Genomic DNA, 221,097 nt, shown 5'->3' with positions numbered 1-221,097 from the left:
TTGCGTTCTGCCAGAACGGCCCGTGCCTGACCGCTAAACCTCATAGCTGTTTGCGGTTCGGGCAATGCGCTGCCCCAGTGACGAATACCTAGCGGCTCAACCCACCATGAAGCGTCGGCACATCCAGCGACGCAAAGCCGTAGTGACGCAACCAGCGCAAATCTGAATCAAAGAACGCGCGCAAATCGGGGATGCCGTATTTCAGCATCGCGATCCGGTCGATTCCCATGCCGAATGCAAAGCCCTGCCATTCGTTCGGGTCGATCCCGCCCGCCTGCAAAACCTTGGGGTGGACCATGCCACTGCCCAACACTTCGAGCCAGTCGTCGCCTTCGCCGACTTTCACGGTGCCGTTTTCCCACGAACACTGAATGTCCACCTCGGCCGATGGCTCGGTGAAGGGGAAGTGCGACGCGCGGAAGCGGGTCTTGATGTTGTCGACCTCAAAGAAGGCGGCAAAGAACTCTTCCAGCACCCATTTCAGGTTCGCCATCGAAATGTCCTTGTCGATGGCCAGGCCCTCGATCTGGTGGAACATCGGCGTGTGTGTCTGGTCATAGTCGGCACGGTACACGCCACCGGGGCAGATGATGCGCAGCGGCGCGCCTTCGGCCTCCATCGTGCGGATCTGCACGGGGCTGGTGTGGGTGCGCAGCACGTTGGGCGCGCGGTCGTCACCTGTCGCGCGGTGCATGTAGAACGTGTCCATCTCGGCGCGTGCAGGGTGGTGACCGGGGATGTTCAGCGCGTCGAAATTATACCAATCGGTGTCGATCCGCGGCCCTTCGGCGGAGGCAAAGCCCATCTCGCCAAAAATGGCGGTGACTTCTTCGGTGACCTGACTAATCGGGTGGATCGTGCCAACGCGGCGCCCACGCCCCGGCAGCGATACATCCAGCCACTCGGAGCGCAACCGTTCGTCCAGTGCTGCGTCGCCCAATGCGGCCTTCTTGGCGGCCAGCGCGCTGTTGATCTCGTCCTTCAGCGCGTTCAGCGCAGGTCCGGCCACTTGCCGTTCCTCGGGGGTCATCTTGCCCAGTTCGCGCATTTTCAGCGCGACTTCGCCTTTTTTGCCGACGGCTGTGACGCGGATGTCTTCCAGCGCGGATTCATCGGCGGCATTGGCAATCTGGCCAAGGTATTTTTGCTTGAGATCATCCATCGTCAACCGTCCTGTCATATGTCGCAGACCTGCTAGCAGAAACGCGGCTGATTACAAGAGAGGCAAGGTTAGGTGCCCTGCGGGACAAGCCATGCGCGCAGCCACGGGGTCAACCGTGCGTCCATGACGACGTCGCTGTGCAGCGCGCAGAAATGCAGAGCGATTGCCTGAATGAAAAACGCCTGCACGCCCTCGGCCAGCACCGCGACGGGCACATCCTGACGAACCGGCGCACCGGCCAGCCAGCCCTCGATCACCGTCAGGAACCGCCCGAAGGTTTCCGCAATTGGTCCGACATCCTCGACCAGTGCCGCGCCAGAATGGCGCAGGATCACATCGAACACATAGCGTTCATGCGTCATCAGCGCCATCAGCGGCACAAGTGTCTGCACAATCTCGTCCACATCTACGGGGGTTGGCTGTGCCTCGATCCGGTCCAGCGCCGCGTTGATCCGCGCACCGATCAACTGCGACATCAATGCGTCCTTGTCGGTGAAGTGAGCAAAGAATGTGCCCTTGGCCACCCCCGCCAGCGACACTACCTGATCGACGCGCAACGCTTCAAAGCCGTGCGCCTGTACGACCTCTTCTGCCGCCCCCAAAAGGCGCGCACGTGTTTTCAATGTGCGTTGTTGAACAGCTGGTTTCATCACCCCTGTCTGACATGAACGCTGACCATGGTCAAATTTGATATTGACCATGGTCATTTATGATCCTACCAATTTTGACCATAGTCAATTTGTGAAAGCTGAACCCATGCAGAAACGTATTTTCGTCCTGAATGGCCACCCCTCTGAAAGCTCTTTGAACCGCGCACTGGCCGAAACCTACGCTGCAGCTGCGCGGGCAGCAGGGCACGATGTGCGGCTGACGCACCTTCGGGATATGGATTTTGACCCAGACTATGGTTTCAACGGCTACGATTATCACAAACCGCTTGAACCTGACCTTGAAACGCTGCTGGACCACATCGACTGGGCCCAGCATGTGGTTATCACCAGCCCGATGTGGTGGGGTGGCTTGCCTGCGAAACTCAAGGGAATGTTCGACCGCTCGTTTTTACCCGGACGCAGCTTTGACACCCGCAACCCTTTGGCGTCGGGGATGCCCCGACCGATGCTGAAAGGGCGCAGCGCACGACTGATCATCACCTCGGATACACCGCGCTGGTTCCTGTCGCTGGCCTATCGCAGCGCGATGATCTGGCAGTTGCGCGGGCAAATCCTGAAGTTTGTGGGCATCACCCCCACACGCGTCAGCTATTTCGCGGGCGTCAGCAAAGCAAAGGCCGGACATACAAACAAATGGCTGGAAACGGTGCGCGGGCTGGGCAGCTCCGGTGCCTGACGCGGCCCCTGCACAAACGAAAAAGGCCCCGCCGGATGGCAGGGCCTCTGAATACACTCAACCGTCAAAGGTTACGCGGGCAGCGCGCCTTTGGCTTGGTCGACGATGGCTGCGAAGGCCGCCGGTTCGTTCACAGCCAGATCGGCCAGAACCTTACGGTCAACTTCAATGCCAGCCAGGTTCAGGCCATTGATGAAACGGCTGTATGTCAGCGATTCGTCATGGGCGCGAACGCCAGCGTTGATGCGTTGGATCCACAGCGCGCGGAAGTTCCGCTTGCGGTTCTTGCGGTCGCGGGTTGCGTATTGGTTGGCCTTGTCGACGGCCTGTGTTGCAACTTTGAATACCGCTTTGCGACGTCCGTAATAGCCTTTTGCGGCTTTAACGATTTTACGGTGACGTGCGTGGGTGACTGTTCCGCCTTTGGTGCGTGACATAGTTCAGGCTCCTTCTTATCGGTCGTAGGGCATAAAGCCCTTGATGATCTTGGCATCGGGTGCCGACAAAGCTGTCGTACCGCGTGCGTTGCGAATGAATTTGTTGGTCCGCTTGATCATGCCGTGCTGTTTGCCAGCCTGGGCACCGATGACTTTGCCTGTGGCACTCACCTTAAAGCGCTTTTTGGCGCTCGACTTGGTCTTCATCTTGGGCATTTCCGTCTCCTTCTTGAGTTCGGTAGACGCGCGACTCGGCATGCCGCTTTCGGCCGGACGCGCAGAACGAGAGGTGCATATAGGAGGCATCGCCCCGTGAGGCAAGCGCTAATTGTCGCCTGCAGGCACCGGGGTGGTCACGGCATGAAACGCGCGACCACCACCACAAAGGCGTTGGGCACGTCGCCGATGCTGTAGCCGCCCGGATGGGTCTGGATCGCAAAGATAATCAACAGCCCCGCAATGAGGATCGTCACCGCCGAGGCACGGGGCGCGCGGCCATCTGTCATCGCCGACAAGATTGACGGGATCGACAGCAAGCCGATAACGACGCCCAGAACCAAAGCAAGATCAGAATCCAGATATTTTGACAGTTCACCCATTGTGAACCAACGCTATTCCGGATCTGTGCTAAAAATCAAACGTTCATCACAAGGGGCGACCCGCAAGATGTTCGTAGTGCCCGGCACATTGAATGGCACACCGGCTGTCACGACGATCTGGTCGTTCTCGTCGGCAAATCCTTCGGACCGCGCCGCCTTGGCTGCGCCGACAACGGCCATCTTGAAGCGATCCATCGCATCGGTGATCACGCAATTGCATCCCCAGCTCAGCGCCAGACGCCGCGCGGTGCCCACCAACGGGGTCAGCGCGATGATCGGAACACGGGGCCGTTCGCGGGCAGTCAACAAGGCGGTGGTGCCACTTTGGGTAAAGCAGCAAATTGCCTTGATGTCGGTTGTTTCTGCAATCTCGCGGGCTGCCGCAACGATACCGTCGGCGACGCTGTTGCGCTTGGCATCGCGGCTGCTTTCAATGATCTGCGTATAGGTCGGGTCGCGCTCGACCTCGGTGGCGACGTTGTCCATCGTACGCACCGCCTCGACCGGATAGCTGCCCGCCGCACTTTCGGCGCTCAGCATCACGGCATCTGCACCTTCATAGATCGCGGTGGCCACGTCCGACACTTCGGCACGGGTCGGCATCGGGCTTTCAATCATGCTTTCCAGCATCTGCGTAGCCACGATCACCGGCTTGGCGGCGCTGCGACACTTGCGCACCAATCGTTTCTGGATCGGCGGCACGTTCTGTACGGGCAGCTCCACCCCCAGATCGCCACGCGCAACCATGATGCCATCGCTGACCGCCAGAATTTCATTGAACCGCTCGACGGCACTGGGTTTTTCGATTTTCGACAGGATCGCCGCACGGCCCTTGGCCAGTGCACGCGCCTCTTCCACATCGCCCGCGCGCTGCACAAAGCTAAGCGCCAGCCAGTCGACACCCAGATCACAGACAAATTCCAGATCGGCGCGATCCTTTTCACTCAGCGCGGCAAGGGGAAGTTCCACATCAGGCACGTTCACACCCTTGCGGTTTGAAATCACGCCCCCCGCAATCACCGTACAATTGGCAAAATCGTCACCACAGTCTTCAACCCGCAGGCGGATTTTACCATCATTGACCAGCAGTGATGCGCCGGGTTTCAGGGCGGCGAAAATCTCGGGGTGGGGCAGGCACACGCGGGCCGCATTGCCCTCGGCCTTGTCCAGATCCAGCCGGAAGGACGCGCCCTCCTCCAGCATCTCGCTGTCACCCGAGAACACGCCCACGCGCAGCTTTGGCCCCTGAAGGTCGGCCAGAATTCCGATGGTGCTGCCAAGGTCTTCTTCGACCTGCCGGATGATCTTGTGCTTGACCGCAATTTCATCGTGGCTGCCGTGGCTCATGTTCAGACGGAACACGTCCGCGCCAGCTTCGTGCAGGGCCCGGATCATTTCATAGTTGTCAGAGGCAGGGCCAAGTGTGGCGACAATCTTTACGTTCCGATTACGTCTCATTTAGCGCTAACCTTTTCTCTCAGAGTGTTCATGCGGTAACCGCAGGCCATTTCAACCGTTATTGCCCAGTTTGGGCGCAATAACAACTGACCTGCACCTAGAAGCAAAGAATGACGACGTTATGAACGTCACCGCGCTAAAATCGGGGCGTGCTTACCGTCAAATCCCCCGCGATACCCGCACGGCTGCTTGCGCCTTACGTTGAAGCGACCGACAATGGGTCCAATTGTGCAAATAGCAGACCACAGAGGACACCGCCCCATGGACGAACAAACCCGCATCGAACTTGAAGCCGCAGCGTTTCGCCGTTTGCAGCAACATCTGATGCAAAACCGCACCGACGTACAGAATATCGACATGATGAATCTGGCCGGTTTCTGCCGCAATTGCCTGTCGCGCTGGTATCAAGAGGCCGCAAACGAACGAGGCATCGACATGACTAAGGACGAAGGCCGCGAGGCGTTTTACGGTATGACGATGGACGACTGGAAAGCCAACTTCCAGTCCGACGCCTCCAGCGCCCAGCAGGCCGATTTCAAACAGGCCTTTGCCCGCAACGTTACCGACAAATCCTGAGACGGTTTCCGTCGCAACGGCCTGCGCCATCGTGACTGGACAAGCGCCCTGCATCAAGACACCCTTCCCGCACTGTCGGGGAGGACACAGATGACCGAAACAAACCAATACCACGTGGGCAACCGCGCCGATGCGCAGCCGCAAACCACTCAATACACCCCCAGCCCGTTCAAAAAGGGCCACCCACCCGAACCGTTGTATTTCGAAGTGAACCTTGTGGCCGAAGCCACAGGTCGCCAGAAGAAAACCGGCACGGTGCAAGTGAACATCCCCGGATTTTCGCCGCTGCAGCTATATTGTGACGAACAGACACCGGTGGGCGATGATACAGCACCGCCGCCGCTGGCTTATTTCTGCGCGGGCATCGGCTTTTGCCTGATGACCCATCTCACCGACATCTACACCGCCCGCAATATCCAGATCACATCGCTGCGTCTGGAACAGCGCGTGCGGTTCAAAACCAACCTCGGCACCATGCGCGACATGGGCCATACCACCGAAGGCGAGACCGAGATGGTCGAGACCCACGTGCTTATCGACAGCCCGGAACCGCGGGAACGCATTCAGGAGTTGCTGGACGAGGCCGAGGGCGCCTGCATGGCCCACTTTGCACTACGCAACCCGATCCCGTGGTCGACGCGTCTGGTGCACAACGGCGTCGAAACCATCAACCGCGAGGGCTGAGCCATGATCTTTTACGACTGTTCCACCGCCCCCAGCCCGCGCCGCGCGCGGATGTTTCTGGCAGAGAAGGGGCTGACGCCCGAAACCCACGACATTTCGATCGCCAAGGACGAACAACTGGGCGACGCGTTCCGCAAGGTTAATCCGCGCGCCACCCTGCCGGTGTTGATCACCAATGCGGGTACCACGCTGACCGAAAACCTCGCAATTGCGATGTACCTTGAAGACATGCACCCAGAACCGCCGCTGATCGGCACGACACCCGACGAACGCGCGGAAATCCTGCAATGGAACGCCATCTGCGAAAGTCAGGGGGCCACAGCCGTGGCAGAAGTGTTGCGCAACACAAACCCGCATTTAAAAGACCGCGCCATTCCGGGGCCTGCAAACTTCAAGCAAATCCCGCAACTGGCAGAACGCGGACGGGTGCGGGTGACTCTGTTCAAAGAGATGCTGGAACAGCGGCTGGACAACAGCGCCTATCTGGCCGGTGACATGTTTACCTTTGCCGATATCTCGGCCTTTGTGTTCAGCGACTTTGCTCGCGTCATCAAAATGGGCGTAACAGAAGATACGCCGAACATGCTGCGCTGGTACGAGGCGATCAAAGCGCGCCCAAGCGCCCTGATATAGGCAACCCGCCCTGTCAGGGAAAATTATTTGGACCACATACGCCTGCGCCGCGACGATGTGTTTTCATCTTGCCAAATAAACTCTCCCCGAAGGGTCGGATGGCAACCGGGCGGAAGCTGACCTTTAGATCGCGACCTTGCGGCTTTCTTCCAGATAGATTTCGCGCAGGCGTGGCGCGACCGAACCGGGCTTGCCGTCACCAATTTGCGCACCGTCGATCTCGACCACGGGCATAACAAAGGCGCTTGCCGAGGTGATGAATGCCTCATCGGCATCCTGCGCCTCTTCGATGGTAAAGTTGCGCTCTTCCACGGTCATCTGCGCCTCTTCGGCAAATCGCAGAACGGCGGCACGGGTGATCCCGTGCAGAATATCGTTGGTCTTGGGGCGGGTGATGATCTTGCCGCCTTTGACGATATAAGCGTTGTTGCTGGTGCCTTCGGTCACATATCCCTCTTTCACCATCCATGCGTCATCAACGCCAGCGGCCTTGGCCATCATCTTGCCCATCGACGGGTAAAGCAGTTGCACCGTCTTGATGTCGCGCCGGCCCCACCGGATGTCTTCGATGCTGATAACCTTGATGCCCTTTTGCGCCACCGGATTTGCGGCCAGACCCGGTTTGTTCTGAGTAAACAGAACAACCGTACACGGCACCGTTTCAGGATCGGGAAACGCAAAGTCGCGATCAGACGGCGCGCCGCGCGTGATCTGCAGATAGATCATGCCCTCGTTAATTTCGTTCACCCGCACCAACTCGCGGTGCACTTCCAGCAGGTCTTCCTTGCTGATCGGGTTTTTCATGTCCAACTCGTCCAGCGACCGCTGCAATCGCACCGCATGTCCGTCAAAGTCGATCAGCTTGCCGTCCAGCACGCTGGTCACCTCATAGACGCCATCAGCCATCAGAAAGCCGCGATCAAAAATTGACACTTTCGCCTCGTCCTCAGACAGGTAGTCGCCGTTCACATAAACAGTACGCATGTGCATCATCCCCATAGTTTCGCACTGGGGGGATGCACCCCAGCGGCGTCAAAAATCAAAGGTTCATCGCGGTCTTCGGCCAACAGAAGCGGCCCGTCAAGGTCTACAACCTCGGCCCCCTGCGCCACTAGTGTTGCAGGGGCCATCGCCAGCGACGACCCGACCATGCAGCCGACCATCACGCGGTAACCTTCGGCCAGCGCCGCATCGCGCAGAGCCAGCGCCTCGGTCAACCCGCCGGTCTTGTCCAGCTTGATGTTCACCACATCATATTTGCCCTTCAGATGCGGCAGTGATCCGCGATCATGGCAGCTTTCATCGGCGCACACCGGCACAGGCCGCGCCATGCCGGTCAGGGCCTCATCTTCACCTGCGGGCAGCGGCTGTTCGACCAATTGCACACCCAGCCGAACCAAATGCGGGGCAAGATCGGCGTAAACTTCGGCGGACCAGCCCTCGTTGGCATCGACGATGATCCGCGCATCGGGCGCGCCTGCCCGCACGGCTTCGAGCCGGGGCATATCATCGGGCGTGCCCAGCTTAATCTTCAGCAGCGGTCGAAAGGCATTCTTTGCCGCCTGCGCCTGCATCGCCTCCGGGCTGTCCAGCGACAGGGTATAGGCGGTAATCTCCGGCCCCGGCTTTGCCAGCCCCGCCAGCTCCCACACCCGTTTGCCCGTACGCTTTGCCTCGATATCCCACAACGCGCAATCGACCGCGTTGCGCGCCGCCCCTGCGGGCAACAGATCATAGAGCGCCATCCGCGAAATATCCGCTGGCAGCCCTTCGATCTGGGCCGTCACGCTGTCCAGCGTTTCGCCATACCGGGCATAGGGCACACATTCGCCCACACCAACTGCATCGCCATCACTGATCCGCACGGTCAGCACCTGCGCTTCGGTCCGCGACCCCCGCGCAATTGTAAAAACCTGTGCCAGCTGGAACACATCCCGCGTTACATCAATGCGCATACATCACCTTCATCTTGCCGGAAAAACTCCCGCCGGAGGCTCCTGCCCCCAGCCACAGGCGCAACTTACAAGGCTTCCAGCGCATCGGCCAGCCGCTCGGCCCCGTGGCGGAACGGATCGACGGCGGGCATGCCGTATTCTGCCTCAAGCTCGGCCAGATAGGCGCGCGCTTCTTCTTCGCCCATATGCTGCGTGTTCACTGAAATGCCCACAACCTTGCAGTCCGCGTTCGCAACCTTGGCCAGCGCCAAGGCCAGTTCGCTGACCTGACCGATGCTGGGCGGCGTATAGCTTGGCAGTCCGCGCATATGTTTGCGTGTCGGCTCGTGGCAGACGATCAGCGCGTCGGGCTGGCCGCCGTGGATCAGCGCCAGCGTCACGCCGGAATAGCTGACGTGAAACAGGCTGCCCTGCCCTTCGATCACGTCCCAGTGGTCTGGCTCATTATCGGGCGACAGATATTCGATCGAACCGGCCATAAAGTCGGCGACAACCGCGTCCAACGGTACGCCCTCGCCGGTGATCAGGATGCCGGTCTGGCCCGTGGCGCGAAAGGTGCTTTTCATGCCTTTGGCGCGCATCGCTTCGTCCAGCGCAAGTGCGGTATACATTTTGCCAACCGAACAGTCGGTGCCCACGGCCAGCACGCGTTTACCGGTGCGCTTTTCACCGTTGGCGATGGGGTATTCCACCGATGGCACCCGCACGTCGTGCAGTTCGCGGCCATATTTCTCGGCTGCAGCGACCAACTCAGGCTCGTCCTCCAGCAGGTTGTGCAGGCCGCTGGCCAGATCATAGCCCGCTTCCAGCGCCGCGATCAGCACTTCTTTCCATGCTTTCGAAATCAGGCCGCCGCGATTGGCCACGCCAATGACCAGCGTTTTGGCACCGGCTTCCAGACCCTGCTGCAAAGTCATGTCCGTCAGCTTCACGTCCGCACCGCAGCCATCCATGCGAAACTGCCCAACCGCGTTATCTGGCCGCCAGTCCTTGATGCCTTGTGCCACTTTTGCGGCCAGTTGGTCGGGTGCATCGCCGAGGAACAGCAGATAGGGTGTCTTGATCATTTTAGCAGTCCTTTTGGTCATGAGTGTCGCGGGCCTTGGCCGCTTTGCCCTGATACTGAGCAAAATCCAGCACAACTTGGTACGAAACTCGGCGCGTGTCAGGCCAATTCAACATATTTCTTCGAAAGACTATCGGTATTTTCGAAGAAATGCCCACTCTCTAACCGCTGCCCACAGCGCACATTTGCTGCAGCTGCAAAATGAACCTTGCGAAAGGCGGCGTAATTTAATACCTGCTAAACCCAATGATTACGCAATAAAATTACTCCGAAAGGTCCGCAGATGAGCTTCCGCCTTCAGCCTACGCCCCCCGCCCGCCCCAACCGCTGCCAGCTTTTCGGCCCCGGCTCGAACACCAAGCTGTTCGCCAAAATGGCCGCCTCCGAGGCCGATGTGATCAACATGGACCTCGAAGACAGCGTTGCCCCATCGGACAAGGACGCCGCTCGCGCCAATATCATTCAGGCGATTTCCGGACATGACTGGGGCACCAAAACGCTGTCGGTACGGATCAACGGCCTTGATACGCCCTATTGGTACCGCGATGTGGTCGATCTGCTGGAACAGTCGGGCGAACGTCTGGACCAGATCATGATCCCCAAAGTGGGCTGTGCCGCCGACGTCTACGCCGTCGATGCGCTGGTCACCGCGGTTGAAGCCGCCAAGGGGCGCACCAAGAAAATCAACTTCGAGGTCATCATCGAATCCGCCGCCGGTATCGCCCATGTGGAAGAAATCGCCGCATCATCACCCCGTCTTGTCGCGATGAGCCTGGGGGCAGCCGACTTTGCCGCGTCGATGGGGATGCAGACCACCGGCATCGGCGGCACGCAGGAAAACTACTACATGCTGCGCGACGGGGCGAAACACTGGTCCGACCCGTGGCACTGGGCGCAGGCCGCTATTGTTGCCGCCTGCCGCACGCACGGGGTGCTGCCGGTTGATGGCCCCTTTGGCGATTTTTCGGACGACGACGGCTTTCGCGCACAAGCACTGCGATCGGCAACGCTGGGTATGGTCGGCAAATGGGCCATCCACCCCAAGCAGATTGCGCTGGCAAACGAAGTTTTCACCCCCTCGGACGGAGCGGTTGCCGAAGCGCGCGAGATTCTGGCTGCAATGGAACAGGCCAAAGCCAACGGCGAAGGCGCCACCGTCTACAAAGGCCGCCTGGTTGACATCGCGTCGATCAAACAGGCCGAAGTTGTGGTCAAACAATACGAAATGATCACCGGCTGACGCACAGGTGATTAGACATTGGGGCACAAGCCGTGCCCCAAAGAAGCCTCAGCAGTATGAGCGAGGCGCCATGCGTTTTATAGTTGCACTTTTGATGCTGTCCCTGCCCGCCTTTGCTGATGTCACCGACATCACGCCGCGCGAAGGCTGGGTGGTGACACCCACCAACAAACCCTATGCCCAAGTGATCGCAGACCTGAAGACCGCCGCGAAGGTACACCGGATGGGCATCGTCACCGAAGCAGGCCCCACAGATGCAGCAGCAGCCCGTGGCATCGCCATCCCCGGAAACCGGGTGATCGGGCTGTTCAACAATGCGCTGGCGGTGCAAATCCTGAACATCGACACCCACGCGATGATCGAGGCACCGATTCGCGTCTATGTCACGGAAAACACCACAGGCACAGCAACGCTCAGCTACAAGCTTCCCTCGTCCATCTTCGCGGACTACAGCAATGATCTGCAATCCATCACGGCAGAACTGGACCAGACCTTTGCCGCTATCACCGCACAAGCTGCTGATTGACCGCCCTCACGCCCGTTCATCCTTGGGCGAGCCCATCACGACATAGGACGTCAGCGCATTCACTTGCGGCAGTGCCCCCAACATATCGGTGTGAAACGCCTTGTAGCTTTGCAGATCGGCACATTCGACGCGCAGCAGATATTCGATGGTGCCGGTGGTGTTGTGACACTCCCGCACTTCGGGGGCGCGTGAGATCGCGCGCTCGAACGCCTCTTGTGATGCTTTCGTATGATCCCTCAGCCCCACACCGATATAGGCCACGAATCCTGTACCCAAGGCCGTGCGGTCCAGCACCACGCGATAGCCTTTGATCAGCCCCGTGCGCTCCATCTCTTGCACCCTGCGCAAGCAAGCCGAGGGCGACAGTCCCACCCGATCAGCCAGCTCAAGATTGCTGATACGGCCATCGCGGCTCAACTCTTGCAATATTCGTTCGTTTTTCTGATCCAGTTTCGTCATAAATTGCACAATCTCCTGACACAGCAAGCAGTTTGCAATTTCAAACCAGACAATCAACGTCATTCATTGTGCATGACACTTGATAATCTCCTCGCCCTTGCGGCCTTTGCCCTTGTCAGTTCGATCACGCCGGGTCCGAACAACCTGATGCTGATGGCTTCGGGTGCGAATTTCGGCTTTCGCCGGACCGTGCCGCACATGCTGGGCGTCGGTCTGGGTTTTGTCCTGATGATCGTGCTGGTGGGCGCAGGCCTGGTGCAGGTATTCGAAGCCTATCCGGTCGTAAACACGGTGCTCAAAATCGCCTCGATCGTCTATCTGACTTATCTGGCATGGAAAATTGCCAATGCAGCACCGATCAAACCGGGCGAGTCCATCGGCACCCCGATGACATTCCTGCAAGCCGCCGCTTTCCAGTGGGTCAATCCCAAGGCTTGGGCGATGGCAGTGCCCGCGGTCACGGCCTACACCTCCGACACCACGTTGACCGCAATCGCGATGGTAGCCGTGGTGTTCGGCACCATCAACCTGCCCTCGGTCAGCCTGTGGACTGTGATGGGGCAACAAATGGCGCGCATTCTGACCAATCCTACCCGCCTGAGCGTCTTTAATTGGACGATGGCGGCATTGCTGATCGCATCCTTGTACCCTGTCCTGTTTCCCTAAGATTGCATTCGCCGCTCTGCCCCGCCATATATCGGACAAAGCCGAAGCGGAGCGAGCAGATGACTCAATATATGGATTTCGAGAAGCCACTGGCGGAAATCGAAGGCAAGGCCGAAGAACTGCGTGCGATGGCCCGCAACAATCCCGAAACCGACACCAGCGCCGAGGCCGCAACCCTTGACGCCAAGGGCAAGGCGATGTTGCAAGACCTTTACAGCTCGCTGACGCCCTGGCGCAAATGTCTGGTGGCGCGCCACCCCGAGCGGCCCCATTGCATCGATTATATCAAACGTCTGTTCAACGATTACACACCACTGGCGGGCGACCGCAACTTTGCCGACGATCACGCCGTCATGGGGGGCCTTGCGCGGTTTAACGACACGCCGGTGATGGTAATCGGCCATGAAAAGGGCAACGATACGAAATCGCGCATCGAACGCAATTTCGGCATGGCCCGACCCGAAGGCTACCGCAAAGCGATTCGCCTGATGGATATTGCCGGTCGCTTCGGCCTGCCTGTCATTACGCTGGTCGATACGCCCGGCGCCTATCCCGGCAAAGGCGCGGAAGAACGCGGCCAGTCCGAGGCCATCGCGCGCGCCACAGAAAAATCACTGCAAATCGGTACGCCCGTCGTGTCCGTGGTGATCGGAGAGGGCGGATCGGGCGGCGCGGTCGCCTTTGCCACGGCCAACCGCGTCGCAATGCTGGAACATGCGGTCTATTCCGTCATCAGCCCCGAAGGTTGCGCGTCGATCCTGTGGAAAGACGCCGAGAAAATGCGCGAAGCCGCTGAGGCGCTACGTCTGACCGCCCAAGATCTCAAGCAACTGGGCGTGATCGACAAGATCATCCCCGAGCCGATGGGCGGGGCGCACCGTCACGCGCAGGATGCAATTGATGCTGTGGGCAAAGCCATTGCCGAGATGCTCAAGGATCTGGACGGCATGAACGCCAAGGCGTTGATCCACGACCGCCGCAGCAAATTCCTTGATCTGGGTAAAAAAGGTCTGGCTGCCTGAGCATAGGCCGCGACCGGAAAAAACAGGGATCGCAAGTTTGTCGCTGTGCTTGCCCGTCGCGCGTCGACGCACGTCGTGCCGGTTGGATCAACCGCGCAGAGCGTCTTGGTGCGCTTTGACCAAATCTGCCATCGAGTTGAACCTGAAATCATAGCGGGGCATTTCGCCGGGGTTCATCGTAGCACCAAAGCCTTCTTTGTCGTGGCGGCGATAGATCCAGCAGTTTGCAAGACCATACCTGTTGGCAGGGCCGTGATCGTGGAACATGCTTTCTGCGGTGTGCAGTACCTGGGATTTGTCGATGCCGATATCGCCGATTTTTTCGAGCATATAGTCGAAATTACGGTCGGCGGGTTTATAGCTGCCAACGTCTTCGGCTGTGTAGCACGCGTCGAATTCAACGCCGAGCTTCTTGTTGGAATGTGCGAAGCTTTCGTTGTCGACGTTGGACAGGACCACTAGTTTGTAGTGCATTTTGAGATATGCCAGCGCGTCCGCCGAATCCGGAAACGCGGGCCAGTTTTTAACAGACTGACCATAGGCGACGCAGTCCTCGCGGGTGTAGGTAACGCCCCATTCTTCTGCCAAACGCTTGTATACGATTTCGAGAACCCTGCTGTATTTGTAGCTTGGGGTATATGACTGCTGGGTCGACTCGTGGCGGGCATGTGCCTCAAGTATCTCGTCACGGCTAAGGTTGCGGTCAACACGGGCAACAAGGGCTTTCAACCCCTCAATCATACCGCTTTCCCAATCAATAAGCGTGCCATAGACGTCGAAAGTAAGTGCTTTGTAATCCGTGAGTTTCATCTGATCCTCATTCTTCCAAGGTTTCAGCGCGCCAGCATCCGCAGCCCTTGCGTGACGTCAGTACGCACCGCCAACCGCAGGCCGGGTTCGTCCCCGGCGCGCAGGGCGGCGATAATCAGCTTATGATAATGTGGTGGCTCGGTCCGCCGCAGCCGCCCGTACAGCGCCCGCATCGTGGGGCCCATTTGCAGCCAGACAGTTTCTGCCATAGCCAGCATCGCAGGAGCCTGTGCGCGCAGGTAAAGCGTGCGGTGAAATTCCAGATTGGTGCGGATATAGCTGACGGCATCGCGGTGCGCGACGGCTTCGGACACAGCGCCGTTGATGGTCTGCAACCGCTCGATCAGTGCCATGTGTGCGCGCGGCAGGGCGCGGCTGGCCAACTCGACCTCGATCAAGGCGCGCAGGGCAGCCAGTTCTTCGATCCGCTCGGCAGACAGTTCGGGCGTGCCCATCCGCCCCGAGGACGACATGGTCAGCGCCCCTTCGGCCACCAGACGTCGCACAGCCTCGCGCACCGGGGTCATGGAAACCTCGTGCTCTTTGGCGACACCGCGCAGGGTCAGCGCCTGTCCGGGGGGAATATCGCCATGCATGATCCGCGTGCGCAGACGGCGGTAAACGCGGTCATGGGCAGCTGTGGTGACTTCAGTGGCGCGTGCGGGTGTGGTCATACTGTCTTGTGATCACAAATACTGCAGTGGTCAATCGCCAAAGCGAAAGCGGTGATATTCCGAGCCATGCTGTCGCAGCCACGCCCGCGCCTCGGAATAGGGGCCGTAAATACGGGTCACGGCATCCCAGAACGCCTGCGAGTGATTCATCTGCTCAAGATGGGCGACCTCATGCGCTGCGACATAATCCAGCACGGCCTTCGGCATCAGCACCAGTCGCCATGAATACATCAGCGTTCCGCGCGACGAACACGACCCCCAGCGGGACCGCGTGTCACGGATGTTGATCCGCTGATACGGGCGCCCCAGCCGTTCCACATAGAGATCAGACGCCTCCGCAAGCCGTGTCCGCGCCAACGCTTTCAGATGCGCCTGCAATCGCGCGCCCACTTGCGCGGGCGCACCGGGCACGGCGATCGACTGTGCATCAACAACCACCCGTCGCCCTGTTCCCGGCACAATCAGACGCGGCTGACCGCCCAGCGGCACCTCGGCCCCGTGGGTAATATCGACATTTTCCAGACGCGCCTGAAGATGACCGCGTATCCAGTCCTCCTTGGAGCGGGCAAAGGCCATTGCTTCACGTTCGGCCACACCTTTGGGCAGTGTCAGCGTCACCCGTCCGTCCAGCGAAGACACCCGCAACGAGATCCGCCGCGCCCGCGCCGACCGACGCAAGACCACTTCTACAGGCGGTCCTTCTTGCAACAGGTGCATTGCCATCCTATCTGCTCCTTTACCCACTTATCACGTAGGCTTTGACTCCGGGCACACCATATGGCAATTGCCCTGAATCGCCTAGATGCAACAGAGATTTCAAAGGGGACACCATGCCCAAGGAAGAATGGGGTACGAAACGCCTTTGCCCGACTACCGGCAAACGGTTTTACGACCTGAACAAAAACCCGATCGTCAGCCCCTACACGGGCGAAGTGGTTGAGCTGGACGCCAGCAAATCCCGGATGATCGCCGCTGACGCCGAAGACGCGGCCACAGCCAAGGCGAAAGCTGCGGAGAATGATGACGATGACGTGGTATTGGACGATGACGACAGCGATGTTGATGTCGATCTAGATGACGACATCCTCGAAGATGACGACGACGACGATACAGTTCCGCTGGAAGAAATCGCCGATGTTGCGTCGGACGACGACGACACATAAAGCTTTTGGCAGGCGTGATCTTTTCGCTTGATCCCGCCTGCCAAACCGCCTAATCAGCGGCGCACGGACCCGAGAGGGTCACCAAGGATGGGGCATTAGCTCAGCTGGGAGAGCGCCTGCATGGCATGCAGGAGGTCAGCGGTTCGATCCCGCTATGCTCCACCATCCCCTCCCCCGTAAGGGTGGATTTCGAACACACTCCCAGCGTTGCGACGTACGCACATCAGCGATAGGCGTGGAAAAAGGCTCCGGATACACCAAGGCCTTTCTCAAGCAACGCCGCAAAATCAACCCTTGCCCTTCCACGGCACCAGCACCCGTTCGGCCCAGCGCATCAGCATGTCGATGCCAAAGCCGATAATGCCGATCAGGATAATTCCCATCAAAACGATGTCGGTGTCCTGAAACTTGGACGCCGCCACGATCATCTTGCCAACGCCCTTTTCCGCCGCCACCAGTTCCGCAGCGACCACCGTACCCCAGCAAACACCCATCGCCACGCGTGCTGCGGTGAATATCTCGGGCAGGGAATTGGGGATGATGACATGGCGCAGGATCTGCCACTTGCTCGCCCCCAGTGAATAGGCCGCATGTACCTTGGTTATCTTGACCCCGGAAACACCCGAGCGCGCACCGATGGCCATGATCCACAGCGCGGCGAGGAACAGCAGGATGATCTTGCCCTGTTCACCTATGCCGGCCCAGATGATCACCAGTGGGATCAGCGCCAGCGGCGGCACGGGGCGCATGAATTCCACGATCGGATCGAACCAGCCGCGAAACCAGTTCGACAGGCCCATCGCATAGCCCAGCGGAATGCCCACCAGCGCACCCAGCGCAAAGCCCACGATCACGCGGAACAAAGAGTAACTGAGGTGTTCGGACAGCGTCACGTTTTGGTAGCCGTCTGCACTGACCGACACCAGCCGCCGCCAGACACTGTCGGGTGCGGGAAGCCAGATGTTTTCCATTTGCCAACCCTGCCCCGGCTCGAAGTTCAACGTGCCCTTGTCCGTCAGCGCCACGCGGCCAAAGCCCACGTCCACATCGGTATCGGCATCAATCGCACGACCATCGACCGCGACAACCTTGGCGCCATCCTTGCGGGTGATCTCATCGTTGGCATCCCAACTGATCAGCTTCGAGCGATAGGCCTGCACCACCACACTGTCATTCTTGACCGGTCCCGTGCCTGCGTCAAACTCCAGCGGCGCGGGTTGCTCGCCTTGCGGGTGGACCGAAACAAAGATGGTCGCGTCAGCCTGTGTGCCGTCGGGGCCTTCGATGGTATATGTAAACGCCTCTTGCCCCACGAAAGGCCCCGGAGCGTGGAACGGGCCGGGCAACCAGTTCGATCCGGTGAACGCACCCCAGATCACAAAGATCAGCACGATCGATATTACCGACGCCGCCTTGTCTGAAACAACTGCGCTTTCGTCGCCGAAAGTCACGGTTTTCAGCGAAGTATAGTCGCGCACGCGTCCCATCTGGGCGCGGACAAAATTCCAGATCAACATCGAAATCAGGATCAGCGCCAGATAGCCGAAGATAAAGGGCAGCGCCCCCAGTATCGACAAGAACATCTGCGCCAGTTCGGCCCCAAGGTCTTGAAAAATTTGCAGCATCTCAGGCGGTCTCCTCGCTGCGGCCCATGATCTCTTCTTCCATGTTCCAGATCATGTTCAGGATTTCTTCGCGCGTTGGCGCGTAGTCGGGGTGTTTTTTGACCTCGCGCAGATCGGCCCCCACGCCCAGGTCGGCAAAGGGCAGGCGGTATTCCTTGTGAATCCGCCCCGGACGCGGGGCCATCACCACCAGACGTTCGCCCAACAACAGTGCCTCTTCGACCGAGTGGGTGATCAGGATGATGGTCTTGCCGGTTTCCTTCCACAGCTTCAGCACAAGGCTTTGCATCTTTTCGCGGGTCAGCGCATCCAGCGCGCCCAGCGGTTCGTCCATCAGGATCACATCGGGATCATTGGCCAAACAACGGGCCAGCGCCACGCGCTGCTGCATCCCTCCGGACAGTTCGTAAACCATCTTTTCCTTGAAATCCTGCAAGCCCACGACGTTCAGCAAGTGATCTACCGTCTTGCGGCTTTCTGCCTTGGGCGTGCCCTTCATATCCGGGCCAAAGCTGACGTTCTCGCGCACGCTCATCCATTCGAACAGCGCGCCTTGTTGAAACACCATGCCGCGTTGGGCATCGGGGCCGTGAACCGGTTTGCCGTTCAGCCGCACCTCGCCCGAGGTTTGCGCCAGAAACCCCGCCACGATATTCAAAAGCGTGGTTTTGCCACAGCCCGACGGCCCCAGCACACTCAGCAACTCGCCCTGTTTCAAATCCAGACTAACATCTTGCAGCGCCTGAACGGCACCACCGTCCGGCAAATCGAACCGCATGGACAGCTTGTCGATCACAAGTCCCGTCATGGTCGTCCCCCTGTTGATTGGTTTTGCCCTGTACGGGCCGCGCGGGCGGGTTTGCCCGCCTCATTACCGCAGTGCCCTGCGCACCACCACAAGGCGCGCAGGGCACTGGTTTCGCTTACATGCCTTTTGCGGCTTCAAGCGGGCCGGTGTTTACCGCGCCTGCATAGCTGTCCAGCGCCGATGGGATCGAGCCCGCTTCGACGAATACACCCGCGACGCCCTTCATGAAGGTCTGCGCGCGCCCGTTCAGCCACTTGTCGCTCAGCTGATCGTCAACGGTCGGAAACTTGAAGGTCGACAGCGTCGACAAAGTGTCCTCTTCGCTCATGCCCGCGTCTTTGGCGATCACCGGCAGCATCATTTCGCGGTTGGTCTCGTCTGCCCACATGGCGTTGGCTTCGGCGGTAACGGCCAGAAACTTGGCGACCATATCGCCGTTTTCGGCAACATAGGTCGCGGGCGCTGTGGTGGCATCAAACACAAGAATGCCCAGTTCTTCCTTCTCGGTACCGGTGAGCAGCACGTTGCCGTGCTCTTTCATACGGCGCAGCGCACCGCCCCAACCGCACGCCATGTCCAACGACCCTTGGGCCAATGCGGCCGCCCCTTCGGCGGGGGCCATGTCCACAATTTCCATCGTCGAGATATCAACGCCAAAGTGGTTCATCTGGCTGAGAAACCCGTAATGCGCAGCGGTGCCCAGCGGCACGGCAACCTTTTTACCCGACAACTCGCCCGCGCTGTCCTTGTCAATTTCCAGACCCGAGGCGACGACGCAGTTATCGTTGTCCGAATAGGACACGGCCACGTCAACAATCTGCAAGTCCTGACCGGCAGAGGTGGCCACGACAAACGGCGGCACACCCTGACTGACCGAAAGTTGCACATCACCCGAGGCCATCGCCGCACTCATTGCGGTGCCGGTGTCAAAGCTGACCCAATTGATCTTGGTGCCCATCGCTTCGTCGTACATGCCGGTTTCCTTGGCGTACTGGAACGGCATCGGCCACTCGAGGAAATAGGCCACTGTAATTTCGCCATGCCCTGCGGCAGCCGCCGTCTGGGCACCGGCCAGCATGGCGATTGCGGCAGTGGCGCTCATCAATTTGGTTTTAAAAGTCATTGTCTTCTCCCGTTGTGCGCCGTTTTACACGGCGCTTCGCGTTATATCGGCGGTCTGGCCGCCGCTTGGCCCGATTGTTGCATTTGCAATTCTCTGGCGCTGCCCAATCCGACCGCAATATCAAACGCCGATCAATGTTTTTTCCCATAGGTGCAGCAATCGGGGACGTTTTTGATTTCCGGATTTCAACGACGTAAATTCAGCGAAACCTCTGAAAACAGGATGTTCCTATTTCCAACCGGCTGGGGGCCACCGGCACAATCCGACAAACTGGAATCATCTGTCCATCGTTACTGGCCCTACTGACACCGCATTTTGTGCTGTTTTCTTGATCATCAAAGGGTGCAGTATCTACTGGATTCACCCTACCCCTTCCACATGTATCCTGAAAGGCCAGACAATGGACGGAACCTTTAGTGAAAACGATCTGAGCCGCGTGGTTGAAGCCGACCGCAAGAACGTCTGGCACCACCTGATCCAGCACCAGCCTTTTGAGAGCGCAATCGACCCGCGCATTATCGTCGAGGGCAAAGGCATGAAGGTTTGGGACCAGAAGGGCAAAGAGCACCTTGATGCGGTCTCGGGCGGGGTCTGGACCGTTAACGTGGGCTATGGCCGCGAAAGCATCGCGGATGCGGTGCGCGACCAATTGGTCAAACTGAACTATTTTGCAGGCTCTGCCGGGTCGATCCCCGGCGCGCTGTTCGCTGAAAAGCTGCTGGACAAGATGCCCGGCCTTGACAGGATGTATTACTGCAACTCGGGTTCCGAGGCGAACGAAAAGGCGTTCAAGATGGTCCGCCAGATCGCGCACAAGAAATACGGCGGCAAGAAACATAAAATCCTGTACCGCGACCGCGACTATCACGGCACCACCATCGCCTGCCTGTCCGCAGGTGGTCAGGATGAGCGCAACGCACAATACGGCCCCTTTGCCCCCGGTTTCGTCCGTGTGCCGCACTGCCTTGAATACCGTGCCTTTGAACAGGACGGCGCACCGCAGGAAAACTATGGCGTCTGGGCTGCGGACCAAATCGAAAAGGTTATCCTGTCCGAAGGGCCAGACACCGTGGGTGCGTTGTGTCTTGAACCGGTAACCGCTGGTGGCGGCGTCATCACGCCCCCCGACGGGTATTGGGACCGCGTTCAGGAAATCTGCAGAAAATACGATATTCTGCTGCACATCGACGAAGTTGTGTGCGGCGTCGGCCGCACCGGCACATGGTTCGGCTATCAGCAATATGGCGTTCAGCCCGACATGGTAACAATGGCCAAAGGCGTCGCCTCGGGCTATGCGGCGATTGCCTGCCTTGTGACCACCGAAGCGGTTTTTGACATGTTCAAGGACGACCCCTCGGACAAGATGAACTATTTCCGTGACATCTCGACCTTTGGCGGTTGCACCGCCGGCCCCGCTGCCGCGATTGAAAACATGCGCATCATCGAAGACGAGAACCTGCTGGAGAACACCACGCAGATGGGCGCCTATATGCTGGACCAGTTGCACGCGCTGGCCGACAAACACACCATTATCGGTGATGTGCGCGGCAAGGGCTTATTTCTGGGCGCCGAACTGGTCAGCGACCGTGACAGTCGCGCCCCCGCAGACGAGGCCAAGGTGCAGGCCGTTGTCGGCAACTGCATGGCGCAGGGTGTCATCATCGGTGCCACCAACCGGTCGCTGCCGGGCAAGAACAACAGCCTGTGCTTTTCGCCCGCTCTGATCGCGACAAAAGACAACATCGACCAGATCGTTACGGCCGTGGACAAGGCACTGGGCGACGTCTTCGGGTGATCCGGATACGGACCGCGAATACCCGACGGGCGGGGGCTATCCTCGTCCGTTTGCGTTGCCGACCCCGGCCAGCCGTTCGGCGCTTGTTTGCCTGTGGCGGCCCCTGCCACCCTTGACGTTGTTTCGCTTTCGGTTACCTTTTTAATGTCTTGCCCGAACAGGACCGGTGGTTTGGGGCCAAAACGGCCTTTTTTCACTGATGTTAACATATGTGGGAACCAACCCTTTAGATCGTGCGTTCTCATTTCAGTATTAAAGAAGGGAAGACAGGTATGAAAAAGTTTCTGATCGCCATTCCGTTGATCGCATCACTTGCTGCTTGCGAATCGACCACATCTAACACCACAGCTGGTGGCGCACTTGCTGGTGCCGCAATCGGTGCTTCCGTGTCCGGCGGCGACGATAAAGTCAAAGGTGCGCTGATCGGTGCGGCCCTTGGTGGTGCAGCCGGCAACTACATCGGTAAAACGCAAAACGGCCAATGTGTGTATCAACGCGCAAACGGCTCGCGCTATTACGCAGCCTGCCCATAAGCAGGTCGCACCCGACCGACACTTCACATGTCCAAGCAAGGGCCCCGGTTTCGACCGGGGTCTTTTGCTGTTCAGCAATAGCGCCACATTGCCGCGCTGATAGGTCCAGTGTAAGCCTGTGACATGACAGTACCGGTCGAAACATTCTTTTTGCACCCCGAAGCCGAGGGCACGCTGCAAAGCCAGATTCAGCAGATGATTGCCCAAGGCATCCTGTCGGGCCGCTTCCAGCCGGGCGAAAAGCTGCCCTCGACGCGCAAGCTGGCGCAACACCTTGGCATCAGCCGCATCACCGTCACGCTCAGCTATACCGAACTTCTGTCCAACGATTATCTGACCTCGCGCGGGCGATCGGGCTATTTCGTGTCGGAAACCGCTCCGGTTCCACCGATCTTTGCCGCCTCGCCCGTCACCCCCGATGCAGTGGACTGGACCCGTGCCATCGGGCAGAAATTCTCGGGTGGGCAGACACCAACAAAGCCACAGGATTGGGCGCACTATCGCTTTCCGTTCATCTACGGTCAGGCCGACGCCACCCTGTTCGATCATGCGAACTGGCGGCTGTGCGCGATGCAGGCGCTGGGGCAGCGCGACTTTGGTCCGATGACCACCGATTATTTCGATCAGGACGACCCCAAACTGATCGAATTCATCGTGCGCCATTCGCTGCCACGCCGTGGTATCACCGCCCGCCCTGAACAGGTGCTGATTACGCTGGGCGCACAAAACGCACTTTGGCTAACCACGCAGGTGCTGCTGACCCAACGCCGGCACGCCGCGATGGAAGAACCCTGTTATCACGCTTTGCACGACATTTTGAACCAGTCGCGGTGCCATCTGTCCCATGTCCGTGTGGATCAGGACGGCCTGCCCCCCGATGCGATCCCGCCCGACACCGATGTGATCTTTACCACCCCCAGCCACCAATGCCCGACAACGGCCACCATGCCAATGGACCGCCGCCGTGCCCTGCTGGACCGCGCCGCCGAAATGGACGCGCTGATTGTCGAGGACGATTATGAATTCGAGATGTCGTTCCTCAAGCCGCCCTCGCCCGCGCTGAAATCGCTGGATACAGACGGGCGGGTGATCTACGTCGGCTCGTTCTCGAAATCGCTGTTTCCTGGCCTGCGGCTGGGCTACCTCGTGGGGTCCGAGCCGTTCATCCGCGAGGCCCGCGCCCTGCGCGCATCGGTGCTGCGTCATCCGCCCGGCCATATCCAGCGCACCGTTGCCTATTTCCTGTCGCTAGGTCACTACGACGCGCTGGTGCGCAAGATGAGCACCACATTGCACACGCGCCGCGACACCATGCAGCAGGCGATCACCGACACCGGCCTGACCATCGCCGGTCAGGGTGCGTCGGGCGGATCATCCTTCTGGATGCGCGCGCCGCTGTCCGTGGACACCAGCCAACTGGCGCAATTGCTAAAACCTCAAAGCGTGCTGATCGAACCGGGCGTGTCGTTCTTTTCCGGCGAAGACAAGCCGCGCAATTATTACCGTCTGGCCTATTCGTCGATCCCGTCCAGTCGTATTGCGGACGGCGTGCAAAAGGTTGCAGAGACTCTGGCGCGTCTGGTCTGATCCGCTGCCGCCAACTGGCCCTAACTGCACCTGCCGTGCAATCGTACTCTGCGACACAACGCGGAATCATTCCCCTAACCTGCCGGAGCCCCCTTCCATGAAAATGACGACCGAAGAAGCATTTGTAAAAACACTGCAAGCGCACGGCATCGAACACGCCTTTGGCATCATCGGTTCGGCCATGATGCCCATTTCCGATCTGTTTCCGCAGGCGGGCATCACGTTCTGGGATTGCGCGCACGAAGGGTCGGCGGGCATGATGTCCGACGGATTTACCCGCGCCACCGGCAAGATGTCGATGATGATCGCGCAGAACGGCCCCGGCATCACCAATTTCGTGACGGCTGTCAAAACAGCATACTGGAACCACACACCGCTGCTGCTGGTCACACCGCAGGCCGCGAACAAGACCATCGGTCAGGGCGGGTTTCAGGAAGTCGAGCAGATGAAATTGTTCGAGGACATGGTCGCCTATCAGGAAGAGGTGCGCGATCCGACCCGCGTGGCCGAAGTGCTGACCCGCGTGATCGCCAAGGCCAAGCGTCTGGCGGGTCCGGCCCAGCTGAACATCCCGCGCGATTTCTGGACACAAGTCATCGACATCGAAATCCCCGACCCCATCGAGCTTGAGCTTTCCTCGGGCGGTGAAAACTCGGTCACGGCTGCGGCAGAGCTGCTGTCAGGTGCCAAGAACCCTGTCATCCTGAACGGCGCGGGCGTGGTCTTGTCGAAAGGTGGCATTGCCGCGTCGAAAGAACTGGCCGAGCGTCTGGATGCGCCGGTGTGTGTCGGCTACCAGCACAACGATGCCTTCCCCGGATCGCACCCGCTGTTTGCGGGGCCGCTGGGCTACAACGGGTCCAAAGCAGCAATGGAGCTGATCAAGGACGCCGACGTTGTGCTGTGCCTTGGCACACGGCTGAACCCGTTTTCGACCCTTCCGGGCTATGGCATGGAGTATTGGCCGACCAACGCGAAAATCATTCAGGTCGACATCAACGCCGACCGCATCGGCCTGACCAAAAAGATCACCGTTGGCATCATCGGTGACGCCGCCAAGGTGGCCAAGGGCATCCTGTCGCAACTGAGCGATGACGCAGGCGATGCAGGCCGCGCCGACCGCAAGGCGAAAATTTCGCAAGCAAAATCTTCATGGGCCCAGCAACTGTCCAGCATGGACCACGAAGACGACGACGAAGGCACCACATGGAACCAGCGCGCCCGCGCCGACAAACCCGACTGGATGAGCCCCCGCATGGCATGGCGTGCAATCCAGTCCGCCCTGCCACGCAACGCGATCATCAGTTCGGACATCGGCAACAACTGTGCCATCGGCAACGCCTATCCCGACTTTGACGACGGCCGCAAATATCTGGCCCCCGGCTTGTTCGGCCCCTGCGGCTATGGTCTGCCCGCCATTGTAGGGGCCAAGATCGGCCAGCCCGACGTGCCTGTTGTCGGCTTCTCGGGCGATGGTGCATTCGGCATCGCGGTGAACGAGCTGACGGCAATTGGTCGGGGCGAATGGCCCGCGATCACCCAAGTGGTGTTCCGCAACTACCAGTGGGGCGCAGAAAAGCGGAACTCGACGCTGTGGTACGACGACAACTTTGTCGGCACCGAACTGGACACCCAAGTGTCCTATGCGGGCATTGCGCAGGCCTGCGGGCTTGAAGGTGTCGTGGCCCGCACGATGGACGAGTTGACCGCAGCCCTGACCAAAGCCGTCGACGACCAGATGAACCACGGCAAAACCACGCTGATCGAAGCCATGATAAATCAGGAACTGGGCGAGCCTTTCCGCCGCGACGCGATGAAAAAGCCGGTGTCGGTCGCCGGCGTGTCCAAGGCCGACATGCGCACGCAATCGGTCTAAGGTATGCCTGACGCGCAGATTCTTGTCGTAAATGCAGGGTCGTCGTCGATCAAGACCGCCCTGTTTGGCACAGACCTGCACGAAACCCTGCGCATCGAGGCCTCTGGCATCGGCACGCAGGGCAGCATCCGCACCAATGGCGGTGCGCGACACGATCTGGCATTGCCCGGCCATACCGCAGCACTTACCGCGATATTCGACGCAATGGCCGCGTCCGGTATCCGGCCCGCAAACTTGTGTGCAGCCGCCCACCGCGTGGTGCATGGCGGGGCCAATCTGACCGCTTCGGCGCGCATAACTGCGGCGATACGCACCGCCATCGCCGATGCCGTGCCACTGGCCCCGCTGCACAACCCGCACCACCTGTCGGCCATTGACGCGGTGGCCGAACTGGTGCCCGATCTGCCGCAATTTGCCACCTTCGACACGGCCTTTCATGCGACAAATCCGGACGTGGCGCGCCGCTATGCGCTGCCCGATGTCCCAGCCACATCGGGCCTGCAACGCTACGGTTTTCACGGCACCAGCTATTCGGCCTTGGTCCACGGATTCAGGGCCAGCACCGGCACACCTCTGCCCCGCCGCCTTCTGGCGCTGCATCTGGGCAATGGCGCATCGCTATGCGCCATTCGGGATGGGCAATCGGTTGCTACCACGATGGGTTTCTCGCCGCTGAGCGGTCTTACAATGGGCACCCGCGCGGGCGTCATTGACGCAGGTGCCGTACTGCATCTGGTGGGCACAATGGGCGCGGATGCGGCGACGCAGATGCTTTATCATGACAGCGGATTACTGGGTCTGTCAGGTCTCAGCGCCGACATGCGCACGCTCGGGCAAAGTGCCGCGCCGCAGGCCAAATTTGCCCGTGAACACTTCTGCTATTGGATCGCGCGTCAGGCGGGGTCGATGATTGCAGCGATGCAGGGCGTCGATGGCATCGCCTTTACCGGCGGCATCGGCGAGAACGACGCAGACATCAGGAATAATGTTCTTGCACAGCTATCATGGTTGGGAAATATTCCCCATTGGGTCATCCCCGCTGCCGAAGAACAACAGATCGCCCGTGACGCCATCACGCTGCTGAAGGATCAGACACATGCCCCATAAGCAGCCCGCTCTGGACCTGTCGCCCAAGGTATCGGACGAAATCCGCAAGACCACCTGCTATATGTGCGCGTGCCGCTGCGGGATCAACGTCCACATGAAATCGGGCAAGGTCGCCTATATCGAAGGCAACCGCGACCATCCGGTGAACAAGGGCGTGCTGTGCGCCAAGGGATCGGCTGGCATCATGCAGCACAACGCCCCCGCCCGCCTGCGTGCGCCGCTCAAACGCGTGGGTCCGCGCGGATCGGGCGAATTCGAAGAGATCAGCTGGGACGAGGCGCTGAACATCGCCACCGGCTGGCTGGAACCGATCCGCCGCGACAATCCCGAAAAGCTGGCGTTTTTCACCGGACGCGACCAGTCGCAATCGTTCACATCCTTCTGGGCGCAGAATTTCGGCACACCCAACTACGCGGCCCACGGCGGGTTCTGCTCGGTCAACATGGCGGCTGCGGGTATCTACACGATGGGCGGCGCGTTCTGGGAATTCGGCCAGCCCGACTGGGACCACACCAAGTTGTTCATGCTGTTCGGCGTCGCCGAAGACCACGACAGCAACCCGATCAAGATGGGCATCGGCAAGATCAAGGCACGCGGCGCGCGGGTGATCGGGGTCAACCCGATTCGCACAGGCTACAACGCCGTGGCCGACGACTGGGTCGGCATTACGCCGGGCACCGATGGTCTGTTTATCATGGCGTTGATCCATTGCCTGATGAAGGCGGGCAGGATCGACCTCGACTACCTGTCACGCTTTACCAATGCGCCCTGCCTTGTGAACAGCGATGAAAAGTCGCCCGAATACGGCCTGCTGTTGCGCGACGCGGACGGCAAGGAACTGGTGATCGACCGCAACACCGGCAAACTGGCCCCCTTCGACCAGAAGGGCGTGCGCCCCGATCTGGCCGCCACCCATCGTGCGGCGGGGGTCACCCACCGCCCCGTGATACACCTGATGGCAGACCGCTATCTGTCCGACGATTACGCCCCCGAAGCTGTGGCAGACCGCACCGGCATCTCTGCCGCACGCATCCGCGCCATCGCGTCGGAACTGGCCCGTGTCGCCTTTGACGAAGCGTTCGAACTGGACCACGCATGGACCGATTTCCGTGGCGAGGTCCACACCACCATGACTGGCCGCCCCGTCAGCTTTCACGCCATGCGCGGGATCAGCGCCCATGCCAACGGCTTTCAGACCTGCCGCGCGCTGCATGTGTTGCAGATCATCCTTGGCACGGTCGAAGTTCCGGGGGGCTTTCGGTTCAAACCGCCCTACCCCAAGCCTGCGACGGCCCACCCGAAGCCACATTGTCAAACCACCTGCAACGGTCCGCTGGATGGCCCGCATCTGGGCTTTGTCCAAGGCCCCGAAGATCTGGCCCTGAAACCCGACGGCACAGCCGCGCGGATCGACAAGGCGTTCACTTGGGAAAACCCGATGTCGGCCCACGGGCTAATGCATATGGTGATTTCCAACGCACACGCGGGTGATCCGTACAAGATCGACACGTTGTTTATGTATATGGCCAACATGGCATGGAACTCGTCGATGAACACGCGCGGCGTGATCGACATGCTGACAGACACTGACGAGAACGGCGACTATGTGATCCCGCGCATCATCTATTCGGATGCGTACAGTTCGGAAATGGTCGCCTATGCCGACCTGATCCTGCCTGACACCACCTATCTGGAACGCCACGACTGTATCTCGCTGCTCGACCGTCCGATCTGCGAGGCTGACGCCGCCGCCGACGCGATCCGCTGGCCTGTGGTCGAACCCGACCGCGACGTGCGCGGGTTCCAGTCGGTGTTGTGCGATCTGGGCGCGCGGCTGAACCTTCCGGGGTTTGTGACCGAAACAGGCGAACAGAAATACGCCGATTATGCCGATTATATCATCAACCACGAACGCCGTGCTGGTGTCGGTCCCTTGGCAGGCTGGCGCGTTGGCGCTGACGGGTTGACCGCAGGGCGCGGCGCGCCGAACGGTGGCCAGATCGACGCCTATATCGAAAACGGCGGCTTTTTCGTCGAACATATCCCCCAAGGGGCCAACTATTACAAACCGTGGAACATGGCCTATCAGGATTGGGCCGTGGGCATGGGCCTGTTCGACGAACCACTGCCCTATCTGTTTTCGCTTTATGTCGAGCCGCTGCGCAAATTCCAGCTGGCCGCCGAAGGCCACGGAGACCGTCAACCCCCCGACTACCTCCGCGACCGTATCCGCCGCACGATGGACCCGCTGCCGATCTGGTACGACCCTTCGGGCGACAATCGCGCCGACGAATACCCGATCACCGCCCTGACCCAGCGCCCGATGGCGATGTACCATTCATGGGGCAGCCAGAACGCGTGGCTGCGGCAATTGCACGGGCACAACCCATTGTATCTGCCCACCAATCTGATGCGGGATCACGACCTGAAGGATGGCGACTGGGCCACCGTCACTTCGCCGCACGGCGAAATCACCGTGCCGGTGCTGGAAATGGCAGCGCTGAACCCCAATACCGTCTGGACATGGAACGCCATCGGCAAGCGAAAGGGGGCGTGGGCGCTGGATGAAGATGCCCCCGAAGCCACCAAAGGCTTCTTGCTCAACCACCTGATCCACGAATTGTTGCCGCCCAAGGGTGACGGGCTGCGTTGGGCCAATTCAGACCCGATCACCGGGCAGGCGGCATGGTTCGACCTGAAGGTGCGCATCGCCAAGGCAGCACCACAGGACCAGTCGAAACCGGTGATGCAGCCGATCAGATCCCCCGTTGGACGGGGGCCGGACAAGCTGGCGTGGAAGGTGGGCAAATGACGCAGTTACCTGCAAACACCGAGCGCAAGCTGGGTCTGGTCATCGACCTTGATACCTGCGTCGGCTGCCATGCCTGCGTGATCTCGTGCAAAGGCTGGAACACCGAAAATTACGGCGCACCGCTGTCTGACCAGGACCCTTACGGCTCGGCCCCCTCTGGCACTTTCCTGAACCGCGTTCACAGCTACGAGGTGCAGCCGCTGGCGACCTCATCCAAGGTCCAGCCACCTGCGCAACTGATCCACTTTCCCAAATCCTGCCTGCACTGCGAAGACGCGCCGTGCGTCACCGTTTGCCCCACAGGGGCAAGCTACAAGCGCGTCGAAGACGGCATCGTTCTGGTCAACGAAAGCGATTGCATCGGCTGCGGATTGTGCGCGTGGGCCTGCCCCTACGGAGCGCGTGAAAAGGACGAGGCCGAGGGCGTGATGAAGAAATGCACCCTATGCGTCGACCGCATTTATAACGAAAACCTCGAAGAGGTGGACCGCGTGCCAACCTGCGTGCGCACCTGCCCGTCTGGCGCCCGCCATTTTGGCGATTTTGCCGACCCCGACAGCCATGTGTCGCGCCTGACTGCCGAACGCGGCGGTATGGACCTGATGCCGGAACAGGGCACCCGCCCCGTCAACAAATACCTGCCACCCCGCCCCAAGGATGCGCTGCCCGAAATCGACGTGCTTGCCCCCTATCTTGCCCCTGTGGACGAAACACCCGGCGGCTTTCTTGGCTGGCTCGACAAAACGTTGGAGAAGCTCTGAGATGCATCCGGCACCCTCTGTCATCATCTTCACCACATTTTCGGGGCTGGGCTTTGGTCTGCTGACATGGCTTGGGCTGGGCTATCCGGCGGTCACAGGTGTCAGCGCCTTTGCCTTTTTCACCATCGCCTATGTGTGCGCGGTGGGCGGGCTGATGGCATCGGCCTTTCATCTTGGCCGCCCCGAACGTGCGCTGAAGGCGTTCAGCCAGTGGCGCACAAGCTGGCTGAGCCGCGAGGCGGTTGTGTCGGTTGCAGCACTGATGGTGATGGGCATCTATGCCATTGGCACGATCTTTTTCGCCACCCCCTTGCCGCTGGTGGGGATACTGGGCGCTGTGCTGTCGTTGCTGACCGTTTTCACCACCTCGATGATCTACACCCAGCTCAAGACCGTTCCGCGCTGGCACTCGCCACTGACGCCAGTGATGTTTCTCGGCCTTGCCATCGCGGGCGGCGCATTGCTCGCCGGAGAGATCACCGCCGCCGTCGTGCTCTTGATATTGGCAGGGGCTGCGGTGCTGGCAACCTGGGTCCACGGCGACGGTGCCTTTGCCCGCTCGGGCACGACACTGGCCACCGCCACGGGCCTTGGCCCCATCGGCACCCCGCGCGCGTTCGAACCGCCGCATACCGGCACCAACTATCTGCTGCGCGAGTTCGTGTTCGTCGTCGGACGCAAGCACGGGACAAAGCTGCGGATCATCGCCTTTTTGCTTGCGATTGTCCTGCCGGTGATCTTGCTGCTGGTCCCGTTCTCGCACTGGCTGGCCGCGGTTGCGGTACTTAGCCATATCGCGGGTGTTCTGGTCGCGCGCTGGCTTTTCTTTGCACAGGCCGAGCATGTGGTGGGGCTGTATTACGGGAAACGATAAAGGGGCCGCAGATTGCAGCCCCTTCCGGTATTTTCAAAACATTCGGGCAGAAACTACAGCAAACCGGCGTGGGTCAATCCCTTGTCCACCAGCGCCCGTGTTGCATCTGTCAGCGGCACATGTGGCAAGCGCACTTCGTCACTGCACAGACCCAGACGTGCCATGGCGTATTTCACCCCGACAAGCCCCGGCTCGGTAAAGATCGCCTTGTGCAGCGGCATCAGCTTGTCCTGCAATTCCAGCGCTTTGGCATAGTCGCCCGCAGCACAGGCCGCCTGTACTTCCGCGCACAGCTTAGGTGCAACGTTGGCCGTGACCGAGATACAGCCGACGCCGCCCTGGGCGTTGAAACCATGTGCCGTGCCATCTTCGCCGGACAATTGGATAAAGTCAGGGCCGCACATCAGCCGCTGGTCGTTGACCCGTTGCAGATCGCCCGTGGCATCCTTGACGCCCACGATCCGCTCCATCTTTGCCAGTTCGGCCATCGTGACGTTCGAGATATCGACGACCGAGCGGCCCGGAATGTTGTACACAATGATCGGTAATTTGCACGCATCATGCACGGCGGCAAAGTGCGCGATCACACCTGCCTGCGTCGGTTTGTTATAATAGGGCGTCACCACCAGCACCGCATCGGCGCCCGCAGTTTCGGCATGTTTGGCCAACCGAACGGACTCGGCCGTACTGTTCGATCCTGCACCGGCAATCACCTTGACGCGGCCTGCGGCGGCTTTGACCACCTCTTCGACGACTTTGTCGTGCTCGCCGTGGGTCAGGGTCGGGCTTTCGCCGGTTGTGCCCACTGGCACCAACCCCGATGATCCTTGTTCGATCTGCCAATCCACCAGCTTCTTGAGCGTGTCCAGATCCAGTGCGCCGTCCTGGAACGGCGTGACGAGTGCAGGCATAGAACCCTTGAACATTTTCACGCTCCTTTTTCAAATTGGTGGGCGACTTCAGCCCAATTAGCACGATGCTGGCGCAGACGTGAGTTGAAGAGCTGCGCCAAGACCATATGTTGACAGGCACTAGCCTTGCCATGACAGGAAATGCAAGTGATCACCCGCCTCGCAGCCCTTTTGCTGTGCCTTTTTGCCACCATTGCGACGGCGCAAACCGAGCGTCCACGCCCGTTGGGCTGGGCGATGAATGCCATGCGCGCAGGCAACTGGGACACCGCCGAACGGCTGGCCGCACGCGATGGTGTGGTTGCAGCCGATGTGATCGAATGGCACCGCCTGCGGGCAGGGCGCGGAACCTACACCGAGTATACGGATTTCCTGAAACGCCGCTTTGACTGGCCCGGTATGGATTATCTGCGCCGCCAAGGCGAAGAGGCCACGATCGCCGCTGGCCCCGCAGCCGTACGCGCCTATTTTGCCGAGGCCGATCCACAAACTCCGCGCGGGGTTCTGGCCTATGCCGATGCCAAGGTCGAGCAGGAGCAGACCGGCGAAGCACAAGCCAGCGTCGTTCTGGCCTGGACCACCCTGCCGATGGACGCCGAGGAAGAAGCGCTGTTCCTGTCCAAGCACAGCGCATTGCTAAGGCCCCACCACGAAGCCCGCGCCGACACGATGCTATGGCTGGGCGAGTTGAACGAGGCGCTACGCCTGCGCCCGCTGCTGGATGCCGGTCATCAGGCCCTGCTGGATGCGCGCGTTGCCCTCAGCAACCGCAGCAACGATGTGGACTCCCGAATTGCCGCCGTACCTGTTGCGCTGCAATCCGACGCAGGTCTGCAACATGCGCGATTTGAATGGCGTGTGCGCAAGGGGCGGATGGACGATGCCAAGGCGTTGATCCTTGAACGCTCGACCAGCGCTGCCGCTTTGGGACGGCCCGACGCATGGTCGAACCGGCGCCGCGCACTGGCGCGGGACGAAATGCGCGACGGCGACCCCAAGCGGGCCTATCGGCTGGCTGCGCAGCATTTTCTGACCTCGGGGTCTGACTATGCCGATCTGGAGTGGATCGCGGGCTATGTCGCGCTGCGCAAACTGAACGATCCGGCCACCGCTCTGAAACATTTCCTGAACCACCGCAGCGTCATCGAAAGCCCGATTTCGCGCGGCCGCGCAGGCTATTGGATTGGTCTTGCACATGAAGCATTGGGCGATGCGGCTGCCGCCGATCAGGCTTTTGCCGACGGGGCACAGTTCCAGACGTCGTTCTATGGCATCCTCGCCGCCGAGAAAGCGGGCCAGCCGTTCGACATCGGATTGACCGCACAGGCCGACACCCCCGACTGGCGCACCGGTCCACTGGTGAACTCGCCGCTGTTCGAGGCGGGAATGCTCTTGCAAGCATCGGGCGAGTTGAGCCTGGCCGAACGGTTCTGGACCCATCTGGCCGAACAACTGGACGAAAAGCAGGCCGCACAATTGGGCCAAGCCGCGATTGATACAGATCAGCCGCATCTTGCCGTGATGATCGGCAAACGCGTCGCCTACCGCGGCATCACACTGGCCGAGCCCTATTATCCGCTGCACCCGCTGGTGGAGCAGGATTTGGCCATCGCACCCGAAATGGCGCTGTCGATTGCACGGCGAGAATCCGAGTTCGATCCGGTCGTGCAGTCTGGCGTGGGTGCGCGTGGGCTGATGCAACTGATGCCCGCCACCGCCCGCGAGGTCGCCACTGAACTGGGTCGCAGTGCTGAACACACAACCGACCGGCTGATCGCCGATCCGGTCTATAACGCCGAGTTGGGGTCAACGTTTCTATCGACACTGGCGGGCCGGTTCAATGGCAATGTGGTGATGATGTCGGCGGCTTATAACGCCGGTCCGTCGCGCCCGATCCGCTGGATGAACTTGTATGGCGATCCACGCACTGATGACATCGACATCATCGACTGGATCGAAAACATCCCCTTCCGCGAGACCCGCAATTATGTGATGCGCGTTACCGAAAGCCTGCCGGTCTATCGCGCACGGCTGGGCAAAGAGGCGCTGCCAACCCCCTTCTCGCAAGAGCTGACAGGCTCAACCCTGCTGTCTTTCGCGCCAAAGGGTGAATAGCCCCGCCGCAACGACGATGCCCGCGCCCGTGGCCACGTTCCACGCGATCACTTCCCCAAACACGGTCACGCCGATCATCGACCCGAAGACCAGTTGCAAATAGGCAAAGGGCTGGACCGCGCTGGCCTCGGCCACCTCGTATACGCGGATCAGCAGCCAGTGGCCGGATGCACCGGTGACGCACAGTGTCGCCATCCATGCCCAGTCAGCGGGTGCCATCGGTTCCCAAAACCAGATGCCCACAACGGTCATCGCCACGGCACCGGCAACGCCCGTCCAGAAAAAGCTGGTGGCAGATGTGTCCTTGCGGGCAACATAGCGCGTCAGCAGTGCATAAAGCGCAAACATCATCGCCGCGATCAGCGGGATCACCGCTGCCGGTTTGAACACACCGATGCCCGGTTCCAGAATGATCAGCACGCCGACAAAGCCCACACCGATCGCCGCCCAACGACGCCAGCCCACGCTTTCGCCCAAAATCGGCCCGCTCAGGGCGGCAACAAGCAGTGGATAACAGGTAAACACAGCAAGGCTTTCGACCAGCCCCAGAATGGTAAAGGCCAGCACCATCACACATATCTCGATGGCCAGCAGCAGCCCGCGAAACGCTTGCAATCCGGTCTGCACGGACCGTGCGGCGGCGCGGATACCGCCCGCTTTGGCCCGCGCAATGGCCACGACAAAGGCCGCAAAGAACCAATAGCGGACCATGACCACCATCAGCACGTTATATTCCGATGCCAGATGCCGCGAGATGCCATCCTGCATAGCGAATACAAACGTGGTCAGCACCATCAGGCCAACGCCCAAACGTGTGTTGTTGCCAGCGCTCATCGTTTGGTTCCCACGGTCATATGTCTTTTGCGGCCATAGCCTGAAACCCGGCTGACGTCGAAGCCAGCCGCATCCAAGCCCCGTCGCACGAAACCTGCGGCGGTATAGGTGGCGACAGTTCCGTTCGCAGCCGTATGGTCGGCCACGGACTGCATCAGCTTCGCATCCCACAGCTCGGGGTTTTTGGCGGGCGAAAAGCCGTCCAGAAACCACGCATCCGCCGCGCCCTGCCACGCGGGCAGCGTTGCACGCGCATCACCCGCAATCACCTCAAGCGTCGCATCACCGAAATCAAACCGGCCCCCGCGTCCGTTCCAGACCGCAACCAGTTCATCGCCGATGCCAAACGCCCCAAGCGCGCGCGCCATTTCCGGCACCGACATCGGATAGGCCTCGAAGCTGGTGAACCGCAAAACACCCGCAGTACCCGCTGCACGCCATGCCGCCAGCGTCACCACAAAGTTCAGCCCCGTGCCAAACCCCAGTTCCCCCACATGGAACCCGTCGCAAAACCGTTCAGGCAGGCCGTTGCCCGCCAGAAACACGTGGCGGGTCTCATCCAGACCGTTTTCGAGACTGAAATAGGGATCGTCAAACCGCGTGCTGACCGGCACATCGCCGTCCCGCCATTCCAAGTCTGCGTGCTGGTCCTGCATCCTGTCACCCTGTAAGGATTGTCTTTGCATCCTTGGCGAAAGGCTTCTTCCTTGGCAATGGCAGACATCACGATCCGGGGCGCGGGAATTTTTGGTCTCGCTACCGCATGGGTCTGCGCCCAAAAGGGCGCGACCGTGCGTATCATCGACCCCAATGGCCCCGCCAAAGGTGCGTCTGGTGGCGTCGTGGGTGCGTTGGCACCGCATGTGCCGGAAAACTGGAACCCGAAGAAACAGTTTCAGCTGGAAAGCCTGCTGATGGCCGAAACCTTCTGGCGCGGTGTATCGGATGCGAGCGGCAGGCATTCCGGCTACGTCCGGTCGGGACGGTTGCAACCGGTGGTCGACGATCATGCGCTGTCACTGGCCCAAGCTCGTGTCGAGACCGCCCGCGACCTGTGGCAAGGCCAAGCAGAATGGACACTGCGGCCCGCAGCAGGCCCATGGGCACCAAACAGCCCCACGGGCCAGCTGATCTTTGACGACCTTAGCGCGCATTTGCACCCTGCGCTGGCATGCGCCGCGCTGGTCGGTGCCTTGGAGGCGCGGGGCATCACGATCGAAGCCGATGGCCCCGTCGAAGGTCCAACGCTGTGGGCAACCGGTATAGTCGGACTGCAAGAGCTGAACAAAACCGCCCCCCGCCCGATGGGTGCGGGCGTCAAAGGACAGGCCGCTTTGCTACAATACGACATGGCCGGTGCGCCGCAACTTTACGCGGACGGCCTGCACATCATTCCGCACGCAGATGGGACGACCGCCATCGGGTCCACCACGGAAAACCGATACGATCACCTGCAACCGGATGAGCAACTGGATGACGTCATCGCCCGCGCCCGCGCCGCAGTGCCCGTGCTGGAATACGCGCCGGTGATTCAACGCTGGGCCGGTGTCCGACCGCGCGCGCGGTCGCGTGCGCCGATGCTGGGGGCATGGCCGGGCCGCCCGAACCACTTTATCGCCAATGGCGGTTTCAAGATCGGGTTCGGCATGGCCCCGAAGGTGGCCGAAACGATGGCTGCGTTGATTTTGGATGGCGACAACACCATCCCCAAAGGGTTCGAGGTCTCCGCCTCAGCCTGAGGTTGCCACCATACACTGCCGTCCGTCCGCCCCGCGCACCCACAGGTCCGTGCCTTTGCGACATATTTCGGCGCGTTCGTGGTGCATCAGCGGTGCGGTCGCCTTGTAGGAGAAGCGGTTGATTTCACCAGCCTCCAACATCAGCAATTGCGCCAGCAAAGGCCCGTGTACCACCAGCCCGTCATAGCCCTCGACATCGCGGGCATAGGGCTGGTCATAATGGATACGGTGGCCGTTGAACGTCAGCGCCGAGTAGCGAAACAACAGCGTCGCATCAAAATCCACTTTGCGGCAATTGTCCTCGTCCGTGCGCGCCACGGGGGCCACAGGGCGCGGTGCCTGCGCATCCGCCTCGGCACGGTAAACCAGATCCTGCCATTCGGTCACGCGCAACTTGCCGTCTTGCGAAATCTCGTGCCGCAGGGTGACCACGGCCAGATCACCAGACCGCCCGACCTTGCGTTCCGCCCGTTCGCACACCGACAGCTTTTCGGCCGCCGTTCCCAACCGCAGCGGCGCGTTAAATTCCAACCGGCCACCCGCCCACATGCGGCGCGGCAAACCCATATCGGGAATCAAACCGCCAACGCGCGGGTGCCCGTCGCGTCCCAGCTCTGCCGGCACCGCAGGCTCCCAGAAATAAAGCTGGTGAAAAAAGGGCGGCAAAGAATCGCCAGTGTCCAGCGTTGCAGACGCGCCCAGCGCCACCTGCAAAGCCCGCGCACGTGCCGGATCCATCACGTCGACTTGCACATGTGCCTCAACTGTTTCACCCTCTACAGACTCACGGTACGAAAGCCCTTTTCATGAAACAACCTGAAATAGCCAGCCTTGATCACCTCGTGCTTACTGTTGGCGACCTCGAAGCGACGTTGGCCTTTTACTCGGACATTCTCGGGATGAAAGTCGAAAGATTCACCGGCGCGGATGGGTCGAAACGCCATGCGCTGAAGTTCGGGCGCCAAAAGATCAACGTCCATCGCTGGGGCGCCGAATACGACCCCAAGGCCGCACACCCCGGCCCCGGATCGACCGATATGTGTTTGCTATCAGATACATCTCTGGAAGACTGGCAAGCCCACTTTGCCGCCAACAAAGTGGCAATCGAAGAAGGACCAGTCAGCCGAACGGGTGCTACGGGGCCTATGCATTCGCTTTATATCCGAGACCCCGACGGCAATCTGATAGAAGTCAGCACACCCGACTAGCGGTCAATCTCGGCGCGCAGTTGCTGCATCAGCTGGCCCAGTTCCTTGACATATATTTCGCCGGTCAGCTGGCCCTGGTCGTCGAACTGGGTTGAGCAATTGGCTACGTGAATTTCCGGCCCCTGCAAAATGCGCGGGCGAAAGGGAACCATGAAACTGCGCAAAATTAGTTGCGCCCGTTCGCCACCTGCGCGCCCTGCCGCAGCGGACATAACGGCCACGGGCTTGTCAGCCCAGCAGTTGCCTTCGCAACGGCTGATCCAGTCCAGCGCATTTTTCAGAACCCCGGACGGGCCTTTGTTATATTCGGTGGTTGCGATCACAACCGCATCCGCCTCGGCGATCTGGCGCTCTACGGCTTGCACGTTGGCGGGCACACCTGTCGCGGCCTCTTCATCACCATCGTACAGCGAAAACCGCAGGTCTGCTTCTGCGAAACTGCAGTTGCCGAACAGGCGCGCGGCCTCACGGATCAGTTTGCTGTTGAAGGATTCAGCGCGCAGCGATCCCGAAAGTCCCAATAGTTTTGGCGCGGTCATATCGGCTCCTTTTCAATCCGTTGTGCCAACAGATGTAGCGGAAAAGCAGAATAGCAAGAGGGCGCAGCCAAGCCACGCCCTCTGAAAGTTTCGTCTTGCGTCCCGCCGATCAAGCGTTGGGCAAAATCACGATGTCGACGCGCCGGTTCTGCGCCTTGCCTGTGGCATTCAGGTTCGTCGCCACAGGCTGGGATTCGCCACGGCCAAAGGCCTGAATACGCGAATATGGCACGCCATTCTGCAACAGCACTTCGGACACGGCATTGGCGCGGCGTTCGCTTAGTTGCTGGTTATAGGCCGCGTCGCCGTCGCTGTCCGTGTGCCCGATCACCTGAACGGTGCTGCCAGGATAGCGTTGCAGGCTGGCTGCCACCGACGCCAGATCGCTGCGCAAGGTCTGGCGCACGGCAAAGCTGTCGGTTGCAAACAGGATGTCCTGCGGCATGGTCACGATCAGGCGGTCACCGGTGTTGGTGATCTGTACGTTGCTGTCCAGTGACTGGCGCAACTCGGCCTCTTGCTTGTCGAGGCTATAGCCGACACCGGCACCGACACCGGCACCCAGAACGGCACCGATCAGGGCGCCATCGCCACGGTCACCATCATCGCTGACAGCGGCCCCCAGCAACGCACCCGCCGCAGCGCCTGCAAGAGCACCCGACTTGGTGTTACGATTGGGGTCATTGGGGTTGCCGCCCAGTTGGCCCGGTTGGGTACAAGCTGTCAGCGCCATGCTGCCCATCAGGACCGCTGCAATGGAAATCTTCGAAAACGTCATATCATACTGCCTTGGTTGGGCCCCGTTCGGGCAGGGCATCTTGTGATGTACATCTTCATATATAGCGCGGTTCCGTGTAAAAATAAGGTGCGTTTGATCTCGGCAAAAACCCGCCTGCGCCCGAGTGCCGGGATAATCCGGCAAACTGTGTGCAAGCGTCGTGGCAATCAGGCTTCGACGCGAGCCGATTCATAAGCCAGCATTGCGCGTTTCACCGGCAGACCCCAGTGATAGCCGCCCAACCCCCCCGATTTACGCAGGGCGCGGTGACAGGGGATCAGCCAACTGACCGGATTGCGACCCACTGCGGTGCCCACCGCCCGTACCGCGCGCGGATTGCCGATGCTTTGCGCAATCTCGGAATAGGTTGTCACGTGGCCCGATGGGATGCGCAGCAACGCCTCCCATACTTTTATCTGGAACGGTGCGCCGATCAGGTAGAGCGGAGCAGTCTCCAGCTTGGCGTCGGCGGCGCCAAAAGCCGCCAGCACCCAAGGCCGCAAGCGCATCGGATCTTCAACAAAACGGGCCGCCGGCCAGCGTGCGACCAGATCCTCCAACGCTGCGGTTTCGCCGGTCTCTGCGGCAAATCCCATGCCGCAGATCCCCTTTTGCGTGCCCATCACTACAGCGGGTCCGAAGGGGCTGTCGAACCAACCCCAAAAGATCGTCAGCCCCGCGCCACCCTTGGCATAGTCGCCGGGGCTCATCGCCTCCCAGCGCAAGAACAGGTCATGCAGACGACCGCCCCCCGACAGCCCCGCCGCGTGGGCAGTTTCCAGCGTGGTGAACCGTGCCGCCAGCAGCGCCTTGGCATGGCCCAGCGCCAGATATTGCTGGTAGCGTTTGGGCGACACACCCACCCATCGGCTAAAGACGCGCTGAAAATGCGCAGGGCTCATGCCCATCTCGTGCGCCAGATCGTCCAGCGTCAGGCCGCTGCCCTTGTCATCCACCAATTCAATCGCGCGGCGCACAATGTGATAGTGGTATCCGTCTTCGGTGTTGCTGTGCTGTTCCATAGGGCCAATCTAGCGCGCAATATGCCCCCTCGCGACCCGAAAGCTGCGCATTCAGTTGCTTTGTGAAGACGTATCGCAGACGCCAACGGCCTGCCCCTCGGCCAGATCCTGATCGACCAGCCCCCGTGCCTCGTCCTGCGTCAGGATCGGGCGCGCTGCTATCATCGGTGTCTTGCCCAATACAGCCACCAAGCCGTCATCACCGACCGAGCCGATCGTATTCAGATCGGCGAAAAGCATCGACCCGACCCACATGCCCTCGATGTAAAGCAATTCATGCCGCTGCATCAGTATCTGCGTATAAACAAACGTCGTATCTGCCGGACGGCGCAGTGGCATCTTGTCGGCCAGTGTTGCACCCGGCACCAACACCTCGTTTGTGCCGTAATGCAGTTGGGCGCGCCATGACCGGTAAAGCACCAGCGAATTGGGAGACAGGCGCACATGGTGCCCCGGTATCATCGGACCAAAAGTGTCCGGCAGCATGACCACGGGCGCAAATTCCGGATGCTGCTGAAGGTCAGAACGCAGCAGGCGAATCCGGTTGATCCGCAAGATCGGCTGCGCGCCGTGATCGCGCGTGACCAGCTTGTGTTGGGTGTCCAGCCATTCAACCGGCACCTCGCCCTCGTCGGTTTGCAGCATTGTGCCAGGCCCGAAACTGGTCAGCACCGCCGCCGCGCGCAAGAATCCGGTTCTGTCTGCGCCTTGTCGTGTGGTTGTGTTCATCTGCCCGCCGTCCCCTCGTATCGCGCGATTGGCCCACGAATATCGCCCAAAACTTAAAAGGGGCTGACCCGCAAAGCACGCGGTGCATTGGATTGTAGCGATTTAGTGGTTGCCCGCTTGCCCGCAAGCGCCAAAACCCGCATAGGAGAGCGATGGTAAAGCAGCTTGATTATCACACGATCTATCAGATCTTTGACCGCTTCCGCGATGCAGAGCCCGAACCCGAGGGCGAATTGCATCACTCCAACGCCTATACGCTGGTGGTCGCTGTCGCATTAAGCGCGCAGGCCACCGATGCGGGCGTGAACAAAGCCACCAAATCGCTGTTCGCAGCCGTGGACACCCCGCAACAAATGCTGGATCTGGGCCTTGAGGGGCTGACAGAGCACATCAAATCCATCGGACTGTTCCGCCAAAAGGCCAAGAACGTGATGAAGCTCAGCCAGATTTTAGTGGACGAGTACGGTGGCGAAGTTCCGTCATCGCGCGCCGCGCTGCAATCGCTGCCCGGTGTGGGCCGCAAAACCGCCAATGTCGTGCTAAATATGTGGTGGAATTATCCCGCGCAAGCAGTTGATACCCACATCTTCCGTCTTGGCAACCGCTCCGGCATCGCCCCCGGCAAGACCGTGGATGCGGTCGAGCGCGCCATCGAAGACAACATTCCCGCTGAATTCCAGCAACACGCCCACCACTGGATGATCCTGCACGGTCGCTATCACTGCAAGGCGCGCAAGCCGCAGTGCCCCACATGCATCATCCGCGATCTCTGCCAATTCGAGGACAAAACCCAATGATCCAATACGAACTTGTTGGCATCGGCAATGCCGTTGTCGATGTTATTTCTCATGCCGACGACCAGTTTCTGGGCAATATGGGCATCGAAAAAGGCATCATGCAGTTGATTGAACGCGAACGGGCCGAGGTGCTGTACGGCGCGATGAAAGATCGCCTTCAAACCCCCGGTGGATCGGTCGCCAACACTATTGCAGGCGTTGGCGCGCTGGGGCTGAACACTGCTTTTATCGGCCGTGTGAACGATGACACATTGGGCCGGTTCTATGCCGATGTGATGACAGATGTGGGCACTGATTTCGTTAACGCCCCCGTGGCGGGCGGCAATCTGCCCACGTCGCGGTCGATGATCTTTGTCTCGCCAGATGGCGAACGGTCGATGAACACCTATCTGGGCATCTCGACCGATCTGGGCCCCGCCGATGTACCCGACGCTGTGGCCTCTGCCGCCAAGATCATGTTCCTCGAAGGTTACCTGTTCGACAAGGACCACGGCAAAGAGGCGTTTCAACAAGCATCGCGCCTGACCCGTGCAGCAGGCGGCATGTCTGGGATCGCCATTTCCGACCCCTTTTGTGTTGACCGCCACCGCGCCGATTTCCTGCGCATGATTGGCCAAGAGCTGGACTATGTCATCGGAAACGAGGCCGAGATCAGATCCCTGTTCCAGACAGACGACCTCGAGGCCGCATTGACCAAAACCGCCGCCATGTGCGCAACCGTGGTCTGCACCCGTTCCGGCGACGGCGTGACCCTGATCCGCAACGGCGAACGCGTGGAGGTGCCCGTGACCAAGGTGGTGCCAGTCGATGCAACAGGGGCAGGCGATCAGTTCGCCGCCGGCTTCCTCTATGGCCTTGCCACGGGCCGCGATCTGGCCACCTGCGGGCGTATGGGCAACGCCTGCGCTGCCGAAGTCATCAGCCATGTCGGCCCCCGTCCCGAAAAGGACATGATGGAGGTGTTCCGCAAGGAGGGTCTGGTCTGATGCTGGCGGACGGACTGCACGACGTACCCTTGGGGAAGATCGCCACGGTTGTTACCCATCTGGAAATGCGCGCCCCCGCCGACATCTCGGGGCGACCAGTACCCGAGAGCTGGACGCTGCGCCGCGTCGAAAAACCGCCGCTGGACTGGTATCGCCGCATCTTTCAGGCCGTGGGCGAAGACTGGCTTTGGTTCTCGCGCCGTGGCCTGTCGGATAAGGCACTGGCCGCGATCATTCACAGCGACGATGTGGCGATCTGGACCCTGTCCAAGGGTGACAGCGACGCCGCCTTGCTGGAGCTGGACTTTCGCACATCAGGCGAATGCGAACTGGCGTTTTTCGGCGTCACCGCCGACCTGATCGGGTCAGGTGCGGGGCGTTTTTTGATGGACACAGCGATTGATCAGGCATGGGCGCGCGATATCACCCGTTTTCATGTGCACACCTGCACGCTGGACAGCCCGCAAGCGCTGGGGTTCTACCGCCGTGCAGGTTTTACACCGATCCGTCAACAGATCGAGATTGACGATGATCCGCGCGTGGCCAAGGGCTTTGACAACAACCTTGCCCCGCATGTGCCGCTGCTGGTGCCCTAAGCCTCACAAATAGGGTTTGAACTCGGCCAGAACGGCGGCATAAACATCGCGTTTGAAGGGCACGATCCCCGCGACCACCGCATCGGGGTCGATCCATTTCCACGCCACAAACTCCGGCTTTTCGGTCTGGATGTTCACATCCGCATCCACACCCTTGAACCGCAGCAGGAACCACTTTTGTTCCTGCCCGCGATACTTGCCGCCCCATATATTGGGCACCACGTCATGCGGCAGATTGTAGGGCAACCATGTGCCAGTCTCGGCAATTACCTCGACCATCGAAGACGGCACACCGGTTTCCTCTTCCAGCTCGCGCAGAGCCGCGGCGCGCGCATCCTCGCCCTCGTCCACACCACCTTGGGGCATCTGCCAGAATTCCTTGAACCGGTCATGGCGTTGCCCGACCCACACATGGCCATCGGCGTTGACCAGCATCACGCCCACGTTACGCCGGTATGGCAGTGCGTCAATCTCTTCTGGTGTCATCTCGTTCTCCTGTCGCTCAGGCCTGTGATATATTGCCTTACGCCGCGTTGCACATGACATTCCCGCCCAACTGGGGCGAAATAGCGCGAAATCACACCGCCGGAGGATTCCATGACAGCTTACCGCCACATGCTCGCCCCGCTCGATCTTGGCTTTACCACTTTGAAAAACCGCGTGCTCATGGGCTCCATGCACACCGGCCTTGAGGAAACCAAGGACTGGAACCGTGTGGCAGAGTTTTACGCCGAACGCGCGCGCGGTGATGTGGGCCTGATGGTGACGGGTGGCATCGGCCCCAACATGGAAGGCGCGGTTGCCCCCGGCGCGGCGATGTTGGCGACGGATGAGGACATCAAGAACCACAGCGTCGTGACCGATCGGGTGCACGAAGCAGGCGGCAAGATCGCGATGCAGATCCTGCACGCGGGCCGCTATGCCTTTAGCCCGCATTGCGTGGCGCCTAGCCCGGTCAAATCGCCCATCTCGCCCTTTGCGCCGAACGAGCTGGACGAAGACGGGATCGAAAAACAGATCAGCGACATCGTGGCCACAGCGGCGCGGGCCCGCGAGGCTGGCTATGACGGCGTCGAGATCATGGGCTCGGAAGGGTATTTCCTGAACCAGTTCCTTGTCACCCACACCAACAAGCGCACCGACCGCTGGGGCGGCTCTTACGAGAACCGGATGCGCCTGCCGATAGACGTGGTCCGCCGCACCCGTGCGGCGGTGGGCGACGATTTCATCATCATCTACCGGCTGTCGATGATCGATCTGGTGCCCGATGGCTCGACCTTTGACGAGGTCGTGCAACTGGCCAAGGAGATCGAAAAGGCAGGCGCCACCATCATCAACACCGGCATCGGCTGGCACGAGGCGCGCATTCCCACCATCGCCACCTCGGTGCCCCGCGCCGCGTTCGCATGGGTCACCAAGAAACTGATGGGACAGGTGAACATTCCCATCATCACCTCGAACCGCATCAACACGCCCGATGTCGCCGAAGAACTGCTGTCCACCGGCTGCGCCGACATGGTGTCGATGGCCCGCCCGATGCTGGCCGATCCGCATTTCGTATCCAAGGCCGCAGCGGGCAAAGCCGCCCAGATCGCGCCCTGCATTGCCTGCAATCAGGCCTGCCTCGACCATACATTCGGAGGCAAGATCAGCACGTGTCTGGTAAACCCGCAGGCCTGCTATGAAACCGAACTGCCGATCGAACCGACCGACAGCCCCAAATCCATCGCCGTCGTCGGAGCAGGTCCGGCTGGCCTGTCCACTGCCATCACCGCCGCACAGCGCGGCCACACCGTCACGCTGTTCGACAAGGCAGACGAGGTTGGCGGCCAGCTGAACATGGCCAAACAAATCCCTGGCAAGGAAGAATTCCATGGGCTGGTCGACTGGTATCGCACAATGGTCGACACGCTGGGCATAGCCACACAGCTTGGCACCACAGCCACCCCCGAGATGCTGAAAGGCTATGACGAGGTTATCATTGCCACCGGTGTGCTGCCGCGTGATCCGGAAATCCAAGGTCAGGACGGCCCCAACGTGATGGACTATATCGATGTGCTGCGCCACAAAAAGCCCGTCGGAAAATCCGTCGCGGTCATCGGCGCGGGGGGTATCGGCTTTGACGTCTCCGAATTCCTGTCGGAAGAAGACGGTCACAGCACCACCGAACACCTGCCCGAATGGATGCGCGAATGGGGCGTTGCCGATCCTGCCGAATACCGCGGCGGCATTGACCCGCAGGGGCCACAACCCGGCCATCCCGCCCGTGCCATCACCTTGCTGCAACGCAAGGCGGAAAAGCATGGCAAACGTCTGGGCAAAACCACCGGCTGGATTCACCGCGCTGCCCTCAAAATGAAAGACGTCACCTTTGTCGGCGGTGTAAACTATGAACGCATCGACCATGACGGGCTTCACATCTCTTTCGGCGAAGCCCGCGAAAACCCGCAGACTGTCGCCGCCGAGACCATCGTGCTCTGTGCAGGGCAAATCCCCGATCGCAGCCTTGCCGACGCGCTGGATCAACAAGGCACCAAATGCCATGTCATTGGTGGCGCTGACGTGGCTGCCGAACTCGACGCCAAACGGGCCATCAATCAGGGCACACGGCTCGCCGCAACCCTGTAATCGTTCTTTTGGCCCGAAATAGCCTCGGGGGAGTGTGAGGGGGCCGAAAGCCCCCTTGTCGCGCCGCAAGGCGCAAAACATCGCGTGCGCCGTCAGGCGCTCCGTTTGGTTCCGTCATGTACAACACGGCTGTCGTCGGGTGCATCGGCGCGGTCGAACATCCCGTAATCGCGGATCACATGGGCCACGCGCAAACGATAATCGGCAAATACACCGCCCCGCCCCTTGGCCTGCGCCCCGCGATGTGCCGTCAGAGTACGCCACCGCTCCACCGCCGCCTCATCCTCGAAGAACGACAGCGACAGCAGCTTACCCGGTGTTGTCAGGCTTTCGAACCGTTCGACACCCAGAAATCCTTCGACCTCGTTTACCAGCGGGCGCATGGCCGCTGCGATGTCCAGATAGGCGTCGCGTTTGCCTTCCGCCGGTTCCACTTCGAATATAACTGCAATCATCCCGATACCTTTCTCAGCCAAGTTCTGTCTTCGCGCAGCAGAAATTTCCGCGATTGCGCAAAGGCATAGTTTTCCCGCCCCAGCGGGTCCGCCGCCAACCGTGCCCGATAGGCTTCGTACTCCGCCAGTGATTTCACATGATAGATGCCATAGGCCAGCGTCGATGACCCCTCGTGCGGGGCGAAATATCCCACCAGGTCAGCCCCGCAGCGCGGGATCACCTGCCCCCAGTTGCGCGCATATTGCGCAAAGGCGTCCGGTTGGGTCGGGTCGATCTGGTAACGGATCACACAGGTCAGCATAGTCAGTCTCCTTGTTGCTGTGTGGTGATACGCGATTGCCGGACGGGAATGCTTCGATTAACATCAAAGTATGAAAGAAGGCCCCGATTTTACACAGATCGCCATGTTGATGGGCGACCCCGCCCGCGCCAATATCCTGACGGCGCTGATGTCGGGCCGTGCGCTGACGGCATCGGAACTGGCCGCAGAAGCGGGCGTGACCGCTGCAACCGCATCTTCGCATCTGGCCAAGCTGGAACAGGGCGGTCTGCTGCTGCGCCGCAAACAGGGGCGACACCGCTATTTCGCGCTGGCCACCGAAGAGGTGGCCCACACCATCGAGGCAATGATGGGGCTGGCCGCCAATCACGGCCATTTGCGCACCCGTCAGGGGCCGAAAGACATCGAACTGCGCACCGCGCGCGTCTGCTATAACCACCTTGCAGGCGACACCGGCGTGCAGATGTTCCGCGCGCTTGCATCCAAGGGCCAGATCGCCCACGGCGCACAGGGGTTGGATCTGACCGCCAAAGGTGCAGAACTGATGCAAAGCCTTGGCCTTCCGCTCGACACACTTGCGCATTCCCGCGCGCCTATGTGCCGTGAATGCCTGGACTGGAGCGCGCGGCGCTCGCATTTGGCGGGTAAACTGGGCCGCGCTTTACTAAGTCATTTCGAGACATTGGGCTGGGTTGCGCGCGTTCCAGATACCCGCATCATCCGATTTTCATCCAAGGGCCGCGCCGCCTTTGATGCCACTTTTCCGATACTGGACTAAGCTTATGCCGCTTTATACCTATGACATCCTGCCCGACGGGACCGCGACGCCCACCACCGGCACGTCACCCACAGGTAAAAACGGCTATCGCTGGTTCCACTTCGATCTCAAGGACGCCGAACTGCCGAAGTGGGTCAATGCCCACCTTCATCCCATTCCTGCCGGTGCTTTGCTGCAAACCGAAACGCGGCCGCGTTGTGATGTGCATGACGGCGGGCTGATGTTGAACCTGCGCGGCGTCAATCTGAACGCTGACGGCCCCGCCGACCAGATGGTGGCCGTGCGCATGTGGGTGACCGATCAGACCGTGGTCACCGTCCGGATGCGCCGCGTGTTCGCCATAGAAGACCTGCGTCAAGAAATCGAAGCCGGTGCCGCCCCTGACAGCAGTGCCGCCTTTGTTGAAACGCTGGCCAGTCGCCTGACCGAGCGAATCCAAAGCACTGTGTTTGAACTGGCCGACCAAGTGGACGATCTGGAAGACGCCATTCACGACGATGACGACGCGCCGCTGCCCGAAAACCTTGCCAGCCTGCGCCGTACCGCGATCCGCTTGCGCCGGTATCTTGGGCCGCAGCGCGATGCGCTGATGGCACTTGCGGCCACCGACACACCTTTGGGCAACAACGCCCTGCACCGCCGCGAGCTGGCCAACCTTGCTATGCTGACTGTCGAAGAACTGGATTCGCTTCAGGGTCGTCTGACTGCAATCAACGACCACCACGCGGCACAAGCTGCCGCAGCGCAGAACCGCAACAGCTATATTCTAAGCATTGTCGCGGCGACATTTCTGCCGCTGGGGTTCATCACTGGTCTGTTCGGTGTCAATGTGGGCGGTATGCCCGGCGTGGACAGCCCCGCCGCCTTTGCGATTCTCTGCCTGTCGATGCTGGGCATCACTTTGATGACGTTTGTGGTCATGCGCTGGTTCAAGTGGATCTGACGCAGGCACTGTTCTGCCCGTATCCAAGCCAAGCCTGCCCATGATATGTTAAATTTTAGGCAACATTGCCCCGCGCTCTGTGCGCTTTTTTCAACAATACAAATTAGGACCAAGGCCGCACTTTAGGGAAAGAAACGGTTTGGATCGCGCATTGGCATCCAATATTTCCATTATATTTCATATTTCTACAGGATTTCACCCATTGGGAAACACTGCGTTCTCGCGTTTCCGTGCCTGCAACGAAGCCCCAATTACCCCAAGATTATCCCACCCTTGCCCCGATCTTGCCCTGATTGGGGGCGATACACCCCTTAGAAACGAATACCGAGAAAAGGGGACGGCATGGACCGCCTAACAGAAATGGAAGCTTTTGCCACGGTCGTGGATCAGGGCGGATTCACTGATGCGGCCAAGAAGATGGGCATCTCCAAATCAGCTGTCTCAAAGCACGTCTCCTCGCTGGAAGCGCGCCTTGGCGCACGGCTGCTGAACCGCACGACGCGGCGCGTGTCCCCAACCGAGATCGGTCTGGCCTACTACGACCGTGCGCGCCGTGTTCTGAACGACGCAGGCGAGGCCGACGCTTTGGTCACCTCGATGCAATCGGCGCCCTCCGGTCTGTTGCGGATCAGCGTTGCGACCGACTTTGGCGTCAACCACCTGTCACCGGCGCTGTCATCGTTTCTGGAAGATTTCCCCGACATCACCGTGAACATGGTGCTGAACAACCGTTATGTCGAACTGATCTCGGAAGGGTTCGACATGGCCGTGCGCATTGGTGAACTTGAAGACAGTACATTGCGCGCCCGCAAGCTGACGGAAACCACCAAACGCATGATCGCATCGCCTGCCTATTTCGAAAAATACGGCAAGCCCGAGAAAATCGACGATCTGAACAATCACAAGCTGCTGCATTATTCCAACCAGTCATCTGGCAATGTGTGGAAACTGACCGCCCCGTCAGGCGAAAAACGTCAGGTGCGCACCGCGGGCTGGTTGTCGGTCAACGACGGGCAATCGTTGTTGAACGCGGCCATCTCGGGGCTTGGAATCGCCTATTTGCCATCGTTCCTCTATTCGGATGCGATGGAAAAAGGTCTGGTCGAAGACGCCATGCCCGATCTGCCGATGGACAGCCAAGGCATCTATGCCGTTTATCCGCCAGGCCGGTTTACCCAGCCCAAAGTGCGCGCGTTCATTGACTTTCTGGTGCACGAGTTTGCCGACAAGGGACCGTCGGACTGGTAAGCTGGCCGACGCCTTACCTTGAACAAAGCCCCGCCCGCGTGCGGGGCTTTTAGCGTTTTGACAGCAGCACAGCCTCAACGCGGCGGTTCAGTTCGCGCCCCTCAGCGCTGAGGTTCGACGCGCGCGGTGCAAGATAGCCCATACCCTCGGCTTGCAACTGTTCGGGGTTGACGTTGTACGCATCTATTAGGCGTTGCCGCACCGCTCTGGCGCGCTCGCGTGACAAGGAAATGTTCACATCCTGACTGCCGACACTGTCCGTATGGCCAACCACGGCGATGGTCACATCCGGCTGCGCCAACAGAAAACCCGCCAGCCGCTGCAACGACTCGAACGGCCCCGCACCCAAGGCAGACGTGCCCGTATCGAAATCCAGTCCGTCCAGCACGATATGCCCCGCAGCCCCCAGTTGTTGGTCGAAGCCATCTGCCGTTTCGGGCACCACCACCGGACCTGCCTGCGGTGGCGGTGTTTCGGCACCTGTAGCCACTGCATCTTCTTCGGGGTCCAGCGCCCCTGCTGCAATGATCTGGACGTAAGCTGCCGTTGCGGTGGTGGACACCATCAGAGTCATTACGCTTTCCGGATCATCCAAGGGGCCGTTCACCGCCGTGACAAAACGATATGCGCGCATGTTGACGCGCATGTTCGGGGCGGGCAGCACCTCGACGTTAAAACGGAAATCAAAGCCGCCACAGCTGGACTGGTCGCAGTCCAGAACAATGTCAAACCCCGCCGCTTTCAACTGCTTACGCAACGGGATCAGAACCTGAAGCGTCGTCAACCCGGGCGAGGCTATGCGCCATGCCTGACGGCGCACTTCGCCCTCAATGTCCAGTGTCGGAACCCCTGCGCCGTATTGAAACGGTGCTATAGGTGCGAGATAGCGGTCAAGCGTACTGTTGCGCTCGACCGTTTCGCGGGCATTCGAGGGCAAGGCAAGTTGCAGCGCCTGAACTGGCGCTGCCGTGGCCCAACCGGACAAAGCTATGATCGCGAGCCGTGCTTTCACCGAAATTGGCTGTGATAGGCGTCGTTGGGACGCATATCTGTGGCACTGGCCACGCGGTTGGTCATGTTGAAAAACGCCGCAACCGATGCGATGTCCCAGATGTCGCGGTCGGAAAACCCGTGATCGCGCAGGGTCTGACGGTCGGCTTCGGTGGTTTTGGCGCTGGCGACTGTCAGGTTTTCGGAAAATTCCAGCATGGCGGCCACGCGCGGTTCCAGATCAGCGGCCCGCCAGTTCATCACCATCTGTTCGCCCAGCATTGGATCACCCGAAAGCTGTCGCACGGCAGCACCGTGCGCGGTCAGGCAATAATAGCATTTGTTCACCGAACTGACGACAACGGCGATCATCTCGCGCTCCAGCTTGGTCAGACCGGAATCGCCCAGCATCAGATCGTTGTAAAGCGCGGTAAAGCTGTTCAGCTTGTCGATATCAAAGGCATAGGCCTGAAGCACATTCGGGATCATCCCCAGCTTGTCCTGACAGACATCAAAGTACTTCTGCGTCGCCTCCGGCAGCGGGTCGACCATCGGCAGGTTCAGCGCTGTGGGTTGTTTCTTGTCGCTCATGGTTTTTCCTCCAGATGTCTATAATGATAGCGCCCGATTTCGGTAAATCCGCTTTTTCGATAAAGCGCGTTCGCGGCTGTGTTCGTGGCCACACAGAGAACCGAAAGACTGTGCGCGCCGTTTTCCTGCGCCCATAACGCCGCCTTGCGCATCATCCAGTCGGCCACGCCCTGACGGCGTTGGTGCGGTAAAACTTCGACCGCGTGAACCATGCAAACGCCATCGTGAATGGCGGCAAAGGCGACGCCGCCCGGTTTCTCGTTCCAACGTGACAGGATCGCGGTTTTCAACTTGGCCCGCGCCATCACGGCCAGACGGGCGGGGCCGATCCCGCCCTTGGCCCAGATTTCTTCCATAATCGCCAGCGGTTCCCAAATGGCAAAAGCTGTGACCTTGGGGATAGGGATGTCGGTCAGGGTCTCGACCGGTGTGGCATAAAGCACAACGGGATCAATGACCATAAAGCCGCGTGCCGCCAGCATTTCATCCAGCGCGTCATCGCCTTCGCGGATCTGAAACAGCGGCTTCTGGTCCATCGCTGCCAGTCCTGCAATGGCCGCATCAATGTCGGCATCGGTCACAGGCCCCGTGGCCGATGCCGCCGATACACGTTTGCCGCCACCTTGCCCCTCGCGCAGGGTCCACGGACCTTGCGTGACAAACCGTGCAGGCGGCCATGTGGCGTCGCATACCTCATAAAGGTGCTGCACGGTCGTCATGCCGGAAACGCCGCTTCAAGTTTCGCCAAAGCCTCGTCCAGCAGGGCCGCATCGGTGCCACGCAGCACGATGTTTGCACCATACCGCCCGTCCTTCTGAAACGGGTACGACCCGATCGACAGCGCCGGATAAGCCCGCGCCAGATCGCTCAAGGGGCCCGCAATGTCGCCCTCGCCCCGATCAATACGCTGCGTGCGGCTGATCAGCGGCGCACCGCCTGTCAGGGTCGGCAAAACACTGGCCACCATCGCCTGAAACACCGCTGGCACTCCCGCCATGACATGCACGTTTTCCATCGTGAAACCGGGTGCGACCGACACAGGGTTTTCGATCAGCGTCGCGCCGTCCGGGATACGCGCCATCCGCTTGCGCGCGTCGTTGAACTCAGATCCCTGCCGATCGTAGTGCGCCTGCAACAATGCCCGCGCGTCGTCGCGCACGTCAATGTGCACGTTGAACGCGGCGGCAATGCAGTCGGCGGTAATGTCGTCATGGGTCGGGCCGATGCCGCCGCTGGTGAAGACATGGCCATAGGCTTCTGACAGCGCCTTGACCGCCTGCGTGATCGCCTCTGCATCGTCGCTGACCACACGCACTTCGCGCAGGTCGATGCCGCGTTCGGCCAGCTGTCCGGCTAAATGGTACATATTGCTGTCGCGCGTGCGCCCCGACAGGATTTCGTCGCCGATCACCAGCATGGCTGCGGTTGGTTGTGTCATCTGGCCGGTTCCCTTAAGCGTCTGTTGCCCAAGGTATAGGCCCACCCACATGCGCTTTCAAACCCAACTTGTCCCTGCCCGGCTGATCCGGCGATATAAACGCTTTCTCGCCGACTGCACACTGGAAGACGGAACCGAAGTGACCGCCCATTGCGCCAATCCCGGATCAATGATGGGACTGGCAGAGCCGGGCATGAAGATATGGCTAGAGCCGAATGACGACCCCAAGAAAAAGCTGAACTACGGCTGGCGACTGGTTGACCACGAAAACGGCCATTTCACCGGTGTCGACACATCGGTGCCCAACCGCGCCTTGCGCTCTGCCCTCGCGGCACGGCAAATCGGGCCGCTGGCCGCCTATGGAACCGTGCGCGCGGAAGTGAAATACGGCACGAACAGCCGCATTGATTTCCTGCTGAGCGAGGCGGGCCTGCCCGATGCCTATGTCGAGGTGAAGTCGGTGACCCTGAACCGCCAACCCGGACTGGCCGAATTTCCCGACAGCGTAACCGCCCGCGGGGCTAAGCATCTGGCCGAACTGACCCGTATGGTGGAGGACGGCCACCGTGCCGTGATGCTGTATTTGGTGCAGCGCACGGACTGCACCCGATTTACGTTAGCGCATGACATCGACCCGGCCTATGCGGGTGCGTATAGCATGGCGGTACGGACCGGGGTGGAAACACTGTGCATCGGCACCCATATTACTCCACAGGCCATAACCATCGGGCAGCCGCTGGCTGTCGATATGTAAGCAACTCTGGTGTTTTTGCTGCACCTGCATTATAGTTGACCAAACATCAAGGACCAACGGAGACCTCTGTTGAAACAAGAAAACCGGGGCCGTCTGACAAAGGATGGCATACGCATTTACGATCCGTCCGATTCCGCTGGCATGTATGCTGCGGGCGCATTGGCGTCGCGTATTCTTGACGCCATGTCCGAGCACGTTTTCCCCGGACAGACCACGGCCGAGATCGATCGGATCATCACCAAGATGGTCGAGGATGCGGGCGCGAAATCAGCGACCATCGGCTATAAGGGCTATGAGCACGCCAGTTGCATCAGCGTGAACCATGTGGTGTGCCACGGCATCCCCGGTGACAAAAAGCTGAAAGACGGCGACATTCTGAACATCGATGTCACCGTCATCGTTGACGGCTGGTTCGGTGACACCAGTCGCATGTTTGTTGCGGGCAAACTGCCCCGCAAGGCCGAGCGTCTGATCACAGTGACCCACGACGCCCTGATGCGCGGTATCGAAGCGGTAAAGCCGGGCAATACCTTTGGTGACATCGGCCACGCCATTCAAAGCTTTGTTGAAGCGCACCGCATGTCAGTGGTCCGCGATTTCTGCGGTCACGGGCTGGGCCGTGTATTTCACGCGCCGCCGAATGTGCTGCACTATGGTCGTCCGGGCACAGGTGCGCGGCTTGAGCCGGGCATGTTCTTTACCATCGAGCCGATGGTAAACCTTGGCCGCGCCGAAACCAAAACACTGGCCGACGACTGGACCGCCGTGACCCGCGACAAATCCCTGTCAGCGCAGTTCGAACATTCGGTTGGCGTGACCGAAACAGGGTTTGAAATCTTTACCCTTTCCGAGGCCGGAACATTCCACCCGACTTACTAGAGCGTCATTCGGCGTTGAAAGTAAACAAAGTCTCGCCGTTGACGGTATAGCTGTTGATCAGTTCGGCCGCGCGGGGACTGGTCAGCCAATCCTCAACTGTGGCGGCCACATCGCGGGCCACATGAGGGTTCCGTTCAGGGTTCACCGCAATAAAATTGTATTGGCTAAACAGAACCGGATCACCGGAAAACAGCGGCGCCAGCCCTGCCTTGTCGCCCGCCCGCAGCCACCCAAGCTGGTCCGTCAGGATATACCCGTTCAAGCCTGTGGCGATGCTCAGACTGCCCTCGATGCCTGCTTCTGCGACTGTATACCAGTTGGGAAACTGTTGCGGCAACAGACCCGCATCGGCCCAAAGCGACTGTTCCTTTTTATGCAAGGCACTGTCATCGCCAAGGCTGACAAAATGGCGTTCGCTTTTGGCAATGCGTTGCAAGGCTTCGGTCACGGACACAGATTGCGCAATGCCTGCGTGATCGTCCACGGGCCCGACCAAGACAAATTCATCGTACATAATCTTGCGGCAATGTGTACCAAATCCTTCTTGGACAAAGGCCTCTTCTTCTCTGCGGCTGTGAAGAAGGATCGCATCCACCTGCCCTGTCTCGCCCAGCGCCAGCGTGTTCGCGGTGTCGCCGACCAGCAGTTGTACTTCGATGCCGGTATCTTTTTGAAGCGCGGGCAGCAGCACGTCGGACAGGCCAGAGGCGGCAAACGACGTGGTCACTGCCAGCTTCAGAGTCTCGGCTTGCGCAGCACCCGCCGCCAGCGCCAGCGCCATCGCGGCGAGTATTCGGATCATGCGGCAACGTTCCTTAGAAGAAGATACTGAAAGGTGGGGGCTAACCCCCTTGGTTAACACCTGCAAGAGCTAGTCCTTATTGGTTGGTATCCCTATGCAGCATTAATTCAGTTCGCAGCGCAAGTCCGAGCGTTCTAGCCCTTTTCCAGCAGTGTCACATGGGTGTCGCCAAAACGGCGTCCGTCCACCTGAATGAATCCTTCCGGCGGAGACATCGGCGCGTTCTCTTCCCAGACCACGCAGGCGCCTTTGGCGATCCATCCGCCAGCCACGGCTGATCGCAGCGCACTGTCGCCCATACCCTTGCCGTAGGGCGGATCGAGAAACACCAGATCAAACGGCGCTGCGATCCACACACCCAGCCGTGTCGCATCGTTGCGCATCAACGTGGCCGTGTCCCCGGCGCGCAGTTTCTTGATGTTCTCGGCAATCAGATTTTGACCCACGCGCCCGTTCTCAACCAGCACCGCCTGCACCGCCCCGCGTGAGAGCGCCTCAAGCGCAAGTGCGCCGGTGCCTGCAAACAGGTCCAGCACCCGCGCACCTTGGATCACGCCGCGACTGGTCAGCATCGAAAACAGGCTTTCGCGCACGCGGTCGGACGTGGGCCGCAATTGTGCGCCCGCGTCGCCCTTGCCCAGATGGGCAAGCCCCGTACCGCGCCATGTGCCCGCGATGATCCTCACGCTTGCAACAGCGGCTTCAGGTCGGCCTCGGGGTCGGCCACAATCGCGGGATCGGCAGTCTTGCCTGCCTCGATCAGCCGTTTACCGATCATATAAGCGCGCGGGTCATTGGCGGCGTCCACCGCCAGCAACTGGTCGCCAAGGTAGTACCAGAACGACACCGCAGCACCGTTGTTACGGGTCACCACGCGGTCATAGCCCACGTTCAGTCCCGCGATCTGCAATTTCACGTCATATTGGTCCGACCAGAACCACGGCTTGGCCGCATATTCCTTCTCGGCACCCATGATATTTTCGGCCACCACTTCTGCCTGATCAATGGCGTTCGGCACACTTTCCAGCCGGATACGCGCACCGCGATAGGGAAAGGATGCGCAATCGCCTGCTGCCCATATATGCGGATCAGAAGTGCGGCCATGCGCATCGACCATGATACCGTTGTCCATCACCAGCCCCGCAGCTTCGGCCAAGGCCGATGCAGGCGCGATGCCAACACCCACAATCACGAAATCAACCTCCAGCTCGGTGCCATCGGTCAGGCGTGCACCGCTAACCGAATCCTGACCCAGCAGCCGGTCCAGCCCGACACCCTCGCGGATATCAACACCGTGGCCCGCGTGCAGGGCGCGGAAAAAATCACTGGTCTGGGGGGATGCCACCCGTTGCAGGATGCGGTCTGCCATTTCGACAAGGGTCACTTGCAACCCCAGTTTTGATGCAACCGCCGCCGCTTCGAGCCCGATGTAGCCGCCTCCGACAATCAGCACCCGCGCCCCCTTGGCAAAACGCGGTGACATGCTGTCCACGTCCATCAGGTCGCGCACCGTGTACACACCGTCCAACGCACCACCAATCGCCGCAGGCAGGCGGCGGGGGTCTGACCCCGTGGTCAGAACCAGTTCATCATAATGCAGCACTTCACCCGGCACAGTCACTGTCTGCGCGGCGGGGTCGATCGCCTCAACCTTGGTGCCCATTCGCAGATCAATGTTGTTCTCGGTATAGAAGCTCTCGGGGCGTAAAAACATCCGCTCCAGCGTCATGTCACCCAGCAGATACCCTTTGGACAGTGGCGGGCGCTGATAGGGGGGCACGCTCTCGGCCCCGATCAAAGTCACCTGTCCGTCAAACCCTGCATTGCGCAGCTTGGCCACGCAAGATGACCCCGCTTGACCGGCCCCGATAACAATAACGTGCATTCGCGTCCCTTCCCTGACCTTTTGGCCGAATTTAATGGCCCAAATCCCTGCCGGACCCTATATCGGACAACGACGGTAACACAATTCCCGAAAGGAACCGATGATGGCACTCTCTCAAGGTGATACTCTGCCCGACGCAACACTGGTGCAAATGGGCGCCGAAGGCCCCGCACCCGTTAGCCTGTCCGACAAAACCAAAGGCCGCAAAGTCGTGATTTTTGCTGTCCCGGGCGCGTTTACCCCCACATGCCATTCGGCCCACGTTCCGTCGTTTATCCGCACCAAGGACCAGTTCAACGCCAAAGGTGTGGACGAGATCATTTGCGTGTCGGTCAACGACCCTTTTGTGATGAAGGCATGGGGCGAAGCCACTGGCGCAACAGCCGCAGGCATCACCATGTTGTCGGATGCAGGCAGCGAGTTTACCACAGCCATCGGTATGAATTTTGACGCCCCGCCCGCAGGGTTGATGGCCCGCTCCAAGCGTTACGCGATGCTTGTGGACGACGGCAAGGTGACCCTGTTCCAAGCCGAAGAAAACCCCGGAGTTTGCGATGTATCCGGCGGCGAAGGTCTGCTGGACAGCATGTAACTCCGGCCTTGGCCAGAGATAACGGAAACGCAAAAGGCCCCCGATTCCGAGGGCCTTTTTCATGACGTGCCTGCAGGGATTACTCTGCTGCGGCCTGATAGATGGTGCGCGTGGGGAACGGAATATCCACGCCCTTGGCATCCAACGCTTCCTTGACCTTGCGGGTCATATCGTTGGTGAACGCAAAGTAGTCTGACGCGTCGCACCAAACGCGCACGCGGAAATCAACCGAGCTGTCGCCCAAATTGCTAACCTGAATAAACGGCTCCGGCTGCGCATGCGCGCGCGGATCGGCCATGATGGTCTCGCGGATCGTGTCCTCGGCATCTTTCAGATTGGCACCATAGCCCACGCCGAAATACCACTCGGCGCGCCGCGTGGGATAGACCGAATAGTTTTCGATCACGTTGCCCCAGACTTCCTTGTTGGGAATGATGACTTGGGTGTTCGACAGGCTGGCCAGTTCAGTAAAATTCAGCGTGACATCTTTGACGGTGCCCATCTGCCCCGCCACATCGACAAAATCACCGATTTTGAGAGGGCGGAACATGATCAGCATAACACCCGCCGCCACGTTCGACAGCGTGCCCTGCAAAGCCAGACCAATTGCCAGACCCGCCGCACCGACAGCCGCCACAATTGACGTGGTCTGGATGCCAAAGGTGTTCAGCACGATCAGTATCGTAAAACCGATGACGATATACTGCACGATCGAGCCGAGAAAATTGAACAACGTGTCGTCCAACTGCGGATGCGAGGTGCCAATCCTGCGCACACGGCTGCCCAGCCACGCGGCGATGATCCAGCCCATGACAACGATCAGAACGGCCCCAACGACCGAACCGGCCATCGATGCCAGCATGTTCAGTGTCAGAAAATCGGCAACAGTATTGCCAGCAAAAAGCTCGATATTCATTAAATCTTGAAACATATCTTATCCCGCAAGGCTGTCCATTTTACGCGCCAGCTTTACGTCCAGCGTGCTCAGACCGTCGACATCATGTGTCGTCAGGACGACATTGACGGTGTTGTAGGTGTTATCCCATTCGGGATGGTGATTCCACTTTTCGGCCCAGAACGCAGCGCGTGTCATCCAGCCAAAGGCATCTGCGAAATCGCCGAACTTGAATGTCTTGCGAATGGCATCGCGGTCGTCGACCATATCCCAGCCGGTTTCTTTCAATGGTGCAAGCAATGTCTTGCGTGTCTCGTTGCTTAATCTTTCAGTCATTCCTGTTCCTCGATTTGAACTTTCTTGAACGGGCCATAATCCGTCAGCACCTCTATTTCCTCGGCTACGGCCTCGCCTTCAGCCTTAAGATAGGACGCGATCGCGTCAGAGAAACCCGGATCGCCAACCCAATGCAGCGAATGGGTTGGCGTCGGCAAATAGCCCCGCGCCAGTTTGTGTTCGCCCTGCGCGCCTGCTTCGACCGTGTCCAGTCCTTGGGCAATGGCGATGTCGATGGCCTGATAGTAACACAATTCGAAATGCAAGCAGGGGTGATGCTCTGAACAGCCCCAATAACGGCCATAAAGCGCATGAGCGCCGACGAAATTCATCGCACCGGCCACATATGCCCCGTCGCGCCATGCCAGAACCAGATAGATGTCATCACGCAGGTGCGCCTGCGCCTGATTGAAAAAATCCCGCGTCAGATAGGGCGTACCCCATTTGCGTGCACCAGTGTCCTGATAAAACTCCCAGAATGCATCCCAATGGTGCGGCTGGATCGCTTCACCCGTCAGCACCTCGATCTCGCCACCAAAGGCCTGTGCCTGCGCGCGTTCCTTGCGGATGTTCTTGCGTTTGCGGCTGGACAGGCTGGCCAGAAAACCGTCGAAGTCGGCATAGTTGTCATTGTGCCAGTGAAACTGCTGCGTGGTCCGGCGCATCAGGCCCATCTGGACGCCCAACTCCGCCTCGGCTTCGGTACAAAAGGTGGCGTGCAGGGTCGAGATGCCGTTGTTCTCGGCAAGTTGCACCGCCCCTTGCACCAATGCGGCAAAGCCTGCCTCGGCAAAATCGGGATGCACCAGAAACCGCCGCCCCGTGGCAGGCGTGTGGGGCACCGCGATCTGAAGTTTCGGGTAATAGCGCCCGCCCGCCCGCTCGTAGGCGTGGGCCCAGTTGTGGTCAAAGATATACTCGCCCTGACTGTGCGATTTGACGTACATCGGCGCACAGCCAATGACCTGACCTTCCATCGACGCTACAAGATATTGCGGATGCCATCCAGTACCGACGCCAACCGAGCGGCTGTCTTCCAGTGCGCGCAAAAAACGGTAAGTCGTGAACGGATCGTTGGGCGGCGCGCCGCCTGCGGCCTCGGGGCAGGCACAGGTGTCCCACGCCACAGAATCGATTTGTGCCAATGCTGGCACAATCTTGATCTCTACCTCTTGCCCGCTCATGTCCGCCTGCCTCTTATCGTACCGGCCTTGGTGGTGCTGTTGCCCGCGTTTCTATGTGTGGCTCCGCCGTTCGGGATCAACCTTTCAAGGGCGGCAGATATTGCTCAAAGGTCACATTCTGCGCGACACGGCGTGCTTCTGCCTCGGCCTCGGGTGTGCGAATGGTCCAGCAAAGCACGTCTGCCCCTGCTGCCTTCAGCGCGGCAACGCGAGGCCGGTCCAGGTCTTGCGCCTCATGACTGATGAAACAGGCCCCGACACGGTCATAATCCGGAATCTCGCGCAAACGGTCCCGTACCTGCGCGCTCAGCGGCCAATCCTCGGCGGTATAGGCGCTGGTGACCAGCCCGCGCGGCACCTTGGGCAACACCTCGGCCAGCCGCGCCACGGAATGCGGGTTGAACGACATCACCGCCAGCGGCCCATTGTAATCGCCCAACACCTCGGCCGCCGCATCCTCCAGATGGCCCACATTCGGGCCCATAGCCCCGTCCTGATCCTTGAACTCGACCAGCAGCGGCACGCGGCCTGCGACAATCTCCAGCACTTCGGTCAGATCGGGAATGCCCTCGGTCGAACCGCGCAGCACCGTCCGGCACAGCGTTGCGGCATCGTACTGACGCAATGCCCCGCTGCCCTCGGCCAAACGGTCCAGCGCATAATCGTGAAACACCATCGCGCGGCCATCAGCGCTCAGTTGCAAATCAATCTCGATGCCATAGCCATGCGCGATCGCCGCGCGGATTGCCGCGCGGCTGTTCTCGGGTCGACCATCGGCCACATCGTGCAAAGCCCGATGCGCCAGCGGCACATCCAGAAATCCTTGCGGCAGTGTCATGGTCATTTGATCTGGAAAATGCCTTCGATCTCGACCGCAACGCCCAATGGCAATGAAGCCGCCGACACTGCAGAGCGCGAGTGCCGTCCAGCCTCGCCCAACGCTTCAACCAAAAAGTCGGACGCGCCGTTCACCACTTTGGGCTGCTCGGTAAAGTCCACGGTCGAGTTTACGAAAGCGGTCAGTTTGACCACCCGCACCAGACGGTCGATGTTGCCATCACAGGCCGCTTTGACTTGCGCCAACAGGCTGATCGCACAGGTCCGCGCCGCAGCAGCCCCCGCAGCAACATCCATATCCGCACCCAGCTTGCCGGTGATAAAGCCGTCAGGGCCATTGGAAATCTGACCCGACACATAAACCAAATCGCCGATCTGAACGAACGGCACATAATTCGCCGCAGGTGCGGGCGCATTCGGCAATTCCACACCCATTTCGGCCAGTTTCTTTGCAAAGCTCATCGCGTTCTCCAATGCTGAATGTCAGCCGCGACGCTAGTCCCTCGCCAGCAAAAGCAAAAGACCCAATGCTTCATCTTGCCCGATAAACTCCGGGGGACGGCGCGCAGCGACGGGGGGCTGGCCCCCTTTGCCCCATCAGCTTTCGCGGAACGCCCGTTTGAAATAGTCGGAAAAGGGTTTGACCAGATAGGCCAGCGGCGTACGGTCTGCGGTGCGAATAAACACCTCGACCGGCATACCGGGGATCAGCACCTCGCCTATTTTCAGCTTGCTCTGCTCGCCGAGGTTCAGCGCAATTTCGGCGCGGTAAAAGCTGCGCCTCTGCGCCTCGTCCTCGAATGCATCCGCCGAGATCAGATCAACCTGCCCCACCAGTTCGGGCGTGTTGCGCTGGTCAAGCGCGCTGAGACGCAGGTTCACCTGCTGGCCGACGTGAACCTCGTCGATGTGAATCGGAGCCACCTGCGCCACGATCACCAATGGCCTGTCCTGCGGGATCAGGTAAAGCACCGGATCAGCGCCACGAATAACAGATCGGGGGGTTTGCACCCGCATCGCATAAACGATGCCCGACACTGGCGCGCGGATTTGTTGTTTTTCGATGTCCGCTCGCAGCGATGCGCGCTGTTCCACCAGTTCCAGTTCGCGATAACGCAGATCGCGCAGCTGTGTGATTGCCTCTTCACGCCGTCCAGCGCTCAGTTTCAGCACTTCAAGGTCAATTTCGGTGATCCGCCCTTCGGCCTGTGCCTTGCTGGCGGCCAGTTCGCCCAACTGCCCTTCAAGGCTGGCCTGTTGGCGTTGCAGCGCCAGAACCCGTGTAGCCTGTGCCAGACCTTTTTCCAGCAAAGCCTGTTGGTTGGTCAATTCTTCTTCGATAAAGCCCAGTTGCAGTGCCAGCGCCTTGTCCTGTGCCTCGACGCCGTCGATCTGGCTTTGGATCTGGCCCTGACGTTTTTGTAGCTGCTCGGACTCGCCTGCGACACTGTCGCGGCGGGCAAAGAACAGGTTGCGCTGGCCGCTGATCAACTCTTGCAGATCGGAGTTTTCCGCACCAGCTTGCTTCAACTCTTCCTCGAACACCACCCTATCGGTCTGGTCGCGCTCGGCCTCAAGCCGTCCGCGACGGGCCATCAGTTCGTAAAGCTGGCCTTCGATGATCGCCAGTTGCGATTTCATCTGCCGGTCGTCCAGCGCCAGCAGCAGATCCCCCGCTTTGACGGTGTCACCTTCTTTCACTGCAATCTCGGACACAACCCCACCCGTGGGGTGCTGTACGATCTGGCGGTTGCGATCAACCTCGATACGCCCCGAGGCGATGATCGCGCCCGCGATATTGCTTTGCGTCGCCCAGAACGCAAAGCCGCCGAACAGCACGATCAGGCCGAACAGGCCAAACAGAACGGGTCCCCGTGCGCTCCATGCCTTTTCGGTTGCGTCAATCATGAGATACCCCACGCGCGGCGCGGCGCCTGCGTGATTTGTCGATGGTTCTGTACGTTCGATTTCAGCACATCGTCCTTGGGGCCAAAGGCCACGCGCGCGCCCTGATCGAGGATCAACAACATTTCGCATTCCGCAATCGCCGAAGGCCGGTGCGCCATGATCATGACCGATCGCCCGTCCGCCTTCATTGCACGGATCGCACGGTTCAATGCCTCGGTGCCGTCATTGTCGAGATTCGAGTTCGGCTCGTCCAGCACCATGATCACCGGATCGGCATAAAGCGCGCGGGCCAAACCGATACGCTGGATCTGACCGCCCGAAAGGCGCTGCTGGCCTGCGTTGATGCGGGTGTCATAACCTTCGGGAAATTCGAGGATCATTTCGTGCGCCTCCGCCTTTTTCGCGGCCTCGACAACGGCGACATCGTCTGGCTTTTCGGCCAGACGAGCGATGTTTTCGGCAATGGTGCCATCAAACAGCTGCACCCGTTGCGGAAGATAGCCGATATGCTGCCCCAGAACGTCCGGTTCGTATTGGTCCAGTGCTGCACTGTCGAGCCGGATCGACCCGCCAGCAGGGCGCCACACGCCAGTGATACAGCGTGCCAGCGTCGATTTACCGGCACCCGATGGCCCGATCACGCCCAGTGCTTCGCCCGGTTTCAGCTCGAAATTCAAGCCCCGCAGCGACGCCTGCTTTTCACCCGGCGGCACCACTGTCAGCGATTTTGCAACCAGCCGCGCCTTGGGCCGCGGCAAGGCTGTGCGCGATTGTTCAGGTCGTACCGTGCCCAAAAGTTCGGCCAGATTGTCCCACCCTTTGGAAGCGCGCTGCACCAGCGGCCACTGGTTCAGCATCATTTCAATCGGCGCAAGCGCACGACCCAACAGGATCGATCCTGCGATCATCGCTCCTGCAGTCATTTCGTTCTGCAGCACCAGATAGGCCCCAAGGCCCAGCATCGCGCTTTGCAAGAACAGTCGCAGCATTTTGGTCAGCGACGTGAACGTACCACCCACATCTGTCGCTGAAATTTGTTCTTTCAACGCACAGCTTCGTATTTTGGACCAACGGGTGAACGCCGCGTCGCGCATTCCCATTGCCTGAACCATTTCAGCCTCGATACGAAGCTGATCTGACATGGAACCGGCCTGTTGGTCCGCAATCCCCGCGCGCAATTGCGGTTCGCGCGACAGCCACTGGTTCAGAAAGGCAATCAGGATCAACAGAACCCCGCCACCCACCGCCAGCCAGCCCAGCATCGGATGGAACATAAAGATTCCCGCCAAAAAGATCGGCGTCCAAGGCAAGTCGAAAAAGGCAATCAGCACCGGCGAGGTCATAAACCGTTGGACGGCTTCCAGATCGGCCAGACCGGATTGCGTTTGCAGGTCAGGCGCCACAGCCGATTTGCGCACCACGGCGTCGAACACACGACGATCCAACCGCGTCTGAAAACGCGCCCCCACGCGCGCCATGATCCGGCTGCGGGTATAGTCGAGAATTCCCATCACGCCGTAAAGGAACAAAACCAGCAACGACAAGGCGATAAGCGTCTCTTCGGACCGGCTGCCCAGCACGCGATCATAGACCGACAACATATACAGCGGGCCCGTCAACATCAGCAGGTTGGCAAACAGGCTGAACACGCCTACCAACCAGTAAAGGTTGCGAGTTTCTGCACGGGCGCGCCGCAATTCGGCTGCTCCCATTTTCTGAACGCGATTTTGCATCGGCACCTTTTCGCCTGCTATACGGCGACTGCTATGCCCTCTCAGGCTGAAAAATTTTATGGTCGCTGCGGCGGAAGTGCCACAGAGATATAATTCGCACGTTACCCATCTGGGCAATAGCAGTGAAAGCATTAGGTAAGTTCTAAGATTTTGAAACGGAGACCGCCATTGTCAGTTTATCACTTCAAGCACCGCGGGGCGCGTCTGCCGATCATGATACTGGCTTTGGCCCTTGTCAGCGCTTGTGCAGCGCCTGACCAAAATGCCGTATCGCGCGACGGCATCTATGACCCCAACGAAGCTGGCAATCGCAAGGTTCACGCCTTTAACCGCAAGCTGGACCAAGCGGTCTTGCGACCGGCCGGACGGGGGTATTCAAACGCGGTTCCCGACGAGCTTGAAGACACTGTTGGCAACTTTGCCACCAACCTGGCCCAACCCAGCGTTGTCGTAAATTCGCTATTACAAGGTGATTTTCGCGGCGCTGGCCTGTCGACCGTGCGGTTTCTGACCAACACGGTTCTGGGATTCGGCGGACTGGTGGATGCTGCGACCGAATTTGACGTGCCGCAACACAACACCGATTTCGGCGAAACGCTGTATGTCTGGGGCGTTGCCGAAGGCCCCTATGTGGAAATGCCCGTAGCAGGCCCCGCAACCCGCCGAGATGCTGTAGGGCGTATTGTCGACCTGTTCACCAACCCGCTGACCTATCGTTTGCCCAACCCTGAAAAATATTATGCCACCGGCGCTAAGCTGGCGTCGCGACTGGGCGATCGCGGCCGGTACTCTGACACGGTCGATTCGATCCTGTACGAAAGCGCCGACAGCTACGCCCAAGCCCGTCTAATCTACCTTCAGAACCGGCGGTTTGAACTGGGATACAGCGTCGGGACAGGCGGTGCCGAAGGCGACGATCCTTACTCTGATGACCCGTACTCTGACATTTACGAGGACCCCTATGCTCAATAACCTGACACGACGCACGTTCCTTGCTGCTTCTGGTGGCGCCCTTGTGGCCGGTCCCGTCTGGGCCCTGAACGAAGCGCAGGCGCGCGCGCTGGTTGACAAGCTTGTGGCCGAAATCAACCGTGTGATTGCTTCGGGCAAATCCGAAAACGCGATGATCCGTGACTTTGAAAAAATCTTTGCAACGTACGGCGATGTGCCAATCATGGCGCAATACGCTCTTGGCGTGGACGGACGCAGCGCCTCTGCCGCGCAAAAGCGCAAGTTTGGCGACGTGTTCGCGGGCTATATCTCTCGCAAATACGGGAAGCGGTTCCACGAGTTCATCGGGGGCCGGATCGAAGTGAAATCGGCCCGACAGATCAAGGCAGGATACGAAATCAAAACCACCGCTTACCTGCGCGGCGAGGCTCCCTTCGAGGTGACATTCCTTGTCTCGGACAAGTCGGGCCGCAATCTGTTCTTCAATATGTTCATCGAAGGCGTGAACATGCTGCTGACAGAACGCACCGAAATCGGCGCGCTGCTGGACCGTAACGGTGGCAACATCGACAAGATGATCTCAGACCTCAGCCGCATGGGTTGACGGACTGGAGACGGCAGCGCTCTTCGCGGGGCGCTACCGTTCTCCTCCGTTGATCTTCGGCTGTTGCCGGCCAGAGGAATTCCCACCCCCGCCACCAAGAATATCGCGCAGCAGGTTATTAATGATGCCCTCGGTCGTCGTGGCACGCGGTTGTGCAACTGGCGCATCGACGACGTGCTGCGGCTGGCGCGGTCCGTCCATTGGCAATGGCGTCAGCGGCAATCCCTCGTGTACGCGCATCATCACTTCACGCCAGATTTCAGCAGGCAACCCGCCGCCGGTCACACCGGTTAGCGGCGTGTTGTCGTCGTATCCCATCCAGACACCCGCCACATAGTCACCGGTAAAGCCGATAAACCATGCATCACGCGCCGCCTGCGTTGTGCCGGTTTTACCTGCAATCTCGCGCCCGCCAAACTGTGCACGCGCGCCGGTGCCTTCGCTGACGACTTTTTCCATCATCCAGACCAGTTGCCGCGCGGCGTCTTGCTGGATCACCCGCTCGCCAATGCCACCGCCGGTGCCCATCAGGGGTTCTTCGTCGCCCAGCAGCCGCAGTTCGATCAGACCGTAAGGCGTGACCGACGAACCGCCGTTCAGAAACCCCGCATAGGCGCCCGTCATCTCGATCAGCGTGCTTTCCGATGCACCCAGCGCCAGTGCAGGCCCAGCCGCCAGATCGCTGTCGATGCCAAAGCCGCTGGCTACGGTTCGCACGTTCTCACGGCCAACGCTTTCGGACACTTTAACAGCCGGAATGTTCAGCGATTCTTCCAGCGCCTTGGCCAGTGTTACCGTGCCCAAAAAGCGATTGGTGTAGTTATTGGGCGACCACGAACCGGAACCCGGAATGTTTATTGTCAACGGCGCGTCTTCGATGAGGTCCAAAGGCGATGCGCCCAGGTCCAGTGCAGTGGCATAAACGAAGGGTTTGAATGCCGATCCGGTCTGGCGCAATGCTTGGGTGGCACGGTTGAACGCGCCCGCCACCTGATTGTCGCGCCCACCAACCATCGCGCGCACGGCCCCCTCTGCATCCATCACGACGATGGCCGCTTGGGCTTTGGACCCTTCACGTACCTTGTTCTCAAAGACCCATTTGAGCCCCTCTTCGGCGGCGCGTTGAATACGTTGATCAAGCGTGGTCCGAATGATCACATCTTCTGTTGTTTTGCGTGTGAAAAATTCGGGGCCCGAAGACATCACCCAATCGGCGAAGTACCCGCCCGCGCGGGCGGCGGCAGCCTGGCTAAGCACGGCCGGATTGGCCTGTGCTTGCGCTGCCTCTGCGCTGGTCAGATAGTTCTGTTCGTTCATCAGCCGGATGATTGTCGCCGCACGGTTCTGCGACCGCGCCAGATCGTTGGTGGGCGCAAACCGCGTTGGTGCGACCAGCAAACCTGCCAGCATCGCAGCCTCGGCAGGGTCTACAGTGGCCGCAGATTTTCCAAAATAGCGCAGACTTGCAGCCTCAAAGCCACGTGCGCCAGCACCCAAAAACGCACGGTTCATATAGATCGTCAGGATGTCGTCCTTGGAATATTTGGCCTCCATCGCCAGCGCATAAACCGCTTCGAAAATCTTGCGCTGCAATGTTCCACGTCGGCAATCCTGTTCGTACTGCGTTTCTGTCTGACCTGTTGCAGGGTCATAGGGCGTGCCCAGACACAACAGTTTCGCAACTTGCTGGGTGATGGTCGAACCGCCATGCCCGTCCAGTGGTCCGCGCCCTTCGCGCAGGTTGATCCGCACGGCGCTGGCAATGCCGCGCGGGCTGACACCGATATGTTTATAGAATCGCCGGTCCTCGGTCGCGATAATCGCGTTCTTGAGGTGGGGCGACACGGTTTGCGCAGTCACGACGCCCCCGAACTGGTCGCCGCGCCATGCAAAGGTGTTGCCCTGATAATCTTTCATGGTCACCGACCCGCGTGCGCGACCGTCCAGCAACTCTTCGAGATCGGGCAAGGTCGTGGCGGTATAGCCGACCCACAGGCCCAGAACCAAAACAGCCACCAGCGTTCCGCGCCATGTCACGGCCCAGATCAGACGGGTGAAAAATCGCAAGATACGCAGAAGAAACCCAATAATCCCGCCGCGCCGTGGCGGGATGGGTTTGCGCCGTTTAACCGGACGCTTGCGCGTTGTGGTCGTTTTCTTCCTGGAAGTGGAGGAAGACCGTTTGTCTGCCACCAAAGGACGCTTGCCGCGTGTCGAATTGCTCATCTAGACCCCTGCTCGGCCTTGTTTGTTTCCAGCACAATACCTGTCTGCGCCGCGAGATACACGGGGAACTGTTCGCTATCCTTCATCATTTTTTCGATGAAATTTTAGGCATATTCGCAAGTTTGCGCATTTTTTGCGCACAAACCTATCGCAACCGCCTCATAAATGCGCGCCTGATCTTCCCCAACGGCCCGTCATTCCATCTGTTGCCAACAGGAAAACGGCCAAAAAAGATGGCCATCGACAAGGGGAAAATGCGTGAAACTGATCATAGCAACGATCAAACCATTCAAGCTGGAGGATGTCCGTCAGGCTCTGACCGAAGCTGGCGTCCGCGGCATGATGGTGACCGAGATCAAGGGCTTTGGCTCTCAATCCGGCCATACAGAAATTTATCGTGGCGCCGAGTACGCCGTGAACTTCGTTCCGAAAATCAAACTGGAAATCGTGGTCGATGCCGCCACCGCCGATCAGGTGGTCGAGACGATCAAGAAAACCGCGCACACCGGCAAAATCGGTGACGGCAAGATTTTCGTGCTCGACGTCGAACAGGCCGTGCGTGTGCGCACCGGCGAAACCAATCACGACGCGCTTTAACGCGACCGCAACCGGGGACATTCCAACAATGAAACGTACCACAACTCTTACGCTCGCAGCTGCCGCGTCGATCGCGCTGCTGCCGACGCTGGGCTTTGCCCAGGACGAAGGCCCGACGGCTGGCGTGAACGCGTCGACCGATATGGTCTTTATCATGAACTCGCTGCTGTTCCTTGTGGGCGGCTTTCTGGTGTTCTTCATGGCGGCAGGCTTTGCCATGCTCGAAGGCGGCCTCGTCCGTTCGAAGAACGTCACCATGCAGATGACAAAGAACATTTCGCTCTTCTCGCTCGCGTCGATCTTCTACTACCTGATCGGCTACAACCTGATGTACCCGCTGGGCACCTGGTCCATCGATGGCATCCTGTCCGGCGTCTGGGGCCCCGGCGTTCTTGAAGCGGTTGGCGTCACTGCCGATGCAGCCGATGACTATTCTTATGCCTCTACCGGTTCCGACTTTTTCTTTCAGTTGATGTTCTGTGCGGCGACCGCGTCGATCGTTTCAGGCGCATTGGCTGAGCGCATCAAACTGTGGCCCTTCCTTGCCTTTACCATTGCCTTGACCGCCGTGATCTATCCGATCCAGGCGTCGTGGAAATGGGGCGGTGGCTTCCTGGACGCGATGGGCTTCCTCGATTTCGCCGGTTCGACTGTTGTGCACTCGGTCGGTGGCTGGGCTGCTTTGGTCGGCGCGCTGATCCTTGGTCCGCGTATCGGCAAGTATAAAGACGGCCGCACTATCCCGATTCCCGGTTCGAACCTGACTCTGGCAACACTGGGTACGTTCATCCTGTGGCTGGGCTGGTTCGGTTTCAACGGTGGCTCGCAGCTGGCGATGGGCACCGTGGGCGACGTGGCTGATGTCAGCCGCATCTTCGCGAACACCAACACGGCTGCTGCTGGTGGCGCGATTGCTGCGCTGATCCTGACGCAGATCCTGTACAAGAAACCTGACCTGACAATGGTGCTGAACGGCGCGCTTGCCGGTCTGGTGTCGATCACAGCCGAGCCGCTGACCCCGTCGCTGGGCGCTGCAACTCTGATCGGTGCAGTGGGCGGTGTGATCGTGGTCTTTGCGGTTCCGTTTCTGGATAAACTGAAGATCGACGACGTTGTCGGCGCGATCCCGGTTCACCTGTTCTGCGGTATCTGGGGCACCATCGCGGTTGTATTCACCAACGGTGACGCTTCGCTGGCAACGCAGCTGTATTCGATCATTGTGGTGGGTCTGTTCACCGCGATCGCATCCGGTATCGTCTGGTTCATCCTAAAGGCAACCATGGGCATCCGCGTCTCCGAAGAGGATGAGATCAACGGTCTGGATATGTCCGAAATGGGCATGGAAGCCTATCCCGAGTTCTCCAAGGGCTGAGGTCTCCTTCCTCCCGCTATCAGCCATGAGACAACAAGCCGGGCGCAGCAATGCGCCCGGCTTGTTCATGTTTGGAACAAGGTGATGCAGGCAGCAAAAAGGGCGACCCCGAAAGGGCCGCCCAATCACGCTGGTCCCGTCAAACGCGGGTCCGTCAGATACCCGCATCAATGATCGCGCGCGCCAACACCGGCACGGTTTCGGAATTCAGGCCTGCGATGTTCATGCGGCTGTCACCCACCATGTAAATGCCGTGATCAGCCCGCAGCTTTTCGACCAGCTCGGGCGTGGTCCCCAGACGCGAGAACATGCCACGATGAAGGGCCAGAAAATCAAACCGGTCCGAGTTTGAAAGACGTTTCAGTTCTGCGGCCAGCTGTTCACGCAGGCCCAGCATACCCAGACGCACATCTTCCAGCTCGGCCTGCCAATCGGCGCGTAGGGCGTCGTCAGTCAGAATCATGGTCACCAGCCGTGCCCCATGATCGGGCGGAAAGCTGAAGTTCTGGCGGTTGAGGTAGGCAAGCGTACCCTGATTCAACGCCTCTGCCCCAGCATCCGCAGCCACAACCATCAAAATGCCTGTGCGTTCGCGGTAAATCCCAAAGTTTTTTGAACAACTGGCCGCAATCAAACATTCCGGAACAGCCGCAGCTACTGCGCGGGTTCCGGCAGCGTCCGCGTCCAGTCCGTCGCCAAAGCCCTGATAGGCAATGTCGATCATCGGTATGGCACCGGTTTCTTGCAAGACTTTGATAACTTCGGCCCACTGCTCCATCGTCAGGTTGGCGCCTGTCGGGTTGTGGCAGCAACCATGCAGCAGAACCACGTCGCCCTTGGTCGCGGTTTTGAGGTCTTCGATCATGCCGTCGAAGGCCACACTGCGGGTTTCGCTGTCGAAATAGCGGTATGGCACCATTTCGATGCCCAGATACTGCAAAATCGAAATGTGGTTGGGCCAGGTCGGGTCAGACACGAACACGCGCGCCTGCGGGTTGGCCATCTGGACCATCTCAAAGGCCTGACGCACAGCTCCCGTGCCGCCGGGCGTCGCCGCCGCCGCCACGGTATTGCGCGGCACAGCATCGGCCAGAACCAATTTGATCATCGCATCCGAAAACGCAGGATCGCCCGTCAGACCGGTGTAGGACTTGCTGTCCTGCTCTTGCCACAGCTTGTGCTCGGCGGCCTTGACCGCGCGCATCACGGGCGTCAGCCCCGAGGCGTCTTTGTAAACACCCACACCAAGGTCGATCTTGGTGCTGCGCGGGTCTTCTTTGTATTGAGCCATCAGCGACAGGATCTTGTCGGGTGCCTGCGGCTTGAGAGTTTCGAACATCATGCGTCTCCGGTTGCGACGGGTACGGTGGGGAACATTCCCCACTCGGCCCAGGATCCATCGTAAAGCGACCATGTATCAACGCCGATCCGCTCCAGCGCCAGCGCCAGAACCGATGCGGTGATACCCGAACCGCAGGTGGTGATCAGCGGGCAAGACAGATCAACGCCTGCCGCCTCGAACACTGCGCGGCAGTCGGCGGGGGATTTGAGAGTGTTGTCATCGTTCAGCAGCAAATCGAACGGTACATTGCGCGATCCGGGAATGTGCCCCCCCCGCAACCCTTCGCGCGGCTCAGGCGCTTCGCCACGGAAACGGGCTGCGCTGCGGGCGTCGATGACCTGCGCATCCCCCAGTTTAGAGGCCTGCGACACCTGCGTGACGTCGCGCACCAGATGATTCTGAAAGCGCACGGTCAGGTGACGGTCTTTGACAACGGGAGGCAAATCCTCGATTGCGCGCCCCTCGGCCTGCCATTTGGGGAAACCGCCGTCCAGAACGGCGACATTCTCGTGGCCCATCAGCCGGAACAACCACCACACACGGGGGGCGGACATGACACCGGCACCGTCATAGACCACAACCTGATGGCCGTCGCCCACGCCCATCGCGCGCATCCGCGACATGAATTTTTCAACGGGGGGCGCCATATGCGGCAGATCCGACCGCGCGTCGGAAATCTCGTCAATGTCAAAGAACCGCGCGCCGGGGATGTGGGCCGCATCGTATTCGGCCTTGGGGTTGCGGTTGGCATCGGGCAAGTACCACGACCCATCCAGAATACGCAGATCGGGGTCTTTGATATGTTTGGCCAGCCACTCGGTCGAGACAAGCGTTTTGGGATCATCGGACATGGGTGGCCTCCGTGCGTGAATAAACGTGTTTTCCCTACCCTTGCAGGGACGCCTTCGCAAGATAGATCGCCTTCGCCGCCTTGTTCAGCCGTGATCCTTGAGCAAGCGGGCCTTTTGACGGTTCCAATCACGCTTGGCGCTGGTCTCGCGTTTGTCGTGGTTCTTTTTGCCCTTGGCGATGCCGATCTTGATCTTGGCCATCCCACGGTGGTTGAAATACAACACCAACGGCACCAATGTCATACCCTTGCGCTGTGTTTCGTTCCACAGATGGGCCATCTGTTTGCGGCTGACCAGCAATTTGCGGCGACGGCGTTCCTCGTGGCGGAATGTCTTGGCCTGATCGTACGGGGCAACATAGCTGTTCACCAGCCACAACTCGCCGTCTTCGACAGCGGCATAGCTTTCCGCGATGTTCGAACCGCCTTGGCGCATCGACTTGACCTCGGAGCCTTCCAGAATGATCCCGCATTCAAGATCTTCCTCGATGGCATAGTCAAACCGTGCCCGCCGGTTCTCGGCGATCACTTTGTAGTTAGGGTCTGCGTTCTTTACCTGTGCCATAGCAAAGGCATGTAGGGTGAAGCAGCGCATTTCACAATATCGCCGCACCACTTTCACAATTTCTGGGAACTGTGATGCAAAGAAGCGGTATATTCTGATAAAGGGAAACACGATGAAACCAATAGCATTGATGATCTTGCTGATGCTGTCCACACCCGTGGCCGCAGAACGGGCACGCATTCTGGCTATCGGAGATTCGTTTTTCGCGGTCCATTCCAGTTCTGGTCGCTCGATTCCCGCTGTGGTTCAGCGCGAACTGGGACAGCAGGTGTCGAACCGGTCGGTGATGGGCGCGCGGATGATCTATAACCTGCCGCTGACCGGCGCGCTGGGGTTCGACATTGTGCGCCAGTACCGTCCTGGCCCATGGAATTGGGTCATTATGAACGGTGGCGGAAATGACCTGTGGTTGGGCTGCAATTGTTCGCGCTGCGACCGGAAAATGACCAAAATGATCTCAAAGGACGGCACGCGCGGTGAAATTCCGGCGCTGGTGTCCAAGATGCGCAAAAGCGGTGCGCAGGTGATTTACGTCGGCTACCTGCGCAGTCCGGGCCGTGGATCACCGATCGAACACTGCCGCGACGAGGGTAACGAACTGGATGCCCGCGTGACCCGAATGGCACAGCGCGACAATGGTGTCTGGTTTGTGCCAATGGCTGATCTGGTCCCCAACGGCGACAGGTCGTTCCACGCGGCCGACATGGTTCACCCCAGCACCAAAGGGACCGCCGCAGCGGGCAAACGCGTTGCGAAAATCATCGCAGAAGCGGGCGGTTAATCGCCCAGCTTCTTGTGAACTTCATCCAGATCAATCTCGGCTGTGGGCATCTTGTTGGCGGGGTTTTCAAAATCGTATTTGAACACCTCGAAATCACGTTTGTAGATTTCATAGACCAGATGCATCGACAAATCATCGAAGTAATCTTCGACCGGATGCGCACGCTTGGGGCCGTGGCCTTCGCTTTCGTTGAAACGGGGAATTTCTGCGATATTCACTTTTTTCGGCGTGTCGATGGCATTTAGGACTTCTTCCATGCCTTCGTTGAACTTTTCAGTCCAGATGATTTTGTCGTATTTTCCGCCGTTTACAATGTACGTCGACACATGGCCTGACATCGCAGACCAGTGAATGTCAGGCTCCATCGGTTTGCGCCAGCGGATCGTGTCACGGGCGAACAGCAAGAACCGGCGAAAACTGGCGATCTGGTCAAACTCTTGCTTGCCGTCGTCGCCGCCCACTTCGATGCCGTATTTCTGCACCAGCAGCGGCACCAGATTGCCACGATAGCGTTTGCCGTTGCGCTGGATGCCGCAGATTTTGTCGAAAAACGACGATAGGATGCGGGTATAGGGATTGCGCACGCAGGTGAACGCATAGGAGCTGTGGTTTTGCACATTGGCCGTGATCGGCGCCTGACTTTCCTCAAGCGCCCATTTGTGCATCCCGCCCTTGGCGTCATGAATGTCACCGTCGAAAAATTCGCCGTGATCCGAATAATACATGATCTGGCCAATGGTCGAGCAGGCGCATTTGGGTACAACGCGGTATACCACGCTTTCGCTTTCCGTCATCCATGTTCCGGGGAAACCCATACCTGTCGTCCTTTGAAATCCTGCTGCTTCAACGGGTAGCAGTTGTCTATCGCAGCAAAAAAGCAAATAAATGCTGTTTATTCAATCTCCCTTCATCACTATCTAGGTAAACAACAACAGGTAAAGGGCTTGTGAATCTCTGGTATGGCCAAAATTGCCTATATATTGCTGTGTCACAAGGACCCGGATGCCATCATCAAGCAGGCAAAGCGGCTGACTGCGGCTGGCGATTACATGGCAATCCACTTTGATGCCTCGGCCAAACCCGAACATTTCAAAGCCATCCGCGCCGCCCTGAACGACAACCCCAACGTTACCTTTGCCCACAAACGGATCAAGTGCGGCTGGGGGGAATGGTCGCTGGTACAAGCCACGCTGTACGCAGTGGAATCCGCCGTCAAAGCTTTTCCGCGCGCGACGCATTTTTACATGCTTTCGGGCGACTGCATGGCGATCAAGTCCGCCGAGTACACGCACCGGTTCCTGGATGACAACGACGCGGACTTTATCGAAAGCTTCGACTATTTCGACAGCGACTGGATCAAGACCGGCATGAAAGAAGAGCGGTTGATTTACCGGCACTTTTTCAATGAACGCACGCAGAAACGCCGGTTCTATGCCAGTTACCACCTGCAACAGCGGCTGGGGCTGACCCGCGAAATTCCCGCCGACATTCAGGTGCAAATCGGCAGCCAGTGGTGGTGCCTGCGCCGTCGTACCATCGAATGGGTTCTGGAATTCACCAAAAAGCGCCGCGATGTGATGCGGTTTTTTCGCACAACATGGATTCCCGACGAGACGTTCTTTCAAACCATCGTGCGCCATGTCGTCCCCGAAACGGAAATTCGCACCCGCACGCTGACCTTTCTGATGTTCACCGACTACGGGATGCCGGTGGTGTTTTATGACGATCACTATGATCTGTTGCTCAGTCAGGATTTCCTCTTTGCCCGCAAAATCAGCCCCGAGGCTTTTGACCTAAAACGCCGTCTGGGTCTGCTCTATGCCGCCGAGGGGGTCCAGTTCCAGATATCAAACGAGGGTCGCAACCTGTTCAAGTTTCTCAGCGGACGGGGCCGCATCGGACGGCGCTTTGCCACGCGGTTCTGGGAAACAGAATCAACGCTGGGTCGCGAACGCGAGTTGATGATTGTGATCTGTAAGAAATGGCACGTGGCCAAACGGGTGCTGGACCGCATCCGGCAGGTTACCAATGTGCCCGCCATCGAATATCTGTTCAACGAAGATGACACCCCGCTGCCGGATCTGGGTGGAATCCAGAAAACGCTGGGGAAGCGCACGCGCCACCGTCGGGCGTTGATGCGGATGCTGTTCGACTATTACGAAACCGACCGCCTGATCGTCTGTATGGACCCAGGCGAGATGGACCTGTTGCAAGATTTTGCTGGCGACCGGTCAATGACGCGGATGCTGGAAATCCAGTGCAATTTCACTGAAACCTATTTGATCGGCCACGCCATGCGGGTGGGTCTTGCGGGCGAACAGACCAGTGCGGAAACGCTGGAACGGCTTCTGCCCACCATCCGCAACGATATGGTGTTCGAAAGCGACCGCATCCGCGACGCCGAATTCGAGAATATGAGCCGGATGCGCGAAGGGGCGACCATCGATGAAAACGCCCGCGCCCTTTCCAGATTTCTAAGCATCGGTGAGGACAAGGGCCGCGAGATCGCAAGCGCCGAATACCTGTTCGCCGATTGACGCGGCGCGCGCGGGCTTTTGCCGCCCGCGCCGCATGTCTTCTTAGTAGATCCCTCCGATGCCCGTTGACTTCATCGACGGCAGAACGATTACATCTGCCCCATGCAGCGCGCGTTCATACAGATGGATCGCGTCCTGATTCAGCATCCGGATACAGCCCGACGATACCGAACGGCCCAATTCACGCGGGTCGGCATCGCCGTGAATACGGTACAGCGTATCAACCCCATTCTGGAACAGGTACAGCGCCCTTGCCCCCAACGGATTGCCCGGACCGGGGGGCATACCACCCTTGGCGACGGAATAGGGGGCCAGTTCCGGTTTGCGCGCGATCATCGCCGCAGGCACTTTCCACACCGGCCATTCACGGCGGAACTGCAACCGTGCCGTGCCGTTCCAAGCATAGCCTGCGGCACCGACGCTGACGCCATAGCGGGTCGCTATCTCGGGGCTTTCGACAAAATACAGCAGTGCGTCGTCGGGATCGACAACGATGGTCCCGCGGGCGCGCTGCGGCCACAGGTTGGCAACGTCCTGTCTCCAATAGCGCGGCTTCAGAATGCCCTCGGGCACCGCTGGCACGGGAAAAGGCTCATCCGGCACAGCCTGATAAAAGGCAGGCAGGGGCGGGATCACGGGGGCGGGTGCCGCCACGGGTGTGGGTGCTTGGCGGGCACAGGCGCTAAGGCCTGCTGCCGCGCCACTGGCGACAAACATGCGTCGGGTCAACATTTGGGATATCCTTTTGATCTGATCGGGAATGGCGTCTGCGCGCCGGCAGTCCAGTCAGATCAGCCGCGGCGGCCCCTGAGGGGGTGGTTTGGTCACGCCACTGCGCAGCATCGTGTCGTGCGGCACGGGACGGTCGGTGTCGCGTGCAGGCACATCCAGCGTCGCACTGTCATTCAACCGCAGATCCTGCCCACAGGGTGACCCCGGCAGGGTCGCCGTGCGGCAGCGTTTGTGCGGACGCTCGAACGTCGCGGGCATCGCAGACACTTGCGAGGCATCCCCGACTGTCACATGCGATGGCTGCGCAAGCGCCGGATAGACGGCAGAGAACGCACCCCATGGCATCACCACGAAGACCATCAAAGCCAGAAGAAGAGAACGCAAAACCATCATTCCTCGGGAAATGGCCGAAGCACCGCCCCAAGTCCACCCTTGGCGCGATCACATCACGATGAGCAGATGTAACGCCTACTTGGCCCGCCACGTCCCCAACCAGCGCGAGAACCGGCTGCGGCGATCCGACATGGCATCGCCTGCGGCCTCCCAATTGTCTTGCATCTCTTCCAGTTTAGGGTCGATGCGCGCGCGGCGGAACCGGCGCCAGCGCACCCAGATGAAATAGACCACCATGAAGAACAGCGTCAGGATGATGATATTCAGAAACGGAATGCCCTTGGATGCGTCGGGGCCAGCCAGTGCCTTGACGCTGATCGCGTTGGGAAAGGTCGTGAGGAACTCGTTGCGCCAGCCGTAATGCTTGACCAGCACATACTGCGGATCAGCCTTGGTCGATTTCAGGTCGGCAGCTTCGGTCTGAAGGTTCTTGGTGTCGAACTTGAAATAGGGTGGCCAGCTCCAGCCGGTGTCTTCGTTGCGATAGACGATCACCCGCCCGTTTTCACGTACCGCCTGAATGAACAGGACGTCACGATTGGCTATCGTGCCATCCGTGCCGACATCCGCCTGCGCCCAGAACAGCCGGTTGTCACCGGGATCGATGCGCTGCTCGAATGTATCCACGATCCGCACGATGTCTTTTTGCGGCAGGGTGTAGTGGAAAAAAGCCGCTACAAAGACCCAGAACACGATGATGACGAACCATTTGATAAACCGCATATTGGCCTCCGTTCAGGCGAAATTGGTCAGATAGATGATGACGCCCACCAGAACAGTGGGCACCACATAGACGCCAAGGATCAGCTTGCGCCGCAAAGAGTTGTCGTATTCGATCATACCGATATCCACAAACGCATCTTCTGTCTGCTCGGCCACACCCGCCTGCGCCTGTTCGCGCCATTCGGCCCGCAACTTGCCCTTGCGGACGCTGCGCGAATACAGCGACAACCCGATGTAGATGATCGTCAGCACGACAAAGCCGACAACGATCAGACGCAGCAACGCGAACATGGCCTATCTCCTGACTGCGCCCCAAGGACCGACGCGAGCGACCAGATCGTCCATCGTCTGCGGCTTGGTGCGTGTGGTGGATGCTGGGGGTTCTTCCATCGGGGCGTCGTGGCCGAACAGTGCGTCGCGCGTGCCCACCTTGTCCGCCTGATACTCCGCTGCAAGATATTGTGCGACATATTCCTTTTTGGCGTCGGGCCAGCGGGCATAGGTGGCATAGAACATCTGCTTGTGACAGATGAACAGTTGGCGCACGTCCTTGGAGGTCAGCTCGGCCAGCAGCATGTTGACCAGATCGGCATCGGCATGGTCCGCCGCCCGCAGCGTATAGAAATAGGCCGGATGGTCCGAAGCGATGCGCGGCCAAGCCCCGCCGTTCTCGGCCCAGTTCACCAGCGACGCCAGCGCGTGAAATTCCTCGGGCAGATGGGCGGCATGGTCGCGCGCCAAACGGCGCATGTCGGCCCGCGTGGTGCCCGATAGATCAACACCCGCCGTTGTGACCGCATCCACCAGAATAAAATCCATCTTTTGCCGCAGGATCGCAGCCGAATCGATACCTCGCGCCGCCACGATCGGCTCAACCAGCCCGTTCAGCTCCAGAAACCGCGCGATCTGGTTGCGCTGGCGGGTCTCGAACACATGTTCCAGCGGCAAGGTGCCCAGCGCGCTTGCGTCTGCGGACGCAATCACCGCCGGATGTTCAACCTTTTGGAACACATAAAGACCGCCGAAATGTGCGGTCCAGAAATTGCCCTGCTCGAACCGCATCTTTTTCAGCTTCACCGGATTGCGCGTCACATCGCCGGTTTGCGCGGCAAGGCCGATCATCTCGGCGATCAGCACATCATCGAACCACGCGTCTTCGTCTTGCAGAAACGTGTCGATCTTGCCCGCCAGCGCTTCGGCATTGCGCACGGTGCCTGCGGTGGTGTCCGCGTCGACGGTGATGGCGCGGATGTCGAACAGGCGCTGCGGCGTGGACACGTCGTAGACCGAATTCACCAACTCACCCGCCACCGCATCCCGCGCGGTCAACGCAAACAGCGCCGCCTCGTTGTCCTCGATGAACCGCCGCAGGATCGTGCGCGAGGTCGAAAACTTTGCATCCAGCAAAGGCGCGCGTTTTTGGTCAGTGCTCAGCAGGATAAACTGCCGGTTCACGCCACCTTGGTTCAGGTATAGCGGATCGCCCAGATCATCGCCCACTTCCGGCGAAAAGCCTGAAATGTCGATGTAGAAATCGGTGAGCGCGGTGCGCTTGCCCGTCAGATGCTCCAGCGCGCGGTTATAGCGCTCGACCAGCGCGGGGCTGGTGACGTGGTAGAGGTTGCCGAACATGAGGCCGAAGCGGATGAGGCGGTTCATTTCGCGTCTTTCACATAGAATATTGGCGTCAAAGTCTTTGAAAGATCGCCTACAAGCGCAGATGGTACATCGTATGATTTTACTACCATCATGTTTCGACCAAGTGCCACAAAGATGAACTCTCGTGCAAAATAGCCATGAGTTTTCATAAGCCAATCAGTGACTTTAATATTAAAATCAAACCACTCTTGAAGTAATTTATTTCGTGCTGTCTTTGACGGGATATTAGCCCACTTTCTGTTTAACCGTCCATAAAACATGACTTCTTCACCAAGGGGATAGAAATCATTTCCGCCTACGTCATGGGTGTAAAAATTGAAATCACCACCATGAAAAACGTGTTTGATGTTCTCTTTTGCAGAGCTGAATGAGTAATGATGGGATGCTTCGTTTCTGATGTATCTTGCGATATTGTGCCCGTCACCCAAATCTAGTTTATCAAATTTTCCTGATGCAGTCTTCGCAAAGTCGAAAAGCCTAGCATCAGAAGTTTCCTTCTTTTTGTGAATTTTTCTAAGGAACTCGGCAATTTCAAATAGCTTTGAGCTCCAGGTTCTCAGGACCAGAAATTTATTAATGTTGTTCGCACTATCTATACTTTTTTCACCAGTGTAGTCATGCGAGATCGAAATATAGTTTTTTCTCAATACGTTAACTTCGCTAACAGCAAAACTCAAAACAGAAAATGCAGCCAGATGATCGGCGGGCAGGGTGCTCAACTCGCCCCAGTCCAATTCGTACTCATGGAATTCTAGTTGAGTTAGGCTCACCCTTTCCCCTCCAAATACCGCTTCTTCGCCGCTTCCTGTCGGCCAAAGTCGCGGACCATCGCGTCAATCGCCACTTCGTCCGACTTGTCCGCGTACCGGAACTCGCTGTCCGCGTAGCGATTGATCTCCTGTATCACCATTTCGACGGTGATCGGTTGGCGCAACTCGGCGATCATGTCTTTCTTGGTGTCATAATCCTTGAACAGGAACAGCTCGGGGTTCTCCATCCATGCGTCAGGCAGTTCAAAATCCATCGCCCGTACTTTCACCGCATCGGTGATGTTTTTGATCGCACGGCCCGTAAAGCGTTCGTCCGCTTCTTGGATCCCCTTCAGATAGGTGCCCAGCTTGGCAATCGTGTCCAGTGCGCCGATCTGGTCGTGGACGCGGTCAAAAACCTGCAACAACCCTGCCTCATGCGGGCGACTGTGGCTTTCGAACGATGCGGCCACCGCCGATTTGATCTCTTGTGCCGAAAACACATCGTGCTGGCCCACGGGAATGTCATGGTTTTTGCCCATCAGCAAATAGAGGATGTCGATGTAATCTTCGCGGGTTTGCGGCCCGTCCACCAGAAACCGTGCCCCTGCCCGCTGGCGCAGCGCGTCATCCACGTTCTCGGGATAGTTCGAAAACATGCCAAAGGTGCAGTTGCCCCGTACCACGGTATTGGCTCCGGCAAAGCTTTCCATCAGCACTGCGGTAATCTCAAGCTGTCCCGTGCTTGACTGCCGGTCGCCACGCTTGCCCGCAAGCTGGTCAATGTCGTCGATGGTGCCAAAGCCGATGGCATTGGGGTCGATGATCGTATTGATAAACGCCTTGGCGTTCTGGCCCGATTTGCCCTGATAGCTGTCGATGTTGTCGGTGCTGAGGTTCTGATAGCGAAAAGGATAGCCCGCAACCGTGCAATAATCGTTAATCAGCCCCGCCATCATCTGGATCAGCGTGGTCTTGCCTGTGCCCGGCTTGCCGTCACCCATAAAGGTAAAGATGAACCCGCCCAATTCGGCAAAGGGGTTCAGGCGGCGGTCAAAGTCATAGGCCATCAGCATCTTCGACAGCTTCATCGCCTGATATTTAGCGATGTGGTTGCCCACCACCTCGTTCGGCTTTTTAAAGGTCATCGTCAGCTTGGTCGACTTCGCCTTGGCCGCGGGGGTAAAACCTGCGATGGTGAAATCATCCGCCTCGACCCGCCAGACCGCACTGGTAAAGCCTGACAGGCGCGGCGCCTCTTGTGCGCGCAGGGCCACCTTTTCCATCAAAGCTTCGGCAAATGCGGCCACCGTCGCCACCAGACGCGCATCATCGGTGGCATGTGCAGCAATGTCCTGATCCAGCTCCCACAGCGCGCCGTGCAGGGCGGTTTGGCCATTGTCGGTCAGCATCTCCTGCACATCGCCCACTTCCACGGTCACCTCTGAAAGATGTGACGACATAAGATAAGCGGTGGCATTGCCAAATACATAAAGCGTGACCAAAGCCTCGCCCGCCAGCAGTTCGGAAAACTCGGTCTTGCGGGCCGCAGGCAGGTCACCCTCAAGGTTCGCGCGCTTCAGATCCCCCAAACCGGACACATCCGCATAATTCTCGGCCACCGCCAGAGCGATAGAAATCGCCCGTCGCAATCCGTTCAGCACCGTCGCCTGCAATGGCGAAACCAGCGCGTCGCCTTCCTCTGCCCCCTCGATCCGTGCTATCAGTTGCACCGCCCCCGTCACGGTGCTGCGCCGTGTCACCAGACCGGGCGTCGTGGTCCGAAACCGCCGCCGCGTGCCGATACCGGCAGAGGCCTCTTGCCGCGGCGCCTCGACCGCCTTGCCGATCCGCGGCGCATGGTCGAACCCCTGCAACATTGCCAATGCCATCGCGTAATGCGCGGTGACCTCTTCTTCGCGCAATTCCATCTGGTCCGCTGTCTGGCTCATTTCGTTCCCTCAATCTTCATCTTGCAAAATAAACTCCCCCGGAGGGCAGGACCGCCGCAAACGTCCGGCTCAATACCGCAGCACCCGGCCCGCATCGCTGACTACGAACTTGGCTACCGAGCGGAACCCCGGCGGGTTCAGTTCTTCCAACACCTGATAGGGCCGCTGCGGCAGGATAATACTGCGTTCCATCCGCGTGGTGCCAGTGTCTGCCCCGCGTCCTGCAAAAGGGTCCAGTTTGAAAATCTCACGCTCGACCGATGAAAACCACCCAACCCGCTCTTCTACCACACGGTCCGACTGCAAATCCTCTTCGGTCCAGACCAACGCCCAGTCCTGTCCGTCAGGCGCGCGCGCTTGTGACAGCACATCGCCAATCGGTCCCGACTGCCGCGTAAACGCATCCGAATACATTGGCCCCACGTGAAACCGGCGCAACCGTTTGGGATGCAGATCGTTGAAATCCTCGTCAAAGCCTTTGGCGATGGTCATCAGCTTCAGCCCGCCCAGCGATTGCGCCATCAGATGCGCCTGCACTTCGGGCCAGCGGCGCTGGTCCTTGGGCAGGGCGATCCGACCCGAGTCTTCCAGATCCATCATATAGATCACCGGCAGGTTCACCTGACTGTCGTAGACCGCCCAATGCATCCGAAACTGCCGACGCTGGTCAATGTTGCGCTGCCATTCGATGGCCGGATCGTTGCGCGGCCAAAACAATGTGCCCCTCAGCAATTCCTCATAATACAGCCGTTGTGACAAGGCGAATTGCAGCTTGGTCGGCACTGTGCGGTCGTCTAATATCACATGCACCATCTGCGCCTTCAGTTCCTCCACAGACGGCATCCCGCGCAAATGTTTTTCCGCCTGCTGCGCATCTGATGACATGGTGATCAGCTCGTCCGCTGCCGGAAATCCGCTTTCGGATGCGTCGATGGACAGTGATCCAAAGAACCGCCCCGTGTCGCGCCCGACCAGCAGGTACTTCAGGCTGAGTGCCTTGAACGTATAGTTCAGCGCAGAGGCATAGCCGACAAGAATGGTTACCTCGCCACGGCTCAGTGTGCCCTCGGCCTCCATCACGCCTGCAACACGGGTCATATGGGCCATGATCCCCTCGAACTTGCGAAAGTACCGGCGCGAGGCGAACAGGTCGGTCAGGCCGATGGTGTCTTTCTGGGCTATCATCGTTCAGGCCGTCCCTTTGCCCCGCCGTCTGGCCCGCTCACCCGCCATATGCGTTGCTGTCGTGTTTCTTTACGATGGCTTCAAACCGGCGGGCAAAGCGTTCGTCTGCCTTTGCCTTTTGCTCCAGAACGTCGCGGGCAAACACCATATGGTCTTCATGCGCTTCCAGCATGTCGGCCATCCGCGTGTTGGTCGCGGCACCGATACCGGCCATCGCGGTTTGCGCCTCTTGGTCGGTTTTCACGCCGATTTCGTTGATGCGGTGGGCCACATCCTGTTGCTGGGCGGTTTTCAGCGATTTGGTCAACGCATCGTAAAGAACCACACGCTGTTTGGTGTCTGTTTGCAGCTTGTTGATCAACACCATCTGCGTCGCCGCCTGGTTTTGCAGCGAGTCGATCCAGGTCTTGCCCTTCTCGATATAGCGCTCAAGCGTCTGGCTTTTGGCCAGTTTAACCTGTTCGTTCTGCACCATCTGGTTGTATTGGCTATTCAGATCGGCCAGTTCGGTTTCCAGCTTGGTGCGTGCCGCAGCATCGGTTTCCGACGCGATTTTGTTTTCCAGACCAATGATCTTGGGATCCATCGCCTTGATGTCGTTTTGCAGTGCGGTTAGCTCCTGAACGGTAAATTCGCGCTCGTCCAGCGTCTCGGACAGGTTGCCTTCGACCTTGACCTTTTGCTCTTCCAGCATGTTCAGCTGCCCTTCGAGCAGTTTCACAATGATGTCCGATTTCGAAATCAGATCCTGAAGCTTGTCGTCAATCGACGCGCTGCGCACACGTTCCTGCCGCATACTGTCGGATTTCGCCCGCGAAAAGATGCCAACGACGCTTTCCCATCCCGTCTTGTTCCGCATCTCGTCAAAGTCCTTGGAGAAGGCAGAGGTAACATCGTCCAGACCCATGATCAGTTCGGCGATGTTGGCGTTCATCACGTCGGTGTGGGCATGCACATCTTCAAGCGTGGCGTTCTCGATGTCGATCATCGCATCATCACCCGCCTTCAACTTGGCACGGGCCGTTTCGATCCGGCTGGTCAGTTCGCTGATTTTTGCCTGTGCTTCCGCCACCTGTGACTGGGACTCACGCACTTGCGCGTCAAAATTGGACATCGAATTCTCCCTCGTATCAATATGTTGCCGTCTATATAGGCAATGTTACACGAATTTACATCAAGCAAAGGCCCGATTTTGCAAAAACTGTCGCAAATCCAGCGATCAAAGGAAAGAACCAAGCGTACAAACACACCAAAACGCGAGGCCCTGCGCAGCCTCGCGTCGGAGTCATCGAATTGCTTTAGCGTGACGGTTATCCGACCACGTTGAACGCAGGGCCATAGGGGTATTCGGTAATATTCTCGGCCCCGTCTGCGGTGATGATCAAAATGTCATGCTCGCGATAGCCGCCCGCACCTGCCGCACCTTGCGGCAGGGTCAGCATCGGCTCCATCGAAATCACCATGCCCTCTTCGATCACTGTATCGACGTCCTCGCGCAACTCCAGTCCGGCTTCGCGGCCATAGTAATGCGACAGCACGCCGAACGAATGACCATACCCAAAGGTGCGATACTGCAGCAGGTCACGTTCTGCGAAAAAGTCGTTGATCGCGTGGGTGACACCAGCGCAAGTCGCGCCGGGTTTCAGCAAACTCATCCCGTATTCATGAGCGGCAACATTGGCCTCCCAGATATTCAGAGATGCGTCATCCACTTCGCCCAGAAACATAGTGCGCTCCAAAGCGGTGTAATAGCCCGAAATCATCGGAAAGGTGTTCAACGACAGGATGTCGCCATGCTCTAGCACCCGCGCGGTTACGGGATTGTGGGCACCGTCGGTGTTCAGCCCAGACTGGAACCAGACCCAAGTATCGCGGTATTCCGCATTGGGAAAGCGGCGGGCAATCTCCAGTTCCATCGCGTCACGACCCGCCATTGCCACGTCGATCTCGCGGGTGCCTGCACGCACCGCATCGCGGATGGCATAGCCACCCACATCAGCCACCGCAGCCCCCGCGCGGATCAGGTCCAGTTCGGCCACACTTTTGTGCATCCGCTGGCGCATTGTTGCGGGGGCAATGTCTACCGTCTGCACAGGCGACAGGAACGCCGTCATCTTGCCGTGCTGGTCCAATGTCATATGGTCGCCCTCGTACCCGACCACACCGCCCGTTCCGGCAACCGACGTCACCGCCCGCCAGAAGTTGTCGCGGGTCCAGTCGGTATAGGTGATCGCATCGCCATGGCTCCGCCGCCACGGCTGTCCTGCGTCGATGCCTGCGGAAATCGTGACCACCTGAGATTCTGTCACCACCAGCGCATAGGCGCGGCCGAACGCACAATAGGTGAAGCCAGAATAGTAGGACACGTTGTGCATCGACGTCAGAACGGCGGCGATCACACCCGCGTCGTGCATGATGGCCCGCAAACCCGCGATGCGTGCGTCATATGCTGCGCCCGAGAATTGCAGGGGCGCTTTGGTGCCATTGTGTACACGATGGAAATCCGGACGCGCGGGTGTAGTGATGGGGTTTTGAACGGTCATGTCAGACCCTCCTTCGCAGAAAGATCCCGGCGTTCAGGACATATTTTGAAAAGGCACCGGCGACGCCATCGCGCGGTCTGCCCTTATTCTACGCCATCACACGACGCGGCAAAAGCATTCAACGGACCCTGCGCGTGTCGCAGACGACCTTTTGCAAAAGATTAATCGCAATTTGCGCGCAGCCAGCGGTTCGACACTTTGCCGCGCGCTCTTGTGACGTTTCTAGCCCAGCAGCCTTTGCAACATCGCGCTATCCGGTTCCGTCAGCGGATCAACCACATCAAAGTGATGCTTTCCCGCTGCAATGTGGTGGCCACATCTCCACGCTTCTGCCAACCAGCGCGCCTGATCCAGAAACGCTGGACGTTCTGCGCCCCCCACCCAGACGGTCACGTCACGTTCTGGGGCGGGCTGGTAGACGGGACTTTCTGCGCGGGCCATTCCGGCATCCATCTGGAAATCGTCGTTCATCGCAGTCAGCAACAACGGCTCAAGATCCGACAACGGCGAGATGGGCATGACATGACGCACCCGGGCTGCGACATCTGCGGGCAGCATCCCGTTGGCACACATCCGCGCCACCAGATGACCGCCCGCGCTGTGCCCGGCCAGTGCAAGCGGCCCTGTGGTCCTGCCCGCGATCACCTGCACCGCCTGCGCGATCGACTGAGTGATACCGGCGATACGCACGTCCGGGCACAACTCATAACCCGGCAATGCAACCGTCCAACCACGTGCCACGGCACCAGCCGCCAGATGCGACCAGTCCTGCGGCGACAGCATCCGCCAGAAGCCGCCATGCACGAATATCAGTGTACCCTTGGCTGTGCGCTCGGGCTCGAACAGGTCAAAGTTTTGGCGTGGGCTGGGGCCATATCGCAAACCCAATTGTGCCCGCGCTCCCATCGCGTCACGAAAAGCGGTTGCATCGCGCACCCATCGGTCGGGAAAGCTGGCCCCGTCCGGAATGTGTGCACCGTTGGCATAGGCATCGTCGTTTACTGGCATGTCGCTTCCCTTGCGTCTGGAACTGGACATTCATAGCAGGAGTTGGTTTTGCTGCACGAGACAAAATCTGGAGAGATGCAATGCCAAGTGCAAAGACCGACCTGAAGAGCCTGCTGAAAGACCCCTCACTGCTGGAAACCCGCGCCTATGTGAACGGGAAATGGGTCGACGGTGACGACGGCACTTTCGATGTGACCAACCCTGCCCGTGGCGATGTGATCGCCCAAGTGGCCGACCTGTCGCGTGCACAAGTCGCCGGAGCCATTGACGCCGCCGAAGCTGCGCAAAAGGATTGGGCCAGCTGGACAGGTAAGGAACGCGCTGCCGTCATGCGCAAGTGGTTCGATCTGATGATGGAAAATCAGGACGATCTGGGCACCATTCTGACCGCCGAACAGGGCAAACCGCTGGCCGAAGCCAAGGGCGAGATCGCCTATGGTGCCAGCTTCATCGAGTTCTTTGGCGAAGAGGCCAAGCGCAACTACGGCGAAACCATTCCCGGCCATCAGCGGGACAAACGCATCACCGTTATCAAGCAACCCATCGGCGTGGCAGCGTCGATTACGCCGTGGAACTTTCCCAATGCGATGATCACCCGCAAGGCAGGTCCGGCGCTGGCCGCAGGCTGTTCTTTTGTCGCGCGCCCTGCTGCCGAAACCCCGCTGAGCGCCATCGTCATGGGCGTTCTGGCCGAACGCGCGGGCATCCCTGCGGGCGTGTTCAACGTGGTGCCGTCGTCGTCGTCTTCTGCCGTGGGCAAAGAGTTCTGCGAGAACCCCAAAGTACGCAAACTAACCTTTACCGGATCAACCGAAGTGGGCCGCATCCTGCTGAAGCAGGCCTCGGAACAGGTCATGAAATGTTCGATGGAACTGGGCGGCAACGCGCCGTTCATCGTGTTTGACGATGCCGATCTGGACGCCGCCGTCGAAGGCGCGATCATGTGCAAATTCCGCAACAACGGCCAGACCTGCGTCTGTGCGAACCGCATCTATGTGCAGGCCGGTGTCTACGACGCCTTTGCGCAAAAACTGAAAGATCGCGTATCGCAGATGAAGGTGGGTGACGGTCTGGAACCTGGCGTAGAACTGGGCCCGTTGATCAATCCCGAAGCTGGAGACAAGGTCATCGAGCACATCAAGGACGCCAAGGCCAAGGGCGCCACGGTTATTCTGGGCGACGCTCAGGACAATATGGAGGGCAACTTTTTCGCGCCCACCATCATCACCGGCGTGTCGCAGGACATGGCCGTAGCAACCGAAGAAACCTTTGGCCCGCTGGCACCGCTGTTCAAGTTCGACAACGAGGACGAGGTGATCGAGATGGCCAATGATACGATCTTTGGTCTGGCCTCGTATTTCTACGCCAAGGATTTAAGCCGCGTGTACAAAGTCGCCGAAGCGCTGGAGTATGGCATCGTCGGTATCAACACCGGCATCATCAGCACCGAACTGGCCCCCTTTGGCGGAGTCAAACAATCGGGTCTGGGCCGCGAGGGCAGCCATCACGGCATGGAAGATTACCAAGAGATGAAATACATCTGCATGTCGGTCTGAACCTGCCGAATGCTATCACAGGGCGAACTTGTACAGGTTCGCCCTGTTTTATGTACAACACGACATAGCCACTACACAGATACAAGAATGGCCCGCACGCGGATGCGTACGGGCCAGAAACGTCAAGGCTCAATTTCGGCTTAGTTCACCGATTTGGCGTCCACGACGTCCTTGCCGATGGATTTGGTGCCGCCGGAAATTTCGATCTGGCGGGGCTTCAGCGCCTCGGGGACTTCGCGTTGCAGGTCGATATGCAGCATCCCGTCAGCATGGGACGCACCCGTGACGACCACATGATCTGCCAGATGGAACCGGCGTTCAAACGCGCGGGTGGCGATACCACGGTGCAGATAGCTTCGGCTGGACTCTTCATCCGCCTTGCGGCCAGAGACGATCAACGCCTTCTCCCGCACTTCCACGGACAGATCCTGATCAGAGAACCCCGCAACGGCGATCGAGATACGATAGGCGTCGTCGTCGGTTTTCTCGATATTGTAGGGGGGATATGTGTTCTGCGCGTGGTCGTTGGTCAGAACGCGGTCCATCATGTCGGCGATTTGGTCAAAGCCAACGGTTGAGCGGTACAGCGGTGCAAAATCAAAGGTTCGCATATGTGTCATCCTCTTACAGTGAGCGATTTCAGGTCAGGCCCTCCATCCGTGGACAGGCCTGTTTTGCAGTTGCCGGAACCCTGCTTAGGCGTTTCGGCAGATTAAATGTGGGGATGGATTTTACGGTTTCAAGAGCCGCTTAAACGGGGCTTTTAACAATCGCCTAGGGTTTGACGAATTTTGCGCCGGTATCGTTACGCACGCCAACGCGCACACGGTTTACCGAAGGCGATGCATCCTGCTGAAATCCGCCACCAGCAAGCAAGACCGACCGCAATTCTTCCAGTGGCTCGGCCAGCGAAGTGCCCAGCGACACGTTCTTTCCGTCCAGCTCTGCCTTGGCCGAAACCACGGACACGATGTTTGCCTCGCCACCGTCAAAGCTGAAGATCGGCGCGCCGGATGATCCAAAATCGACGCTGCACGATGTGATCAGCACGCCTTCCTGACGTGACAGCACCGTGCAGACCTCTTGCAACGACGGCACTTCCGATCGCGACTTGGCATAGCTGACCACACCCACACGGTCACCGGTGGCAGGCCGCACTGCGGTGCCAAAGGGGCGGATGGTGGTGTTGCGAATGGGCTGGCTCAGCTCGAGCAGCGCCAGATCGTTTCGAACACGCGCGGACGAAACCTCGCCATCATAGACATAGGCCGGATGCACCACAGCGCGGCGCACATTGCGATAGGCCGAAGCACGCCCGTTGCGCCATCCCGCCAGAAATTCGATCTTGTCATGGTCAATGGGCTGCTTCGAGCGTTTGTCGAACAGACAGTGCGCTGCCGTCAGCACCAGATTGGGCGCGATCAGCGCACCGGTACAAAAGCCGACCCCGTCCATATCCAGCCGCCCCACGGCCTCCCATTCGCGACCTGTGTTCGTCGTCTCAAGCCGGCGCAATTGCGCGTCCTGCGCAAAAGCAGAGGATGTGACCACAAGGGCCATAAAAGACAGGATCATCCAACGCCGCATCGACTTCTCCTAACGGGTGCCGCACAGGCCTAAGGGTGCGATACGGCAACATTGTGGCAATGTAGAAATTCAACGCAAAATCGGCACAGGATTCGGATGGTCTTCTGTGCGCGTCAACGCAGGTGGCTTTGGCCCGCCTGTGACCCAGTCCAACAGCTCGACCGTATGCACCACAGGAATGCCCGTTGCACTGCCGATTTGCATCATGCAGCCGATGTTGCCTGCGGCGATAATATCGGGTTTCTTCGCCTCGATCGTGCGTATCTTGCGCGCTTTCAACTGCGCCGAAATCTCGGGCTGCATCAGGTTGTATGTGCCCGCCGAGCCGCAACACAAATGGCTGTCTGCCGGTTCGACCACACCAAAACCGGCCATCTTGAGCAGGGTCTTGGGATGGGTTTTAATCTGCTGGCCGTGTTGCAGCGAACAGGCCGCGTGATAGGCAACGGTGACCGTGCGGTCACTGTCCTTGGGGGCTGTGGCGTCTGCTCCGGCAATGCCCATCTCGGCCATGTTGGGGCTGCGCGCAATATGTTCGGGCGCCATCATTTGCACAAGCAATTCGCTGATATCCATTGCCTTTTCAGCCACACGCCTGGCATCACCTTCAAGATCGGTGCGCGCGAACATGTGCCCGTAGTCCTTCACCGTCGTGCCACAGCCCGAGGTGTTGATCACAATTGCATCCAGCCCGTCACCATCCATTTCGGCGGCCCAAGCAGAGATATTTTTAGCCGCCGCGGCATGGCTTTCGCTGCTTTTGCCCATGTGGTGCGTCAACGCCCCGCAACAGCCCGCACCCTTGGCCACCACCACCTCGCAACCCAGCCGCGTCAGCAGGCGAATTGTGGCGTCGTTAATGTCGGTGTTCAGCGCCTTTTGCGCACAACCGGTCATCAGTGCCACCCGCTTGGTGCGTGGGGCTGTGGGCGCAAAGCTTTGCGGATCGTCGTTGCGGCTGACGGGGGGTATCTGTTTCGGTGCCATCGCGATCATCGCGCGCAGCCGTGGATCAGGCAGGAGCCGTGCAAACGGCCGCGCCATCTTAGCCCCCAGCAAGGCGATACGGAACCGTGTCGGATAGGGCAGTACCCGCGCGAGCACCCAGCGCAATGCGCGGTCGCTGAAGGGGCGCTTGTAATTGTCCTCGATATACTCGCGTGCCTGATCGACCAGATGCATGTAATGCACCCCCGAGGGACAGGTCGTCATACAGGCCAGACACGACAGGCAGCGGTCGATATGCTTGACCGTCTTTTCATCCGGCACGCGTTCGTTTTCCAGCATATCCTTGATCAGATAGATGCGCCCGCGCGGGCTGTCCAACTCGTCACCCAGCACCTGATAAGTGGGGCAGGTGGCCGTACAAAACCCGCAATGCACACAGGCCCGCAGAATCTGGTTGGCGCGTTGAATCTTCGGATCCTGCATTTGTTCGGGCGTGAATGTCGTTTGCATCGTCTCTCTTTCAACTGTTCAGCAGTCGGGCGAACGCCAGACCAAACCACGGCACCGTGGTGCCCATTGCGCCAATCACGCCCGTCCAGCGGCGCATGGTCCGCCCCGGATCAACCTGCCGCATGGCCAGCATGGCCAGCGCCAGCATCGCAATCCATGCCGTCCAGATCAGCGCAATGCCAATCCAGGTGACCCAGACATTCGCACCCCACGGAACGGGTGCCAGAAACCGCAGCCACAGGCTGGTTGCGGCGGCCATCACTATCAGGCCAACCAAGACCACCGGAGAAGGTGCCAATCGCATCAGCTGCAAGAACACCCACGGACCGAGGGCAAAAACCACGGCGAACAGGACCAGCCACAACACTGTCACGCCGCCATCTTGCCACTGGTAGTCAGCACACCACGCGGATCAAACCGCGCCCGCACCCCGTTCGTCAATGCGGCCAGTGCTGGCGATTCAGGGTGGAAAACACCCAACTGCGTCCGCACCTGTGCATCCGCCCGCACAAGGGTGGCATGCCCTGAAAGCGGCGCGATTCTGGCCCGCAAATCCGTCCCTTCGACGCAAAGGACCCAAATCAGGCCCCCACCCCAATCCAGCGCATAATCCGCATCCTCAGGCAAAGTGGCAACGACTGCGGGTGCATCGCTCGGCTTGACCGACACACGCCAGACATCGCCGGCACGCCCGACAAACCGCTGCACATCACGCACATCTTGCCACAAAATCCGCGACGCTGCCGCATCCAGCCGTTCAATGCCGCCAAAGCTGCTCAAAACGCCCTCAAGCGCACCCAGTCGGTACGCAACAGATGCCTCGAATCCTTCGATCCGGACCACCGCCCCGCGGTCTGGCAAAAACGCCGCCCCCGTGACCTCGAAGGCGGACCCCAAACCGCGCGATAACGCCGCCACCGCACGTTCGACGTCGGTCGTGCCAATCACCAGGCTGGCCTCGGTCTCCGGCGCGGGCAGCACTTTCATCGCAACTTCGCTGAGCACACCCAAAGTGCCGAACGATCCGCACAACAGCTTTACCAGATCATAGCCGGTGACGTTTTTCATCACCCGCCCGCCATTCTTCACGATCCGTCCGCTGCCATCGACAAACCGCACGCCCAACGCAAAATCGCGTGCGGCCCCCACCGCAATCCGGCGCGGTCCGCTGACATTGGCCGACATCACGCCGCCGATTGTCGGTGTGCCTGTGGTGCCCAGCAGCGCACGGTGATCCATCGGTTCGAACGCCAACCGCTGGTTTTCAGCGGCCAGCGCCGCCTTAATCTCGGCCAGCGGCGTGCCGGCCCCCGCCACCAGCGTCAGCGCACCAGGCTCGTAAAGCGCGATACCACTCAGCCCCGCGGACGACAGCACTTCGCCCGCGCCCGCAAAACCACGCGTGCCACCGCCCTGCACCGCCAAAGGCCCTTCGGCCCCGGCAATCATCCCGGCCAGTTCTTCTTCGCTCTGGGGTTTCAACATCTTCTTTTGGCTCCAAATATCCCGGGGGGTCAGGCGCGCAAGCGCCAAGGGGGCTGGCCCCCTACTGCGCAGCAATCGCTACTGTGCGACGCGCATCGGAGGCATCCAGCGGAAATACTTTCGCAGGGTTCAGCAACCATTGCGGATCAAACACATCCTTTACCGCCATCTGCGCCTCCAAATCGTCCATCGTGTACTGCACATGCATCAGGTCACGCTTTTCGATGCCCACACCGTGTTCACCGGTCAGACAGCCACCCGCCTCGACGCACAGTTTCAGCACTTCGGCGCCAAAAGCCTCGCACAGTTCCAGATCGCCCGGCTTGTTGGCGTCGAACAGGATCAGCGGGTGCATGTTTCCATCCCCTGCGTGAAACACGTTGCCAACGCGCAGACCATATTCCACCGACATTTCGCCAATGCGGCGCAGCACAAAGGGCAGCGACGACACCGGTATCGTGCCGTCGAGACACATGTAATCGTTGATCTGCCCCATCGCCCCAAAGGCGCTTTTGCGACCCAGCCAGATGCGCGCACTTTCCTCTGGCGATTTGCTTTCGCGCAGTTCGACCGGATTGTGCCGCCGTGCGATCTCCATGATCCGCCCCAGTTGGTCGTCGATTTCGGCTTCCGACCCTTCCACCTCGACGATCAACAGCGCCTCGCAGTCGGGGTAACCGGCACCGGCAAAGGCCTCTGTTGCCTCGATACAAGGCCGGTCCATGAACTCGATCGCCACGGGCAGAACGCCTGCCTTGATGATGTCGGAAACGCAGGCGCCGGCCACTTCGTTGTCGTCAAAGCCCATCAGCACGGGCCGCGCGCCTTCGGGCTTGTGCAGGATGCGCAAGGTCGCCTCGGTCACCACGCCCAACTGGCCCTCGGACCCACAGATGACACCCAGCAGGTCCAGCCCGCCTGCGTCCAGATATGCGCCGCCGATCTCGACCACGGTGCCGTCCATCTGCACCAGCGTGACGCCCATCAGGTTGTTCGTCGTCACCCCATACTTCAGGCAATGCGCCCCGCCGCTGTTCATCGCGATATTGCCCGCGATAGCACAGGCCAGTTGGCTCGAGGGATCAGGTGCATAGAAAAACCCGTCTTCCTCGACAGCGCCCGTGACGCTCAGGTTGGTCCGCCCTGTCTGCACACGGATGATCCGGTTGGCATAATCCGTTTCGATCACATCATTCATTCGCGCGACACCCAGAATCACACAATCAGCCGTGGGCAATGCCCCACCGGCCAGCGATGTGCCAGAGCCGCGCGGCACCACCGGCACGCCCTCTTCGTGACAGATACGCAGCACATCCGAGACCTCTTGGGTCGTCGCGGGCAAGACCGCAACCATCGGTGCGCATTTATAGGCGGTCAGCGCGTCACACTCGTAGGCGCGTGTTTCGGCCACATCACTGATCACGGCGTCAGCAGGCAGAACCTGCAACAAACGCTCAACCACATGGCCCTTGCGCACCAGCACATCTGGATTCGGGATCGGCATTTCCATGGCATCTCCTCCTATTGGTAAAATAATATTACCAATTTGACAGCGTGACAAGGGGCAGGGCAACACCCTATCACTCTAGCATGACATGGACCCATCGCCTTACCCTGTTTGATACATTGGATTACGTGGCTCTGGGCCTGCTGATCACCGCTTGGTTGCTGATCGGCTGGTGCGTCGAAAGCACAACGCTCAAATATCCCTCGACGGCGCGGATCATGTCTGGATACCGGCGCGAGTGGATGGTCCAGATGATCAACCGCTCCCCGCGTATCTTTGATGCCCAGATTCTTGCCAGTCTGCGCCAGAGCACTGCCTTCTTTGCGTCCACCGTCGCCATTGCCATCGGTGGCACGCTGGCGATGCTCGGCAATGCCGAGCACATCACGGACATCGCGAACGATCTGGTCATGGTGTCGGAACCGATCTTTGTCTGGGAAGCAAAGCTGCTGATCATCAGCCTTTTTCTGACCAACGCCTTTTTGAAGTTTGTCTGGTCCAATCGGCTGTTCGGCTACGCCGCCGTTGTTATGGCCTCGGTGCCCAACGACCCCGAAGACCCTATTGCCCTGCCGCGCGCCAACCAGTCCGCCGAAATCAACATCACGGCAGCCCGCAGTTTTAACCGCGGTTTGCGCGCGGTCTATTTCGGCGTTGCAATGGCCGCGTGGCTGCTTGGCCCCATTCCGCTGATGATTGCGACAGCGTTCACCCTTGCCATCATCTGGCGCCGCGAGTTTGCGTCCCATTCACGGCGCATCCTGATGGGCAAGGCTAAATAAAAAGACATGCGCCAGCTTTAGTCCCGATGATAGGGCGCACCCGACAGAATAGACGCCGCGCGGTACAACTGCTCGGCCAGCATCACCCGCACCAGCATGTGCGGCCAAACCATCGCCCCGAACGACAGCGCAAAGTCCGCCTCGGCGCGCAGTGACGGATCAATACCGTCGGCCCCGCCAATCACCAGCGCAAGATCAGAGCGCCCGTCGTCGCGCCAACCGGCCAGACGCTTGGCAAATCTGGGCGACGTTTCCACCCGTCCGCGTTCGTCCATCACCACCAGCAGCGCACCTTTGGGCACCGCGCGGCGCAACAGCTCGGCCTCGGCGGCCATGCCGCCCCCTTTGCGGTCGTCCACTTCAACGACCTGCGCCGGACCAAGGCTCATAGCCCGTCCGGTACGGTCGAAACGTGTCAGATAGTCGGAAATAAGATCAGCCTCGGGGCCGCCACGCAGGCGCCCCACGGCAATGATATGAACCTTCATAGATGCGTCAGCTGGCGGCGGTGGTTTCGCCTGTGCCCTGCCACATCTTTTCAAGCTGGTAGAACTCGCGCACTTCGGGCCGGAACACGTGAACGATAACGTCACCTGTATCGACCAGAACCCAGTCACCTGTGTCCTTGCCCTCGATCCGCGCGGGGCGACCAAATGCTTCTTTCAGACGTTGCACCAGCTTTTCAGCAATGGCAGCAACCTGACGCGATGACCTGCCCGAACATACGACCATATAGTCGCCAAAGGCCGTCTTGCCGCGCAGGTTGATCTGCACGACGTCTTCAGCTTTGTCATCGGAAAGGGAAGAAAGTATCAAAGCCAACTGCGCTTCGCTGCCTGCTTCGGGTGCGACGGCGCTCATCAGTGCGCCCGATTGGTCGGCAGCCGGTGCCGACGTTGTGTGGATTGACAGGACATTGCCCTCCTAGATACGCGCCGCCAGATCCCCGGCGCTGGGATACACCCATAAGGTAGCAAGCCGCAGGGCAGATTTCAACGCATGCCTGACGTCACCGCGTTGGAGGGCCGATTGATGCTTAACTTGCGTGCGGCATCCTGCTGTCGCTAAGGTATCCCGACCTGACATCAAGGACCGTTTGATGAAACATTTCACCCGTGCTTTCTACGTTGTTCTGGCTGTGTGCAGCACCTCTGGCGCAGTGTGTGCCCAAGAGGTGGTATTCAAGGAATGGCGCTATCACCAACCGGGCGACCTGCTGTATGACGAAGGCGTGCATACGGCGGGCGTGATCCTTGAGGATTACAGCTTTGCCATCATGGTGCTGGACGCCGAAGGGAAAAACACCGCAATTGGTGCTGTTATTCCTGAAACTGCGTTCGAGGACAGCGTCAAATCAACCATAACCATGACCGACGGGTCGGCGCGTACAGTCACGGTGTCGGGCAATAAATTGCGCCGTGAGCAGCCCAAGACCGACGGTATGGTGTCCTATAGTTTCTTCATTTCAGAAGAGGACGTCGAACTGTTTCAGGCCGCGCGTGACTGGACCATTCAGGCAGGCGATCAAAGCGCCACCTTCCCGCTGGCCGGATCGCGCAATGCTGTCGATGCCGCCCGCGCCGCGCAACAGATCAGCGCAGGTGGCCCGGAGGTGCGCGAGAAATGGATTGCCGCCTGTGATGCCGCCGCCGCCCACCCCTATGACAGCGAATCAGATGCGCCGGGCGTGGCGTGGGAAGATATAGACCCGGACACTGCCACCACCGCCTGCCTGAACGCCTATGCCGCTGGTGACGTCAGTCCCCGTATCCGCTTTGAATTGGGCCGCGCTTATGACAAGGCGGGCGATCCGCGCGCCGTGGAAATACTTGGCAAAGCAGCGCAGGAAGACAACTACCCGATCTCCTTCAACGGCCTTGCGACGCTTTACTGGGCAGGCACTTATGTCCAGCGCGATCCGGCCGCCGCGCGCGATCTGCTGGAGCAGGGTGCCACCTTAGGCGATATGGTTAGCAGCTATTCGCTTGGCCGGATGCTGGTAGAACACGCCAATGGCGATACCGACGTGGATAGGGGACGCGCACTGCTGCTGGACGCTGCCGAGGCGGGCTACCCTCCTGCCCAGCGCATCTATGGCGAATGGCTGGTTGATGGCAAATTGGGCGAGGGCGATCCGCAACTGGCCCAAACCTATCTGCAAAAGGCAGCTGACAATGGCGACGCCGACGCGGCCTTTGCACTGGCGCAGCTTTACATCGGCGGCAGCGGTCTGGCCCCCGATCCCGTCGCCTATCTGAAATACCTCAAGCTGGCCGCAAAAGGGGGCAACGACGACGCCATTGAGGCGCTGACGCTGGATTAACCGAACGACGTGTTGGGTGCCGTGTCGTCCTTTGCAACCGGGGTCTCGGCGTCGGCCGGGGACGGAGCCTTTTCGCCAAAGGCCTGTTTGGATGTCTCGCCCAGCATCCGCACTTCGCGTTGCGGAAAGGGAATCGAAATGTCGTTTTCCTTGAAGATGTCCCACAGCGCCAGATAGACATTGCCGCGAATGTTGGTCAGGCCCCCTGTGGGATCCTTGATCCAGAACCGCAGGATGTAATCCACACTGCTGTCGCCAAAGCCCACAACGTGACAGACCGGCGGACGGTGGCTCAGCACGCGGTCGGCGCTTTTGGCGGCCTCGATGGCCAGCTTGCGTACCTGATGCGGATCATCCGTGTAAGAGGTGCCAAAATAGATATCCAGCCGCACGAAATCATTGGAATGCGACCAGTTCACCACTTGTCCGGTGATCAGGTCTTCGTTCGGGATCAGGTATTCCTTGCCGTCCCGCGTAACCACAGAGGCATAACGCGCACCCAGTGTCTGTATCCAGCCAAAGGTATCGCCAAGGCTGATAACGTCGCCGGGCTTGATCGACTTGTCGAGCAGGATGATCACACCCGACACAAGGTTCGAAATTACCTTTTGCAGACCAAAGCCCAAACCAACACCGATGGCACCGGTCAATACCGCAAGGCCGGTCAAATCAATGCCAACCGCCTTGATCCCCGCGAAAAAGGCAAATCCATACAGCCCGATCTGCACGGCCTTAACGGCAAGAACCTGCATCGACGGGCTAATGTCTTCGTTTTTGCGAATGGTCGCGGCTGTGGTGTTGCTGAGCAGACGTGCCAGCGTGAACAGCACACCGATCACAACGGCGGCAATGATCAGCGTCAGCAACGACAGCCGGAAATCCCCAACCGCCACCGCCATGCGGTCCAGAAAGGCCGCCACTTCGTCGGAGACATTGAGATAGAACAGCGTGACATAGATCCAAAGGCTCCATGTCACCACCCGCCGCAAAAACCGGTTGCGCACCAGCCGTGCCGAAAACCCGATAAACGCCCATGCTGTTGCCAGAGTTGCAGCCAGTCCGATCAGATAGGAACGCGACGGCCACGTGATTTCCTGCATGACCAGCCAAAGGGTCCAACCCAGAACCGAATACCACAAAAGCCCGAGCCTGCGCCGGATTTGCACGACCATACGCAGCTGCCAAGCCTTCCAGCCCTCACGCGAGCGCACCCAGGACTGCAAAATACGCCCCGAAAATTTGTGCAGACCATAACACAGAACAGCAAGGGCGATGATGATCAGAACTTGATAAAGGCGCCAACCGGGCTGCATCAGACTGATCAGGAATGACTGGATAGTCCCTGCCGACGTGCGAATGGCCTCTAGCAAATCCAGACCGAATTTTGCCCCGGTTTCGGTGGTGTTCTCCATGCGCACTCCCTGTCTTGGTGCTTAGGTTGCACTTAGACTTAGCCGTGTGCAAGACAAACGGATTGGGCAATCGCACGTGTAAAATCCCTGACAGGGCGCAAACCATGGGCTGATGCGCGCCAACGGCTCTTTTCAAGAGTCTACCTTGCACGACAAGGGTCAAAGGCGTATCTGTGCGCCTATGACACGTCTGTTTAACATCGACGACCGCGCCCGGCTGCGCGAACGCTTCTTCGGGGCGACCCACGCGGTGCTGGCGCGACTATAAAGTCGCGCGCACCCGAAACCCCACGACATTTCAGCATTCAAAATACGGGAGAGGTCCCTCATGTCCCCCACCAAATCCTCCAAGACGCTTTATGACAAGATCTGGGATGCCCACGTCGCCCACGAGGCTGACGATGGCACCTGCCTGCTTTATATCGACCGCCATCTGGTTCACGAAGTGACCAGCCCGCAGGCGTTCGAGGGTCTGCGTATGACAGGCCGCACTGTGCGCAAGCCCGGTCAGACTATCGCAGTTCCCGACCACAACGTGCCGACCACGCTGGACCGTGCCAATGGCGGCATGAACGAAGAAAGCCGCATTCAGGTCGAAGCGCTGGACAAGAACGCCAAGGACTTTGGCATTCACTATTACCCCGTGTCCGACGTGCGTCAGGGTATTGTGCACATTGTCGGCCCCGAACAGGGCTGGACCCTGCCTGGCATGACGGTTGTCTGCGGTGACAGCCACACCGCGACCCACGGCGCATTCGGCGCGCTGGCCCACGGTATTGGCACATCCGAAGTGGAACACGTTCTGGCCACGCAAACGCTGATCCAGCAGAAATCCAAGAACATGAAGGTCGAGATCACCGGCAAGCTGCGCCCCGGTGTCACGGCCAAGGACATCACCCTGTCCGTCATCGGCGTGACCGGAACCGCCGGCGGCACCGGCTATGTCATCGAATATTGCGGCGAAGCGATCCGCGAGCTGTCGATGGAAGGCCGCATGACCGTCTGCAACATGGCCATCGAAGGCGGCGCGCGCGCGGGCATCATCGCCCCCGACGAAAAGACGTTCGAATATTGCATGGGTCGCCCCCACGCCCCCAAAGGCGCCGAGTGGGAAGCTGCGGTAACATGGTGGAAAACGCTGTTCTCTGACGATGACGCCCAGTGGGATCAGGTCATCACCCTGAAGGCCGAAGACATTGCGCCCGTCGTCACATGGGGCACCTCGCCCGAGGACGTGTTGCCGATCACGGCCAACGTGCCATCGGCCAGCGATTTCACCGGCGGCAAAGTCGATGCGGCGCAACGCTCGCTTGACTATATGGGTCTGAAACCCGGCACCCCGCTGAGCGAAGTCGAGATCGACACGGTCTTTATCGGCTCGTGCACCAACGGCCGCATCGAAGACCTGCGCGCCGCTGCTGCGATCCTGAAGGGCAAGAAGATCAAGGACGGTCTGCGCGCGATGATCGTGCCCGGTTCCGGTCTGGTCCGTGCCCAAGCCGAGGAAGAAGGTCTGGCCGATATCTTCAAGGATGCCGGTTTCGAATGGCGCTTGGCGGGATGCTCGATGTGTCTGGCGATGAACCCCGACCAGCTGAGCCCCGGCGAACGTTGCGCCGCCACATCCAACCGCAACTTCGAGGGTCGTCAGGGCCGGGGCGGACGCACCCACCTGATGTCGCCTGCGATGGCAGCGGCGGCGGCGATCACAGGCCGTCTGACCGATGTGCGCGACCTGATGTAAGCCCGTGAACGCTGGCCCCGCATCACGTGCAGGGCCACGCGTCACCCGCCAGAGGAAGCCCGCACCGATGCCGCGCCTTCAGCCAGAACAGGACACCGACCGGACATGAGCGCCGCCGACACGCCTATCGGCTCGCTTTGGGTCGGAACGGAACTGCGCTGGCTGGACATTCTGGCCCTGCGCAGCTTTGCCCATCATGGCCACCCCGTGACGCTGTTCCACACCCACGATCTGCCCGATCCGCAGATTGAAGGCATCACATTGCGCCCCGCATCGCAGGTGTACGATTATTCGGACGCGTTGTTGAAGGCGGTATCGCCCACCGTTTTTGCCGATCTGTTCCGCCTGCACATGGTGAAAGAAACTGACATCACATGGGTCGATACCGATTGCCTGTGCTACCGGCCCTTTACGCCCAAGGGTGGCTTTCTGGTCGGATACGAGTCGCCCACCACAGTGAACAACGCCGTTGTCCGTCTGCCCAACGACAGCGCGGCACTTGCGCTGCTGCTGGACCGGCTGAACGATCCGTGTTTCATTCCGCCCTGGCTGAAACCGGCGCATCGCAAGCATTTGCAGGCGCTGCCCGAGGGCGAACAGTTGCTGGCTGCCGCGAAACTGGTGCCGCCCGTTTACGGGCCGCAGGCGTTGACATGGGCATTGACCGAAACCGGAGAGATCGCACACGCCTTGCCGCGTCATGTTCTGAATCCGGTGCATTGGTCGATGGCCGACATCTATTTCAACCCGCACGGTGGCGTCGACGGATGGTTGCATGATGATACGCAATGCATCCACCTCTATTCCAGCCGCATCCGCGCCTTGCACCGCCGCAACGTACCCTACGAAGGCTCTTTCATTGCCAACTTCGCCTTGCAAGTCCACCATGACTTTGGCGGCCAACCCTTCCGACAGCCATAAGGACACCAAATATGGACAAGTTCGAAACAATCACAGGGGTCGCAGCCCCGATGCCGATGATCAACATCGACACCGACATGATTATTCCCAAAAACTTCCTGAAGACGATCAAGCGCTCAGGGCTGGGAGTGAATCTGTTTGATGAAATGCGTTATGATGACGACCGCAATGAAATCCCCGATTTCGTGTTGAACAAAGACGCCTACCGCAACACCGAAGTGCTGGTGACTGGTGCAAACTTTGGCTGCGGCTCCAGCCGCGAGCACGCACCGTGGGCGATCAAGGACTTTGGCATTCGCTGCGTCATCGCGCCCAGCTTTGCTGACATCTTTTTCAACAACTGCTTCAAGAACGGCATCCTGCCTATCGCGTTGCCGCAGGAACAGGTCGACCTTTTGATGAAGGACGCCGAAAAAGGATCAAACGCGCGTATGACCGTCGACCTTGGGGCGCAGACGATCACCACGTCGGATGGCGAAGTTATCACCTTTGACGTTGATCCGTTCAAAAAGCATTGCCTGATGGAAGGTCTGGACGACATCGGCCTGACCATGGCCAAAGCCGACGACATCGCCAGCTTTGAAGCAAAATCCAGCGCCCAGCGCCCTTGGGTCTAAAATCTGCGTCTTGCGCTGCGTGAAATTCCAAGGGGCCGCAAGGGATACTTGCGGCCCCTTTTGTGCGCCCATCCCCATTATCCACCAAATGTGCTACAATGCCCCGTTCGTGCCATATTTCTGATGCAAGATGGCACCACCCTCTCCCTCAAAATGCCGTAAGGATTACGTTTGCTTTAACCGGAACTTGAGCCGACCGGCAAAAGAAGGCACAAATTGGGCAATAATGAGGCAAGCTGCCACAAATGGCAGGATCAAGTTGGATCAAGATCGCGGCAACGTATCGCGTCTGGCCAGTTTGAAGGGAACGAGAAGTGATAGCACGACTGACAGGTGCCGCGATGCGCGGCTTCTTGGTGGCATTGATGATTGCTACTCCGGCGCTGATATTGCCGGGGGTGTCTGCGGACACCACGCAAATTATTGTGCTAGTCGCCCTGTTGGCCGCAGTTCTTGTCTTGGTCGAATATAACTCGCATTTTCCTTCCATCATCTTCCTTCCATCATCGAATTCCGCGATGCACCGCCACTGAACCGTCTGCGGTTCTGCGGTGCCTTTGTGACCTTATTCCTGTTGACCGTGATTTTCGCGGGCCGGACCGAGCCAACTTTGATGACAGGGGCCATGACATCGATTGCCCGTTTGATTGGCAATATTCTCGACTTTCCCTTCTCGCCGGTGCGACTGGTGATTCTGGCGATGCCATCCGAAATGCCCGAAGAAACGTTGCGCATTATTCGCGCTGCGGCTGGTCTCAGCTATCTGATAGCACTGGTTACGTCGGCAGTTTTCGTGCTGATGGTGCGTATCTTCGGTTGGCCCTCGTCGCGCAACGGTGCGTTCAACGTTTGGATCAACCTGCCGCTGTTCGACCCGACTGCGGGCGGTGACGCGCTGACACGCCTGCAAAGAGATTCGCGGATCAACATCATTTTGGGTGTCTTGCTGCCCTTCTTGCTGCCCGCTCTTGCCAAACTTGCAGGTCAGGTGCTTGGCCCGATATCATTGAGCGAGCCGCAAACCCTGATCTGGACGTTGACCTTATGGGCCTTTCTACCTGCCAGCCTGCTAATGCGCGGGATCGCGATGGGCAAAGTCGCCAACATGATCGAGGAAAAGCGCCGCCGCAGCTATGCCCGCGAGGCCGAAAGCGACTATCAGGTCGCCTGATCCTTTGGGTCTGCACCTTTGGGCTGCTGTCTTTTCCAGCGTTTGCTGAAATCCTACGGATCGCCACCTACAACACCGAACTGGCCCGGAACGGCCCCGGTCTGCTGCTGCGTGACATCGCAGGCGGCAAGGACGCGCAGATTGACGCTGTGGTCGCGGTTCTTGTCCACACCCAAGCCGACATCGTAGTGGTGCAGGGGTTCGATTACGACCTGACCGGCGCCGCGCTTGCTGCTTTTGCCAAGTTGCTTGACGCGCAAGGGCTGCGCTATCCTCATCAGTTTGCCCTGCGACCCAACACCGGAATGCCCACAGGGCAGGACATGGATGGCGATGGCCGTCTGGGTGGGCCGCGTGATGCACAGGGATATGGTGCGTTTTCCGGCCAGGGCGGGATGGCGGTACTCTCGCGCTATCCGGTGGCCCGCGATGCCGTGCGCGATTTCTCGGGGCTGCTCTGGGCAGATCTGCCGGGGGCGACGTTGCCCCGCACCGATGCAGGCCCCTTTCCCGATGCCAAGGCACAGGCCGCCCAGCGCCTGTCGAGCACCGCTCACTGGGTCGTGCCCATCGACGTGCCACAAGTGGGCCGCGTCACGCTTTTGACCTATCACGCCACCCCGCCTGTCTTTGACGGCCCCGAAGACCGCAACGGCCAGCGCAACGCCGACGAAACACGGTTCTGGCAGGTCTATCTGGACGGCGCGTTCGGTCCTGCCCCCTCTGACCGTTTTGTGCTGTTGGGCGATGCCAATCTGGACCCCGCCGCCGGTGACGGGCACAAACACGTAATGCGCCAGTTGCTGGATGACCCGCGGCTGACCGACACAGCACCCACCAGCGCAGGGGCAGCTGCCACTGGCGACACCACAGACACCGCCGACTGGGATGATCCATACCCCGGAAACCTGCGCGCAGATTACGTTCTGCCCTCTGCGGACTGGACAGTGACAGACAGCGGCGTTGTCTGGCCTGCGCACCCGGACCCTATGGCCGACGCTGTGGTCAGGGCCAGCCGCCACCATCTTGTCTGGGTGGATCTGGCGTGGTGACAACTTGACGCTTGCAAGCCGCCGCGCTACGCCCCTTGCAACCTATTTTCCCGAGGAGAAAACCCATGTCGAACCCTTCCCTGTTGATCCTTGCCGGGGACGGCATCGGCCCCGAAGTCATGACCGAAGTCAAACGTGTCATCGAGTGGTTCGGCACAAAACGCGATCTGGCGTTTGATGTGGAAGAAGACCTTGTCGGCGGTGCCGCCTATGACAAACACGGCACCCCGCTGCACGACGACACGATGGCCAAGGCGCTGAAAGTCGACGCCGTCCTGCTGGGCGCCGTGGGTGGCCCCAAATACGACGCGCTGGATTTCAGCGTAAAGCCCGAGCGTGGCTTGCTGCGTCTGCGCAAGGAAATGGATTTGTTTTCCAACTTGCGCCCCGCGCAATGCTTTGACGCACTGGCTGATTTTTCGTCGCTGAAGAAGGACATCGTTGCGGGTCTGGATATCATGATCGTGCGCGAACTGACCTCTGGCGTCTACTTTGGCGAACCGCGCGGCATTTTCGAGGAAGGCAACGAACGCGTCGGCATCAACACCCAGCGTTATACGGAATCCGAGATTGACCGCGTGGCGCGGTCTGCGTTCGAATTGGCCCGCCGTCGTGGCAACAAGGTTTGTTCGATGGAAAAAGCCAATGTGATGGAAAGCGGTATTCTGTGGCGCGAAGTCGTGCAAAAAGTGCGCGACACCGATTACCCCGATGTCGAACTTAGCCACATGTACGCCGACAACGGCGCTATGCAGCTGGTCCGCGCACCCAAACAGTTCGACGTGATCGTCACCGACAACCTGTTCGGCGACATCCTGTCCGACTGTGCTGCGATGCTGACCGGCAGCCTTGGTATGTTGCCGTCAGCCAGCCTTGGTGCACCGAACGCCGATGGTCGCCCCAAGGCGTTGTACGAGCCCGTGCACGGTTCGGCCCCCGACATCGCGGGCCAAGGCAAGGCGAACCCGATTGCCTGCATCCTCAGCTTTGCGATGGCGCTGCGTTACAGCTTTGACCAAGGCGACGAAGCCGCAAGACTGGAGGCCGCGATTGAAAAAGTGCTGGCCGATGGTGTGCGCACCGCCGATCTGCTGGGCGAAGAAGGCGTGACCCCTGTTTCGACAACCGGCATGGGCGACGCGATCCTCGCGGCCCTCGACGCCTCGCTGTAAATCCGGCCGGTGCGTGCACGCCGCTGACGCACACGCACCGGCCCCTTGAAGCTGCCTGAAATTACCGCCATGCCAAGCGCAGGTTTTTTATGAGGTGGCCCATGTCGCGCAATATCCAAGCCATCCTAATCGCTCTGACCGGCGCTTTGATCTATTCCGCCCACGACGCGATCATCAAGGCGCTGGGAGCGACACTTCCCGCCATACAGATTGCGTTTTTCGCCTATCTTCTGGGTCTGCCCTACGTCATTTTCATGCTGATCCACGACAAGACGCCGGGCACCTTGCGGCCCGCCAATCCGCTTTGGATGGCGATCCGCGTGGTTGCAGTGATGTTTGCAACGGTCGGGGCGTTCTATGCCTTTCTCGTGCTGCCGCTGGCCGAAGCCTATACGATCCTGTTCGCCGCGCCGCTGCTGGTGACCCTGCTGGCTGTGCCGCTTCTGGGCGAGGTTTTGCACTGGCGGCGGACCACGGCTGTGATCGTGGGACTGGCAGGCGTGCTGATCGTGCTGCGGCCCGACACCAACACGCTGAACCTTGGGCATCTGACCGCGCTGGCATCGGCTGTGGGCAATGCGATGGTGCACATCTCGTCGCGCCGCATCGGCGGGTCCGAGCGTCTGCCGCTGATGATTCTCTATCCGATGCTGGGCATCATCGTGCTGTTGGGTGCGGTCATGCCGTTCACATTCCAGCCGGTCAGTGGCGCGGCCTTTGGCGGGTTGGCGATTGTTGCGCTGTTCTCGTTTCTGGCGATGCTGTGCATGATCGAGGCATTCAAACGCGGCGAGGCGGCGCTGGTGGCGCCCATGCAATATTCGCAACTGATCTGGGGCACGATCTTTGGCATCCTGTTCTTTTCCGAATATCCGAAGGGGCCGACATTGCTGGGTGCTGCGCTGATTATCGGCTCGGGTCTGTACATTGTATTCCGCGAAGCCGGTCTGAAACCGGGGGCACCGGTAACGCCGCCGATTGCTACCCGCCGCCCCTGATATCAGGTTGCGGTTGCAAATCAGCCTTGCCAATTCGGGGTAAAACCGCTACGTCGCGGCCTCACGGTCGGGCTGTAGCGCAGCCTGGTAGCGCACCTGCTTCGGGAGCAGGGGGTCGGAGGTTCGAATCCTCTCAGCCCGACCAGTTTCAACATTTTCAGACACCACAACGGTCTGCCATCCGGCGGCGAAATTGCGTTTCAGCTGATTGTTTGACATGGGCACGCAACTTGCCCGAAGCTGCAAGCCTTGCAAAACGGGAGCGTTTCAATGGTGTCCACAGCAATCAACATCGGCATTATCGGTGGGTCGGGCATGCTTGGTTCGGCCATCGCAACCGCTATTCTGGCAAGCGGCAACATTGCGCCTGCACAGGTCTGGATTTCAAACACAAGCGGCCAAGCCCCCGGTTTTGCACTGAACTCCAGCGTTCATATCACCAAGGACAACGGGACATTGGTCGACGCTTGCGACATGGTTATCCTGTGTGTGCCGCCTGCCGCTTTCCCCGAAATCCATATTCACGCCCCTGACAAACTGGTCATGTCTGTCATGGCCGGTGTCACATTGGACCAGTTGGGAGCACGCACCGGCGCTGTGCGTCTTGTCAGAGCGATGAGCAGTCCGGCCGCATCACTGGCCCTTGCCTATTCCCCGTGGATAGCCAGCCCCGAGGTCACGTCGAGCGACCGGCACATCGTTCAGATAATTCTGGAAGCATGCGGCAAGACAGACGAGGTTTTCGACGAAAGCCAGTTGGACCATTTCACCGCCATGACGGGCCCGGTGCCCGGCTTTGTCGCCCTGTTTGCACAGTCTATGGCAGATCATGCCGAACGGCAGGGCATCGCCCCCGAGGTGGCCGATCGTGCTGTGCGCCAGCTTTTCCTTGCTGCCGGAACCATGATGGCTGCTGGTGCAGCGCGTCCTGCCGATCACGTCCGCGAGATGATTGACTATGCTGGCACAACGGCTGCGGGGCTGACAGCCATGCTGGAAGCGGACCTGCCCAAGTCGATCAGCGACGGGCTGTTGGCTGCTGCGGACAAGGCCAAATCATTCTAGCGTCTTTCCCGAACTGACATCCGGCGCAGGGGCTCTCCAAGGGCAAAGGGACTTTACACCGGCATCGGGAATTCGTCTAACCTCAGGGGCCGTAAAACGTACCCTCAGGAGACGACCTTATGACCTGGCTCATGCCCGCAGAAACCGCCTCGCAAGACCGCATCTGGATGGCCTTCCCACGCGAGGGGCAGACCTTGGGCGAGACCAGCGCCGAACGCGAGGCTGGCTATGCCGCCTGGGCGCATGTGGCCAACACAATTGCCGGTTTCCAGCCTGTGTCGATCATCGTCGATCCGACCGAAATGACGCGGGCAAAGGGGTTGTTGTCATCAGTCATCACCATTCACGAGTGCACGATTGACGACTTCTGGATGCGCGATTCCGGTCCAACATTTGTACACGCAGCAGATGGGACGCTGGCCGCAGTCGATTGGGTGTTCAACGGCTGGGGCGGTGGTGACTGGACCGAAAGCGGCAACGACCGTGATCTGGCGCGTTTTATTGCGGATCTGGCCGGTGTACCGGTGGTGCCATCCTTGCTAGTGAACGAAGGCGGCGGCATCCATGTGGACGGCGAAGGCACCGTTCTGCTGACCGAGACAGTCCAGTTGGACCCCGGACGCAATCCCAACCTTGACAAGACCCGCGTGGCCGAAGAAATCTCGCGCACTCTGGGAACGACCAAGGCGATCTGGCTGCCGCGCGGGCTGGAACGCGATTATGAAACGTTCGGGACGCGCGGGCATGTGGACATCATTGCCTGCATACCGTCGCCCGGTGTGATCCTGTTGCACGACCAACGCGATCCATCCCACCCCGACCACGCGGTTATGCAGCAGATCCGCACCCAACTGGCGGGCGAAACCGACGCCCAAGGGCGCAGCTTCGAAATCATTGATCTGCCCGCACCCGAGACGCTGACAGACGCCCACGGTCCGGTCGACTGGAGCTATGTGAACCATCTGGTGATCAATGATGCCGTAATCGCCTGCTCATTTGGCGAGGAGCGGACCGACGCGCAGGCGCAGGAAATTCTGGCAGCCGCCTATCCGGGTCGCCAGATTGTCGGCGTTGATGCGACCGAACTGTTTGCCCGTGGCGGCGGCGTCCACTGCATCACGCAACAGCAGCCTGCACCGCGTGTATCATGAATGTTGTAGAAGCCTCGATCGCCGATCTGCGTGCAGCACTTGAGAATGGCACGACAACCAGTGTCGCGCTGGTGGAAACCTATCTTGACCGCATCGCACGCTTTGACACCAGCGGCCCCTGCCTGAACGCGGTGCCGGTTCTGAATCCCGATGCGCTGGCCGAGGCGCGGGCCTCTGACGCACGGCGTGCGGCGGGCCAGTCGCGTGGCCCTCTGGACGGCATCCCCTATACGGCCAAAGACAGTTACAAAGTCAAAGGCATGACCGTCGCCGCAGGCTCGCCTGCGTTCAAGGAACTGGTGGCCAGTGACGATGCCTTTGCCATCGCGCAACTGCGCAAGGCGGGCGCGGTGCTGATCGGGCTGACCAATATGCCGCCGATGGCCAATGGGGGGATGCAGCGCGGCGTCTATGGCCGCGCGGAATCGCCCTATAATGCGGATTATCTGACAGCGGCCTTCGCCTCGGGGTCGTCCAACGGATCAGGCACCGCCACGGCTGCCAGTTTTGCCGCGTTCGGTTTAGGTGAGGAAACATGGTCAAGCGGTCGCGCGCCTGCGTCAAACAACGCACTTTGTGCCTATACCCCCAGCCGCGGCGTGATCTCGGTGCGGGGCAACTGGCCCTTGGTGCCGACAATGGATGTGGTGGTGCCGCAGACACGCAACATGGCCGACCTGCTTGAGGTGCTGGATGTGATCGTGGCTGACGACCCCGACACTCAAGGCGATTTCTGGCGCACGCAATCATGGGTGGCGCTGCCCCGCGTCCGTGATTTGCGCCCCGCGTCCTATCCTGCTCTGGCAGGCGGGTCGCTGCGCGGCAAGCGGTTTGGCGTTCCCGCGATGTATATCAATGCCGATCCTGATACGGGCACGGCGAGTGACGCGGGTATCGGCGGCCCAACGGGCCAGCGCATCGAAACCCGTGCGTCGGTTATTGCACTGTGGGAACAGGCGCGCGCGGCGCTGGAACAGGCGGGGGCCGAGGTGCTCGTGGTCGATTTCCCGGTGGTCTCGAACTATGAGGGCGACCGCCCCGGCTGCCCGAAAATCGGGACGCGAGGGCTGGTGTCAGCCGAATATCTCAAGCGTGAAATCGTTGATCTGTCGGTCTGGGCTTGGGATGATTTTCTGCGGGCCAACGGTGACCCGTCGCTGAACCGTCTGGCCGATGTGGATGGAACCCAAATCTTTCCCACGCCGCCGGGCAGCCTGCCCGACCGCTATTCCGGCTTTGACGATGACATCGCGCAGTACCCCGCCCATGCCCGCGCCCATCCTGTCGACAGCTTTACCGATATTCCAACCCTGCCTGAAGGATTGCAGGGGCTGGAAGACACCCGCCGCATCGACCTTGAGGACTGGATGGACGGTCTGGGCTTGGATGCAGTGATTTTCCCCGCCCTGGCCGATGTAGGGCCAGCGGATGCCGACACTAACCCTGCCTCGGCCGATTTGGCGTGGCTCAACGGGGTCTGGGTGGCCAATGGTAATCTGGCAGTCCGGCACTTGGGTATTCCGACAGTGACAGTACCAATGGGCACGATGGCCGATATCGCGATGCCCGTTGGGCTGACCTTTGCAGGGCGCGCCTATGATGACAGCGCACTTCTGGCCTGCGCTTGCGCGTTCGAGGCAACAGGCCCCTACCGGACAGCCCCACCGCGCACAGCAGCCTAGGCCCGATCCGCCAGCACCTTGCGGGTGGCCAAAAGCATTGTGCCGGTCGCTGCATCCGTTGCTTGGCCTGCGCGGGTCATCACACCGATAGGTCCGCGTGTGGGCGACGTATCGAAGGGCAGTCGCACCAGCCGCCCTGCCTCCAGCGCAGGGGCAACGACGCCATGCGAAATGATCCACACCGCATCGGACGCAGGCGTATAAACGTGGGCAAATGCGCCCGACACGGTTTCCAGTTTGTCGGGCAGATCACCGATTCCATTAGCCAGCATAAAGCTTTCGACCAGTGCGTAAATCGCACTGTCGCGCGGCGGATAGATCACCGGCCAATTGTGCAACGCGGTCAGACGCGGTGCGCTCAGCAACGGGTGGTCGGGGCGCACCACCATATCCACCACTTCGGTGTAAAGCTGGGTGAACGACAGACCTTGCATCGTATCAACCGCCCCCAGCCGCCCGATAACCATATCCAAGGCACCTGCGCGCAGCCGCCCCACCAGATCGCCATGCGCGCCCTCGACGATGTGTAGCTGCATGTTGGGTGAGGATGTGGCTAGATGCGCCACCACCTGCGGCATTAGACTGGCCGCGACCGAAGGCAGCGCGCCCACTGCAACCACCGTGCGCCCGCCGCGTGTCATCTGGTCGACTCCGTTCAACCCCTGTTGCAGCGCGGCCAGCGAAGTCTGCGCAAAATGCCAGAACACCTCGCCTTGCGGGGTCAGCGTCACGCCGCCCCTGTCCCGTTCCAGCAGCGCCGCATCCAAGGTTTCTTCAAGGTCTTTCAGCGTGCGCGACACGGCGGGCTGAGTCAGGTTCAGCCGTTCAGACGCGCGTTTCAGGCTGCCTTGGCGGACGATTTCAACAAAGCACTGGATGTGGCGAAATTTGATGCGCGGATCAATCATAGTTATCCATTTTGGTAACTTACTCACCCAATATATCAATTTACTTGCATTGAAACAGCATTAAACTTGGTCCAAAGGGGAGACTTTCGACATGCGCACACAAGTTGCCATTATCGGTGGCGGGCCGTCCGGCTTGCTTTTGGGCCAGCTTTTGCACACGCAAGGCATCGAAGCCGTTGTTCTGGAACGTAAAACCCAATCCTATGTTCTGTCCCGTATCCGCGCAGGCGTGCTGGAACGTGGCCTTGTCGGGTTGATGGAACAGGCAGGCGTAGCCGAACGTATGCACGCCGAAGGCTTTATTCACGAAGGCACGATGGTCGGCTATGATGGCGATATGTTCCGCATCGACTTTGCCGAACACACCGGCAGTTCGGTCATGGTTTACGGGCAAACCGAAGTGACCCGCGATCTGTACGAGGCGCGGGACAAGGCGGAATTGCAAACCATCTACGAGGTCGAAGAAGTGGTGATCCACGACGCCAAGACCGACGCGCCCTATGTGACCTACTCCAAAGACGGGCGCGAAACCCGCATCGACTGCGACTTTGTCGCCGGATGCGACGGCTTTCACGGTGTCAGCCGCAAGACCATTCCCGAAGCACAGCGGCGCGAATACGAAAAGGTCTATCCCTTTGGCTGGCTTGGCATTCTGTCGGAAACGCCGCCCGTGGATGACGAACTGATCTATTCCAACTCGGAGCGCGGCTTTGCCCTGTGCAGTATGCGCAACGACCATCTTAGCCGCTATTACATCCAGTGCCCCGCCACAGACAGCGTCGAAGCGTGGTCCGATGATGCCTTTTGGCACGAGCTGAAACGCCGCATCCCGCAAAGCGCCGCCGATACGATCATCACCGGCCCGTCCATCGAGAAATCCATCGCGCCGTTGCGGTCTTTCGTGACAGAGCCGATGCGCTGGGGGCGTTTGTTCCTGTGCGGCGATGCCGCCCATATCGTGCCGCCGACAGGGGCCAAAGGTCTGAACACCGCCGCTTCGGATGTGCATTACCTCTACAACGGGTTGAAACAGTTCTATCTGGATCAAGACAGTGACGGTATCGACCAGTATTCGGAACGCGCCCTTGCCCGCGTCTGGAAAGCCGAGCGGTTCAGTTGGTGGTTCTCGAACCTGATGCACACCTATCCCGGACAATCGGAATTCGACAAAAAAATGCAGCTCGCCGAACTGGCGTTCTTGCGTCAAAGCCCGGCGGCACAGGCCGCAATGGCCCAGAATTACGTCGGCCTGCCCTACTGAGGATATTTCCAATGAGCGACAAAACAGACATCGGTATGAAAGTGCGCCGCGAAGTTCTGGGCGATGCCCACGTCGACCGCGCCGAAGCCAACAAGACTGCCTTTGACCAGCCGTTCCAAGGGCTGATCACCGAAGCGGCATGGGGCACCGTATGGGCCAGCGATGCCATCAGCCGTCGCGAACGGTCGATGCTGACATTGGCGCTGCTGGCGGCGACGGGCAACTTTGCCGAAATCCCGATGCATATCCGCGCCACCGCGCGCACCGGTGCCACCAAACAGGACGTGATCGAAGCGTTCCAGCACGTCGCAATTTATGCGGGTGTTCCAAAGGCCAACCACGCGATAGCCTTGGCCAAGGAAACCTATGCCGAAATGGAGGATACCCAATGACCGAGAAACCCTCTGGCCTGTTTCACCGCGACCGCAGCTGGCACCCCGCCGCCCTGACGCCACCCTATAAAACCAGCGTCAAACGCTCGCCTGCCGCAGCACCGCTGGCGATGCCCTCGACGCTGAGCGAAGACACCGGCCCGGTGTTCACCCGCGACATTCTGGGGCCGCAAGACGCCGACCTGATCCACAACTTTGCCAGCGACGGACAGTCGGCCATCGGGCCGCGCATCATCGTCTACGGGCGCGTGCTAGACGAGACGGGGCGCGGCGTGCCGAATGCGCTGGTCGAGGTCTGGCAGGCCAATGCCGGGGGCCGCTATCGACACAAGAAAGAAAGCTATCTGGCTCCGCTGGACCCCAACTTTGGCGGCTGCGGGCGCGTCATCACCGACGAACACGGCAACTACGAATTCCGCACGATCCAGCCCGGTCCCTATCCCTGGCCCAACGGCCCCAACGACTGGCGGCCTGCGCATATCCACTTTTCGATCTTCGGCCAGTCTTTTGGCCAACGTCTGATCACCCAGATGTATTTCGAAGGCGACCCGATGATCTGGCAATGCCCCATCGTCGGCACTATCCCGTCGCGCGAAGCAATCGAAAGGCTGGTTGCCGCGCTGGATATGCGCCGCACGGTGCCGATGGACGCGCGCGCCTATAAATTCGACATCGTTCTGCGCGGCGTGCGCCAGACCATGTTCGAAAACCGGATGGAGGGACTGTGATGGTACAGAAGCTGGACAACCTGAAGGAAAGCCCGTCGCAGACGGCGGGCCCTTATGTGCACATCGGTCTGACCCCGAATTTCAGTGGCATCACCGGCGTTTACGACAGTGATCTGGGCGCCGCGATGCTGGGCGATGCGCCAAAAGGCGCGCGGATCACCATCACGGGCCGCGTACTGGACGGCACTGAAACCCCGCTGCGCGATGCGCTGCTGGAGATCTGGCATGCGGATGCGAACGGCATCTATCCGGGACAGGACGGGGCCGATGCGGATGTGTATGGCTGGGGACGTTGCCCGACGGATATGGACAGCGGCACGTTCCGGTTCGACACCATTAAACCCGGTGCGGTGCAAAACCGCGACGGCACGCCGATGGCGCCGCATGTCACCTTGTGGATCGTGGCGCGTGGTATCAATCTTGGGCTGCACACGCGGATGTATTTTGCCGATGAACAGGACGCGAACGACGCCGATTCGGTGTTGAAACGCATCGAACATCAAGTGCGCGTGCCGACACTGATGGGCCAGCCGCAGGGCGATGGCACCTACCTGTTCGACATCCACCTGCAAGGGCCGGGCGAGACGATCTTTTTCGATATCTGAACTGTCAAAGGGCGGCGCATGGGATTGCGCCGCCCTTGTTGCATCAATCCTCGGACTGGCTGCCGCCCATCTTGCTCAGGTCGACGCCCTGACCGAACGGGATCGTGGCAAAGGGACCGGCATGACGCGTTTGCGCAGGGTCGGACGGATCGGCGGGGGTCGCTTCGGCAAAGATCTCTTCCGCGAACTGTTCGGCATTGTCCTGCGGCTTGTACCCTAGAAACGATGCGCCAGAATTGTCGACCGGGCAGCGGTCGTTGTTAGACACGCCGTAGATGATGGTGAATTCGGTGGTCGGCGTGTCGATCGCCCGGGTAACCAGATGCACCAGATCGGGCATCGACAGCCATGTGCCCAGCGCGCGCGTGCTGCGCACCGGTGCTGCGGAGAGGATGCGCAGGCAGACCGCCTCGATCCCGTTTTTCTCCCACATCATCCGGCCGAGATTTTCGCCAAAGCATTTCGCCAGCCCGTAGAACGTGTCGGGGCGGTGCGGGGTGTCGACACCGATATATTCGTTCTTGGGGTACATCCCGACGGCATGGATCGACGACGCGTAGACGACCCGCTGAACCCCGTGCCGCCGCGCGGCCTCCCAGATATTATAGGTGCCGCGAAAGTTCGAATGCAGGATTGAATCGAAGTCAGATTCATTGGCGATGGCGCCGAAGTGGACAACCATGCTGGCGCCTTCCATCATGTTCAGCACCGGATCGAAATCGCCCAGATCGGCAGTGACCCATGTTTCGTTCGGCATCAGATCGCCTTGGGCCTCTGCGATGTCGGTCGATACCAGTTCCTTGGCCATCTTCGACAACTGCTCGCGCAAAGCATGGCCCAGCGCCCCTGCGGCGCCTGTGAGTACGATTTTGTTCAGCATTTCTTAGTCCTTTTAGATGATGGCCTTTTCGACAAAGCCTGCGCCCTGTGCGATCCGGTCAAAGTGGAATGAGGTCAGGTCAAGCGACCGATAGCCCCCGTGTATGATCATTTCGGCAGTGCCACGTCCGATGGCCGGGGCCTGTTGCAGGCCGTGGCCCGAAAACCCGTTCACGAAGATGAAATTCGAAACTTCGGGGTGTGGCCCCAGAATGGCGTTCTGGTCGAATGTGTTAAAGGCATAGTGGCCCACCCATTCGTTCACCAGCTTGATCCGCTCGAATTGCGGCACGCGGTGGGCGAGCACCGGCCAGACCTTGTTTTCCCAGATGCTGTGATCGGGCGCAAAGTCGTCGGGATCGACGGCCATGTCGTCATCAGGCGGACAGCCCGCCATGTAATAAAGCCCGTCGCTGCGCATGTGCACGCCGCTGGGGTCGATGGTCAGCGGCAGGTCGCGGTCCAGCCGGTCGGCAGCGGCAAAGACAAAGGTGAAACGCTTGCGCGGCTCGACCGGCAGGGGGATGCCTGCCATCGTCGCCACCCGCGCCGCGCGTGGCCCTGCGGCGTTCACCACCTTGCCGCAAGCCACCGTTTCACCTGTGGCCAACGTCACGCCGGTAACCTGCGTGCCGCCAGTATTCATGGTCAGAGCTGTCACCTCATTCGCCACATATTCCACGCCATGCGCCCGCGCGCCCTTGCGGAACCAGTCGAACACGGTGCCGCCGTCGAAATAGCCTTCGTCGATCAGGTTGTGATTGCCTGCAACGATGTCATCCAGATTGTAGAACGGATAGGCCGCCTTGATCTCGTCCGCCGTCATGTGCCGTGTCCCCGCGCCGCAGTCGGCCTGCACCTGCTGCGCCTGCGCGAGATTTTCGGCCTGTGCCATGGTCTCGGCCAGATACATATATCCGAACGACTGGATTGGCAGGTTCGGCACCTGCGGGTCATCGTTCATGTGGTGGCGCATGTTTTGTACAAAATCGGCCCCGAACTGCGAGATACGCACGTTGACCTTATTGCTGAACTGCTGGCGGATGCAGCTATTGGTGTGTGCGGTCGAACACATCGCATAACTGGGGTCACGCTCGACCACCAGAATTCGCCCATCAAAGCCGAGTTGCGTCAGCCACCATGCCACAGATGATCCGTACATTGCTCCACCGATCAGAATAACATCATAGGCGTCATGTTCGGGCGCGGTGAATTTAAGTGCAGTCATGGGGGCGATCCTGAGCCATCGGAGTTTCAGCGGACCACACCACGCCTGACGGCTCCTTGCCAAGGGTCTGTGAAACACCAAGAGCGGAAAAATGCATCGCCCTCAGAATGTGGGAGGTTCGAACACCAAAATGCAGCACCTGATTGCACGTCGGTGTTCCCGACGAAGGGCTTGGATCAATCCCCCGATAACCCTGCGGCAGCGTGTGGTACCATCCTCCGGCCGCCTCTTTACCATGCCTGAAAATTGAGCAGTGCAGGGAACTTAGACACACCCCTTTAACGGTCTGGTTGCGCATTGACCGCAAAGCTGTACTCTTGAAGAATGACATCACAAAGCCAACACTTCAGCGAGATGATGGGACAGGACAACGTCCGTGCTCCCTATGTCGATTACAACGCATGGTTCTCGCGGCAAGACACCGCGCGACTGTCCCGCAAAGCGCAAGAGGCCGAGGCCTTCTTTCGCCGTACAGGCATCACCTTTAACGTCTATGGGCAGTCCGACGCCGAAGAACGGTTGATCCCGTTCGACCTGGTGCCGCGCATCCTGACCTCGGCGGAATGGACCAAGCTCAGCCGCGGAATCGACCAGCGGGTGCGGGCGGTCAACGCATTCCTCCACGACATCTATAACCGACAGGAAATCCTGCGGGCGGGTGTCGTTCCGGTCGAACTGATCGAGAGCAATGACGCATTTTTGCCGCAAATGATCGGATTCACCCCTCCGGGTGATGTCTATACCCACATCGTCGGCACCGACATCGTGTGCACCGGCGAGGGCGAATTCTATGTTCTGGAAGACAATGCGCGCACTCCGTCCGGCGTTAGCTATATGCTGGAAAACCGCGAGACGATGTTGCAGATGTTCCCCGAACTGTTCAGCAAGATCAAAGTGCAGCCGGTCAGCGACTATCCCAAGAACTTGCGCCGGTCACTAGCGGCCTGCGCGCCGTCCAGCTGCGAAGGCCGGCCCACTGTGGCGGTGCTGACTCCGGGTATTCACAACTCGGCCTATTACGAACATTCGTTCCTTGCCGATCAGATGGGTGTCGAACTGGTCGAAGGGCATGACCTGCGAATCGTTGATGGCAAGATCGCCATGCGCACCACACAAGGTCACAAGGTGATCGACGTGATCTATCGCCGGATCGACGACGAATACCTTGATCCGCTTACGTTCAACCCTGATTCGTTGCTGGGTGTTCCGGGCATCATGGATGTTTACCGTGCGGGCAATATCACCATCGCCAACGCACCAGGCACCGGCGTCGCCGACGACAAGGCAATCTACAGCTACATGCCCGACATCGTCGAATTCTACACCGGTGAACGGGCGATCCTGAAAAACGTACAGACCTTCCGCTGCTCCGAGGCGGATTCCCTGAAATACGTCTTGGACAACCTGGCCGATCTGGTGGTCAAGGAAGTCCACGGTTCAGGCGGTTATGGCATGCTGGTCGGCCCTGCCGCCAGCAAGCAGGAGATCGAGGATTTCCGCGCCAAACTGAAAGCGCGGCCATCAAACTATATCGCACAGCCTACGCTGTCGTTGTCCACCGTGCCGATCTTTACCGATGCCGGACTGGCCCCGCGCCATGTCGACCTGCGCCCCTTTGCGCTGGTGTCGCCCCAAGGCGTCCATATCACGCCCGGCGGTCTGACACGCGTGGCGCTGAAAGAAGGGTCGCTTGTCGTAAACTCGAGTCAGGGCGGCGGCACCAAAGACACATGGGTATTGGAAGACTGATATGCTGGGAAAAACCGCAGGCGGTCTGTATTGGATGTTTCGGGGACTGGAACGGGCTGAAAACAACGCCCGTTTGATCGAAGCCGGATTCCGCATCGCTTTGACACGCTCGACAAACACCGAAACCGAATGGAAATCTGTCATTGTGACTTCGGCGGCCCAAAAAGGGTTCACCGCCAAACATTCCGAATTCAACAGCACCAACGTCATCGACTATCTTCTGCGCGACACGGACAATCCGTCGTCTGTGCTGTCCGTCGTCAAACAGGCCCGCGACAATGCGCGGCTGGTACGCACAGCCCTGACCACCGAAGTGTGGTCGGCGGTGAACGAAACATGGATGCTGATCACCGAGCTTTTGAAAAATCCGGTGCCCGACACTGACCTGCCCGAAGTACTTTCGATCATCCGCCAGCAATCGGCGCTGGTGCGCGGTGCGTTGCACGGCACGATGCTGCGCAACGACATCTATGATTTCTGCCGTCTGGGCACCTTTATCGAACGGATGGACAGCACCGCGCGGATCATCGACGTGAAGTATTACACTTTGCTCCCCTCGCCCGCGCTGGTCGGCAGTCGTATGGACAATGTGCAATGGGAAACGCTGTTGCGGTCGGTCTCGGCGCACCGCTCGTATCGCTGGGCGGTCGAAGAAGATTACACCGCTACCAACATTGCCAACTTCCTTGTGCTGGACCGGCGGATGCCGCGGTCTTTGGCCTTTTGCGCGTCCCACATCGCCGAAAACCTCGAGTATCTTTCCGAAGAATACAACGACCGCCGCCCATCGCTGGATATGGCCGAACGTCTGGCTGCCCGACTGAAAGGACGCGACATTCACTCGATTATCGACGAAGGTCTGCATGATGTTCTGGGCGGTATCATCTCGGATGTCGCCGCCTTGGGTGCCCAGATCGAAAAAGATTATCGTTTCATTCACTAATCACAGGCAGGATCCCTCAGTTGCAATTGCACGTCACGCACACGACCCGTTACGCCTATGATGAACCCGTCATTTATGGGCTGCAAAAAATCCGGCTGCGGCCAGTGGGGTCGCACATGCAATCTGTCGTCGACTGGAACCTGACCGTCACAGGTGGCAAGATCGAATGTTCGTATTGCGACCACCACGGCAACCAGACCGATCTGGTGTCGATCACGCCCGAGGGTGATGCGGTAGAGATCACTGCGCGCGGCACGATCATCACCGAAAACACCCACGGTGTCTTTGGCAAGATTTATGGCCGAGTGCCGCTTTATCTGCTGCGTATGCCCACCCTGACCACCGAAGCCGGCCCCAAGATCAAGGCATTTGCCCGCACGTTGGACAAACATGACGATCTGCTGGCCGGCCTGCACGCCCTGTCCGAGGCGATCCTAAAGGCCGTACCTTACGAATCCGGCCACACCGCCGCTGATACCACCGCCGAACAGGCGCTGGCCGGGGGCAAGGGTGTGTGTCAGGACCACGCGCAAATCTTTATCGCAGCGGCGCGTCTGGCGGGCCTGCCTGCGCGCTATGTTTCGGGTTATCTGATGATGGACGATCAGGTGGATCAGGACGCCAGCCACGCATGGGCCGAGGTGCATCTGGACACTTTGGGCTGGGTCGGCTTTGACGTCTCGAACGGCATCTCGCCCGACGAACGCTATGTCCGCATTGCCGTGGGCCGTGACGCAAAAGAAGCATCTCCCATCGAAGGGATGCGTATGGGCTCTGCCGACGAATCGATGATTGTGTCTTTGCAGGTCCAGCAGTAGTCACAAGCATCGAATCTGCTGTGGATTACTCATCATGACTTACTGCGTTGGAATGCGACTTGATAAAGGTCTGGTCTTTATGGCCGACACACGCACCAGCGCAGGCGTCGACAATTTTGCCGTGACCCGCAAGATGTTCAGCTTCGAGGTGCCGGGCGAGCGGTCCATTGTAATCATGACAGCAGGCAACCTTGCCACAACCCAAGCGATGATCAGCCTGCTGGAAGAACGCTCGAAAACCACCGAAGAACGCGACCCGTCGATCCTGCGCCAGTCCACCATGTTTCAGGTGGCGCGCCTTGTCGGTGACACCCTGAACGAAGTCATCGTGAACTCGTCGCCCAACGGTCAGGGCGCCGCAGACCAGTTCCGCGCGTCGGTGATTCTCGGCGGGCAGATCGGCACCGGCAAACCCACGATTTTCCTGATCTACCCCGAAGGCAACTTCATCGAGATCACCGACGACACGCCCTTCTTCCAGATCGGCGAAACCAAATACGGCAAGCCCATCCTCGTGCGGACCTACGACCGCGAGATGAGCTTCGAAGACGCTGTTAAACTGCTGTTGGTATCATTTGATTCGACAGTGAAATCCAACCTCAGCGTCGGGTTGCCATTTGATCTGATGATCTATGAACGCGACAGCCTGAACCCCATGCGCCTGACCCGCATCGACGCCACCGACAGCGTCTATCAGGCAATCTCGAACGGCTGGGGCGACGCGCTGAAGGATGCTTTCCTGCAACTGCCCAGCTACACGCTGAAAGACTGAACAGGCGTCCGGTCCCAGAGGTACACTGGTGACCCCGGCAGGACGGGGCGAACCAAGAAATTACAAGGGCTTACCACAAAAAGTTCCAAGTAGTGCCGTCATAAGAAATCAATGGCTTACAAGGCACGGTCCCAACTTTTCCGGGAGCACACTGACCCAAAAGAAAGTCGCCGGAAGGGTTGCAGCCCTTTCCGACGACAAACAAAAGTTCATTGCCCTTCCTGACTACCAGAAACCCCGGATTCCCGCAAGCTCGGGATGGGAGGTGCGGTCATGACGCAGCAGCTCACACATGGCGGTTTGCCGGATGGCATTCCACCATTCCGACTGAAGCTGCTGCTACAGCAGGCGAGGATTGCGCTCGGCCTTTCGAGCGGAGCACTTAGATATCTCGAATTCGCGATTGATAACTGTCAGGCGTCCGATTTCCAGCAAGGCCGGATCTGCGCCATCTGGTATTCATTGGAGCGGCTTGGAACAGTCTTTCGTGTGTCAAAACGACAGGTCGGGCGGATCGAAGCTGAACTTGTTGACGTGGGGCTGATAAAGCGCACGTACCCAGAGCGCAAAAGTCGCTCCGGTGACCGCGTCGAGGGTGTAATTAAGCGTGCAGCAGGTATCAATCTGGCCCCGCTTATCGAGCAGGCGGAGTACGTTCGCGCTTTGGCCAGTCGGCAGATGCGGGCCGATGAAGAGCGCAAGCTGCTGCGCGAGCATATTCAAGGCCTCTTCCGGCAGATACGGGATCTGGAAAACGTTGATGCCGATGAGGCGGCCACCTGTATCTTGCCGCGCCGTCGCCCAACCGAGCTGAGCGACTTCAAAAAAATGCAGGGAGTCGCCGAGGCGTTGGAAGCCGTGCTTGCAGATTTTTCGGCGGTTGGCGGTCAGCCAGAAATGACCGTCGAGTCAGACGAAAATGTCCGACTCAATACGAATGAAGAAAAGAAAAAGAAAATTCGTATCGCTGAGAAACCGAGGGAAGAAGGCCGGTTGAACACCAGCCCGGCCCATGCCCGGCTTTTGGCGGGACCACTGCTGGGCGAGTACATTGATCTGTATGCCTGTGGTGGTCCGCCTGATTGGAAAACAGTCACGCGAGCGGCGCATGATCGCGCCTATGAACTGGGCATTTCCAGCCGGTTATGGCGAGAGAGATGCACGCAAATTGGCGAGGCCAGGACCGCGCTTTGTCTGATCGTGGCGGATCGAAATTCGCAGAGGGATGGCCCCTTTGGCAGGAAAAACGCAGCTGCTTCGTTTGCAGGGATGGTCCGAAAAGAAGCCAGACAGATCGCCGTTCTCGACGGCTTGGTCGGAGAGCTGACACATGCGTTGCTTCGGTCGGGAGGCAACCCATGAATTGCCCCAGTCTGTCCTCAGAGAAAGAGAGCAAGGTTACGCATGTGGCTACGCGACATGCACCTTGCGAGGGAATGGGCAGGCCCTTTCCCCTCGACCCCAAACCCGGCGCGCAGAGCGCGTTAGGTGGCCGGTATGAATAAGCGAGAGCCGAAACCTCGTGTGGTGCGCGAACTGGTTTTGCGGGTGCGCTGCACAGAGGAGGAGCGTGCTGCATGGCTGTGCAAAGCCCGCTCTCAGGAGCGATCCCTGTCCGACTATGCCCGCCACGTTCTGTCTGAAGAACCCATGCAGCGGCGCTTGCGGCCACCGGATGTCGATCCGGTGCTGCTCGCGGCGGTTGGGCGCGCGGGCGGCAATTTGAACCAGATCGCCCGCGCCATGAACACCGATCGCAAAGCGGGGCGCGAAATCGACCTGATCGCCGTCCGCACGTTGCTGATGGCGCTGAACCGCCAGCTTGCCGAGATCGTCGCGGAGCATTCCCGATGATGGTCCGCTTCTTTCAGCATGGTGATGGCTCGGGTGCGGCGGCTGTTGAGTACCTGCTGGCCGAGGAGGTCGCAGCCTATACCGAAGACCGCAAGCGCATTGCTGGCCAGACCATCTGCCGGGATGTGCTGCCAGAGATTCTGTCAGGCAATCCCGATCTGACCCGCGCCCTGATCGACAGCAACACCCGGAAATGGCGCTACACCAGCGGCGTGGTGGCCTTCCATGTTGACGACGATCCCTCCGAGGCACAGCAGGCGGCTGTGATGGCCGATTTCGAAAAAGCCGCCTTTGCAGGGCTGGCTGGGGATCAGGCGAATATCCTCTGGGTGCGCCATAAACACATGGGCAATGTCGAGCTGCATTTCCTGATCCCGCGCGTGGAACTGCACGGCAACCGCTCGTTCAACCCTGCGCCGCCCGGATCAGAGGCCTATTTCAACGCCTTTCGCGACTATTGGAATGCCCGCGCGGGTTGGATCAACCCGGAGGAGCCTTCCCGCAAGCGCATGGTCAAGCCGGTGTTCGATTTTGGTGACCGGAAACAGATCAAGGAAACGATTCAGACGCTGATCATCCAGCGGGTCGAAGCCGGTGATATCCGCAATCATGCCGATGTCTACGCCGCCTTGGCCGACTTGGATGGCCTAGAATTCAAACCGCTGACCGACAAGCAGCTTGAAAAACGCCGCAAAGCGGAGGCCGACGAGGCCCGTGGTGGCAAGCCCCGCAAGCGTGACACCCGCATCACCATGCGCGTCGCGGGCACATCCGACAGCCAGAACACATTCCGCCTCGAAGACAGGATATTCCATGAATACTGGACCGCAGATGAATACTTTGCTGCAAAGCCTGCAAGCGAAGGTCGAGACCCAAACGCACACCACCGAAGCCCAGACCCAGGAGATGTTGAACGACTTCGAGCAGCGTTTGTCGCAAGCGTTGAATGCCGCGGAGCAAAAAATCATGCGCGATTTGCGCGACCTCGAAAAGCTGAGCGAGATGATCCACGACCGGACGGCCAATCAGGTCGAGGAACAGGCCCGCAAGATACGGCAAGCAATGGCAGAACTGGAAGGCAGCCGGAAAGAATGGCGCACGGTGACGTGGAAAACCATGCTGCCGACCTATCTGGTCGGGGTCTTGCTGACCTTCTGGGTGCTCTTGATGGCGGTGCAACTGACCTTTCCCGACCCGCAGAACACGACGCCCGCGCCGGGGCTGGCGAGCTTCGGCCTCGAAGGAACGAGAGTAACCCATGGCCCTGGCAGATTAGGCCGGGTTCTGAGCCTTCCGGGCGGCGTTACGCTCGCCGATTGTCCGATCCCCAACCTGAACGGCGGCAACGTCTGCGTCGAGACCGCAGTAACGAGGTAAGCCATGACACATCCGCAACTGACGCCCTTCGAGACCGCATTGCTGCGCGCTGTCGAAGAACTGAACACGACATTCGAGACTGGTTTGAAGAACGCCAGCGCCTCGCCGAACGAGTTCGAGACTTTGCATCGCGCGTTCAATCGCTTCGCGACCGACTTGGAGAAACGCTTGCGCGACTTGGAGCGGCAACAGGCGGATTTGCGACGGCTGTTGGAGGCTGGCTGACCCAGCGATCTACACACCGGCAAGAAGCTGAGCAGAGCAACCCGAAGCCAAACGACACGACCCCCGCGCCGTTGTCAAACGGCCCGAAATTCTAAGCAAACGAAAGGACATGACCATGAACACAGAGAAAAGCTTCATTGACCAGATTGTAGAGCAAATTCAGAGCACCGTGCGAGACATGGAAGACTCTGGCTTTCTGGATGAGCTTGCCAAAGCGCCAGAGAAGGCGGAAACTCCGCAGGCGCAGGAAACGGAAGCGCCCAAGGACTCGGATCGCCAGCGCGACGAGTCGTGAGGCGACCATTCCGACCATTCGTTCACTGTTATCCCCCGGCCCCGCCTTCCCCTGCCTTATGAGGGGCGATGTCAAGCGGGGCCTGGCTGTGCAACGGTAGCCGGAAAATCCACATGAGCGAGACGCCAAGTATCGAGCGATTGTGGGCTTTCCGGCGGGCCTGTGTAGAGTGACAGGTCAATCGCGATATTCCACCGCGCTCTCCTTTGACCGCCGATGGTGTCTATGACAGGCATCAAGGAGCGACAAAGTTGTTGTCCGAGGGGAAAGCACCAAGGCATATAGAGGATCTGGCGTTCCTCACCGTTCTCGTCTTCGCGCTTGACGGTGCCGTATTTCACGACCGTTGCGGGGTTATCACACCTGCGGACATATGCCATCTACATTTCTGCCATTGTCATGTTCTTGTCTTGAGTGCTGACCCTGGAACGCATTTTTTCTCATTTGGTCACGACAACGGCATCCAAAGCGATGGCCCCCTGACCATCCGGCCGGACCAGCACCGGGTTTGCCTCGATCGAAACCAGCTGATCGGCATGGGCTGCTGCGAACACGGAAAGGGCGACAATGGCATCGGCCAGCGCCCCGAGATCGGAGGGCGGAGCGCCCCGGACACCGTCCAGCACCTTGCGGGCCCGTATTTCGTCGATCATGGCGCGCGCCTGCATGTGGTCGACCGGTGCGACGCGGAAGCTGACGTCGCCCATGGCCTCGACCAGAACGCCGCCCAGACCGAACATGACAACCGGCCCGAAAGTCGGGTCGATTGTGACGCCCAGTATCGTTTCGACCCCGTCGCCCGAGACCATTGGCGCGACGACGCAGCCGTCAATCCGGGCGTCTGCCACAGTGGCTCCGGCCTCCATGATCGCGGCGAAGGCGGCGTGGACCGCGGCTTCGTCTCGCAGGCCCAGCTTCACTCCCCCGATGTCGGACTTGTGCAGGATATCCGGCGACAGCAATTTCATCACGACTGGGAAGCCGATCTCTCTTGCGGCGGTGACGGCCTCTTCGGCAGTCTTGGCCAGCCGTTCGGTGATGACAGGCAGCCCAGCCGCGCCCAGAACATCCATTGCCTCGATTTCGTTCAACTGACCTTTGGGCAGTTGGCTTCCGGCCGTCACGGCGGGCCGGTCCACGGCGTTCGCAAAGCTCTGCGTAAAGTACCATGCGGCTGCCACGGCCCGCGGACCGTAGGTCGGCTCGATCGGGGCATATGTTCCCTTGGCTTCTAGACCTCGCGCGACTTCAGGCGGATGCATCCCCGGCGCGATCATCAGTCGATCGGGATGCGCGGCGCGCACGCGGTCCCAGCTTTCGAGCAGGACTTTGCCGTGGTTCGGGTCGTTGGTCGCGGCCCCGAGGAAACATACGACGCTGCCGAAATCGGTTTCCGTGAGGACCAGTTCAAGGGCCTGTTCGAACAACGTCAAGTCTGAGACCACCTGCGCGGTCACGTCCAGCGGATTGCGGACGCCGGCGAAGGGGATCAGCTCCTTGAACCGGCGCTGCACCGTTTCAGGCAAGGGCGCGACGTCCAGTCCGCGCTCCTCTGCCTCGTCAGCCATAAGGATGCCGACTCCGCCCGAAGGGGTGACAATCGCGATCCGGTTGTTCGCAGGAAGGCCGCCAATGGAGAGGGCGCAGCCGATATCGAGGAACTCTTCGATGTTGCGGGCGCGGTAGACTCCGAACTGGCGGAACATGGCGTCGAACACGGCGTCCGACCCGGCCAGTGCGGCGGTGTGGGACTGCGCGGCTTCGGCCCCTACCTCGGTCCGGCCCAGCTTCACGGCGACCACCGGCTTGCGATTGGCGCGGGCGATTTCCAGGGCTCGGATCAAGCCGGGACCGTTGCGGCACCCTTCGAGGTAGATCAGGATCACGTCGACGTTGGGGTCCTGCGCCAATTCGGCCAGGGCATCGGAAACGTCCACGTCCCCTTCGTTGCCAGTCGTGACCATGTGGGAAATGCCAATACCCCGGTTGTTTGCCATCTGGACGCAGAGCCCGCCAAAGGCGCCGGACTGACTGATTAGCGCAATGCGACCGTCGCGGGGCAGGGTTTCGACCTTGGCAAAGGCGGGGTGGAAGGTCGCGACCATGCCGGTGCTCATCGTGGCCACGCCCATGCAGTTCGGCCCGACCATGCGCATGCCTCCGGCGCGGGCCTTGGCGGCCATCCGCTCCTGGATTTCGCGGCCTTCGTCGCCCAGCTCTGCAAAGCCGGAAGAGAACATGACCAGTGCGCCGACGCTGGCGGCCACGCATTCATCGACCACCTGTTCTGCAAACTTACCGGGCACGGCGCAGATGGCCAGATCGACCTGACCCGCATCGCCGATCGATCGAAAGGCAGGAAGCCCCTGAACCGTGGCCGCCTTTGGATTCACCGGAACGATGCGCCCTTCGAAGCCTGAGCGCTTGAGAAAGTCGATCGGTCTGCCGCCGATCTTGCCCGGGTCCGACGATGCCCCGATCACTGCGATAGAGCGCGGATAAAACAAACGCTGAAGCGAGCCGATTTCGCCGTCCATAGTTCTCTCCCTTTTTTGCCTCTGCGGCGGCGTAAGCCGTGCAGACGAACTTGTTCGATCAATGTGCGCGACCCGAACCGATCTGAATACTTTCGTCCGCGGGCCTGTTCGTAGTTGGTGTGGGTTCCCGGCGTCAGCCGACAAGCTCGGGATCGGGTATCTTGTAGCGCCCCTCGAGCAGTTCGATCCGGGGTAGGTAGGCCCGCAGGAACAGTTGGAACGGTCCCGGCGGTGCGGGCAGCCAGTTCGATTCCCGGTCTGCGCCGGGGCTGTCATGACCGATCCAGATATCGAGTGACCCGTCCGCGTTCCATTTCAATCCCGGCGTGCGGTCGCCGACGGCATATCGGTTCGCGGGATTATGGACGAAATAGAACTCGCCCTCCGGCGTCGGCTCGTAGAGCGACAGGGACCAGAACGCCTCTGTCGGCAGCATCCGGTCCGCCGGGAAGTGCAGCCGCCACGCGCGGGAGCCGACGAACGGCTCACCACCCACGCCGCCGGAGCGGAAATAGCTGGCCTCTTCCAGCGGCAGGGCCCCCAGGCCACCGACCGCAACGACCGCGCGCAGGAAATAGTCCTGCCCATAGACCCCGAGGTTGCGGCGTGGCGGCACCCAGCCTGCACCGCCCCGTCCCATGGAGGCCTGAATGCGGGCCATCCGGTCCGAACATCGTCGCAGGCCTTCGGAGATTGCTTCGCCTTCTTCCCCGGTAAAGCGCGACGGATCGAAAACGGTGTCGGGGCCGATACCGAGGGGCGCGATGCGGCGCAGGATCTCGGTATCGGTCGCGGGGGGCGGGTTCTTTCGGATCAAGCGGTTGGCTTCGGTGAAAAAGCTCTGCCACGAGGCATGACGATCGACCGGGGGGAGTTCGTCGCCATCGTAAGCCGGGGCATCTAGGGTAATCTCATCCTGAATGCCACGTGGCCATGTCACATCGTCGGGGTTGTCCGCCAGAATGCGGTACAGCCCCAATACGGTCGGCGTCGCGCATCGGACCACCGGCCCCTCGATCCCTTCGGTGGATGCGGTCGGACCGACCAGCGTGACTTCAATGGCGTCCGGTCCCGTCGTTCTTGAGCCGAGCACGGCGATCGTGTTGGTGTAGGCGTCCAGCAAATGCAGCGAAATATAGCGGCCCTGCGTGCCCGGCACGGTGACACGCGCAGGCCCGCGATCAAGATCGAGCCATAGGTCGGTGTAAAGCGTGTCGTTGTTGGGGGTCGTGATCTGGCGGTCGTCCGGCGTCAGCAGGTCACGGTAGTGCATCATCCGATGCATGGCACCGTTTTCGATGCGACGTCGCCGGAACGTTTCAAGCGCCAGCAAAGGCATTGCATAAGTATATGCTTGGGCTGCAATGGCAGAGAAATCGGCGGGCGCGTCAGTTTCAGTGTCTCGGGGCATCTATCCATTCCTGTGGCCGCATTGACCGGGTCTCGTAGATCTGTCGTTTCGCGGCAGTGCAAAAGGTCTGCCCGCGCCGAAACAAGATCCGGCGCGGTGGTGGCGTCGCACTTAGGACGCTTCTGGCGGGATGAACTCTTCCGGCACAGGGATGCCGTTTTCCTTGTACCAGCGGTACGCTCCGGCGTGGACCGGTGCGTTCAACTGAAGCAGCGCGGTTTCCGCCGTGAAGACATTCATCCATTCGGCGGTCGCATGCATATCGGCGATGTTGTCAAACATGGCCTTGGTCACAGCATAGACCGTGTCAGCATCGACGCCCGTGTGCGACCCGATGCCGACCCAGCTTCCGACGGCTTTGATGGGTTCGTCGTTGATCTGGTTTTCGCCGTAAATGTCGGGGGCGATATCGGTGATCGTACGCCCCGGAATCTTGAGCATGTCGGCGAGCGGGCTCTTCGTGAAGGCCTCGTCGGGGATCGTGATCAGCTTGATCTTGCCCAGAAGCGCGAATTGCATGATCGCAGCCGAGGGAAGCTCTGTCGGGATGATCGCGAGATCGACCTGACGGTCCTGAAACGCCTGCTGGCCCGAGGACCAGTCGAGTTTTGCCTGCTCGTAATCACCCGGCTTCATGCCCGTGGCGCTTTCCATGATGGCCAGACCGACGGTCGTTGCCGCGCCGCCCGGGGGGCCGATAAAGATGCGGCGACCGCGGCAGTCCTCAAGCGTTTCGATGCCGGAATCCGCGTAGGTGATGATATGGTACGGCCCAAGCGGGAAATTCACCACCTGCCGGACGTTCCGGAACAGGTCGGACGCATTCGGCATGTCTTTGAACATCTGAGTGCCGTTCTTCATGTAGTGATTGATCGCCGGGGACGAGATGAAGAGGTCGACATTGCCGTTTGCCGCGTCAAGCGTGGAGCGGGTCGAGGTCTGACCCGAGGTCACGCTCATGCGGATGGGCGTCTCACGCTGGACGATTGTCTGCATGGTCGTGGTGAAGGTAAAGCCGGTGCTGCCCGGCGAACTGGTGTGCACACGCAGGTTTTCCTGCAAGGCCCACGCAGGTATCGCCGTCGAAGCGAGGCTTAGGGCCGCCATGCTGGTCATGGCCGTGCGGCGGTTCATCTTGGTCATTTTGGGGTCTCCTCCTCCCAATGGACGGGCTGCGGGACGGGGATCGTGTAACGGCCCTCTAGCAGCTCCGGTTTCGCAAAATAGGCACGCAGCAAGAGCGTGTAGGGTCCGCAAGGGGCAGGAAGCCAGTTGGCCTCCCGGTCCGGTCCGGGGGGTGCATGACCGATCCAGATGTCGAGCGATCCGTCGGCATTGCGTGTGAGCCCGGGGCTCCGGTCGCCGATGGCGTACCGAGACAGCGGGTTTTCGATAAAGAACAGCTCTCCGTCTTCGGTCGGCTCGTACATCGACAACGACCAAAAGGCGTTCACTGGGATCTGCCGGTCCGCTGGGATGTGCCAGTGCATCATTTGACGACCGTCCAGCGGCTGGCTGCCGAACGACGTGGCAGGGTAATAGGTCGCCTCTTCCAGCGTAAGGGCGCCAAGGCCTCCGACAGCAACGCGGGCGCGGAATTCGTAATCCTGGTTGTAGAAGCCCAGTCCGGTCTTCGGGTCGAGCCAGCCATCCCCGCCCTCGGCCATGATCATGCCGCCTTCGATGGCGCGGCGGGCATCAGATACGCCTGCGGCGATTTCTTCGGCCTCTTCCGTGCTGAAACGGGCTGGGTCGAACCCATCTGTGGCGTTCAGACGGAGCGGGGCAATGCGCTGCATCACACCCATGTCGGTCGCCCGTGGGCGGTGAAGGCGCAGCAGGTCCGCCGCCTGGGCAAAGTATTCGGCCCAGGCGGCGGTACGGGTGCCTTGTGCCGGATCATCGGCTTGCGCGTTCGGCGGCGGCGCCATCTTAAGGACGAGACCGTCCTGAACGGCCCGCGCCGCGGCAATATCTTCTGGGCCGGTCACGAGAATCCGGGCGAGAACCCAGCAGATCGGCGTGGTCGACCGCACGACAGGCCCCTCGATGCCCTCGGCCGACGCGTCAGGGCCGATGATCGTGAAGCGGCCGCCGTTTCCGCCCGTGGTACGGGTCCCGAGGATGGCGATGTTGTCTGTCCACATGTCCATGACCGCGACAGAGACATAGCGCTCATCCGTCGGGGGCAGGTCGAACATTGCCGGACCCTGCCGGAGGTCAAGCCACGCATTGGAATAAAGCGTGTCATTGTTCGGGGCGGTGATGTGACGCGACTTGAAGTGCAGCAGTTTGCGCGCGTGGAACATGTCGTTCATCGGACCGAGTGTCATCCTGCGCCGCCGAAAGCTTTCCATCGCGACCAGCGGCAGAGTGAAGACGTAGGCCTCTCGCGCGATGGCGCGCAGGTCCGTGCGTGTGGTGGTCTGTAGCATCCGGGCCCTCAAACAGTTCTTGGGTGAGTACGATGGCGGAACACTTCTGCCGCGAGCAGGGTGGCAACCAGGCCGAAGCCGATCACGTCGATTTCCGTGCCACGGGCCAGGCAAAGCCCCGCCGCCACGATGTACGCGCCGCGCCAGACCGGTTGCAGACGGGAGAGGCCGAAGCCGGCCAGCGCGGCGGACAGTGCCCACGTGATGCAGACGATCCGCAGCATGCCGATAGTGAAATCGGCCAGGTCGAAGTTATGGATCAGCAGGAGTGACGGGTTCAAGACGAAGAGGAACGGCACGATGAAGCCGACGATCGTCAGTCGCATTGCAACGACGCCGATCTTCATCGGGTTAGCGTCGGCAATCGGGGCTGCCGCGAACGCCGCGAGGGCCACCGGCGGGGTGATCGCGGACAGTACCGCATAGTACAGCACGAACATGTGCACGGCGATCCGGGGGGCGCCCATGGCCGACAAGGCAGGGCCCATCACCAGCACGATGATCAGGTAGGCGGGCAGAGTGGGCATTCCCATCCCGAGTGCCAGACAGGCCAGGGCCGTCAGGATCAGCGACAGGAACAGGCTTTGAGAGCCGAGCGATCCGACCGCCTGGGCGAAGTTGAGACCAAGTCCGGTCAGGTTCATGCCGGCCACGACGATACCGATGGCACCGACGGCGATCATGATCCGTGCGCCCGAGATGCCGCCCTTGGCCAACGCTTCGACCAGTCTCCACGGGTTGCGGCGGACTTCGGGATTAAGGAAGCCGAGGGCCAGCGCCGAGATCGTCGCGCCGAAGCCTGCCATTGCCGGGGACCGGCCCATCAGGAGGATGCCGATGACGGTCAGAATCGGAATGATGAACATCAGGCTCTCGATCGCGTCGCGTCGATTCAGTACGGGCATGTCCTCGGGGGCCGTTGCGCCGATTCCGCTGCGCCGGGCCTCCAGCCAGACCGCTAGCACCAGCGCCGCGATATAAGCCGCGGCCGGGACGATGGCCGCGATGCAGACCAGCAGGTAGGGAGTGCTTGTCAATTGGGCGAGCATGAAGGCCACGGCCCCCATCACGGGCGGGATGAACTGCCCGGCGGTCGACGCCGCGGCTTCGACGGCCCCCGCAAATTCAGGCCGGAACCCCTTTTGTTTCATCATTGGGATGGTGAATGTCCCGGTGCCGGCCACGTTAGCCGTGACGGACCCCGACATCGACCCGAAAAGGGTCGACGCGACGATGGAAGCATGGGCGGGCCCGCCCGCGATATGCCCGGTCAGCCGGACCGCGATGCGGATCAGCGCGTGGCCCGCGCCGGTGGCTTCCAGCACCATACCGAACACGATGTAGATGAACAGAAGCTCGATCACGACGGACACGGGCAGGCCAAAGACACCAGCATAGCCGTACCATGTCCCCTGCACGATCTGGTCGAGGGTGAAGCCTGCATGGCGGAACATGCCGGGAAGGCTTTCACCCCAGAGCACGTAGGCGAGCACACCGCCCGCAACCAGTGTCAGGCCAAGTCCAAACTCACGCCGGGTCAGTTCCACGCAGGCGCAAAGCGCGAGCAGAGCGAGCCACTGATCCGACACGGAGTAGCTGATCAGCATGTTTTCCATCGCGTCTGCACTGGCAATGAAGCGATGCAAGGCAACGAAGATGACGACGAGGACCGCGGTGTCGATCGTCCAGCACAATGCCACCTTGCCCAAGGTCGGGTTCGCAAGCCGGGCGGCGAGAGGCTTGAACAGGACGGCAGCCAGAATGCAGACGCCGAACGCAATGGGGCGATGCAGTCCCGGATCGAACATCCCAAAATAAGCCGTGTAAATCGCCTGCAGAGCCAGAAGCGCGCCAAGCATCAGCCCGATCTTGCGCGAGAGTGTAAGTACCATGAATCTCCTCCGTTGGAACAGGTCTCCAATCCAGTTCCTCGGTCAGATCAACACAGGATTTAATGGAAGTCAATTACTCAGGTGCGGATTGTGGAGAGGTAACCCCAGGCTTGTCGGCAATCTTACGCAAGGCATCCGCGGTTCGCGCAGGAATCGGAGCGTCCAGCATCGTCACGAGAATCGACCGAAGTTCCTCGATCCGGAAGAGGGCCTCGTCGCGGCTGTATCGCGCGCCCAGCCTGTCTTCCGCGCCTTCGATTTCCGCCATTTCGAACATCGAAAAATTGACGGCGTTCCGGAAACGGCCGCGCGCGACCTGGGCGGGAAGATGCGGGCGGGCGCGGCGCAATTCATCCTGTAGTTCAACCAGGGTCCAGGCTTGGCGCTCCCGCTCATAGCGGCGCCAGGCTTCAATGTTCATGCGAAGCTGAATCAAAAATCTTTGAGAATAATGAGGTCCTTGAGTGGAGGCCAAGCGTTCGATCCCCGGCTGAAGAAGCAGGTTGATTATGGTTTCCGTGGATAGTGGTCCGCCGCCCGCGGCGAGGCGCGCTTCCTTCAGCATCTGCTCTCGCTGTGCGTTGGCGGGAACGACCCGGATCGCGATGATGGCGTCGAGAATCGCATCGCGAGATCCGAAGTGGTAGTGGATCGCCGAACTGTTCTTCTGTCCGGCCTCAGTGTTGATCTGCCGGATGGTAGTTGCGGCAATGCCCTGCGTCGCGAAAAGCCGCTCCGCTGCAAGAAGCAGTCCCATCTTGGTATCGCTTAGCTCGTTTTGTCCATCCATGGGCGGCCCCTCACATCTACGGTTGATTCTTTTTTCTACTCAGAAAATAATGTACTTCAATTATTCAGATTCCGTAATACGCGGCCTGACGATTTGGGATAATAGCTGCCGCGCCATCGATAGGCGAGGGTTCCATGTCTCGGGATCGCAAACGTGTCTGAGGTGACTTGGAGGAGGACCCAATGAAAACAGAGCTTTGCGAGCGATTCGGAATCGAAGTGCCGATCTTTGGCTTCAGTCACGCGGTGGAGGTTGTCGCGGCCGTGACCAATGCCGGGGGCTACGGCGTCTATGGCGCGACACGGCGGCTTGCCGAAGAAATAACGGATGAGGTGGCACAGATTCGCGCCGCCGTCGGCGAGCGCCCGTTTGGCCTCGACCTCGTCATTCCGAACAAGGTGCCGGAAAAGAACGATCGGGCCGAGCTGGAGAAACTGGTGCCGGAGGCGCACCGCAGATTCATCGACGGGCTCGAAACCAAGTACGCCGTTCCGAAGCCTTCGGAGCCGGGCATGCGCACGCGCTTCATCCGGTCGGAGGAGATCCAGGACAGCCAGATCGCCGCGGTGGCAGAGTCCGACGTCAACATGGTCGCGCTTGGCATCGGCTGCCCTCCCGAGGTGGTCAAGCTGATGAAGTCCAAGGGCAAGACGACCGTTGCCCTGGTCGGACAGGAGCGCCATGCCGCGCGTGCGCTCGAAGCAGGTGTCGATCTGCTGGTGGCGCAGGGATACGACGCGGGCGGTCACACCGGACAGGTCGGGACCTTCTCGCTCGTGCCCCGGATCGTGGACATGGCGGGTTCGGTCCCTGTGCTGGCGGCAGGCGGGGTCGCCACCGGACGGCATATCGCGGCCGCGCTTACACTTGGTGCGCAGGGTGTCTGGATCGGAACCGCATTCCTGATGACGGAAGAATATCGGCCACACCTGTCGGAGGGCGAAATGGACGCGCTTCTGAATGCACAGGCCACGGACACGGTCATCAGCCGGGCCGAAAGCGGAAAGCCCTTCCGCCAGACCCGTTCTGCCTGGTCGGAGGAATGGACCTTGCCCGACGCCCCCGCACCGCTGAGCCATCCACTCCATGACGTACTGGTCGGAGACATCCTTGGCGCGATCATCGAACACGATATCCGCCCGTTGCAGCACTACGGTGCAGGACAGGGCATCGGGTGGTTCGATCGTCTGCGCCCGGTGTCCGAGGTCATGAACACTCTGGTCCGAGAGGGCGACTTGGCACTCGCAAGATCCTACCAGTTCTCGGGGGAGACAGCATGAACATGCACACCGGTAACGAGGCCGCGTTCCGGGCCGAAATTGCGGACTTCTGCAAGGACAACCTGGATCCCGAAGTCCGACGGCTCAGCGATCTGGGCCTTCCGGTCGGCGAACCCGCGTCGCTGGACTGGCAGACCAGACTGGTCGGCCGTGGCTGGGGCGCGCCCTCCTGGGACGAAGAGTGGGGCGGATCCGGATGGAACATGCGCAAGCTTTTCGTCTTCGAGGAGGAGATGGCAGCCCATGGTGCGCCGCTCGTCGGAACGTTCAACATCAAGATGATCGGCCCGATCCTGCAAGCCCATGGCTCGCCTGAGCAAAAGGCACATTACCTGCCGAAAGCGCTGAGTTTCGAACATGTCTGGTGTCAGGGCTATTCCGAACCGGGGGCGGGGTCCGACCTTGCCTCGCTTCAGACGCGGGCCGAGCGGGACGGCGATAACTATGTCGTCAACGGCACCAAAATCTGGACGTCCGGAGGGCACCTGGCCAATCACATGTTCTGCCTTGTCCGGACGTCCCGCGAGGGACGCCAGCAGGGCGGGGTCTCCTTCCTGCTGATCGACCTCGATACACCGGGAATTTCGCGGCGTCCGGTGCACCATTTTTACGGGGCGCATGTCTTCAACCAGTTCTTCTTCGACAACGTGCGCGTTCCAGTTGCGAACCGCATCGGCGAAGAGAATGCGGGCTGGGGCATCGCCAAGTCGCTGCTGGAGCATGAGCGGTTGTTCTCTGCCCGTCACACCGAGGCGCGCCGGAAGCTGGGGCGGCTGGAGCGGCTGTCAGAGGAGGTGCGCATCGAAGGGCGTCCGGCCATTGAGGATGCCCAGTTCCGCGATGACCTCGCCAAGCGGAAGATCGAATTGCGGGCGTTGGAAAACGCGACGATGCGGGCGCTGGAACGTCTGGTCGACGATGGCGGCATCGGTCCGTTCGCCTCTGTCCTCAAACTGCGGGGTATCGAGGTGAACCAGCGGCTGGACCGGGCGATCGTGCAACTTCTCGGCCCCGATGCGCTGCCCGCACAGGCGGCGTGGGAGGACGAGGCGCTGGCCGGGATCGTCCCGACCGAAGCGCGCAACGCAGCGGAGTCGCGATACTGGTGGCGCGGTCCCGCGATTGCGGGCGGGAGCCAGGAAGTGCAGCGCACCATCATCACCAAACATATTCTGAACCTGTGAGGTGACCATGAGATTTGCGGCAAGTGAAGACGAAGTCATGGTCGAAGACATGCTGGACCGCGCATTGCGCGAAGCGCGGGACAAAGCTCCGCGCATCGACGGACATGCGCTACGGCCCGAGCCCAAGGCGCTCAGAGCGCAACTCGGCTCGCTCGGTCTCTGGGGTGCCTGGCTGCCGGAGGCGGCGGGTGGAGCGGATGGCGGCCCCCGCCTGCTGATGACGCTCGCCCGGGGCCTTGGACGTGTGCCGACGCATCACGGCCTGATTGGCGGCTGCGTCCTGCCCGGGGCGATTTTCGCAAGGTCGGGCCGGGAAGACGCGTTGCATCTGGCGACACGGTTGGCTGGCGGCGAGATGCCCGTGGCGGTCGCAGTGATGGAGCCGGGTACAAGATGGGATTTCGAGGTTCCGACGATGCGGGCCGAACCCGATGGCGACGGCTATCGCCTTACCGGCGTCAAAAGCCATGTGGCCGAAGGCGCAACTGCCGAGGTTTTCCTCGTCTCGGCGCGGGACCGGGCCGGGGTCAGCCTGTTCCTCATGCCCGCCGCCGCAAAGGGGCTGACCGTGTCGCCTTACCCGGCAACGGATGGTACGACCTGGGCCATGGTCCAGGCAGAGAGGGTGAGCGTTCCAGCCTCCGCCCGCCTGATCGGACCGGACGACGGCATCGCATCACTTCAACAGGCGTTCACGCTGGCTGCCTTCGCGGCTGCGGCGGAGATCCTCGGCTCGTGCGAGGCGGCGCTGACCCAGACGCTGGAATACCTGCGCACGCGGGAACAGTTCGGCAAGCCGCTGGCGACGAATCAGGCGCTGCAGTTCCGGGCCGCCGATCTGCACACGGATATCGAGATGCTGCGGTCGCAGGTTCTGGGCGCCGCGAACGCCCTGTCCGGCGGGTATTCGCGAAGGGCACGGTCCGACGTGGCGGCGGCCATGGCGCTCGCCACTCAGACCGGGGACCTCGTCGCGCGCGAGGCGATCCACCTGCACGGCGCGATCGGTATGACCCGTGAACTCGGCGTCGGCTACCACCTTCTGCGGACTGACGTGCTGAGCCGTTGGCTGGGCAGCGCCGAACACTTCAGAGCGAAATTCCTGGCATTAGAGGAGCATGCCGCATGAACGATGTCGTGAGAACAGAGGTAGAGGGGGCCGTCACCACACTGACTGTCGACTCGCCCGAATATCGAAATTCCATGGGCGCCCCCGGCGTCCGGGAAGGTCTGGCGGCGGCGATCGACGCTTTCGAGGCCGATGACACACAACGGGTGCTCGTGCTGACCGGCGCGAACGGGACGTTTTCCGCCGGTGGCAATCTCAAGGTGCTTAAGGGGCTGCGCTCGCGCCCGGAACTCGAGGACAGGATCACCAAGGGCGGTGGTACGATCGGGACCATCCTCAGGTCGGACAAGCTCTATATCGCGGCAGTCGAAGGGTCGGCGTTCGGGGCCGGGGTCGGACTTGCCGCGGCCTGTGATCTCGTGGTTGCCGCGGATGGTGCACGTTTCTGTGCCGCCCAGATCCGCGTCGGCGCCTCGCCGGACGGCGGGATGTTCTGGTCGGTGCCGCGCCGGATGGGACGCGCGGCAGCCAAGCGGCTCTTGCTGACCGGGGATGAAATCAACCAGGCGGCGGCGCTGGCCCAGGGGCTGGCCGATTATCCCGCGCCCGACGGCGGCGCATTGGAGGCGGCGCAGAAGCTGGGCCGGAAGCTCGCCTATGGCCCGCCGCTGGCGCAAACCACCGTGAAACGCTTCTTCGCTCAGGACATCACCGGGATGGATGCGGTGCTGGGCTGGGAACGCGACACGGCAATCGACAATTTCATGACCGACGATTTCGCAGAGGGTGCATCCGCATTCCTAGAAAAGCGCCGGCCGACGTTCAGGGGGGAATGATGGACGATCATAGGATAACCGATCTCGGGACCCGGATGCGGGCCATCATGGAGCAGGAAATCTTTCCGCGGGTGAAGGAGGTGAAGGCCTTCACAGCGGCGAATCCGCCCGGCGCCAGACCTGCGTTCATCGCCGACCTCAAGCGAATGGCGCGAGACGAGGGGCTTTGGAACCTCGGCCTTCCCAACCTGCCTGACTGGGCGCCGGGGACACGGCTGACGAATACCGAATTCGCACCGATGGCTGAAACGCTAGGTTGGGTCGAATGGGCGGCAGAGGTGTTCAATTGCCACGCGCCCGACCTCCCAACGATGGAGATGCTAGTGTCCATCGGCAGCGAAGAGCAGAAGGAACGCTGGCTCAAACCGATGCTGGAAGGGACGATCTGCACCGGATTCTCGATGACCGAACCGGAAACCGCCTCTTCGGATGCACGCAACATCGCGACCCGCATCGAAGACAAGGGCGACCACTGGCTGGTCAACGGTCACAAGTGGTTCACCGGAAACAGCGGCGTTCCGGGCTGGAGCTTCACTGTCCTGATCGGCGTGTCGGACCCTGACGCCTCTGCCTATGCCCGCCACTCGGCGCTGATCGTCCCGATCGACCTGCCGGGCATGCATATCGTTCGCAACATCCCGGTTCTGGGTTTTGCACATCGGTCCCGTCCGCATGCCGAAGTCGTTTTCGACAACGTCCGGGTACCGAAAGAAAACCTTCTGGGGGAGCGCGGCAAAGGGTTCGCCGCGGCGCAGGTCCGTCTGGCGACAGCCCGGATTCACCACTGCATGCGTTCGATCGGCGGGGCAGAGCTAATGCTCTCGCTGATGTGCGAGCGCGCGAAGAAGAGGGAAACCTTCGGGCGAAAGATCGCGGATCACGGCAAGGTGCAGGAGTTCGTCGCGCACAGCCGGATCGAACTTGAGCAGGCAAGGCTGCTTGTCATGAACGCCGCTGCCGCTCTGGACGCCAAAGGCGGCAAGGGTGCGCAAGCCGAGATCTCGATGATCAAGCTGGCCGTGGCTCGGGCCTGCTACGAGGTCGCCGACCGTGCGGTTCAGACCTTTGGCGCTCTGGGCGTGACTGACGACAGTCCGGTGGCTGACTTTTTCGCCGGGATGAGGGCGCTCAGGATCTATGACGGCCCCGACGAGGTCCATGTCCGCACCATTGCGCGACATGAATTCAAACAGCAGGCGGCGCGATATCCTGACGGGTTGCTGCACCACTTCTGCACTGATTTCTCTGACCGGTCCCGCTGGACGGCAGAGTGAGTTGGCGGTCTCGGGAGGCAGCGTGAGGGACGGTGCAAGTGCAGCCACCTCGCCTCGCTGAAAGTCTTTGGAGGCGCCTCCGCTTGAGGGGCGCCGTCCGGATCATTCGTAACTGAAGACCCCGTCATTCAGGTCGATCCCCGCGAATTCGTCTTTTTCTATCCAATAGTCCTGCTGCAACTTCCATTCGTCGCTGTCGCCCCCCTTCACGCGCTTCGGTTTGGACATGAACTGAGCTAGCCCCTGCCCGCTCACAGTCAAAAGGGCTGTAGGGATGGGGCTGGTGACGTCGAGATGCACATTACAAAAACGTTCGGCACAGCCTTCAAATTGCCCTCGGCATTTGTTGTCAGATCATATGACACAACATAGCGTTGGCCAGAAGCGCGTAGAAGCGATTGCCGAGGCAGCTCTGCGTCCGAACTTGAAGGCGGTGTCTGAGAAGACCCAGGATCAGCTCGATTGCAGGCCCTGCATCGTGTCCGTTCGCGTCTGGTGTCGCGTCGAACTGCGACAATCAACCAGATTCGCGCCTTCGGGCACTGAGTCCTAACGTGTCAGCTGCTTCCGCAATTTGCATGTGATACCCTTTCCAGAACAGCGCTACGCCATTGACATTAGCGTCAATGTCAATGGCCATCTATCAAGTTTGGGTAAAAAGACAGAAAGTCGTTTAAGCCAAGCCAGCCCCCAAACCTCTGACATACGCCGCAGTGTACAGAATCATCACTTTGGGATCCATGCCGCCTTGCGGCAGCGCAGCGTGGCAGAAACATCGTATCAACCTGCGGGCGCATGGGCCGGGGACCGTTCGCAGCCCGAAGCTGCCGGTCGTGCGCGATGCGGCGCGAAGTTGCACTCTTGCATCCGATGTAAAGTAGCCGACATTCGCAGCGGGTGCAAAGCGGCGCGGACTTGAGCGGTAGTGATGCGGGACATAGCTGACTGTCAGTAATATTTCCAAGGAGTGATGCATTCCGTGGGTTTTCCCGGTCCATCTATGGTTCGTATAAACCCGCCAAGACGGTGACAGTCCGAATGCGGCCAAAGCTTAAGCGGGAATATTGAACCGAGAATCCAGCCGACCATCAAAGCTGCAAGCGACACAGACAACCACAACAATAACTTTTTCATAGCGACCGACCCAGAAACCCACGCTAGTTACCTAACGTATGGAATATTGTCAGCAAAGGGCTCGCAGCCGCCTTGCGGCAGCGCAGCGCCCCATTTCCGACAGATGCGTGCCTTGCCCAGCCTTTCCGGCTTCAGCAGGCAGCCCTTTCACGACATTCGGCCATGGCGCAGCATTGCTCTCACTGCATCTGCGACATTCAGCAGCCGATTTCCCCTAAGCAGAAGTTCAAAGGCCGATACGGTGCTCCAGGATGCTGCGGACTGCATAGTTGGCAGCGAAGCGCAGGAAGTCGCATTTGCAAAGTCACGCCCAAGGCGCACAACCAGTCAGAAAAGTTGCGAATTGATGCTACGATGCGGCCCGTCATTTCGGTCATTCTCTGCAATTGCGAGGTGACCGGCCTGACGAACTCACACAATGCGGGACTAACCCGCCTTTCACCACCAGCGCCCGAACGACTGCTTCCACAATTCAAGTTATACGCTTGTAGGAGCTGGTATTGCCTTCGCGGTTCAAAATGCCAAGACTACAAACATGCCCGCCGACATCGAATTCTCCTTCCGTCAGCTAACCCGTTCCGCCCGGCGGCACATTCGGGTTTTCCAGATGCACCAGTTCCTGGACCGCTTTGCGATGGGCTTGACGGTGGCAGTTGTCGCGCTGGCCTTGATCGACCGTGGCATGGACCTTTTCCAGATTTCGCTGCTGTTTGGAGTTTATTCAGTCACAACCATGACGATGGAACTGCCCTTTGGCGGGCTGGCTGACAACATTGGACGCAAGCCCGTCTTCCTGTCTGCGGTCGTTGCAAGCTTGATCTCACTGGGTCTCTTCCTGTCGTCCAGCGATTTTTATGTTCTGGCATTGTCGTTCGCGTTTATTGGGTTCGGACGTGCTCTGCGCTCAGGAACACTCGACGCGTGGTTTGTTGAGAACTTTGGTGTCATGGCCCCGAACGTCGATATCCAGCCCGCCCTCGCAAAGGCCCAATGGGCCAACGCAATGGGTCTGGCCTTCGGTGCGATTTGCGGGGGCCTGTTGCCCGACGCATTCGGCGCAACCGCAATCAGGCTAGGGTTCAGCATTTACGATGTCTCCTACGCTGCAAGCTTCATCATGATGACTGTGTTGTTTCTCTACACCCTATTTGCCGTCACAGAAGAGCCTCGCCCGCTGAATCCCAAGGCGCTCACGCAGGGCTTCACGAACGTTCCTGCAGTGATAAAGGAGGCTGGTTTCCTTGCCTTGAAGCATCCTTCCCTGTCGATGCTTTTACTCGCGCTAACGTTGTTTTTGATGGCAACGAACCCGGTCGAAGTGTTCTGGCCCACCCAGGTTAAGGGTATGCTGAGCGAAGGCTACGCCAATACTGCAATTGGTGTGCTGACGGCGACCTACTTCTTCTCAATCGCATTCGGTGCGGCGCTGTCGCCACGCATCAATCAGATCTTCAAGCGCCGAAATGCCATCTCGCTTTCCGTGGCTTTTGCTTGCCTCGCGGCTCTCCAGATCGCCTTGGCGTTTCAAGGAGGCATTGTCGGCTTTGTCGGGGTTTTCATTCTTTTTTCTGTCGTCCTTGGCTCTACGGAAACGCCAGCCAGTAGCATCCTTCATTCCTGTGTCGAGAACCATCAGCGTTCTACCATGCTGTCATTACGCTCTCTCGTACAGCAGTTGGGTGCAGCAATTGGTCTGATGGTGGTTGGAGGCCTTGCGGAGAGCTATTCGTTGCAAAGTGCTTGGATAGGAGGCGCTGGTTTCCTCGTGATCGCCGTGCTGTTGGGAGGCATTTTGGCCAAGAGATTAAAGAACTCAGGCTGATAGTTGCCGTTCGTTCACGGCGCAGCAATCGACATGTCGGCCTCGAAGCCGCCTTGCGGCGATGCAGCGCGTGGGTCGCTGCCCTGAGCCAGTCGATCATGGTGGAGGGCCATCGCTTCGAGATCCAGATTTACCGGGGGGAGGATACCTTGTGGACGCTGGAAGTCGTCAACGCCAATGGAACAAGCTTTGCCAGAGATGAGCTGTTTCCAACTGATCGGGATGCACTCGGAGCGGCGCTGGCTGACTTTGAGAACAGCCCTGTTGAGGATTTTCTAAGCTGACAAAAGCAACCCCGTCGACAGCCACCATGCCTCGCGCTGTGCGTTAATTGCCCAGTTCGATTTGATCGGCTTTGGCATCTAATTTTGCAGCTTCTCGATCAAGTCCCTGAACGATCAGATCATCGTAAGCTTTGTCAAAGTTCAACGGGGAGTTACCCGGCCCGCTGCGAACTGGCAGCGTTTCGCAGTGCCGCGGCTTCAGCGCGCAATGCTTTCGGTTCTGAAACTTTTGTCATTCGACTCATCCTACTGGGAGTTGAATTTTATGAACTCGGATAAGCTGGCATGAAAGCATCCGCCAAGCAATCCGGTTGCTCGATGCGCTGGCTACTTCTGTGTGGTGCGAACGTGGCTGTTCTCAGCATTGCACGAGGTAACGCCAAAACTGCCCTCTCCACCAGTATCGCACTAAGGGCAACGATGGGGAAGTGGGACGAACAGCCACGAAGGGAACTCCTAATCGCGGCCTGTAGCAGAGATCAAGCGCTTTCAGTTTACGACAGCTTACTCATTAGGAAAGTGCTTAGAAACATCTCAATCACTCGCGCGGCTCTGCTGGGGCTGCTGGTCGGCGTGCAACTGCTGCACCGAACGGTGGACCGTTTTAGAGCGCGACGTACCATCAGCTATTCTTTGGGCCTTGGGCTTAGGGTCGCGCGTGTGGGAACCTACTAGCCGTAACCTGCGGTTACGTCTTTCCGGCGAAGAGGCGCGCACCCCTTTCGAAACCCCAGATAGTTGATCTTTATCTTTTTAGTATTCTCGGCAAGGCCGCTTTGCCGCACCCCGTCTTGCAGATATTTTCTCTCATTTACCCCTATCCCTTTGGGAAACCTTGGGGTCCGCTCTGTCTGATTTCCCCGATGAAAAAGCGGTCTCTATCGGGCAGTTCCAAGACATCAAACTGAACCTATGGGTCTGGCACGCCGCAAGCGGTGCGCCGTGCGTTCTACGCCATGAATATTAAGTTTAGCAGCGGCTCAGTTGCCAAGCTTACCTGCATATTCCACCAATCGCTTGGCTTGAAATGCCACCGATTTCTTTCCGGTCTCGTCCAGTTCCCCGGGCGTACAAGAGTAGCCGTACGGGTTACCCCCGTCTTCGAACTTGACGGGGTCGGCATATCCCGGTGGAACAATGATGGCACCCCAGTGCATCGCAGTCACGTATACCGATTGGATCGTCGTTTCCTGCCCGCCATGTGGGTTCTGCGCAGAGGTCGTGGCGGTTACCACCTTGTTGGCCAAGGCGCCCGACTGCCACGACGGGCCGAGTGTATCAATGAAAGCGCGGAACTGACTGGCCGGAACGCCGAACCGGGTCGGCACAGAAATGAAATAGCCGTCCGCCCACTCCATATCATCGGGTTTGGCTTCCGGGATATCCTTCGTTTTCTCCAGCTGGTCCCGCCATGCTTCCTGTCCGTCAACAACATCAGCTGGTGCGGTTTCCTGACAGCGGCGTAGCCTCACCTCAGCACCAGCGGCCTCGGCGGCGCGGGCTGCTTCAAGCGCGACGCCATGATTTGTGCCATACGTCGAATAGAACAATACAGTGATCTTCGGAGCCATGATGGTTTCCTCTCTACTTAATTTCTCTGGTCAAACGAGTGGTAGGGAGAATGGTTCCACGGTCGAGGTCGGCGCTCGGTCCCTCGTGCATTAGCCCAATACGCGGAGACCGCTTCTTGATCGTTCGGCGTCTAGTTAAGCAAGTGACCAAGTGGCGGTGGCGAGATGGACGCGGTTAGAACCTATTATTAGGCGTAGCTTTCAGAACGACTCTTGCGGCGCGAACGCACTTCGCACACCGCCAGATAAAGCTTTACAAACTTTGTAACTCGGGCCTCTTGTGATGGTGGTGGCTATGGTTCGAGCCGTGGCTATCAAGCATTTACCCCTTTTTCTTTTAGGAGATTGAAGATGAAATCTATCACAATTTTTGCCGCTGCCGTTGCGCTATCTTTTTCGGCTATGGCTGCAGACGCTCATGGAGGCGGATGCCGGAAATCTTCGCCTGCGGGTCAATGCTGTCACGCAGACAACAGCAATGGTGGGCGGGTACACTGCCATTAGTGTAAAGCTCATTGGGGTGCAGCACCACAAACGCTCGTTTGATTTCTGGCGCAGTAATGCCCAACTGATACCCAGCGCACCTTGATGCGCTGGGCAGTGCTGCTGGAAGTTAGCTGGAATGCCCCTGCGAAGCCGCTTAGGAGCAGCGCATCGGACGTAGGGGCTATTGGGTTCCTTCAGGCTGCGACGGGCGGGTCAGCCACCACAAAAACACCAGACCGACGATCAACTGCACGATTGAGAAAGCGGCCAAAAGCCCCATGCCGCCCATGTCAGGCATCTGTGTTACTTGGCCATCCTGCATCACTGGCGCGGAGGGTGCGAGGAACAGGCTTATCAGACCCAATCCTATGGGAATAAAGATAAGCCAGCCATTTCGCCCGGTATCCTGAAGGCGCCGATACCCGACAGCCGCGGCAGGAACGATCAGCGCGAGCGTGTAGATCACATATAGAAATCTTATGCTCAGAAGCGACACGATGACGGCGCCGATTACATAAGCCAGAGCAAACCACCAATATTCAGGCCGACTGGCGCGTCCAGAAAAGGTCGCGTATTTCTCGAGAAGACAAACTTTAACCGCCGTCGCCATATTCATAAATTGTTCCTTTCGTTTGACGGCACTGTTGCTTGTCTCTGTCCGCTGAGCAAGTTTTTTCGCCCCAAGTGGGTGTGGCGAGATGAGCGGGGCTAGATTAGTCAGAACCTGTTCGGCCTTGAAGGTCTGTGAATGCGCAGGACAACTCAGCGTCGTCGGCCCAGACAGCTTTGGGATGCCGTCGGAATGCGACGATCATTGCCTCCTCAGCTTCAGTGAGAACGGTCGAACGCGGCTCCTTCGGCCCGGTCTTCAAATCCTCGACCGTCGCACGCTTGCGCCACTTCGCGACGGTCTTGGGATTGATGCCCAGTTCCTTGCTCGACTGCGAGAGCGAAGCGCCCCTCTCGGGATCATGCTGCGCATAACCTTAGCTATGATCGGACATCTATTGTTCCTTCGCATTGTGCTCGACATCTGCCCAGTGCTTGCCCTTGCGCCCCACGGGTTGCCAAACTCTTTGTCCATAAGGGCATCATCAAGCGCCAGATCGCGAGCGTTCACGGCGCGGCGGGCGCGCTTGTGCTCGCTCTTCTTGAACACCTTGTCGCTCGTGGCGGTGCTCATCCCGCAGATTGGGGCTTTTCGGTAGGACCGGGACATCTCAAAACTCCCTCGCGTTGTGCTCGACATCCGCCCAATGCTTGTTCACCGGCAAGGTTTTGGCGCGTCGCACAATATCCTCAAAGCGAACCGGCATGAAGTCCCACACATCGACGCCCGCGTTGACGCTGTTGCGCGAGCCTCTCCAATTGTTGTGAACGTGACCAAAGATCTGGAGCGCGCCGCGGCGGGCGCGGTTCCAGGTGATCATGGGATAGTGGCAAAGCGTATGCACCTGGCTGTCGGGGCCATCCTTGACCTCCGCCAAGTGCGAAATACTGTCCCAGGGCAATGCTAGCGTCGGTTCCAGATCGTGGTTGCCGATCACCAGATGTTTGCGCGCACCAGGGAGCTGCCCGAAAATGGCTTCGAGATAGCTGGCCTCTTTGGCTTTCGGCCCAAATGCAAAATCACCAATGATCCAGAGATCATCCTCGGGGCGCACCTTGGACCAGAGGTTTTCAATCAGCACCGTGTCCATGTGACCGGCATTGCGAAAGGGCCGCCCGCAAAGCGAAATGACTTTGTCATGCCCGAAATGGGTGTCTGCCGTATACCAGTTGGTCATGTCCTTGCCTCCGTCATGCCCGATGGCGGCGGCGTCAGAGGTTGGCGGTGATGGAAGATCATCTCATGGCGAACAGCTCGAAGCCGCCCGCCAGTCTGCGGGCGCTAAATCAGGGTGATATGTTTGCGCGATGTGATCATGCGGGTTTCATAGCGCAGTGAGCGGCATTTGGCCATCCACGACTACAGGTCCATATCTGAGGCTTCGACCGTCTTACCGGTAAGGGCTTCGACGATCTGACGATCCAGCTCTGCCATGTGCTGACGGCCAAGTTCGTAATCCACCAATGAAAAATTGATGGAGGTCATGCCGGGGTCGCCACGATAGCTGACCGTGAATGTTGCGAGGCAGCCCGGTTTGATGAGTGCATCACGCGGATATTCGAAGCGATATTCAACGTTGTTGAGATAGTGCCGTGCCGAACCACAAAGCTCGTATTCCGTCGTCATCGTGCTGCCGGAGGACGACGTTTCCTCGTGAGTGACGGCGCCAAGGGCATCAAGGTCAGCGATGAAACCGTCTGTGCTCCACGCGTAGGTGAGAACCATTTCGCGCCCGTTGACCTCGACGCGTGAGGGAGGACCATAAGTCTCTTCGATTTGTGCCCTGAGCGCCAGCGGTTCCGGCAGTTGATCGCTTGGCTGGCGAATGCTGCGATGGATCGCCATCGGGCGCTGTTTCATCACATCCGACGACAGCGTGGCTGTCACCTGATCCTGTGCGGTACCGGCGAGCCGACCATTGATGCCAACATCGCCGATCCGGGTGAAGAGCTGATAGCTGAACTCGAACACCGCGCCATCCGGGGATTGCACCCGCAGAACTTCGCTCTCGCTGGTCGGGGCCGCGTCGCTGCGTTCTGCATAGACAGCCAGAACATCATCGAGCGGATCGCCGGGCTGTAGGCCGAGGATTTCATACGGGTAAGGACGCTCGGCAGGGGCTGGCATGGCCACCAAGGCGTCCTCTGCGAAAGCAGGCAATGCGACCAGAGCGGCAATCAGGCTGGCGGATAAATTTCTGGGGATCATGCGATGGCCCTTCTAGAACGGAGAAAATCAAGCAATTACATATTATAGTTGATAACATTAAAGTATGTAAACCGCGACCTTGGCGCGCATGGATATGCGCAAACTGGTCGGTCGTAATTTCGCACGCTTGCGTCGGGAGAAGGACCTGACGCAGGAGCAGATTGAGGAACGTTCGGGTCTCAGCCAGCAGTATCTGAGCGGGCTAGAGCGAGGAAATCGCAACCCAACCGTGATCACGCTCTACGAACTGGCGCAGGCGCTTGGGGTCAGTCATGTTGAGTTGGTAAAGCCCGAAAGCACCGATCAATAGTCGGGGCTACCTGATACCGGAAACTCACGGTCTCGATCCTCGTCGAGCGGCCACCCCGCCTCAGTCAGCAGCAGATCGATGAAGGCATCGCGTGTCGCGGCTTCGTTGTAGTCGTGGTCATCTTTTACCGCAGTGTTGGACTTGCGGATTTCTTTGATTTCAGCACGCACCTGCGCGAGTTCGCCTCGAGCGTCTTTCGACCTTCTTCAGATGCGAGCGCAGCGGCTTCGCGTCCTTTAGTGCTTTGGCATCCGCGTCATGCTTCTCTTTCAATGCCTGGATTTACGTAACTGTGCTAGCACTAACCGTCAGGGTTTTTTCAAGCTTTGAGGCATCGAACTGCAACGAAGGGTCCGGCTTCGTATTCTTTGCATAGGTCCGCACAATCCAGTAGCAGACATGGAACAACTCGCGCACTACTGCTGAGGCATCCTGAGGCTTGTTCGGCTTTCGTCGAGCCGCTTGATGAACAGCAGGTCGGTGAACTGTTCGATCACAGATAGCGGATTAGAGACACCACCCGACCAGAAGGCATTCCATATCTGGTCGACTTGAGAGCGAATTTGACCGTTCAGTATTCACGCACCCGCCGTTTTTCAATCTCGCGAACAGCCAGAGCGACCATGATTACACCGATTGCGCCGACGAAACTCAGGATGAGGAAGATTAATCCAACGAAAGAATACTGTTCAGGCACGAATCTGGCCGGAATGAACAGGGTCATAAGAACCCAAAAAACAAAGCCAGCAGAAATCAATCGCGCCCCCAAGCCGTCGAGCAGGTTGTTGTTGTATTGTTTGAGAAAATTCTGGTTATCCATCAGTTTCGACCTTTTCGGGATTCCATGTATTCGGCAATGTCTCGATCACTGAACTCGGCCTTCGACAGCGTCTGCTTAAGCAAAAACGCGATAGCGCCAATGTGAGCTTGAAGTTCTGCAGAACCGAGGTGAGGGAAGATACGGGCGAGTTGCGTCGCTATGGCTTCGCTGGACAGCCCGACCTCACCCAGCACCAGGCTATCAATCGTGGTTCCCGCCATCTCTGCCGCCTTAGCCAAAACAGAAACCGGGGTCTCACGGTTGCCCCATTCATAGTTCCGGTACGCCGCGACAGAGACACCTAGTGCAGCAGCCATCTCGCCCTGTGAGAGATTCTCTTTTTGGCGAAGCGTGCTTAGACGTGTGCCGATTGCGATGTTGTCGATTAGTGGCATCTGGCGTTGACTCGCAATACGTGTGTAATATATTTGAATGAATTATAGTGCAAACGCGCTTTCCTTGATGCAACTTCTCCGTTGGGATTAATCATGCCACAAACAGACCACATGTCACAAGACTTCGTAACGCCGCAGAAGTTGTCGCAACTGTCCGGCTGGCCTATCGGAAGAATTCGGCGGCTTATACGTGATCGAAAAGTTCGTTTCGTTGTGATTGGGCGAAACTACTATCTGCCGACTACGGCCCTCAGCGAGTATGTCGAATGCAACATGGTCGAGCCTAAATGACCAGGCTTGTCTCACACACCATAGACGCACAATCGAATGGGATCACTACATGAGCCGCCCCGCTGCCCCATCAATGCCAACACCAAAACAGGTACGCGAAGCTCGAGATATGGTATTGAGCATAGACCCGAACGCAAAGATTCTCCGGGTTGGCCCTGACGGAGTGACTTTCTCTTACGATGGTGGAGGCCCTGCGGGTCCAATGAATAGCTGGGAAGGCAAGCCATTCTCGGCGGAGGACGACGATGAATGAAAAGTACTTGAGATCAAGAAGGCGGCGCGGTCGCTGGTTCCACTATTACAGAAGGAACGGCGTGGAGAAATCACTCGGCGTTCACGGTCTCGATCCGTCTGACCCGAAAGTCAAAGCCGCCTATTGGTCAGAGCACGCTCGCTGGCAGGACATGCCCCCAAACACACAAACGCCCAAAGCAGGCACTTTTTCTTGGGGTTTGGACATATATTTATCTGGCAGCGACCGGTGGGCCAGATACGCCAAAGGGACGAAGGATTCTCGTATGGCGATCTTCAACCGATACCGCAAAGTTCAGGGCACACGGCCATTGTCTAGCATCACAATAGACGATATCGAAGCGGCTCTTTATGCCAAAGGCGGCCATGGTGCGGCGAACGAGTTAAAAGCGCTCAAACCGCTATTTCATCATCTAAAGAAATTGCGGATCATTTCGAAGAATCCAGCCGTTGGCGTAGAATTAGATACCCCTCCGATCAAGGGCTTTCCGACAACTAACGCGATCGAGATTGAAGCATTCATAGATCGCTGGCAGATCGGGACACGAGAGCGGCTTATTTTCGACCTAGGGCTATTTACCGGGGCAGCACGTACGGACCTTTGTCGGATCGGTCGCCACAACATTCAAGGTAACTTGCTGACTTTCAGAAGGGGCAAATCTGGGGTCGAAACGCATGTCCCGATAACAGCCGACCTAAAAGCCGTCATAAACCGAACTCCTGATATTGCTCCGGCATTCATCCTAACCGATTTCGGCAAGCCTTACTCTAAAGAAGGTCTAGGAGATCGTTATGGGAAGGCAGCACGTGCCGCAGGCATTGAGTCAAGGCTGCATGGTCTGCGCAAGGCGTTTTGTGTCTATTGGGCCGAGAACGGCAAGACGACACAAGAAATCATGGCGATGTCTGGGCATTTGAGCCTTTCGGAAGTCGAACGGTATACCAAGGCGGCGGACCGCAAACGGATCATCCAGCTCATTGCAGGGGCCGCGTAATGGGACACGCAAACCAGAAGCTGGGACACAGAAAACTAACGAACTGTAAATAAGGGAAAAATATAGTGAAAAATCGAAATTGGCGACCCCGGCAGGATTCGAACCTGCAACCTGCCCCTTAGGAGGGGGCTGCTCTATCCAGTTGAGCCACGGGGCCGACGGGCGAACCCATAGCGCCTCTGATTGGCTTTGTCATCAAACGACCGTGCAGACTTGCACCTTTTGCGTGGCTGGGGCTTACTGATCGCAACATGACAACAGGATGGCTTTTGTGACAGACCGCCCCCAGCGCCCCCTTACCTTGCGTGACGTATCCGAAGCGTCGGGCGTCTCTGAAATGACCGTCAGCCGCGTGTTGCGCAACAGGGGCGATGTGTCTGACGCCACCCGCAAAAAGGTGCTCGAGGCAGCCACAACGTTAGGCTATGTGCCCAATCAGATCGCAGGATCACTCGCCTCGAAGCGGGTCAATCTGGTGGCTGTTATCATCCCCTCGCTGGGCAATATGGTGTTCCCCGAGGTGCTGACCGGTATCAACCAGATCCTTGACGACACGCCCTTGCAGGCGGTTGTGGGCGTCACCGACTATCTGCCCGAGAAAGAAGAGCGCGTGCTTTACGAAATGCTGTCGTGGCGGCCCTCGGGCGTGATCATCGCCGGGCTGGAGCACACAGATGCGGCCCGCGCCATGATGGCGAACGCGGGCATTCCCGTGGTCGAGATTATGGACACCGACGGGCGTTGCGTGGATTCGATGGTGGGTATTTCGCACCGGCGTGCGGGTGCCGAAATGGCGCGCGCGATCCTCAAGCAGGGATATCAGCACATCGGTTTCATGGGCACCAAGATGCCGCTGGACCACCGCGCCCGCAAGCGCTTCGAGGGGTTCACCGAGCACCTTGCCAAAGCGGGGGTAGAAATCGAAGACCGCGAGTTTTATTCGGGCGGCTCGGCTCTGGCCAAGGGCCGCGAGATGACCAAAACGATGCTGGACCGCAGTCCGGATCTGGATTTCCTGTACTATTCCAATGACATGATAGGCGCAGGCGGCCTTCTGTACCTGCTGGATCAGGGTATTGACGTGCCCGGACAAGTGGGGTTGGCGGGTTTCAACGGCGTCGAATTACTGCAAGGTCTGCCGCGCCAACTGGCCACTATGGACGCCTGCCGCCTCGAAATTGGCCGCGCCGCCGCCGAGATCATTCGCGACCACGGACAAGAGGGCGCACCGACCGAACCGCAAAAGATCACGCTTACGCCCAAGCTCAGTCTTGGTGACACGTTGCGCCGCCGACGCGTGTGACGCGGCCCGTTCTGAACAACACCGCCGCGCGGCGGGTCTTTCTGGACCGCCATGCCTTGCATGAAACGCCGCAGGGGCCTGCCCACGGCGACGCGCTGGCATCGTTGATCACCCGACTGGGATTCGTGCAGCTTGACAGCATCAACACCGTCGCACGCGCCCACGACCTGATCCTGTTCGCCCGCCGCCCCCGCTACCGACCCAAAGCGCTCGACACACTTTACCAACGCGACCGTGCCCTGTTTGAACATTGGACCCATGACGCCGCCGTCATCCCGATGGAATTTTACCCCCAATGGCACATGCGACGCACACGCGACGCCGAGCGCTTGAAAAAAGCGTGGAGCAAAGACCGGCGCGCGGGTTTCGAAGCGCAATATCAGACAGTGCTCGACCATATCCGCGAAAACGGGGCCTGCTCTTCTTCTGATGTCGGCACAGGTGAGAAAAAGGGATCGGGTGGTTGGTGGGACTGGCATCCGTCCAAAACCGCCTTGGAATACCTTTGGCGGTCAGGCGCTCTTGCGGTCACCGGGCGGAGCGGTTTCCAGAAGCGCTATGACCTAACCGAACGGGTGATCGACAAAGCACTTGCGAACCCCGCCCATGCACCGGACACCGAACAGACAATTGACTGGTGCTGCACTCAGGCACTCGACCGTTTAGGCTTTGCCAATCACAGCGAACTCGCGGCCTTCTGGGGCCATATCCGCCCAGCCGAAGCGCAGATATGGGTCAAACATGCCCTCGCGCGTGGCTCCATCATCGCCATCGACGTAGAAAACGCCGACGGCAGCTTGCGCGGCGCTTTTGCTCGCCCCGATCTGCCCTATGATCCGGCCATTCAAACACCGCCCAGTCCGCGCCTGCGCATTCTCAGCCCTTTCGACCCGGCCCTGCGCGACCGCAAACGGGCCGAACAATTGTTCGGCTTTCACTACCGCATCGAGGTTTTCGTGCCCGAACCCAAACGCACCTACGGATATTACGTCTTTCCGATCCTCGAAGGTGACCGGCTGGTGGGGCGCATCGACATGAAGGCCTTTCGCGCCGAAGACACCCTTAAAATCCGGGCCCTTTGGCCAGAACGCGGCGTCCGCTGGGGCAAAGGCCGGACAACAGCGCTTAACACGGAACTCAGCCGTATGCTGAACCTTGCCGGGGTCGGCCAGATCACCTTTGCCCCAAACTGGCTGCGCACCCAGCTTTAGCCCTTCATCTTGCAAAATAAACTCCGGGGGGCGGCCGCAGGCCGGGGGGCAGGCCCCCGGCCGATGACAGCGATTGCACCCGCCCCAAGAAAAGGTAGTGTCCGAATTATGTCTAGCACCTATCCAACGATTCACACTGTCGGCCTTTCGGGCGTTCTGGTCACCTTTGCCGAGGCATTGGACGACACTGCTAACCGCGCCGCACTGGCATTTCGGGCAGAGGTTGACGCCCAAGGCTGGGACTGGGTCCACGAAAGCGCCACCTCGCTGATTTCGGCATTTTTCCGCACCGATCTGGCACAGCATCCCGCCGCCGAAATCACCGGGCAGTTGACCGAACTGCTGGCCACCCGCGACTGGTTCGCCGCGCCACTCCCCGAAGGTCGCAAGCTCTGGCATATTCCGGCGGTGTTCGGGGGTGATCTGGCACCGCAACTGGACGAGGCCGCCGAGGCCGCAGGCCTGTCGCCCAAAGATGCCATCGCCGAGCTGACCAGCACCCGTATGCGCGTCATCACCATCGGTTTCGCCCCCGGTCAACCCTATCTGGGCACGCTTGGCGAACATTGGAACATCCCGCGTCTGGGCACGCTCAGCCCCAACATCCCGCGTGGTGCGCTTGTCGCCGCAGTGCGCCAGCTGTGCCTGTTTTCCAACGACACGCCCACAGGCTGGCGTCATGTGGGGCAAACCGCTTTCCACACCTTCCGCCCGACGTCCGACACGCCCTTTCCGCTTTCGCCGGGCGACGAGCTGCTGTTTCACGCCACGACGCCCGAAGATTACAAAACCATCAGCGCCAACAATGACGACGGCACAGGCGGCGCCACATGGGAGGCATTGTCATGACCGCCGCCCTCAAGGTTCTTCAGATTGGCCCCGCCGCCGCCTTTCAGGATTTGGGCCGCCCCGGCTATATCGCATCGGGTCTGACACGTGGCGGCGCGATCGACACGCTGGCCGTCCACGAGGGCGCAGCGTTGCTCAAGCAATCGCCCGATTGTGCGGTTCTCGAAATCGCCAGCGTCGGCGGCGTGTTCGAGGCCACAGGCCCGCTGCGCATCGCCCTGACCGGCGCGGATATGACCGCTAAAATCGACGACGCAACCGCCGCGTGGAATGCCGCGCACCAGATGGAGGCTGGACAACGGCTGACCATCGGCGCTGCACGTTCGGGCAGCTACGCATATCTGCACGTCGGCGGGGGTTTCGACGCGCCGGTGCGCATGGGCGCGCGGGGCGGCCACATGTCTGCGGGTCTGGGCAAGCTGATCGCCAAGGGTGACACCCTGCCCGTGCTGCCCGACAAAGGCAGCCGAACCGGCTTTTACCTGCCGCGCGACGCGCGTTTTGACGGCGGCACCGTGCGCATCGTGCCATCAGTGCAAACCAACCATTTCCCGCCCGAAGAGCGTACCCGCTTCGAGGCCACTGCCTTCAAACGCGACCCGCGCGCCAACCGTCAGGGCATCCGCATGGAGCATGACGGCGAAGGCTTTGCCGCCCAGGGAATGCGCACCATTGTCTCCGAAGTCATCGTGCAGGGCGACATCCAGATCACCGGCGACGGCACCCCCTTTGTGCTGATGTGCGAAAGCCAAACCACCGGCGGCTATCCCCGCATCGGCACCGTCATTCCCGCCGATCTGCCGCGCATGGCGCAGACGCCTGCGGGCGGCAAGATCACGTTCCAGTTCATCACGCTGGACGAAGCGGTCGCCATCGAACAGAAAGACGCCAAGGCGCGCGCCGGTCTTGCCGCCAAGGCACAGCCGCTGGTGCGCGACATCAATGACATACCCAACCTGCTGTCCTATCAACTGGTCAGCGGTGCCATCTCGGCCCAGGCCGACCCGTTTGAGTAAAGGAACATCGCCATGCAAGTGGATCTGAACGCCGATATGGGCGAAAGCTTTGGCCCGTGGAACATGGGTGACGACGCCAGCCTGCTGACCACGGTCACGTCAGCCAATATTGCCTGCGGGGCCCATGCGGGCGACCCTGACGTGATGGCCACGACGATGGGCATCGCGCTGCAAAACGGTGTCGGCATCGGGTCGCACCCAGGCTTTCCCGACCTTCAGGGTTTTGGCCGCCGTCGCATCCACATGCCCGCCGGATCGCTGCAAAACTCGATCCGCTGTCAGGTGGGTGCCTCGCTGGGCATGGCCGCAGCTCTGGGTGCATCGGTGCGCCACGTCAAGCTGCACGGCGCATTGGGCAACATGACCTCGGAAGACGAAGACATGGCCCGCGCCTGCTATGAAGCGGCGCTATCGGTGGATGAAAACCTGATCGTGATGGTGCTGGCCGCTACGGCACAGGAACGCGCAGTGCGCAGTCTTGGCTGCAAATTCGCCTGCGAAATCTTTGCAGACCGCGCCTATAACGACGATGCCACGCTGGTCGACCGCTCGATCCCCGGCGCTGTGATCCACGACCCGCAGGTTGCAGGGCAGCGCATGGTGGACATGGTCAAGGCGCAGGCAATCATCACCGATTCAGGCAAGCATATAGAAACCCCGATCGACACCATCTGCCTGCACGGCGACACGCCCACAGCCGTTCAGATCGCCGCTGCGGTGCGCGATACGCTGGAGGCGGCGAATATCACCGTCACCCAATTCGCAGGCCGCACTGCCTAACGCCATTTCCACTTCGGCACCCGCGGGTACACATAAGACAGCTTGCGGGTCTCGAAAGGCCCGCTAGGTTGTGGGCAATCCACTCATAAGGTTGCCCACATGCCCCTGACCCAGCCCACCTTCGTCCAAACCGACACCGCCATTCCGCTTACGATCGTTCCCGTGGACACCTGCGCCGACTGGCTCGCGTCGCTGGACGCACCAGCGCAAGTCTGGGCCGAGGCATCAGGCTTTACTGGGAAAATCGGGCAGGCGTTGATCGTTCCCGACACCGATGGCGCCGTGCAAACGGCCGCTGTGGGCTACGGCACCGAAGCCGAGCGCAAACGGGGCCGCTTTCACGTCTCTGCGGCTCTGCCAAAACTGCCAGCGGGCCGCTACGCCTTAAACAGCGACCTGCCGGTCAACACGCTCGAGGCCGAGGCCTTGGGCTGGCTGCTGTCCTCATATCGCTTCGACCGTTACAGCGCCCAAAACCCTTCCCACGCGCAACTCGCGGCACCCCATGGCATCGACGCCGCCCGTATCGAGGCAATCGCCGCAGGCGAGGCTCTGACACGTGATCTGATCAACACCCCCGCCTCCGACATGGGTCCGCCCGACCTCGAAGCGGCGGCGCGGCAAGTCGCGGATGCGTTTGGCGCAACCATGTCCGTTACAACAGGTGACGACCTGCTGACCGATAATTTCCCGATGATCCACGCTGTCGGCCGCGCCGCAGACCGTGCGCCGCGTTTGATCGACATGACATGGGGCGATGCGGGGCCAAAGCTGACGCTGGTGGGCAAGGGCGTGTGCTTCGACACAGGCGGGCTGAACCTGAAACCCGGCGCGTCGATGGGCCTGATGAAAAAAGACATGGGTGGTGCGGCTGCCGTTCTAGGTCTGGCACGCATGATCATGGCGCTGAAGCTACCACTACAATTGCGCGTGCTGATCCCTGCGGTGGAAAACTCCGTGTCTGCAAATGCGTTCCGTCCCCAAGACATCCTGACCTCGCGCAAGGGGCTTACGGTCGAGATCAACAACACCGACGCCGAGGGCCGGCTTGTGCTGGCCGACGCACTGGCGCTGGCCGACGAAGACACGCCCGATCTGCTTGTGTCGATGGCCACCCTGACCGGCGCCGCCCGCGTCGCTGTCGGGCCGGACCTTGCGCCCTACTACGTCGATGACCTGCAACTGGTCACGGCGCTGGAACAGGCCGCCGAGGCAGTGGCCGACCCGGTCTGGCGCATGCCGTTTCATGCGCCGTATGAGACGATGATCGAACCCGGCATTGCCGATCTGGACAACGCGCCCAAAGGCGGGTTTGCAGGTTCGATCACCGCTGCCCTGTTCCTGCGCCGCTTCGTCACCGAAACCCCGCGCTATATGCATTTCGACATATACGGCTGGCAGCCGTCCGAAGCGCCCGCCCGCGCCAAAGGCGGCGTCGGCCAAGGCACGCGCGCACTGCTTGCCTCCCTGCCCGACGCGCTGAAACTGTGACCGACCGGCGCACAACACCCAACCCCGCGTGGGTCGACAGCAGTGCGCCTGCACAAATCGGCGTGACGCTGACCGATCTGCTGGATGCGCCAAATGGCATGCGCGACCGCCAGTTGATTTACGGCGATCCCATAACCGTTCTGGGTGCGCGCGACGGGCACAGTTATGTCCGCTCGGACAAAGACGGCTATATCGGCTTTGTACAAACGACAGCTTTGGCAAATGCCACCCGTCCCACACACCGGATCATCACCCGCACCAGCCACGCCTATGCGCGGGCAGATATGAAATCACCGGACCATGTCACCCTCAGCTATGGCAGCCGTCTGACCGCGCTATCGGAAACCCCAAAATTCATCGAAACCGTGGCGGGTTTTGTTCCCAGACAGCACCTGACACCCGAAGGCCACTGGCACGAAGATCCCGCCGCCGTTGCTGAAATTTTCCTCGGCACACCCTACCTCTGGGGCGGCAATTCGGGCACCGGCATCGACTGCTCCGGCCTCGTTCAGGCCGCCTGCCTTGCATGCAACATCGACTGCGGCGGCGACAGCGACCAACAGGCCCGCACCCTTGGCTCAGCCCTGCCCGAAGGCACCGTGCCGCGTCGCAACGATCTGTTTTTCTGGAAAGGTCACGTGGCGCTAGTGTTCGACAGTGAAACGCTGATCCATGCCAACGCCCACCACATGACCACAGCCTTCGAACCGATCAAGACCGCATTGGCCCGAATTGCCAAATCCGACGGCCCGCGCACAGCCCATAAACGGCTAAAACTTCATCTTGCCAAGTAAACTCTGGGGGACGACCGCAGGCCGGGAGGCTGGCCCCCTGATCCGTTCACAAAGTTAGTCCACCGCGCGGATCAGCTTGCGTTCCAGCACCCGCAGCACGTTTTTCAAATCTCCACCGCGCCGCAAAATCTGACCATCCATGCCAATCACCGCGTACATGCCTTGTTTGCCGCGCAGTTTGGGGCGTTTTTCAATACGGTACATCGGATGCTCGGCCGTACGTCGGAACACCGAGAATACAGCGACCTCGCGCAGACACGAAATCCCGTAATCCCGCCATTCGCCTGCCGCCACCATCCGCCCGTACAGCGACAGGATCATCGCCAGTTCGGGCCGCTGGAACGCCACCTGGGGGCTGGGCATCTCGCGCAAATTGACGGGGGGCGGCGTGTGCATTGTCATGCTATGACAGTTGCGCCGAAACACACGCAAATCAAGCCCCGTTGCGCAGCATCAGACTTGAAGGCGTTACAGATTACAGGCAACCTGACCCGACTTGGAAACATGAGGTGACCCATGACCCCGCAAGACCGCGCCGAACGCAGCGCCAAGGTGATGCTGCAAGGTGACACAGCCAGCCAGTCGCTGGGTATGACCATCACCGCAATCGCTCCGGGCCGCGCCACGCTGACCATGCCGGTCACCGACACCATGCTGAACGGACACGGCATCTGCCACGGCGGCTATATCTTTACGCTGGCCGACAGCGCCTTTGCCTTTTCGTGCAACACCTACAATCAGCGTACCGTGGCCCAGCAAAACCAGATCACCTATCTCGCCCCCGGACAGGCGGGCGACACTCTGACAGCCAGCGCGGTCGAAGTGTCCCGCACGGGGCGGTCGGGCATCTATGACGTCACCGTGAGCGCCAGCGATGGCACAACGCTGGCGCTGTTTCGCGGCCTGTCGCGCACAATCAAAGGCCGGATTTTCCCTGAGGAGGAGGGCACCACATGAAAGACCTGACACCGGACAAGGCGTCCCTTGATCCGATCGAGATCGCCTCGCGCGATGAAATCTCGGCCTTACAGCTTGAGCGGCTGAAGTGGTCGCTGAACCACGCCTATACGAATGTGCCGCACTACAAACAGGCTTTTGACGCCGCCGGAGTGCATCCCGACGATCTGAAAACCCTGTCGGACCTGTCAAAGTTTCCCTTCACCGTGAAACAGGATTTGCGCGACAATTATCCCTTTGGCATGTTCGCCGTGCCCCGCGAACAGGTCGCACGCATCCACGCTTCGTCGGGGACCACGGGCCAGCCCACGGTTGTCGGCTATACTCGCAACGATCTGGACGTTTGGGGCACCGTCGTCGCCCGCAGCCTGCGCGCCTCGGGGTTGCGTTCCGGCGATCTGCTGCACAATGCCTATGGCTACGGGCTGTTCACGGGCGGCTTGGGCATCCATCTGGGCGCGGACAAGCTGGGCCTGTCCACCGTGCCGATCTCGGGTGGGATGACACCGCGTCAGGTGCGCCTGATCGAAGATTTCAAACCCGACGGCATCACCGTCACACCGTCCTATGCGCTATCAATTCTGGACGAGTTCAACGCCCAAGGCCTTGATCCGCGCGACTGTTCGATGAAGGTCGGCGTCTTCGGTGCCGAGCCGTGGACAAATGCCATGCGCCGCGAGATCGAAGACGCATTCGACATGCACGCCGTCGACATATACGGTCTGTCCGAGATTATGGGCCCCGGCGTCGCCAACGAATGTATCGAGACAAAGGACGGGCTGCACATCTGGGAAGACCATTTCTACCCCGAGGTTATCAACCCCGAAACCGGTGCATTGGTGTCCGATGGCGAACAGGGCGAGTTGGTCTTTACCTCGCTGACCAAAGAGGCGTTTCCGATCATCCGCTACCGCACCCGCGACCTGACGCGCCTGCTGTCGGGCACCGCACGCAGCATGCGGCGGATGGAAAAGATCACCGGACGATCCGACGACATGATCATCCTGCGAGGCGTGAATGTCTTTCCCACACAGATCGAAGAATGCCTGATGGCCACTGCCGGGCTGGCGCCGCATTTCCAGATTGAACTGACCAAACCGGGCCGGATGGACCAGCTTTGCGTTCTGGCTGAGGCGGCGGATGCATCGGTGCAGGGCGAACTGCGCGACGCAGCGGCCAAGGCACTGTCGAGCCGGATCAAGCAGATCATCGGGATTTCGGTCAAAGTGCAGGTATCCGACGTGGGCGGCGTGACCCGCTCCGAAGGCAAAGCCGCGCGGATCATCGACAAACGCTGAGTTTCCGGCAATTGCTAACTGCCCCGCCCGATTTGATCGGAGCGGGGCAATTACGCCCCGTAGCGCGCCATGAACACATCCACTGCACCATGCACAACGCGGTTGATTTCAGCCTGTGATACGGAATCCGTCACACCAAAAACCAAACGTGGCCACAGATCGGCTTTGCACAACTCGCCAAACTGGTCGGCGGCCAGATGCATATCGTCAATCGCTAGCTCGCCCCGCGCCACGGCCCCTTCGAAATAGTGGATCAACTCACCCTTCATCACCATCGGACCCGAGGCATAGAACTGCCGCCCCAGATCGGGGAAGCGTTCGCTTTCGGCCACGCAGATCCGAAACATCTGCAACCCAAAGGTCGACGTCAGAAAGCCCAGCAGATGTCGAGCCGCCTGTTCCAGAACCTCGCGCGGGTGGCCACAGCCGTTTATCATGTCCACAGCGGCGCGCGACTGACGGCAGCATTCACTGGCGGCAACCTCCATGAACAGCAACCGCTTGTCGGGGAAATAGCTGTAAAGCGTCGCCTTGGACACGCCTGCAACTTTGGCGATCTGGTCCACGCTGGCCCCTTCAAACCCGTCGACCAGAAACACCGACCGCGCGCCTTCCAGCACCTGATCGAATTTGCGGCCTTTGCGAATTGTCGGGCGTTGGGTGTTCATGCGACTCCTCCATTGCGTTACACAGATATAAACCGGTTGGTTCAGTTCGCACAGCAGTTTCCCGCAAGTCTTCGCTTTTGCTTGTGAGTTCCCGACGAATCCATATATTAGAACCATTCTAAGTTTTCACGGAAAGACATCACATGCGTTTCAACCTTGCCCGCAAACGGTTTCGAGATCTGGACGAACAGGAAATTCTGGCTCTGGCCATTTCGTCCGAAGAAGACGACGCACAGATTTATCGCGGTTATGCCGAAAGCTTGCGGACCGACTATCCCGCCAGCGCCGCCGTATTTGATGGTATGGCGACCGAAGAAGATGCACACCGCCAGCGTCTGATCGACCTGCACAGCGCACGCTTTGGCCCGGTGATCCCGCTGATCCGACGTGAACACGTCTCGGGCTTCTACGCCCGTCGCCCCGTCTGGCTCACCCGCAACCTCGGGCTGGAACGCATCCGCGCCGAAGCCGCCGCAATGGAACATGACGCCGAACGCTTCTATCTTGCCGCCGCCGCCCGCACCCAAGACGCCGATACCCGCAAACTGCTGGGCGATCTGGCCGCCGCAGAGGCAGGCCATCAATCCACCGCAGAAGACCTGCACGACCAGCACCTGACCGAAGGCGCCCGCAACGCCGAAGAAAACGTCGAACGCCGTCAGTTCATCCTGACATGGGTACAACCGGGACTGGCGGGACTGATGGATGGTTCGGTGTCCACCCTCGCCCCGATCTTCGCCACCGCCTTTGCCACACACGATACATGGACCACCTTTCTGGTGGGGCTCGCCGCATCCATCGGCGCAGGCATCTCGATGGGCTTCACCGAGGCCGCCTCGGATGACGGGGCGCTGTCGGGGCGCGGCTCTCCGCTTAAACGCGGCATCGCGTCCGGTGTCATGACCACGCTGGGCGGATTGGGCCACGCGCTGCCCTACCTGATTACCGATTTCTGGACCGCGACAACCATCGCCATCATCGTGGTGTTCATCGAACTTTGGGCCATCGCGTGGATTCAAAACAAATACATGGAAACGCCGTTCTTTCGCGCGGCCATGCAGGTGGTCGTTGGCGGTGCTTTGGTCTTTGCAGCAGGTGTTTTGATCGGTAGCGGATAGACACCCCGCAAACTGCACGCTATCCCTATGGCGATGTTGGCCATCTTCCTCAAGACGTTGCCGTTTTTCGCGCTGATCGGCCTGGGTTACTGGGCCGGACGCGCACGTTTTTTCAGTCAGGAGGCGACGGCCTATCTGACGAAATTCGTGTTCTACTTTGCCCTCTCGGCCATGCTGTTCCGCTTTTCCGCCAATCTGGGCATCGCCGAGGTTTGGAACGGACGTCTTGTCGCCGCCTATTTATGGGGCACCTTTTTCGTCTATGGCATTGCCACGATCGTGGGCTACCTGCGTAAACAAAGCACCGAAGTCACCGCCATCGAAGCGCAATGCGCCGTGATCGGCAACACCGGCTTTCTGGGTGTGCCGATGCTGACCCTGCTGCTAGGCGAGGCCGCGATTGGACCCATAGTGCTAGCGCTGGCGGTGGATCTGATCGTGTTTTCATCGCTGATCGTGATTCTGATCACCGCCTCGCGAGAAGGCGAGATCCGTTTGGGCATCGTAAAGGCTGTCGGCATCGGGTTGCTGAAAAACCCGATGATCGTCGCCATTACGCTGGGCTTTTTCTGGTCGGCCCTGCGCATTCCGATCCCCGGTCCCTTTAATGAATTTCTGGGCATTCTGGGCGGTGCCGCCACGCCCTGCGCCCTCTTCGCCATCGGCGCGTCGCTTGCCAGCAAATCCGCCGAACGGTTGTCGGTCGCGGGTTGGCTGAGCTTTTGCAAGCTGGTGCTGCACCCGCTTTTTGTTGCCTTTGCCGCCATCTTCCTGTTTTCGGTCGATGCCTTTTCGGCCACCGTCATCATCTCGGCAGCTGCCCTGCCCGTGGCTGGCAATATCTTCATGCTGGCCCAGCACTACGGCGTCGCGCCCCAGCGTGTATCGGCCGCGATTCTGGTCTCGACCGCCATCAGCATCGTTACAGTCTCGCTGGTCATTGGCTGGTTGACCGCGGTCTAGGCTTCTTTTGGCTCCAAGTATCCCCGCCGGAGGCTCCCGTCCTTGCCGCCCGCGCCGCCACCCGATAGCCATGCGATAACCTTTGAAGGAGCAAATACATGATAACGATTTCCGAGAATGCCTGCTTTGGCGGCACCCAAGGCGTCTATTCCCACGCCTCCGATACCTGCGCTTGCGACATGACCTTTGGCCTGTTCCTCCCGCTCGAGGCACGTGACGGCCCCGTTCCCGTGCTGTGGTATCTGTCCGGCCTGACCTGTACCCACGAAAACGCAATGACCAAGGCCAGCGCCCAGACATGGGCCGCCGAACACGGCATTGCGCTGGTGTTTCCCGATACATCGCCACGCGGTGAAGATGTGGCCGACGACGATGCCTATGATTTGGGCAAAGGCGCGGGTTTCTATGTCGACGCGACCCAAGAGCCTTGGAAACCGAATTTCAGTATGTGGTCCTATATTGCAGAAGAACTGCCCAAGCTAATCGGGGAAAACTTCGCAGTGGACATGGACCGACAGGCGATCACCGGTCATTCGATGGGCGGACATGGCGCGCTGACTCTGGCGATGAATCTGCCCGGCCGCTACCGCTCGGTTTCGGCCTTTGCACCCATCTGCAATCCGGCGGGCAGCGATTGGGGCCGTAAGCAGTTGCAGGCCTATCTGGGCGATGACGAAACCACATGGGCGCGCCATGACGCCAGCCTGATGATGACCGAACGCGGTTTTGACGGCCCTGTATTGGTCGACACCGGCACGAATGACCAGTTTATCGACCTGCTCAAACCCGAAGCCTTGGCAGAAGCGGTTGCCAAACGTCGCCAACAGGCCACCTTGCGGCTGCAACCGGGTTATGATCACAGCTATTTCTTCGTCTCGACCTTCATGGAGGATCACGTGGCGTTCCACGCAGACGCGCTTTACGCAGATTAAGGACACATATGTCGCATTACGATCTCGTTATCATCGGATCCGGCCCCGCAGGCCGGTCCGCTGCAATTCAGGCGGGCAAGTTGAAACGGCGCGTTCTGGTCATTGACCGGCGCGACCGTTTGGGTGGCGTGTCGGTTCACACCGGCACGATCCCGTCCAAGACCCTGCGCGAAACCGTGCTGAACCTTAGTGGTTGGCGCGAGCGCAGCTTCTACGGACGCGCCTACCGCGCACGGCAGGACATCGGGGCAGAAGACCTTCGGGCGCGGCTGCACATGACACTGGATTACGAGGTGGACGTACTGGAACACCAGTTCGCCCGAAACCACGTTGAAACGCTGCATGGTGCCGCGCGATTTATCGACCCGCATACCATCGAGGTAGATACCGAAGCGGGCAAGAAAACCCGGATCACATCCGACAAATTCCTGATAACCACCGGAACGCGCACCTACCGGCCCGACAATGTGCCGTTCAACGGGCGCACCGTTGTAGACAGTGACGAATTCCTCGACATGCAAGAGATTCCGCGCAGTCTGATCGTCATCGGCGCAGGCGTGATCGGGGTGGAATATGCCACGATGTTCTCGGCGCTGGATGTTCGGGTCACGCTGGTCGAGCCGCGCGACAGCTTTCTTGATTTCATCGACACCGCCACCATTCAGGAGTTCATGCACGAGATTCGCGAAAACGGCGTCGATCTACGGTTGGGCTCTGCCGTCGATAGAATCGAAGACGCAGGCACCCACATCGAAGTCAGCCTGTCGAACGGTCGCCATGTGCGCGGCGAAATGCTGTTGTTTGCCGCCGGACGCATGGGCGCGACCGACCGGCTGAATACCACAGCGGCGGGGCTTGAAACAGACCATCGCGGGCGGCTGACAGTCACGCGCAAAACCTATCAGACCAATGTGCCGCATATTTATGCAGCCGGCGATGTGATTGGTCACCCCTCACTGGCTTCGACCTCGCTGCAACAGGGGCGCGTTGCCGCCTGTCATGCGCTGGATACGCCCACGTTGGAGGAAAGCCCGTGGTTTCCCTATGGTATCTATTCGGTTCCCGAAATCAGCACCTGCGGCATGTCCGAAGAAGAGATGCAGGAACGCGGCATCGCCTATGAGGTCGGCATCGCGCGGATGCGGGAAACCTCGCGCGGGCACATCATGGGGTTGGAACACGGGATGCTGAAAATGCTGGTCAGCCTGAAAACCCGTCGCGTGCTGGGCGTTCAGATCGTCGGCGAAGGTGCAACCGAACTGATCCACATCGCGCAGGCGGTGCTGAACCTGAAAGGAACGGTCGACTACTTCGTGCAGAACACCTTCAATTATCCAACTTTGGCAGAGGCTTACAAGATCGCTGGTCTTGACGCCTTTAACCGGATGCCGATACCCGAGCAATTCAAGGCACCGCGCAAGGCTGCCAAATGAGCCTGTATATCGACGCCGATGCTTGCCCCGTAAAAGCCGAATCCGAACGGGTTGCCACGCGCCATCGCCTGAAGATGTATGTCGTGTCCAACGGTGGTCTGCGCCCGTCGCAAAACCCGCTGGTGGAAACCGTGATCGTCCCCGAAGGGCCGGACATCGCCGATATGTGGATCGCAGACCGCGTAGGCCCCGGCGATGTGGTCGTAACAGGTGACATTCCACTGGCCGCCAAATGCGTCGAGGCAGGCGCGCAGGTGCTGAAACACAACGGCGAGCCGCTGACGCAGGCCAACATCGGCAACGTGCTGGCCACCCGTGACCTGATGACCGACCTGCGCAGCGCAGATCCCTTTCGCCAAGGCGGCGGCAAAGGCTTTACAAAGGCAGACCGCTCACGTTTTCTGGACGCACTGGAGCGGGCGATACGCGCCGCCGCAAAGTCATAAGGCGCCCGTGTCCGACAGCGGATACCGGCGCGAGAAAGGCAAGACCTATGACCATCAAGGCCGTCGTGTTCGACATTGGAAACGTGTTGATCGAGTGGCAACCCGAGCGGTTCTTTGACAGCGTGATCGGCGGCCAACGCCGCCGCGAAATGTTCGCAAACGTCGACCTGCACGGCATGAACGACCGTGTGGATATGGGCGAGAACTTTACCGACATGGTCATGGCAACAGCCGACGCCAATCCCGACTGGGCCCCCGAGATTCGCCTGTGGCACGACCGCTGGATCGACATGGCCGCCCCTGCCATCGACCGGTCCGTGCGACTGATGAAGGCGCTGCAGGCCAAGGGCACGCCTGTGTTTTCGCTGACAAACTTCGGCATCCAAACCTATGATATCGCAGCGCGGGTCTATCCGTTCATGCGCGAATTCGACCGCGACTTTATCTCGGGGCACATGGGTGTGATCAAACCCGACCCGCAGATTTTCCAGATGCTGGAAGACGAAAGCGGCCTGTCGGGTGACGCACTGATCTTTACCGATGATCGCGCCGACAACATCGCCTCGGCCAAGGCGCGCGGCTGGAACACGCACCTGTTCTCAGACCCCGCAGGTTGGGCCGACCGGCTGATCGCCGAAGGGTTGCTGAGCGAGGAGGAAGCGCAATGAGCCCTATTCCCATCATCCCCTTCACCGAGGGCGAGGCTTTGCTGGACTGGATCGGCCTGACCGATGCGCTGGCAGCTAGTCACAAACTACCCCCCGCCGAGATTAGCGATACGTTCCTCTACCGTGACCCCGACACGCTGCTGAACCGCGCGGCGTGGGTTGACGGGTTGGGGATTGCGGTGAAATCGGCCACGATCTTTCCGGGCAATCCGGCCAAGAGCAAACCGATGGTGAACGGCGGTGTCACGCTCTATTCCGACGCGGACGGCACGCTTGAGGCGATTGTCGATTTCCACCTTGTAACCAAGTGGAAAACCGCTGGTGACAGCCTGACCGCCGCCCGCCGTCTGGCCCGCCCCGACAGCGAAAATATCCTGATCGTCGGGGCCGGCACGGTGGGCCACAGCCTGCACGCCGCCTATTCCGCGGCCTTTCCCCATGCCCGCTTCACCGTCTGGAACCGCACCCGCGCCAATGCTGACAAAATGGCCCAAGAAATCGACGGCCTGCAAGTGGCCGACGATCTGGAGGCCGCCATCCGCGCCGCCGACATTATTACCAGCGCCACCATGTCCACCGAACCGCTGATTATGGGCGACTGGCTTCGGGCGGGCCAGCATGTCGATCTGATCGGCGCCTACCGCCCCGACATGCGCGAGGTCGACGACGCGGCCCTGCAAAAATCACGGGTCTTCGTCGACAGTTTCGACACCACCATCGGGCACATCGGTGAGATCAATATCCCGCTGGAAAGCGGCGCAATCACCCGCGACCATCTGCTTGCCGACTATTATGATATGGACGCGTTCACGCGCACATCCGACGATGAAATCACCTTGTTCAAGAACGGCGGCGGGGCGCATCTGGATCTGATGACCAGCCGTTATATCCTTGACCGCTGGAATGCAGACACCTGATGTATTGGGTGCTAATCCTGCTGGTGGCGCTGATCGCCATTCCGGTTGTGATCGAACGGATGCGCGCGCACATGGGGCCCGATGGCCGCCAGAATGCACCGGGCAAATTCGCCACTTTGTCGCGCGGTGTCGTGCATTATGCGTGGCTTGGACCTGTGCGCGGGCCGGTTTGTGTTTGCATACACGGGCTGACCACATCCTCCTATGTTTGGGGCGGGCTGTCGCGCGGGCTGGCTTTGCTGGGCTTTCGCGTGCTGATCTTCGACCACTACGGGCGCGGTTATTCCGACCGGCCCACGGGCCCGCATGACGATGCGTTCTATCTGACCGAGCTGGAAGAGTTGCTGACCCATGAAAACGTCGGCGGTGACATCACACTGATCGGCTATTCCATGGGCGGGGCGATTGCCACGCTGTTCGCTGCTGCCCACCCCGACCGCCTGCGCCAGTTGATCCTGCTTGCCCCTGCAGGCATGGGCCTTGTACGCACACGGCTTAGCCGGTTCATCGTGCAAACGCCGGTGATCGGCGATTGGTTGATGCTGGCCTTGTTCCCGCGTCAGCTGCGCAAGGGAATCAGGACCGACACGACCAGCAAAACCCAAGTGGAAAACATTGGCAAAATGCAGTTGGCCGAACTGAACCGGCGCGGCTTTGTGCCCGCCGTTCTGTCCAGCTTACGCGGCGTACTTAACCGCAGTCAGAAAGCCGAACACCAGATCATCCACCGCGCGGGCATTCCGGTGCTTGCGATCTGGGGCCGCGAGGATACCGTTATTGCAATGTCATCGGTTGGCCTGCTGGCCGAATGGAGCCGGAATGCCCACCAAGAAGTGATCGACGGCGCAACCCATGCGCTGCCCTATACTCATGCGGATCAGGTCTTGCAGATCATTTGCGACAACCCGCCAAAGCTTTAAACCGCTGGCTTTGCCATCAGGCCGTTGCCCAAAACACGCTCGCGGATTGGCAGGTGGACGATTGCGCTGAACGCACCGACACCCACGCCGATCCACCAGACCATCGTGTAATCGCCCGTGATGTCGTACATCCGACCGCCCAGCCAGACACCCAGAAAACTACCCAACTGGTGGCTAAAGAACACGATACCGTACAGCGTGCCCATATAGCGCAGGCCGTAAATATGCGCGACCAACCCCGAAGTCAGCGGAACCGTGGCAAGCCACAGCGCCCCCATCCCGACCGAAAAAAGGATCACCGACAGCGGCGTAATCGGCAGCAGGATAAACAGCGCCGCGATCACTGTGCGGCCCACATAGATGCCCGCCAGAAGGTATTTCTTGGAAAACCGTTTTCCCGCCCAACCTGCGGCCAGCGTGCCCGCAATATTGGCCATCCCGATCAGCGAAATCGCAACGGCCCCCAGCGCCGAGGTGCTGGTGATGCCGATATTATGCAGCACCCCACCCGGCAGGATCGGCCCGCACAGTTCGGTGACAAAGGCAGGAAAATGCGCCGTGATAAAGCCCAGTTGATAGCCGCAGCTGAAGAACCCCAGAAAGATCAGCGTAAAGGATGGATCACGAAAGGCTTTGAGCAGAATTTCCCCCATGCTTTCTTCCAGTTCGGCCTTGGTTGCCGTGACTGGCGCGCGCATCAGTGGCAGTGCCAGCAGCATTGCCAGAATTGTGCCCGCAAAGGTCACGAACACCATCTGCCAGCTCATCATCGTCAGCAGCCATTCCGCCACCGGCGCACCAAAAACCTGCCCCGCACTTCCCGCTGCCGTGGCAATGGCCAGCGACATCGACCGGTTGTCGTCGCTTGCCGCGCGGCCCACCACCGCAAGAATAACACCAAATCCGGTGCCTGCGATGCCAAAGCCCACCAGCCACGCATAGGCCTGATGCTCAAGCGGGGTAGTCGAACCTGCGGACAGAACCAGCCCGACGGCATAAAGCACCGCACCGAACACGATTGCTTTGCGGTCGCCGATTTTTTCCGCGATGGCCCCGAATATCGGCTGGCCGATGCCCCACGCAAGGTTCTGGATTGCAATGGCCAGCGAAAATTCGGTTCTTAACCATCCGAATTCGGCCGCAATCGGAATCTGGAACACACCAAAGGACGCGCGAACCGCAAAGCTGACCATGATGATAAAGCAGCCGACCAAAAGGACGGGCGTGAAAAGAGATGTGCGGGTAGTCACAGGGATGCTCCGGTTCCGGGTTGCGCAAACTCTAGGCATTTCCCGACAACGGTCAAATCAGCAATTTTGTTCGTCACGTCACGAAATTTGATGTGACGCGACACGCCCCTACGCTTTTCAACGGCCAAACGCTCGGCTAAGCCAAGGCATGACCAAGTTCAGCACCATTTACGCGCAGTTAACCGCCGACGGCACGCTGCAATCCGATCCCGCCCAAGTGGCGGTAATGGATGAATTTGACCGCATCCAAAAGGCGCTGAACACGCCGGTGAAAACAGGCTGGTTCCGCAAAGCACCCGAAGCGCCCAAGGGGCTGTATCTGTGGGGCGGCGTCGGACGGGGCAAGTCGATGTTGATGGACCTGTTTGTGCAGCACATCGATGACGTACCTGCGCGGCGGGTGCATTTTCACGCCTTCATGCAGGAAATCCATGCCGCGCTGCACAAGGCCCATCAAAATGGCGTCGAGGATGCCGTGGCCCCCGTCGCGAAAAAGGTGGCCGAAAGCGTACGGCTGCTGGCCTTTGACGAGATGCAGATTACCGACATCACCGATGCGATGATCGTGGGGCGGTTGTTTCGTGCGCTGTTTGAAGCAGGCGTATGCGTTATTACAACCTCCAACCGTCATCCGGACGAGTTGTACAAAAACGGGCTGAACCGGCAGTTGTTCCTGCCCGCCATCGACTTGATCAAACAAAAGACGGTGGTGCACGAAATGGTCAGCCCGCGCGACTATCGTCAGGATCGTCTGGCAGGCGAAGAGCGGTTTTTTACCCCCATCTCGGAGGAAACACGCGCCACGATGGATGCGGTCTGGCGCGATCTGACAGGCGGCGAAGCCGAGCCGCTGGTCTTGCGGATCAAAGGGCGTGAAGTCGAACTGCCCGCCTATCGCAGCGGCATCGCGCGCGCACCGTTCTATGACCTGTGCGGTAAGCCCTTGGGGCCTGGCGATTATCTGGTGATTGCCGACGCCGTGCGGGTGCTGATGATCGACAACATCCCGCGTCTGTCACGCAGCAATTTCAACGAGGCCAAGCGGTTCGTTACCCTGATCGACGCGCTCTACGAGGCTAGGGTCAAGCTGATTGCCTCTGCCGCCGCCATGCCCGAAATGCTCTATGTCGAGGGCGAAGGCACCTTTGAATTCGAACGCACCGCATCGCGCCTGCGCGAGATGATGGCCGCCGACTGGGGACAGCCCGAGACCTAATGCGGGGCAAACCCGCCGGACCGGACAGGTGTTCAGCCGTTGTCGCGCAGAATATTTCCCGCCAGATACAGCGAGCCGCAAATCAGCACACGCGCTTGGGGGTCTGCGGTCAGGATTGCGTCCAAAGCAGCGCCTACGCTGTCGGCAGTGCCGGCCCGCAATCCTGCTTTTGTTGCGGCTTCGGCGGTGGTTGCTGCGGGCAAGGTGTTCGTCTCGCCGGGGATCGACACGGCGGTCAGACTGGCGGCATGCGCCGCCAACGGACGCAGATAGCCGCCGATGTCCTTGGTGTTCAGCATGCCGCAGATCAAATGTGTGCGCCGGTCGGGCAAGTTGGCAAGCACATGCGCCAATGCCTCGCCTGCCGCCGGATTGTGTCCGCCGTCCAGCCACAATTCGGCAGCGCCTGCACGCTCGGCCAGCGGCCCCGTGCGCAGCCGCTGCATCCGCGCGGGCCATTGCGCACCGGTGACAGCGGCAGTGCAGGCAGCCTCGTCCATGCCCAGATCGCGCAACACCATCAGCGCCGCGCCTGCGTTCTGGATCTGATGCGCCCCGATCAGATTGGGCAAGGGCAGATCCAGCAGGCCGCCGTCGTCCTGAAATGCCATGCGCCCGTGATCAGGTCCGATGTGCCAGTGCTGGCCATAGACCATCAGCGGCGCGCCCAGACGGGCGGCGACGCCTTCGATCACATCCAGCGCGGCGGCGTCCTGCGGTCCAACCACGCAGGGCACGCCGCGTTTGATAATTCCCGCCTTTTCGCCCGCAATCTGGGCCAATGTGTCGCCCAGAAACTGCTGGTGATCTATGCTGACCGGCGTAATCACCGTCATCGCAGGTTTTTCGATCACATTGGTGGCGTCCAGACGTCCGCCCAGACCCACCTCAAGCAAAGTGTAATCCGCAGGGGTGCGCGCAAAGGCAAGGATCGCGGCGATGGTCGTAATCTCGAAATAAGTGATCGTTTCGCCGTTGTTGGCCGCATAACACTCGTCCAGAACCGCGCTCAGCGCGTCCTCGGAAATCAGTTCACCTGCCAGCCGGATACGTTCGTGAAATCGCGCCAGATGCGGCGAGGTATAAGCATGTACACGCTTGCCTGCCGCCTCAAGCCCTGCGCGGATCATCGCCTGAGTCGATCCTTTGCCGTTGGTGCCCGCAATGTGAATTACCGGCGGCAGATCGTTCTGCGGGTTGCCCAGCGCATCCAGCAAACGCCAGACACGGTCCAGCGTCAGGTCGATGATCTTGGGGTGCAGCGCCATCATCCGTTGCAGGATGACATCAGAACCGTCCGCGGTCATTTTTTGGATGATGTCGGCGCAGGCTGCGCCGCAGGCGTCGGGGCAGAAGTGGTTTTGGGTGCTTCGATGGCCGGTTCGGGTGCGGGCAAATCGCCTTTGACAGCGGGCGGCAGCCCCAAAAGCATACGAGTGATCGTAATCAACTCGTCACGCAACTCGGTGCGTGGGGTCACGCGATCCAGCATCCCGTGGTCCAGCAGATATTCGGCACGCTGGAACCCCTCGGGCAGTTTTTCGCGAATGGTCTGTTCAATCACACGCGGCCCTGCAAAGCAGATCAACGCATTGGGTTCGGCAATATGCACGTCGCCCAGCATCGCATATGACGCCGTCACGCCACCCGTGGTCGGGTGGGTCAGCACGACGATATAGGGCAGATTCGCCTCTTTCAGCATCTGCACGGCAACCGTGGTGCGGGGCATTTGCATCAGCGACAGGATACCTTCCTGCATGCGCGCACCACCGGCGGCGGAAAACAGAATCAGCGGCCGCTTCAGCTTTACCGCCTCTTCGGCGGCGGCAATGATCGCGTTGCCAACGTACATGCCCATAGAACCTGCCATGAAGGTAAAGTCCTGCGCGCAGGCCACAATGGGAGTGCGCCCGATCTCGCCTGTGGCGACCAACATCGCCTCGGCTTCACCGGTGGCCTTCTGGGCGGCTTTCATCCGGTCGGGGTATTTCTTTTGATCGCGAAAATGCAGCGGGTCGGTGTTGGGCGTCGGCACGCTGACCTGTGTAAAGATACCGCCATCGAACAGTGCACGAAAGCGGTCGCGCGGAGTGATATTCATGTGGTGGCCGCAATTGGTGCAGACGTTCAGATTGTCGCTAACCTCGCGGTGGAACAGCATGGTGCCGCACTCATCGCATTTGGTCCACAGATTGTCCGGTGTCTCGCGACGCGAAAAAATCGAGTTGATCCGGGGCCGGACGTAGTTGTTGATCCAGTTCATGTGTGCACTTTCTGCTGGCCTGTTGGTCCCCCAGATAATGCCCAAGACCGACAATTGCAATCAACGGCGCAGGGTAAGACGCACGGCCAGCCAGCTGGTCAGCATGATCCCGAAGTCTACCGGCAACCATTGCGCCACCGCAGCTTCATCCGCCAACGAGAACGGCATCAGATACAGCGCAAGGCCAGACAGATCATCGGGCATTGCCGTAAGCACCATAGCAATTACGTTATTGATGAAATGCACAGCAATCGCAGGGCCAAGAGTGCCGGACCGCGCGGTCAGATCGGCCATCAACAGGCCAAAGATGCCTGCCCAAGCCACGATCCAGATTGCATTGCCGCCCGCCACCGCGGGCGCATAATGGCCCAGCGCGAACAATGCCGACGGCAGCACCATCCACACCAGCGGAGACGCAAACCGCGCGGCCAGTTGCTGCTGGAGATAGCCGCGAAACAGAAGTTCTTCGGCGCTGACCTGCACCAGAACCGCCAAAAGCGACAGGGGCAGCAATCCGGCCCACAGGCCAACGGGCAGCCCTGGCAGCATCGGCGGCTCCATCCCCCAAGGCGGCAAAATCCACAACGCACCAGACAGCACCACCACTGCCACCGCAGCCTGCTGAAACTGTTTCGCAAAAGGGCGCAACGGACCCAGCAGGGTCAGGACAGAGCGGTTGTGAACCATCGCCACAACCAGCGCCAGCGTCAGGGTCATCGCGCCAAAGCTGAACAGCAGGGCAAACATGGCAAAGGGCGTGCTGCCGCTTTGCAGTTCTTCGGCAAAGGCCGTTGCATCGTCGGGTACATACAACGCAATCAGCGTGTCGTAGAAAAATTGGGCCAGCACGATATAACCGGCGCCGCCCAACACCAACCCCACGGCCAACCGCCACAGCTGGGCACGCGCCCGCGCCGGAGCGACAAACGTCTGATGCGGTGCATAGGCGGCAAGTGGACGGATCATTCTTCATCCTCCAGCGAGGGCACCACCGGCCCGCGCGGTTCGGTCAGGTCCAGCCGTGCGTCGCGTAACAGGTCTGCAGCCCCGCTCAGATGGGTGCCGACGCTTTGCAACAGTTGCAGCAGCACGCCGGTGTCATTCTCGTAAACGGCGCGGAACTCTTCGGCGCCCAGCCGCAGGAATTTGCCGTCGGTCGTGGCGGTCAAATCCATCTGGCGTGGCTCGTTCAGGATAATCGACAAATCACCGATCACCCTACCCGGATTGACGGTGGTCACCGGATGGCTTTTGCCCTCCGCGTCACGGTAACTCATCAGAGCCTGCCCGGAGACGCACAGATAAGCAGCATCCGCGGGTTCCATGGTCGAGAAAATCCGCTGACCCGCCTCTACGGGATACCATTGTGCAGCAAAGGCCAGCAGACGCTGGTTGCGCGCATCCATTTTCCCGAACAGTTCGGTACGTCCGATCACCCGCAGTTTGCGCCGCAGATCATCCGCGCCGGAACTGGTTTCGTCTTCGCTGTCGTTGGTCAGGATGCCGTCGATGCGCCCGTTCCTGATCTCGACGAACAAGTCATAAGCATCCGGGTTTTCAAAGGATTCCTCCATGAAAATCAGCGTCGACCGGGGCAGAAGGTCGCGCAAACCGCTGCGTGCAGAACGACGCTGCACGCTGTTGTGGCTGGCCAATGCGCGGTCCAGAACCAGAATGTCGGGCCGTTTGATTGCTGCACGACTGAAGGCCGCGCGTTCCTGAAACACTGTCGGAATCTTGATGCCGGCCAGACCTGTGGGAATGTCAAAGATGGTCTCGGCCACCAGCTCTTGCAGCCCTTCGTCGATCAGCAGCCCGCAGACCAGATCTTCGACCTCACTGGCCCGCGCCCCCGCCATCGCGGACACGCGGCCATACAATGCGTTTTCCAGAATCGTCAAAAGCGGTAGGTAGTTTTCCGGAGCGATGGGCACGAACATATCCGTCATCATCGTCCGCAGGGATGCGCCGTGTTCGCGGCGGATTTTCAGGATTTCATCCTTGAAGCTTTCGGGAAAAGCCGCGCCCAGCTGTTCAGCCGTCAGCGCAAAGGGCACGGTTAAAAGCAGCGCGAATTCGTCATCGCTCAGCGCCGCATCACCGCTCAAGCGGCGACGCTCGGCGATGTCGACCAACTGCTCGTACATCTCTTCTTCGATTCCCAGAGCAGTGAACAGCGGGTGGCTGGTGCCGTCCCGCCCAAATGTTTGCAGCAGAGTTTCCATCAGCGTCTGCGAAATCGCGATGCCCTGTTCGGCCAGCCCCTTCTCGGTGATCAGGCTCAGGAAACGGCCCTCGTCGACCAATGCCTGCTGGCTGATGCTGAACCTCGGGACCGCGAACAACAGGTTGCCGCCCAGCGGCAGCGACGGGTTGAACCGGTCCGGATAAAAGCGGTTGACCACTTCATCCAGACCAGAGGCGGCCAACCGGCGCTCGATCTCGGGGCGCAGGGCGACGATGGACTGGGCCAACTTCGGATGCTGGGCCAGATTGATGGCAGAAGCCATCATGCGGCGCACCATCTGGTCCTCGATGCCAACAGCATTGACCAGCTTGAACCACCATGCGCGGATCTCGCCGGGGTCGTTCAGACCAGCCAGTCCCGGATCGACCCAATCGGCACGCAGACTGTCCAGACTGTTGCCCGCCCGTCCCGCCTCGATGCCTGCGCGGTCCTTTTTGCCCGGGTCCCACAGCACTGTGCGCGGGCTGGTCATCAAGGGCATCAACAGATTGCTGCCCAACGTGCCGTCGAACAGATAGGGCCGCGAATGGGCATAGCCTATGCGCGCGGCGATCACCGCCTGATGCAGGTCTGCCAGATCGTGCCCCGACATGGTCACACGCCCCCGCGTCGGCGTCACCTCGCGCGTCAGAACTTCGGCCAGCGCGGTCCTTTCGATCTGGCTGGCAACCTGAATGGCAACCCGCGCACCCGCAGGGATGGTCAGGCTGATGTTCTCCAGCACCATGTTACTGTCCGCGTTGCGCACAGAGACCCCATCCAGCACGATGTCACCGTCCAGATGCGGAATGGTCTTGGGCGCTCCTTCGAATTTGTCGGCATCAATCAACCCTTTGGGATCAAAGCGTTCGGTCACAACCTCCCAGCGCACCGACATATCCTGCACTTGGTTGTAATAAGTCAGCAGTTCTTTCCACGGACTTGACAGGTCTTTGTAGGCGGCAAGGGCTGCAACCAGCGCCCCCACCGAAATCTGGCCTTTGATCGCCAGATAGCCGCCCACGGAATAGAAAAAGAACGGCGTCAGCTGGGTAATGAAGTTATTGAGAAACTTCATGAAAAATTTCTTTTGGTAAATCTTGTAGCGGATATCGAACAACCGCCCCAACCGGTCGGTGAACTGTGCCAACCGGTAGCGCCAGCCGCCATTGGTGCGCAGATCGGTTACACCTGCCGCACTTTCCCCGATTTCCGAGGACAGCGCGCGCACTTCGACGATCCGCGCCTTGTTCAGCACATTGATCTGCCGTTGCAGCATCGGTATCAGCCACGCCTGCAATGGAATCAGCGCAACACCGGCCAGCCCGAACCAGATGCTTTGCGCAAACAGGAACACCACGATGATCACCATCTGCCCCGCCTGAAACACCGGTTGCGCCAGCGCATCGCCCATCAGCCCGCCCATCGGCTCGGCCTCGGACGTGACCATGCTGACCATTTCACCCTGCGATGTGGTGCGGAAATAGCTGCGCGGAAACCGCATCATGCGTGCGATCAACGTATAGCGCAGGCGGCGCAACATCCGTTCGGATACGATCCCTTTCATCGTGTTCAGGCGCATTTTCAGCAGGCCATGCACCAGCACGGCCAGCAGATAGAGGCCGCACAGCAACATCAGGAATTCGACTTGCGCCAGATCGACCCCCAACAGCGGTATGGTATCGGAATCGGCACCAATGGCGTCGTTGATGATCCGTTTGGGCAGTTCCAGCGTGGCGTAAAGAAACGGAAAAGTGACCAGCGTGACCAGCAGCAATAGCACCTGTTCGCGTTTGGAATATCTCCAGATGAAACTGAAAAGTGATGGTTCCATAGACCCGCCTAGGTTTGCCGCGCGGGCGCGAGGGAATTCAGTAGACAAAAGTATGTGCCGCAACAGGTTAAATCAAGCTGCGGCGCTGTGCGTCAGCGGCCTTGCATCTGTGCAATCATACAGCACGCGCCTGTTTTACTTATCTGCCTTGCATCTTGTACCTTAAACCGCCGCCCGTTATTGCAAAGACAACGCATCATCGGGAGGCCAAAATGCTCAAGGGCAAATTCGACAAATCCAAATTGCCAAGCCGTCATGTGACCGAGGGGCCCGAACGCGCGCCGCACCGGTCATATTATTATGCCATGGGCATGACCGAGCAGGAGATTCACCAGCCTCTGGTCGGTGTCGCTACCTGCTGGAACGAAGCGGCCCCTTGCAACATTTCGTTGAACCGTCAGGCCCAAGCGGTCAAGATGGGCGTCAAATCCGCCTTTGGCACGCCGCGCGAGTTCACCACGATCACCGTCACTGACGGCATCGCCATGGGCCACGAAGGCATGCGGTCGTCGCTGGCATCGCGCGAGGCGATTGCCGACACAGTCGAGCTGACAATGCGCGGCCACTGCTATGACGCGCTGGTCGGCCTTGCGGGTTGCGACAAATCGCTTCCGGGTATGATGATGGCAATGATCCGTCTGAACGTGCCGTCGGTCTTTCTCTATGGCGGGTCGATCCTGCCGGGCAAGGCACCGAACAACCCTGCGGTTCCAGCCGATTTCGCCAACCGTGACCTGACCGTTCAGGATATGTTCGAGGCGGTTGGTCGCCACCAGAACGGCGATATGTCCGACGCGGCGCTGGACGTTCTGGAACGCGTCGCCTGCCCGTCCGCCGGTGCCTGCGGTGGCCAGTTTACCGCCAACACTATGGCCTGCGTGTCCGAGGCAATCGGCCTTGCGCTGCCTAACTCCTCGGGCATGCCTGCACCCTACGAAAGCCGCGACCAATACGCCGAAGCGTCCGGTGCAGCGGTGATGAACCTGATCGAGAAAAACATCCGTGCCCGTGACATCGTCACGCGCCAGTCGTTGGAAAACGCCGCGCGCGTTGTGGCCTGCACCGGCGGGTCGACCAACGCGGGTCTGCACCTGCCCGCAATGGCACACGAGGCAGGCATCGACTTTTTCCTTGATGACGTCTGCGACATCTTCCGCGAGACGCCCTATTTCGTCGACCTAAAACCGGGCGGCCAATATGTGGCCAAAGACCTCTACGAGGCAGGCGGCATTTTTGTCGTGATGAAGGAACTGCGCAAAGCGGGCTTGATCCACGAAGATTGCATGACCGCCACCGGCTACTCCATCGGCGAAGAGCTGGACAAGATCGACCTCGAAGCAGACGGCAAGGTGATCTATCCGATCGAGACTCCGCTGACCAAAACCGGCGGCGTTGTCGGCCTCAAGGGCAACATCGCCCCCGAGGGTGCCATCGTGAAGGTTGCGGGCATGGAAGCCCAGCACCAGATCTTTACCGGTCCTGCACGCGTCTTCGAATGTGAACAAGATGCGTTCGAATCTGTACAGAAACGCACCTATGAAGAAGGTGACGTGTTCGTCATCCGCAACGAGGGCCCTTCGGGTGGTCCGGGTATGCGTGAGATGCTGGCGACCACCGCAGCCCTGTCCGGTCAGGGCATGGGCAAAAAGGTGGCGCTGATCACCGACGGTCGTTTCTCGGGTGCGACCCGCGGGTTCTGTGTGGGTCACGTCGGACCAGAGGCCGCACATGGCGGGCCGATTGCGTTCCTGAAAGATGGCGATGTGATCACCATCAACGCCATCGAGGGCACTATCAACGTGGCGCTAAGCGATGACGAACTGGAAGAGCGCAAGGCCAACTGGAAAGGCCCGCGTGAAACGATCTATGGCGCAGGTGCGCTGTGGAAGTATGCGCAACTGGTCGGTGCGACGTACAAAGGGGCGGTCACCCATCCCGGTGCCAAGCTTGAGCGGCATGAATATTGGGACCTGTAAAGGTGCCATCCTTGCGGGGCTGATCGCCCTTGCGGGATGTGATGTGGGCGGCGGCGCGACAAACGCGCCGCTGCGCGAAACAGCGATGGCCAATGGTTCCGTGACCCTTGTGGCGCCAGACGGCTTTTGTATCGACCGGCGCAGCCTGAAAGCTGACTTTGCGCTGCTGGCCCGCTGCGACACGCTGGGCGATCCGGACGGGGCCTTTGGCGCACCCTTGGGGCTGATCACCGTCAGCCTGACCAGATCCCCCGCAGACGCCCCGCCGATCACTGCTACAGCGATGCAGGCCGCCCTGTCCGATGGCACTGTCCTGGACAAGAAAGAGACCAGAGACACTGTTTTACTACAGGTTCAGGGTACCGAACCGGCCCGCAAGGGCCTGTCGGCCACCCACTGGCGCGGCGCCGGTCAGGTTGGGCCACATCGCATCGGTTTGGCGATATACGGGACCGACGACAGCGGCGCAATTGGCAGCGAAGGTGGCCGTATTCTGGATCAATTGATGCAACGCACCCGCGTGCGTGCAGCGACCCCTGTCACAGCCCTTGCGATTGCACCGACGACGCCTGACTAAATACCACAACCGCTGAAATTCGCGCCGCGCCTGCGATTGCCGGTTTATTTGATAGAAAGCTTTTCGTTAGATAGCGAAAGAGCAGCACCAGAGGCGAAACGGCCCGTGGCAGAAAACAAGATCAGTTTACTAGAGCGTTTGTCGCATAAACGTACCATGCGCCGCTGGGCGCGTGCCGCACGCAATGCAGGCAACGTGAACCTGCACACCCTGCGTCAGTTGCGTAACAGCGCACGGCTGATGCGGGCGCATATCGACAGGTTGATTCACACCGCCGACGAACGTCTGGCGCTGCCGGTGATCGGGTCGACCAGGTTTGCGAAACCACATAATTCGGATTGGGCATGGCGACCGGAACTTTGGCGCGGGCCGCTGCACAGGCCGGGCATGTCGTCGGTTCAGACAAAATCCATGCTGGGCAGCGAAGTGACCCTGTTTCACGACTGCAAGCTAAGCGAGTTGACCCTTCGCCAACTGCGCAACACCCGCGAGGAAGACATCGCGCCCTATGGTCTGCGCATGGACGTGTTCAGCTTTGACGGATCATTTCTGTCGCTGGTGGTGGACCTGCCCGAAGCGGCGGCAGAAGGTCTGCGTCGGACGCATTTGGTGCGCATGTCATGCATCGTCGAGATGGAAAAACCGCTGGAAATCTTCGCTCGGCTCAATATCAAACACGGCCCCAACACCGAACAGATCGTACGCGAATTGCCCTTGCATGAAGAAGACATCGTGGTTGAATTCGATCTGGCCTATTCCAACCTGAACGAAAAACGGGTGGAAAAAGTCTGGGTCGATCTGATCTTTGAAGGGCCCGAGATGAATCAGGTAATTTTGCGCGACCTTACATTCTCACGCCGCCCGCGCGCTGCCCTGTAACGAAAGGCCGAACTCATGAGCATTCTGACCGTCACAGGCACCAAGATCATCAACGGCATCTGGCAGGGCATCGTCAGTTCGGAAAGCACCGAGGTGCCGAAACTGGCCGTGCACAATCTGGATAAACCAGTTGCCAACGTGCAGCTGACCGAGGACCACGAACAGGGGCACTGGCTGTTGCAAGTGCCGATCCCCGCCGAGGCCATCACCGAAGGAGTTCAGACCTTTGTTATCACCGACGCCAAAGACGGCACCAAGCTGGCGCATTTTCACCTGATTGCGGGCGAAGTGCTGGGCGACGACATCCGCGCCGAAATAGACCTGCTGCGCGCCGAGCTGGACATGCTCAAGCGCGCCTTCCGTCGTCATTGTGTCGAAACGACCTAAACGGGATCAGTCCGGGCGCACGCGCGCCGCTGTACCTTTGGCAAAAGCATCCAGCCGGTCGCGCGAGGCTTCTTGGGTGTTGACGATGCCGGCCACCACGCTTTCAGCATAGGCCGCATCCAGTGCCGACATATTCTGCATGTGGCTGATGGCCGAACAGATTGCAAAATTTGACAGCGGCGGGTTCTGTGCTGCGGTGCGCGCCAGTTCCAGCGCCTTGGTTTGGCTGTCTTTTACGCGGTATTGGGCAAGCCCCACCTGCACGGCCTCGTCCTCTTTATAGACACGGCCCGTCAGCATCATGTCGATCATCCGCGCCTTACCCACCAGATCGGCCACGCGAATCGTTGCACCACCGCCAGTGAACAAACCACGCTGGCCTTCGGGCAGGGCGAAATAGGTTGTCGGGTCCATCACGCGCACATGGGCGGCTGACGCCAATTCAAGTCCACCGCCAACCACGGCCCCCTTCAGCGCTGCGATGATTGGGACGCCGCCATATTCCATCTTGTTGAATGCTTCGTGCCAGCGCAGGCACAGGTGCATAAAATCTTCGGGACGGCGGTTTTCGGTGTGGTGTTCAACCAAATCCAATCCGGCACAAAAATGATCACCCTGTGCGTTCAGAACAACCGCGCGAGCACCTTGGCGGGGCAACTTCGAAAACACCTGGATCAGCTCTTCGATGGTCTCGGCGTTCAGCGCATTGCGTTTGGCGGGGCGCGATAGCGTGACTTCGACGACGCCGTCATCGTGGGGGGTGATGGTCAGATTTTCGACGTCGAAATCCATAGTGTGTGCTCCTCGTGCAATTTGGCCCTGTGTGACCATTTTGCGGCGCGTCTGTCCACTGCGCCGTCGCGTCGGAACGTGGATTTCGGGCAACCGGAAGCCGTTGCAAATTCCGAATGTCATCCGCACCGAATGGAAAAAGGGCGGCACACCTGCGCCGCCCCCTTTTTGGCTATCAGTCTTTCGGACCCAGTGCCGAAAGACCTTTGAGGATGTCGATAGCATAGGCTAACTGGTAGTCCTCTTCGCGCAGTTCAGCCGCCGCTTCTGCCTTGGCGCGATCTTCCTGGATCTGGCGAATCTCGTCTTCGCTCAGACTGTCGTTGGTGATCGCACCGCGCAGATCAGCCTCGGAGCGCAACAGCGGTGGGCCGTCTTCCTCCTCGGTGTCGGGTTCGCGACGCGGTTGTTGCACAATGACGTCAGGGCTGACGCCCAGCGCCTGAATAGACCGGCCCGATGGCGTGTAGTACCGTGCCGTGGTCAAGCGCATTGCTCCGTCGCCCCGCAACGGCATGATGGTCTGAACCGACCCTTTGCCAAATGACTTGGTGCCTACGATGATCGCCCGACGGTGATCTTTTAGCGCACCGGCCACGATTTCGGACGCCGAGGCTGAACCGCCGTTGATCAGCACGACAATCGGCTTGCCCTGCGCCAGATCGCCCGGTGTGGCGTTGAACCGGTCGCCATCGGCAGGATCACGGCCACGGGTCGACACAATCTCGCCTTCTTCCAGAAAGGCGTCCGAAACTTTGATCGCTTGAGTCAACAGACCGCCGGGGTTGTTACGCAGATCAAGGACAAAGCCGTTGACGCTTTCGATGCCACCCAGTTTTTCGACTTCTTCGACCAGCTTCTCTTCGAGATTGGGGAAGGTTTTGTCGTTGAAAGTGGTAACACGCAGCACAACCGTTTCACCTTGGACCCTGGCGCGCACGGCTTGCAATTCGATGGTGTCGCGGATGATCGAGACGTCAAAGGGTTCTTGTTCACCTTCACGCGCCACGGTGATGATGATCTCGGAGCCAACTGGCCCACGCATCTTTTCAACGGCAGCATCAAGGGTCAAACCCAGAACGCTTTCGCCATCGACGTGGGTGATAATGTCACCCGCTTCGATACCTGCTTCGGCGGCAGGGGTGCCGTCGATGGGCGAGACGACTTTGACGAAGCCCTCTTCTTGCGTGACCTCGATGCCCAGCCCGCCGAATTCGCCGCTTGTTTGCACGCGCATGGCGGCGGCGTCATCGGGTGACAGATAGGACGAGTGCGGGTCAAGCGATGTCAGCATCCCGTCAATCGCTGCCTCGATCAGTTCGGCGGCGTCCACTTCCTCGACGTATTGCGAGCGGATGCGTTCAAAAATGTCGCCAAACAGATCAAGCTGTTCATAAACGCTGGAATTGCGGGTCGCTTCTTGCGCCAGCAGGGGGCCTGCGATTTGCGTCGTGGCGATTGCACCCGCCAATGTGCCACCCAGCGCGGCCATTACGAATTTTCTCATCAGACTTTATCCATCCTTACCTTGGCGGAACCACGAAGCCGGGTCCTGCGGAACGTTGTCTTGCCTTACTTCTATATAGAGCGTTTCTGAACGGGCAGTGCCAGAGGCATCACCATCCTGTGACATTCCAGTTGTCTCAGTCGCGGCAGAAAGTCCACCCATCAACCCGATTGGCGCGTCGGTGGCCACCACCTCGCCGGTTTCGACATAGACCGCACCCAGCCCTGCGAAAACGAACAGCGTATCGGGCTGCGGTTCCAGAATGACCACTTGCCCCAAGTCCAGCAGGGGCCCCTGATAGCGCACTGTTGCCGCAGTTGGTGCGGTGACCAGTGCGCCGGGGCGTGTGCCCAACAAGATGCCGGGGCGCGTGATGCCTGCGGCGTCGGCCTCATTTGCGCCGCGCAGGATCAGACCGCGTGCGGGCAGCGGCAGATCGCCGATACGGGCGGACAGATCGGGCAGGCTGATCAAGCTTTCGTCATGCGCAATATTGGCCACCCCCGTGGCAAAGGCATCCAGAGTTTCCGATGATTCGAGCAAAATGGCCGTATTCACCGGATCTTCGGTAAAGCGGCGCGGAAGGTCGGTACGCTCGGCCATCGCCTGTGACAGTGCGGTGCGGGCGGTTTGGACTTCGGTCAGGCCCTGTTGCATCTGCGCGGTAGCCTGCGTTTGGATCGCGCGCAGGTTCTGCACATCCTCCAGATCGCGACGCAGTCCGGCGGCACGCGCATTCAACGCCGGCGTCAGTTCCGCCAACAGCATCCCTGCGCGTGCGGTCCCAGTCGGGCCGTCAGGATGTAAAAACGAAGTGGGCGAGGGCGCGGCCCCGATGGTCTGCAAGGTGCCCAGAAAGCCCGCAACTTCACCGTCGCGTGCCGCCAGCTGCCGCGTCAGTTGCGTTTCGCGCAACGACGCGCGGCGCAGCCCGTCGCGCATTGCGGCCAGACCGGTTTCATAGGCCCGAATGGTGGCTGTCAGCGCCTTGATCCGGTCACGCGCACTCTCTGCATCGTCCAGTTGCACCGCTGCCTCTTGCAACTGCACCCCTGCTTTGCGGGCCAGTGCCGTGCCGTCCTGCGCCACCAGCATCGCTGGCCAGAAACAAGCCAAAAGGGCAAACACGCGGATCATTTCAGCAAAACGCTCCCCGTCATCTCGGCGGGCTGCTCCAACCCCATCAGATGCAGCAACGTCGGCGCAAGGTCGGCCAGCCGACCATCACTAAGTTCACCCTGCGCGCCGACCACGGCCACTGGCACAAGGTTCAGCGTGTGCGCCGTGTGCGGCCCACCGGTTTCGGGGTCGATCATCACTTCGCAGTTTCCGTGATCCGCCGTCACGATCATCGCACCGCCCACGGCTTCAAGTGCGGCCACAACCTGCGCCAGCCCGCGATCCACCGCTTCGCAGGCGGCAATCGCGGCATCCAGATCACCTGTGTGGCCGACCATATCTGGGTTGGCATAATTCACCACAATCAGATCATAGCCGTCGCCGATCGCCTGCACCAAATGCGCTGTGACCTCTTCCGACGACATCTCGGGTTGCACGTCATAGGTGGGGACATCTGGGCTTTTGGGCATGTAGCGGTCTTCGCCGTCCGCAGGCACCTCGACGCCGCCATTCAGGAAGAATGTCACATGCGGATATTTCTCGGTTTCGGCAATGCGGTACTGGCGCAGCCCGTGTTGGGCCACCCAAGCGCCCAGCGTGTTGACGATCGCGGGTTTGGGGTAAGCGGTCTGCATATAGGCGCTGTGCTGGTCCGAATATTCGGCCATCCCCAGCAGCCCCGCCCACTCGGGCCGCGTTCCTGCTTCAAATGCGTTGAAATCCGGCGCGCCGATCGCCGCCATGATTTCGCGCGCGCGGTCGGCGCGAAAGTTCAGACAGAACACACCGTCGCCATCCTGTGCGCCCTCATAATCGCCAATCACGGTGGCAGGGATAAATTCATCTGTGGTATCAGCAGCATAGGCCTGTGCTACGGCCTCTTGTGCATCAGTGGCGGCATTGCCTTTGGCATGTACAATGGCATCAAACGCCTTTTGCACACGGTCCCAGCGATTGTCACGGTCCATCGCAAAATAGCGACCCGTGACGGTTGCAATACTTGCCCCTGCGGGCAGCGCTTTGGTCAATGTCCGGAAATACCCTTGGGCGGACTTTGGCGCCACGTCGCGGCCATCAGTCAACGCGTGGATTTTTACGGTCAGGCCCGCATCGGCACAGGCTTGGGCGGCTGCAATCATATGAATCAGGTGGCCATGCACCCCGCCATCCGACACAACACCCATCAGATGCGCCGTACCACCCGCACCTTTGACCGCGCTAATAAACGCCTTCAATGCCCCGTTTTCAAAAAAGGAACCGTCCTCGATCGCCAGATCAATCTGGCCAAGGTCCATCGCAACCACGCGGCCTGCTCCGATATTGGTATGCCCCACCTCTGAATTGCCCATCTGTCCGGACGGCAGCCCCACATCGGGGCCGTGGGTGATCAACCTCGCGTTGGGGCAAGTCGCCAAAATCCGGTCGAACGTCGGCGTTTTTGCCAGCATAGGGGCATTTCCGGCAGAGTCCTCACGCAGACCCCAGCCATCAAGAATGCACAGAACAACGGGTTTTGGGGACATGATGCAGCGCGACCTTTATGACCATTTTGTGGCGTTCTAACGCAGCACACCGTCAGGGTGAACCGTTTTGAGCCGGATTGGCGGAATTGGACCGTGCCTTGGCGCTTAGAGACCTGATTTGCGTAGAAAACAGACCGGTGCATACCACACCGCGCGGCTCGGCAGGGCCTGATCCCCCTTGCATGGGGGTGTTCTTCCGGCCCATAAAGGCGCGACTATCGGACCGATGAGGACGCCCATGACCCTGCAAGCCCCCGAGACCAAAATCGTCGAACAATACCGCGTGGCCTGTGACGGCTCGGAAGGGGCGCTGGGCCATCCGCGTGTCTGGTTGCAGATCCCGATGGATCAAGGCTGGGTCGAATGTCCCTATTGCGATTGCAAATACGTCCACGCAGACCACAGGGCCGACAGCTGAAACGGCTGTTCGTTGCGCTGATTGTCCTGATCTTAAGCTATCCCTGCGCGGCAATTGTCGGCGCATTGGTCCCGTCAGGACGCACCGCAGACACCGGCACGCCCAACCATCAGGTTCTGTTGATTGCGGGGCCCATTCATTACGATTTCATTTTGCCGCTGGACGACATGACGCGCACAACCTTTGCGGACCTGCCCGACGCGGCGCTGATGATGGATATGAACGGTGCGCAAAACCTGCTGATCGGCTGGGGCGCGCATGATTTTTACACCACAGTCGGAAACTATGGCGACGTGACCGCCCGCGCCGCATGGAACGGGCTGACCGGCGACACCTCGGTCCTACGGCTGGATGTGGTCGGCGCAGTGCCCGCCACGCTGGACCTGCGCAGCTTTGCCATGACCGATACCCAATACGCACGGTTCCTGACTGCTCTGCGCGCAACTGTCCGTGGCGACGCCCCACTGGCCAACTCCGGCTTTACCGCCACCGATCTGTTCTATCCGGCCACTGGTCATTTTAACGCCTTTCGCACCTGCAATGTCTGGATCGGCGAAATGGTGCGGGCCGCAGGTCTGCGCTTTGGCCGGTGGACCCCCTTACCCCTGTCGGTCAGCCTGTCGCACCGGTTGTATCAGTCGGCTGGCTGAGCCATGCGTGGCACCTGTGGGATTTGAGTTTATTTGGCAAGATGAAGCTGAAACGGCGGCCCGCCGCTTCTCCGGGCGAGAATACTGCGGGAAGACAGGGCAAAGCCCGAACTAATTCCACGCGCAACAAGCGCGCCATCTGGAAGCTGTGGCTTGCCTGTGGCACAAGACTGCCAAAGCCAGCAGCGAGGATCTCATGTCAGGAAAATTCGGAAAAGGGTGCCACCTGCACCTGATCGACGGCTCGGCGTTTATCTTTCGCGCCTACCATGCGCTGCCGCCGCTGACGCGCAAGTCTGACGGGCTGCCAATTGGTGCCGTCGCGGGGTTTTGCAATATGTTGCAACGCTATGTCGAGGGGAACGCTGGCGGCGATGTGACCCATGTTGCCGTGATCTTTGACAAAGGCAGCCACACCTTCCGCAACGAGATGTTCGACCAGTACAAAGCCAACCGCGAAGCGATGCCCGAAGACCTGCGCCCACAAATTCCGCTGACCCGTACCGCAACCGAGGCGTTCAACATCGCCTGCAAAGAAAAAGAAGGTTTCGAGGCCGACGACATCATCGCCACGCTGGCCGTACAGGCCCGCGCCGCAGGGGGGCGTTGCACGATTATCAGCAGCGACAAGGACCTGATGCAACTGGTCGGCGACGGCGTTGAAATGCTGGATGCAATGAAGAACAGAAGCATCGACCGTGATGGTGTGTTCGAGAAATTCGGCGTCTTTCCCGACCGCGTCGTGGACGTGCAGGCGCTGGCCGGCGACAGTGTCGACAACGTGCCCGGCGCACCCGGCATCGGGATCAAGACCGCCGCGCTGCTGATCAACGAATTCGGTGATCTGGACACGCTGCTGGCCCGCGCGTCAGAAATCAAGCAGCCCAAGCGCCGTCAGACTCTGATCGACCACGCCGACCAGATCCGCCTGAGCCGTGATCTGGTGCAACTGGACGAAAACACCCCTCTGGACTTTACGCTGGACGATCTGGAAGTGCGCGAGCCCGATCCCGATCGCTTGCTGGGCTTTCTGGCCGAGATGGAATTCCGCACCCTGTCCAAGCGCATCGCCGAGGCGCTGCACGTCGAAGCTCCGGTGATCGAGGACAAGACCCCTGCACCCGCCGACATACCCGAAATGGAGGCTGTGCCCTTCGACCCCGACGCCTATGAGCACGTCCGCGATGCCGCCGGTCTGCAAGTCTGGATCGACCGCATCCGCGAGCGCGGCTGGGTTGCCGTGGACACCGAAACCACCGGTCTGGATGAAATGGTTGCCGAACTGGTGGGCATTTCGCTGTGCGTGGACGCCGGACAAGCCTGTTATATTCCGTTGATCCACAAAGACAGCGGCACCGACGATCTGTTCGGCTCGGACGCGCTGGCCGAGGGACAGATGCCGCTGGAACAGTGTCTTGAAATGCTGACGCCCGTGCTTGAAGATCCTGCGGTTCTGAAGATCGGGCAGAACATGAAATATGACGCCAAGATTTTTGCACGGCTTGGCATCACCGTGGCCCCGATCGACGACACGATGCTGCTGTCCTATGCGATGCACGCGGGCCTGCACAATCACGGCATGGATGCGCTGTCGGAACGTTATTTGGGCCACACACCGATCCCGATCAAACCGCTGCTGGGCAGTGGCAAATCCGCGATCACCTTTGATCGTGTGCCGCTGGACAAGGCCGTGGCCTATGCCGCCGAAGATGCCGATATTACCCTGCGTCTGTGGCAAACGCTGAAACCGCAACTGCACCGCGTCGGGGTAACGACAGTTTATGAAACGCTGGAACGTCCGCTGGTGCCCGTTCTGGCCGCGATGGAGCGGTCGGGCATCAAGGTCGACCGTGATACGCTGTCGCGCATGTCCAATGCCTTTGCGCAGAAAATGGCGGGGCTGGAAGACGAGATTTACCAACTGGCAGGCCGCAAATTCAATGTTGGATCGCCTGCGCAGGTCGGCGAAGTCCTGTTCGAAGACATGGGGCTGGAGGGCGGCAAGAAGGGCACCAACGGCAAATATTCCACCGGTGCCGACATTCTGGAAGACCTTGCCACCATCCACGATTTCCCCCGCCGCATTCTGGACTGGCGGCAGTTGAGCAAGCTGAAATCGACCTATACCGATGCGTTGCAGGATCACATCAATCCCGACACGGGGCGCGTTCACACGTCCTATTCCATCGCGGGCGCGTCGACGGGGCGGTTGGCCTCGACCGATCCGAACCTGCAAAACATCCCGATCCGCAGCGAAGAGGGGCGCCGCATCCGCGAAGCATTCGTGGCCGAACAGGGCAAGACCCTGGTTGCGCTGGACTATTCCCAGATCGAGCTGCGGATTTTGGCGCATATCGCGGACATTCCCGAGCTGAAACAGGCCTTTGCCGATGGCATCGACATTCACGCACTGACGGCTTCCGAAATGTTCAACGTCTCGCTTGATGACATGACCCCCGACATCCGCCGTCAGGCCAAGGCGATCAACTTTGGCGTCATTTACGGCATCTCGGGCTTTGGTCTGGCGCGCAATCTGCGCATTCCGCGGGCCGAGGCGCAGGGGTTCATCGACCGCTATTTCGAACGCTTCCCCGGCATCCGCACGTATATGGATGACACCAAAGCTTTTGCCAAAGAGCACGGCTTTGTCCAAACGCTGTTCGGTCGCAAAATCCATACGCCCGAGATCGCCAGCAAAGGCCCGCGTGCCGGTTTCGCCGCCCGCGCTGCAATCAACGCGCCGATTCAGGGCACCGCCGCCGATGTGATCCGCCGTGCGATGATCCGGATGCCTGCGGCGATCGCCGATATTCCCGCCACGATGTTGTTGCAGGTGCATGACGAACTGCTGTTCGAGGTCGAAAACGGATCAGAAGACGCACTGATCGACGCCGCGCGCGACGTTATGGAAAACGCCGCAGATCCGGTTGTTAAACTGGATGTGAAACTGACAGTGGACGCGGGCAAAGGTGCAAACTGGGCCGAGGCGCACTAGCGCCTTAGCCCGGTAGGGTAATCCGCATCACCATCCGCCGTGCCAACGGGGCCACGAACAACACTACTGGAAAGGCCACGGCCCAGCTGGTCAGCCATGCACCCATCCAGATGCCAAAGAAGCCGTCCCAGACCTCGGTTGCGCGCAACATGCTGATGCCCGAGACAATCAGAGACATCATTCCGCTAAGGACAAAACCAAAGACGATGTGGGCATAGCGGGCGGGAATCATTGGCAGACCTCTTGGTGATACGGGCGGGAATTTCCCACGGCCTGCGGCGCGGGTCCAGCCTTGTGTTGTTCAAAATCTCGCAGACAGGCACGCACAAATGGCAGCGTCGTTTCAGCCCAACCGCATCCAGTCCAGTGTTTTACCGGTCGGCCCGCCCGGCGTGTATTCCGCCGACACCCAACCGTCATAGCCGCTGTCGTCAATGGCACGGAATAGCGTCGCAAAATCGACCGTACCCGCCCCCGGCGGGCCACGATCCGGAGCGTCGCCGATCTGGATGTGGCGGATCATCGGGCGCAGTGCCGCAAAGGACGCCAGCGCGTCGCCAGTGATCTCTTGGGCGTGGTAGCTGTCCCATTGCAGCGCCAGATTGTCGGCGCCGACCTCTTCGATGATCCCTGCGGCAAGGTCAAAGTTGTTCAAAAAATAGCCGGGCGCCGAGGCAGGGCACAACGGCTCTAATGTCAGGGTCAGCCCCTTGGGGGCCAGATCGCAGGCCCGTTTCAGGTTTTCCACCATCGTGGCTCGGGCCGTATCCCCCTGCGCCACGCCCGCCATCACGTGAATGAACGACACGCCCAGTGCCTGCGCAAACCGTGTGGCGCGGCGCATGTCATGTGCAAACCGTTCTTCACGTCCTGCAATCGCGGAAAATCCACGATCACCACCAGTGTAATTCGGTGGTGGCGCGTTGATCAAAATCATCTCAAGCGCGTTTCGCCGCAGGGCTTGCTGAATGTCACCCGCGGGAAAGTCGTAGGGAAACAGCACTTCAACCGCCTTGAATCCTGCCTCTCCTGCTGCGTCAAAGCGATCAAGGAACGGCAGGTCGGGCCAAAGATGTGTAAGGTTTGCGGCAAATCTGGGCATAGCTGCAATCTGCCGCACCGCGCACGGCGCGCCAAGTGCTAAACGCGCAGTTTCAGGGCAATTCGTCAGACGGAATGATGCCAAAGAACGCCCCTTTGGACCAAACGCCAAACCAGCCGTCATGATGCGTACCGATATCCACCAGACGGTAAAAACTCTTGCGATCAATCAAGGCCTCAAGATTGCGGCGCACAAGGACATAGGGCGACGGCTCGCCGGTGTCGGCATCGCGTTCGACGCGGATGGGTGTGTCGGGGCCTGCAACGGTGACATCGTCGGTTTTAGTGACAAAGGTCAGTTCCTGATCCTTGCCTTTGCCTTCCACGTCAAAATCGACGGCCAGAAACGGCGCATCCTCGACAGTGATCCCTACCTTTTCGACGGGGGTGACCAGAAAATAACGATCACCTTCACGCTTCAGAATCGATGCGAACATTTTAACCAGCCCGGGTCGCCCGATTGGCGTGCCCTGATAAAACCATGTGCCATCGCGTTTGATCTGCATGTCCAGATCGCCGCAAAAGGCGGGATCCCACTTATCCACGGGCGGCAAACCGCGTGTTTTTGCCGCTTTAATCGACGCAACAAGGCTGTCTGCACTGGGCGTCACGGTTTTTTGTCCACTCATGACTGGATTTTACCCCTTCCGGCTTTTGCTATTTGGCGTTTGCACGATACGTTGTCTGAAGAAGCAATGTAACATGCGAGAGTGAAAAGTCATGAGTGACGCCGAAAACATGGTGGCCGAGATCGAAGCCTTGGGCGAGAAGCTGGCCGAAGCCAAGGCGTCGATCACATGGCGGTTTATCGGGCAGCCACGGGTTGTCGACCTGACATTGACGGCGCTTTTGTGTGGTGGCCACGGTCTGTTGATCGGCTTGCCCGGTCTGGGCAAGACACGACTGGTTGAAACCCTCAGCACAGTGATGGGGCTGGATGGCAACCGCGTACAGTTCACGCCCGATCTGATGCCCGCCGACATTCTGGGGTCAGAAGTTCTGGACACCTCTGCCGACGGCAGCCGCGCATTCCGCTTTTTGCCCGGGCCGATCTTTTGCCAGTTGTTGATGGCCGACGAAATCAACCGCGCCTCGCCGCGCACGCAATCAGCGCTGTTGCAGGCGATGCAGGAAAAAACCGTTACCGTCGCGGGCAAAGATCGCCCTCTTGGCAACCCGTTCCACGTTCTGGCAACGCAAAACCCCATTGAACAAGAGGGCACCTATCCCCTGCCCGAAGCACAGCTTGACCGTTTCCTTTTGCAGATCGACGTGGACTATCCTGATCGCGCGACCGAGCGTGACATCCTGATCGCCACCACCGGCGAGACCGAGGCGCAAGTGGTGCCTGTGTTCTCGGACGGCGAATTGCTGGCGGCACAACGATTGTTGCGCCGGATGCCGGTGGGCGACAGTGTGGTCGAAATGATCCTTGATCTCGTGCGCGCGTTCCGACCAGATGCACCCGATGCGTCGCAACAAGTGCGCGACACTGTGGCATGGGGCCCCGGCCCGCGTGCGTCGCAGGCATTGATGCTGGCAGTGCGGGCCAAGGCGTTGCTGGATGGCCGTCTGGCCCCCTCTGCCGAAGATGTCGTCGATATGGCGCGGCCTGTACTCAGCCACCGTATGGCGCTGAACTTTGCTGCACGGGCGCGGGGCGACAGCCTTGTTAATCTGATCGAAACCACCGCCGCGGGCCTGTCCCGCCGGGGTGAGGCCGCCGCGTGACGCCAAACCCGATCACCTTGCGTCAGACAGCCGAGGATCAGGCCGCGCGCCTGCCCGCGCTGCTGGCCCATGCCGAGCATCTGGCCGGAGCCGTCCTGTTGGGCGACCATGGGCGCAGGCGAGCGGGCACCGGTGATGATTTCTGGCAATACCGTCCGGCGCAGATAGGCGACAGCCGACGCATGATTGATCACCGCCGAAGTGCGATGGGCGATACACAGTTCGTGCGCGAACGCGAATGGCAGATCGCGCAATCGGTTATGCTGTGGTGCGATCAAGGTGCCTCGATGCGCTTTGCCAGCGCCGACACGCTGCCGACCAAGTCCGAGCGCGCGCGCGTTCTGACGCTGGCACTGGCGATCCTGCTGGTGCGCGGCGGCGAACGTGTGGGTCTGACCGGCATCAGCCTACCGCCCCGACGCGGGCGGATGCAGGTGATACGGTTGGCCGAAATGCTGTCGGAGGATTCCGACGACGATTACAGCCCCCCCGAACACCGTGCGATGATCCCCCATGCACAGGCCGTGTTCGTATCTGATTTCATGGGCGACATAGCTGACGTGCAATTGGCCCTGACCAAAGCCGCCGACCGTGGTGTGCGCGGCGTCCTGTTGCATGTTCTGGACCCGTCGGAAGAGGCGTTCCCGTTTCGCGGACGCACCATCTTTGAAAGCGTCGGCGGCACGTTGCGTCACGAAACGCTCAAGGCGAACGACCTGCGCAATCGCTATCTAGAACGTCTGGCTGCCCGCAAGGCAGAACTTCGGCACCTGTGCGGGCTGACCGGCTGGCAATACGGCGAACATCACACTGACAGCAGTGCGCAATCGGCGCTGTTGTGGCTTTACCGTGCGATGGACCGCACCGTGGCGGTGCGCGGATGACGGTTCTGGGAGGCATCGGATTTACTGCACCATGGTTGCTGATAGCGCTGGCAGCCCTGCCTGTACTGTGGCTGATCTTGCGCGCGGTTCCGCCCGCGCCGATCCGCCGCCGGTTTCCCGGTGTGGCATTGTTGCTGGGGCTGACGGATGCCGGCGCCGTGTCGGACCGCACGCCCTGGTGGCTGATGTTACTGCGGATGCTGGCGGTGGCGCTGGTGATCCTCGGGCTTGCCGGACCGGTGATGAACCCGCAAGCCGAGCGCGCCCGCGAAACCGGCCCGCTGCTGGTGGTGCTGGACGGCACATGGGCCGGTGCCGCCCACTGGCCGCAAATGATCGAGACATTGCGAGGCGAGCTGGACCGTGCCGCCGCCGACGACCGTACGGTTGCCATACTGCAACTGACCCGTCCTGAAACACCGGTATTTCAAGCGGCCAACACATGGCCCGCGCGGCTTGCAGGTTTGCAGCCCGAGCCGTGGCAGCCTGACAGCGCGCAGATTGACGTGGCCATTGATTTAATTGCGCAGACCGATGCCGCCAGCGCCATCTGGATCGGCGACAGTCTGGCCTATGAGGGACAGGATAAGGTGCTGGCCGCACTCGAGGCGCTGGGGTCTCTGTCGGTGATCCAATCGGGACAAAATACATTGGGCATGACACCCGCGACCTATGCAGATGGTGCCGTGCAACTCTCGGTCCTGCGCGCCGCAGGTGGACCTGCCCGCGCCATCACACTGCTGGCACAGGGCCGCGATCCGGCGGGCAACCCGACCACGCTGGCCACAACGCAGGCCGCATTTTCCGATGGTGCGACGGATGCGCAAACTGAAATGGTGCTGCCCGCCGAACTGCGCGCCCGCATCACCCGTTTCGAGATTCAGGGCGGACGCAGCGCCGGTGCGCTGACCCTGACCGACGACAGCCTGCGCCGCCGCGAGGTCGCACTGATCGCTGGCCGCACCGACCGTGAAGGGCTCGAGCTGCTTTCGCCGCTACACTATCTGCGGCAGGCGCTGGCCCCGACCGCCGACCTGCTCGATGGCGCTTTGCCTGACGTGCTGCCCGCCAACCCCGATGTGATCGTGCTGGCGGATGTTGCAACCCTGACCGACAGCGAAACCGCTAACCTGACCGCGTGGACCGAGAACGGCGGACTTTTGTTGCGCTTTGCCGGACCGCGTGTTGCCGCAAGCGATGTCAGCCGCGATACGATTGACCCGCTAATGCCTGTGCGCCTGCGCAGCGGTGGCCGTGCAGTTGGTGGCGCAATGAGTTGGGGCGAGCCCAAATCGCTGGCTCCTTTCCGTGACAGTTCGCCGTTTTTCGGCCTGAACATCCCCGAAGACGTGCGTGTCAGCGCGCAAGTCATGGCACAGCCCGGCCCCGATCTGGCCGAACGGGTTATCGCTGATCTTTCCGATGGCACGCCGCTGGTCACCCGCAAACGCATTGGTCAGGGGCAGGTGGTGTTGTTCCATGTGACGGCCAATGCCGAATGGTCCACCCTGCCGCTGTCAGGTCTGTTTGTGGAAATGCTGGAACGGCTGGCCGTGTCGTCTGCCACCGCCGCACCCGATGCTGCCGATCTGCAAGGCACCGTCTGGCAACCCGAACAGGTCATGGACGGATACGGCACGCTACGCGACGCGGGCACTTTGCCTGGCATTGAAGGCCCCGCGCTGGTCGAGGCACCACTAGGCCCGCAAATGCTGCCCGGTATTTATGCTTCAGACGACCGGTTTCTGGCGCGCAACGTCTTGGGGGCAGATGCGGTTCTGACTCCCACGACCTGGCCATCGCGCATCACTGTCACCGGCTTTCGCAGCGCCCCGCCCGAAGCTTTAGGCGGCTTGCTGATGGCAATGGCGCTGCTGTTGCTGGCCGTTGACGTTGTCGCCTCTCTGGCATTGTCGGGGCGGCTGGGGTCGACCCGTGGTGCCGTGGTCGCATTGGCCTTGGTGCTTGCGCTGCCGCAAGGGGCCGATGCCCAAAGCACCGACATCCAGCGCGGCATCGAAGCCGCCTCCGAGGTTGTTCTGGCCCATGTGCTGACCGGCAACGCCGATGTGGACGAGATTGCGCAGGCCGGACTTCGCGGCCTGTCCGATACATTGTTTTTCCGCACCTCGGTCGAACCTGCCCTGCCAGTGGGCGTGAACCTCGAGACTGACGATCTGGCGTTTTTCCCATTGCTCTATTGGCCGATCACCCCCAACCAGCCGCGCCCCTCAGCAGAAGCCTATGCGCGGCTGAACGATTACCTGCGCTCTGGCGGGCTGATCCTGTTCGACACCCGCGACGCCAATGTCGCAGGCTTTGGCACAGCCAGCCCCAATGGCCGCAAGTTGCAGGATCTGGCCGCACCGCTGGACATTCCCGCCTTGGAGCCGGTGCCCGGCGATCATGTGCTAACCCGTACATTCTATCTGTTGCAGGACTTTCCAGGCCGCTACACCAGCCGCGATGTCTGGGTCGAGGCCGCGCCACCCGGTGCTGAACAGGTCGAAGGAATGCCATTTCGCAACCTCAACGACGGGGTCACACCCGTGGTGATCGGTGGTAACGACTGGGCTGGCGCATGGGCGGTTGATGCGTCGGGCAATCCGATGTTGCCTGTGGGCCGCGGCTTTGGCGGTGAACGACAGCGCGAACTGGCCTATCGGTTTGGCGTTAATCTGGTGATGCATGTGCTGACCGGGAACTACAAAAGCGATCAGGTCCATGTGCCTGCGTTGCTGGATCGGCTGGGCCAATGACCGGGTCTGTGATCTTTGACCCGCTGCTGCCATGGACGTGGCTGATCACGCTGGCAGTGGTTGCGCTGGCAGGTGTGGCACTGGCCCTGATCCGCGGATTGCGCGGCTGGGCATTGCGCGGGGCGGCGGCGCTGGTCGTACTGACTGCATTGGCCCAACCCTCCTATCTGGTCGAAGACCGCGCACCGCTCAGCGACATTGTTATTCTGGCCGAAGACACCAGCGCCTCGCAAAGCCTGCCGGGGCGCAGCGAACAGACCGCAACGGCCGCCGATGCGTTGGAGACACAGCTGGCCGCGCGCCCCAATACCGAAGTTCGCCGGATCACCGTGCCCGACGCAGAAGGTGACGGCGGCACCATGCTGATGCGCGCCCTGTCCGATGCGCTGGCAGAAGAGCCACAGGCACGGGTGGCAGGCATCATCGCACTCAGCGATGGTCAGGCGCATGACGCCGATATGGCGCTGGCCCTTCCCGCGCCGTTGCACCTACTGCAATCGGGTTTTGCCGACGACTGGGACCGCCGCCTGACCGTGGTCGGCGCACCGGCCTTTGCCATCATCGGTGAACCCGTCACGCTGACCCTGCGGGTCGAAGACATGGGGGCCGCACCCGCATCCGAACCCTTTGCCGAGCTGGATATTTCAGTCGATGGCGAACCTGCCCAACGCTTCCGTGTGCCTGTGGGTCGGGACATTGACCTGCCCGTGACCCTGCCCCACGGCGGGCGTAACGTGATCCAGTTCACCACGCCTACCCAACAGGACGAGCTGACCGCCCGCAACAATACCGCGCTGATCCAGATGAACGGCGTGCGTGACAGGCTGCGTGTGCTGCTGGTCTCGGGGGAACCGCACGCAGGCGGGCGCACATGGCGTAACCTGTTAAAATCGGACAGCTCTGTCGATCTGGTCCACTTCACCATTTTGCGTCCGCCCGACAAACAGGACGGGGTGCCAGTGGGTGAACTTAGCCTGATCGCTTTTCCCACGCGCGAGCTGTTTCTGGAAAAGGTCGACGACTTTGATCTGATCATTTTTGACCGCTACAAACGGCGCGGCATCCTGCCTGCACTCTATCTGGAAAACGTCGCCAATTATGTGCGCAATGGCGGTGCCGTTCTGGTTGCGGCGGGGCCGGATTTTGCAACCGCCGACAGCCTGTTCCGCTCGCCTTTGGGGGCAGTGATCCCCGCCGTGCCCACCGCACGCGTGCGCGAAGAGGCCTATCGCCCCAAGGTCACTGAACTGGGCGAGCGTCACCCCGTCACCACCAATCTGCCGTCGCGTGGCGACTGGGGCCGCTGGCTGCGCCAGATCGACGTTACGCCCAATTCCGGCAATGTGGTGATGTCAGGCATCAACGACAGTCCGCTTCTGGTGCTTGACCGCGTCGGCGAAGGGCGTGTGGCGTTGCTGGCCTCGGATCACGCTTGGCTGTGGTCGCGCGGCTATGAAGGCGGCGGGCCGCAACTGGAGTTGCTAAGGCGTCTGGCCCACTGGATGATGAAAGAACCCGAACTGGAAGAAGAGGCGCTGACCGCCTCCGCAACTGGCCAGTCAATGCAGATCGAACGCCGCACCTTGGGTGACACCGTGCCGCCTGTGACCATCACAGCGCCCGACGGCTCCACATCCGAATTGGCCCTACGCAATGTGGCCCCCGGCCAGTTTATCGCAGACTACCAAGGCCCTGAAATCGGACTCTACCGGTTGGAAAACGGCGATCAGACTGCGGTGATCGGTCTTGGCCCCGCTGCCCCGCGCGAGTTTATCAACACCGTTGGCACCGCCGAACTTCTGCAACCGGCTGTGGACAGTACGCGCGGCGGCGTCATGGCGTTGGAAGACGGCCTGCCCGATATCCGCAACGTACGTGAAGGCCGCCCCGCCTCCGGACGCGGCTGGATCGGCCTGACCCCGCGCAATGCGTTCGAAACACGCGATGTGCGCGCAACGGCCCTGCTGCCGGGATGGCTGGTGTTGATGCTCAGTGCATTGTTTATCGTCAGCGCATGGCTGCGCGAAGGCCGCCGCCGTTAGTGCGTTTCAGGTGTCACCCCAGACACGCGCCAATCCTTCACCTTGCCAAGTAAACTCTGTGGTGAGGCCGCAGGCCGAGGGGCAGCGCCCCTTACTGCGCAACTTCAATTTCGACCGAGGCAGACCGACCCGTCGCGTCCACCACTGAAATCCGGCTGAACCCTGCACCATCCAGCGCCAGCACCACTTCGCGGTGTTGCAGTCCGGACGCCACCGGCGCACCGTTCAGCATGACGGTCAACGGCAACTGTCCACCGCGCAACTTTACCGTCAGCCCGTCGCCGCCCACCAGCACCGCGCCGCTGGGCGGAAAGGCTACGGTCAACGTATCCGCCGACCGCACCGCGCCATAGCGGGCATCGAAACGTTGCAAGGGTTGCGGCAACCGCGCCGTGGGCACGATCAACGTCTCGGGCGGAGGTGGAGGCAGCGGGTCGCGGGCGGATTTCAAGCGGCCAAACGCCTCGAACAACACCGGCGCTGCCAGATCTCCGCCAAAAGCCCCCGGCACTGGTGTCCCATCGGGCCTGCCCATCCACACGCCAATCACATGCCGTCCGTCAAAGCCCACAGCCCAAGCGTCGCGGTGCCCATAGGATGTACCCGTCTTATAGGCCAGCCCGATCACGCCCGCACCCGCAGGCGGCGGGATGTCCGCCAGGATATCGCCCACCTGCCATGCCGCCGCGCGCCCGACCAAGCGGGTCAGCGGCGTATCAGGGGCTTCGGATTCAAGATGCAACCGCGGCCCTGCGCCTCCCTCGGCCAATGTGGCATAAAGCTGGACCAAATCCGTTAACGTCAAGCCGACACCGCCCAGCGCCACCGCAAGGCCCGGTTGTCCCTGCACCACCGGCGTGGCCCCGCTGCGGCGCAAGGCAGCCATCAGACGTGCAGGCCCCAGCGCTTCGGTCAGTGCAACAGGCGGGATGTTCAGTGACAGTTGCAAGGCCTTTCGTGCGGTGATGTCGCCCCGAAACATGCCGTCAAAGTTCTGCGGCGCATAACGGCCAAAGGCAGTCGGGCGGTCTGGCATGATGGTTTCGGGGTGGGCCAGCCCACGGTCAAAGGCCAGCGCATAGATCAGCGGTTTGAGCGTCGATCCCGGCGAGCGCAGCGCGCGGGTCATGTCGACAAACCCCTGCGCGCCGTTCCCGTCTGCATAATCCGCCGACCCGACCGAGGCGAGCACTTCGCCAGTATGATGATCCGCCACCAGAATGGCGGTTGAAACGCCGCGTGCTTGGTTACCCACTGCCCGTGCGGCCAGCGTCTCCAGAGCGTCCTGAAGGCGCGCATCCAGCGTGGTGTCATGGCGCATGGCCAGCGGATCGGCGGCCACCAGATGATCGCCCACATGCGGCGCAAGGCGTGGCATCTCGGCCATGCGCAAGGGCAGTGTCGCGTGTGTCGCAGGCAGGCCCAGACGCGCCAGAACGCGGTCGCGGGCTGCTTGGGCCGCTTGTGGATTGCGGTCAGGGCGTCGCCCTTCGGGGGCTTGGGGCAATGCGATCAGCAGCGCTGATTCCGCCGGGGTCAGACGTTTTGGCGGTTTTGCGAACCACGCGCGGGTGCCGGACTGGATGCCCTCAACCGCACCGCCATAGGGCGCGTGTTGCAGGTAAAGGGTCAGGATCGCGTCCTTTTCCAGCCGCCGTTCCAGCGCCCAAGCCACACGCATCTGGCGCAGTTTGCCCGCCCATCGCCCGGTGCCCGAGTTTTCCAGCAAACGAGCCACCTGCATCGTCAGGGTCGAGCCGCCCGAAACCACATCGCCATTCCATGCCGCCTGCCCCACCGCACGCAACAGCGCCACAGGGTCAACGCCGTTATGGCGTGCAAAGCGTTTGTCCTCGTAGGCCACCAGCATCTGCACAAAGGATGGATCGACATCGGCCAGCGTCACCGCCAACCGTTGGCGACCGTCTTCGACCGGATAGGCGCGCAAAAGCGTGCCATCGCGGCTGCGCACTTCGACCGAGGTTTCGGCCAGCACCGGTGGCAGCACGGTGGCCGAAACCCAATCGTCCCACGCATCGCGCAGGCCCGCTGTCAGGGCAAGACCCAGCGCCAGCGCGATCAGGCTGCGCCCGCCGATCATGGCGTGACGGTCACGCGACCCGTTGCCGTTACCGCGCGGTATTCGGGTCGGTACATATCCTGCACCAACGCCGCCGGGTGGTGATAATCACCCGGGCTGATCGCCCGTACCACATAGGCCAACTGGAACGGCGCGTCTCCGCGATGGTCCACCGCCGCGACAAAGCGCTCGGCGCGGAATTGCGCAGTTTCCGTCTCGGCCAACTTCAGCCAGTCCAGCGCACGGATGTCACCAGCACGCAGCAGGTTGGGATTGTCGATCTCCAATCCGGCCGGCAGCGCGTCATCGACGATCAAACGCGCGCCCACTTCCTCGAACGGTTGAATGGTCAGGACCACAACACGCCGCTCGCCAGTTGCAAACGGGCCATCCACAGGCGCGCCCTGCAGCGTATAATAGTCACGTTTTATCGCGTAGCCATATCCACCCGCATCCGGCGCGACCACAGGCACGCCATAGGTGGTCAGGGTTACGTCGGTGGCCGCGCCCGACACGTTGCGGATGCTGCGCGCCGCACCTCCGGCCTCGAGCGTTTCGATCACCGGCCCGCTGGCGGGTTGATCATCGACCGTCAGGCCGGGGTTGGCCATATCAGCGCCCAGCGCTTGGGCTGCCATCAGAACCTGCGCCGCCTCTTGCGTAGACAGGGTACGGTTGACGTTGCCGATACGCGTGGCCACGGCACTGCGGTCGATGGCGTTGCTGCCCGACAGGGCCGCCAGTTTCAGCACCGCAGCGGCGTCGCGCAGCGGAGTGCCGAAATCAGATCGCCACCGCGTCGTTTCCCGCGCGCTTTGGTCCATTTGCGCGCTGGCTTTGGCAAACAGTTGGTCGGCACGCAACTGATCCCCGTACATCGCCAGCGCAGCCCCCAGTTGGGCAGTGGCCAGCGGTGTGCCAAAATCGTCGCCCTTGGTGTCCGCGTAGTAGCGCAGGTCGCCCATCGCAGCGGCCCCGTTGCGGGCCAGAACCAGCAACGCATAAGCGATGTCTTCGCCGCCTTCGTCAAAGTCGGGGGCGTAGTTCACACGGTTTTTCAGGTTGTCGATTGCCAGATCATAGGCAAGATCCGGCACGACAAATCCCTTGGCACGCGCCTGTGTCAGGAAATCGGTTACATAGACGTCCAACCAGAATTCACCCGACTGCGCGCGCCACAGGCCGAACGCACCGTTGCTGTCCTGACGCGCCAGAACACGGCTGACAGCGCTGTTGATGCGCTGTGGCAGGTCTGTGATCCCCGCTGCGGGGGCAAAATCGGAAAGGTACAGCAAAGGCAGCGCAGACGAGGTGACCTGTTCGGTGCAGCCATATGGGTAGCGATCCAGTTGCGTCAGCAGCCCCGGCACGTCGAACCGCGCAAGCGGACCAGCCGCCAGCGTCGCCCGCGCAGCACCCGGCTTCAGCCCCACCAGCACGTTGTCGTCAAAGGTAAAAACCTCGCCCGCGCCAAGGCTGAACCGTCGCGTTGTCGCGGTTTCAGGATCCGTCACGCGCACGCCCAGCGCCAACGTTTTGGTCAACTCTTTGCCCGCGGGCGTCGTCAGCGTGACAGTGATGTTGTAATTGCCAGTCTCGGAGGCGCTCAGTGGTACGGTGATGCGCTGGGTGGCTCCGGTTGCCAGATCGAATGCGCTCGGCGCATCGCCCAGTTGCAGCCCATCGGAAGCAAGCGCGAGTTGCACAGTGCCGCCCGGCCCGTCTGCGTGAACCACATCCAGCAGCAAACGGCTGGAGTCTCCGGGAGCAAGGAACCGCGGCAGCGCCGCTGTGACCACCACGGGATCGCGGGCCAGTACTTCCGTTTGCGCCTGACCTACCGCAGAGGGGGTCCACGCTACGGCCATCAGGCGGATGGTGCCATTGAATGCAGGGCGTGGGATGGTGACCGTGGTGGTCCCGTCCGCACCCACAGTAACGGGGCCGGCAAACCACGCCATCAGTTCTTCGGTCGGCGGTGGCGCTTGCAGCCCGTCCTGACCGGCAGCGTCGCCGCCGGATCGCACGGTGCCCAAAGCACCGTTCATTCCGTCGATCAACCGGCCATAGACATCACGCATTTCGACGCCCAAACGGCGCTGGCCAAAGTAGTGCCCAGACGGATCGGGGGCCTGATGGCCGGTGAGGTTCAAGATACCCACATCGACCGCTGCCAATGTGACAAAGGCAGTTTCGCCTGCGATGATACCCTCGACCTTGATGGTTGCGTCAAATCGGCCTTTCTGTCCGTCCACCGTATCTGGCGCGGTGACGCTGACCGCCAATTGCTTGGCAGCAGGGTTCACAGCGGCATGGGCCACGCCCAACGCACGCGCGGGATTTTGCCCCGCCTGCACATCCATCGGACGGATCACTGCGGCCGTTACATATGCGCCCGTCCCCCAATCCGCGCCAACGGTCAGCGGCACGATGTTTTCGCCCGCAGTCACTTCGATCACGCGGCGTTCGATCACGCGGTTCGATGCCACGGTGATCAACGCGGTGCCATCATAACGTGGCACAAGGCGCAATTGCGCAGTATCGCCTACGGCGAAACTTTCACCGTTCAACGACACATCCAGACGATCGGGTGTGTCGGCGCCTTCACCCGCACCATACCAGCCTGCGTAGAAGTTAACAGCAGAGGCCACGTAGGGCGCGCTGGCGGATTCTACCACAAGTTCGTATTCGCCCCATTCGGTTGCCGCTTGCACTTGCGTCGGTTCCTGACCCAGCGTTGCTGACCCCGAGGCGACGCGGATGCGGCGGGTGGTCGGTTCCCAGTTCCAGTTGCCGTACATTTGATACCACTGGTAGCGCGTCTCGATCCGGTTCACGGTCCACTTCACCGGCAAGGATCCTTCGGTTGCGATCAGGTCAAAGCGGGCTTGAGACATTTCAGGCAGCACATCGTCGAAGGCGGGATTGATCCCGATCATCACCCCTTGGTGTGCGATGGGTGCTGTGATTTCGCGTTCAACCGGACGCCCCGACCCTTCGGAAACGCGCACGGTTACGCGCGCTTGCAGAAGTTGCCCTTCGGGATCGGCTTCGGGCAGGGTCAGCGGCAGGGTTGCGCGGCCGTCTGCATCGGTGCGGGCCGCATCCATATATCGGGTGCGGGGTGAAAAGCGGATGTCGTAGCGGCCAAAGCTGTAGCCGGGCCAGTCGTCCAAACCGTCGCGCCGCATCAGGCGCACATCGCCTTCGATGGCCAAATTTGCGCCCGCCGCGCCAAACAGATAGCGCGCGTCGATCTGCATGGGCGGGGTGTCCGTCAGACGCAGCGGCGCATCGGGCAGGGTCAGGTCGAAATCAATCCGTTCGGGCAGGAAATCCTCGACCAGAACGGTTTGGGTTGCCAACGGGGCGGCATCCAGATCGGATTTCAGATCCAGTCGCCAAGCGCCGCGCGGCACATCGGTGCCAAGGGGCAGATTGAACACATGCCCGCCTGCGTTCGGGTCAGTTGACAGCGTTCGACTGTATTCCACACCATCGGGGCGCGTCAGGATCGCGGTCAGCGGAAGGCCCGAAATGGCCTCTGCCTTGCCATCACGGGTCAGCGCAGTCACATTGATGACATCGCCCACACGATAGGCTCCACGGTCGGTCGCCATAAACGTGTCGATCGGCGGCGCGGGCGGTCGGCCTTCGACGCCACGATCAGACAGATCGAACGCGGGATCGGTCAGCGGCAGAAAGGCCATATCTTCAGGATTGTCATCTGCGCCGATTTGCGCCACCAGCAACGCTGGCGCCGAGGCACCGGTGCCACGCACCAGACCGGCATCAAACCTGGCAAAGCCATCCGCGCCTGATGTCGCCTGTCCTAGCACCACATTGGCACGCGAGACCAGTGTCAGCGTCACACCCGACTGCGCCTGTGCCGTGCCCAGCGAACGGGTCGCCACGGTCAGCCCGTCAACGCCCTGCCATGTGGACAGGCCCAGATCGGTCAGCACAAACCACTGGCTGGCGGTCGCAGTGTCATAGTCTTCGACATCCGGCTGGCTGGCGGTCAGAACGTAGATGCCCGTAGGTTGCCCCGCCAATGCATCCCCCAGCGGCAGACGGGTTGTTGTGTCGACGTTCAGATCGTTTTGCACCTCGGCGGTGCCGGTCCAGACCTCTTGTGCGATCTCGTCCGCGAACTGGCGATCCTGATAGTAAGACATCGGCGCGCCGAAATAGCTTTCCTGAATGGCGCGCAGCAGGTTGCGATCCGACACACGGCGCAGCGCCAGATCGACCTGTGGCATGTTCACCGTTTCGATCGGCAGCGCTGCATCGGCGCTGCGCGGCAATACATAGGCCCGTCCCGGGAACCGCACCAGCGGCGCACGGTCGCGCACATACAGGTTCAGCGTGACATCGCGGGCCAGCGTTTCACCGCTGGCAGCGGGCAAACCGCTGCGCAGGGTCACTTCGTAGCGGGCGCCATGTTCAACGCCATCCATACACAGTTGGCGGTCTTCGGCCTGCACCACTACGCCATCGGCGGCAATGCGCACAAAAGGCTCGTAATCAACCCCCGACGCAGCAAGGTCTTCGGAAAATTCGGCGCAAATGCGCGGGTTGGCGGCGTCGTTGTCCACCCGATGTTCCACCACGCGAAAGCCATATTTACGGATCGCATCTTCCAGATCCTTGTCGATGTCGTCACGCGGTTGAATGTCATAGGCCAGACGTAACGCCGGGATCATATCGCGGCCACGGTTCAAAGCTTCCAGTGCTTCGGCCATGCCTTGCAGTGCGGCGGCCTTAGCCCCTGCGCCGTCGGCCCGCAAATAAGCGTTAATGGTCGCAGGAAGGGCCTCGCGACGGGACTGACGGCGAAAATCGGATGGATCAGAAGTACCAAGCCGCAGCGCGTGATATGCCCAGTTTTCCCACAGATCGCCACGATCAGTCAGCGCAAGCGCGGCCCCCATCCAGCGCATTCCGGTAACGCGGTTGTTCTGACCGAACGCCTTGGACGCGGCATCAAGAAGCTGCTCGGCGGTGCGGTCGTTCACGGCAAAGCGGATCGCAAAGCTTTCGGCCAGCTTGCGCGCGGCATCAAGATCACTGGCATCAAGGAACTGCAAATCTGCGACACGCGCGGACTGTTGGGCAAGCACGCGCGGGTCCGCCGGCACGCGTTCGGCAGAAAAAGCCCCCTCGTAAGGTTGGCGTTGGGTCAGTGCGGATTTGGGAAAGCAGGCGTTGGAGCGGCTGTTGAAAGTAAAACCGACACAGGCGGCGTCGGCGCTGCAAGCGTTGGTGCAGGCGGACTGGGTTGTGTCAAACAGCGGCGTCAGATCGGCGCCGTAAAAGTCCACGTCGCGCGAATAGACAAAGCGATGATCGGGTATGATGTCTTGTGCGAGAGCACCAGAAACCAAGGACATGAACGTAATTGCAAATACTACAAGAATGCGCGGTACCATAATAATCTCCAACTCAATTGTCGGAAACCGTGCCACGACGCCGCCCCACTTGGCAACGATTCATCGGGGAACTGTGCTGTCACACAAAACCGTTTGGTTCATATTTTACTGAAGATACCCGTGGCCCGATTGACCCTGCACAACCTCTATCGTACCTGAATTGCAAAGGAGGTACGGAATTTAAGCACCTCTTTACCCCGTTGCGCGAAACCTGTTGGCGAACGAAAACCGACTCGGATTTTAGCGGGGGCGCCATGTCGCTGGCCAACAAACTGGCGGAAGAACGGCGCGGGCGGCTGGCCGCCGAGCGGTTGCTTGAGCTCAAGCAATCCGAACTGGCTGCTGCCCGTCGCAAGCTGGACCGCCACGCGCAAACGCTCAGCGCCGAAATCAACGAGACCCGCGCCGAGGTGGCCACGGTGCGCGACGAAAACCTGCGCGTGAAATCCGACCTCAGCGTTGCCCACCACAAGGTTGAAGTGGCCGAACGGCGGCTGTGGCATTCGATCGAAACGGTGACCGACGGGTTTGCCTTTTTTGACGACACCAACCAGATGCTGGCAGCCAACCGCGCCTATCTGGCGATTTTTGAAGGCATGGAAATGATCCGCCCCGGTGTGAACTACATCACCATTCTACAGGTTCTGACGGACGAGGGTATTGTGAACACCGGTGATATGCCCCACGACGACTGGCGTGCGATGATGACCGACCGATGGATGGCACCCTATCCCGACCCAACAACCATCCGGCTTTGGAACGATCAATACGTCAAGCTGATTGACCGTCGTGGCCCCGGTGGCGATATCGTGTCGCTGGGTTTGAATATCACCGCCACCGTCGTCTACGAAGCGCGTCTGAAAGAAGCCCGCGCCGTTGCGGAATCGGCCAACCGTGCAAAATCGGCGTTTCTGGCAAACATGAGCCACGAGATACGCACACCGATGAACGGCGTCGTGGGCATGGCCGATCTGCTGACCGACACCGGATTGAACGAAGAACAGCGGCTTTATGTGGACACCATCCGCAACTCGGGCGAGGCGCTGCTGACCATCATCAACGACGTTCTCGACTATTCCAAGATCGAGGCGGAAAAGCTGACGCTGCATACGGAACCGTTTGATCTGGAGCGCTGTATTCACGAGGTTATCATGCTGTTGCACCACGCCGCGCGTGAAAAAGACGTGAACTTGCTGCTGGATTACGATCTGTTCCTGCCCACCCGCTTTGTCGGTGATCCGGGGCGAATCAGGCAGGTGCTGACCAATCTGATCGGCAACGCGGTCAAGTTCACTTCGGAGGGGCATGTGCTGGTGCGCGTTACGGGTGTACCTGCGGATCAGGGGCGTATCAGTCAGGTGAATATCGCCATCGAAGACACCGGTATCGGCATTCCCGAAGACAAGATCGAGCATATTTTTGGCGAGTTCAACCAGGTTGAAAACGACCGCAACCGCCAGTTTGACGGCACAGGGCTGGGTCTGGCCATTTCGAAACGGCTGGTGGCCCTGATGAAGGGCAAGGTCTGGGTGACCAGTGAAGAGGGCGTAGGCTCTTGTTTCGGTTTCTTGATGCCGCTGGAAACCGCCGAGCAAGAGGTGCCACGCCACCCCACCATCCCCAAAGGTGTGCGGCGGGTGATGGTGGTGGACGATGTGGCCGCCGACCGTCTGATCCTTCAACGACAGATGGAGATGCTGGGCCTGACCGTGGTGCCATGCGAGGATGGCGCTATAGCCTTGCAGGGGTTGAACAACACGATTGATCTGGTGGTGACCGATCACAACATGCCTGGAATGGACGGGCTGGAACTGGCGCAAGCGATCCGTGACGCGGGCTATCAGGTTCCGGTAGTCCTGCTAAGCACCAACCCCGGTTACGCCGACCGTGACCCCGCCCGCAAACATCTGCACGCGCTGATGCAAAAACCGGTGCCGCGCCGAGAATTGTTTGCCATGCTGGAATCTCTGGGGCCGATTGCGGGCCCAGACGAACCAGACGGCCCTGCTGGCGGGCTGCGGCATATGCGTGTGATGGCGGCAGAGGACAACAAGACCAACCAATTGGTGCTGCGTAAGATGCTGGCGCATATGGACATTGACCTGAGATTCGCCAGCAACGGAGAGGAAGCAGTAGTGCTTTACCAAAGTTTTGCGCCGGATCTGGTCTTTATGGACATCTCGATGCCCAAGTTGGACGGCAAGGACGCCACCCGTGCGATCCGCTTGCTGGAACAGGATACGGGCAAGGCTGTGCCTGTGGTTGCCTTGACCGCCCACGCGATGGACGGCGAAGAGGATGCGATCATGGCGGCTGGTCTCAATCACTATCTGACCAAACCCCTGCGCAAGGAGGCATTGGAAAAGCAAGTACTAGCAGCCTGCCCTGTCGGCGTGCAACCGCCCCTTGTCCCGCAGTCGCGGGCTGGGTGATCCACGTCAGGTTTCGGGGTAGGGCCGGACAAAAACCGGCGCATCCGGTTTGGACAGATCGGGCTGATATGCGTAGCCGCCACTGTTGAAATCGATCAACGCGTCGGGATCGGTCAGCCGGTTTTGCACCACGAACCGCGCCATTGCACCGCGGGCTTTTTTGGCGAAGAAACTGACAATCTTTGGTCCTTTGCCCTTGTCTTCCATAAACTGCGGCGTAATCACGCGCAATTTCAACGCCTTGGGTGCGACGGCACCAAAATATTCCTGACTGGCGCAGTTCACCAGAACATCGGTGTTCATCGCGTCAGCTTGTGCATTCAGCGCCTTGGACAGGTCGTCGCCCCAATAATCATAGAGGGTCTTGCCCCGTCGCGTTTTCAGGCGGCTGCCCATCTCCAGACGGTAGGGCTGGATCGCGTCGCGTGGACGCAGCAAACCGTAAAGACCGGACAGAATCCGCAGGTGGTTTTGTGCAAAATCCATCTCGTCCGCGTCCAGCGATGCCGCATCAAGACCCTGATAGGTATCGCCCGCAAAGGCCAGCGCGGCGGGGCGCAGGGCTTCCGCCTCGGGTTCGGCGGCAAAGACCTGAAACCGGTCACGGTTCAACCGTGCCAGGTCGTCCGAAAGGTGCATCAACGCCTTGAGATCGCCCAAAGTCAGATTGCGCGCGGTTTTAGCCAGCCGCACTGCGTCTTCCTGCATTGCGGGCGCTGTCATATCCATGTCACGGGCGGCCCAGTCCAGCCGCTTGGCAGGCGAAATCACAACCAACATCTGTTCGTCTCCTTTGGTTTGTACCTGACCTAGTCTGACAGGCCATGAAGGTCCAGACGACGACGCCCGCCATTAACATACTGTCAGGAATTGTCAGCACTGTGGGCTATTCCAAGGGCAATGAAACCGAACCGGAGGAATTATCATGCTCACGCTTTATCACGGTGCCAACACCCGCTCGTCCCGCATCATCCAGTTGCTGATCGAGATGGATGTCCTCGACAGGGTCGATGTCCGTACTGTCGGTCTGGTCCGTCAGGGCAACGTCGGCGCACCCGATCCAGCCAACCCGCATCCAGAAGGCAAAGTGCCGTTTCTGGACCATGACGGCACGCTGATCCGCGAAAGCAACGCAATCGTCCAGTATCTGACTGATCATTTTGCCAGCCCGATGGGTATGCAAATCGGTGACGCCCGCCGTGGCAGTTACCTCAGCTGGCTGGCGTATTACGGCAATGTGGTCGAGCCGGTGTTGATCGGTTTGGTGGCCGAAATCGACCATCCCGTGTTTCACATTACGTTCCGGGGACCGCAAGAAATCTACACACATCTGGGCGAGACACTGTCAGAACGACCCTTTTTGCTGGGCGATGATTTCACCGCTGCCGATCTGATTATGGTCTCGCCATTCCAGTTCATGCCGGATTTTGCGCCCGATATTCCACAGGTCAAAGAGTGGATTGATCGCTGCCTGGCGCGCCCGTCCGTAAAAGCGATGAAGGAATATGACGCCAACCTGATGGAAGCGGTGGGCTAGGCTCCGGACAACACTGCCAGAAACGCCGCTCCGAATCTTTCGGCGCGGCGTTCACCCAACAGACGTTCCAACGCCACCGCATCGGCACTGCGCATCTGCGCCACTTTTGCCAGTTGCGACGCCGAACAACTCAGCGGTTTGTCGGTGCCTCCGGACCCGCGCGCCAGTTGCGCCTGCGCGTCCATCAACTGGTCATAGACGGTTCCCGCCACGCGTCCCGCCAGCTTGCGGCGCGTTGGATGCACATCGTTCACGGCACCATTGATGACCTGCAAAAACGTGTCGCCATAGCGTTCAAGTTTCTTTGCGCCAACGCCGCTGATCCCTGCCATTGCATCCAGATTGGAAGGGCGGTTTTCTGCCATTTCGATCAATGTGCGGTCGGTAAAGATGACATAGGCAGGCACCCGCGCCGCCTCGGCCAGTGCGCGGCGCTGCGCCTTAAGCGCGCTCAGCAGTGGCGTGTCTTCTTCGGATACCATTTCCTTGACGGCTGGACGGCGATTTGTGCCCGCGCTGCGGATGCTGTCACGACGCAGGTTGATCGTGGCCTCGTCGCGCAGGATAGGCAGGGCTGCGTCGGTCATGCGCAGCGCTCCGTGGCGGGCCGGATCGGGGCGAATAAGATCGTGGCCCATCATCTGCCGGAACACCGCCTGCCACTGGCGTTTGTCGTATTCTGTTCCAACGCCGTAGGTCGGCAGGCTGTCGTGGCCGCGCTGTGTGATCTTGTCGGTGCGGTTGCCCAGCAAGATGTCGATCAGGTGGCCCGCGCCAAACCATTCGTCCGTGCGCAACATCGCAGACAGCGCCTTGCGCACGGCGGTGGTACCGTCGAACACCTCGGCGGGTTTGTCGCACAGATCGCAGTTGCCACAAGTCGCGTCGGTTTCTCCAAAATAGTTCAGCAGCGATTTGCGCCGGCAGTCCAGCGCTTCGGCCAAGCCCAGAAGCGCGTTCAACCGTCCGTGATCGGCTGTGCGGCGTTCGGGCGGGGCCAGACCCTCGTCGATCTGCGAGCGGCGCAGCTTGATGTCGTCCGGCCCGAACAGGGTTAGGGTTTCGGCAGGCGCACCATCGCGCCCTGCACGACCGATTTCCTGATAGTAGGCCTCGATGCTTTTGGGCAGGTCGGCGTGGGCCACCCAGCGAATGTCGGGCTTGTCGATGCCCATGCCAAAGGCGACGGTTGCCACAACAATCAGCCCGTCTTCTTGCTGGAAACGGCGTTCGGCGATGCGGCGGTCTTCGGCCTCCATGCCGCCATGGTAGTGGATCGCGCCATGCCCGGCCTCGCGCAACGCTTGGGCCAGCGTTTCGGTCTTGGCACGAGTGCCGCAATAGACGATGCCCGACTGCCCTTTGCGCGCGGCGGCAAAGTTCAGGATTTGCGCGCGCGGCCCGTCCTTGGCGGCAAAGGCCAGATGGATGTTAGGCCGGTCAAACCCACGCAGAAAGGCACGCGGCGGCTGTCCATCGAACAGCTTTTGCACAATCTCGGCTTGGGTTTCGATGTCGGCGGTAGCGGTGAAAGCCGCCAGCGGCACGTTCAACGTGCGGCGCAACTCGCCAATGCGCAGGTAATCGGGGCGGAAATCATGACCCCACTGGCTGACGCAATGGGCCTCGTCTACGGCAATCATCGACACACCGATGCGGCGCAACATGCCCATCGCCGACCCTGCAGCCAATCGCTCGGGTGCCATATAAAGCAGCTTCAGCTCGCCGCGCTCCAACGCCTCCCATACGGCGTCGGTTTCTTCGGGTGTGTTGCCGGATGTCAGCGCCCCGGCAGAGACGCCCGCCTCTTGCAGCGCGCGCACCTGGTCGCGCATCAACGCGATCAGCGGTGAAATCACCACCGTCACGCCCTCACGCATCAACGCGGGCAGTTGGAAACACAAGGATTTGCCGCCGCCGGTCGGCATGATAGCCAAGACGTTTTCGCCCTCGGCCACGGCATGCACGATCTCTTCTTGCCCCGGGCGGAAGGCGTCAAAGCCGAATACGTCGGACAAAAGCGTGGCAGCGCCTGTCATATGGAAACCTTGATGTGAATTGTCTGCTCTTTTGATGCAGAGTCACACACTAAGAATCCGTGAACAAGGTCTGCTGCCTCTCTGGCTCAAAAAAAGACCGCAGGAGCGCTGGGAACAGCGCCCCCAAAGACCGCATTTTAATAAAACACAGCGGCGTTGTTCATCAGCACGATGCGCAGAACAGCCACCAACACCAGCAAAACCAGTGGTGCCAGATCCAGCCCGCCCATCGGAGGCAGAACTTGGCGGATGCGGCTATAGATCGGCTCTAGCAGACGGTTCAGACCGTACCAGATTTGGGCGACAATTGGTTGGCGCTGGTTAAGCACCTGAAAGTTGATAAGCCAACTCATTATCACGTGGGCGATAACGAAAAACCACACGATATTAAGCAGCAGCATCAGGATTTGGAACAGCGATTGCATCGGTCTCACCTCTTTGGTTGCACTCCAACTAGTCATGCCTTGGCAAAAGGGCAAGTCTGCCGCGAGGTGATGGTTGACAGCGTTGCCGCACTGCACTGAACAGGGCCGAAAAAGGAGCCAAACGCATGTTCCCGTTCATCCGCCTGTTCAAAGAGATCATGATCGCCCGCCGTCTGCCGCCCTTGGCCGGTTTTGGCGACATTCACACCAGCCACCACATCTGCTGGCCGTGGGATATCGATATGTTCGGCGAACTGAACAACGGGCGCACGTTGACGCTATATGATCTGGGACGTCTGGCAATGGCGCAGCGGGGCGGGTTGGTGTCGGTTCTGTTCAAGAACAAGTGGGCGCTGACGATGGCAGGCGCTTCGGTGCGGTATCGTCGCCGGATTACCATGTTCGAACGGTTTACCATGAAATCGCGGCTGGTGTGCTGGGACCAGCGGTTCATGTATCTGGAACAGTCCATGTGGAAGACCAATGGCGAATGCGCCAGCCATGTGCTGTATCGCTCTGCCTTATTGGAGAACGGCCGCGCCATCAACCCCGCCCGCGCCGCCGAAGCGTTGGGACAAAACCCGATCAGCCCGCCGGTTCCCGACTGGATTACGGCATGGATAAAAGCCGAAGGCACCCGCCCGTGGCCGCCCATGCAGGACGCGATTTTACCGCCTGCGTAAACCTTTCCTTGCCTCTGGTGGTCGCCCCTGTTTCTAATCACGCCAGCAATAGCACTGGGGCGAACATGGCGGACGTATCATTGAGTAAACGCATCTGGGGCTGGTATTTTTTCGACTGGGCCAGCCAGCCATACAATACGCTGATGCTGACCTTTATTTTTGGCCCCTATTTTGCCCAAACCGCGGCGGCGCAACTGATGGCCGACGGCATGGCCGAGACCGCCGCCAAAGCGCAGGCGCAGGCGTTGTGGGGCTATGGGTTGACCGTGGCGGGCGTGTCGATTGCCATTCTGGCGCCCATTCTGGGCGGCATTGCAGACAGTTCAGGCCGCCGGATGCCGTGGATATGGCTGTTTTCAGCGTTTTATTTCATCGGCGCCTACGCCCTCTGGTGGACAGCTCCGCAGGACTTTTCGGTGATCTGGGCACTGTTCTTCTTTGGCATCGGGCTGGTCGGGATGGAGTTCGCAACGATCTTTACCAACAGCTATCTACCGTCGCTTGGCCCCAAAGACGAGTTGGGTAAAATCTCGGGGTCGGGCTGGGGCTTTGGGTATGCGGGCGGGGTTCTGGCCTTGCTGCTGATGCTGGCGCTGTTTCAGGCCGGAGAGTCAGGTCGTACAATGGCCGGGTTTGAACCGCTGTTCGGTTTGGACCCCGCGACCAAGGCCGACACGCGCGTCGTAGGGCCGTTCAGCGCGATCTGGTTTGCGGTTTTCATGATCCCCTTCTTTTTGTGGGTCAAGGAAACACCCCCCGACGCGCCACGCCTGAGATATAAGTTCGGCAACGGGCTGAAAGAATTGAAACAAACTCTGGTGAACCTGCCAGGCAATCCCAGTCTTCTGGCCTATCTGGGGTCGTCGATGTTCTACCGCGACGCGTTGAACGGGATGTATACCTTTGGCGGCATCTATGCGCTGGGTGTGCTGAACTGGAGCATCACAGAAGTGGGCATTTTTGGCATTATCGCGGCAGCCAGCGGAGCGTTGTTCTGTTGGCTGGGGGGCTATGCCGACCGTGCGTTGGGGCCAAAGCCGCTGATTATCCTGTGCTGCCTTATCCTGATGGGCACCGCCATTCTGATTGTGTCGCTGTCACCGACATCGGCCTTTGGCATCCAGTTGGCCGAAGGATCGAGCCTGCCTGACATCCTGTTTTATGTCGCCGGTATGCTGATCGGCGCGGCTGGTGGCGTGTTGCAAAGCGCCAGCCGCAACATGCTGACCCGTCAAGGCAATTCCGAACGGATGACCGAAGCCTTTGGTCTTTATGCACTGTCGGGCAAGGCCACGACCTTTCTTGCCCCCGCCCTGATCGCTGTTGCCTCGCAAATCAGCGGAAGCCAGCGCTTTGGCGTATCGCCGCTGATCGTACTCTTTGCAATCGGGTTGATCATGTTAATCTGGGTGAAACCGGATGGAGAGGTCGAGTAATGTTTTTGCGTCGTTTTTGTATAGCCGCCCTGATGGTTGTGACCGCTGCCTGCAGCGGCCAGTCTGATACCAATATTGATGGCACGCCGTTACCCGATATCGACCCCGCCACATTGCAAGGGTCGGCCAAGGCTGTCTTTGGTGCCCAAAGAATCGGATCGCAGCAGACACCTGCACCATATGGCAGCTATTCCAAGGGCTGCGCAGCCGGCTCCGAACAGTTGGCCGAAACCGGACCAACATGGCAAGCTATGCGCCTGTCACGCAACCGCAACTGGGGGCACCCCGAACTGGTCGATTTCGTCGAAAATCTCAGCCGCAAGGCCGCACAGCAACCGGGGTGGAACGGCATCTATGTCGGCGACATGAGCCAGCCGCGCGGCGGGCCGATGCTGACCGGCCACGCCAGCCACCAGATCGGGTTGGATGCCGACATCTGGATGCTGCCTGCGGCGAACCTGAACCTCAGCGTGGCCGAGCGCGAGAATATCTCGTCGGTTTCCACGCGCCGCTCGAAAGGAGCGTATACCAACGGATCATGGACCCGCGCGCATCACGAAATCATCAAGGCCGCCGCCCAGGACAAACGTACCGCGCGGATCTTTGTGTTTCCCGGTGCCAAGGTGCAGATGTGCAAGGATGAAAAAGGCGACCGGTCATGGCTGCGCAAGGTGCGTCCGTGGTATGGTCACCACTATCACTTTCATGTCCGTCTGGCCTGTCCCAAGGGTGCGCGCGGCTGCATCGATCAGGCGGCACCGCCCCCCGGCGACGGCTGTGACGATGCGCAGCAGTGGGTCAACAACATCCTGAACCCGCCGCCGCCAGATCCCAACGCACCCAAGCCGAAACCGCGCCGCGAATACAAAGTTGCCGATCTGCCCCAACAATGCTCTGGCGTTCTGCACTCGCGCTGATCTGCGCGGCAGCCTGCGTACAAGCTGAACCGACACTGACACTGGATGGCGTGATAACGCTGCCGCGTCTGTCGGAGGGGTTTGGCGGGCTGTCGGCGATCGAAATGTCTGATGGCGGTGTCGAAGCACTGGTGCTGTCAGATCGCGGTGGTCTGTACCACCTGACGCTGGACCGGTCGGGCGAAGCGGTCGAGGTGATCAGTGCTGTCCACGATGATCGCGCTGCCAAATTGGGCGACACCGAGGGGCTGGCCGTGGATGCGAACGGCACCTTGCATCTGTCGATGGAGGGACAGTCAGGGATCGCCATCGAGCAGCCCGACGGCAGCTTGGTCCGGCATCCGGGACATCCGGATTTCAAGGGTCTGGTCGAAAACAGGGCGCTGGAGGCGTTGGCGATTGCGGCAGATGGAACGCTTGTGACAGTGCCGGAAGTCTCTGCCAGCAATACAGCACCTTTTCCGGTCTACCAATACAAAGACGGGACATGGTCAAAGGGACCATTCATTCCTCGCAAAGACACCTTTCTGGCCACAGGTGCCGATTTCGGACCCGATGGGCTGTTCTATCTGCTGGAACGCAGCCTGTCCTTGCGGGGGTTTGCCACCCGCATCCGCCGGTTCGATCTGTCGGCACCAGACCTGACCGAGACCACGCTGCTGATCACCGATCCCGGCACCTATGGCAACCTTGAAGGGTTGAGTGTCTGGCACGATGCGCAGGGTATTACCCATCTGACGTTGGTAGCTGATGACAACTTTTACCCGTTCTTCAGCAACCAGATCGTCGAATTCACCCTTACGGAATAGCTTGCACGGCTGCGCACTTGGGCCTATGGACCGCCCGTCTGCCATGATGGTGGGCCAAGTCGCCGCACCCTTGTAAAAACGGAACACATCATGAATCGCGCACATATCCCCGGCATTATCGCCATGGCCGCCATCGTCGTGGCCTCCAATATTCTTGTCCAATTCCTGTTCGGCCAATGGCTGACTTGGGGGGCATTCACCTATCCGCTAGCCTTTCTGGTCACCGACATCATGAACCGCGTCTATGGCGCCCCCGCCGCACGCAAGGTCGTGCTGGCCGGTTTTGTCGTGGGCGTAATCTGTAGCCTGATCGGCACCCAGATCATGGGCGAATTCGGTCCGCTGGTCACCGTGCGCATCGCCATCGGGTCGGGCATTGCATTCCTGACCGCACAGCTGCTGGACGTTGCGATTTTTTCGGCATTGCGCGGTGGCGCTTGGTGGCGTGCGCCACTGGCATCGACATTGGTCAGCAGCAGCGTCGATACGATCCTTTTCTTCTCGATTGCCTTTGCCGGATCGCTGGCGTTTATCCATCCTGAAACGGATGTCGCGTGGGCATCCGAAGCACTTCCGTTGCTGGGCTTTGGCCCAGTCGCACCGCTTTGGGTATCTTTGGCGATTGCAGACTGGTCGGTGAAATTATTGCTGGCTTTGTTGGCACTTATCCCGTTTCGGGCCATTACCCGTCGCCTAGTATAAAAAAATGTTTTGACAATTTGAACATACGTGCCAACCTTCAAGTATCTGAAACAATTGAAAGGAGGTGCTCTAGTGTCCAGAAAGGTATTGGAGAGAGGTGTCGGAACAGCTTGGAGGAACGCCCGGTAAGGCAGTCCTTGGCGATGTGATCCACCATGTGGACCATTTGGTCTAACCGACCCCGCCTCCTGAAACTTTCGAAGGGCCGCTGGCAAACGCCAAGCGGCCCTTTTTAACATCCGGCTCGGGCAGTCACAGCTTTGGCGCGCGGATAGCGCCAGGCGCAAACGCCGGTCACTGGCAGGGTTTTACGGGGCAATCACCCCTTCCCGCCGGATCGTTCCGATGCGATAACGGGGCCATGCTGCGTATCAATGACACCATCGCCATCGAAGATTGGGAACTGTCCGAGAACTTCGTGCGGTCCTCAGGGCCCGGTGGGCAGAATGTGAACAAGGTTTCCTCGGCGGTCGAACTGCGGTTCGAGGCTGCGCGCAGCCCCAGTTTACCCGATCCGGTGAAAACAAGGCTGAAACGATTGGCCGGACGACGCTGGACGACCGAAGGCGCATTGATCATCCAGTGCGAAGAGACGCGCAGTCAGGCCCGCAACCGCGACATTGCCCGCGAACGGCTGGTCGATTTAATCAAGGCGGCACTGGTCAGGCCCAAACGTCGCATCGCCACACGGCCCACGCTGGGATCGAAAAAGCGGCGGCTCAAAGAGAAAAAAGTACGCGGCGAGGTCAAGGCGCTGCGTGGACGGGTTGATCCAGACTAGCGGCGCTGGTCATCGTTGCCAAGGTACGCTTAGGTGATCCGCGACCCTGACAGGACTGTGTCTTTGTGAAACGCGCCACCGATAAAACCGGCCATGCCATCGTGTTGAGCCTGATTGCTCTGACCTTGTTTGATGGCATGGGGCTGATCATCAAACTGCTGTCCGATCACTATTCCGCTGCCGAACTCAGTGCATGGCGTAATATCTTTGGCCTGATCCCTGCGCTGATCGCATTGGCAACATCACGGGCGTGGCACGCAAGCGGTCGCAGTCTCAAAATCCGGCAATGGAAGCTGGCGTTGGGACGGGGTGCCATTGTCACGATGGCTCAGTTGTTTTTCTATCTGTCTCTGGGACGTATGGAATTTGCCACCGCATCCACCATCACCTATGCCAACGCCCTTTTCATGACCGCACTTGCTGTGCCGTTGCTGGGCGAAGTTGTCGGCTGGGTGCGATGGAGCGCTGTAATGATCGGTTTTGTCGGGGTGGTGCTGGTGATGCAACCGGGAAGCGACACGTTCTCGACCGACGCGCTGTATCCTTTGGGGGCGGCACTGATGTATGCGCTGGTGGCCGTGACTGCGCGGATGTTCGACGAAGAGGTGCCCAGCCCACTGGTCAGCTTCTATTCGAATACGACTGCTGTTGTGGGATCAATCGTGCTGGCACTGGCACTGGGCGGGTTCAGCGCGGTCGCCAAGGCAGACATCCTGTGGTTGATGGCAATGGGGGCCTTCGGCGGCACGGCAGTGCTGATCATCGTGGTCAGCCAGCGGATGACGGAACAGGCCAATCTAGCCCCGTTTTCGTACTTCGGCATACCCTTCGCATTCCTGCTGGGCTGGTTGTTCTTCAACGAAACCCCGTGGGACGCGCTTTTCCCCGGCGCGATCCTGATCGCGGCGGGCGGGTTGCTGATTGTCTGGCGGGAGGGGCGAGAGGTGGTCTAAACCACCACCTCGACTTTGTCCTGCTCACCCACCCCGAACACCCGTTTGTAGCGATCAATCTCGGATTGTGGGCCCATCGCCTTGTTGGGGTTGTCCGACAGTTTGACCGTGGGCCGACCGTTGGCAGAAACGGCTTTGCACACCAGCGAGAACGGCGCCAACGCATCGTTGGGCACCAATCCACGGAAATCATTGGTCAGCAAAGTGCCCCAACCGAATGACGGCTGGACGCGCCCCCTGAACTGCTGTTGCAGCGCGATAATGCTGTCCACGTCCAGCCCGTCTGAGAAGATCACACGTTTTTGCGTGGGGTCTTCACCGCGGCTTTTCCACCAGTCAATGGCCACTTCGGCAGCGGCAGCGGGATCGCCGCTGTCGATGCGGATGCCGGTCCAGCCAGCCAACCAGCCGGGAGCGTTATCAAGGAATCCTTTGGTGCCGTAGGTATCGGGCAGAATAATGCGCAGGTTACCGTCATGTTCGTCGTGCCAATCGGACAGCACGTCATAGGGCGCACGGAACAGTTCTTCGTCGCTTTCGGCAAGAGCGGCGTAGACCATCGGCAACTCGTGGGCGTTGGTGCCGATCGCTTCCATCTCGCGGTGCATGGCGATCTTGCAGTTCGAAGTACCTATGAACTTTCCGCCCATGCCCTCCTGCATCGCCTGAACGCACCAGTCCTGCCAAAGGAACGAATGCCGTCGTCGCGTGCCAAAATCAGCAATACTCAGATCGTCCACCTCGCGCAGTGCTTCGATCTTTTCCCAAACGCGGGTCATGGCACGTGCATAGAGGATTTGCAGTTCGAACCGGTCCATCCCGTCCAGCACCGCGCGTCCGCGCAGCTCCATCAAGATCGCCAACGCGGGAATTTCCCACAGCATAACCTCGTGCCATTTGCCCTCGAAGGTCAATTCGTATTGGTCGCCCTTGCGTTCCAGATGGTAGGGCGGCAGGCGCAGGCCTTCGAACCATTCCATAAAGTCGGAACGGAACATCTGGCGCTTGCCATAGAAGGTGTTACCCCGCAGCCATGTGCTTTCGCCACGCGACAGCGACAGCGACCGCACATGGTCCAGTTGTTCGCGCAATTCGCCCTCGTCGATCAGATCGGCCAGCGGAATCGATTTTGTACGATTGATCAGCGAAAATGTAACTTGCGTGTCGGGTTTGTTACGAAAGATGCTTTGGCACATCAGCAGCTTGTAAAAGTCCGTGTCGATCAGCGAGCGAATGATCGGGTCGATCTTCCACTTGTGATTCCAGACGCGCGTGGCGATGTCGACCATATTGGAGTTCCTCAGACACTTCGCACCGTTCTGCCCGCTGCGCGTGTCCGAGGCAAGGGTGTGCGCAGTGCAAAGTGCCGTGCGCAGCTTGCCATCAACTTGTGATCCTGCGGCCATTTCAGTGCATGTTGGACCAAGGCCGAGCAAATGACCAAAATCACCAGCATCGCGGAACTACACAGGGTTCTGCCGCAGATTGAAGCTATATGAGAACCAACTACGAAAAGCGGTGGGCATGGCGCGGGGCTGAGTTACCTCAGGCCAGCGTCACGCCTGCCGCGTTCATCCCGTCAACGGCTGCAATAAGCGAGCCATCCAAATCAATGGCGCGGCACAGGTCCATTTGCACGGTCACGTCAAAGCCCAGTTTCGCCGCATCCACTGCCGAGAAGTTAACGCAAAAATCCGTAGCCAGTCCGACCATCGTCAGTTTCTTTATGCCACGGGTGCGCAAATAACCTTCCAGTCCGGTCGGGGTTTGATGGTCATTCTCGAAAAACGCCGAATAACTGTCGATGGCAGGATTG

The 221,097-nt window shown here is 59.9% G+C and carries 219 protein-coding genes, 3 tRNA genes and 2 pseudogenes (1 of these 224 cut by a window edge); 113 read left to right on the top strand and 111 right to left on the bottom strand.

Translation table 11 applies throughout. The features are described 5' to 3' along the window. Positions 1–88: 88 nt before the first annotated feature. A complete protein-coding gene (pheS, locus tag SULPSESMR1_RS17330) occupies positions 89–1,162 on the bottom strand; it encodes a phenylalanine--tRNA ligase subunit alpha (protein ID WP_089421998.1) in 1,074 nt (357 codons plus the stop codon). Positions 1,163–1,230: 68 nt separating this feature from the next. Continuing rightward, positions 1,231–1,812: a TetR/AcrR family transcriptional regulator gene (locus tag SULPSESMR1_RS17325; protein ID WP_089422393.1), complete on the bottom strand. Its 582-nt coding sequence runs from the start codon at positions 1,810–1,812 to the stop codon at positions 1,231–1,233. 106 nt (positions 1,813–1,918) lie between these two features. Here SULPSESMR1_RS17325 and SULPSESMR1_RS17320 point away from each other — a divergent pair, with 106 nt between their 5' ends. After that, a complete protein-coding gene (locus SULPSESMR1_RS17320; RefSeq protein WP_089422392.1) occupies positions 1,919–2,509 on the top strand; it encodes an NAD(P)H-dependent oxidoreductase in 591 nt (196 codons plus the stop codon). A gap of 71 nt (positions 2,510–2,580) precedes the next feature. Here SULPSESMR1_RS17320 and rplT read toward each other — a convergent pair whose 3' ends face one another. The 4 genes from rplT to pyk form a co-directional block, all read right to left on the bottom strand. Continuing rightward, entirely contained in the window at positions 2,581–2,946 is a 366-nt protein-coding gene (rplT, locus tag SULPSESMR1_RS17315) for a 50S ribosomal protein L20 (protein ID WP_028957079.1), read from the bottom strand. 15 nt (positions 2,947–2,961) lie between these two features. After that, complete coding sequence (rpmI, locus tag SULPSESMR1_RS17310) at positions 2,962–3,162, bottom strand: 50S ribosomal protein L35 (RefSeq protein ID WP_028957078.1); 201 nt, start codon at positions 3,160–3,162, stop codon at positions 2,962–2,964. Positions 3,163–3,299: 137 nt separating this feature from the next. Continuing rightward, a complete protein-coding gene (locus SULPSESMR1_RS17305) occupies positions 3,300–3,545 on the bottom strand; it encodes a hypothetical protein (protein ID WP_240311412.1) in 246 nt (81 codons plus the stop codon). A gap of 12 nt (positions 3,546–3,557) precedes the next feature. Beyond that, positions 3,558–5,003, bottom strand: a complete 1,446-nt coding sequence (gene pyk, locus SULPSESMR1_RS17300; RefSeq protein ID WP_089421997.1) for a pyruvate kinase — start codon at positions 5,001–5,003, stop codon at positions 3,558–3,560. A gap of 261 nt (positions 5,004–5,264) precedes the next feature. Here pyk and SULPSESMR1_RS17295 point away from each other — a divergent pair, with 261 nt between their 5' ends. From SULPSESMR1_RS17295 to SULPSESMR1_RS17285, 3 genes are all read left to right on the top strand, one after another. Next, complete coding sequence (locus SULPSESMR1_RS17295) at positions 5,265–5,579, top strand: DUF1244 domain-containing protein (RefSeq protein ID WP_089421996.1); 315 nt, start codon at positions 5,265–5,267, stop codon at positions 5,577–5,579. Between the two features lie 90 nt (positions 5,580–5,669). After that, positions 5,670–6,263 carry an OsmC family protein gene (locus SULPSESMR1_RS17290; protein WP_089421995.1) on the top strand — a complete coding sequence of 198 codons (594 nt, stop codon included), beginning with the start codon at positions 5,670–5,672 and terminating at the stop codon, positions 6,261–6,263. Positions 6,264–6,266: 3 nt separating this feature from the next. Then, on the top strand, positions 6,267–6,896 hold the full coding sequence (locus SULPSESMR1_RS17285) for a glutathione S-transferase family protein (protein ID WP_089421994.1): 630 nt from the start codon (positions 6,267–6,269) through the stop codon (positions 6,894–6,896). A gap of 123 nt (positions 6,897–7,019) precedes the next feature. On the opposite strand, the gene SULPSESMR1_RS17280 is transcribed toward SULPSESMR1_RS17285, so the two are convergent. The 3 genes from SULPSESMR1_RS17280 to dgcN form a co-directional block, all read right to left on the bottom strand. After that, a complete protein-coding gene (locus tag SULPSESMR1_RS17280; protein WP_089422390.1) occupies positions 7,020–7,886 on the bottom strand; it encodes a D-amino-acid transaminase in 867 nt (288 codons plus the stop codon). Continuing rightward, positions 7,886–8,851, bottom strand: a complete 966-nt coding sequence (gene dgcA / locus SULPSESMR1_RS17275; protein WP_089421993.1) for an N-acetyl-D-Glu racemase DgcA — start codon at positions 8,849–8,851, stop codon at positions 7,886–7,888. The genes SULPSESMR1_RS17280 and dgcA overlap by 1 nt, the downstream gene beginning before the upstream one ends. Before the next feature lie 65 nt (positions 8,852–8,916). Next, positions 8,917–9,918, bottom strand: coding sequence for an N-acetyltransferase DgcN (gene dgcN, locus SULPSESMR1_RS17270; RefSeq protein WP_089421992.1), 1,002 nt, complete (start codon positions 9,916–9,918; stop codon positions 8,917–8,919). A 282-nt stretch (positions 9,919–10,200) separates the two neighbouring features. Here dgcN and SULPSESMR1_RS17265 point away from each other — a divergent pair, with 282 nt between their 5' ends. Both SULPSESMR1_RS17265 and SULPSESMR1_RS17260 read left to right on the top strand, forming a co-directional pair. Next, positions 10,201–11,157, top strand: a complete 957-nt coding sequence (locus SULPSESMR1_RS17265) for an L-malyl-CoA/beta-methylmalyl-CoA lyase (RefSeq protein ID WP_089421991.1) — start codon at positions 10,201–10,203, stop codon at positions 11,155–11,157. Between the two features lie 70 nt (positions 11,158–11,227). Continuing rightward, the gene (locus SULPSESMR1_RS17260; protein ID WP_089421990.1) at positions 11,228–11,683 is read left to right on the top strand and encodes a DUF302 domain-containing protein; all 456 of its coding nucleotides are present in this window, start codon (positions 11,228–11,230) and stop codon (positions 11,681–11,683) included. Positions 11,684–11,689: 6 nt separating this feature from the next. On the opposite strand, the gene SULPSESMR1_RS17255 is transcribed toward SULPSESMR1_RS17260, so the two are convergent. Further along, a complete protein-coding gene (locus SULPSESMR1_RS17255) occupies positions 11,690–12,142 on the bottom strand; it encodes an Lrp/AsnC family transcriptional regulator (protein ID WP_089422389.1) in 453 nt (150 codons plus the stop codon). 72 nt (positions 12,143–12,214) lie between these two features. On the opposite strand from SULPSESMR1_RS17255, the gene SULPSESMR1_RS17250 reads away from it, so the two are divergent. Both SULPSESMR1_RS17250 and SULPSESMR1_RS17245 read left to right on the top strand, forming a co-directional pair. Then, positions 12,215–12,808, top strand: coding sequence for a LysE family translocator (locus SULPSESMR1_RS17250; protein ID WP_089421989.1), 594 nt, complete (start codon positions 12,215–12,217; stop codon positions 12,806–12,808). Between the two features lie 59 nt (positions 12,809–12,867). Beyond that, the gene (locus SULPSESMR1_RS17245; RefSeq protein WP_089421988.1) at positions 12,868–13,830 is read left to right on the top strand and encodes an acetyl-CoA carboxylase carboxyltransferase subunit alpha; all 963 of its coding nucleotides are present in this window, start codon (positions 12,868–12,870) and stop codon (positions 13,828–13,830) included. 87 nt (positions 13,831–13,917) lie between these two features. Here SULPSESMR1_RS17245 and SULPSESMR1_RS17240 read toward each other — a convergent pair whose 3' ends face one another. The 3 genes from SULPSESMR1_RS17240 to SULPSESMR1_RS17230 are packed head-to-tail and all read right to left on the bottom strand — an operon-like array spanning position 13,918 to position 16,037. Continuing rightward, on the bottom strand, positions 13,918–14,640 hold the full coding sequence (locus SULPSESMR1_RS17240; protein WP_089421987.1) for a haloacid dehalogenase type II: 723 nt from the start codon (positions 14,638–14,640) through the stop codon (positions 13,918–13,920). 23 nt (positions 14,641–14,663) lie between these two features. Further along, entirely contained in the window at positions 14,664–15,314 is a 651-nt protein-coding gene (locus tag SULPSESMR1_RS17235; RefSeq protein WP_089421986.1) for a GntR family transcriptional regulator, read from the bottom strand. A gap of 30 nt (positions 15,315–15,344) precedes the next feature. Next, entirely contained in the window at positions 15,345–16,037 is a 693-nt protein-coding gene (locus tag SULPSESMR1_RS17230; RefSeq protein ID WP_089421985.1) for a M48 family metallopeptidase, read from the bottom strand. A 107-nt stretch (positions 16,038–16,144) separates the two neighbouring features. Between SULPSESMR1_RS17230 and SULPSESMR1_RS17225 the strand changes: the two genes are divergently transcribed. Together SULPSESMR1_RS17225 and SULPSESMR1_RS17220 are read left to right on the top strand one after the other, a co-directional pair. Continuing rightward, on the top strand, positions 16,145–16,477 hold the full coding sequence (locus SULPSESMR1_RS17225) for a TIGR02300 family protein (RefSeq protein WP_089421984.1): 333 nt from the start codon (positions 16,145–16,147) through the stop codon (positions 16,475–16,477). 89 nt (positions 16,478–16,566) lie between these two features. Then, positions 16,567–16,642 (top strand) — tRNA-Ala (locus SULPSESMR1_RS17220). 122 nt (positions 16,643–16,764) lie between these two features. Here SULPSESMR1_RS17220 and SULPSESMR1_RS17215 read toward each other — a convergent pair. From SULPSESMR1_RS17215 to SULPSESMR1_RS17205, 3 genes are all read right to left on the bottom strand, one after another. Next, the gene (locus tag SULPSESMR1_RS17215) at positions 16,765–17,994 is read right to left on the bottom strand and encodes an ABC transporter permease (protein ID WP_240311475.1); all 1,230 of its coding nucleotides are present in this window, start codon (positions 17,992–17,994) and stop codon (positions 16,765–16,767) included. A gap of 109 nt (positions 17,995–18,103) precedes the next feature. Next, entirely contained in the window at positions 18,104–18,910 is an 807-nt protein-coding gene (locus SULPSESMR1_RS17210) for an ABC transporter ATP-binding protein (RefSeq protein WP_089421983.1), read from the bottom strand. Positions 18,911–19,025: 115 nt separating this feature from the next. Next, complete coding sequence (locus tag SULPSESMR1_RS17205; protein WP_089421982.1) at positions 19,026–20,033, bottom strand: taurine ABC transporter substrate-binding protein; 1,008 nt, start codon at positions 20,031–20,033, stop codon at positions 19,026–19,028. A 400-nt stretch (positions 20,034–20,433) separates the two neighbouring features. On the opposite strand from SULPSESMR1_RS17205, the gene SULPSESMR1_RS17200 reads away from it, so the two are divergent. From SULPSESMR1_RS17200 to SULPSESMR1_RS17165, 8 genes are all read left to right on the top strand, one after another. After that, positions 20,434–21,828 (top strand): aspartate aminotransferase family protein, encoded by a 1,395-nt coding sequence (locus tag SULPSESMR1_RS17200; RefSeq protein WP_089421981.1) that lies wholly within the window; start codon positions 20,434–20,436, stop codon positions 21,826–21,828. A gap of 272 nt (positions 21,829–22,100) precedes the next feature. Beyond that, positions 22,101–22,361, top strand: a complete 261-nt coding sequence (locus SULPSESMR1_RS17195) for a glycine zipper 2TM domain-containing protein (RefSeq protein ID WP_089421980.1) — start codon at positions 22,101–22,103, stop codon at positions 22,359–22,361. 123 nt (positions 22,362–22,484) lie between these two features. Further along, positions 22,485–23,948: a PLP-dependent aminotransferase family protein gene (locus tag SULPSESMR1_RS17190; protein ID WP_089421979.1), complete on the top strand. Its 1,464-nt coding sequence runs from the start codon at positions 22,485–22,487 to the stop codon at positions 23,946–23,948. A gap of 97 nt (positions 23,949–24,045) precedes the next feature. Then, on the top strand, positions 24,046–25,824 hold the full coding sequence (xsc, locus tag SULPSESMR1_RS17185) for a sulfoacetaldehyde acetyltransferase (protein ID WP_089421978.1): 1,779 nt from the start codon (positions 24,046–24,048) through the stop codon (positions 25,822–25,824). A gap of 3 nt (positions 25,825–25,827) precedes the next feature. Then, a complete protein-coding gene (locus tag SULPSESMR1_RS17180; protein WP_089421977.1) occupies positions 25,828–26,931 on the top strand; it encodes an acetate/propionate family kinase in 1,104 nt (367 codons plus the stop codon). Beyond that, on the top strand, positions 26,921–29,743 hold the full coding sequence (locus SULPSESMR1_RS17175) for a molybdopterin oxidoreductase family protein (protein ID WP_089421976.1): 2,823 nt from the start codon (positions 26,921–26,923) through the stop codon (positions 29,741–29,743). The genes SULPSESMR1_RS17180 and SULPSESMR1_RS17175 overlap by 11 nt, the downstream gene beginning before the upstream one ends. Continuing rightward, entirely contained in the window at positions 29,740–30,504 is a 765-nt protein-coding gene (locus tag SULPSESMR1_RS17170) for a 4Fe-4S dicluster domain-containing protein (protein WP_089421975.1), read from the top strand. Before SULPSESMR1_RS17175 ends, SULPSESMR1_RS17170 begins: the two co-directional genes overlap by 4 nt. Position 30,505: 1 nt before the next feature. Further along, a complete protein-coding gene (locus SULPSESMR1_RS17165; RefSeq protein ID WP_089421974.1) occupies positions 30,506–31,378 on the top strand; it encodes a dimethyl sulfoxide reductase anchor subunit family protein in 873 nt (290 codons plus the stop codon). Between the two features lie 53 nt (positions 31,379–31,431). Here SULPSESMR1_RS17165 and dapA read toward each other — a convergent pair whose 3' ends face one another. Then, positions 31,432–32,304, bottom strand: coding sequence for a 4-hydroxy-tetrahydrodipicolinate synthase (gene dapA, locus SULPSESMR1_RS17160; RefSeq protein WP_089421973.1), 873 nt, complete (start codon positions 32,302–32,304; stop codon positions 31,432–31,434). Between the two features lie 126 nt (positions 32,305–32,430). Between dapA and SULPSESMR1_RS17155 the strand changes: the two genes are divergently transcribed. Beyond that, positions 32,431–34,404 carry a lytic transglycosylase domain-containing protein gene (locus SULPSESMR1_RS17155; protein ID WP_198362819.1) on the top strand — a complete coding sequence of 658 codons (1,974 nt, stop codon included), beginning with the start codon at positions 32,431–32,433 and terminating at the stop codon, positions 34,402–34,404. Here the strand turns inward: SULPSESMR1_RS17155 and SULPSESMR1_RS17150 are convergent. Together SULPSESMR1_RS17150 and mnmD are read right to left on the bottom strand one after the other, a co-directional pair. Then, complete coding sequence (locus SULPSESMR1_RS17150) at positions 34,369–35,238, bottom strand: DMT family transporter (protein ID WP_089421972.1); 870 nt, start codon at positions 35,236–35,238, stop codon at positions 34,369–34,371. The two genes, SULPSESMR1_RS17155 and SULPSESMR1_RS17150, sit on opposite strands and share 36 nt — an antisense overlap. Next, positions 35,235–35,894, bottom strand: a complete 660-nt coding sequence (gene mnmD, locus SULPSESMR1_RS17145) for a tRNA (5-methylaminomethyl-2-thiouridine)(34)-methyltransferase MnmD (RefSeq protein ID WP_089421971.1) — start codon at positions 35,892–35,894, stop codon at positions 35,235–35,237. Before mnmD ends, SULPSESMR1_RS17150 begins: the two co-directional genes overlap by 4 nt. A 57-nt stretch (positions 35,895–35,951) precedes the next feature. Here mnmD and SULPSESMR1_RS17140 point away from each other — a divergent pair, with 57 nt between their 5' ends. After that, complete coding sequence (locus tag SULPSESMR1_RS17140; RefSeq protein ID WP_089421970.1) at positions 35,952–36,977, top strand: NAD(P)/FAD-dependent oxidoreductase; 1,026 nt, start codon at positions 35,952–35,954, stop codon at positions 36,975–36,977. On the opposite strand, the gene SULPSESMR1_RS17135 is transcribed toward SULPSESMR1_RS17140, so the two are convergent. After that, positions 36,969–37,715 carry an acyl dehydratase gene (locus SULPSESMR1_RS17135; protein WP_089421969.1) on the bottom strand — a complete coding sequence of 249 codons (747 nt, stop codon included), beginning with the start codon at positions 37,713–37,715 and terminating at the stop codon, positions 36,969–36,971. The two genes, SULPSESMR1_RS17140 and SULPSESMR1_RS17135, sit on opposite strands and share 9 nt — an antisense overlap. A gap of 68 nt (positions 37,716–37,783) precedes the next feature. Between SULPSESMR1_RS17135 and SULPSESMR1_RS17130 the strand changes: the two genes are divergently transcribed. Continuing rightward, positions 37,784–38,185: a VOC family protein gene (locus SULPSESMR1_RS17130; protein ID WP_089421968.1), complete on the top strand. Its 402-nt coding sequence runs from the start codon at positions 37,784–37,786 to the stop codon at positions 38,183–38,185. On the opposite strand, the gene SULPSESMR1_RS17125 is transcribed toward SULPSESMR1_RS17130, so the two are convergent. From SULPSESMR1_RS17125 to SULPSESMR1_RS17110, 4 genes are all read right to left on the bottom strand, one after another. After that, a complete protein-coding gene (locus tag SULPSESMR1_RS17125; protein WP_089421967.1) occupies positions 38,182–38,724 on the bottom strand; it encodes an NADPH-dependent FMN reductase in 543 nt (180 codons plus the stop codon). The two genes, SULPSESMR1_RS17130 and SULPSESMR1_RS17125, sit on opposite strands and share 4 nt — an antisense overlap. A 109-nt stretch (positions 38,725–38,833) precedes the next feature. Continuing rightward, entirely contained in the window at positions 38,834–39,502 is a 669-nt protein-coding gene (locus SULPSESMR1_RS17120; protein WP_089421966.1) for an OmpA family protein, read from the bottom strand. Between the two features lie 167 nt (positions 39,503–39,669). Further along, positions 39,670–40,524: a methylated-DNA--[protein]-cysteine S-methyltransferase gene (locus tag SULPSESMR1_RS17115; RefSeq protein WP_089421965.1), complete on the bottom strand. Its 855-nt coding sequence runs from the start codon at positions 40,522–40,524 to the stop codon at positions 39,670–39,672. Positions 40,525–40,575: 51 nt separating this feature from the next. Then, a complete protein-coding gene (locus tag SULPSESMR1_RS17110) occupies positions 40,576–41,253 on the bottom strand; it encodes a Hint domain-containing protein (protein ID WP_089421964.1) in 678 nt (225 codons plus the stop codon). 152 nt (positions 41,254–41,405) lie between these two features. On the opposite strand from SULPSESMR1_RS17110, the gene nth reads away from it, so the two are divergent. The 3 genes from nth to SULPSESMR1_RS17095 are packed head-to-tail and all read left to right on the top strand — an operon-like array spanning position 41,406 to position 43,632. Next, positions 41,406–42,050 (top strand): endonuclease III, encoded by a 645-nt coding sequence (gene nth, locus SULPSESMR1_RS17105; RefSeq protein ID WP_089421963.1) that lies wholly within the window; start codon positions 41,406–41,408, stop codon positions 42,048–42,050. Continuing rightward, positions 42,047–43,036, top strand: coding sequence for an adenosine kinase (locus SULPSESMR1_RS17100; RefSeq protein WP_089421962.1), 990 nt, complete (start codon positions 42,047–42,049; stop codon positions 43,034–43,036). Before nth ends, SULPSESMR1_RS17100 begins: the two co-directional genes overlap by 4 nt. Beyond that, positions 43,036–43,632 (top strand): GNAT family N-acetyltransferase, encoded by a 597-nt coding sequence (locus tag SULPSESMR1_RS17095; RefSeq protein WP_089421961.1) that lies wholly within the window; start codon positions 43,036–43,038, stop codon positions 43,630–43,632. The genes SULPSESMR1_RS17100 and SULPSESMR1_RS17095 overlap by 1 nt, the downstream gene beginning before the upstream one ends. A gap of 3 nt (positions 43,633–43,635) precedes the next feature. Here SULPSESMR1_RS17095 and SULPSESMR1_RS17090 read toward each other — a convergent pair whose 3' ends face one another. Next, complete coding sequence (locus tag SULPSESMR1_RS17090; RefSeq protein ID WP_089421960.1) at positions 43,636–44,118, bottom strand: RNA pyrophosphohydrolase; 483 nt, start codon at positions 44,116–44,118, stop codon at positions 43,636–43,638. Positions 44,119–44,229: 111 nt separating this feature from the next. On the opposite strand from SULPSESMR1_RS17090, the gene SULPSESMR1_RS17085 reads away from it, so the two are divergent. Beyond that, entirely contained in the window at positions 44,230–46,260 is a 2,031-nt protein-coding gene (locus SULPSESMR1_RS17085) for an NADPH-dependent 2,4-dienoyl-CoA reductase (protein ID WP_089421959.1), read from the top strand. A 92-nt stretch (positions 46,261–46,352) separates the two neighbouring features. On the opposite strand, the gene SULPSESMR1_RS17080 is transcribed toward SULPSESMR1_RS17085, so the two are convergent. Together SULPSESMR1_RS17080 and SULPSESMR1_RS17075 are read right to left on the bottom strand one after the other, a co-directional pair. Further along, positions 46,353–46,715, bottom strand: coding sequence for an antibiotic biosynthesis monooxygenase family protein (locus SULPSESMR1_RS17080; RefSeq protein ID WP_089421958.1), 363 nt, complete (start codon positions 46,713–46,715; stop codon positions 46,353–46,355). Beyond that, entirely contained in the window at positions 46,712–47,017 is a 306-nt protein-coding gene (locus SULPSESMR1_RS17075) for an NIPSNAP family protein (protein ID WP_089421957.1), read from the bottom strand. The genes SULPSESMR1_RS17080 and SULPSESMR1_RS17075 overlap by 4 nt, the downstream gene beginning before the upstream one ends. Before the next feature lie 70 nt (positions 47,018–47,087). Between SULPSESMR1_RS17075 and SULPSESMR1_RS17070 the strand changes: the two genes are divergently transcribed. From SULPSESMR1_RS17070 to SULPSESMR1_RS17060, 3 genes are all read left to right on the top strand, one after another. Beyond that, positions 47,088–47,774 (top strand): ArsR/SmtB family transcription factor, encoded by a 687-nt coding sequence (locus tag SULPSESMR1_RS17070; RefSeq protein WP_089421956.1) that lies wholly within the window; start codon positions 47,088–47,090, stop codon positions 47,772–47,774. 4 nt (positions 47,775–47,778) lie between these two features. After that, entirely contained in the window at positions 47,779–48,717 is a 939-nt protein-coding gene (locus tag SULPSESMR1_RS17065; RefSeq protein ID WP_089421955.1) for a zinc transporter ZntB, read from the top strand. Positions 48,718–49,059: 342 nt separating this feature from the next. Continuing rightward, on the top strand, positions 49,060–49,965 hold the full coding sequence (locus tag SULPSESMR1_RS17060; protein ID WP_089421954.1) for a LysR family transcriptional regulator: 906 nt from the start codon (positions 49,060–49,062) through the stop codon (positions 49,963–49,965). 49 nt (positions 49,966–50,014) lie between these two features. Here the strand turns inward: SULPSESMR1_RS17060 and SULPSESMR1_RS17055 are convergent, their stop codons facing one another. From SULPSESMR1_RS17055 to SULPSESMR1_RS17040, 4 genes are read right to left on the bottom strand one after another with little or no spacing between them, the layout of a single operon-like run. After that, positions 50,015–50,977, bottom strand: a complete 963-nt coding sequence (locus SULPSESMR1_RS17055; RefSeq protein ID WP_240311413.1) for an OmpA family protein — start codon at positions 50,975–50,977, stop codon at positions 50,015–50,017. After that, positions 50,974–51,546: a peroxidase-related enzyme gene (locus tag SULPSESMR1_RS17050; RefSeq protein ID WP_089421953.1), complete on the bottom strand. Its 573-nt coding sequence runs from the start codon at positions 51,544–51,546 to the stop codon at positions 50,974–50,976. Before SULPSESMR1_RS17050 ends, SULPSESMR1_RS17055 begins: the two co-directional genes overlap by 4 nt. Continuing rightward, complete coding sequence (locus SULPSESMR1_RS17045; protein WP_089421952.1) at positions 51,543–52,265, bottom strand: GNAT family N-acetyltransferase; 723 nt, start codon at positions 52,263–52,265, stop codon at positions 51,543–51,545. Before SULPSESMR1_RS17045 ends, SULPSESMR1_RS17050 begins: the two co-directional genes overlap by 4 nt. Then, a complete protein-coding gene (locus tag SULPSESMR1_RS17040) occupies positions 52,262–52,984 on the bottom strand; it encodes a competence/damage-inducible protein A (protein ID WP_089422385.1) in 723 nt (240 codons plus the stop codon). The genes SULPSESMR1_RS17045 and SULPSESMR1_RS17040 overlap by 4 nt, the downstream gene beginning before the upstream one ends. A gap of 49 nt (positions 52,985–53,033) precedes the next feature. On the opposite strand from SULPSESMR1_RS17040, the gene sfsA reads away from it, so the two are divergent. Further along, the gene (gene sfsA, locus SULPSESMR1_RS17035) at positions 53,034–53,738 is read left to right on the top strand and encodes a DNA/RNA nuclease SfsA (protein ID WP_089421951.1); all 705 of its coding nucleotides are present in this window, start codon (positions 53,034–53,036) and stop codon (positions 53,736–53,738) included. Between the two features lie 69 nt (positions 53,739–53,807). After that, on the top strand, positions 53,808–54,617 hold the full coding sequence (map, locus tag SULPSESMR1_RS17030; protein WP_089421950.1) for a type I methionyl aminopeptidase: 810 nt from the start codon (positions 53,808–53,810) through the stop codon (positions 54,615–54,617). Between the two features lie 4 nt (positions 54,618–54,621). Here map and SULPSESMR1_RS17025 read toward each other — a convergent pair whose 3' ends face one another. The 3 genes from SULPSESMR1_RS17025 to SULPSESMR1_RS17015 all read right to left on the bottom strand — a co-directional run bounded on the left by SULPSESMR1_RS17025 (position 54,622) and on the right by SULPSESMR1_RS17015 (position 57,304). Further along, on the bottom strand, positions 54,622–55,419 hold the full coding sequence (locus tag SULPSESMR1_RS17025; RefSeq protein WP_089421949.1) for a substrate-binding domain-containing protein: 798 nt from the start codon (positions 55,417–55,419) through the stop codon (positions 54,622–54,624). Between the two features lie 134 nt (positions 55,420–55,553). After that, entirely contained in the window at positions 55,554–56,105 is a 552-nt protein-coding gene (rsmD, locus tag SULPSESMR1_RS17020; RefSeq protein WP_089421948.1) for a 16S rRNA (guanine(966)-N(2))-methyltransferase RsmD, read from the bottom strand. Then, complete coding sequence (locus SULPSESMR1_RS17015; RefSeq protein ID WP_089421947.1) at positions 56,102–57,304, bottom strand: NAD(P)/FAD-dependent oxidoreductase; 1,203 nt, start codon at positions 57,302–57,304, stop codon at positions 56,102–56,104. The genes rsmD and SULPSESMR1_RS17015 overlap by 4 nt, the downstream gene beginning before the upstream one ends. A 103-nt stretch (positions 57,305–57,407) precedes the next feature. Here SULPSESMR1_RS17015 and SULPSESMR1_RS17010 point away from each other — a divergent pair, with 103 nt between their 5' ends. Next, positions 57,408–57,896: a peroxiredoxin gene (locus tag SULPSESMR1_RS17010; protein ID WP_089421946.1), complete on the top strand. Its 489-nt coding sequence runs from the start codon at positions 57,408–57,410 to the stop codon at positions 57,894–57,896. Positions 57,897–57,975: 79 nt separating this feature from the next. Here SULPSESMR1_RS17010 and SULPSESMR1_RS17005 read toward each other — a convergent pair whose 3' ends face one another. The 7 genes from SULPSESMR1_RS17005 to SULPSESMR1_RS16975 all read right to left on the bottom strand — a co-directional run bounded on the left by SULPSESMR1_RS17005 (position 57,976) and on the right by SULPSESMR1_RS16975 (position 64,789). Next, complete coding sequence (locus tag SULPSESMR1_RS17005; RefSeq protein ID WP_089421945.1) at positions 57,976–58,827, bottom strand: mechanosensitive ion channel family protein; 852 nt, start codon at positions 58,825–58,827, stop codon at positions 57,976–57,978. A gap of 3 nt (positions 58,828–58,830) precedes the next feature. Further along, positions 58,831–59,127, bottom strand: coding sequence for a 4a-hydroxytetrahydrobiopterin dehydratase (locus tag SULPSESMR1_RS17000; protein WP_089421944.1), 297 nt, complete (start codon positions 59,125–59,127; stop codon positions 58,831–58,833). Next, complete coding sequence (locus tag SULPSESMR1_RS16995; RefSeq protein WP_089421943.1) at positions 59,124–60,311, bottom strand: GNAT family N-acetyltransferase; 1,188 nt, start codon at positions 60,309–60,311, stop codon at positions 59,124–59,126. Before SULPSESMR1_RS16995 ends, SULPSESMR1_RS17000 begins: the two co-directional genes overlap by 4 nt. A 76-nt stretch (positions 60,312–60,387) precedes the next feature. Then, positions 60,388–61,149, bottom strand: coding sequence for a glycerophosphodiester phosphodiesterase family protein (locus tag SULPSESMR1_RS16990; protein ID WP_089421942.1), 762 nt, complete (start codon positions 61,147–61,149; stop codon positions 60,388–60,390). 2 nt (positions 61,150–61,151) lie between these two features. Continuing rightward, complete coding sequence (locus SULPSESMR1_RS16985; protein WP_089421941.1) at positions 61,152–61,610, bottom strand: RidA family protein; 459 nt, start codon at positions 61,608–61,610, stop codon at positions 61,152–61,154. A gap of 135 nt (positions 61,611–61,745) precedes the next feature. After that, positions 61,746–63,056, bottom strand: coding sequence for an HlyD family type I secretion periplasmic adaptor subunit (locus SULPSESMR1_RS16980; protein WP_089421940.1), 1,311 nt, complete (start codon positions 63,054–63,056; stop codon positions 61,746–61,748). After that, a complete protein-coding gene (locus SULPSESMR1_RS16975) occupies positions 63,053–64,789 on the bottom strand; it encodes a type I secretion system permease/ATPase (protein ID WP_089421939.1) in 1,737 nt (578 codons plus the stop codon). Before SULPSESMR1_RS16975 ends, SULPSESMR1_RS16980 begins: the two co-directional genes overlap by 4 nt. A 168-nt stretch (positions 64,790–64,957) precedes the next feature. Between SULPSESMR1_RS16975 and SULPSESMR1_RS16970 the strand changes: the two genes are divergently transcribed. Together SULPSESMR1_RS16970 and SULPSESMR1_RS16965 are read left to right on the top strand one after the other, a co-directional pair. Next, positions 64,958–65,761 (top strand): MlaA family lipoprotein, encoded by an 804-nt coding sequence (locus tag SULPSESMR1_RS16970; RefSeq protein WP_240311414.1) that lies wholly within the window; start codon positions 64,958–64,960, stop codon positions 65,759–65,761. Beyond that, entirely contained in the window at positions 65,751–66,344 is a 594-nt protein-coding gene (locus SULPSESMR1_RS16965; protein ID WP_089421938.1) for an MlaC/ttg2D family ABC transporter substrate-binding protein, read from the top strand. The genes SULPSESMR1_RS16970 and SULPSESMR1_RS16965 overlap by 11 nt, the downstream gene beginning before the upstream one ends. A 33-nt stretch (positions 66,345–66,377) precedes the next feature. On the opposite strand, the gene SULPSESMR1_RS16960 is transcribed toward SULPSESMR1_RS16965, so the two are convergent. Next, a complete protein-coding gene (locus tag SULPSESMR1_RS16960) occupies positions 66,378–68,570 on the bottom strand; it encodes a transglycosylase domain-containing protein (protein WP_198362818.1) in 2,193 nt (730 codons plus the stop codon). Between the two features lie 258 nt (positions 68,571–68,828). On the opposite strand from SULPSESMR1_RS16960, the gene SULPSESMR1_RS16955 reads away from it, so the two are divergent. Together SULPSESMR1_RS16955 and SULPSESMR1_RS16950 are read left to right on the top strand one after the other, a co-directional pair. Further along, the gene (locus SULPSESMR1_RS16955; protein WP_089421937.1) at positions 68,829–69,167 is read left to right on the top strand and encodes a P-II family nitrogen regulator; all 339 of its coding nucleotides are present in this window, start codon (positions 68,829–68,831) and stop codon (positions 69,165–69,167) included. Between the two features lie 28 nt (positions 69,168–69,195). After that, entirely contained in the window at positions 69,196–70,539 is a 1,344-nt protein-coding gene (locus SULPSESMR1_RS16950) for an ammonium transporter (RefSeq protein ID WP_089421936.1), read from the top strand. 154 nt (positions 70,540–70,693) lie between these two features. Here SULPSESMR1_RS16950 and SULPSESMR1_RS16945 read toward each other — a convergent pair whose 3' ends face one another. The 3 genes from SULPSESMR1_RS16945 to smpB form a co-directional block, all read right to left on the bottom strand. Next, positions 70,694–71,878, bottom strand: coding sequence for an aromatic amino acid transaminase (locus SULPSESMR1_RS16945; protein WP_089421935.1), 1,185 nt, complete (start codon positions 71,876–71,878; stop codon positions 70,694–70,696). Then, on the bottom strand, positions 71,878–72,732 hold the full coding sequence (sseA, locus tag SULPSESMR1_RS16940) for a 3-mercaptopyruvate sulfurtransferase (RefSeq protein ID WP_089421934.1): 855 nt from the start codon (positions 72,730–72,732) through the stop codon (positions 71,878–71,880). The genes SULPSESMR1_RS16945 and sseA overlap by 1 nt, the downstream gene beginning before the upstream one ends. A gap of 84 nt (positions 72,733–72,816) precedes the next feature. Beyond that, a complete protein-coding gene (gene smpB, locus SULPSESMR1_RS16935; protein ID WP_089421933.1) occupies positions 72,817–73,296 on the bottom strand; it encodes an SsrA-binding protein SmpB in 480 nt (159 codons plus the stop codon). A gap of 112 nt (positions 73,297–73,408) precedes the next feature. On the opposite strand from smpB, the gene SULPSESMR1_RS16930 reads away from it, so the two are divergent. Next, positions 73,409–74,077, top strand: coding sequence for an SGNH/GDSL hydrolase family protein (locus SULPSESMR1_RS16930; RefSeq protein ID WP_089421932.1), 669 nt, complete (start codon positions 73,409–73,411; stop codon positions 74,075–74,077). Here SULPSESMR1_RS16930 and SULPSESMR1_RS16925 read toward each other — a convergent pair. Beyond that, positions 74,074–74,892, bottom strand: coding sequence for a sulfotransferase family protein (locus SULPSESMR1_RS16925; RefSeq protein WP_089421931.1), 819 nt, complete (start codon positions 74,890–74,892; stop codon positions 74,074–74,076). The two genes, SULPSESMR1_RS16930 and SULPSESMR1_RS16925, sit on opposite strands and share 4 nt — an antisense overlap. A 144-nt stretch (positions 74,893–75,036) precedes the next feature. On the opposite strand from SULPSESMR1_RS16925, the gene SULPSESMR1_RS16920 reads away from it, so the two are divergent. Then, entirely contained in the window at positions 75,037–76,614 is a 1,578-nt protein-coding gene (locus SULPSESMR1_RS16920; protein WP_089421930.1) for a DUF5928 domain-containing protein, read from the top strand. A gap of 42 nt (positions 76,615–76,656) precedes the next feature. Here the strand turns inward: SULPSESMR1_RS16920 and SULPSESMR1_RS16915 are convergent, their stop codons facing one another. From SULPSESMR1_RS16915 to SULPSESMR1_RS16865, 11 genes are all read right to left on the bottom strand, one after another. Then, the gene (locus SULPSESMR1_RS16915; protein ID WP_198362817.1) at positions 76,657–77,346 is read right to left on the bottom strand and encodes a L,D-transpeptidase; all 690 of its coding nucleotides are present in this window, start codon (positions 77,344–77,346) and stop codon (positions 76,657–76,659) included. 54 nt (positions 77,347–77,400) lie between these two features. Further along, positions 77,401–77,730: a hypothetical protein gene (locus tag SULPSESMR1_RS16910; RefSeq protein ID WP_157729035.1), complete on the bottom strand. Its 330-nt coding sequence runs from the start codon at positions 77,728–77,730 to the stop codon at positions 77,401–77,403. Between the two features lie 84 nt (positions 77,731–77,814). Further along, entirely contained in the window at positions 77,815–78,462 is a 648-nt protein-coding gene (locus SULPSESMR1_RS16905; RefSeq protein ID WP_089421928.1) for a DUF1523 family protein, read from the bottom strand. A 12-nt stretch (positions 78,463–78,474) separates the two neighbouring features. After that, positions 78,475–78,753, bottom strand: coding sequence for a hypothetical protein (locus SULPSESMR1_RS16900; RefSeq protein ID WP_089421927.1), 279 nt, complete (start codon positions 78,751–78,753; stop codon positions 78,475–78,477). A gap of 3 nt (positions 78,754–78,756) precedes the next feature. Continuing rightward, on the bottom strand, positions 78,757–80,121 hold the full coding sequence (locus tag SULPSESMR1_RS16895) for a DUF6638 family protein (RefSeq protein ID WP_089421926.1): 1,365 nt from the start codon (positions 80,119–80,121) through the stop codon (positions 78,757–78,759). Beyond that, positions 80,118–80,855: a hypothetical protein gene (locus SULPSESMR1_RS16890; RefSeq protein WP_157729034.1), complete on the bottom strand. Its 738-nt coding sequence runs from the start codon at positions 80,853–80,855 to the stop codon at positions 80,118–80,120. The genes SULPSESMR1_RS16895 and SULPSESMR1_RS16890 overlap by 4 nt, the downstream gene beginning before the upstream one ends. A 32-nt stretch (positions 80,856–80,887) precedes the next feature. Continuing rightward, complete coding sequence (locus SULPSESMR1_RS16885) at positions 80,888–82,822, bottom strand: AAA family ATPase (protein ID WP_089421924.1); 1,935 nt, start codon at positions 82,820–82,822, stop codon at positions 80,888–80,890. Positions 82,823–82,891: 69 nt separating this feature from the next. Beyond that, positions 82,892–84,007 carry a hypothetical protein gene (locus tag SULPSESMR1_RS16880; protein ID WP_089421923.1) on the bottom strand — a complete coding sequence of 372 codons (1,116 nt, stop codon included), beginning with the start codon at positions 84,005–84,007 and terminating at the stop codon, positions 82,892–82,894. A 37-nt stretch (positions 84,008–84,044) separates the two neighbouring features. After that, positions 84,045–85,121 (bottom strand): hypothetical protein, encoded by a 1,077-nt coding sequence (locus SULPSESMR1_RS16875; RefSeq protein WP_089421922.1) that lies wholly within the window; start codon positions 85,119–85,121, stop codon positions 84,045–84,047. Between the two features lie 196 nt (positions 85,122–85,317). Then, a complete protein-coding gene (locus SULPSESMR1_RS16870) occupies positions 85,318–86,550 on the bottom strand; it encodes an aminopeptidase P family protein (protein WP_089421921.1) in 1,233 nt (410 codons plus the stop codon). A gap of 222 nt (positions 86,551–86,772) precedes the next feature. Further along, entirely contained in the window at positions 86,773–87,558 is a 786-nt protein-coding gene (locus tag SULPSESMR1_RS16865) for an alpha/beta hydrolase (protein WP_089421920.1), read from the bottom strand. 80 nt (positions 87,559–87,638) lie between these two features. Between SULPSESMR1_RS16865 and SULPSESMR1_RS16860 the strand changes: the two genes are divergently transcribed. Beyond that, positions 87,639–89,114: an NAD-dependent succinate-semialdehyde dehydrogenase gene (locus SULPSESMR1_RS16860; RefSeq protein ID WP_089421919.1), complete on the top strand. Its 1,476-nt coding sequence runs from the start codon at positions 87,639–87,641 to the stop codon at positions 89,112–89,114. Between the two features lie 140 nt (positions 89,115–89,254). On the opposite strand, the gene SULPSESMR1_RS16855 is transcribed toward SULPSESMR1_RS16860, so the two are convergent. The 6 genes from SULPSESMR1_RS16855 to SULPSESMR1_RS16830 all read right to left on the bottom strand — a co-directional run bounded on the left by SULPSESMR1_RS16855 (position 89,255) and on the right by SULPSESMR1_RS16830 (position 95,154). After that, on the bottom strand, positions 89,255–89,725 hold the full coding sequence (locus SULPSESMR1_RS16855; RefSeq protein ID WP_089421918.1) for an Hsp20 family protein: 471 nt from the start codon (positions 89,723–89,725) through the stop codon (positions 89,255–89,257). A gap of 163 nt (positions 89,726–89,888) precedes the next feature. Continuing rightward, entirely contained in the window at positions 89,889–90,701 is an 813-nt protein-coding gene (locus SULPSESMR1_RS16850) for a trypsin-like serine peptidase (protein ID WP_240311415.1), read from the bottom strand. A gap of 69 nt (positions 90,702–90,770) precedes the next feature. Continuing rightward, positions 90,771–92,159, bottom strand: coding sequence for a glycolate oxidase subunit GlcF (gene glcF / locus SULPSESMR1_RS16845; protein ID WP_089421917.1), 1,389 nt, complete (start codon positions 92,157–92,159; stop codon positions 90,771–90,773). A 10-nt stretch (positions 92,160–92,169) separates the two neighbouring features. Further along, positions 92,170–92,532: a hypothetical protein gene (locus SULPSESMR1_RS16840; RefSeq protein WP_089421916.1), complete on the bottom strand. Its 363-nt coding sequence runs from the start codon at positions 92,530–92,532 to the stop codon at positions 92,170–92,172. Continuing rightward, on the bottom strand, positions 92,529–93,644 hold the full coding sequence (locus SULPSESMR1_RS16835; RefSeq protein ID WP_421086558.1) for an FAD-binding protein: 1,116 nt from the start codon (positions 93,642–93,644) through the stop codon (positions 92,529–92,531). Before SULPSESMR1_RS16835 ends, SULPSESMR1_RS16840 begins: the two co-directional genes overlap by 4 nt. Before the next feature lie 61 nt (positions 93,645–93,705). Continuing rightward, the gene (locus SULPSESMR1_RS16830) at positions 93,706–95,154 is read right to left on the bottom strand and encodes an FAD-linked oxidase C-terminal domain-containing protein (protein WP_089421915.1); all 1,449 of its coding nucleotides are present in this window, start codon (positions 95,152–95,154) and stop codon (positions 93,706–93,708) included. A gap of 80 nt (positions 95,155–95,234) precedes the next feature. Between SULPSESMR1_RS16830 and SULPSESMR1_RS16825 the strand changes: the two genes are divergently transcribed. After that, complete coding sequence (locus SULPSESMR1_RS16825; protein ID WP_089421914.1) at positions 95,235–95,933, top strand: DUF599 domain-containing protein; 699 nt, start codon at positions 95,235–95,237, stop codon at positions 95,931–95,933. 17 nt (positions 95,934–95,950) lie between these two features. Here the strand turns inward: SULPSESMR1_RS16825 and rlmH are convergent, their stop codons facing one another. Together rlmH and rsfS are read right to left on the bottom strand one after the other, a co-directional pair. Next, entirely contained in the window at positions 95,951–96,421 is a 471-nt protein-coding gene (rlmH, locus tag SULPSESMR1_RS16820) for a 23S rRNA (pseudouridine(1915)-N(3))-methyltransferase RlmH (RefSeq protein WP_089421913.1), read from the bottom strand. 7 nt (positions 96,422–96,428) lie between these two features. Continuing rightward, positions 96,429–96,794 carry a ribosome silencing factor gene (rsfS, locus tag SULPSESMR1_RS16815; protein WP_089421912.1) on the bottom strand — a complete coding sequence of 122 codons (366 nt, stop codon included), beginning with the start codon at positions 96,792–96,794 and terminating at the stop codon, positions 96,429–96,431. A gap of 238 nt (positions 96,795–97,032) precedes the next feature. Between rsfS and SULPSESMR1_RS16810 the strand changes: the two genes are divergently transcribed. Further along, positions 97,033–98,256: a tetratricopeptide repeat protein gene (locus SULPSESMR1_RS16810; RefSeq protein WP_089421911.1), complete on the top strand. Its 1,224-nt coding sequence runs from the start codon at positions 97,033–97,035 to the stop codon at positions 98,254–98,256. Here SULPSESMR1_RS16810 and SULPSESMR1_RS16805 read toward each other — a convergent pair. Beyond that, positions 98,253–99,569 carry a mechanosensitive ion channel family protein gene (locus SULPSESMR1_RS16805; RefSeq protein WP_240311476.1) on the bottom strand — a complete coding sequence of 439 codons (1,317 nt, stop codon included), beginning with the start codon at positions 99,567–99,569 and terminating at the stop codon, positions 98,253–98,255. The two genes, SULPSESMR1_RS16810 and SULPSESMR1_RS16805, sit on opposite strands and share 4 nt — an antisense overlap. A 427-nt stretch (positions 99,570–99,996) precedes the next feature. Between SULPSESMR1_RS16805 and leuC the strand changes: the two genes are divergently transcribed. The 12 genes from leuC to SULPSESMR1_RS16750 all read left to right on the top strand — a co-directional run bounded on the left by leuC (position 99,997) and on the right by SULPSESMR1_RS16750 (position 111,241). Further along, the gene (leuC, locus tag SULPSESMR1_RS16800) at positions 99,997–101,412 is read left to right on the top strand and encodes a 3-isopropylmalate dehydratase large subunit (protein WP_089421909.1); all 1,416 of its coding nucleotides are present in this window, start codon (positions 99,997–99,999) and stop codon (positions 101,410–101,412) included. Positions 101,413–101,517: 105 nt separating this feature from the next. After that, on the top strand, positions 101,518–102,333 hold the full coding sequence (locus SULPSESMR1_RS16795) for a hypothetical protein (RefSeq protein ID WP_089421908.1): 816 nt from the start codon (positions 101,518–101,520) through the stop codon (positions 102,331–102,333). A gap of 11 nt (positions 102,334–102,344) precedes the next feature. Continuing rightward, positions 102,345–102,950 carry a 3-isopropylmalate dehydratase small subunit gene (gene leuD / locus SULPSESMR1_RS16790; protein ID WP_089421907.1) on the top strand — a complete coding sequence of 202 codons (606 nt, stop codon included), beginning with the start codon at positions 102,345–102,347 and terminating at the stop codon, positions 102,948–102,950. 314 nt (positions 102,951–103,264) lie between these two features. After that, positions 103,265–103,483 carry a hypothetical protein gene (locus tag SULPSESMR1_RS25850; protein ID WP_349813521.1) on the top strand — a complete coding sequence of 73 codons (219 nt, stop codon included), beginning with the start codon at positions 103,265–103,267 and terminating at the stop codon, positions 103,481–103,483. 92 nt (positions 103,484–103,575) lie between these two features. Then, complete coding sequence (locus tag SULPSESMR1_RS25845; protein WP_349813520.1) at positions 103,576–104,121, top strand: hypothetical protein; 546 nt, start codon at positions 103,576–103,578, stop codon at positions 104,119–104,121. Continuing rightward, on the top strand, positions 104,118–105,173 hold the full coding sequence (locus SULPSESMR1_RS16780) for an endonuclease/exonuclease/phosphatase family protein (protein ID WP_349813529.1): 1,056 nt from the start codon (positions 104,118–104,120) through the stop codon (positions 105,171–105,173). The genes SULPSESMR1_RS25845 and SULPSESMR1_RS16780 overlap by 4 nt, the downstream gene beginning before the upstream one ends. Before the next feature lie 65 nt (positions 105,174–105,238). Then, entirely contained in the window at positions 105,239–106,345 is a 1,107-nt protein-coding gene (gene leuB, locus SULPSESMR1_RS16775; RefSeq protein WP_089421905.1) for a 3-isopropylmalate dehydrogenase, read from the top strand. A gap of 101 nt (positions 106,346–106,446) precedes the next feature. Next, positions 106,447–107,343, top strand: coding sequence for a DMT family transporter (locus SULPSESMR1_RS16770; protein ID WP_162791905.1), 897 nt, complete (start codon positions 106,447–106,449; stop codon positions 107,341–107,343). Positions 107,344–107,411: 68 nt separating this feature from the next. After that, positions 107,412–107,488 (top strand) — tRNA-Pro (locus SULPSESMR1_RS16765). A gap of 125 nt (positions 107,489–107,613) precedes the next feature. Continuing rightward, complete coding sequence (locus SULPSESMR1_RS16760; RefSeq protein ID WP_089421903.1) at positions 107,614–108,408, top strand: pyrroline-5-carboxylate reductase family protein; 795 nt, start codon at positions 107,614–107,616, stop codon at positions 108,406–108,408. A gap of 119 nt (positions 108,409–108,527) precedes the next feature. Next, positions 108,528–109,559, top strand: a complete 1,032-nt coding sequence (locus SULPSESMR1_RS16755) for an agmatine deiminase family protein (protein ID WP_089421902.1) — start codon at positions 108,528–108,530, stop codon at positions 109,557–109,559. Beyond that, positions 109,556–111,241 (top strand): amidase, encoded by a 1,686-nt coding sequence (locus SULPSESMR1_RS16750; RefSeq protein WP_089421901.1) that lies wholly within the window; start codon positions 109,556–109,558, stop codon positions 111,239–111,241. Before SULPSESMR1_RS16755 ends, SULPSESMR1_RS16750 begins: the two co-directional genes overlap by 4 nt. Here SULPSESMR1_RS16750 and pcaQ read toward each other — a convergent pair. Beyond that, positions 111,238–112,149, bottom strand: a complete 912-nt coding sequence (gene pcaQ, locus SULPSESMR1_RS16745) for a pca operon transcription factor PcaQ (protein WP_089421900.1) — start codon at positions 112,147–112,149, stop codon at positions 111,238–111,240. The genes SULPSESMR1_RS16750 and pcaQ overlap by 4 nt on opposite strands. Before the next feature lie 91 nt (positions 112,150–112,240). Here pcaQ and pobA point away from each other — a divergent pair, with 91 nt between their 5' ends. From pobA to pcaG, 4 genes are read left to right on the top strand one after another with little or no spacing between them, the layout of a single operon-like run. Next, entirely contained in the window at positions 112,241–113,410 is a 1,170-nt protein-coding gene (pobA, locus tag SULPSESMR1_RS16740) for a 4-hydroxybenzoate 3-monooxygenase (protein WP_089421899.1), read from the top strand. A gap of 11 nt (positions 113,411–113,421) precedes the next feature. After that, complete coding sequence (pcaC, locus tag SULPSESMR1_RS16735; protein WP_089421898.1) at positions 113,422–113,802, top strand: 4-carboxymuconolactone decarboxylase; 381 nt, start codon at positions 113,422–113,424, stop codon at positions 113,800–113,802. Further along, positions 113,799–114,530, top strand: coding sequence for a protocatechuate 3,4-dioxygenase subunit beta (pcaH, locus tag SULPSESMR1_RS16730; RefSeq protein ID WP_089421897.1), 732 nt, complete (start codon positions 113,799–113,801; stop codon positions 114,528–114,530). The genes pcaC and pcaH overlap by 4 nt, the downstream gene beginning before the upstream one ends. After that, on the top strand, positions 114,530–115,135 hold the full coding sequence (gene pcaG / locus SULPSESMR1_RS16725; RefSeq protein WP_089421896.1) for a protocatechuate 3,4-dioxygenase subunit alpha: 606 nt from the start codon (positions 114,530–114,532) through the stop codon (positions 115,133–115,135). Before pcaH ends, pcaG begins: the two co-directional genes overlap by 1 nt. Positions 115,136–115,178: 43 nt before the next feature. Here the strand turns inward: pcaG and SULPSESMR1_RS16720 are convergent, their stop codons facing one another. Next, the gene (locus SULPSESMR1_RS16720) at positions 115,179–116,015 is read right to left on the bottom strand and encodes an NAD-dependent epimerase/dehydratase family protein (protein WP_089421895.1); all 837 of its coding nucleotides are present in this window, start codon (positions 116,013–116,015) and stop codon (positions 115,179–115,181) included. Between the two features lie 12 nt (positions 116,016–116,027). Further along, positions 116,028–117,242, bottom strand: coding sequence for an NAD(P)/FAD-dependent oxidoreductase (locus SULPSESMR1_RS16715; RefSeq protein ID WP_089421894.1), 1,215 nt, complete (start codon positions 117,240–117,242; stop codon positions 116,028–116,030). A 324-nt stretch (positions 117,243–117,566) separates the two neighbouring features. Here SULPSESMR1_RS16715 and SULPSESMR1_RS16710 point away from each other — a divergent pair, with 324 nt between their 5' ends. The 6 genes from SULPSESMR1_RS16710 (at position 117,567) to SULPSESMR1_RS16685 (ending at position 123,378) form a co-directional block, all read left to right on the top strand. Next, positions 117,567–118,991 (top strand): circularly permuted type 2 ATP-grasp protein, encoded by a 1,425-nt coding sequence (locus tag SULPSESMR1_RS16710; protein ID WP_089421893.1) that lies wholly within the window; start codon positions 117,567–117,569, stop codon positions 118,989–118,991. A gap of 1 nt (position 118,992) precedes the next feature. After that, on the top strand, positions 118,993–119,934 hold the full coding sequence (locus SULPSESMR1_RS16705) for an alpha-E domain-containing protein (protein WP_089421892.1): 942 nt from the start codon (positions 118,993–118,995) through the stop codon (positions 119,932–119,934). A 20-nt stretch (positions 119,935–119,954) separates the two neighbouring features. Continuing rightward, entirely contained in the window at positions 119,955–120,752 is a 798-nt protein-coding gene (locus tag SULPSESMR1_RS16700) for a transglutaminase family protein (protein WP_089421891.1), read from the top strand. A 34-nt stretch (positions 120,753–120,786) separates the two neighbouring features. Further along, positions 120,787–121,524, top strand: coding sequence for a peptidase (locus tag SULPSESMR1_RS16695; RefSeq protein ID WP_089421890.1), 738 nt, complete (start codon positions 120,787–120,789; stop codon positions 121,522–121,524). Between the two features lie 273 nt (positions 121,525–121,797). Beyond that, positions 121,798–122,886, top strand: a complete 1,089-nt coding sequence (locus SULPSESMR1_RS16690) for a helix-turn-helix domain-containing protein (RefSeq protein WP_157729033.1) — start codon at positions 121,798–121,800, stop codon at positions 122,884–122,886. A gap of 135 nt (positions 122,887–123,021) precedes the next feature. Then, complete coding sequence (locus tag SULPSESMR1_RS16685; RefSeq protein WP_089421888.1) at positions 123,022–123,378, top strand: plasmid mobilization protein; 357 nt, start codon at positions 123,022–123,024, stop codon at positions 123,376–123,378. 143 nt (positions 123,379–123,521) lie between these two features. On the opposite strand, the gene SULPSESMR1_RS25505 is transcribed toward SULPSESMR1_RS16685, so the two are convergent. From SULPSESMR1_RS25505 to SULPSESMR1_RS25495, 3 genes are read right to left on the bottom strand one after another with little or no spacing between them, the layout of a single operon-like run. Further along, on the bottom strand, positions 123,522–123,743 hold the full coding sequence (locus SULPSESMR1_RS25505; RefSeq protein WP_240311417.1) for a hypothetical protein: 222 nt from the start codon (positions 123,741–123,743) through the stop codon (positions 123,522–123,524). A 60-nt stretch (positions 123,744–123,803) separates the two neighbouring features. Next, positions 123,804–123,989: a hypothetical protein gene (locus SULPSESMR1_RS25955; RefSeq protein ID WP_240311418.1), complete on the bottom strand. Its 186-nt coding sequence runs from the start codon at positions 123,987–123,989 to the stop codon at positions 123,804–123,806. Between the two features lie 36 nt (positions 123,990–124,025). Then, entirely contained in the window at positions 124,026–124,193 is a 168-nt protein-coding gene (locus SULPSESMR1_RS25495) for a hypothetical protein (protein ID WP_240311419.1), read from the bottom strand. Between the two features lie 16 nt (positions 124,194–124,209). Between SULPSESMR1_RS25495 and SULPSESMR1_RS25490 the strand changes: the two genes are divergently transcribed. The 3 genes from SULPSESMR1_RS25490 (at position 124,210) to SULPSESMR1_RS16675 (ending at position 125,275) form a co-directional block, all read left to right on the top strand. After that, positions 124,210–124,755, top strand: a complete 546-nt coding sequence (locus SULPSESMR1_RS25490; protein WP_240311420.1) for a hypothetical protein — start codon at positions 124,210–124,212, stop codon at positions 124,753–124,755. A 3-nt stretch (positions 124,756–124,758) separates the two neighbouring features. Further along, the gene (locus SULPSESMR1_RS25485; RefSeq protein ID WP_240311421.1) at positions 124,759–124,980 is read left to right on the top strand and encodes a hypothetical protein; all 222 of its coding nucleotides are present in this window, start codon (positions 124,759–124,761) and stop codon (positions 124,978–124,980) included. A 115-nt stretch (positions 124,981–125,095) separates the two neighbouring features. Further along, the gene (locus SULPSESMR1_RS16675; RefSeq protein WP_089421886.1) at positions 125,096–125,275 is read left to right on the top strand and encodes a hypothetical protein; all 180 of its coding nucleotides are present in this window, start codon (positions 125,096–125,098) and stop codon (positions 125,273–125,275) included. Positions 125,276–125,346: 71 nt separating this feature from the next. Here SULPSESMR1_RS16675 and SULPSESMR1_RS25480 read toward each other — a convergent pair whose 3' ends face one another. From SULPSESMR1_RS25480 to SULPSESMR1_RS16640, 7 genes are all read right to left on the bottom strand, one after another. After that, positions 125,347–125,655, bottom strand: coding sequence for a hypothetical protein (locus SULPSESMR1_RS25480; protein WP_089421885.1), 309 nt, complete (start codon positions 125,653–125,655; stop codon positions 125,347–125,349). Between the two features lie 60 nt (positions 125,656–125,715). Further along, positions 125,716–127,812, bottom strand: a complete 2,097-nt coding sequence (locus SULPSESMR1_RS16665) for an acetate--CoA ligase family protein (RefSeq protein ID WP_089421884.1) — start codon at positions 127,810–127,812, stop codon at positions 125,716–125,718. Positions 127,813–127,945: 133 nt separating this feature from the next. Continuing rightward, positions 127,946–129,223 carry a DUF1254 domain-containing protein gene (locus SULPSESMR1_RS16660; RefSeq protein ID WP_089421883.1) on the bottom strand — a complete coding sequence of 426 codons (1,278 nt, stop codon included), beginning with the start codon at positions 129,221–129,223 and terminating at the stop codon, positions 127,946–127,948. A gap of 111 nt (positions 129,224–129,334) precedes the next feature. After that, a complete protein-coding gene (locus tag SULPSESMR1_RS16655; RefSeq protein WP_198362816.1) occupies positions 129,335–130,366 on the bottom strand; it encodes a TAXI family TRAP transporter solute-binding subunit in 1,032 nt (343 codons plus the stop codon). Then, the gene (locus SULPSESMR1_RS16650) at positions 130,363–131,658 is read right to left on the bottom strand and encodes a DUF1254 domain-containing protein (RefSeq protein WP_089421882.1); all 1,296 of its coding nucleotides are present in this window, start codon (positions 131,656–131,658) and stop codon (positions 130,363–130,365) included. Before SULPSESMR1_RS16650 ends, SULPSESMR1_RS16655 begins: the two co-directional genes overlap by 4 nt. A gap of 8 nt (positions 131,659–131,666) precedes the next feature. Next, on the bottom strand, positions 131,667–133,550 hold the full coding sequence (locus SULPSESMR1_RS16645; RefSeq protein WP_089421881.1) for a TRAP transporter permease: 1,884 nt from the start codon (positions 133,548–133,550) through the stop codon (positions 131,667–131,669). Positions 133,551–133,623: 73 nt separating this feature from the next. Further along, on the bottom strand, positions 133,624–134,340 hold the full coding sequence (locus tag SULPSESMR1_RS16640; RefSeq protein WP_089421880.1) for a TetR family transcriptional regulator: 717 nt from the start codon (positions 134,338–134,340) through the stop codon (positions 133,624–133,626). A gap of 182 nt (positions 134,341–134,522) precedes the next feature. Between SULPSESMR1_RS16640 and SULPSESMR1_RS16635 the strand changes: the two genes are divergently transcribed. The 5 genes from SULPSESMR1_RS16635 to SULPSESMR1_RS16615 are packed head-to-tail and all read left to right on the top strand — an operon-like array spanning position 134,523 to position 139,983. After that, positions 134,523–135,620 carry an NAD(P)H-dependent flavin oxidoreductase gene (locus tag SULPSESMR1_RS16635; protein WP_089421879.1) on the top strand — a complete coding sequence of 366 codons (1,098 nt, stop codon included), beginning with the start codon at positions 134,523–134,525 and terminating at the stop codon, positions 135,618–135,620. Next, the gene (locus SULPSESMR1_RS16630) at positions 135,617–136,804 is read left to right on the top strand and encodes an acyl-CoA dehydrogenase family protein (protein ID WP_089421878.1); all 1,188 of its coding nucleotides are present in this window, start codon (positions 135,617–135,619) and stop codon (positions 136,802–136,804) included. Before SULPSESMR1_RS16635 ends, SULPSESMR1_RS16630 begins: the two co-directional genes overlap by 4 nt. A 7-nt stretch (positions 136,805–136,811) precedes the next feature. Further along, on the top strand, positions 136,812–137,933 hold the full coding sequence (locus SULPSESMR1_RS16625; protein ID WP_089421877.1) for an acyl-CoA dehydrogenase family protein: 1,122 nt from the start codon (positions 136,812–136,814) through the stop codon (positions 137,931–137,933). Then, on the top strand, positions 137,930–138,709 hold the full coding sequence (locus SULPSESMR1_RS16620) for an enoyl-CoA hydratase/isomerase family protein (RefSeq protein ID WP_089421876.1): 780 nt from the start codon (positions 137,930–137,932) through the stop codon (positions 138,707–138,709). Before SULPSESMR1_RS16625 ends, SULPSESMR1_RS16620 begins: the two co-directional genes overlap by 4 nt. A 47-nt stretch (positions 138,710–138,756) precedes the next feature. Then, a complete protein-coding gene (locus tag SULPSESMR1_RS16615) occupies positions 138,757–139,983 on the top strand; it encodes an acyl-CoA dehydrogenase family protein (RefSeq protein WP_217621145.1) in 1,227 nt (408 codons plus the stop codon). Between the two features lie 102 nt (positions 139,984–140,085). Here the strand turns inward: SULPSESMR1_RS16615 and SULPSESMR1_RS25740 are convergent, their stop codons facing one another. Next, a complete protein-coding gene (locus SULPSESMR1_RS25740) occupies positions 140,086–140,211 on the bottom strand; it encodes a hypothetical protein (RefSeq protein ID WP_275888365.1) in 126 nt (41 codons plus the stop codon). Positions 140,212–140,371: 160 nt separating this feature from the next. Here SULPSESMR1_RS25740 and SULPSESMR1_RS24990 point away from each other — a divergent pair. The 3 genes and pseudogenes from SULPSESMR1_RS24990 to SULPSESMR1_RS25735 form a co-directional block, all read left to right on the top strand. Beyond that, positions 140,372–140,520: pseudogene (locus tag SULPSESMR1_RS24990) on the top strand (IS110 family transposase); the annotation flags it as partial. Positions 140,521–141,652: 1,132 nt separating this feature from the next. Next, a complete protein-coding gene (locus SULPSESMR1_RS16605; protein ID WP_089421873.1) occupies positions 141,653–142,939 on the top strand; it encodes an MFS transporter in 1,287 nt (428 codons plus the stop codon). Positions 142,940–143,088: 149 nt separating this feature from the next. Next, a complete protein-coding gene (locus tag SULPSESMR1_RS25735) occupies positions 143,089–143,223 on the top strand; it encodes a hypothetical protein (protein ID WP_275888366.1) in 135 nt (44 codons plus the stop codon). Between the two features lie 980 nt (positions 143,224–144,203). Here SULPSESMR1_RS25735 and SULPSESMR1_RS16590 read toward each other — a convergent pair. The 5 genes and pseudogenes from SULPSESMR1_RS16590 to SULPSESMR1_RS16575 all read right to left on the bottom strand — a co-directional run bounded on the left by SULPSESMR1_RS16590 (position 144,204) and on the right by SULPSESMR1_RS16575 (position 148,098). Further along, positions 144,204–144,794: an NAD(P)H-dependent oxidoreductase gene (locus SULPSESMR1_RS16590; protein WP_089421870.1), complete on the bottom strand. Its 591-nt coding sequence runs from the start codon at positions 144,792–144,794 to the stop codon at positions 144,204–144,206. Between the two features lie 667 nt (positions 144,795–145,461). Beyond that, on the bottom strand, positions 145,462–145,896 hold the full coding sequence (locus tag SULPSESMR1_RS16585) for a DUF805 domain-containing protein (protein WP_089421869.1): 435 nt from the start codon (positions 145,894–145,896) through the stop codon (positions 145,462–145,464). A 175-nt stretch (positions 145,897–146,071) separates the two neighbouring features. Continuing rightward, positions 146,072–146,233 (bottom strand): annotated as a pseudogene (locus SULPSESMR1_RS25475) (IS481 family transposase); the annotation flags it as partial. 267 nt (positions 146,234–146,500) lie between these two features. Beyond that, complete coding sequence (locus SULPSESMR1_RS16580) at positions 146,501–146,980, bottom strand: metallophosphoesterase (RefSeq protein ID WP_240311422.1); 480 nt, start codon at positions 146,978–146,980, stop codon at positions 146,501–146,503. Between the two features lie 269 nt (positions 146,981–147,249). Next, a complete protein-coding gene (locus SULPSESMR1_RS16575) occupies positions 147,250–148,098 on the bottom strand; it encodes a hypothetical protein (RefSeq protein ID WP_089421867.1) in 849 nt (282 codons plus the stop codon). An 88-nt stretch (positions 148,099–148,186) separates the two neighbouring features. Between SULPSESMR1_RS16575 and SULPSESMR1_RS16570 the strand changes: the two genes are divergently transcribed. Beyond that, on the top strand, positions 148,187–148,408 hold the full coding sequence (locus tag SULPSESMR1_RS16570) for a helix-turn-helix domain-containing protein (RefSeq protein ID WP_089421866.1): 222 nt from the start codon (positions 148,187–148,189) through the stop codon (positions 148,406–148,408). On the opposite strand, the gene SULPSESMR1_RS25270 is transcribed toward SULPSESMR1_RS16570, so the two are convergent. The 4 genes from SULPSESMR1_RS25270 to SULPSESMR1_RS16550 form a co-directional block, all read right to left on the bottom strand. Further along, entirely contained in the window at positions 148,402–148,578 is a 177-nt protein-coding gene (locus SULPSESMR1_RS25270) for a hypothetical protein (protein ID WP_198362814.1), read from the bottom strand. The genes SULPSESMR1_RS16570 and SULPSESMR1_RS25270 overlap by 7 nt on opposite strands. A 246-nt stretch (positions 148,579–148,824) precedes the next feature. Then, positions 148,825–148,950: a hypothetical protein gene (locus SULPSESMR1_RS25470; protein WP_349813528.1), complete on the bottom strand. Its 126-nt coding sequence runs from the start codon at positions 148,948–148,950 to the stop codon at positions 148,825–148,827. 29 nt (positions 148,951–148,979) lie between these two features. Next, positions 148,980–149,228, bottom strand: a complete 249-nt coding sequence (locus tag SULPSESMR1_RS16555) for a hypothetical protein (RefSeq protein WP_089421864.1) — start codon at positions 149,226–149,228, stop codon at positions 148,980–148,982. Further along, positions 149,228–149,623: a helix-turn-helix domain-containing protein gene (locus SULPSESMR1_RS16550; protein WP_089421863.1), complete on the bottom strand. Its 396-nt coding sequence runs from the start codon at positions 149,621–149,623 to the stop codon at positions 149,228–149,230. Before SULPSESMR1_RS16550 ends, SULPSESMR1_RS16555 begins: the two co-directional genes overlap by 1 nt. 536 nt (positions 149,624–150,159) lie before the next feature. Between SULPSESMR1_RS16550 and SULPSESMR1_RS16540 the strand changes: the two genes are divergently transcribed. Then, positions 150,160–151,161 (top strand): tyrosine-type recombinase/integrase, encoded by a 1,002-nt coding sequence (locus SULPSESMR1_RS16540; protein ID WP_089421861.1) that lies wholly within the window; start codon positions 150,160–150,162, stop codon positions 151,159–151,161. Between the two features lie 80 nt (positions 151,162–151,241). On the opposite strand, the gene SULPSESMR1_RS16535 is transcribed toward SULPSESMR1_RS16540, so the two are convergent. After that, a tRNA-Arg gene (locus SULPSESMR1_RS16535) sits at positions 151,242–151,318 on the bottom strand. A gap of 180 nt (positions 151,319–151,498) precedes the next feature. Here SULPSESMR1_RS16535 and SULPSESMR1_RS16530 point away from each other — a divergent pair. The 7 genes from SULPSESMR1_RS16530 to SULPSESMR1_RS16500 all read left to right on the top strand — a co-directional run bounded on the left by SULPSESMR1_RS16530 (position 151,499) and on the right by SULPSESMR1_RS16500 (position 158,605). Next, entirely contained in the window at positions 151,499–152,464 is a 966-nt protein-coding gene (locus SULPSESMR1_RS16530; protein WP_434223020.1) for a LacI family DNA-binding transcriptional regulator, read from the top strand. Further along, positions 152,461–153,675, top strand: coding sequence for a winged helix-turn-helix domain-containing protein (locus SULPSESMR1_RS16525; protein ID WP_089421860.1), 1,215 nt, complete (start codon positions 152,461–152,463; stop codon positions 153,673–153,675). Before SULPSESMR1_RS16530 ends, SULPSESMR1_RS16525 begins: the two co-directional genes overlap by 4 nt. Positions 153,676–153,783: 108 nt before the next feature. Beyond that, complete coding sequence (locus SULPSESMR1_RS16520) at positions 153,784–154,524, top strand: 5-oxoprolinase subunit B family protein (protein WP_089421859.1); 741 nt, start codon at positions 153,784–153,786, stop codon at positions 154,522–154,524. Next, entirely contained in the window at positions 154,521–155,540 is a 1,020-nt protein-coding gene (locus SULPSESMR1_RS16515; protein ID WP_089422377.1) for a biotin-dependent carboxyltransferase family protein, read from the top strand. Before SULPSESMR1_RS16520 ends, SULPSESMR1_RS16515 begins: the two co-directional genes overlap by 4 nt. Before the next feature lie 12 nt (positions 155,541–155,552). After that, positions 155,553–156,320, top strand: coding sequence for a LamB/YcsF family protein (locus SULPSESMR1_RS16510; protein WP_089421858.1), 768 nt, complete (start codon positions 155,553–155,555; stop codon positions 156,318–156,320). Positions 156,321–156,419: 99 nt separating this feature from the next. Then, a complete protein-coding gene (locus SULPSESMR1_RS16505) occupies positions 156,420–157,811 on the top strand; it encodes a leucyl aminopeptidase family protein (RefSeq protein ID WP_089421857.1) in 1,392 nt (463 codons plus the stop codon). Further along, positions 157,808–158,605 (top strand): C40 family peptidase, encoded by a 798-nt coding sequence (locus SULPSESMR1_RS16500; protein ID WP_089421856.1) that lies wholly within the window; start codon positions 157,808–157,810, stop codon positions 158,603–158,605. Before SULPSESMR1_RS16505 ends, SULPSESMR1_RS16500 begins: the two co-directional genes overlap by 4 nt. A gap of 54 nt (positions 158,606–158,659) precedes the next feature. Here the strand turns inward: SULPSESMR1_RS16500 and SULPSESMR1_RS16495 are convergent, their stop codons facing one another. Beyond that, positions 158,660–159,007, bottom strand: a complete 348-nt coding sequence (locus SULPSESMR1_RS16495; protein ID WP_089421855.1) for a DUF2794 domain-containing protein — start codon at positions 159,005–159,007, stop codon at positions 158,660–158,662. Between the two features lie 114 nt (positions 159,008–159,121). Here SULPSESMR1_RS16495 and paaI point away from each other — a divergent pair, with 114 nt between their 5' ends. After that, positions 159,122–159,562, top strand: a complete 441-nt coding sequence (gene paaI, locus SULPSESMR1_RS16490) for a hydroxyphenylacetyl-CoA thioesterase PaaI (RefSeq protein ID WP_089421854.1) — start codon at positions 159,122–159,124, stop codon at positions 159,560–159,562. Beyond that, positions 159,559–160,860 carry a phenylacetate--CoA ligase PaaK gene (paaK, locus tag SULPSESMR1_RS16485; RefSeq protein WP_089421853.1) on the top strand — a complete coding sequence of 434 codons (1,302 nt, stop codon included), beginning with the start codon at positions 159,559–159,561 and terminating at the stop codon, positions 160,858–160,860. The genes paaI and paaK overlap by 4 nt, the downstream gene beginning before the upstream one ends. Positions 160,861–160,910: 50 nt before the next feature. Here the strand turns inward: paaK and SULPSESMR1_RS16480 are convergent, their stop codons facing one another. Beyond that, positions 160,911–161,528 (bottom strand): TetR/AcrR family transcriptional regulator, encoded by a 618-nt coding sequence (locus SULPSESMR1_RS16480; RefSeq protein ID WP_089421852.1) that lies wholly within the window; start codon positions 161,526–161,528, stop codon positions 160,911–160,913. Positions 161,529–161,671: 143 nt separating this feature from the next. Here SULPSESMR1_RS16480 and mbfA point away from each other — a divergent pair, with 143 nt between their 5' ends. The 8 genes from mbfA to SULPSESMR1_RS16440 all read left to right on the top strand — a co-directional run bounded on the left by mbfA (position 161,672) and on the right by SULPSESMR1_RS16440 (position 168,925). After that, entirely contained in the window at positions 161,672–162,646 is a 975-nt protein-coding gene (gene mbfA / locus SULPSESMR1_RS16475) for an iron exporter MbfA (RefSeq protein WP_089421851.1), read from the top strand. 33 nt (positions 162,647–162,679) lie between these two features. Next, positions 162,680–163,609 (top strand): AEC family transporter, encoded by a 930-nt coding sequence (locus SULPSESMR1_RS16470; RefSeq protein ID WP_089422376.1) that lies wholly within the window; start codon positions 162,680–162,682, stop codon positions 163,607–163,609. Between the two features lie 98 nt (positions 163,610–163,707). Next, positions 163,708–164,541, top strand: a complete 834-nt coding sequence (gene fghA / locus SULPSESMR1_RS16465; RefSeq protein ID WP_089421850.1) for an S-formylglutathione hydrolase — start codon at positions 163,708–163,710, stop codon at positions 164,539–164,541. Between the two features lie 8 nt (positions 164,542–164,549). Continuing rightward, a complete protein-coding gene (gene sthA / locus SULPSESMR1_RS16460) occupies positions 164,550–165,974 on the top strand; it encodes a Si-specific NAD(P)(+) transhydrogenase (RefSeq protein ID WP_089421849.1) in 1,425 nt (474 codons plus the stop codon). Further along, positions 165,971–166,420 (top strand): YaiI/YqxD family protein, encoded by a 450-nt coding sequence (locus SULPSESMR1_RS16455; protein ID WP_089421848.1) that lies wholly within the window; start codon positions 165,971–165,973, stop codon positions 166,418–166,420. The genes sthA and SULPSESMR1_RS16455 overlap by 4 nt, the downstream gene beginning before the upstream one ends. 47 nt (positions 166,421–166,467) lie before the next feature. Beyond that, the gene (locus SULPSESMR1_RS16450; protein ID WP_089421847.1) at positions 166,468–167,088 is read left to right on the top strand and encodes an HAD family hydrolase; all 621 of its coding nucleotides are present in this window, start codon (positions 166,468–166,470) and stop codon (positions 167,086–167,088) included. Beyond that, positions 167,085–168,005, top strand: coding sequence for an ornithine cyclodeaminase family protein (locus SULPSESMR1_RS16445; protein WP_089421846.1), 921 nt, complete (start codon positions 167,085–167,087; stop codon positions 168,003–168,005). The genes SULPSESMR1_RS16450 and SULPSESMR1_RS16445 overlap by 4 nt, the downstream gene beginning before the upstream one ends. Further along, positions 168,005–168,925, top strand: coding sequence for an alpha/beta fold hydrolase (locus SULPSESMR1_RS16440; protein ID WP_089421845.1), 921 nt, complete (start codon positions 168,005–168,007; stop codon positions 168,923–168,925). The genes SULPSESMR1_RS16445 and SULPSESMR1_RS16440 overlap by 1 nt, the downstream gene beginning before the upstream one ends. Here the strand turns inward: SULPSESMR1_RS16440 and SULPSESMR1_RS16435 are convergent. Further along, positions 168,922–170,118, bottom strand: coding sequence for an MFS transporter (locus tag SULPSESMR1_RS16435; RefSeq protein WP_240311478.1), 1,197 nt, complete (start codon positions 170,116–170,118; stop codon positions 168,922–168,924). The two genes, SULPSESMR1_RS16440 and SULPSESMR1_RS16435, sit on opposite strands and share 4 nt — an antisense overlap. A 205-nt stretch (positions 170,119–170,323) precedes the next feature. Here SULPSESMR1_RS16435 and zapE point away from each other — a divergent pair, with 205 nt between their 5' ends. Then, positions 170,324–171,391: a cell division protein ZapE gene (gene zapE, locus SULPSESMR1_RS16430; protein ID WP_089421843.1), complete on the top strand. Its 1,068-nt coding sequence runs from the start codon at positions 170,324–170,326 to the stop codon at positions 171,389–171,391. A gap of 32 nt (positions 171,392–171,423) precedes the next feature. On the opposite strand, the gene SULPSESMR1_RS16425 is transcribed toward zapE, so the two are convergent. From SULPSESMR1_RS16425 to SULPSESMR1_RS16410, 4 genes are read right to left on the bottom strand one after another with little or no spacing between them, the layout of a single operon-like run. After that, positions 171,424–172,698: a bifunctional folylpolyglutamate synthase/dihydrofolate synthase gene (locus SULPSESMR1_RS16425; protein WP_089421842.1), complete on the bottom strand. Its 1,275-nt coding sequence runs from the start codon at positions 172,696–172,698 to the stop codon at positions 171,424–171,426. Further along, positions 172,695–173,654, bottom strand: coding sequence for an acetyl-CoA carboxylase, carboxyltransferase subunit beta (accD, locus tag SULPSESMR1_RS16420; RefSeq protein WP_089421841.1), 960 nt, complete (start codon positions 173,652–173,654; stop codon positions 172,695–172,697). The genes SULPSESMR1_RS16425 and accD overlap by 4 nt, the downstream gene beginning before the upstream one ends. Positions 173,655–173,714: 60 nt before the next feature. Beyond that, positions 173,715–174,620, bottom strand: a complete 906-nt coding sequence (locus SULPSESMR1_RS16415) for a CPBP family intramembrane glutamic endopeptidase (protein WP_089421840.1) — start codon at positions 174,618–174,620, stop codon at positions 173,715–173,717. Beyond that, on the bottom strand, positions 174,617–177,715 hold the full coding sequence (locus tag SULPSESMR1_RS16410; RefSeq protein ID WP_089421839.1) for an ABC transporter transmembrane domain-containing protein: 3,099 nt from the start codon (positions 177,713–177,715) through the stop codon (positions 174,617–174,619). The genes SULPSESMR1_RS16415 and SULPSESMR1_RS16410 overlap by 4 nt, the downstream gene beginning before the upstream one ends. Positions 177,716–177,927: 212 nt before the next feature. On the opposite strand from SULPSESMR1_RS16410, the gene ilvD reads away from it, so the two are divergent. The 4 genes from ilvD (at position 177,928) to SULPSESMR1_RS16390 (ending at position 181,534) form a co-directional block, all read left to right on the top strand. After that, the gene (ilvD, locus tag SULPSESMR1_RS16405) at positions 177,928–179,691 is read left to right on the top strand and encodes a dihydroxy-acid dehydratase (RefSeq protein ID WP_089421838.1); all 1,764 of its coding nucleotides are present in this window, start codon (positions 177,928–177,930) and stop codon (positions 179,689–179,691) included. Beyond that, entirely contained in the window at positions 179,672–180,268 is a 597-nt protein-coding gene (locus tag SULPSESMR1_RS16400) for a hypothetical protein (protein ID WP_089421837.1), read from the top strand. Before ilvD ends, SULPSESMR1_RS16400 begins: the two co-directional genes overlap by 20 nt. Before the next feature lie 156 nt (positions 180,269–180,424). Then, positions 180,425–181,147 (top strand): DUF6478 family protein, encoded by a 723-nt coding sequence (locus SULPSESMR1_RS16395; protein WP_089422375.1) that lies wholly within the window; start codon positions 180,425–180,427, stop codon positions 181,145–181,147. A gap of 15 nt (positions 181,148–181,162) precedes the next feature. Further along, entirely contained in the window at positions 181,163–181,534 is a 372-nt protein-coding gene (locus tag SULPSESMR1_RS16390; protein WP_089421836.1) for a hypothetical protein, read from the top strand. A 6-nt stretch (positions 181,535–181,540) separates the two neighbouring features. On the opposite strand, the gene SULPSESMR1_RS16385 is transcribed toward SULPSESMR1_RS16390, so the two are convergent. The 4 genes from SULPSESMR1_RS16385 to gpmI form a co-directional block, all read right to left on the bottom strand. Beyond that, on the bottom strand, positions 181,541–182,326 hold the full coding sequence (locus SULPSESMR1_RS16385; RefSeq protein ID WP_089421835.1) for a crotonase/enoyl-CoA hydratase family protein: 786 nt from the start codon (positions 182,324–182,326) through the stop codon (positions 181,541–181,543). Positions 182,327–182,501: 175 nt separating this feature from the next. Continuing rightward, complete coding sequence (locus tag SULPSESMR1_RS16380) at positions 182,502–183,833, bottom strand: S41 family peptidase (protein WP_089421834.1); 1,332 nt, start codon at positions 183,831–183,833, stop codon at positions 182,502–182,504. A 6-nt stretch (positions 183,834–183,839) separates the two neighbouring features. Continuing rightward, positions 183,840–184,970 (bottom strand): murein hydrolase activator EnvC family protein, encoded by a 1,131-nt coding sequence (locus tag SULPSESMR1_RS16375; protein WP_089421833.1) that lies wholly within the window; start codon positions 184,968–184,970, stop codon positions 183,840–183,842. Next, complete coding sequence (gpmI, locus tag SULPSESMR1_RS16370) at positions 184,967–186,478, bottom strand: 2,3-bisphosphoglycerate-independent phosphoglycerate mutase (RefSeq protein ID WP_089421832.1); 1,512 nt, start codon at positions 186,476–186,478, stop codon at positions 184,967–184,969. The genes SULPSESMR1_RS16375 and gpmI overlap by 4 nt, the downstream gene beginning before the upstream one ends. A 235-nt stretch (positions 186,479–186,713) precedes the next feature. On the opposite strand from gpmI, the gene SULPSESMR1_RS16365 reads away from it, so the two are divergent. The 3 genes from SULPSESMR1_RS16365 to polA all read left to right on the top strand — a co-directional run bounded on the left by SULPSESMR1_RS16365 (position 186,714) and on the right by polA (position 190,538). Continuing rightward, positions 186,714–186,893: a zinc-finger domain-containing protein gene (locus SULPSESMR1_RS16365; RefSeq protein ID WP_089421831.1), complete on the top strand. Its 180-nt coding sequence runs from the start codon at positions 186,714–186,716 to the stop codon at positions 186,891–186,893. Further along, positions 186,839–187,543, top strand: coding sequence for a DUF2459 domain-containing protein (locus SULPSESMR1_RS16360; RefSeq protein ID WP_089421830.1), 705 nt, complete (start codon positions 186,839–186,841; stop codon positions 187,541–187,543). Before SULPSESMR1_RS16365 ends, SULPSESMR1_RS16360 begins: the two co-directional genes overlap by 55 nt. 196 nt (positions 187,544–187,739) lie before the next feature. After that, on the top strand, positions 187,740–190,538 hold the full coding sequence (gene polA / locus SULPSESMR1_RS16355; RefSeq protein WP_089422374.1) for a DNA polymerase I: 2,799 nt from the start codon (positions 187,740–187,742) through the stop codon (positions 190,536–190,538). 4 nt (positions 190,539–190,542) lie between these two features. Here polA and SULPSESMR1_RS16350 read toward each other — a convergent pair whose 3' ends face one another. The 3 genes from SULPSESMR1_RS16350 to SULPSESMR1_RS16340 all read right to left on the bottom strand — a co-directional run bounded on the left by SULPSESMR1_RS16350 (position 190,543) and on the right by SULPSESMR1_RS16340 (position 192,268). After that, the gene (locus tag SULPSESMR1_RS16350; RefSeq protein WP_089421829.1) at positions 190,543–190,770 is read right to left on the bottom strand and encodes a DUF2798 domain-containing protein; all 228 of its coding nucleotides are present in this window, start codon (positions 190,768–190,770) and stop codon (positions 190,543–190,545) included. Between the two features lie 111 nt (positions 190,771–190,881). Then, positions 190,882–191,640: a hydroxypyruvate isomerase family protein gene (locus SULPSESMR1_RS16345; protein WP_089421828.1), complete on the bottom strand. Its 759-nt coding sequence runs from the start codon at positions 191,638–191,640 to the stop codon at positions 190,882–190,884. A 52-nt stretch (positions 191,641–191,692) separates the two neighbouring features. Next, entirely contained in the window at positions 191,693–192,268 is a 576-nt protein-coding gene (locus SULPSESMR1_RS16340; protein WP_089421827.1) for a DUF1285 domain-containing protein, read from the bottom strand. Between the two features lie 91 nt (positions 192,269–192,359). Between SULPSESMR1_RS16340 and SULPSESMR1_RS16335 the strand changes: the two genes are divergently transcribed. From SULPSESMR1_RS16335 to SULPSESMR1_RS16320, 4 genes are read left to right on the top strand one after another with little or no spacing between them, the layout of a single operon-like run. After that, positions 192,360–193,370, top strand: coding sequence for an AAA family ATPase (locus tag SULPSESMR1_RS16335; RefSeq protein ID WP_089421826.1), 1,011 nt, complete (start codon positions 192,360–192,362; stop codon positions 193,368–193,370). Then, entirely contained in the window at positions 193,367–194,254 is an 888-nt protein-coding gene (locus SULPSESMR1_RS16330; protein WP_089421825.1) for a DUF58 domain-containing protein, read from the top strand. The genes SULPSESMR1_RS16335 and SULPSESMR1_RS16330 overlap by 4 nt, the downstream gene beginning before the upstream one ends. Continuing rightward, positions 194,251–197,013, top strand: a complete 2,763-nt coding sequence (locus SULPSESMR1_RS16325; protein WP_089421824.1) for a DUF4159 domain-containing protein — start codon at positions 194,251–194,253, stop codon at positions 197,011–197,013. Before SULPSESMR1_RS16330 ends, SULPSESMR1_RS16325 begins: the two co-directional genes overlap by 4 nt. Further along, on the top strand, positions 197,010–199,055 hold the full coding sequence (locus SULPSESMR1_RS16320) for a hypothetical protein (RefSeq protein ID WP_089421823.1): 2,046 nt from the start codon (positions 197,010–197,012) through the stop codon (positions 199,053–199,055). Before SULPSESMR1_RS16325 ends, SULPSESMR1_RS16320 begins: the two co-directional genes overlap by 4 nt. 91 nt (positions 199,056–199,146) lie before the next feature. Here SULPSESMR1_RS16320 and pbpC read toward each other — a convergent pair whose 3' ends face one another. Both pbpC and SULPSESMR1_RS16310 read right to left on the bottom strand, forming a co-directional pair. Further along, positions 199,147–201,156, bottom strand: a complete 2,010-nt coding sequence (gene pbpC / locus SULPSESMR1_RS16315) for a penicillin-binding protein 1C (RefSeq protein WP_089421822.1) — start codon at positions 201,154–201,156, stop codon at positions 199,147–199,149. Continuing rightward, complete coding sequence (locus tag SULPSESMR1_RS16310) at positions 201,153–206,567, bottom strand: alpha-2-macroglobulin family protein (RefSeq protein ID WP_089421821.1); 5,415 nt, start codon at positions 206,565–206,567, stop codon at positions 201,153–201,155. The genes pbpC and SULPSESMR1_RS16310 overlap by 4 nt, the downstream gene beginning before the upstream one ends. Before the next feature lie 254 nt (positions 206,568–206,821). Here SULPSESMR1_RS16310 and SULPSESMR1_RS16305 point away from each other — a divergent pair, with 254 nt between their 5' ends. Then, a complete protein-coding gene (locus SULPSESMR1_RS16305) occupies positions 206,822–208,999 on the top strand; it encodes a response regulator (RefSeq protein WP_089421820.1) in 2,178 nt (725 codons plus the stop codon). Between the two features lie 6 nt (positions 209,000–209,005). Here SULPSESMR1_RS16305 and yaaA read toward each other — a convergent pair whose 3' ends face one another. Continuing rightward, entirely contained in the window at positions 209,006–209,779 is a 774-nt protein-coding gene (yaaA, locus tag SULPSESMR1_RS16300) for a peroxide stress protein YaaA (RefSeq protein WP_089421819.1), read from the bottom strand. 145 nt (positions 209,780–209,924) lie between these two features. On the opposite strand from yaaA, the gene SULPSESMR1_RS16295 reads away from it, so the two are divergent. Further along, a complete protein-coding gene (locus tag SULPSESMR1_RS16295; RefSeq protein ID WP_089421818.1) occupies positions 209,925–210,536 on the top strand; it encodes a glutathione S-transferase family protein in 612 nt (203 codons plus the stop codon). On the opposite strand, the gene recQ is transcribed toward SULPSESMR1_RS16295, so the two are convergent. Then, the gene (gene recQ / locus SULPSESMR1_RS16290) at positions 210,533–212,575 is read right to left on the bottom strand and encodes a DNA helicase RecQ (protein ID WP_089421817.1); all 2,043 of its coding nucleotides are present in this window, start codon (positions 212,573–212,575) and stop codon (positions 210,533–210,535) included. The genes SULPSESMR1_RS16295 and recQ overlap by 4 nt on opposite strands. A 137-nt stretch (positions 212,576–212,712) precedes the next feature. Then, entirely contained in the window at positions 212,713–213,000 is a 288-nt protein-coding gene (locus SULPSESMR1_RS16285; RefSeq protein WP_089421816.1) for a YggT family protein, read from the bottom strand. A 125-nt stretch (positions 213,001–213,125) separates the two neighbouring features. Here SULPSESMR1_RS16285 and SULPSESMR1_RS16280 point away from each other — a divergent pair, with 125 nt between their 5' ends. From SULPSESMR1_RS16280 to SULPSESMR1_RS16250, 7 genes are all read left to right on the top strand, one after another. After that, positions 213,126–213,683, top strand: a complete 558-nt coding sequence (locus SULPSESMR1_RS16280) for an acyl-CoA thioesterase (protein ID WP_089421815.1) — start codon at positions 213,126–213,128, stop codon at positions 213,681–213,683. Between the two features lie 65 nt (positions 213,684–213,748). Beyond that, positions 213,749–215,119, top strand: coding sequence for an MFS transporter (locus SULPSESMR1_RS16275; RefSeq protein ID WP_089421814.1), 1,371 nt, complete (start codon positions 213,749–213,751; stop codon positions 215,117–215,119). Next, the gene (mepA, locus tag SULPSESMR1_RS16270) at positions 215,119–216,036 is read left to right on the top strand and encodes a penicillin-insensitive murein endopeptidase (protein ID WP_089421813.1); all 918 of its coding nucleotides are present in this window, start codon (positions 215,119–215,121) and stop codon (positions 216,034–216,036) included. The genes SULPSESMR1_RS16275 and mepA overlap by 1 nt, the downstream gene beginning before the upstream one ends. Further along, positions 216,009–216,845, top strand: a complete 837-nt coding sequence (locus tag SULPSESMR1_RS16265; protein ID WP_089421812.1) for an esterase-like activity of phytase family protein — start codon at positions 216,009–216,011, stop codon at positions 216,843–216,845. Before mepA ends, SULPSESMR1_RS16265 begins: the two co-directional genes overlap by 28 nt. Before the next feature lie 90 nt (positions 216,846–216,935). Continuing rightward, positions 216,936–217,547 carry a queuosine precursor transporter gene (locus SULPSESMR1_RS16260; protein ID WP_089421811.1) on the top strand — a complete coding sequence of 204 codons (612 nt, stop codon included), beginning with the start codon at positions 216,936–216,938 and terminating at the stop codon, positions 217,545–217,547. A gap of 361 nt (positions 217,548–217,908) precedes the next feature. After that, entirely contained in the window at positions 217,909–218,328 is a 420-nt protein-coding gene (gene arfB, locus SULPSESMR1_RS16255) for an alternative ribosome rescue aminoacyl-tRNA hydrolase ArfB (RefSeq protein ID WP_089421810.1), read from the top strand. A gap of 65 nt (positions 218,329–218,393) precedes the next feature. Continuing rightward, positions 218,394–219,281 (top strand): DMT family transporter, encoded by an 888-nt coding sequence (locus tag SULPSESMR1_RS16250; protein WP_240311424.1) that lies wholly within the window; start codon positions 218,394–218,396, stop codon positions 219,279–219,281. Here SULPSESMR1_RS16250 and pncB read toward each other — a convergent pair. Both pncB and pncA read right to left on the bottom strand, forming a co-directional pair. After that, positions 219,278–220,570 carry a nicotinate phosphoribosyltransferase gene (gene pncB, locus SULPSESMR1_RS16245; protein WP_089422372.1) on the bottom strand — a complete coding sequence of 431 codons (1,293 nt, stop codon included), beginning with the start codon at positions 220,568–220,570 and terminating at the stop codon, positions 219,278–219,280. The genes SULPSESMR1_RS16250 and pncB overlap by 4 nt on opposite strands. A 256-nt stretch (positions 220,571–220,826) precedes the next feature. After that, positions 220,827–221,097, bottom strand: partial view of a bifunctional nicotinamidase/pyrazinamidase gene (pncA, locus tag SULPSESMR1_RS16240; protein WP_157729032.1) — the 3' portion only. It continues 335 nt past the right edge of the window; the window shows 271 of its 606 coding nt (coding positions 336–606); its start codon lies off the right edge, out of view — the gene reads right to left on this strand; the stop codon is at positions 220,827–220,829.

This window comes from Pseudosulfitobacter pseudonitzschiae, assembly GCF_002222635.1.
Taxonomy (GTDB): domain Bacteria; phylum Pseudomonadota; class Alphaproteobacteria; order Rhodobacterales; family Rhodobacteraceae; genus Pseudosulfitobacter; species Pseudosulfitobacter pseudonitzschiae_A.
Note: the sequence above shows the minus strand (reverse complement) of the source record. Positions and strands in the feature narration are given on the sequence as shown.

What these genes read in the sequence shown, in the direction of transcription:
- pcaH (WP_089421897.1), top strand. Translation starts at nt 113,799, where the DNA reads ATGACCGAGAAACCCTCTGGCCTGTTTCACCGCGACCGCAGCTGGCAC.
- SULPSESMR1_RS16715 (WP_089421894.1), bottom strand. Translation starts at nt 117,242, where the DNA reads ATGACTGCACTTAAATTCACCGCGCCCGAACATGACGCCTATGATGTT.
- SULPSESMR1_RS16960 (WP_198362818.1), bottom strand. Translation starts at nt 68,570, where the DNA reads ATGAGCAATTCGACACGCGGCAAGCGTCCTTTGGTGGCAGACAAACGG.
- SULPSESMR1_RS16660 (WP_089421883.1), bottom strand. Translation starts at nt 129,223, where the DNA reads ATGCCCCGAGACACTGAAACTGACGCGCCCGCCGATTTCTCTGCCATT.
- SULPSESMR1_RS17025 (WP_089421949.1), bottom strand. Translation starts at nt 55,419, where the DNA reads ATGATCCGAATACTCGCCGCGATGGCGCTGGCGCTGGCGGCGGGTGCT.
- SULPSESMR1_RS17265 (WP_089421991.1), top strand. Translation starts at nt 10,201, where the DNA reads ATGAGCTTCCGCCTTCAGCCTACGCCCCCCGCCCGCCCCAACCGCTGC.
- SULPSESMR1_RS16865 (WP_089421920.1), bottom strand. Translation starts at nt 87,558, where the DNA reads ATGCCAGTAAACGACGATGCCTATGCCAACGGTGCACACATTCCGGAC.
- SULPSESMR1_RS17320 (WP_089422392.1), top strand. Translation starts at nt 1,919, where the DNA reads ATGCAGAAACGTATTTTCGTCCTGAATGGCCACCCCTCTGAAAGCTCT.
- SULPSESMR1_RS17125 (WP_089421967.1), bottom strand. Translation starts at nt 38,724, where the DNA reads ATGACCGCGCCAAAACTATTGGGACTTTCGGGATCGCTGCGCGCTGAA.
- SULPSESMR1_RS16720 (WP_089421895.1), bottom strand. Translation starts at nt 116,015, where the DNA reads ATGCTGAACAAAATCGTACTCACAGGCGCCGCAGGGGCGCTGGGCCAT.
- SULPSESMR1_RS17215 (WP_240311475.1), bottom strand. Translation starts at nt 17,994, where the DNA reads ATGTTGATCTGGAATTTTGTCCGCGCCCAGATGGGACGCGTGCGCGAC.
- SULPSESMR1_RS17110 (WP_089421964.1), bottom strand. Translation starts at nt 41,253, where the DNA reads ATGAACACAACCACACGACAAGGCGCAGACAGAACCGGATTCTTGCGC.
- SULPSESMR1_RS17165 (WP_089421974.1), top strand. Translation starts at nt 30,506, where the DNA reads ATGCATCCGGCACCCTCTGTCATCATCTTCACCACATTTTCGGGGCTG.
- SULPSESMR1_RS17040 (WP_089422385.1), bottom strand. Translation starts at nt 52,984, where the DNA reads ATGACACAACCAACCGCAGCCATGCTGGTGATCGGCGACGAAATCCTG.
- rsfS (WP_089421912.1), bottom strand. Translation starts at nt 96,794, where the DNA reads ATGAGCGCCGTCGCACCCGAAGCAGGCAGCGAAGCGCAGTTGGCTTTG.
- SULPSESMR1_RS17280 (WP_089422390.1), bottom strand. Translation starts at nt 7,886, where the DNA reads ATGCACATGCGTACTGTTTATGTGAACGGCGACTACCTGTCTGAGGAC.
- SULPSESMR1_RS17180 (WP_089421977.1), top strand. Translation starts at nt 25,828, where the DNA reads ATGCCTGACGCGCAGATTCTTGTCGTAAATGCAGGGTCGTCGTCGATC.
- polA (WP_089422374.1), top strand. Translation starts at nt 187,740, where the DNA reads ATGTCAGGAAAATTCGGAAAAGGGTGCCACCTGCACCTGATCGACGGC.
- SULPSESMR1_RS17095 (WP_089421961.1), top strand. Translation starts at nt 43,036, where the DNA reads ATGCTGGCGGACGGACTGCACGACGTACCCTTGGGGAAGATCGCCACG.
- SULPSESMR1_RS16930 (WP_089421932.1), top strand. Translation starts at nt 73,409, where the DNA reads ATGAAACCAATAGCATTGATGATCTTGCTGATGCTGTCCACACCCGTG.
- SULPSESMR1_RS17120 (WP_089421966.1), bottom strand. Translation starts at nt 39,502, where the DNA reads ATGACGTTTTCGAAGATTTCCATTGCAGCGGTCCTGATGGGCAGCATG.
- SULPSESMR1_RS16520 (WP_089421859.1), top strand. Translation starts at nt 153,784, where the DNA reads ATGTCTAGCACCTATCCAACGATTCACACTGTCGGCCTTTCGGGCGTT.
- yaaA (WP_089421819.1), bottom strand. Translation starts at nt 209,779, where the DNA reads ATGTTGGTTGTGATTTCGCCTGCCAAGCGGCTGGACTGGGCCGCCCGT.
- mbfA (WP_089421851.1), top strand. Translation starts at nt 161,672, where the DNA reads ATGCGTTTCAACCTTGCCCGCAAACGGTTTCGAGATCTGGACGAACAG.
- SULPSESMR1_RS16375 (WP_089421833.1), bottom strand. Translation starts at nt 184,970, where the DNA reads ATGATCCGCGTGTTTGCCCTTTTGGCTTGTTTCTGGCCAGCGATGCTG.
- xsc (WP_089421978.1), top strand. Translation starts at nt 24,046, where the DNA reads ATGAAAATGACGACCGAAGAAGCATTTGTAAAAACACTGCAAGCGCAC.
- SULPSESMR1_RS16710 (WP_089421893.1), top strand. Translation starts at nt 117,567, where the DNA reads ATGACATCACAAAGCCAACACTTCAGCGAGATGATGGGACAGGACAAC.
- SULPSESMR1_RS16900 (WP_089421927.1), bottom strand. Translation starts at nt 78,753, where the DNA reads ATGTTCGCGTTGCTGCGTCTGATCGTTGTCGGCTTTGTCGTGCTGACG.
- SULPSESMR1_RS16990 (WP_089421942.1), bottom strand. Translation starts at nt 61,149, where the DNA reads ATGACACTGCCGCAAGGATTTCTGGATGTGCCGCTGGCGCATCGGGCT.
- SULPSESMR1_RS16645 (WP_089421881.1), bottom strand. Translation starts at nt 133,550, where the DNA reads ATGGTACTTACACTCTCGCGCAAGATCGGGCTGATGCTTGGCGCGCTT.
- sthA (WP_089421849.1), top strand. Translation starts at nt 164,550, where the DNA reads ATGTCGCATTACGATCTCGTTATCATCGGATCCGGCCCCGCAGGCCGG.
- SULPSESMR1_RS16340 (WP_089421827.1), bottom strand. Translation starts at nt 192,268, where the DNA reads ATGAGTGGACAAAAAACCGTGACGCCCAGTGCAGACAGCCTTGTTGCG.
- paaI (WP_089421854.1), top strand. Translation starts at nt 159,122, where the DNA reads ATGACCCCGCAAGACCGCGCCGAACGCAGCGCCAAGGTGATGCTGCAA.
- rpmI (WP_028957078.1), bottom strand. Translation starts at nt 3,162, where the DNA reads ATGCCCAAGATGAAGACCAAGTCGAGCGCCAAAAAGCGCTTTAAGGTG.
- dgcA (WP_089421993.1), bottom strand. Translation starts at nt 8,851, where the DNA reads ATGCGCATTGATGTAACGCGGGATGTGTTCCAGCTGGCACAGGTTTTT.
- pcaC (WP_089421898.1), top strand. Translation starts at nt 113,422, where the DNA reads ATGAGCGACAAAACAGACATCGGTATGAAAGTGCGCCGCGAAGTTCTG.
- SULPSESMR1_RS17130 (WP_089421968.1), top strand. Translation starts at nt 37,784, where the DNA reads ATGAAACAACCTGAAATAGCCAGCCTTGATCACCTCGTGCTTACTGTT.
- SULPSESMR1_RS17140 (WP_089421970.1), top strand. Translation starts at nt 35,952, where the DNA reads ATGGCAGACATCACGATCCGGGGCGCGGGAATTTTTGGTCTCGCTACC.
- SULPSESMR1_RS16320 (WP_089421823.1), top strand. Translation starts at nt 197,010, where the DNA reads ATGACCGGGTCTGTGATCTTTGACCCGCTGCTGCCATGGACGTGGCTG.
- SULPSESMR1_RS25490 (WP_240311420.1), top strand. Translation starts at nt 124,210, where the DNA reads ATGAATACTTTGCTGCAAAGCCTGCAAGCGAAGGTCGAGACCCAAACG.
- pyk (WP_089421997.1), bottom strand. Translation starts at nt 5,003, where the DNA reads ATGAGACGTAATCGGAACGTAAAGATTGTCGCCACACTTGGCCCTGCC.
- SULPSESMR1_RS16985 (WP_089421941.1), bottom strand. Translation starts at nt 61,610, where the DNA reads ATGAGCTTTGCAAAGAAACTGGCCGAAATGGGTGTGGAATTGCCGAAT.
- SULPSESMR1_RS16505 (WP_089421857.1), top strand. Translation starts at nt 156,420, where the DNA reads ATGCCCCTGACCCAGCCCACCTTCGTCCAAACCGACACCGCCATTCCG.
- rplT (WP_028957079.1), bottom strand. Translation starts at nt 2,946, where the DNA reads ATGTCACGCACCAAAGGCGGAACAGTCACCCACGCACGTCACCGTAAA.
- SULPSESMR1_RS16530 (WP_434223020.1), top strand. Translation starts at nt 151,499, where the DNA reads ATGACCGTCAGCCGCGTGTTGCGCAACAGGGGCGATGTGTCTGACGCC.
- SULPSESMR1_RS25505 (WP_240311417.1), bottom strand. Translation starts at nt 123,743, where the DNA reads ATGCAGCTCGACATTGCCCATGTGTTTATGGCGCACCCAGAGGATATT.
- SULPSESMR1_RS17295 (WP_089421996.1), top strand. Translation starts at nt 5,265, where the DNA reads ATGGACGAACAAACCCGCATCGAACTTGAAGCCGCAGCGTTTCGCCGT.
- SULPSESMR1_RS17285 (WP_089421994.1), top strand. Translation starts at nt 6,267, where the DNA reads ATGATCTTTTACGACTGTTCCACCGCCCCCAGCCCGCGCCGCGCGCGG.
- SULPSESMR1_RS16925 (WP_089421931.1), bottom strand. Translation starts at nt 74,892, where the DNA reads ATGGGTTTCCCCGGAACATGGATGACGGAAAGCGAAAGCGTGGTATAC.
- SULPSESMR1_RS16615 (WP_217621145.1), top strand. Translation starts at nt 138,757, where the DNA reads ATGGAGCAGGAAATCTTTCCGCGGGTGAAGGAGGTGAAGGCCTTCACA.
- SULPSESMR1_RS16770 (WP_162791905.1), top strand. Translation starts at nt 106,447, where the DNA reads ATGTCGCGCAATATCCAAGCCATCCTAATCGCTCTGACCGGCGCTTTG.
- pheS (WP_089421998.1), bottom strand. Translation starts at nt 1,162, where the DNA reads ATGGATGATCTCAAGCAAAAATACCTTGGCCAGATTGCCAATGCCGCC.
- SULPSESMR1_RS16310 (WP_089421821.1), bottom strand. Translation starts at nt 206,567, where the DNA reads ATGGTACCGCGCATTCTTGTAGTATTTGCAATTACGTTCATGTCCTTG.
- SULPSESMR1_RS16830 (WP_089421915.1), bottom strand. Translation starts at nt 95,154, where the DNA reads ATGGAAATGCCGATCCCGAATCCAGATGTGCTGGTGCGCAAGGGCCAT.
- dapA (WP_089421973.1), bottom strand. Translation starts at nt 32,304, where the DNA reads ATGTTCAAGGGTTCTATGCCTGCACTCGTCACGCCGTTCCAGGACGGC.
- SULPSESMR1_RS25955 (WP_240311418.1), bottom strand. Translation starts at nt 123,989, where the DNA reads ATGATTGCGGATATCACCGGCTTCGACCCGCTGGATGATCAGCGTCTG.
- SULPSESMR1_RS16495 (WP_089421855.1), bottom strand. Translation starts at nt 159,007, where the DNA reads ATGACAATGCACACGCCGCCCCCCGTCAATTTGCGCGAGATGCCCAGC.
- SULPSESMR1_RS17290 (WP_089421995.1), top strand. Translation starts at nt 5,670, where the DNA reads ATGACCGAAACAAACCAATACCACGTGGGCAACCGCGCCGATGCGCAG.
- SULPSESMR1_RS16760 (WP_089421903.1), top strand. Translation starts at nt 107,614, where the DNA reads ATGGTGTCCACAGCAATCAACATCGGCATTATCGGTGGGTCGGGCATG.
- SULPSESMR1_RS16575 (WP_089421867.1), bottom strand. Translation starts at nt 148,098, where the DNA reads ATGATCCCCAGAAATTTATCCGCCAGCCTGATTGCCGCTCTGGTCGCA.
- SULPSESMR1_RS16455 (WP_089421848.1), top strand. Translation starts at nt 165,971, where the DNA reads ATGAGCCTGTATATCGACGCCGATGCTTGCCCCGTAAAAGCCGAATCC.
- SULPSESMR1_RS16280 (WP_089421815.1), top strand. Translation starts at nt 213,126, where the DNA reads ATGTTCCCGTTCATCCGCCTGTTCAAAGAGATCATGATCGCCCGCCGT.
- ilvD (WP_089421838.1), top strand. Translation starts at nt 177,928, where the DNA reads ATGCTCAAGGGCAAATTCGACAAATCCAAATTGCCAAGCCGTCATGTG.
- SULPSESMR1_RS16350 (WP_089421829.1), bottom strand. Translation starts at nt 190,770, where the DNA reads ATGATTCCCGCCCGCTATGCCCACATCGTCTTTGGTTTTGTCCTTAGC.
- SULPSESMR1_RS16585 (WP_089421869.1), bottom strand. Translation starts at nt 145,896, where the DNA reads ATGAATATGGCGACGGCGGTTAAAGTTTGTCTTCTCGAGAAATACGCG.
- paaK (WP_089421853.1), top strand. Translation starts at nt 159,559, where the DNA reads ATGAAAGACCTGACACCGGACAAGGCGTCCCTTGATCCGATCGAGATC.
- pcaG (WP_089421896.1), top strand. Translation starts at nt 114,530, where the DNA reads ATGGTACAGAAGCTGGACAACCTGAAGGAAAGCCCGTCGCAGACGGCG.
- sfsA (WP_089421951.1), top strand. Translation starts at nt 53,034, where the DNA reads ATGCGCTTTCAAACCCAACTTGTCCCTGCCCGGCTGATCCGGCGATAT.
- SULPSESMR1_RS16650 (WP_089421882.1), bottom strand. Translation starts at nt 131,658, where the DNA reads ATGCTACAGACCACCACACGCACGGACCTGCGCGCCATCGCGCGAGAG.
- smpB (WP_089421933.1), bottom strand. Translation starts at nt 73,296, where the DNA reads ATGGCACAGGTAAAGAACGCAGACCCTAACTACAAAGTGATCGCCGAG.
- SULPSESMR1_RS16570 (WP_089421866.1), top strand. Translation starts at nt 148,187, where the DNA reads ATGGATATGCGCAAACTGGTCGGTCGTAATTTCGCACGCTTGCGTCGG.
- SULPSESMR1_RS16755 (WP_089421902.1), top strand. Translation starts at nt 108,528, where the DNA reads ATGACCTGGCTCATGCCCGCAGAAACCGCCTCGCAAGACCGCATCTGG.
- SULPSESMR1_RS16590 (WP_089421870.1), bottom strand. Translation starts at nt 144,794, where the DNA reads ATGGCTCCGAAGATCACTGTATTGTTCTATTCGACGTATGGCACAAAT.
- SULPSESMR1_RS17305 (WP_240311412.1), bottom strand. Translation starts at nt 3,545, where the DNA reads ATGGGTGAACTGTCAAAATATCTGGATTCTGATCTTGCTTTGGTTCTG.
- recQ (WP_089421817.1), bottom strand. Translation starts at nt 212,575, where the DNA reads ATGACAGGCGCTGCCACGCTTTTGTCCGACGTATTCGGCTTTGACGCC.
- SULPSESMR1_RS17155 (WP_198362819.1), top strand. Translation starts at nt 32,431, where the DNA reads ATGCAAGTGATCACCCGCCTCGCAGCCCTTTTGCTGTGCCTTTTTGCC.
- SULPSESMR1_RS16410 (WP_089421839.1), bottom strand. Translation starts at nt 177,715, where the DNA reads ATGGAACCATCACTTTTCAGTTTCATCTGGAGATATTCCAAACGCGAA.
- SULPSESMR1_RS16335 (WP_089421826.1), top strand. Translation starts at nt 192,360, where the DNA reads ATGAGTGACGCCGAAAACATGGTGGCCGAGATCGAAGCCTTGGGCGAG.
- SULPSESMR1_RS16850 (WP_240311415.1), bottom strand. Translation starts at nt 90,701, where the DNA reads ATGCGGCGTTGGATGATCCTGTCTTTTATGGCCCTTGTGGTCACATCC.
- SULPSESMR1_RS17200 (WP_089421981.1), top strand. Translation starts at nt 20,434, where the DNA reads ATGGACGGAACCTTTAGTGAAAACGATCTGAGCCGCGTGGTTGAAGCC.
- SULPSESMR1_RS16995 (WP_089421943.1), bottom strand. Translation starts at nt 60,311, where the DNA reads ATGAGCGGGCAAGAGGTAGAGATCAAGATTGTGCCAGCATTGGCACAA.
- SULPSESMR1_RS17065 (WP_089421955.1), top strand. Translation starts at nt 47,779, where the DNA reads ATGCCGCTTTATACCTATGACATCCTGCCCGACGGGACCGCGACGCCC.
- SULPSESMR1_RS17085 (WP_089421959.1), top strand. Translation starts at nt 44,230, where the DNA reads ATGACAGCTTACCGCCACATGCTCGCCCCGCTCGATCTTGGCTTTACC.
- SULPSESMR1_RS16550 (WP_089421863.1), bottom strand. Translation starts at nt 149,623, where the DNA reads ATGCCACTAATCGACAACATCGCAATCGGCACACGTCTAAGCACGCTT.
- mepA (WP_089421813.1), top strand. Translation starts at nt 215,119, where the DNA reads ATGTTTTTGCGTCGTTTTTGTATAGCCGCCCTGATGGTTGTGACCGCT.
- leuC (WP_089421909.1), top strand. Translation starts at nt 99,997, where the DNA reads ATGTCCCCCACCAAATCCTCCAAGACGCTTTATGACAAGATCTGGGAT.
- SULPSESMR1_RS16510 (WP_089421858.1), top strand. Translation starts at nt 155,553, where the DNA reads ATGCAAGTGGATCTGAACGCCGATATGGGCGAAAGCTTTGGCCCGTGG.
- SULPSESMR1_RS16620 (WP_089421876.1), top strand. Translation starts at nt 137,930, where the DNA reads ATGAACGATGTCGTGAGAACAGAGGTAGAGGGGGCCGTCACCACACTG.
- SULPSESMR1_RS16445 (WP_089421846.1), top strand. Translation starts at nt 167,085, where the DNA reads ATGAGCCCTATTCCCATCATCCCCTTCACCGAGGGCGAGGCTTTGCTG.
- SULPSESMR1_RS16795 (WP_089421908.1), top strand. Translation starts at nt 101,518, where the DNA reads ATGAGCGCCGCCGACACGCCTATCGGCTCGCTTTGGGTCGGAACGGAA.
- SULPSESMR1_RS16975 (WP_089421939.1), bottom strand. Translation starts at nt 64,789, where the DNA reads ATGCAAAATCGCGTTCAGAAAATGGGAGCAGCCGAATTGCGGCGCGCC.
- SULPSESMR1_RS17115 (WP_089421965.1), bottom strand. Translation starts at nt 40,524, where the DNA reads ATGGAACAGCACAGCAACACCGAAGACGGATACCACTATCACATTGTG.
- arfB (WP_089421810.1), top strand. Translation starts at nt 217,909, where the DNA reads ATGCTGCGTATCAATGACACCATCGCCATCGAAGATTGGGAACTGTCC.
- glcF (WP_089421917.1), bottom strand. Translation starts at nt 92,159, where the DNA reads ATGCAAACGACATTCACGCCCGAACAAATGCAGGATCCGAAGATTCAA.
- SULPSESMR1_RS17045 (WP_089421952.1), bottom strand. Translation starts at nt 52,265, where the DNA reads ATGACGACCGTGCAGCACCTTTATGAGGTATGCGACGCCACATGGCCG.
- SULPSESMR1_RS16395 (WP_089422375.1), top strand. Translation starts at nt 180,425, where the DNA reads ATGCGCCGCTGGGCGCGTGCCGCACGCAATGCAGGCAACGTGAACCTG.
- SULPSESMR1_RS16950 (WP_089421936.1), top strand. Translation starts at nt 69,196, where the DNA reads ATGAAACGTACCACAACTCTTACGCTCGCAGCTGCCGCGTCGATCGCG.
- SULPSESMR1_RS16825 (WP_089421914.1), top strand. Translation starts at nt 95,235, where the DNA reads ATGACATGGACCCATCGCCTTACCCTGTTTGATACATTGGATTACGTG.
- SULPSESMR1_RS16980 (WP_089421940.1), bottom strand. Translation starts at nt 63,056, where the DNA reads ATGATTGACGCAACCGAAAAGGCATGGAGCGCACGGGGACCCGTTCTG.
- SULPSESMR1_RS17100 (WP_089421962.1), top strand. Translation starts at nt 42,047, where the DNA reads ATGATCCAATACGAACTTGTTGGCATCGGCAATGCCGTTGTCGATGTT.
- SULPSESMR1_RS16450 (WP_089421847.1), top strand. Translation starts at nt 166,468, where the DNA reads ATGACCATCAAGGCCGTCGTGTTCGACATTGGAAACGTGTTGATCGAG.
- SULPSESMR1_RS16380 (WP_089421834.1), bottom strand. Translation starts at nt 183,833, where the DNA reads ATGAGAAAATTCGTAATGGCCGCGCTGGGTGGCACATTGGCGGGTGCA.
- leuD (WP_089421907.1), top strand. Translation starts at nt 102,345, where the DNA reads ATGGACAAGTTCGAAACAATCACAGGGGTCGCAGCCCCGATGCCGATG.
- SULPSESMR1_RS16920 (WP_089421930.1), top strand. Translation starts at nt 75,037, where the DNA reads ATGGCCAAAATTGCCTATATATTGCTGTGTCACAAGGACCCGGATGCC.
- sseA (WP_089421934.1), bottom strand. Translation starts at nt 72,732, where the DNA reads ATGTCCGATGATCCCAAAACGCTTGTCTCGACCGAGTGGCTGGCCAAA.
- SULPSESMR1_RS16630 (WP_089421878.1), top strand. Translation starts at nt 135,617, where the DNA reads ATGAACATGCACACCGGTAACGAGGCCGCGTTCCGGGCCGAAATTGCG.
- SULPSESMR1_RS16635 (WP_089421879.1), top strand. Translation starts at nt 134,523, where the DNA reads ATGAAAACAGAGCTTTGCGAGCGATTCGGAATCGAAGTGCCGATCTTT.
- SULPSESMR1_RS17190 (WP_089421979.1), top strand. Translation starts at nt 22,485, where the DNA reads ATGACAGTACCGGTCGAAACATTCTTTTTGCACCCCGAAGCCGAGGGC.
- accD (WP_089421841.1), bottom strand. Translation starts at nt 173,654, where the DNA reads ATGAACTGGATCAACAACTACGTCCGGCCCCGGATCAACTCGATTTTT.
- SULPSESMR1_RS16555 (WP_089421864.1), bottom strand. Translation starts at nt 149,228, where the DNA reads ATGGATAACCAGAATTTTCTCAAACAATACAACAACAACCTGCTCGAC.
- SULPSESMR1_RS17070 (WP_089421956.1), top strand. Translation starts at nt 47,088, where the DNA reads ATGAAAGAAGGCCCCGATTTTACACAGATCGCCATGTTGATGGGCGAC.
- SULPSESMR1_RS16915 (WP_198362817.1), bottom strand. Translation starts at nt 77,346, where the DNA reads ATGTTGACCCGACGCATGTTTGTCGCCAGTGGCGCGGCAGCAGGCCTT.
- SULPSESMR1_RS25740 (WP_275888365.1), bottom strand. Translation starts at nt 140,211, where the DNA reads ATGTCCAAACCGAAGCGCGTGAAGGGGGGCGACAGCGACGAATGGAAG.
- SULPSESMR1_RS16905 (WP_089421928.1), bottom strand. Translation starts at nt 78,462, where the DNA reads ATGCGGTTTATCAAATGGTTCGTCATCATCGTGTTCTGGGTCTTTGTA.
- SULPSESMR1_RS16605 (WP_089421873.1), top strand. Translation starts at nt 141,653, where the DNA reads ATGCCCGCCGACATCGAATTCTCCTTCCGTCAGCTAACCCGTTCCGCC.
- SULPSESMR1_RS17225 (WP_089421984.1), top strand. Translation starts at nt 16,145, where the DNA reads ATGCCCAAGGAAGAATGGGGTACGAAACGCCTTTGCCCGACTACCGGC.
- SULPSESMR1_RS16425 (WP_089421842.1), bottom strand. Translation starts at nt 172,698, where the DNA reads ATGACCGCGGACGGTTCTGATGTCATCCTGCAACGGATGATGGCGCTG.
- SULPSESMR1_RS17255 (WP_089422389.1), bottom strand. Translation starts at nt 12,142, where the DNA reads ATGACGAAACTGGATCAGAAAAACGAACGAATATTGCAAGAGTTGAGC.
- SULPSESMR1_RS17260 (WP_089421990.1), top strand. Translation starts at nt 11,228, where the DNA reads ATGCGTTTTATAGTTGCACTTTTGATGCTGTCCCTGCCCGCCTTTGCT.
- fghA (WP_089421850.1), top strand. Translation starts at nt 163,708, where the DNA reads ATGATAACGATTTCCGAGAATGCCTGCTTTGGCGGCACCCAAGGCGTC.
- SULPSESMR1_RS17240 (WP_089421987.1), bottom strand. Translation starts at nt 14,640, where the DNA reads ATGAAACTCACGGATTACAAAGCACTTACTTTCGACGTCTATGGCACG.
- SULPSESMR1_RS17230 (WP_089421985.1), bottom strand. Translation starts at nt 16,037, where the DNA reads ATGGCAATGCACCTGTTGCAAGAAGGACCGCCTGTAGAAGTGGTCTTG.
- pbpC (WP_089421822.1), bottom strand. Translation starts at nt 201,156, where the DNA reads ATGATCGGCGGGCGCAGCCTGATCGCGCTGGCGCTGGGTCTTGCCCTG.
- SULPSESMR1_RS17210 (WP_089421983.1), bottom strand. Translation starts at nt 18,910, where the DNA reads ATGACGGGACTTGTGATCGACAAGCTGTCCATGCGGTTCGATTTGCCG.
- SULPSESMR1_RS16805 (WP_240311476.1), bottom strand. Translation starts at nt 99,569, where the DNA reads ATGCAGCCCGGTTGGCGCCTTTATCAAGTTCTGATCATCATCGCCCTT.
- SULPSESMR1_RS16345 (WP_089421828.1), bottom strand. Translation starts at nt 191,640, where the DNA reads ATGCCCAGATTTGCCGCAAACCTTACACATCTTTGGCCCGACCTGCCG.
- SULPSESMR1_RS25485 (WP_240311421.1), top strand. Translation starts at nt 124,759, where the DNA reads ATGACACATCCGCAACTGACGCCCTTCGAGACCGCATTGCTGCGCGCT.
- SULPSESMR1_RS16385 (WP_089421835.1), bottom strand. Translation starts at nt 182,326, where the DNA reads ATGGATTTCGACGTCGAAAATCTGACCATCACCCCCCACGATGACGGC.
- SULPSESMR1_RS17075 (WP_089421957.1), bottom strand. Translation starts at nt 47,017, where the DNA reads ATGCTGACCTGTGTGATCCGTTACCAGATCGACCCGACCCAACCGGAC.
- SULPSESMR1_RS16695 (WP_089421890.1), top strand. Translation starts at nt 120,787, where the DNA reads ATGACTTACTGCGTTGGAATGCGACTTGATAAAGGTCTGGTCTTTATG.
- SULPSESMR1_RS17135 (WP_089421969.1), bottom strand. Translation starts at nt 37,715, where the DNA reads ATGGATCCGGCACGTGCGCGGGCTTTGCAGGTGGCGCTGGGCGCGTCT.
- nth (WP_089421963.1), top strand. Translation starts at nt 41,406, where the DNA reads ATGGTAAAGCAGCTTGATTATCACACGATCTATCAGATCTTTGACCGC.
- SULPSESMR1_RS16295 (WP_089421818.1), top strand. Translation starts at nt 209,925, where the DNA reads ATGCTCACGCTTTATCACGGTGCCAACACCCGCTCGTCCCGCATCATC.
- SULPSESMR1_RS16440 (WP_089421845.1), top strand. Translation starts at nt 168,005, where the DNA reads ATGTATTGGGTGCTAATCCTGCTGGTGGCGCTGATCGCCATTCCGGTT.
- SULPSESMR1_RS16480 (WP_089421852.1), bottom strand. Translation starts at nt 161,528, where the DNA reads ATGAACACCCAACGCCCGACAATTCGCAAAGGCCGCAAATTCGATCAG.
- SULPSESMR1_RS16855 (WP_089421918.1), bottom strand. Translation starts at nt 89,725, where the DNA reads ATGCGAACCTTTGATTTTGCACCGCTGTACCGCTCAACCGTTGGCTTT.
- SULPSESMR1_RS17195 (WP_089421980.1), top strand. Translation starts at nt 22,101, where the DNA reads ATGAAAAAGTTTCTGATCGCCATTCCGTTGATCGCATCACTTGCTGCT.
- zapE (WP_089421843.1), top strand. Translation starts at nt 170,324, where the DNA reads ATGACCAAGTTCAGCACCATTTACGCGCAGTTAACCGCCGACGGCACG.
- SULPSESMR1_RS16515 (WP_089422377.1), top strand. Translation starts at nt 154,521, where the DNA reads ATGACCGCCGCCCTCAAGGTTCTTCAGATTGGCCCCGCCGCCGCCTTT.
- SULPSESMR1_RS16390 (WP_089421836.1), top strand. Translation starts at nt 181,163, where the DNA reads ATGAGCATTCTGACCGTCACAGGCACCAAGATCATCAACGGCATCTGG.
- SULPSESMR1_RS16690 (WP_157729033.1), top strand. Translation starts at nt 121,798, where the DNA reads ATGACGCAGCAGCTCACACATGGCGGTTTGCCGGATGGCATTCCACCA.
- SULPSESMR1_RS17050 (WP_089421953.1), bottom strand. Translation starts at nt 51,546, where the DNA reads ATGAGCGACAAGAAACAACCCACAGCGCTGAACCTGCCGATGGTCGAC.
- SULPSESMR1_RS17060 (WP_089421954.1), top strand. Translation starts at nt 49,060, where the DNA reads ATGGACCGCCTAACAGAAATGGAAGCTTTTGCCACGGTCGTGGATCAG.
- SULPSESMR1_RS17235 (WP_089421986.1), bottom strand. Translation starts at nt 15,314, where the DNA reads ATGACCACACCCGCACGCGCCACTGAAGTCACCACAGCTGCCCATGAC.
- SULPSESMR1_RS16750 (WP_089421901.1), top strand. Translation starts at nt 109,556, where the DNA reads ATGAATGTTGTAGAAGCCTCGATCGCCGATCTGCGTGCAGCACTTGAG.
- SULPSESMR1_RS16640 (WP_089421880.1), bottom strand. Translation starts at nt 134,340, where the DNA reads ATGGATGGACAAAACGAGCTAAGCGATACCAAGATGGGACTGCTTCTT.
- SULPSESMR1_RS25845 (WP_349813520.1), top strand. Translation starts at nt 103,576, where the DNA reads ATGACATCGATTGCCCGTTTGATTGGCAATATTCTCGACTTTCCCTTC.
- SULPSESMR1_RS16365 (WP_089421831.1), top strand. Translation starts at nt 186,714, where the DNA reads ATGACCCTGCAAGCCCCCGAGACCAAAATCGTCGAACAATACCGCGTG.
- rlmH (WP_089421913.1), bottom strand. Translation starts at nt 96,421, where the DNA reads ATGAAGGTTCATATCATTGCCGTGGGGCGCCTGCGTGGCGGCCCCGAG.
- SULPSESMR1_RS16665 (WP_089421884.1), bottom strand. Translation starts at nt 127,812, where the DNA reads ATGGACGGCGAAATCGGCTCGCTTCAGCGTTTGTTTTATCCGCGCTCT.
- SULPSESMR1_RS16965 (WP_089421938.1), top strand. Translation starts at nt 65,751, where the DNA reads ATGCTCAATAACCTGACACGACGCACGTTCCTTGCTGCTTCTGGTGGC.
- SULPSESMR1_RS16580 (WP_240311422.1), bottom strand. Translation starts at nt 146,980, where the DNA reads ATGGACACGGTGCTGATTGAAAACCTCTGGTCCAAGGTGCGCCCCGAG.
- SULPSESMR1_RS17080 (WP_089421958.1), bottom strand. Translation starts at nt 46,715, where the DNA reads ATGATTGCAGTTATATTCGAAGTGGAACCGGCGGAAGGCAAACGCGAC.
- SULPSESMR1_RS17245 (WP_089421988.1), top strand. Translation starts at nt 12,868, where the DNA reads ATGACTCAATATATGGATTTCGAGAAGCCACTGGCGGAAATCGAAGGC.
- pobA (WP_089421899.1), top strand. Translation starts at nt 112,241, where the DNA reads ATGCGCACACAAGTTGCCATTATCGGTGGCGGGCCGTCCGGCTTGCTT.
- SULPSESMR1_RS16285 (WP_089421816.1), bottom strand. Translation starts at nt 213,000, where the DNA reads ATGCAATCGCTGTTCCAAATCCTGATGCTGCTGCTTAATATCGTGTGG.
- SULPSESMR1_RS16655 (WP_198362816.1), bottom strand. Translation starts at nt 130,366, where the DNA reads ATGACCAAGATGAACCGCCGCACGGCCATGACCAGCATGGCGGCCCTA.
- SULPSESMR1_RS16325 (WP_089421824.1), top strand. Translation starts at nt 194,251, where the DNA reads ATGACGGTTCTGGGAGGCATCGGATTTACTGCACCATGGTTGCTGATA.
- SULPSESMR1_RS16260 (WP_089421811.1), top strand. Translation starts at nt 216,936, where the DNA reads ATGAATCGCGCACATATCCCCGGCATTATCGCCATGGCCGCCATCGTC.
- SULPSESMR1_RS16685 (WP_089421888.1), top strand. Translation starts at nt 123,022, where the DNA reads ATGAATAAGCGAGAGCCGAAACCTCGTGTGGTGCGCGAACTGGTTTTG.
- SULPSESMR1_RS16860 (WP_089421919.1), top strand. Translation starts at nt 87,639, where the DNA reads ATGCCAAGTGCAAAGACCGACCTGAAGAGCCTGCTGAAAGACCCCTCA.
- SULPSESMR1_RS16360 (WP_089421830.1), top strand. Translation starts at nt 186,839, where the DNA reads ATGTCCCTATTGCGATTGCAAATACGTCCACGCAGACCACAGGGCCGA.
- mnmD (WP_089421971.1), bottom strand. Translation starts at nt 35,894, where the DNA reads ATGCAGGACCAGCACGCAGACTTGGAATGGCGGGACGGCGATGTGCCG.
- SULPSESMR1_RS16625 (WP_089421877.1), top strand. Translation starts at nt 136,812, where the DNA reads ATGAGATTTGCGGCAAGTGAAGACGAAGTCATGGTCGAAGACATGCTG.
- SULPSESMR1_RS17205 (WP_089421982.1), bottom strand. Translation starts at nt 20,033, where the DNA reads ATGACTTTTAAAACCAAATTGATGAGCGCCACTGCCGCAATCGCCATG.
- SULPSESMR1_RS17010 (WP_089421946.1), top strand. Translation starts at nt 57,408, where the DNA reads ATGGCACTCTCTCAAGGTGATACTCTGCCCGACGCAACACTGGTGCAA.
- SULPSESMR1_RS16675 (WP_089421886.1), top strand. Translation starts at nt 125,096, where the DNA reads ATGAACACAGAGAAAAGCTTCATTGACCAGATTGTAGAGCAAATTCAG.
- SULPSESMR1_RS16400 (WP_089421837.1), top strand. Translation starts at nt 179,672, where the DNA reads ATGAATATTGGGACCTGTAAAGGTGCCATCCTTGCGGGGCTGATCGCC.
- leuB (WP_089421905.1), top strand. Translation starts at nt 105,239, where the DNA reads ATGTCGAACCCTTCCCTGTTGATCCTTGCCGGGGACGGCATCGGCCCC.
- SULPSESMR1_RS25480 (WP_089421885.1), bottom strand. Translation starts at nt 125,655, where the DNA reads ATGGCATATGTCCGCAGGTGTGATAACCCCGCAACGGTCGTGAAATAC.
- SULPSESMR1_RS17090 (WP_089421960.1), bottom strand. Translation starts at nt 44,118, where the DNA reads ATGACACCAGAAGAGATTGACGCACTGCCATACCGGCGTAACGTGGGC.
- pncB (WP_089422372.1), bottom strand. Translation starts at nt 220,570, where the DNA reads ATGGTCGACATCGCCACGCGCGTCTGGAATCACAAGTGGAAGATCGAC.
- SULPSESMR1_RS17000 (WP_089421944.1), bottom strand. Translation starts at nt 59,127, where the DNA reads ATGACTGAAAGATTAAGCAACGAGACACGCAAGACATTGCTTGCACCA.
- SULPSESMR1_RS16705 (WP_089421892.1), top strand. Translation starts at nt 118,993, where the DNA reads ATGCTGGGAAAAACCGCAGGCGGTCTGTATTGGATGTTTCGGGGACTG.
- SULPSESMR1_RS17015 (WP_089421947.1), bottom strand. Translation starts at nt 57,304, where the DNA reads ATGCACGTTATTGTTATCGGGGCCGGTCAAGCGGGGTCATCTTGCGTG.
- SULPSESMR1_RS16540 (WP_089421861.1), top strand. Translation starts at nt 150,160, where the DNA reads ATGAATGAAAAGTACTTGAGATCAAGAAGGCGGCGCGGTCGCTGGTTC.
- SULPSESMR1_RS16275 (WP_089421814.1), top strand. Translation starts at nt 213,749, where the DNA reads ATGGCGGACGTATCATTGAGTAAACGCATCTGGGGCTGGTATTTTTTC.
- SULPSESMR1_RS17250 (WP_089421989.1), top strand. Translation starts at nt 12,215, where the DNA reads ATGACACTTGATAATCTCCTCGCCCTTGCGGCCTTTGCCCTTGTCAGT.
- SULPSESMR1_RS16945 (WP_089421935.1), bottom strand. Translation starts at nt 71,878, where the DNA reads ATGTTCGAAACTCTCAAGCCGCAGGCACCCGACAAGATCCTGTCGCTG.
- SULPSESMR1_RS17175 (WP_089421976.1), top strand. Translation starts at nt 26,921, where the DNA reads ATGCCCCATAAGCAGCCCGCTCTGGACCTGTCGCCCAAGGTATCGGAC.
- SULPSESMR1_RS16885 (WP_089421924.1), bottom strand. Translation starts at nt 82,822, where the DNA reads ATGAGCCAGACAGCGGACCAGATGGAATTGCGCGAAGAAGAGGTCACC.
- SULPSESMR1_RS17005 (WP_089421945.1), bottom strand. Translation starts at nt 58,827, where the DNA reads ATGTTTCAAGATTTAATGAATATCGAGCTTTTTGCTGGCAATACTGTT.
- SULPSESMR1_RS16880 (WP_089421923.1), bottom strand. Translation starts at nt 84,007, where the DNA reads ATGATAGCCCAGAAAGACACCATCGGCCTGACCGACCTGTTCGCCTCG.
- SULPSESMR1_RS16305 (WP_089421820.1), top strand. Translation starts at nt 206,822, where the DNA reads ATGTCGCTGGCCAACAAACTGGCGGAAGAACGGCGCGGGCGGCTGGCC.
- SULPSESMR1_RS16265 (WP_089421812.1), top strand. Translation starts at nt 216,009, where the DNA reads ATGCTCTGGCGTTCTGCACTCGCGCTGATCTGCGCGGCAGCCTGCGTA.
- dgcN (WP_089421992.1), bottom strand. Translation starts at nt 9,918, where the DNA reads ATGATCAAGACACCCTATCTGCTGTTCCTCGGCGATGCACCCGACCAA.
- SULPSESMR1_RS16895 (WP_089421926.1), bottom strand. Translation starts at nt 80,121, where the DNA reads ATGAACCGCCTCATCCGCTTCGGCCTCATGTTCGGCAACCTCTACCAC.
- SULPSESMR1_RS17325 (WP_089422393.1), bottom strand. Translation starts at nt 1,812, where the DNA reads ATGAAACCAGCTGTTCAACAACGCACATTGAAAACACGTGCGCGCCTT.
- SULPSESMR1_RS16810 (WP_089421911.1), top strand. Translation starts at nt 97,033, where the DNA reads ATGAAACATTTCACCCGTGCTTTCTACGTTGTTCTGGCTGTGTGCAGC.
- SULPSESMR1_RS17150 (WP_089421972.1), bottom strand. Translation starts at nt 35,238, where the DNA reads ATGAGCGCTGGCAACAACACACGTTTGGGCGTTGGCCTGATGGTGCTG.
- SULPSESMR1_RS16470 (WP_089422376.1), top strand. Translation starts at nt 162,680, where the DNA reads ATGTTGGCCATCTTCCTCAAGACGTTGCCGTTTTTCGCGCTGATCGGC.
- SULPSESMR1_RS16435 (WP_240311478.1), bottom strand. Translation starts at nt 170,118, where the DNA reads ATGGTCAGCTTTGCGGTTCGCGCGTCCTTTGGTGTGTTCCAGATTCCG.
- SULPSESMR1_RS17170 (WP_089421975.1), top strand. Translation starts at nt 29,740, where the DNA reads ATGACGCAGTTACCTGCAAACACCGAGCGCAAGCTGGGTCTGGTCATC.
- SULPSESMR1_RS16870 (WP_089421921.1), bottom strand. Translation starts at nt 86,550, where the DNA reads ATGACCGTTCAAAACCCCATCACTACACCCGCGCGTCCGGATTTCCAT.
- SULPSESMR1_RS16875 (WP_089421922.1), bottom strand. Translation starts at nt 85,121, where the DNA reads ATGTCCAATTTTGACGCGCAAGTGCGTGAGTCCCAGTCACAGGTGGCG.
- SULPSESMR1_RS16415 (WP_089421840.1), bottom strand. Translation starts at nt 174,620, where the DNA reads ATGATCCGTCCACTTGCCGCCTATGCACCGCATCAGACGTTTGTCGCT.
- SULPSESMR1_RS16835 (WP_421086558.1), bottom strand. Translation starts at nt 93,644, where the DNA reads ATGTTGAAACCCCAGAGCGAAGAAGAACTGGCCGGGATGATTGCCGGG.
- pcaQ (WP_089421900.1), bottom strand. Translation starts at nt 112,149, where the DNA reads ATGATTGATCCGCGCATCAAATTTCGCCACATCCAGTGCTTTGTTGAA.
- SULPSESMR1_RS25495 (WP_240311419.1), bottom strand. Translation starts at nt 124,193, where the DNA reads ATGGAATATCCTGTCTTCGAGGCGGAATGTGTTCTGGCTGTCGGATGT.